General features: G+C 42.7%; 183 protein-coding genes and 3 tRNA genes (1 of these 186 running past the window's edge). 48 read left to right on the forward strand and 138 right to left on the reverse strand.

Annotation, left to right across the window (positions count from 1 at the left end; all coding sequences use genetic code 11):
• Positions 1–399, forward strand: the 3' portion of a protein-coding gene (locus tag ACYUCY_RS08520; protein WP_460226043.1) for a methyltransferase domain-containing protein. 396 nt of this gene lie to the left of the window's left edge; only the last 399 of its 795 coding nucleotides appear in the window; its start codon lies beyond the left edge, outside the window; it ends in the stop codon at positions 397–399.
• 552 nt (positions 400–951) lie between these two features.
• Entirely contained in the window at positions 952–2667 is a 1716-nt protein-coding gene (locus ACYUCY_RS08525; RefSeq protein ID WP_460226044.1) for an outer membrane protein assembly factor BamB family protein, read from the forward strand.
• 857 nt (positions 2668–3524) lie between these two features.
• Here ACYUCY_RS08525 and ACYUCY_RS08530 read toward each other — a convergent pair.
• On the reverse strand, positions 3525–3968 hold the full coding sequence (locus tag ACYUCY_RS08530; protein ID WP_460226045.1) for an SRPBCC family protein: 444 nt from the start codon (positions 3966–3968) through the stop codon (positions 3525–3527).
• A 101-nt stretch (positions 3969–4069) separates the two neighbouring features.
• Between ACYUCY_RS08530 and ACYUCY_RS08535 the strand changes: the two genes are divergently transcribed.
• Together ACYUCY_RS08535 and ACYUCY_RS08540 are read left to right on the forward strand one after the other, a co-directional pair.
• A complete protein-coding gene (locus tag ACYUCY_RS08535) occupies positions 4070–4954 on the forward strand; it encodes a LysR family transcriptional regulator (RefSeq protein WP_460226046.1) in 885 nt (294 codons plus the stop codon).
• Between the two features lie 196 nt (positions 4955–5150).
• On the forward strand, positions 5151–5384 hold the full coding sequence (locus ACYUCY_RS08540) for a hypothetical protein (RefSeq protein ID WP_460226047.1): 234 nt from the start codon (positions 5151–5153) through the stop codon (positions 5382–5384).
• Positions 5385–5444: 60 nt separating this feature from the next.
• Here ACYUCY_RS08540 and ACYUCY_RS08545 read toward each other — a convergent pair whose 3' ends face one another.
• From ACYUCY_RS08545 to ACYUCY_RS08555, 3 genes are read right to left on the reverse strand one after another with little or no spacing between them, the layout of a single operon-like run.
• Positions 5445–6503: an efflux RND transporter periplasmic adaptor subunit gene (locus ACYUCY_RS08545; RefSeq protein WP_460226048.1), complete on the reverse strand. Its 1059-nt coding sequence runs from the start codon at positions 6501–6503 to the stop codon at positions 5445–5447.
• Positions 6500–9847 (reverse strand): efflux RND transporter permease subunit, encoded by a 3348-nt coding sequence (locus tag ACYUCY_RS08550; RefSeq protein WP_460226049.1) that lies wholly within the window; start codon positions 9845–9847, stop codon positions 6500–6502. The genes ACYUCY_RS08545 and ACYUCY_RS08550 overlap by 4 nt, the downstream gene beginning before the upstream one ends.
• Positions 9848–9864: 17 nt before the next feature.
• Complete coding sequence (locus ACYUCY_RS08555; protein WP_460226050.1) at positions 9865–10176, reverse strand: ArsR/SmtB family transcription factor; 312 nt, start codon at positions 10174–10176, stop codon at positions 9865–9867.
• A gap of 104 nt (positions 10177–10280) precedes the next feature.
• On the opposite strand from ACYUCY_RS08555, the gene ACYUCY_RS08560 reads away from it, so the two are divergent.
• Positions 10281–10472 (forward strand): YgaP family membrane protein, encoded by a 192-nt coding sequence (locus ACYUCY_RS08560; RefSeq protein WP_460226051.1) that lies wholly within the window; start codon positions 10281–10283, stop codon positions 10470–10472.
• Positions 10473–10607: 135 nt separating this feature from the next.
• Here the strand turns inward: ACYUCY_RS08560 and ACYUCY_RS08565 are convergent.
• Positions 10608–10683: transfer RNA gene (locus tag ACYUCY_RS08565), tRNA-Gly, on the reverse strand.
• 181 nt (positions 10684–10864) lie between these two features.
• A tRNA-Glu gene (locus ACYUCY_RS08570) sits at positions 10865–10940 on the reverse strand.
• A 393-nt stretch (positions 10941–11333) separates the two neighbouring features.
• On the opposite strand from ACYUCY_RS08570, the gene ACYUCY_RS08575 reads away from it, so the two are divergent.
• Entirely contained in the window at positions 11334–12008 is a 675-nt protein-coding gene (locus tag ACYUCY_RS08575) for a hypothetical protein (protein ID WP_460226052.1), read from the forward strand.
• Positions 12009–12018: 10 nt separating this feature from the next.
• Here the strand turns inward: ACYUCY_RS08575 and ACYUCY_RS08580 are convergent, their stop codons facing one another.
• The 3 genes from ACYUCY_RS08580 to msrB are packed head-to-tail and all read right to left on the reverse strand — an operon-like array spanning position 12019 to position 13865.
• Positions 12019–12765, reverse strand: coding sequence for a DUF1499 domain-containing protein (locus ACYUCY_RS08580; protein ID WP_460226053.1), 747 nt, complete (start codon positions 12763–12765; stop codon positions 12019–12021).
• Positions 12766–12804: 39 nt separating this feature from the next.
• Positions 12805–13473, reverse strand: a complete 669-nt coding sequence (locus ACYUCY_RS08585; RefSeq protein WP_460226054.1) for a DNA-3-methyladenine glycosylase I — start codon at positions 13471–13473, stop codon at positions 12805–12807.
• Positions 13470–13865, reverse strand: a complete 396-nt coding sequence (msrB, locus tag ACYUCY_RS08590; protein WP_460226055.1) for a peptide-methionine (R)-S-oxide reductase MsrB — start codon at positions 13863–13865, stop codon at positions 13470–13472. Before msrB ends, ACYUCY_RS08585 begins: the two co-directional genes overlap by 4 nt.
• Positions 13866–13977: 112 nt before the next feature.
• Between msrB and ACYUCY_RS08595 the strand changes: the two genes are divergently transcribed.
• Positions 13978–15201 (forward strand): pyridoxal phosphate-dependent aminotransferase, encoded by a 1224-nt coding sequence (locus ACYUCY_RS08595; protein ID WP_460226056.1) that lies wholly within the window; start codon positions 13978–13980, stop codon positions 15199–15201.
• Between the two features lie 101 nt (positions 15202–15302).
• Here the strand turns inward: ACYUCY_RS08595 and ACYUCY_RS08600 are convergent, their stop codons facing one another.
• The 3 genes from ACYUCY_RS08600 to ACYUCY_RS08610 are packed head-to-tail and all read right to left on the reverse strand — an operon-like array spanning position 15303 to position 17991.
• The gene (locus ACYUCY_RS08600; protein ID WP_460226057.1) at positions 15303–16442 is read right to left on the reverse strand and encodes a 4-phosphoerythronate dehydrogenase; all 1140 of its coding nucleotides are present in this window, start codon (positions 16440–16442) and stop codon (positions 15303–15305) included.
• A gap of 32 nt (positions 16443–16474) precedes the next feature.
• Positions 16475–17392, reverse strand: a complete 918-nt coding sequence (locus tag ACYUCY_RS08605; RefSeq protein ID WP_460226058.1) for a 5'-3' exonuclease — start codon at positions 17390–17392, stop codon at positions 16475–16477.
• Between the two features lie 5 nt (positions 17393–17397).
• Positions 17398–17991: an elongation factor P hydroxylase gene (locus ACYUCY_RS08610; RefSeq protein WP_460226059.1), complete on the reverse strand. Its 594-nt coding sequence runs from the start codon at positions 17989–17991 to the stop codon at positions 17398–17400.
• Between the two features lie 288 nt (positions 17992–18279).
• Here ACYUCY_RS08610 and ACYUCY_RS08615 point away from each other — a divergent pair, with 288 nt between their 5' ends.
• Positions 18280–18981, forward strand: a complete 702-nt coding sequence (locus ACYUCY_RS08615; protein WP_460226060.1) for a hypothetical protein — start codon at positions 18280–18282, stop codon at positions 18979–18981.
• Positions 18982–19109: 128 nt separating this feature from the next.
• On the opposite strand, the gene tusA is transcribed toward ACYUCY_RS08615, so the two are convergent.
• The gene (tusA, locus tag ACYUCY_RS08620; RefSeq protein WP_460226061.1) at positions 19110–19343 is read right to left on the reverse strand and encodes a sulfurtransferase TusA; all 234 of its coding nucleotides are present in this window, start codon (positions 19341–19343) and stop codon (positions 19110–19112) included.
• Between the two features lie 197 nt (positions 19344–19540).
• On the reverse strand, positions 19541–19873 hold the full coding sequence (locus ACYUCY_RS08625) for a YheU family protein (protein WP_460226062.1): 333 nt from the start codon (positions 19871–19873) through the stop codon (positions 19541–19543).
• A gap of 444 nt (positions 19874–20317) precedes the next feature.
• Between ACYUCY_RS08625 and ACYUCY_RS08630 the strand changes: the two genes are divergently transcribed.
• Positions 20318–20845, forward strand: coding sequence for a glycine cleavage system transcriptional repressor (locus ACYUCY_RS08630; protein ID WP_460226063.1), 528 nt, complete (start codon positions 20318–20320; stop codon positions 20843–20845).
• Positions 20846–20900: 55 nt separating this feature from the next.
• Here ACYUCY_RS08630 and ACYUCY_RS08635 read toward each other — a convergent pair whose 3' ends face one another.
• The 17 genes from ACYUCY_RS08635 to ACYUCY_RS08715 all read right to left on the reverse strand — a co-directional run bounded on the left by ACYUCY_RS08635 (position 20901) and on the right by ACYUCY_RS08715 (position 39216).
• Entirely contained in the window at positions 20901–21659 is a 759-nt protein-coding gene (locus ACYUCY_RS08635) for a VIT1/CCC1 transporter family protein (protein ID WP_460226064.1), read from the reverse strand.
• A 65-nt stretch (positions 21660–21724) separates the two neighbouring features.
• Positions 21725–25855 carry a DUF6701 domain-containing protein gene (locus ACYUCY_RS08640; protein WP_460226065.1) on the reverse strand — a complete coding sequence of 1377 codons (4131 nt, stop codon included), beginning with the start codon at positions 25853–25855 and terminating at the stop codon, positions 21725–21727.
• A gap of 63 nt (positions 25856–25918) precedes the next feature.
• Positions 25919–26371, reverse strand: a complete 453-nt coding sequence (locus ACYUCY_RS08645) for a hypothetical protein (protein WP_460226066.1) — start codon at positions 26369–26371, stop codon at positions 25919–25921.
• A gap of 28 nt (positions 26372–26399) precedes the next feature.
• Entirely contained in the window at positions 26400–27248 is an 849-nt protein-coding gene (locus ACYUCY_RS08650) for a PilW family protein (protein ID WP_460226067.1), read from the reverse strand.
• 12 nt (positions 27249–27260) lie between these two features.
• Positions 27261–27746: a type IV pilus modification PilV family protein gene (locus ACYUCY_RS08655; RefSeq protein ID WP_460226068.1), complete on the reverse strand. Its 486-nt coding sequence runs from the start codon at positions 27744–27746 to the stop codon at positions 27261–27263.
• Positions 27736–28173 (reverse strand): pilus assembly FimT family protein, encoded by a 438-nt coding sequence (locus ACYUCY_RS08660; protein WP_460226069.1) that lies wholly within the window; start codon positions 28171–28173, stop codon positions 27736–27738. The genes ACYUCY_RS08655 and ACYUCY_RS08660 overlap by 11 nt, the downstream gene beginning before the upstream one ends.
• An 18-nt stretch (positions 28174–28191) precedes the next feature.
• Complete coding sequence (locus ACYUCY_RS08665) at positions 28192–28620, reverse strand: prepilin-type N-terminal cleavage/methylation domain-containing protein (protein ID WP_460226070.1); 429 nt, start codon at positions 28618–28620, stop codon at positions 28192–28194.
• A 221-nt stretch (positions 28621–28841) separates the two neighbouring features.
• Entirely contained in the window at positions 28842–29426 is a 585-nt protein-coding gene (locus ACYUCY_RS08670; protein WP_460226071.1) for a type II secretion system protein, read from the reverse strand.
• Positions 29410–30630 carry a type II secretion system F family protein gene (locus ACYUCY_RS08675; RefSeq protein WP_460226072.1) on the reverse strand — a complete coding sequence of 407 codons (1221 nt, stop codon included), beginning with the start codon at positions 30628–30630 and terminating at the stop codon, positions 29410–29412. The genes ACYUCY_RS08670 and ACYUCY_RS08675 overlap by 17 nt, the downstream gene beginning before the upstream one ends.
• 10 nt (positions 30631–30640) lie before the next feature.
• Positions 30641–32386 carry a GspE/PulE family protein gene (locus ACYUCY_RS08680; protein ID WP_460226073.1) on the reverse strand — a complete coding sequence of 582 codons (1746 nt, stop codon included), beginning with the start codon at positions 32384–32386 and terminating at the stop codon, positions 30641–30643.
• 15 nt (positions 32387–32401) lie between these two features.
• Positions 32402–33928 (reverse strand): tetratricopeptide repeat protein, encoded by a 1527-nt coding sequence (locus ACYUCY_RS08685; protein WP_460226074.1) that lies wholly within the window; start codon positions 33926–33928, stop codon positions 32402–32404.
• Between the two features lie 2 nt (positions 33929–33930).
• Positions 33931–34842 carry an ExeA family protein gene (locus ACYUCY_RS08690; RefSeq protein ID WP_460226075.1) on the reverse strand — a complete coding sequence of 304 codons (912 nt, stop codon included), beginning with the start codon at positions 34840–34842 and terminating at the stop codon, positions 33931–33933.
• Between the two features lie 9 nt (positions 34843–34851).
• Complete coding sequence (gene mshL / locus ACYUCY_RS08695; protein WP_460226076.1) at positions 34852–36531, reverse strand: pilus (MSHA type) biogenesis protein MshL; 1680 nt, start codon at positions 36529–36531, stop codon at positions 34852–34854.
• Positions 36531–36911, reverse strand: coding sequence for a hypothetical protein (locus tag ACYUCY_RS08700; RefSeq protein WP_460226077.1), 381 nt, complete (start codon positions 36909–36911; stop codon positions 36531–36533). The genes mshL and ACYUCY_RS08700 overlap by 1 nt, the downstream gene beginning before the upstream one ends.
• A gap of 22 nt (positions 36912–36933) precedes the next feature.
• Positions 36934–37641: a hypothetical protein gene (locus ACYUCY_RS08705; RefSeq protein ID WP_460226078.1), complete on the reverse strand. Its 708-nt coding sequence runs from the start codon at positions 37639–37641 to the stop codon at positions 36934–36936.
• A 52-nt stretch (positions 37642–37693) separates the two neighbouring features.
• Positions 37694–38299: a hypothetical protein gene (locus ACYUCY_RS08710; RefSeq protein WP_460226079.1), complete on the reverse strand. Its 606-nt coding sequence runs from the start codon at positions 38297–38299 to the stop codon at positions 37694–37696.
• Positions 38296–39216, reverse strand: a complete 921-nt coding sequence (locus ACYUCY_RS08715) for an MSHA biogenesis protein MshI (RefSeq protein ID WP_460226080.1) — start codon at positions 39214–39216, stop codon at positions 38296–38298. The genes ACYUCY_RS08710 and ACYUCY_RS08715 overlap by 4 nt, the downstream gene beginning before the upstream one ends.
• Positions 39217–39388: 172 nt before the next feature.
• Between ACYUCY_RS08715 and trmL the strand changes: the two genes are divergently transcribed.
• From trmL to ACYUCY_RS08735, 4 genes are all read left to right on the forward strand, one after another.
• Positions 39389–39853: a tRNA (uridine(34)/cytosine(34)/5-carboxymethylaminomethyluridine(34)-2'-O)-methyltransferase TrmL gene (gene trmL / locus ACYUCY_RS08720; RefSeq protein WP_460226081.1), complete on the forward strand. Its 465-nt coding sequence runs from the start codon at positions 39389–39391 to the stop codon at positions 39851–39853.
• Positions 39854–39951: 98 nt separating this feature from the next.
• Complete coding sequence (fldB, locus tag ACYUCY_RS08725; RefSeq protein WP_460226082.1) at positions 39952–40506, forward strand: flavodoxin FldB; 555 nt, start codon at positions 39952–39954, stop codon at positions 40504–40506.
• A 2-nt stretch (positions 40507–40508) separates the two neighbouring features.
• On the forward strand, positions 40509–42680 hold the full coding sequence (mnmC, locus tag ACYUCY_RS08730) for a bifunctional tRNA (5-methylaminomethyl-2-thiouridine)(34)-methyltransferase MnmC2/FAD-dependent 5-carboxymethylaminomethyl-2-thiouridine(34) oxidoreductase MnmC1 (RefSeq protein WP_460226083.1): 2172 nt from the start codon (positions 40509–40511) through the stop codon (positions 42678–42680).
• A gap of 15 nt (positions 42681–42695) precedes the next feature.
• Positions 42696–43508 (forward strand): glutaminyl-peptide cyclotransferase, encoded by an 813-nt coding sequence (locus ACYUCY_RS08735; RefSeq protein WP_460226084.1) that lies wholly within the window; start codon positions 42696–42698, stop codon positions 43506–43508.
• Positions 43509–43520: 12 nt separating this feature from the next.
• Here the strand turns inward: ACYUCY_RS08735 and ACYUCY_RS08740 are convergent, their stop codons facing one another.
• Positions 43521–44648, reverse strand: a complete 1128-nt coding sequence (locus ACYUCY_RS08740; RefSeq protein WP_460226085.1) for a GGDEF domain-containing protein — start codon at positions 44646–44648, stop codon at positions 43521–43523.
• Between the two features lie 275 nt (positions 44649–44923).
• On the opposite strand from ACYUCY_RS08740, the gene cobB reads away from it, so the two are divergent.
• The 4 genes from cobB (at position 44924) to ACYUCY_RS08760 (ending at position 48253) form a co-directional block, all read left to right on the forward strand.
• Entirely contained in the window at positions 44924–45658 is a 735-nt protein-coding gene (gene cobB, locus ACYUCY_RS08745; RefSeq protein ID WP_460226086.1) for a Sir2 family NAD+-dependent deacetylase, read from the forward strand.
• Positions 45659–45838: 180 nt separating this feature from the next.
• Positions 45839–46594 (forward strand): fumarate/nitrate reduction transcriptional regulator Fnr, encoded by a 756-nt coding sequence (fnr, locus tag ACYUCY_RS08750; RefSeq protein WP_460226087.1) that lies wholly within the window; start codon positions 45839–45841, stop codon positions 46592–46594.
• Between the two features lie 123 nt (positions 46595–46717).
• Positions 46718–47299: a DUF4202 domain-containing protein gene (locus ACYUCY_RS08755; protein WP_460226088.1), complete on the forward strand. Its 582-nt coding sequence runs from the start codon at positions 46718–46720 to the stop codon at positions 47297–47299.
• A gap of 426 nt (positions 47300–47725) precedes the next feature.
• The gene (locus tag ACYUCY_RS08760; RefSeq protein ID WP_460226089.1) at positions 47726–48253 is read left to right on the forward strand and encodes a hypothetical protein; all 528 of its coding nucleotides are present in this window, start codon (positions 47726–47728) and stop codon (positions 48251–48253) included.
• 150 nt (positions 48254–48403) lie between these two features.
• Here ACYUCY_RS08760 and ACYUCY_RS08765 read toward each other — a convergent pair whose 3' ends face one another.
• Positions 48404–48721: a BolA family protein gene (locus tag ACYUCY_RS08765; protein WP_460226090.1), complete on the reverse strand. Its 318-nt coding sequence runs from the start codon at positions 48719–48721 to the stop codon at positions 48404–48406.
• A 237-nt stretch (positions 48722–48958) separates the two neighbouring features.
• Here ACYUCY_RS08765 and ACYUCY_RS08770 point away from each other — a divergent pair, with 237 nt between their 5' ends.
• The 3 genes from ACYUCY_RS08770 (at position 48959) to ACYUCY_RS08780 (ending at position 50888) form a co-directional block, all read left to right on the forward strand.
• The gene (locus ACYUCY_RS08770) at positions 48959–49165 is read left to right on the forward strand and encodes a hypothetical protein (protein WP_460226091.1); all 207 of its coding nucleotides are present in this window, start codon (positions 48959–48961) and stop codon (positions 49163–49165) included.
• A gap of 186 nt (positions 49166–49351) precedes the next feature.
• Entirely contained in the window at positions 49352–50104 is a 753-nt protein-coding gene (locus ACYUCY_RS08775; RefSeq protein ID WP_460226232.1) for an START domain-containing protein, read from the forward strand.
• 31 nt (positions 50105–50135) lie between these two features.
• Complete coding sequence (locus tag ACYUCY_RS08780; RefSeq protein ID WP_460226092.1) at positions 50136–50888, forward strand: SIR2 family NAD-dependent protein deacylase; 753 nt, start codon at positions 50136–50138, stop codon at positions 50886–50888.
• Here the strand turns inward: ACYUCY_RS08780 and ACYUCY_RS08785 are convergent.
• Positions 50885–52096: a serine hydrolase domain-containing protein gene (locus ACYUCY_RS08785; RefSeq protein WP_460226093.1), complete on the reverse strand. Its 1212-nt coding sequence runs from the start codon at positions 52094–52096 to the stop codon at positions 50885–50887. The two genes, ACYUCY_RS08780 and ACYUCY_RS08785, sit on opposite strands and share 4 nt — an antisense overlap.
• Before the next feature lie 67 nt (positions 52097–52163).
• The gene (locus tag ACYUCY_RS08790) at positions 52164–52688 is read right to left on the reverse strand and encodes a TIGR00645 family protein (RefSeq protein ID WP_460226094.1); all 525 of its coding nucleotides are present in this window, start codon (positions 52686–52688) and stop codon (positions 52164–52166) included.
• Between the two features lie 166 nt (positions 52689–52854).
• Between ACYUCY_RS08790 and ACYUCY_RS08795 the strand changes: the two genes are divergently transcribed.
• A complete protein-coding gene (locus ACYUCY_RS08795) occupies positions 52855–53697 on the forward strand; it encodes a VOC family protein (protein WP_460226095.1) in 843 nt (280 codons plus the stop codon).
• 99 nt (positions 53698–53796) lie between these two features.
• Here the strand turns inward: ACYUCY_RS08795 and ACYUCY_RS08800 are convergent, their stop codons facing one another.
• From ACYUCY_RS08800 to ACYUCY_RS08810, 3 genes are all read right to left on the reverse strand, one after another.
• Positions 53797–54831: a VOC family protein gene (locus tag ACYUCY_RS08800; protein WP_460226096.1), complete on the reverse strand. Its 1035-nt coding sequence runs from the start codon at positions 54829–54831 to the stop codon at positions 53797–53799.
• 90 nt (positions 54832–54921) lie between these two features.
• Positions 54922–55587, reverse strand: coding sequence for a hypothetical protein (locus ACYUCY_RS08805; RefSeq protein WP_460226097.1), 666 nt, complete (start codon positions 55585–55587; stop codon positions 54922–54924).
• A 405-nt stretch (positions 55588–55992) separates the two neighbouring features.
• Positions 55993–56613 carry a Crp/Fnr family transcriptional regulator gene (locus ACYUCY_RS08810; protein ID WP_460226098.1) on the reverse strand — a complete coding sequence of 207 codons (621 nt, stop codon included), beginning with the start codon at positions 56611–56613 and terminating at the stop codon, positions 55993–55995.
• Between the two features lie 413 nt (positions 56614–57026).
• Between ACYUCY_RS08810 and ACYUCY_RS08815 the strand changes: the two genes are divergently transcribed.
• Positions 57027–57638 (forward strand): LuxR C-terminal-related transcriptional regulator, encoded by a 612-nt coding sequence (locus ACYUCY_RS08815; protein ID WP_460226099.1) that lies wholly within the window; start codon positions 57027–57029, stop codon positions 57636–57638.
• Here the strand turns inward: ACYUCY_RS08815 and ACYUCY_RS08820 are convergent.
• The 4 genes from ACYUCY_RS08820 to ACYUCY_RS08835 all read right to left on the reverse strand — a co-directional run bounded on the left by ACYUCY_RS08820 (position 57604) and on the right by ACYUCY_RS08835 (position 60160).
• Positions 57604–58260 (reverse strand): Crp/Fnr family transcriptional regulator, encoded by a 657-nt coding sequence (locus ACYUCY_RS08820; RefSeq protein WP_460226100.1) that lies wholly within the window; start codon positions 58258–58260, stop codon positions 57604–57606. The genes ACYUCY_RS08815 and ACYUCY_RS08820 overlap by 35 nt on opposite strands.
• Positions 58261–58587: 327 nt before the next feature.
• Positions 58588–58962: a YkgJ family cysteine cluster protein gene (locus ACYUCY_RS08825; RefSeq protein ID WP_460226101.1), complete on the reverse strand. Its 375-nt coding sequence runs from the start codon at positions 58960–58962 to the stop codon at positions 58588–58590.
• 14 nt (positions 58963–58976) lie between these two features.
• A complete protein-coding gene (locus tag ACYUCY_RS08830) occupies positions 58977–59348 on the reverse strand; it encodes a VOC family protein (RefSeq protein WP_460226102.1) in 372 nt (123 codons plus the stop codon).
• A gap of 41 nt (positions 59349–59389) precedes the next feature.
• A complete protein-coding gene (locus ACYUCY_RS08835; protein WP_460226103.1) occupies positions 59390–60160 on the reverse strand; it encodes a putative signal transducing protein in 771 nt (256 codons plus the stop codon).
• A gap of 590 nt (positions 60161–60750) precedes the next feature.
• Here ACYUCY_RS08835 and ACYUCY_RS08840 point away from each other — a divergent pair.
• From ACYUCY_RS08840 to katG, 3 genes are all read left to right on the forward strand, one after another.
• Entirely contained in the window at positions 60751–60903 is a 153-nt protein-coding gene (locus ACYUCY_RS08840; RefSeq protein WP_460226104.1) for a hypothetical protein, read from the forward strand.
• Between the two features lie 34 nt (positions 60904–60937).
• On the forward strand, positions 60938–61603 hold the full coding sequence (locus tag ACYUCY_RS08845) for a hypothetical protein (protein ID WP_460226105.1): 666 nt from the start codon (positions 60938–60940) through the stop codon (positions 61601–61603).
• Positions 61604–62156: 553 nt separating this feature from the next.
• On the forward strand, positions 62157–64373 hold the full coding sequence (gene katG / locus ACYUCY_RS08850) for a catalase/peroxidase HPI (RefSeq protein ID WP_460226106.1): 2217 nt from the start codon (positions 62157–62159) through the stop codon (positions 64371–64373).
• A gap of 53 nt (positions 64374–64426) precedes the next feature.
• Here the strand turns inward: katG and ACYUCY_RS08855 are convergent, their stop codons facing one another.
• The gene (locus ACYUCY_RS08855; protein ID WP_460226107.1) at positions 64427–64963 is read right to left on the reverse strand and encodes a GNAT family N-acetyltransferase; all 537 of its coding nucleotides are present in this window, start codon (positions 64961–64963) and stop codon (positions 64427–64429) included.
• Between the two features lie 754 nt (positions 64964–65717).
• On the opposite strand from ACYUCY_RS08855, the gene ACYUCY_RS08860 reads away from it, so the two are divergent.
• Together ACYUCY_RS08860 and ACYUCY_RS08865 are read left to right on the forward strand one after the other, a co-directional pair.
• Positions 65718–66809 (forward strand): AraC family transcriptional regulator, encoded by a 1092-nt coding sequence (locus ACYUCY_RS08860; protein WP_460226108.1) that lies wholly within the window; start codon positions 65718–65720, stop codon positions 66807–66809.
• A gap of 40 nt (positions 66810–66849) precedes the next feature.
• Positions 66850–67920 carry a lipase secretion chaperone gene (locus ACYUCY_RS08865; RefSeq protein WP_460226109.1) on the forward strand — a complete coding sequence of 357 codons (1071 nt, stop codon included), beginning with the start codon at positions 66850–66852 and terminating at the stop codon, positions 67918–67920.
• A 56-nt stretch (positions 67921–67976) separates the two neighbouring features.
• On the opposite strand, the gene lnt is transcribed toward ACYUCY_RS08865, so the two are convergent.
• The 13 genes from lnt to ACYUCY_RS08930 all read right to left on the reverse strand — a co-directional run bounded on the left by lnt (position 67977) and on the right by ACYUCY_RS08930 (position 81339).
• Positions 67977–69620, reverse strand: coding sequence for an apolipoprotein N-acyltransferase (lnt, locus tag ACYUCY_RS08870; protein WP_460226110.1), 1644 nt, complete (start codon positions 69618–69620; stop codon positions 67977–67979).
• A gap of 25 nt (positions 69621–69645) precedes the next feature.
• Positions 69646–70308 carry a lipase secretion chaperone gene (locus ACYUCY_RS08875; RefSeq protein WP_460226111.1) on the reverse strand — a complete coding sequence of 221 codons (663 nt, stop codon included), beginning with the start codon at positions 70306–70308 and terminating at the stop codon, positions 69646–69648.
• 121 nt (positions 70309–70429) lie between these two features.
• Entirely contained in the window at positions 70430–71188 is a 759-nt protein-coding gene (locus ACYUCY_RS08880) for an FKBP-type peptidyl-prolyl cis-trans isomerase (RefSeq protein WP_460226112.1), read from the reverse strand.
• A gap of 334 nt (positions 71189–71522) precedes the next feature.
• Positions 71523–72224, reverse strand: coding sequence for a hypothetical protein (locus ACYUCY_RS08885; protein ID WP_460226113.1), 702 nt, complete (start codon positions 72222–72224; stop codon positions 71523–71525).
• A gap of 591 nt (positions 72225–72815) precedes the next feature.
• The gene (locus ACYUCY_RS08890) at positions 72816–73184 is read right to left on the reverse strand and encodes a hypothetical protein (protein ID WP_460226114.1); all 369 of its coding nucleotides are present in this window, start codon (positions 73182–73184) and stop codon (positions 72816–72818) included.
• Between the two features lie 227 nt (positions 73185–73411).
• Positions 73412–73972 (reverse strand): DUF1415 domain-containing protein, encoded by a 561-nt coding sequence (locus ACYUCY_RS08895; RefSeq protein WP_460226115.1) that lies wholly within the window; start codon positions 73970–73972, stop codon positions 73412–73414.
• Positions 73973–74132: 160 nt separating this feature from the next.
• Positions 74133–75371 (reverse strand): BaiN/RdsA family NAD(P)/FAD-dependent oxidoreductase, encoded by a 1239-nt coding sequence (locus ACYUCY_RS08900; RefSeq protein WP_460226116.1) that lies wholly within the window; start codon positions 75369–75371, stop codon positions 74133–74135.
• Positions 75368–76165 (reverse strand): 16S rRNA pseudouridine(516) synthase, encoded by a 798-nt coding sequence (locus ACYUCY_RS08905; protein WP_460226117.1) that lies wholly within the window; start codon positions 76163–76165, stop codon positions 75368–75370. The genes ACYUCY_RS08900 and ACYUCY_RS08905 overlap by 4 nt, the downstream gene beginning before the upstream one ends.
• A 149-nt stretch (positions 76166–76314) precedes the next feature.
• Complete coding sequence (locus ACYUCY_RS08910) at positions 76315–77010, reverse strand: ABC transporter ATP-binding protein (RefSeq protein ID WP_460226118.1); 696 nt, start codon at positions 77008–77010, stop codon at positions 76315–76317.
• The gene (locus ACYUCY_RS08915; protein ID WP_460226119.1) at positions 77003–77788 is read right to left on the reverse strand and encodes an ABC transporter ATP-binding protein; all 786 of its coding nucleotides are present in this window, start codon (positions 77786–77788) and stop codon (positions 77003–77005) included. The genes ACYUCY_RS08910 and ACYUCY_RS08915 overlap by 8 nt, the downstream gene beginning before the upstream one ends.
• On the reverse strand, positions 77788–79047 hold the full coding sequence (locus ACYUCY_RS08920) for a branched-chain amino acid ABC transporter permease (RefSeq protein ID WP_460226120.1): 1260 nt from the start codon (positions 79045–79047) through the stop codon (positions 77788–77790). The genes ACYUCY_RS08915 and ACYUCY_RS08920 overlap by 1 nt, the downstream gene beginning before the upstream one ends.
• The gene (locus tag ACYUCY_RS08925; protein ID WP_460226121.1) at positions 79047–79997 is read right to left on the reverse strand and encodes a branched-chain amino acid ABC transporter permease; all 951 of its coding nucleotides are present in this window, start codon (positions 79995–79997) and stop codon (positions 79047–79049) included. The genes ACYUCY_RS08920 and ACYUCY_RS08925 overlap by 1 nt, the downstream gene beginning before the upstream one ends.
• Positions 79998–80097: 100 nt before the next feature.
• Positions 80098–81339, reverse strand: a complete 1242-nt coding sequence (locus ACYUCY_RS08930) for a branched-chain amino acid ABC transporter substrate-binding protein (RefSeq protein WP_460226122.1) — start codon at positions 81337–81339, stop codon at positions 80098–80100.
• 820 nt (positions 81340–82159) lie between these two features.
• Here ACYUCY_RS08930 and ACYUCY_RS08935 point away from each other — a divergent pair.
• Both ACYUCY_RS08935 and ACYUCY_RS08940 read left to right on the forward strand, forming a co-directional pair.
• Complete coding sequence (locus tag ACYUCY_RS08935; RefSeq protein ID WP_460226123.1) at positions 82160–83113, forward strand: NAD(P)H-dependent flavin oxidoreductase; 954 nt, start codon at positions 82160–82162, stop codon at positions 83111–83113.
• Positions 83114–83826: 713 nt separating this feature from the next.
• On the forward strand, positions 83827–85965 hold the full coding sequence (locus ACYUCY_RS08940) for a TonB-dependent receptor (protein WP_460226124.1): 2139 nt from the start codon (positions 83827–83829) through the stop codon (positions 85963–85965).
• On the opposite strand, the gene fghA is transcribed toward ACYUCY_RS08940, so the two are convergent.
• Positions 85954–86790 carry an S-formylglutathione hydrolase gene (gene fghA / locus ACYUCY_RS08945; protein ID WP_460226125.1) on the reverse strand — a complete coding sequence of 279 codons (837 nt, stop codon included), beginning with the start codon at positions 86788–86790 and terminating at the stop codon, positions 85954–85956. The two genes, ACYUCY_RS08940 and fghA, sit on opposite strands and share 12 nt — an antisense overlap.
• Before the next feature lie 191 nt (positions 86791–86981).
• Between fghA and ACYUCY_RS08950 the strand changes: the two genes are divergently transcribed.
• Positions 86982–87743, forward strand: a complete 762-nt coding sequence (locus ACYUCY_RS08950) for a sulfite exporter TauE/SafE family protein (RefSeq protein WP_460226126.1) — start codon at positions 86982–86984, stop codon at positions 87741–87743.
• Positions 87744–87763: 20 nt separating this feature from the next.
• Here the strand turns inward: ACYUCY_RS08950 and ACYUCY_RS08955 are convergent, their stop codons facing one another.
• The 3 genes from ACYUCY_RS08955 to ACYUCY_RS08965 form a co-directional block, all read right to left on the reverse strand.
• Complete coding sequence (locus ACYUCY_RS08955; RefSeq protein WP_460226127.1) at positions 87764–88204, reverse strand: hypothetical protein; 441 nt, start codon at positions 88202–88204, stop codon at positions 87764–87766.
• Between the two features lie 4 nt (positions 88205–88208).
• Complete coding sequence (locus ACYUCY_RS08960; RefSeq protein ID WP_460226128.1) at positions 88209–89393, reverse strand: acetyl-CoA C-acyltransferase; 1185 nt, start codon at positions 89391–89393, stop codon at positions 88209–88211.
• A gap of 111 nt (positions 89394–89504) precedes the next feature.
• Positions 89505–90080 (reverse strand): HD domain-containing protein, encoded by a 576-nt coding sequence (locus ACYUCY_RS08965; protein ID WP_460226129.1) that lies wholly within the window; start codon positions 90078–90080, stop codon positions 89505–89507.
• 339 nt (positions 90081–90419) lie between these two features.
• On the opposite strand from ACYUCY_RS08965, the gene ACYUCY_RS08970 reads away from it, so the two are divergent.
• Together ACYUCY_RS08970 and ACYUCY_RS08975 are read left to right on the forward strand one after the other, a co-directional pair.
• The gene (locus tag ACYUCY_RS08970) at positions 90420–92843 is read left to right on the forward strand and encodes a Tex family protein (RefSeq protein ID WP_460226130.1); all 2424 of its coding nucleotides are present in this window, start codon (positions 90420–90422) and stop codon (positions 92841–92843) included.
• 309 nt (positions 92844–93152) lie between these two features.
• Positions 93153–95120 carry a VacB/RNase II family 3'-5' exoribonuclease gene (locus tag ACYUCY_RS08975; RefSeq protein ID WP_460226131.1) on the forward strand — a complete coding sequence of 656 codons (1968 nt, stop codon included), beginning with the start codon at positions 93153–93155 and terminating at the stop codon, positions 95118–95120.
• 62 nt (positions 95121–95182) lie between these two features.
• Here ACYUCY_RS08975 and ACYUCY_RS08980 read toward each other — a convergent pair whose 3' ends face one another.
• Entirely contained in the window at positions 95183–95443 is a 261-nt protein-coding gene (locus ACYUCY_RS08980; RefSeq protein WP_460226132.1) for a hypothetical protein, read from the reverse strand.
• Between the two features lie 194 nt (positions 95444–95637).
• Positions 95638–96744 carry a Wzz/FepE/Etk N-terminal domain-containing protein gene (locus ACYUCY_RS08985; protein WP_460226133.1) on the reverse strand — a complete coding sequence of 369 codons (1107 nt, stop codon included), beginning with the start codon at positions 96742–96744 and terminating at the stop codon, positions 95638–95640.
• Positions 96745–97124: 380 nt separating this feature from the next.
• Here ACYUCY_RS08985 and ACYUCY_RS08990 point away from each other — a divergent pair.
• The 3 genes from ACYUCY_RS08990 to ACYUCY_RS09000 all read left to right on the forward strand — a co-directional run bounded on the left by ACYUCY_RS08990 (position 97125) and on the right by ACYUCY_RS09000 (position 100667).
• Positions 97125–97200 (forward strand) — tRNA-Asn (locus ACYUCY_RS08990).
• Positions 97201–97622: 422 nt separating this feature from the next.
• Positions 97623–99347 carry a polysaccharide biosynthesis protein gene (locus tag ACYUCY_RS08995; protein WP_460226134.1) on the forward strand — a complete coding sequence of 575 codons (1725 nt, stop codon included), beginning with the start codon at positions 97623–97625 and terminating at the stop codon, positions 99345–99347.
• A 138-nt stretch (positions 99348–99485) separates the two neighbouring features.
• Positions 99486–100667: a hypothetical protein gene (locus ACYUCY_RS09000; protein ID WP_460226135.1), complete on the forward strand. Its 1182-nt coding sequence runs from the start codon at positions 99486–99488 to the stop codon at positions 100665–100667.
• Here ACYUCY_RS09000 and ACYUCY_RS09005 read toward each other — a convergent pair.
• The 32 genes from ACYUCY_RS09005 to gyrA form a co-directional block, all read right to left on the reverse strand.
• Complete coding sequence (locus ACYUCY_RS09005; RefSeq protein WP_460226136.1) at positions 100657–101232, reverse strand: sugar transferase; 576 nt, start codon at positions 101230–101232, stop codon at positions 100657–100659. The two genes, ACYUCY_RS09000 and ACYUCY_RS09005, sit on opposite strands and share 11 nt — an antisense overlap.
• Complete coding sequence (locus ACYUCY_RS09010) at positions 101216–102166, reverse strand: NAD-dependent epimerase/dehydratase family protein (RefSeq protein WP_460226137.1); 951 nt, start codon at positions 102164–102166, stop codon at positions 101216–101218. Before ACYUCY_RS09010 ends, ACYUCY_RS09005 begins: the two co-directional genes overlap by 17 nt.
• Entirely contained in the window at positions 102167–103264 is a 1098-nt protein-coding gene (locus tag ACYUCY_RS09015; RefSeq protein WP_460226138.1) for a DUF1972 domain-containing protein, read from the reverse strand.
• Positions 103265–103285: 21 nt separating this feature from the next.
• Positions 103286–105157, reverse strand: coding sequence for an asparagine synthase (glutamine-hydrolyzing) (asnB, locus tag ACYUCY_RS09020; RefSeq protein ID WP_460226139.1), 1872 nt, complete (start codon positions 105155–105157; stop codon positions 103286–103288).
• Between the two features lie 23 nt (positions 105158–105180).
• On the reverse strand, positions 105181–106296 hold the full coding sequence (locus ACYUCY_RS09025) for a glycosyltransferase family 4 protein (protein WP_460226140.1): 1116 nt from the start codon (positions 106294–106296) through the stop codon (positions 105181–105183).
• 5 nt (positions 106297–106301) lie between these two features.
• Positions 106302–107027 (reverse strand): acyltransferase, encoded by a 726-nt coding sequence (locus ACYUCY_RS09030; protein WP_460226141.1) that lies wholly within the window; start codon positions 107025–107027, stop codon positions 106302–106304.
• Positions 107014–107655: a nucleoside/nucleotide kinase family protein gene (locus tag ACYUCY_RS09035; RefSeq protein ID WP_460226142.1), complete on the reverse strand. Its 642-nt coding sequence runs from the start codon at positions 107653–107655 to the stop codon at positions 107014–107016. The genes ACYUCY_RS09030 and ACYUCY_RS09035 overlap by 14 nt, the downstream gene beginning before the upstream one ends.
• Positions 107656–107657: 2 nt before the next feature.
• Entirely contained in the window at positions 107658–108851 is a 1194-nt protein-coding gene (locus tag ACYUCY_RS09040) for a hypothetical protein (protein ID WP_460226143.1), read from the reverse strand.
• Positions 108852–108861: 10 nt separating this feature from the next.
• Positions 108862–109941: a hypothetical protein gene (locus tag ACYUCY_RS09045; protein ID WP_460226144.1), complete on the reverse strand. Its 1080-nt coding sequence runs from the start codon at positions 109939–109941 to the stop codon at positions 108862–108864.
• Between the two features lie 70 nt (positions 109942–110011).
• Complete coding sequence (locus tag ACYUCY_RS09050; RefSeq protein ID WP_460226145.1) at positions 110012–111235, reverse strand: glycosyltransferase family 4 protein; 1224 nt, start codon at positions 111233–111235, stop codon at positions 110012–110014.
• 37 nt (positions 111236–111272) lie between these two features.
• The gene (locus tag ACYUCY_RS09055; protein WP_460226146.1) at positions 111273–112172 is read right to left on the reverse strand and encodes an SDR family oxidoreductase; all 900 of its coding nucleotides are present in this window, start codon (positions 112170–112172) and stop codon (positions 111273–111275) included.
• Between the two features lie 91 nt (positions 112173–112263).
• Positions 112264–113409: an O-antigen ligase family protein gene (locus ACYUCY_RS09060; RefSeq protein WP_460226147.1), complete on the reverse strand. Its 1146-nt coding sequence runs from the start codon at positions 113407–113409 to the stop codon at positions 112264–112266.
• Positions 113410–113544: 135 nt separating this feature from the next.
• Positions 113545–114711, reverse strand: coding sequence for a glycosyltransferase (locus ACYUCY_RS09065; RefSeq protein ID WP_460226148.1), 1167 nt, complete (start codon positions 114709–114711; stop codon positions 113545–113547).
• Positions 114708–115994: a lipopolysaccharide biosynthesis protein gene (locus ACYUCY_RS09070; protein WP_460226149.1), complete on the reverse strand. Its 1287-nt coding sequence runs from the start codon at positions 115992–115994 to the stop codon at positions 114708–114710. Before ACYUCY_RS09070 ends, ACYUCY_RS09065 begins: the two co-directional genes overlap by 4 nt.
• A gap of 189 nt (positions 115995–116183) precedes the next feature.
• Positions 116184–117071 carry a dTDP-4-dehydrorhamnose reductase gene (rfbD, locus tag ACYUCY_RS09075; RefSeq protein ID WP_460226150.1) on the reverse strand — a complete coding sequence of 296 codons (888 nt, stop codon included), beginning with the start codon at positions 117069–117071 and terminating at the stop codon, positions 116184–116186.
• On the reverse strand, positions 117068–117604 hold the full coding sequence (gene rfbC / locus ACYUCY_RS09080; protein WP_460226151.1) for a dTDP-4-dehydrorhamnose 3,5-epimerase: 537 nt from the start codon (positions 117602–117604) through the stop codon (positions 117068–117070). The genes rfbD and rfbC overlap by 4 nt, the downstream gene beginning before the upstream one ends.
• A 31-nt stretch (positions 117605–117635) precedes the next feature.
• Positions 117636–118511, reverse strand: a complete 876-nt coding sequence (gene rfbA, locus ACYUCY_RS09085; RefSeq protein ID WP_460226152.1) for a glucose-1-phosphate thymidylyltransferase RfbA — start codon at positions 118509–118511, stop codon at positions 117636–117638.
• 59 nt (positions 118512–118570) lie between these two features.
• Complete coding sequence (rfbB, locus tag ACYUCY_RS09090) at positions 118571–119629, reverse strand: dTDP-glucose 4,6-dehydratase (protein ID WP_460226153.1); 1059 nt, start codon at positions 119627–119629, stop codon at positions 118571–118573.
• A complete protein-coding gene (locus ACYUCY_RS09095; protein WP_460226154.1) occupies positions 119630–121045 on the reverse strand; it encodes a mannose-1-phosphate guanylyltransferase/mannose-6-phosphate isomerase in 1416 nt (471 codons plus the stop codon).
• Between the two features lie 480 nt (positions 121046–121525).
• Entirely contained in the window at positions 121526–122716 is a 1191-nt protein-coding gene (gene lapB, locus ACYUCY_RS09100; RefSeq protein WP_460226155.1) for a lipopolysaccharide assembly protein LapB, read from the reverse strand.
• 23 nt (positions 122717–122739) lie between these two features.
• Positions 122740–123039 (reverse strand): LapA family protein, encoded by a 300-nt coding sequence (locus tag ACYUCY_RS09105; RefSeq protein ID WP_460226156.1) that lies wholly within the window; start codon positions 123037–123039, stop codon positions 122740–122742.
• Positions 123040–123227: 188 nt separating this feature from the next.
• Positions 123228–123527: an integration host factor subunit beta gene (ihfB, locus tag ACYUCY_RS09110; protein ID WP_460226157.1), complete on the reverse strand. Its 300-nt coding sequence runs from the start codon at positions 123525–123527 to the stop codon at positions 123228–123230.
• Between the two features lie 359 nt (positions 123528–123886).
• Positions 123887–125569 (reverse strand): 30S ribosomal protein S1, encoded by a 1683-nt coding sequence (gene rpsA, locus ACYUCY_RS09115; RefSeq protein WP_460226158.1) that lies wholly within the window; start codon positions 125567–125569, stop codon positions 123887–123889.
• Positions 125570–125803: 234 nt separating this feature from the next.
• The gene (cmk, locus tag ACYUCY_RS09120; protein WP_460226159.1) at positions 125804–126517 is read right to left on the reverse strand and encodes a (d)CMP kinase; all 714 of its coding nucleotides are present in this window, start codon (positions 126515–126517) and stop codon (positions 125804–125806) included.
• Between the two features lie 92 nt (positions 126518–126609).
• Positions 126610–127338 (reverse strand): orotidine-5'-phosphate decarboxylase, encoded by a 729-nt coding sequence (gene pyrF, locus ACYUCY_RS09125; protein ID WP_460226160.1) that lies wholly within the window; start codon positions 127336–127338, stop codon positions 126610–126612.
• Between the two features lie 70 nt (positions 127339–127408).
• Positions 127409–128425, reverse strand: a complete 1017-nt coding sequence (locus tag ACYUCY_RS09130; protein WP_460226161.1) for an alpha/beta hydrolase — start codon at positions 128423–128425, stop codon at positions 127409–127411.
• Positions 128426–128743: 318 nt separating this feature from the next.
• Positions 128744–129061, reverse strand: a complete 318-nt coding sequence (locus ACYUCY_RS09135; protein ID WP_460226162.1) for a ComEA family DNA-binding protein — start codon at positions 129059–129061, stop codon at positions 128744–128746.
• Positions 129062–129289: 228 nt separating this feature from the next.
• Positions 129290–130729, reverse strand: coding sequence for a sulfate adenylyltransferase subunit CysN (gene cysN, locus ACYUCY_RS09140; RefSeq protein ID WP_460226163.1), 1440 nt, complete (start codon positions 130727–130729; stop codon positions 129290–129292).
• 212 nt (positions 130730–130941) lie between these two features.
• Positions 130942–131853 (reverse strand): sulfate adenylyltransferase subunit CysD, encoded by a 912-nt coding sequence (gene cysD, locus ACYUCY_RS09145; RefSeq protein WP_460226164.1) that lies wholly within the window; start codon positions 131851–131853, stop codon positions 130942–130944.
• 59 nt (positions 131854–131912) lie between these two features.
• Positions 131913–134156 carry a bifunctional prephenate dehydrogenase/3-phosphoshikimate 1-carboxyvinyltransferase gene (locus tag ACYUCY_RS09150; RefSeq protein ID WP_460226165.1) on the reverse strand — a complete coding sequence of 748 codons (2244 nt, stop codon included), beginning with the start codon at positions 134154–134156 and terminating at the stop codon, positions 131913–131915.
• Positions 134157–134300: 144 nt separating this feature from the next.
• Entirely contained in the window at positions 134301–135437 is a 1137-nt protein-coding gene (pheA, locus tag ACYUCY_RS09155; RefSeq protein WP_460226166.1) for a prephenate dehydratase, read from the reverse strand.
• Between the two features lie 101 nt (positions 135438–135538).
• Complete coding sequence (gene gyrA / locus ACYUCY_RS09160; RefSeq protein WP_460226167.1) at positions 135539–138112, reverse strand: DNA gyrase subunit A; 2574 nt, start codon at positions 138110–138112, stop codon at positions 135539–135541.
• A 614-nt stretch (positions 138113–138726) separates the two neighbouring features.
• Here gyrA and ACYUCY_RS09165 point away from each other — a divergent pair.
• Genes ACYUCY_RS09165 through ACYUCY_RS09180 form a run of 4 tightly spaced genes read left to right on the forward strand, consistent with a single transcriptional unit; the run spans position 138727 to position 142279 of the window.
• Entirely contained in the window at positions 138727–140058 is a 1332-nt protein-coding gene (locus ACYUCY_RS09165; protein ID WP_460226168.1) for a TRZ/ATZ family hydrolase, read from the forward strand.
• A gap of 14 nt (positions 140059–140072) precedes the next feature.
• A complete protein-coding gene (ubiG, locus tag ACYUCY_RS09170; RefSeq protein WP_460226169.1) occupies positions 140073–140777 on the forward strand; it encodes a bifunctional 2-polyprenyl-6-hydroxyphenol methylase/3-demethylubiquinol 3-O-methyltransferase UbiG in 705 nt (234 codons plus the stop codon).
• A 58-nt stretch (positions 140778–140835) separates the two neighbouring features.
• Positions 140836–141504, forward strand: a complete 669-nt coding sequence (locus ACYUCY_RS09175) for an HAD family hydrolase (RefSeq protein ID WP_460226170.1) — start codon at positions 140836–140838, stop codon at positions 141502–141504.
• A gap of 10 nt (positions 141505–141514) precedes the next feature.
• A complete protein-coding gene (locus ACYUCY_RS09180) occupies positions 141515–142279 on the forward strand; it encodes a YciK family oxidoreductase (RefSeq protein WP_460226171.1) in 765 nt (254 codons plus the stop codon).
• 93 nt (positions 142280–142372) lie between these two features.
• On the opposite strand, the gene ACYUCY_RS09185 is transcribed toward ACYUCY_RS09180, so the two are convergent.
• The 21 genes from ACYUCY_RS09185 to ACYUCY_RS09285 form a co-directional block, all read right to left on the reverse strand.
• A complete protein-coding gene (locus tag ACYUCY_RS09185; protein WP_460226172.1) occupies positions 142373–142987 on the reverse strand; it encodes a hypothetical protein in 615 nt (204 codons plus the stop codon).
• Positions 142988–143025: 38 nt separating this feature from the next.
• Entirely contained in the window at positions 143026–143517 is a 492-nt protein-coding gene (locus ACYUCY_RS09190) for a chemotaxis protein CheW (RefSeq protein WP_460226173.1), read from the reverse strand.
• A 286-nt stretch (positions 143518–143803) separates the two neighbouring features.
• The gene (gene motD / locus ACYUCY_RS09195) at positions 143804–144868 is read right to left on the reverse strand and encodes a flagellar motor protein MotD (RefSeq protein WP_460226174.1); all 1065 of its coding nucleotides are present in this window, start codon (positions 144866–144868) and stop codon (positions 143804–143806) included.
• Positions 144869–144891: 23 nt separating this feature from the next.
• Complete coding sequence (locus ACYUCY_RS09200) at positions 144892–145632, reverse strand: flagellar motor protein (RefSeq protein WP_460226175.1); 741 nt, start codon at positions 145630–145632, stop codon at positions 144892–144894.
• 167 nt (positions 145633–145799) lie between these two features.
• A complete protein-coding gene (locus ACYUCY_RS09205; protein ID WP_460226176.1) occupies positions 145800–146930 on the reverse strand; it encodes a protein-glutamate methylesterase/protein-glutamine glutaminase in 1131 nt (376 codons plus the stop codon).
• Positions 146931–146985: 55 nt separating this feature from the next.
• Entirely contained in the window at positions 146986–149298 is a 2313-nt protein-coding gene (locus tag ACYUCY_RS09210) for a chemotaxis protein CheA (RefSeq protein ID WP_460226177.1), read from the reverse strand.
• Positions 149299–149307: 9 nt separating this feature from the next.
• A complete protein-coding gene (locus tag ACYUCY_RS09215) occupies positions 149308–150189 on the reverse strand; it encodes a protein phosphatase CheZ (RefSeq protein ID WP_460226178.1) in 882 nt (293 codons plus the stop codon).
• 20 nt (positions 150190–150209) lie between these two features.
• Positions 150210–150599 (reverse strand): chemotaxis response regulator CheY, encoded by a 390-nt coding sequence (cheY, locus tag ACYUCY_RS09220; protein ID WP_460226179.1) that lies wholly within the window; start codon positions 150597–150599, stop codon positions 150210–150212.
• A 130-nt stretch (positions 150600–150729) separates the two neighbouring features.
• Positions 150730–151473 (reverse strand): RNA polymerase sigma factor FliA, encoded by a 744-nt coding sequence (locus tag ACYUCY_RS09225; protein WP_460226233.1) that lies wholly within the window; start codon positions 151471–151473, stop codon positions 150730–150732.
• Positions 151474–151478: 5 nt separating this feature from the next.
• Positions 151479–152312 (reverse strand): MinD/ParA family ATP-binding protein, encoded by an 834-nt coding sequence (locus ACYUCY_RS09230; RefSeq protein WP_460226180.1) that lies wholly within the window; start codon positions 152310–152312, stop codon positions 151479–151481.
• Between the two features lie 227 nt (positions 152313–152539).
• The gene (locus tag ACYUCY_RS09235; protein ID WP_460226181.1) at positions 152540–154174 is read right to left on the reverse strand and encodes a flagellar biosynthesis protein FlhF; all 1635 of its coding nucleotides are present in this window, start codon (positions 154172–154174) and stop codon (positions 152540–152542) included.
• A 73-nt stretch (positions 154175–154247) separates the two neighbouring features.
• Positions 154248–156446 carry a flagellar biosynthesis protein FlhA gene (gene flhA / locus ACYUCY_RS09240; protein WP_460226234.1) on the reverse strand — a complete coding sequence of 733 codons (2199 nt, stop codon included), beginning with the start codon at positions 156444–156446 and terminating at the stop codon, positions 154248–154250.
• Between the two features lie 239 nt (positions 156447–156685).
• Positions 156686–157828 carry a flagellar biosynthesis protein FlhB gene (flhB, locus tag ACYUCY_RS09245; protein WP_460226182.1) on the reverse strand — a complete coding sequence of 381 codons (1143 nt, stop codon included), beginning with the start codon at positions 157826–157828 and terminating at the stop codon, positions 156686–156688.
• A 32-nt stretch (positions 157829–157860) separates the two neighbouring features.
• Positions 157861–158640 carry a flagellar biosynthetic protein FliR gene (fliR, locus tag ACYUCY_RS09250; protein ID WP_460226183.1) on the reverse strand — a complete coding sequence of 260 codons (780 nt, stop codon included), beginning with the start codon at positions 158638–158640 and terminating at the stop codon, positions 157861–157863.
• Positions 158641–158646: 6 nt separating this feature from the next.
• Complete coding sequence (fliQ, locus tag ACYUCY_RS09255) at positions 158647–158916, reverse strand: flagellar biosynthesis protein FliQ (protein WP_460226184.1); 270 nt, start codon at positions 158914–158916, stop codon at positions 158647–158649.
• A complete protein-coding gene (gene fliP / locus ACYUCY_RS09260) occupies positions 158913–159620 on the reverse strand; it encodes a flagellar type III secretion system pore protein FliP (RefSeq protein ID WP_460226235.1) in 708 nt (235 codons plus the stop codon). Before fliP ends, fliQ begins: the two co-directional genes overlap by 4 nt.
• A 149-nt stretch (positions 159621–159769) precedes the next feature.
• Positions 159770–160219, reverse strand: a complete 450-nt coding sequence (gene fliO / locus ACYUCY_RS09265) for a flagellar biosynthetic protein FliO (RefSeq protein ID WP_460226185.1) — start codon at positions 160217–160219, stop codon at positions 159770–159772.
• Between the two features lie 17 nt (positions 160220–160236).
• Complete coding sequence (gene fliN, locus ACYUCY_RS09270) at positions 160237–160650, reverse strand: flagellar motor switch protein FliN (RefSeq protein WP_460226186.1); 414 nt, start codon at positions 160648–160650, stop codon at positions 160237–160239.
• Entirely contained in the window at positions 160647–161648 is a 1002-nt protein-coding gene (gene fliM / locus ACYUCY_RS09275; protein WP_460226187.1) for a flagellar motor switch protein FliM, read from the reverse strand. Before fliM ends, fliN begins: the two co-directional genes overlap by 4 nt.
• A 55-nt stretch (positions 161649–161703) precedes the next feature.
• Positions 161704–162261, reverse strand: coding sequence for a flagellar basal body-associated FliL family protein (locus tag ACYUCY_RS09280; protein WP_460226188.1), 558 nt, complete (start codon positions 162259–162261; stop codon positions 161704–161706).
• Between the two features lie 213 nt (positions 162262–162474).
• Positions 162475–164430, reverse strand: a complete 1956-nt coding sequence (locus ACYUCY_RS09285) for a flagellar hook-length control protein FliK (protein ID WP_460226189.1) — start codon at positions 164428–164430, stop codon at positions 162475–162477.
• A 267-nt stretch (positions 164431–164697) separates the two neighbouring features.
• Between ACYUCY_RS09285 and ACYUCY_RS09290 the strand changes: the two genes are divergently transcribed.
• Complete coding sequence (locus ACYUCY_RS09290) at positions 164698–165240, forward strand: DUF924 family protein (protein WP_460226190.1); 543 nt, start codon at positions 164698–164700, stop codon at positions 165238–165240.
• A gap of 86 nt (positions 165241–165326) precedes the next feature.
• Here the strand turns inward: ACYUCY_RS09290 and ACYUCY_RS09295 are convergent, their stop codons facing one another.
• From ACYUCY_RS09295 to ACYUCY_RS09340, 10 genes are all read right to left on the reverse strand, one after another.
• A complete protein-coding gene (locus ACYUCY_RS09295) occupies positions 165327–165683 on the reverse strand; it encodes an FHA domain-containing protein (protein ID WP_460226191.1) in 357 nt (118 codons plus the stop codon).
• A gap of 70 nt (positions 165684–165753) precedes the next feature.
• Entirely contained in the window at positions 165754–168123 is a 2370-nt protein-coding gene (locus ACYUCY_RS09300) for a serine/threonine-protein kinase (protein ID WP_460226192.1), read from the reverse strand.
• A gap of 370 nt (positions 168124–168493) precedes the next feature.
• On the reverse strand, positions 168494–168847 hold the full coding sequence (locus ACYUCY_RS09305; RefSeq protein WP_460226193.1) for an FHA domain-containing protein: 354 nt from the start codon (positions 168845–168847) through the stop codon (positions 168494–168496).
• Positions 168848–169206: 359 nt separating this feature from the next.
• On the reverse strand, positions 169207–170010 hold the full coding sequence (locus ACYUCY_RS09310) for an O-methyltransferase (RefSeq protein WP_460226194.1): 804 nt from the start codon (positions 170008–170010) through the stop codon (positions 169207–169209).
• Between the two features lie 413 nt (positions 170011–170423).
• Positions 170424–171116 (reverse strand): class I SAM-dependent methyltransferase, encoded by a 693-nt coding sequence (locus ACYUCY_RS09315; protein ID WP_460226195.1) that lies wholly within the window; start codon positions 171114–171116, stop codon positions 170424–170426.
• 504 nt (positions 171117–171620) lie between these two features.
• The gene (guaA, locus tag ACYUCY_RS09320) at positions 171621–173198 is read right to left on the reverse strand and encodes a glutamine-hydrolyzing GMP synthase (RefSeq protein ID WP_460226196.1); all 1578 of its coding nucleotides are present in this window, start codon (positions 173196–173198) and stop codon (positions 171621–171623) included.
• Between the two features lie 167 nt (positions 173199–173365).
• A complete protein-coding gene (guaB, locus tag ACYUCY_RS09325) occupies positions 173366–174841 on the reverse strand; it encodes an IMP dehydrogenase (RefSeq protein ID WP_460226197.1) in 1476 nt (491 codons plus the stop codon).
• 99 nt (positions 174842–174940) lie between these two features.
• Positions 174941–176110 (reverse strand): ABC transporter permease, encoded by a 1170-nt coding sequence (locus ACYUCY_RS09330; RefSeq protein WP_460226198.1) that lies wholly within the window; start codon positions 176108–176110, stop codon positions 174941–174943.
• Positions 176103–176837, reverse strand: a complete 735-nt coding sequence (locus ACYUCY_RS09335; protein WP_460226199.1) for an ABC transporter ATP-binding protein — start codon at positions 176835–176837, stop codon at positions 176103–176105. The genes ACYUCY_RS09330 and ACYUCY_RS09335 overlap by 8 nt, the downstream gene beginning before the upstream one ends.
• Positions 176834–178456: an alpha/beta hydrolase gene (locus ACYUCY_RS09340; protein WP_460226200.1), complete on the reverse strand. Its 1623-nt coding sequence runs from the start codon at positions 178454–178456 to the stop codon at positions 176834–176836. Before ACYUCY_RS09340 ends, ACYUCY_RS09335 begins: the two co-directional genes overlap by 4 nt.
• 172 nt (positions 178457–178628) lie before the next feature.
• Here ACYUCY_RS09340 and ACYUCY_RS09345 point away from each other — a divergent pair, with 172 nt between their 5' ends.
• Positions 178629–180362, forward strand: a complete 1734-nt coding sequence (locus tag ACYUCY_RS09345) for a transglutaminase family protein (RefSeq protein ID WP_460226201.1) — start codon at positions 178629–178631, stop codon at positions 180360–180362.
• A gap of 35 nt (positions 180363–180397) precedes the next feature.
• On the opposite strand, the gene ACYUCY_RS09350 is transcribed toward ACYUCY_RS09345, so the two are convergent.
• From ACYUCY_RS09350 to ACYUCY_RS09360, 3 genes are all read right to left on the reverse strand, one after another.
• Entirely contained in the window at positions 180398–182107 is a 1710-nt protein-coding gene (locus tag ACYUCY_RS09350; protein ID WP_460226202.1) for a hypothetical protein, read from the reverse strand.
• A gap of 375 nt (positions 182108–182482) precedes the next feature.
• Complete coding sequence (locus ACYUCY_RS09355) at positions 182483–183205, reverse strand: DUF481 domain-containing protein (RefSeq protein ID WP_460226203.1); 723 nt, start codon at positions 183203–183205, stop codon at positions 182483–182485.
• Between the two features lie 222 nt (positions 183206–183427).
• Positions 183428–184168, reverse strand: coding sequence for a hypothetical protein (locus tag ACYUCY_RS09360; RefSeq protein WP_460226204.1), 741 nt, complete (start codon positions 184166–184168; stop codon positions 183428–183430).
• Between the two features lie 165 nt (positions 184169–184333).
• Here ACYUCY_RS09360 and ACYUCY_RS09365 point away from each other — a divergent pair, with 165 nt between their 5' ends.
• Positions 184334–184783: a DUF4920 domain-containing protein gene (locus ACYUCY_RS09365; protein ID WP_460226205.1), complete on the forward strand. Its 450-nt coding sequence runs from the start codon at positions 184334–184336 to the stop codon at positions 184781–184783.
• A 99-nt stretch (positions 184784–184882) separates the two neighbouring features.
• On the opposite strand, the gene ppk1 is transcribed toward ACYUCY_RS09365, so the two are convergent.
• Positions 184883–187030 carry a polyphosphate kinase 1 gene (ppk1, locus tag ACYUCY_RS09370; protein ID WP_460226206.1) on the reverse strand — a complete coding sequence of 716 codons (2148 nt, stop codon included), beginning with the start codon at positions 187028–187030 and terminating at the stop codon, positions 184883–184885.
• Between the two features lie 467 nt (positions 187031–187497).
• Here ppk1 and ACYUCY_RS09375 point away from each other — a divergent pair, with 467 nt between their 5' ends.
• Both ACYUCY_RS09375 and ACYUCY_RS09380 read left to right on the forward strand, forming a co-directional pair.
• Positions 187498–189030, forward strand: a complete 1533-nt coding sequence (locus tag ACYUCY_RS09375) for a Ppx/GppA phosphatase family protein (RefSeq protein WP_460226207.1) — start codon at positions 187498–187500, stop codon at positions 189028–189030.
• Positions 189020–189661 carry a class I SAM-dependent methyltransferase gene (locus tag ACYUCY_RS09380; RefSeq protein ID WP_460226208.1) on the forward strand — a complete coding sequence of 214 codons (642 nt, stop codon included), beginning with the start codon at positions 189020–189022 and terminating at the stop codon, positions 189659–189661. Before ACYUCY_RS09375 ends, ACYUCY_RS09380 begins: the two co-directional genes overlap by 11 nt.
• Before the next feature lie 72 nt (positions 189662–189733).
• Here ACYUCY_RS09380 and ACYUCY_RS09385 read toward each other — a convergent pair whose 3' ends face one another.
• The 5 genes from ACYUCY_RS09385 to ACYUCY_RS09405 form a co-directional block, all read right to left on the reverse strand.
• Positions 189734–190333, reverse strand: a complete 600-nt coding sequence (locus tag ACYUCY_RS09385) for a hypothetical protein (protein ID WP_460226209.1) — start codon at positions 190331–190333, stop codon at positions 189734–189736.
• Between the two features lie 218 nt (positions 190334–190551).
• Entirely contained in the window at positions 190552–191517 is a 966-nt protein-coding gene (locus ACYUCY_RS09390; protein WP_460226210.1) for a hypothetical protein, read from the reverse strand.
• Positions 191518–191593: 76 nt separating this feature from the next.
• Complete coding sequence (locus tag ACYUCY_RS09395; RefSeq protein WP_460226211.1) at positions 191594–193414, reverse strand: CocE/NonD family hydrolase; 1821 nt, start codon at positions 193412–193414, stop codon at positions 191594–191596.
• A 60-nt stretch (positions 193415–193474) separates the two neighbouring features.
• Positions 193475–195175 (reverse strand): carboxylesterase/lipase family protein, encoded by a 1701-nt coding sequence (locus tag ACYUCY_RS09400; RefSeq protein ID WP_460226212.1) that lies wholly within the window; start codon positions 195173–195175, stop codon positions 193475–193477.
• 71 nt (positions 195176–195246) lie between these two features.
• On the reverse strand, positions 195247–196860 hold the full coding sequence (locus ACYUCY_RS09405; RefSeq protein WP_460226213.1) for a carboxylesterase/lipase family protein: 1614 nt from the start codon (positions 196858–196860) through the stop codon (positions 195247–195249).
• A gap of 559 nt (positions 196861–197419) precedes the next feature.
• Between ACYUCY_RS09405 and ACYUCY_RS09410 the strand changes: the two genes are divergently transcribed.
• Complete coding sequence (locus ACYUCY_RS09410) at positions 197420–198262, forward strand: lysophospholipase (RefSeq protein ID WP_460226214.1); 843 nt, start codon at positions 197420–197422, stop codon at positions 198260–198262.
• Positions 198263–198271: 9 nt separating this feature from the next.
• Here the strand turns inward: ACYUCY_RS09410 and ACYUCY_RS09415 are convergent, their stop codons facing one another.
• From ACYUCY_RS09415 to ACYUCY_RS09425, 3 genes are all read right to left on the reverse strand, one after another.
• On the reverse strand, positions 198272–199969 hold the full coding sequence (locus tag ACYUCY_RS09415; protein ID WP_460226215.1) for a methyl-accepting chemotaxis protein: 1698 nt from the start codon (positions 199967–199969) through the stop codon (positions 198272–198274).
• 252 nt (positions 199970–200221) lie between these two features.
• Complete coding sequence (locus ACYUCY_RS09420; RefSeq protein ID WP_460226216.1) at positions 200222–201322, reverse strand: glutathione S-transferase family protein; 1101 nt, start codon at positions 201320–201322, stop codon at positions 200222–200224.
• Positions 201323–201472: 150 nt separating this feature from the next.
• Positions 201473–202888 carry an alpha/beta hydrolase domain-containing protein gene (locus ACYUCY_RS09425; RefSeq protein WP_460226217.1) on the reverse strand — a complete coding sequence of 472 codons (1416 nt, stop codon included), beginning with the start codon at positions 202886–202888 and terminating at the stop codon, positions 201473–201475.
• Positions 202889–203039: 151 nt separating this feature from the next.
• Here ACYUCY_RS09425 and ACYUCY_RS09430 point away from each other — a divergent pair, with 151 nt between their 5' ends.
• Positions 203040–204260 carry a Vgb family protein gene (locus tag ACYUCY_RS09430; protein WP_460226218.1) on the forward strand — a complete coding sequence of 407 codons (1221 nt, stop codon included), beginning with the start codon at positions 203040–203042 and terminating at the stop codon, positions 204258–204260.
• Positions 204261–204546: 286 nt separating this feature from the next.
• Here ACYUCY_RS09430 and ACYUCY_RS09435 read toward each other — a convergent pair whose 3' ends face one another.
• Complete coding sequence (locus ACYUCY_RS09435) at positions 204547–205617, reverse strand: hypothetical protein (protein WP_460226219.1); 1071 nt, start codon at positions 205615–205617, stop codon at positions 204547–204549.
• A gap of 421 nt (positions 205618–206038) precedes the next feature.
• Here ACYUCY_RS09435 and ACYUCY_RS09440 point away from each other — a divergent pair, with 421 nt between their 5' ends.
• The gene (locus ACYUCY_RS09440; protein WP_460226220.1) at positions 206039–207913 is read left to right on the forward strand and encodes a flavin-containing monooxygenase; all 1875 of its coding nucleotides are present in this window, start codon (positions 206039–206041) and stop codon (positions 207911–207913) included.
• Between the two features lie 431 nt (positions 207914–208344).
• Entirely contained in the window at positions 208345–208926 is a 582-nt protein-coding gene (locus ACYUCY_RS09445; protein WP_460226221.1) for a DUF805 domain-containing protein, read from the forward strand.
• Positions 208927–209258: the final 332 nt, after the last annotated feature.

A 209258-nucleotide genomic window follows, 5' to 3' on the forward strand; every position in this document is an offset into this window, starting at 1 on the left:
GGGAACATGCTGATTGAAAAATATTTGGTTTCACCTAAAAATTATTTCCCTTGCGATATATCACCAAGAGACGAAAGAACTATCGTCTGTGACTTCGACAAACTCGAATACCCTGACGATCTCGGCGAAGATCATATAATCTGTATGGGAGTGGTTAATTACCTAAAACACCAGACTGAGCTTTTAGATCATATTTGCACTCGACAGAAAAACTTTCATTTCAGTTTTAAGCCGAAAAACCTCATTCAACTAAAAATTAGCGAAGGGATTTTCCCCGAAGCAATGACGTTCGAGCAAGCAGTCGATATCGTTCACAAACATGGGTTTGAAATTAAATATCAATTCATGATGGGGCAAGGTGACGAAATTGTAATTATTGCGAACCTACCAAAACATTAAAAATCGCAAGTAATATGGAGAACCTACTAAATCCGATGTCTTTACTCTAGGCTAATTTAGCAGCTAGAAAAATAAACATTGCCACCTAGGTATACCAACTTAAACCGCCCATCCGGATTTAAAAGCCCGCCGCGAAACGTTCAACAAGAAAACATTTTCCTTCATTTCACGCCTGTAATAAACAAATCAAAAATACTTTTATGTCGAGAGTCAAAGCGCAACTAATTTTTGTGCTTCGATAAAAGCAGAACCGACTTAGTTAAACAGGCCCCGGAAATATTTTTAGTTATTTTTTGTAACGACTTGTTTTGGGAAAGTATTGATTTCCTTCTTATCACTTACTGATAAAAGCTGGAAGAGCACAATCAGGCGGCAAAGAAAGGAAAAACATTTCTTAACCAAACCTACTCCTTCAACGACTGTCCAAATTTTACGTTTACATGTGAAAATAGGATGTTTATTCTCCCTGTCCAAAACCATCATTACCAAAACAATAATTAGCCAACTTCAGCAACTCGCGATGCTATTTATAAATACAAGGAATACAACTCAATGAAGCTTAAGCGGAATACTCCAAGGTCTTTTAAAGTGACCAATACTCAATCCAAGTACTCGCTCTCTCTGCGTAAACTGCTTGGGTACAATCTGATTGCCGCATTGGCCTGCGGCTTGGCAGCGCCATCTTGGGCTCAAGAAGCGTCCGATTGGACTGAACAATTTGCTTGTCCGGCAGGCAAAAGCACTGTCGACACTAGCCAGCAAGTTATCGCCGCTGGTTTTAACGTCGACCAAGATCAAACACGTAGCCTGAGCGCTGAATTAGCGGGAGTCAGCAAAGCTGAGTTGGCCAATCTGGAAATTGCCTGGGCAATCGGATTTCCCGGTCAAGGTAATGGCACCGGCGCCGCAGTGCTTGGTAACACCTTATACGTCAATGGTGGCGAGCGCCTATTGGCCTTAGAGGCAGAAAGTGGTTGCGTGCAATGGAGCATCGAAGCCAATTCACGCAACACTCCTAGCATCGGAGAGTTAAATGGTCGCACTGTGGTTGCCGTCTCTGTCGGCCGTAGTGGCGACATCTTGGTAGTGGACGCTAAAAATGGTGAGAAGATTTGGCAAGCTAATGGCTTAGCGTCAGACAATGGTGGAGCCGTTCGCGGTGGCGTAACGATTTACGACAACAAAGTGATTGTGCCGATTTCCGCTTCCGGTGTCGGCGCAGGTATGCGCTCTAGTTTCGAATGTTGTGTTGGCCATGGCGCAGTGGTCGCCTTGTCGGGTAAAGATGGCAGTAAATTGTGGGAATACCACACCATGCCAACAGCCACATACAACGGACGCGTTTCTTCTCAGGGTGTAAAACAACGTGGCCCCTCGGGCGCCCCGATTTGGTCTTTTCCGATGGTTGATGCCAAGCGTAATCGTGTACTCGTAACCACTGGGGAAAACACCTCTCATCCGGGTACCAACACCTCGGACGCTATCATTGCTATCGATCTCGATACAGGTAAGGAAGCCTGGGTTTTTCAAGCAATGGAATTCGACATTTGGAATATGGCCTGCCGCAGCAGCCAAGAAGATTCTGGTCCCAATTGCCCGTGGAATATTAAAGGCGACAAAGGCACAGGGCGTGATTTTGATTTTGGGGCGGGTGCGATCATCGTCAACGACGTCAATAGCAGAGACTTGGTCTTAGGCGGACAAAAATCCGGAGATGCCTGGGCTTTGGATGCGAATACTGGGGAACTGGTATGGAACATTCGCTTCGGTGAAGGCACAGCACTAGGCGGAGTCCACTGGGGAATCACCACAGATGGTGAGCGCTTATATGTACCTATTAGCGATCCCTTCGTCGGCACTTCACAAACTCCAAAGCCCGGTGTGTATGCAGTGGATTTAAAAACCGGTAAGGAAGTTTGGGCTTACGAAGTAAAAGCCAATTGCGAAGGTCCGCGCGGCGAACTCGTTAACAGTTGCGAATCAAAATATGGTTTTTCTGTCGCACCCTTAACCGTTGATGGCGCCGTCATTGCAGGCACGCTCGGTGGCGAAGTGTTTATTTTAGACGGTGAAAATGGCAAGTTGATTAATCGTATCGATACGATTGGTCCGGTCGAAACAATTAACGACGTCGAAGCCAGCGGCGGCTCAATCGATAGTCACGGAATATCAGCCGGTGCGGGTTTAATTTTAATTAACTCCGGCTACCGAAGCTTCGGCCAAACGGCAGGTAATGCGCTGATCGCATACAGGCCAGCAAGCAAATAATTAAGTTTTTAAGAAAGGGATGAAGAACAATAAAAACCTTACCTTATATTCGACTAGGTATTGGCTGAGTGCTTCATTTTAAAAACGACAAACTAAAGCCCAGGAGATTTCTCTTGGGCTTTTTTGTTTCGAGATCTAATTGATGTTGGTAGTTTCGCATGTCATTTTTAGCGAGCAACTTAATTATTGTATTCTTTGCTGCACCATCAGCTTAAAACCACATCTCAGATGGCACGCTATGATCACAAATCAAAAAATTGTCACGCCATCGTCATTCGTATCTGTATAGAAAATCTTGTTCAGTCGGAATCACAGAACTCAACAAGAGCAACATTTCCAGCTTCCAAATCTTTATATACCCTCAACTCTTTTCATCACAAGCTTGTCTCGGCGATACTCAGGTTGAGCTTCCAACGAATACCGCAATCAGAGCACTCAGCTACCCAGCTCGCATGCGCTTCGCTTTTATAAAGATTTGTTCTGCTTTTACACCTCGGACACCTGAACGTTTTTAGTCTGTAAGCTGAGATGCTAAAGACAGATACAACAATTCCGAAACTTATTAAAACAAATATAATAATTGCCGCGTCACTTTGCGTAAACTTTACCAACAGCATCCCTACAACGAGATTCAAAAAAAAGGCGATAAGTGCTTTCTTGATAGTTCGACTATAGGCTTTACCAAACTCAGGAAAATCTTTTTCAATCATAACTTGTCGATTCCATTTGCCAGCACGCTTACTGCCAATCACCCGTTTAGCTCAGTATTTTTATCAACAAAAAATACTGAGCTATAGCATTAGAGAATGAACTCCAGATATTTTCAAACGGCACCATAAAACAAAAGCTTTTCTCAATCAGGAAAATTTCTCTTTAAGTGCCTGAATCGCAATGGGCAGACGCTGCTGGATACTAGCTTGCAGCGCTTGAATCAAAGGAGCTTGCGAATCAAGCTCAGCGCTCCGACTAAAGTAGGATAGTGAAAATTTGCATGTATTATCCTTCATTGCGTCGAACTTCATCATCATTCGCGGGAGGATTGGCTCCAAATCTCCTTCCATCACAAAAAATCGATTCCTTTCAAATTGTTTAACTTCGATCGTAAGTTTTTGTGGGCCTGTTGGGAAAGACAAGGTTTCTAAATATTGTTTTCCGACTTGATCCTTAGGTAGGTTGTCACTTTCTTTGACATCGATCACCCCAGGAAACCAGTGGATATAGTTTTCCATATCGGTAACGTAATCAAAAAGCGAAGAACTCGAGCAGTTGATCTGCTCTTCAATACTTGCCAATAAAATCATAATTCTTTCCATCCGTTTAATGTTACAGGTCACTTTACTCAAGGATTAGAGTTTCGTATATTGAAATATCAATAACTCAGCTTTTACCAAATGGAAACACCATGACCAAACTCTCCCAATATCGAGTCTTTGTTACTGCCTTTGAGATGGGCGGTGTGAGTGCAGCCGCTGATCAGTTGAACATTTCGCCTTCAGCGGTCAGCAAACAACTTTCCGCATTAGAGAATCACCTTAACGTCACTTTATTCGAAAGATCTAATCGCAACATTAAACCCACTGAACATGGAGTCGCGTTCTACCCTAAGTGCAAAATGATTTTGAATGAAATCCTTGAAGCGGAAGAGTCATTGACAAAGAATAAGAGCAGTGTCGCCGGAATAATTCGTGTTACTTTATCCAAGTCCTTGTTACGAAGCGGCCTAATCGAAAAGTTTTCAGCATTTTCCGACCGGCATTCAGAAGTGCGCTTTAGTCTTCACTTTTCGGAGGATGTTGAGGATTTACACGAATCCGATTTCGATTTTGCGTTTCGTTTGGGACAAATTGAAAAGCAAAGTTCTCTGATTGCAATTTCATTACAGCACGTAACACCAATTTTTTGTGCGACACCAAAGTATCTGAAAAAATTTGGCTCACCAAAAAACTATCCAGATCTAGCTAATCACAGGCTTTGCCATTTTCCGCTTGCTCAGTTATCGCAATCCGTTCGCGATTTTCTTAAAGCCCAGCGATTAGACTTTTCCACCTCGCACCATCATTACGCAGATGATATCGAAGCCATTTATCAGATGGTATCTTCCGATATGTGCATTGGAATGATGCTGGATTGCTCAGTTGCAAAAGAAATATACAATGGTGATTTAATTGAAGTACTTCAGGACAAAAGACCACCGTCAAAGAAATTGCACCTTTTGTTTCGAAAAAGTCACAGCAATTCACACCGCAATCTAAAATTTAAGGAATTCATCAAGAACGCCTACAAATAAATTACTATTATCTCTTCGTGAAAACCCGTTGGCAGGAGAAGTTAAGGAAAGTGACTGCGACCAAGCAAGCTTTCCAAATATTAAAGGCACACCATTTAAATTTTTTGTCTAATTTATCTAGAAATCTTATTCATAAAACTGTAACAAAACACTGGTATATATTAATTTGACGGCTTTTCTGCAAAGAGTAAATATCATGGAATTCGTTTTGAGAATAATAAAAATTTCGATCATCATTGCCTTGCCAATATGCACCACCGCCTGCTCAACAAGCCTTAGTCATACGTCAAGTAACAAGTCGATTTACTTGATTGGAATTACCAGAAACCCAGAAATCAGTGTATGTCGGCCTGAAGAACAATGTAATACCAAACTGGCCTTATCTCACGAACAGTATACGACGACTGAAACAATCACTATCGTTGACTAAACGTTGTAAAATTTCCCAGAATCTCAGGCAACAATAATTCAAATCATTTCAGCTGCGCTCTTAAGGTACAGGAACAATCTCCTCCCCTTCACTTAAACCGGAAATAATTTCTGTTTGCTGCCTTTCAGTATCGACCCTCCCCACCTTTACGAATCGCTGTTGAGAAACGCCTTCACTCAATACCCAAACGACATTGAGCTGTCCTGCAGTGGCCAAGTAACGGTTGGGAATCGATATCCTTTGTTGTTCTCCACTGGGCAACAGCAATCTTGCGTACATACCGGGCAATAAATTATCAGCTGCTTGCACTCGCACCTTAACCAAAAAACTGCGCGACCCCGGGCTGGCAGCAGGCACCAACTCTTCGATCTCGCCCTGCAAACTTTTTTTCAAACTTGGAATTTCCACACCAACTTGTCGACCGACCTCTAAGGTCAAGGCTAATTGTTCGCGCACTTGCGCCTCTACGCGTAAAGCCAAAGGATTATAAAGAGACAAAAGGGTAACACCTGGCGTTGCTGTATTTCCCGGCTCAGCAAAACGGTCAACGATACGCCCAGCGATAGGAGCGCGAATTTCCGTATAACTGACACCGGTCTGCGCTTCTTGCAGAGCAAGTTGTGCAGATGACAATTCAGCTGTTAACGAATCATGTATAGCGCGAATTTTGTCAAAATCAGAAGCGGCAATAGAACCATCGTCAACGAGCTTTTTCGCCCTCTCTAAATTCGCACTCGCTTCCACTAAACGCGCTTCAATAACTTTAATTTGTTCCTGTGATTGCTGTGCACGCGAGACTAAATCGTTTTTTTCCAATTCAATCAATAATTGCCCTTCATTAACATTGTCTCCAGCACGCGCATTGATCGCAATAATTCGAGCAATCAAACGCGATGAGATTAAGGTTGTTTGTTTTGCTGCAACAGCGGCGGGAACTGATTCGATAATTGGTTCGTTGCTCGCCATTACAGTGAACGCTTCAGTATTGTTTGTCGGCACGATAGCATCCAACCCTGGCGCCACTTTGCGATTAAAGAATCCCGCCATCCATGCTATGGCAATTAATAGCACTAGAATGGCGACACTTGCCGAAAGTATTTTTTTGCTCGCTTTGTTCATAGGGCTTGCTCTTTAGGTTTAATTTCTGTCGATTTCTCAAAAATCAGAAGATAAACAACGGGTACTAACACCAAGGTAAATAAAGTTGAAGCGACAATGCCAAAAATAATTGCCAATGCCAAACCGCTAAACACTGGGTCGAGAGTAATAATTAAATTCCCTAATAATGTTGTTCCCGCGGTTAACAAGACTGGTCGCATCCTCACCGAGCCCGCGATTAAAAGTGCGTCTGTAATTGTTGCGCCTCGGTCGCGAGCCTGAGCAATAAACTCCACTAAGATTAACGAATTGCGCACCACAATCCCAGCCAACGCGATCATGCCGATCATCGCAGTTGCGGTAAATAATATTGGATCGGGTGCACCAGCGATGACTCGCTCCCCGAATAAGTTTAGCAACCAAAAACCCGGCATAATGCCGATAATGGTTAAGGGGATGGAAGACATAATAATGAGCGACAATACAGACGATTGCGTTTGTACCCGCAGCACCATGAAAATCGCTAGTAAGGCGAAAGCAAAAGCGATTCCCATATCGCGAAACACATCCACGGTAATTCGCCACTCACCTTCACCGTGCCACTTAATATCTATACCCTGCTCTACTTGCCAATAATCATCCCCACCACTAAAAAGATAATTCCTATTTTGCCAATCACTGAATTCACTCGCGGGTAAAATCTCTGAGCTGGCAATGCGGTCTGCATGAACATCCGCAATGACTTCGGCGGGTGTGCGACCCGACAATTCCGCAGTTACATAAACGACGGGTTTTAAATCTTTATGATGAATAGCTCGGTCCACTTCTCCCCATTCAAACTCACCCAACTCACCCAAAGCAACAAGTGGTTGCGGCGCTGCATCAATGCCCGTGAGGCTAGTCGTTTTCGCCACATTGGGTCGGCCTTTAACGTGTAAACGCTCTAGATCATTAATAGATAAACGCTGTTCCGGCGGCAAGCGTAATTCTATCGGCAAGGGCTTCGCTTCTCGCTCTTCCTGAAAATAACTGGCAACAAAACCATTATTGGCGATCGTTAAAGCGGAACTAATATCGCTTGTGGAAATGCCAGACAGTGCCGCTTTTTGTTTATCGCTTACAAAACGTAAGCGCGGGGCCGATGCTTCAACACTTGAATCAATTTCTACAACATGCGGCTCACGAGACAATCGTGCCATTAACGTTTCAGCGGCATTTTGTTGTTGCTCATATGAAACCAAACGTCCACCGTAAATTTCCGCTACTAATGTGCTAAGTACTGGTGGCCCGGGGGGCACTTCGATAACTTTTATTTGCACGCCATCTACCTGATGAGTTTGCAATAATTGACGCAAACGCAACACGACGGCGTGGCTTTGATGCTGACGCTGGGACTTATCCAACAAAGTTAAACGCAGATCTGCCAAGTAAGGTTGCTGCCGCTGATAATAGCGTCGCACCATACCGTTGAAATCAATGGGCGATGGTGTTCCAACAAATGCTGCGATTGCATTAACTTCAGGAACTCGACTCAAGGTCGCACTGATTGTTTTGGCGACGGCAGCGGTTTGCTCAAGGCTACTTGATTCCGGCATGTCGATTAGCACTTGAATTTCATTTTTATTATCGAAGGGCAAAAGTTTTAATGGCACCAAACGAAATAATGGCAAAGCTGCTGCCACCAAAAATAATCCAATCACCAGCCAAAGAATTAATTTGGCTTTGCCACGATCTTCTAATACCGACCCCATCCAACGACCGTAAGCGCTATGTTGATATTCATTTTCAGAATGATTTTCTGCTGTATTCGTATCCGGCTTGAGCAGCCACCGAGCTAACCAAGGTGTTACTAAAAACGCAACAACCGTGCTGGTAATAACGCTCACGGGCACATTGAAAGCCATCGGTGCCATGTAGGGTCCCATCATGCCGGTGATAAAAGCTAAGGGTACAAATGCCAACACGATGGTGACAGTGGACATCACTAAGGGAGTTTTTATTTCCGACATAGCGGCGACAATTTTGTCTTGCAAAGTCCAATCGGATTTCGACAGTTTTTTATCATTAAGATAGCGGGAGATATTATCGACGCCAGTGATGGGATCATCGACCAACAAACCCAACGCGAGAATCAATGCAAACAGAGTGACGCGATTAATGGTGTAGCCAAAGGCCATGTCGAGAGCGAGTGTAATGCCGTAACAAATTGGCAAAGCTAATGCGATTACCGAGGCGGAACGCCAACCTAAAAATACACCGATAAAAATTACGATAGTGAAAATCGCAAAGCCTAAACTTTGCACCAAGTTATTTACTTTTTCATCGGCGGTCTCACCATAATCACGTAACACCTCGACCTGTATTTCTGGCGGCAATAGTTCTCTTTTTAATTGCGCGACGAGTTCATGTACGTCATTAGCGACGTTGACTGCATTACTCCCACGTTGTTTTGCAATACTAAGAGCCACCATCGGATAATTAGTGTTTGTCGGCTTTTCGACTGTCGCGAACTGAGGGTGATGCTGGGTAAATTCGATCCAAGTATAGCTATCTGCTTCTGCGGGACCATCGACAATGTCAGTCACATCGCGTAAATAAACAGCCTCGCCATCAATGATATTCACCACCAGATTTTGTAACTCATCCAGTGAACGAATAAATTCACCACTTTCCAATACAATGGATTGATTTTGTAAAGTCCAACGACCATTTTGCTGTAACACGTTAGAAACTTGTAAAGCACTAACGACTTCACCAACGGTGGTTTTGCGCGCTGCTAAACTTTCCGGATCGATTAGCAAACGAATCGTACGCGGCCGACCACCTACGATATTCACCTCACTGGTGCGATCAATACTTTGTAAATAAGTCGACACCTCTTCTGCTAAGCGTCGTAATTCGAAATCACTGTAGCGATCAGGATTCTTACTCCACAGTGCCAACATCACAATCGGCACATCATCCACTTCTACGGGCTTGACCAACCAATTGCTTACCACCGGGGGAATCTTGTCTTGATTGGAATAAAGTTTGTTATAAGTATTAAGGATTGAATCTTCGCGATCTTCGCCAACATAAAAACGTAAAGTCGCTGAGGCTTGTCCGCTAACCGAGGTGGAATAAACATGCTCAACACCAGGAATTTGGGCCAACAACTTTTCTAATGGTGTTGTCACCTGACGCTCCACCTGTTTAGCACTTAAACCCGGCGCGTTAACTAAGACGTCCACCATGGGTACAACTATTTGTGGCTCCTCCTCCCGAGGCGTTAACTGCAATGCGATCACCCCTAAAGCAATAGCGACAACAAACATCACCATGGGTAATCCACCAGTTAGTGCATAGCGAACAACTCTTTCAATCATTTTGCTTGCCTGCCTTTTTATTCATCGACACAAAAAATCGAATACAAGGTGTTTAATAAAATGGATACTCGTTCGTCTGCCAAACTATAAAAAATAGTTTGCGATTCTCGCCGAGTCGCGACGAGACCTGCATCGCGCAAAACAGAAAGATGCTGAGACAAGGCTGATTGACTCAATGGCACCTCCTCATTTAACTCACTCACGCTCCTGCCACCATCCAGCAGCGAACATAAAATCATTAGACGATTACTATTAGCAACCGACTTGAGAAAGGATTCAGCCTCAGCTGCGTTCTTAACTATTTGATCTTTATCAAATTTTGTCTTCATTTAAGCTTTTTCCGCGAATTTGGCTTGCAACTATATTAGATATCCATATATTAGTAAATACTAATTTAGAAAGAAGTGAACTAACGGGTTATTTTGGAGGCCTTATGAACATCAATGAGTGGTTACGTTTAATCGCCGGAACAGTAGTACTGGTATCTATTATTCTAGCCGTCACAACCAGTAGCTATTGGTTGCTATTAAGCGGTTTCGTGGCAATAAATTTGATTCAATCGGCATTCACAAAGTGGTGCCCAATGATGAGTATTTTAAAGAGACTGCACGTACGCGAAGTGTAAATTACTCCTGCATTTTCGGCATACGAGCACCATGGAGGGTGTAAATCAAACGAGACGCAGTACCGGTTTCCGTCACTATGTAGATAGTGCGCAGGTTTTCAACACGAATACGCTTAAAAAAAGGATTGATAAAATTGGAGCGGGAAACGAGGTTCGAACTCGCGACCTCAACCTTGGCAAGGTTGCGCTCTACCAACTGAGCTATTCCCGCTTTGTAGGAAGGATACTACTGCCATCCTGGCGATACTTTTGTGTTCTAAATTACCACCTGCCTCAACGTCCTGTTTCGGCGTAAATCAATAATCAACTGAGCTATTCCCTCAGTTGAAAGGCTTGGCAATATACCATAGCTAAGTGTTTTAGCTAAAACCGCCATAAACCTTTATAAAAAGTGGCGTCCCCTAGGGGGTTCGAACCCCTGTTACCGCCGTGAAAGGGCGGTGTCCTAGGCCTCTAGACGAAGGGGACCCAGAAATCTGACGATTTGGCCTGTCAGAAGAGCAGCGCATTCTAAGTATCAAGCCTACCTCTGTCAACTCCTTTCCTTTACTTCCTCAAATACCGTAAAACCCACAAAAACAAGGACTTAAGAGCCAAAAGGCCCTTTAAAGCGCATTCACAAGGGGAAAAAATACAACAATAGGAGTGGCATTCAAATAATCAACAGGTGCTGTATGGCCCAGCTACACGGAAACCACTTCCAGAATGTGGAAAATCCAATCGATTTCTTTTCAAACCTCGCTAAATATCAGGCGTTAAGGGTCGATAGCAAGTTTAAGAACACCCAATTTAATCGTGTCGAGCTTCTCCCAACGCTAGTTGAAAGAGGGAGATCCTAGACCACTAAGATCGCAGTTAACAATGTCTTCGATATTTTTGATCATACTACTCGCCGTCTTCGCGCTAGCGCTCGTGATATATTCGGCGGTATCACAATACCTTGAAAGCAAACGCCAACAGCAGCAACACCACTCAAAAATTCTAAAGATTCGCTACAGCAACTTAGCGAAAATGCTCACCGGGTTTCCGCAAAAATTCTTAACCAAAGAACTGATTATTTTTAGCTACCACTGCCTTATAGAAACCTGCCGGCAATTATCCTTAGTCGAAACCAAAGGCGGTAGTTATGCACTTGAAAGCCGACAATTAGCGAAGCAATTACTAGAATTTGAAAACAAATCTTTGACCAGAACCAAAGTCCCGTTGACCAACTTGAAGATCATCCAACAAGCTCGATTCCACCTTCAGGAACTGCATAAAATCATTGAAAAGCGGCGAGAAAAAAAATTACTCAGCACAGCACAGGCACGAATTTACTTTGAACAAATTCAAACCCTAATGCTACAACTTTCGACTGATGCATATGTCATTTCCGCGATCGATTCTGAAAACGAAAACAACCCAAAGCTAAGCGCGCATTATTACGCACTGGCCTTGAAATTATTGGAAGGAAAAAAACTCGACGACTACCTTTTAGAACGACAACAAAACTTCAGGAATAAATTGAAAAGCATCGAGACGAACTTTGATGTATAGATGTTCTGCATTACTCTTGTATCGTATTCAAAAAATCTTTCTGAAACGCGATAATCCGCTTCGCATTTGCTCCGAAATCACCCTGCCCCACTCGCGAAGAACTCCGCAGATCTACTCTACTCCCTTCGCTCGTCTTTGATACTCGAATGACGACATCATCGGTAAACCCAAAAAAGCTAGTTTTCTCTATTGCTTCAATCACCAGTGAATCGTCATCTTTAGCCACTATTTCCCAACCACGCCGCTCGGCAATATTTATGGCTCTATTAAAGGCCTCCTCCGGCATCAAAGCTGTAGTAATAGCAGCAATCTCAGGGTAAGCGTTTTTTTGTATCGTAACTAAAGACTCGCTATCGTAATCGGTGCTATTTTCTTCGCTTGTCCGCAACCCGGAGGCGTGTTGAAAAACTGGCGGATTGTCAAAGTCAGTCGTTATGTCGTGGATTAAGGGTGCAGAAAAACCACTTGGACCAACGACAATGACTATGACCGCAATCGGTGTAAAACCTATAACGATTGCTTTTATTGCGTTCGCACGAAAACTCTGAAACTTTGACGACAAAGAGAAACCGAGAACAAATAAACCCAACACTCCGAGAATAACAATCAACAACAAGCTTAATGTAAAACCTAAGAATGCGAGGCTAAACGGTAGGATCGAAAACTTATTGCCTAACATAAACAATAAAACTGCTATAAATAGAAACAATTGCGCCTTTAAAACCTTGCGCAACCAATTTTTCTTAATCTCACTCATATTTTTACCTTACAATTAAATATTTATCGCGATGGGGAGTTACCCTGCCGCATATGAAAGTATTCTGCTGATTTCGCAATACCGCCGACCAGATTCATCTACCCAACGATTAAAAGCATCCTGAACTTTATTGAGATCTCGTTGTGAGGTCGGTTTTTTATCTACGACCTCTTCCATAATCAACATCTTCACCACGTCGTCAGTTAATACGAAAGTGTCTTTGCCTATCATGCGTAAAAAGTAAGATCCTGAATTACCGCCCAGCTGAGAACCTTCCGCTTTTAGTTGTTTCCACAACCCGACAATATTTGAACTTGGCCAATCACTTATAAAATTCGCAAAGCTCCTGTAAGCTTTCATTTTATCAACAACCATAACTGCATTTTTTCGGACAGACTTGATTTTCCCAAAATGTCGAATGATTGATTTATCTTGCATAAGCTTCTCTAATGCTTCATCACTCATCATCGAAACCTTGTAGGGATCAAAACCGAAAAATACTTTTTCGAACGCGGGCCATTTATTATCAACCATCGAATGTTTTAAGCCCGCTCGAAAAACCCGGCGACTCATTGTCGACAAATATCGGTCATCCTTGATTACAGCCAATTCTTTATCGCTTTTTGCTGCTGGCAAATTATCTTCCACGCCAGCTTCGCCGACTTTTTTGATCACCGCATCGGCGTAGATCGCTTTGAACTTTCTCATTTTTCCTCAAGTTTTAACGAAGCCGAGTTTATGCAGTAACGCATACCTGTTGGGTTGGGGCCATCAGGGAACACATGGCCAAGATGGCAGCCACATTTCGCACACAACACTTCGGTTCTCTCCATGCCGTGACTCTGATCGGTTTTCTCTGCAATATTTTCAGTGGCCAAGGGCTGATAGAAACTTGGCCAACCTGAGCCAGAATCATACTTGGTCTCTGACGAAAACAAAGGCGTCGCACAACAGCGGCAAAGGTACTCACCTGGGGTTTTTGTCTCCCAATACTCCCCAGTGAATGCTGGCTCGGTTCCTTGTTTTCGGCAAATACGATATTGATCTTCGGTTAATTTGTCTTGCCAATAGGCATCGTCTTTAATTGAGTTATCTGACATAATCCGCTTCCTATATTTGTAGTGGAATAGACTCTACCAAGGTAAGCAAAAAATACCAGCGCTTTTGAGGCACTGACTTTAAAACCAAAAATCATTAACTATTGGCACAAACGTGAAAAATAAACCCGCTCTTGAAAAATCATCCAAACTTAATGGCGTTTGCTATGAGATTAGAGGCCAAAGCCTAGAGAAGGCTGATCGTCTTGAAGAAGAAGGCCATAAAATTTTAAAGCTCAACACCGGCAACCCAGGTGCCTTTGGCTTTGACGCGCCTGATGAAATTATTGCTGATGTTATTTACAACTTGCGTGGCGCACAAGCCTATACACATTCCAAAGGCTTGTTCGCTGCACGCAAAGCCATCATGCAAGAATGCCAACAGATGAACATCCCTAACGTTGAGATTGAAGATATCTATCTCGGCAACGGTGTCAGCGAACTCATTTTAATGTCTATGCAAGGGCTCATTAATGATGGTGACGAAGTATTAGTGCCGGCGCCTGATTACCCACTGTGGACAGCAGCAATTACTTTAGCCGGCGGAAAAGCTGTCCACTATATGTGTGACGAAGAATCTGATTGGTACCCAGACCTCGATGACATCGCCAGCAAAGTGACGGACAAAACCCGCGGCATCGTCGTGATCAATCCAAACAATCCGACCGGTGCTGTTTACAGTCAAGACTTGCTTGAAAGAATCGTTGAAATTGCTCGCCAAAAAGATTTGATTATTTTTGCCGATGAAATTTATAGCAAAATTCTTTATGACGACGCGAAGTTCACCCCCCTCGCTCGTCTAGCGCAAGATTTAATTTGCGTCAGCTTTAACGGCTTATCGAAATCATACCGCCTAGCCGGATTCAGATCCGGCTGGATGGTTATCAGCGGGGCAAAACATCGCGCAAAAAATTACATTGAGGGAATCGACATTCTTGCAACCATGCGACTGTGTGCAAATGTCCCGGCAATGTATGCAGTACAAACCGCCCTCGGTGGTTATCAAAGTGTAAACGAACTGTTAGTGAATGGCGGCAGGCTTTATGAGCAACGTAATTTAGCCTACGACATAATCACCAGTATTCCCGGTGTCTCTTGTGTAAAACCAAAAGGTGCGATTTATTTATTTCCGAAGATAGATTTGAATGTACACAAGATAAAAGACGATGAGCAGATGGTTGCTGATTTCTTAGAAGCTGAGAGAATTTTATTAGTTCAAGGAACCGGTTTTAACTGGCCCAAGCCTGATCATTTTAGAGTGGTATTTTTACCAAGAACAGATGAGCTGGGGCCCGCAATGGAAAAATTTGGTAGGTTTCTCGACCAATACTCTCAGTAAGCAGAATAACTACAGCAATTAAAAATTGTCTATTCTAAGGGGTAAGACGAAATTTATTTTTTCTTACCCGCTTTCTAAGCCGCTGTTTTAAACACCTCGATTCACTCTACCAAAGTAAAACCCAAGGTCTTCAAAGCGCCTTCAATGGGCTGATTTGGCTCCAACAGCTTCACCCGAAATTTCTGAAACTCTCTACGCATTGGGTATTGTTTTCGTAAGGAATCAAATAACTTACCCATATCTTTTTTCCCATCAAACAATTCACTATCATAAGCCTGCCGAAAATGTTCGCTATCTTGGCGAACATTGTAAACACTATGAATCGCCTCACCAATTGCTTCCAAAAAATTTCTTTTTGTTAAACGAACACAATTATCACTAACAGGCTCTTCTAAGTTTGCAAGTTTTCGTTCGGGCTCTTTCTCCAAAAACTGACACAAACGTTTATAAATCATTTCTGTGCCTTTTACTTTTCCATCATAACTATGGCCAGCGATATGAGGTGTAGCAAGGTCAACACGCTCGAATAATTTCTGAGAAATATTGGGCTCTCCTTCCCAGACATCTAACACGACTTTCAAATCTTCACGACGCTCAAGAACTGACAACAACGCATCATTGTCGACAACCGCTCCTCGCCCGGCACTAATTAACACGGCGTCTTTGGCTAGACTTTCGAGCTGTGATCGACCGAGCAAATGAAAACTCGGAAACTCGCCGCTATAAGTAAGCGGCGCATGACAGCAAACGATCTCAGACTGTAAAACCTCGTCCAATTCACATAGATCAGCCGTCGAACCAGGATTTAAAAAAGGATCGTAACTACGGCAACTCACCCCTAAACTCGTCATTTTCTTATACAACAAGCCACCAACATGACCGCGCCCGATTATTCCGACAGTGCTGCCCCGCCAATCGCGACCTAAAGCAACCAAACTACTGAATACGTACTCCACTACCGATTCCGCATTGCAACCCGGCGCACTGAAAAATTGTATTCCAAATTCATCCATTGCGGCCTTATCAAAGTGATCGTCGCCCGCAGTGCAAGTGCCCACAAATTTAACATTAGAGTTGGCTAATAGCTCTTTGGTGATACGAACCGTAGACCTTACGATCAACGCATCCGCTTGTTCAGTGACTGAAGGGCTTAAATCCCGCGCTGAAACCAAAGACACATCACCTAAATGTGAAAAAAATTCGCGAGCCAAAGGGGCGTTTTCATCAACAACAATCTTCATCTTTTATTTTCCAATCACGAACAACACAAAAGTTAGACCAAAACACTTTCAATACGCGGATACAATCTTGGAAACCCCATTCGCTGACAAAAATCTTCTAGCAATTCCAATGAAACATTCTTCGGCCGCCAAGCTAAGGCGCTCATCGAGTGATTCATATCGACATTTTGCTCAATTGTCGCCAAGGCCTTCGAAATTAATATTTGCTCGCGATGAAGCAGAATTTTTTCACCAAGCGTTTTTGCACCGCGAATTGGCAACTGATGTACATTATGAATATTTTCGAATAACTCGTTTAGGCAACTGTAATTTGAAAACAACGCTTGAGCGGTTTTTGGGCCTAAGCCTGGCACACCAGGAATATCGTCAATGCTATCTCCAACTAAGGCAAGGTAGTCGATAAACTGATGACTATGTACGCCAAATTTCTCGTAAATATCATCTTTATAATATTGGACGTTTTTAGCGTAATCCCAAAGAAAATCTTGATCTCTACTTAACAACTGCCCGAGATCTTTATCACGAGTTAGAATTGCGATTGGCGTAGCACTGCGTTTCAGCTTTTTCGCGAGAGTTCCGATCAAGTCATCGGCCTCAAATCGCTTGCTACTAAAACTTGCAATCCCCAATAACTCACTAACTTCTCGGCAGGCTTCCAACTGGAAAACTAAATCCTCATCAGCCGGTGGACGACTCACTTTATAATCTTCGTAAATTTCATTTCGAAAGCAAGTACCTAAGCTTTCGTCAAAACACGCCGCTACTTTCTTGGGGCGCTCTTCATCCAACAACCTCAATAAAAAAGTTGTGAAACCATAAACTGCTGCGGTGGGGTACCCGTCCTCACTGGCCCAGTGATCAGGTAAAGAAAAATAGTATTGAAATATATATATCGACGCATCTATGAGGCAGGTTGGTTTTTCAATAGCGGAACTTTTTTTTGTTTTCAAGGTTTTTACAACTTCTCTATTTGATAGTTAGTTTTATTCTCAAAATCTGCCCCACCAAATTGCTGTTTGAGCTTGGCAGCAAAAATTTGCGCTCGTTGTGGAAAACCCTGCTCGCAGTAATCGATGACTTGTTCGTACACATTCAATTTAAAAGCTTGGCTAGCCTCGGCTTTAGCATCCAAGTTATCGCTACTTAATCGAAAGCGAAAATTCGCAGCTCTCGAAAACACCCACTCCAATGCCTGGGGTCTTACTTCAACTTTTTCAAACATTTTTTGTTGGGAATCACTTCGACCATCTGGAGCATACCAATATCCATAATCGGTTTTCATTCGGCGCTGTTCGCCTGCCACACACCAATGAGCAACTTCATGTAACGCGCTTGCAAAATAATCATTGGTAAAAATAATTTCGTGACATTGACCTACAGTAGAAGCCGGGCGATAAATGGGTTCATCTCCACCACCGCTTAAACGAGTGTTATAACTGTTTAAAAAAAGAGAATTGAAAATCGTAATGACCTGGTCTACACAATGAATTGACTGCCTGCTAGATTTCTCGCCGCGGATCTGCGGATGGGATTTAAATACTCGATTCATTATTTGTTTTTTATTACCAATCGAAAATAAGGACATCGCTTATAGACTAAAAGCGTGTATAGAAAATCTGTGCTTGCGCTAAAATTAACTTTATCAACTTGCTTTGGTTTGTCTCGTTACTAAGCGCCTTACAATAGCGCTTATCAATTGCGCTTCTAAAAATGCCAAACAAAAAAGTTGTGCTTTTGATTCCAAGCATATACCTTATGTGGCGAAGCAATTACGGCGTTTCTCTTGGTACGCTTGGTTAAATAGCGTGCAAATAGAGCCAAATTTGGAGGTAGTATTATGAAGACCTCAACTAAAACCGACAACCCAGACAATGTTGTCGACCTCTTCACAGGGAACCCCTACTCTTCTGTCTCAGATACCCGATTTATCCGTCTCGCCCCTGAGCTTGACGGATTAGAAGTCTTATATTCCAACGAATCAAACACTGAGAAACTCTTCAGTCTACAAGTGCTTTGCTGGGGCTTACGGGCAAACGGTGAGGTTTTGGCCTTAGTACCTTGGCTAGACGACATTGTCGCCTGTACTGACATAAAAGACCCCCTCAATGGCAAGTGGGAGGGCTATTTTGATCCCGGCATCGACGAGGTGTTTTATGATGCTCCAATTCACAAGATTGTAGAGCTAGAAACCTCTGCCGAGTATTACGAGCAAATCTGTGAAGATGATACCGACATCATCCAAGAGATCCCTGACACCATTGGTACTCATGCGGTATTTGCTGATGGTCGTCTGGAAAATCTTATACTCACAGAGATCGTAAGCTGGCGTCTTCACCACGACGGTTTGATATGCGGCATGGCGGCTAACGAAAAGTTAGTGAAAAGCACTCCAGTCCTGCCCGGCGACGAATGTTTATATTCAGTCCAATCTAGAGAACAATTCCGATATTACTTCCAGCATCACATCGCTAATCGAATTAAAGCAGAAGACCCAGAGGCTTTAGCGGCAATTTCATTATTAGTGGAAGACTCAGGCTAAAAAATAAAGGCGTAAAGCCCATCACCCATTCAGTATTCACTCAGGGCACAGACTAATGTGCCCTTTTCATATCTTAGAACTGCTTTTCAGCTTCAGTTATCGGGTCCACGCTAAATAGCTGTCCACACTCACGCTTTCTCAATTTCGTAGATGTATTCATCGTCACTGGACTCATGAGATACCAAGGTGTGTCCTAAGTATGTACAAAACTTGGGTATATCACGCTCGGTAGAAGGGTCAGTAGCAATGACTTTAATCCTCTCGCCCTTCGCTACCAACCTAATTTCTTTATGTAGGAGCATAAGGGGCTCAGGGCAAAGCAAACCGGTGGTATCGAGTGTTCTTACTGCGGTGTCATTCATGCGGGGATTTTGTCCCAAAACATAGGGCAAAGTAAATGTCTGTATCTCCTCTCTCAAATAGCAAGAGAGCAATCGCGAATATGCTATTGAAAGCCATGTGGATTACAAAGGGAAACGCTATCCGCTGAGATGGACACTGCGAATGCGGAGGCAGAGATTATCGGGTGGACCTTTAAAAGGAACGAAAGTGGTATCGCTTAGGCTTTGAGGCCCCAAGGAATATTCACTTCTTGTCTGGGCATGATGTTGATGGATTCGGTTCTATCATCAAAAACTATTAGCGCTTCCTGCTTAATAATTTGCGTGCGAACCTGATCAACTTTGCCCCCAAAACTCATCTCAGTTGAGCCGTAATCAGTACCTTCACGGCTAACAAAAGACTCAATTAGGGTTTGTAGTGTTTCAGGCGCTAAACGTTCGTGAGGGATGATCATTCTTGGCAAAACCTTCTTCAATTTAATGAAACTGCGAAATACCGAATACCAGTAAGCGCTTGATTTCCATTCAATTTCATCATCGCTGGAAAACAAGAACCTTCCTTCGATAACGTGTCTACTTGCCGACAATGTCCTGTATAAAAAGTAGTCGGGGCTTTGGTTGTTGTCAAACCTGAAACAGGGTTTTGTGTTGTTCATCACCCTTTAAGAAAACATCAGTTTGCGTAACAGTAATCTCCGTGACGGCTACTGATTTAAACTTATAGGAGCTAGCCATATTGGCTCTCTCCATGTTCAGATTCTTATAATTATTTTTATAGTTTTTAAATCTTTTAAGCACTCTTTTTATAAAATGCGAGCGCAAGAGTAATCCGAGAACGCGAATCATTCAATAGTAAATTGTTAAGAAATCTGTGATTAATGAATAACTTGTTGCTTTTTCTAACACTAACTTATTAAATCATTTCCCCAACTGATTAATTGATAATCAAAAAAAGTTTTTGCACTTCTTTGGAACATATATATGAGAGGTAATACGTGCCAAGCAATCTAGTAATAACGATAATTAGCGACGATAAACCCGGCATTGTTGAGTCTTTAGCAAACACAATAAAGAGCCATCATGGCAACTGGTTAGATTCACGAATGTTAAGTCTGGCGGGGAAGTTCGCTGGAATCCTCCAAGCAAGCGTAGAAGAAGAACACTTAGAAGCCTTAAGCGCTTCGCTGTTAAAGCTATCGAGTTCCGGTCTTAAAATAATCGTAGAACGGTCCGATCAGGGGAACTTAAACCTTGATGATCAACGCCTAGGGTTTTCTATTGTAGGAAACGACAGACCCGGGATAATTCACGATGTGACCCAAGCTTTGGCAACACGAAAAATTAATTTAGAAGAATTAAATTCACAATGTACAAGTATGCCTCACGTCGGCACTCCGTTATTCGAAGCTACTGGTATCGTGAGACTTCCGGAACATACAGACTTACTGGAATTAGAAAATCAACTCGATCAAATCTCAGAAATGTTAGCGATCGATATTCAGCTAGAAGAAGATCAGAATTGATTTTTGTTCTTAAAAAAACAAACGATTCGAGAATTATTAACTAGCGCGGAAAATTTTAAGTAACTACACCACGCAGTAATAAGCCAACACCGTAAGCGAGCAATGCAGCAACGCCTCCTACGGCAAAGGTTTCAAACCCAGAGCGTTGCCAGCTATGGCTAACGTAATCTCCCTTAAAAGCGCCGACAATAAAAAACGCCACCATGGTGATTACGCTACTCCAAATAAAAGGACTAACAATAAATCCAGGCATCCACCAATTTAATAAAAATGGGATTAAAGGTAAAACACCTACCAAGGCGAAAGCAAAAAACGTCACTAATGCAGCCGCTCCAGCCTTTGTCGGCTCTAGGCTCAATCCGTGTTCTTCTTGCAACATGACATCTGCCCAGCGATTTTTATCCGCGGTGATAACTGAAACTACTTCTTCTAGTTGCTCACCGCTGAAACCTTTCGCAGCATAAATTTGCCGAATCTCCTCGCGTTCACCATCGGGAAACTTTTCTATTTCGGCCAACTCTTCACGACGTTGGTTTTCAACGTGCTGATTTTCTGCTTTAGTACCTAGATAGTTACTGATTGCCATACTAAAACCATCGGCAAGAATATTGGCAAGCCCTAAAATTATTATTACCGAACTCGACAAACCGGCACCAGCAACCCCGGACACCACCGCGAATGTTGTTACGGCACCATCAATTGCACCATAAACGAAATCTTTTACGTAAACCTGAGAAGGGCCTGCTGCTAAACGTTTTGAAATTGCTTCGGGACTATGATCTAGATATATACGACGCGAATTAAATATCCCCATGACGGCCCTTAATGGTCAAATAATTTTAAAAAAGTTGGAAATTTGTTGTTATAAAAAACAGTAAATCACTGCAGAACTTCACGCCAGAAAATAACCCGATCGTGACCTCGATAATGTTCAAAGCGAATCGTGACAACTGGATGAAGCGGATCGTTATAAGACCCATCTTGGTTCCAGTCGCCCTGCAAAAAATCCAAGGCACTGAGATCAATATCAATCGGGTAAGCGACTATACTTCCTGATGCTCCGTACTCTATGCCCGCGCGACCATCACAAAAACCGATTGCAGTTGTCGACAAACAACTATCACCCCCAAGGGGATCGGAAAAATTGAATACCGAAGTGATTCCACCAAGGTCTACTGTTACCCGATCATTTATTGCATCGACCGTATTAGTTGCACCAACAAAATTAATATTTGCAAGCGGCAATTGTGTACATTGATCATCAGAATTAAGGACGAACCTCGATCCATCCCAATACTCTGTTTGCCAATTCATCGGAATCGCAGCGGACTCTGGACCATGTCCATCCTTTACATGTAAACGCCCAAAACGCAGATTCAATAAACCGGATAGTAACTTGCTATCGCAATCAGCATCAACAACACAATTGTTACTGTCACCCGGTTTAAAATCTAAATCAGAAAAATTTGCCGCATCAATGTCATTTAATGCAACGCCAACAACTACGGATGTAAAAGGTCCATCCACGATAACATTTGGGCCCGCTAATGCACGATTGAAAACACTCGCCGTATCACTAACCATGACGACGCCATCATCCCAGCTCGCCATTGCTGCACTCAAACGAGAGCCAAGATCATCACCGTTATTGTTATTTTCCGCATGATAACTTACTGATGCCGCGGGATAAGACAAGTCAGTATTGTCATAGTTGTTGACCACAGCCCCACTGATATTGCGAGCATGTATTTGATATTCAACTGTCACGGAGGGGTCCGATAAATAACTAAAGCCACCGACGCTGCAACTATCACCTACCGAACCGCTGGCAAGTGAAAAATCTGCTGGATAAAAACGGCCGACGGTATTACTTTCTACCGACGTTACAGTACCTGCTCCGAGGTAATTACCGTCAGTAAGTGAAGGTGATAGGGTAAAGCTACCCACTTCGTTCCAACTTAAACTGTTATTTTCGTAGACACCTGGTGTCGCGACATCGGGTACGAAGGCGTTGGCATTTGCCAAGATACCGATGTTACCTCCGCCCGGAAAAGTTAGATTGGCGATCGTTGTTTGTATATTTTCTGGCGAACTTTCCCGACCAAAAGCCGGCGTACGCGCGCCCAAAGCGTTTCTAGCTTCTAGTCGTACTTCAAAAGAGCTACCCGCCGGAATAAAACCCACACCACCACCTTGCGTGGCAGGATTGGGCGAACCCCCGCTGTCTTGTACATTAATAATCACCAGGCTATCGGGTTTGACGACAAATTCGCTGCTGCTACCGGTTATGGTAATGGCGGCATCATTTCCTTCTACTGGCAGGTCTAATTGACTGTGTAAACGCACCGCACCAACATCGCTGTATTGAAATGGTATTGCAGCAAAACCGTTCGCATCAAAAGACAAATTTACTGTGCTGTAGTTAATACTTGCACCATTGTTGTTACTTTGAATACTCGTACCATTTAATGACAATGTTTGTCCGCTGCTACAGGCGGCTGGATTACGGCACTCATACCCGAGCTCAACATCACGATTAGTATTTTGTACGCGTGCAACACAAGCACCGGTATCACTGCTCGCCTCTACTACTCGCAGCACCGTGTCAGCATCGGCTATTCCAGCAATTTGATTCGGTACCGGCGAAGCGCTAGTGTCACCGTAAAATCGTATCCCAACATCGGTATAGGTAAGGTCCGGATCGGCTGAGGCGATTTCACTTGCCGAACCATCGCTGACATTAATATTCAAGGTTGCAGGAGTCGTTTGTCTTAAATATTGGGTGGTGGTCGCTACACTCCCATCAAAAGTAAAACTGTTGCTACCGGCCCAGGTTCCGCTATTGGGCGTTGTATCGAATACAATGGTGGTTCCGTTCGGAGGATTCATTGGCGTACCGCTGCCATTGAATGCACTAATCGTAATCGCTTCAGCTTCGCAGGTTAGTCCTGTACCACTGTGAGAAATTTCATAATAACCAACATTATTGTTCACGCAGGAATACAAGCCTGCGTCTAACACAGCCGGGCCAGCAGGAATTGGCACAAAAGAACCGCTCGACGGAGTCTGCCATTGCAAACGAATTTCTGCCTGCCCACCTCTCTCATAAAACTCCAGCACTACTGGATAAATTTGTCCCGCCGTCAAAGTCACAGCACCGCTTGTATTGGTAGTTACAGCATGGTCAGTCCAATTTGAAATGACGGCAACGCCGTCTACTGTCAAACGCACACCATCGTCAGATAATGTCCGAAAAAAATATTGTCCGGTTTCAGTAGCGCGGATATAGCCGTTCCACTGAACAGAGAATTGATCGTTACCGATTCCACTGACTCCCGGTGAACCACCTCCCCAATTAAAATTGATGGGGCCGTCAACACGAGAATTAATCACGCCGCCCGATAAATTAACACCGTTGTAATAATCGCCGATTAAACCACCCTGTGGCGTTTGACCAGGACATAATGCAGCGCTACAAAGATGCGTGTCCCCCATTACCACCAATACATCTGCATCAGTCAAAACACTGTCATATACCCGCACTTCATCTAGCTGTCCGCTAAAATATTCTGGGCTGCCGCCGGTATCTTCGATTCGGCCAATGCTCGAATAAGTATTCCCAATAACGCCCGCAGCAATCGCTCCGCTCGCATCAAGATTTCCGTCCACGTATATTTTATAGGTACCCAACATATGGTCTCGCGTTAAGACAATATGGTGCCAAACGTCATCATTGATTACTGTGGACGATTTCGTTGAATAACTATTGCCAACAGACAATCCAATGTGGCCACTCGCATCCAACCAGCCCCAAAAAATATCATCGCTACCACCACTTTGCTCTACCCCCGTAATTCCAGGTGCCAACCAACCGGTATTGTTTCCGGTTTGAGTCGTTCGTATCCAAAATGCGAGACTAGCGGTAGCGTTCAAGGTGTCAGAAATATTGCCGACATTCAGGTAATCATCAAGGCCGTCAAATACGCCGTATCGGCAAGTACCCGGACTACCTGTGACAGCCGAAAGTGCACTTGCCGTTGTCGATCCTCCTACCGCAGTGCCATGCAGACCACTGCCAGCGCTATCGATCACTTCTCCGGCAGTTCCATTCCAACTAGCTTCATCCATACGATATTCTGCAATCGCAAGAGGTACGACTACTGGCGTGGGATAACTAATAATGACAATACCCGCCCCCCCATCGGCACCATCGCCAGCTGAACTCCATCCACCACCGCCACCGGATCCGGTATTGGCTGTGCCTGCTACGCCATTATTACCCGGCAATCCCGGCCCACCTCCATCGCCACCACGGGCATAGGTAAGCGACGACCCCGATATACTTGATGCGTTACCTGCACCGCCAGTGCCACCGATATCATCCGAACCATCCCCACCGGCATTGCCAGCTCCACCACCACCGCCACCACCACGGTTGTCAAAAAATGTATTGTGGCCATCACCACCGGCATTACCTTGGCTGCCCGCACCGCCGGCACGCTGACCACCACCGCCACCACCTGAACCACCGGGGCGGCCATTCACAGCATAAGCACCACCACCGCCACCGCCATTCGCTACAAATCCATCGAAAGTGGAATTGCCTCCATCACCGCCGGTTGTATTTATACCCCCTGCACCTCCAGCGCCGACTGTAACGTTATAGGTAGTTGCAGAAACAGAAAAAACACCGCTAAGCATGCCACCGGCACCACCTCCGCCACCGCCGTGATTAAACACGCTAAAAAAAGATGTGCTTTCACCCGCTCCACCACCGCCACCGCCAGCAACAATCAGGTAATCAACGCTGTTAACGCTCGAAGGTGGTGTAAAAGTACCTGAACCGGAAGTAAAAACATGAATCGTATTGCCACCAACTGTCGAGCTTGTACAGTTAGTACATTGTGACCAGGAAAAATGACTGAACAACACAAATAACAAACTAAAAGAGATTCGCCACCGCAAGGGTAGTGATCGATTTTCTCTGCGAATAAATTTATCGTTTCTCATTGTTCGCCAAAACAACACTATTGTTTGAAATAAATTTTGCAACAAACCTGCTCTCCAGGACAGTTACCGTAAAAAGGCCGAGACTTCTACGGTGCGCTGAGAGTACACCGGAGAACCTCCGCAAGTCGCAGCACTAGATATAGAATAAAAACTAATTGAGTCGGCGCCGTCGATAGAAACTTGGCAAGTTATAGAGGTTCGACAAGCTTGCATTCCAGGAACCGAAAAATTTAAACTCGTGCCGTTAACAGCTGCGCAATTTGCAGATGCGTTTGCCCTCGATATAGGATTTGACACGTCGTAAAACAATCGATTCATTCCTAATTGAGCGCCCGACTCGGCAGCGTAAAATGTTTGCACACTAACTTGTTCTTGCGCTCCGGAAATTGACGTTTGGGAATTTACAACTGACATCGCTGCCGCCAAAAGGCCCATTGCCACAACAATAAATGCCGCGACAGGCATTAACCAACCACCTTGATGGTTTAACAAACGCGGTGCGTCTTTCGACCTCATAGTGACAAGTGACCTACTTTGAAATTTATTAAGGGACATTTCTCACCATCACTTGATGTCGCAATACTATTTTTTCGCCACGACTCGTTACCGGTAATTCAATCAACACAATAATGTTTCTCGCTTCCGTTCCCGCAACGATACTGAACGGGCTCTCTCCTGAGACGATGATACCTTGCGCCAGAACTGATCCGGTATTTGGTGGACTACCGGTAAAATCTGCGTTACTGGGAAAACTCCCGCTGCTTGTATAATTTTCATGAAACAAAAGGTTGCCGCCACTCACACAAAATTGATTCGGATGGTCAGTAACGAAAATTCGTTGGTTAACGGAGTTACGTTGAAACTGTTTTGCCGCGCCAAGTGAAATTACGTTTGGAATCACACCGGTATTAATACTGGAATATAACGCTAAGGCGCTTGGTGCGACGCCATATATTTCATCAGCACTAAGCGCTGCTACTAATACGTATCGCGGCGTTCCTATATCAAAAACCATTGGCGACACATCGATTGTTGATACAGCCGCAGCGCCATTGTCTTGATCAGGCAATTCATCCAAGTAGTTTCCACCACCAACCACGGGCAACCATTCGATACAGAGATTATTCGCGCTGACTCGTATGCTATTTGGTGCAGCGACTCGAAGTTGTCGCGTTATACGCTCGATCGACTGTCGACCTTTTTGAATTAACTGACTACGATTGACCGACTCGTGATAGCTTTCTACGGTGCGAATCATAAAACTGCCGCCGATTGTCGACAGAATCGAAATTAAAACAATCACAACGATCATTTCAATTAAACTAAAGCCGCCTTGTTTAATCCGAAAATTAATTCTCGTTTCTCGACAATATTTTCTTTTCAAAAACATCATAAGAATTATCGTTTAGAAATTCGTTCGGTAAGTTGATAAACTCGCTCGACCACTTATGGACGAAGACACATCAACCGTAATTCGGCGAGCTTGATTATTCGGAATACCTAGATCCGATCCCGCTTCAACTACGGTCACAGTAATCGTGCAGTTCGCAAAACTGGTATCCACTTGTCCATTAAAATCGCCGATATCATCGAAACCAGCATCTGCTGAAATGCCATTACAGGCGGTCGCCCCCAACTCGGCGCTACCACAAGCGGGAATGCCACTGGTAGGCGTCGCTTCATCAAATTTTCTAGCCGTCACTTCATCTAACTTTGCTTGCGCGCACTCAAGTGCTCGAATTTGCACGATAGGATCGACACTACTCGTCACATGATTATTGATCGCTGCGACCAAAGCCGTTAAGCCAATACTCACGACAGTAATAAATACAATCAACTCGATTAAAGTGACGCCTCGAGCAGCAGAAAATATTTTTTTATTAATGTGCATAACCGCTAGCCTCAACTGTAATTGTGACTTGGCCATTATTTAATGAGATGACAGTTGCTGATGTCCTGCCTAATTTATCGTAGCTTAGCGTACCCGTTCCAGCAGTTGCGCTGACACCATTGGCAAAAGCTAAAGGGTAATCGACACCGGGCAAATCGACACTAGAACCATTCTCTCGAACATCGACTGAATTTGCAGAAACAACAAAGGTGATGGGATTGCTTGCACTATCGCGAGCCATCGCGATTTGCTGGGCATGTGTCAAAGCCGCGACTATTTTGTCGCGGCTTGTTAACAGACTTGAATCGCTAATCCGTAAGCGAGGTAAAACAACGAATGAAAGCGCACTAACAATTACGAGAACAGTAATTAATTCAACCAGTGAAAAACCATGACTTCGACCAATCCTTCTTGAATGTCTAATCATGAAAGCACTGTCAAAAAACTAATCTGCCCAATACAAAGTATAGTTTGCCGTCGCACTAGTATCTGTCGCATCGGTAACACTACACACCGCAAAATCACCCTGATCGGCGGCAGCCGCATTAGAACCTTCTGTTACAGTAAATGCCGTAACTTGAGCAACGGTATAACCTGTCATCGGTGCTGTGAGTAAAGCGTTGGCGACCGCCAAGGTACAACCACCCGTTGTTACCACGGGATTTACCCCACTAACACCTGCAGTTTCCGCTAATTCAGCAGCAAAGTTCATCGCACTAGATGAATCAATTCCACCAGCCATTGCCTGCGCAGCTGACAGTCTGGCTGCATCTTGCAAGTTCACGAAACGTGGTACCGCAGTCGCTGCAAGAATTCCCAAGATTACGATAACCGCAATCAATTCAATCAAAGTAAAACCTTGTTGCGCTTTCATTGATACTTCTCCTGTAAAAATACTCACTAAAAAAATTTACTTTCAAAACTTCCCATCAAAAAATGGTCGACTAACTATCTAATGACACTCAAATAGTAAATTCGCTTTCGCAAAAAAAAGTGTCAGAATATTGACGACTCAAGCTAAGTCGTTAATTCGTTCCGATCTAAATTAACTATAGCCATATAAGAAAAGTAAGCCAGATTTTAACTACCACTCGTCTACTTCCTTGGTGGCGCTGTCACCATAACGGTACCGCTTTTTAAATCGTAATCAAAAAAATGTTCGCCGTTATCTGCTCCTACTAATTCATATCGGCAGACATGGTGATTTACTTGAGAAACATGATAGCGTTGCTCGCCTTTTGTAGACTGATTGTCGCTTTTCGTATTCGAATTTTCTTTGGCTACCGATACCGGCATTGGATTCTGAAAAAGCGCCATCCAAAGTTGGCGGCACTCTTCCGCGCTTTGATTCGAACTAAGGGGACTATTTCCTTCTGTGTTTGCAGGCCAGCCATATTCATTTAAAAAAATGGCTACGTTGTCTACATCGACATGCCAGGTAGCAGGAACTTTGCCTTCTACCTGAATACTGCTTTCCACAATCCAACGACCTCGAATGAGTGCGATTGAAGCAGTAAATTGACTGGCCATCACTTCCAAACCGGTACGACGAGCATCATCCAAAATTTTTTCGTAATACTGAAGACTCGCCGTTGCCAAAAAACCGATGATGACGATAACAACAGTTAATTCCAACAAGCTGAAACCCTGTTGAGTATTTTGTTTAACTCTGCACGTCATACATACTCCACATAGGTAAAAATATTCCCAGTGCCAGTATGAGTACGAAGGCCGCCATCACTATTATAAGTATCGGTTCAATTTTAGAACTCAAACTCTCAACATCATAATCCACTTCACGTTCGTAATAGGATGCCACTTCACCTAAAAGCTCGTCGACTTGTCCGCTCTCTTCACCGACAGCAATCATTTGCAACACTAGTGGTGTAAACATGCCGCTGCTTGTGTGAGTTCGTAACAAGCTATCGCCGCGCTCTATACCACTGCGAATAGTTTTAATTTTTTCACCAAGATATAGATTATCGATAACTCTTGAGCACAACTCTAACGCTGTTGGTAGAGGCACTCCCGATCGCAGCATCAAAGAAAAACTTCGACTATAACGTGACATTGACCCGCGCTCGATGATGTCGCCAATAATGGGTAGTCTAAGTTTATGATATCCCCAAAAACGTTTTCCATTGTCCGTTTTTTGGTATTGGTGCCAAGCAACAAATCCTCCCACTATAGCAACCAACATGTAGGGCCAATAACTAACAAAAAAACTCGAAGTACCGAGGAGTATTTTCGTAGGAATTGGTAAATCTGCGCCAAACTTTTCAAACATTTTGGAAAAAGCCGGAATCACTTTGATATTAATTACCGCCATTGCCAAACCAATCGCAATGATAACGAAGGTTGGGTAGCGCAATGCGGCCTTTATGCTTTTACTAGTCTCTAAATCTCGCTCCATGTATTCGCTTAATTGTAAAAATGCTTGATCAAGCCGCCCACTATTTTCTCCGACATGAATAATGCTAATAAATAGGGTATTGAACACTTCGGGGTGCCGGGCCAAAGACACCGATAAGCCCTTACCTGCTTCTAAATTTTCCGCTACATCGTTCAAAGTATTTCGTAACAAAGGATGACTAATAGACGAAGCGAGTCCTTTTACACCTTTTATAAGCGGGATCCCGGCTTTGGTGATCGTATACATCTGTCGGCACAGCATGATCAATTCGGTCTGGCTAATTTTCTTCTGACCCAATTGCTCCATGAACTTACTAAATTCTGATTCTTTATCGTTAATCTCGTCTAACGAGATGGGCACCACACCGAGGTTTGCTAGTTGTCCCGCAGCGACATCAGCACTTGTCGCATCCATTTCTCCGGACACTAGTTGACCTTGCGCATTGCGACCTTTGTAAACAAAATGACTCATCGTAGTTTACTCACGCCTCATCGATACTTTCATCTTCAACCAAGGCAGACACTCTCAATACCTCAGACAATGAAGTAACACCTTTTTTTGCAAATTCTAAAGCGCTATAGCTTAGCGGTAAAAATTGCGGACTTGCATGTGCGGCCTTGTTAAAACCGAGCACATCATTATCTCGCAAAGCATTGCCCATATTCTCGTCGAGTTCTAACAATTCGAAAACCCCGATTCGTCCTCGATAACCTGTGTTGTGACAATGAGGACAGCCCTTTCCCTCTCTAAAATTTACGCTACCCAGGGTGTGTTTTTTTGAAACGATATCCAGCAAATGTTGTTCTGAAGCATCCGGCGTTTTTTCTACGGCGCAACTTTCACAAACCCTTCTGACCAAACGTTGCGCGACAATCGCCCGTAATGAAGAAGCAACCAAAAATGGATCAACACCCATATCAATTAATCGCAAAGCAGAAGTAATAGCGTCATTCGTATGCAAAGTACTTAACACCATATGACCAGTCATTGCAGCTCGCAGAGCAATTTCTGCGGATTCACCATCACGGATCTCACCAACTAGCAATATGTCGGGATCTTGTCGTAAAGTCGCGCGTAACACCGTGCTAAAATTCAACCCGATCTTTTCATGAACTTGTACCTGACTAATTCTTGGCAAACGAAATTCAACAGGATCTTCTACAGTAATTATTTTTTTATCTGAAGTATTTAATTCTGCAAGTGCGCCATATAACGTTGTCGTTTTACCGGAGCCAGTAGGCCCCGTCACCAACACCAAACCATGCGGCTTATGAATCACGCGGCGAAATTTGTCGGTAATTATTTCCGGCATCCCAATAGTATCGAGTTTCATTATCCCGCCGGTATGGTCAATAATCCGCATGACTACAGACTCACCAAACTGTACGGGCATCGTTGATAGCCGGACATCGATATTGTGCTTTTTAACTTTCAGATTAAAACGACCATCTTGTGGTAAACGTTTTTCAGAAATATCCAAACCCGACATCAGCTTGAGCCTCACAACTAAAGCTCCTGCGATGCGCTTTTCATTCATCACTTGTTCTGATAAAACGCCATCGATGCGCTGACGAATACGTAACACATTTTCATCAGGCTCTATGTGAATATCAGAAGCCTTAGTTTTAATCGCATCCTCAAAGACAGCCTGTAACAGTTTTACAACAGGCGCATCTGAATCTGCCGCTTCTACGGCAACCTCTTCTAAGTCAACCGCAGAACTTCCTAATTCTTCTTCTAACTCACCCGCTAAGGTAGCGATTTCCGACTCGTGGCTGTACACCATATCGAGGATGTCGAGCAGTTCGGATTCACGAACAATTACGGGTTTAATCGTCGCTTTTAATGTTCTCGATAATTCATCTAAGGCGAAAATATCAGTCGGATCAGCCATACCTAAAGTGACGCCGTCGGCCTCACTCTTTAATACCATTACGCGAAATCTTCTTGCCAGGGTTTCCGGTAATGATTTAACAAGTTCGCTATCGAAGGAAAATTGTTTTAATTCAATGAAAGGATAATTGAGCTGTTTTGATAAAATTGAAAGTAATGTATTTTCTTCAATATAACCAAGTTCTATTAGGGCTTTACCTAATTTTCTGCCGCTAGTTTTTTGATCCTTAAGTGCATGCTCGAGTTGTTCTTGCGTAATAAATTGCTGCGCGACAAGAATATCGCCAATACGAATACGTTTCGGTTGGGGTGCAGCAGCGGCTTGGTTAGACACGAATTAAACTCCCTTTCAACTCGACAAGATTCGAATACGTTGATCCACATACGCGCGGGTCTCACGATCAGAAATGCCATATTGACGAACCGAATGGAATGCCTGAAGCGCTCCCTTGTCATCGCGCAGAGCATCCAGACTGACCGCCAAACCCAACCAATAAGTCGCTTGTCTGTCGTCAACTGATAGGAGTTTTCTATACTGTTGCGCAGACTCAGCATAGCGCCCTTCTTTCTGATATAAACCGGCTAACAAACGATAAAAATCAGTTGCTTGTTTAACATCGGGACTAAATCTTTCTAATAACGTTATCGCTTCACTATTTTTTTGTTCCGCCACTAAAAGCCGACTTTCTAAAAACGCTGATTCAAACGGCGCTAGCTGAGTGAACTTGTCTAGATATTGTCTAGCTATGGCTTGGCGATTCGAAACCAAATATATATCGAACAACATGGTATTGATATTCGTGCTTTGAGGATAAGCATGCTGCCCATTTATCAACACCGACTCCGCTGCATTCACTGCACCTTGCTTCAGCAGGGACTTAGCTTCTTCGACAAACTTCAGTTCTTGAGTTAGTTGGCTTTTTGCAACCTTCATCCTAGGCAACAAAGATTCGTTTGATTTTTCTTCCGAAATTAAATCAACTGCGCTCCCTCTCGTGACAGAGCCGCTTGAATTCATATTCCGCGCTAGACTTTCTGAATCGCTTCGATTACTTAAATGGCGTTCAGGGCTGGGGCGATTAATCCCATCTAACCAAGCGGCCACTTCAGGATAAAAGCTTGCAACGTAGCTGGCTTTATTGTCATAACGCTGCGCCCTATCCCACTCTCCTCGCAAATATAGGTCATCAGCTAAAGCAATGTATCGTTCAGCAATATTTCGAATACCTTCACGCGCTTCGATATTATCGGGGTTGGAGTATAAAATTTTCTGATAAATTGAAAATGCATTGTCACCTGAAGGTGTCGTTAGTTTATTCGCAGATAATGCGCGTTGCGCGCTCACGAGTAAGTCTTGAACCGGATCGGCAACTGAATGAACAGCTGATGAAGGTGCGACAGAATAATTTGCATCAATTTTGGTTTTCGAGGGAATCGCCAACTGATCTTCGACGACGTTCAGTGCTAATGATGGATTTATTGGTTCAATGGATTCCACACTTCCCTCAACACCCCCCGCAACACTTGCCTCAGCAATGTTGGCTTTAATTTCTGCTACTTCGTTCGCAATCGGAACATTTACAAGAGGTCTTTCGATACTGCCCTGCTCCAATAAAATATTCTCATTCGCTTGAGCATTTTCGATGGCTAAAATATCGCTGTATTTACTATCTTGGGTACTCAAGATTCCCCGCCATTGAGAGCCCAGCCAAACGGCTGCCACACCAATGACAAGTACAAGAAAGAAAAAAGATGTATTTCTTTTAGATTCCGTGGCGTTTTTTTGCGGTTGCTGCCTATCAATCAGCACACTTTCATCAAGTTCGCCCTGAGTACGAGAATCCAAATCTGTGAGCATGTCATTTACTAAGCTCATTTTTAGATTCCCACACTGTTTTGCATTATCAAGCCAACAAAAACAGACGCACTACCAACAAGCGGCCACAAAAGACTCCACCGCCATGCCATTACCTTTCCACGCCAATGGCACTCCGGAGTGTCAGCTACTGCTCTAGCAAGATGAACTGCAGTAACTTGAGGCAAGCCTTTTCCGAATGCAGACAATAAACTCTTATGGGCAATGATATTGATTAAACGAGGAATTCCACCAGAGGCGTACTCAAGAAGTCGCAATGCACCTTTGCTAAATAATGCAGATTGGCATCCAGCCACCCTTAAACGATGACTAACGTAAAAAGCCGTTCCACGCGAATCTAAAGGTTTTAAACGTTCCGAGAAAACAATACGCTGCTTTAACTGCCGCAAGTCTTTTCGATTTAGCACTGTGTCTAATTCTGGCTGCCCTAATAAAACAACTTGTAAGAGTTTTCGGTTTTCAGTTTCAATATTGGTTAATAAACGCAGTGCCTCAATTGTTTCTCTCGGCATTGCTTGCGCTTCATCGATGACAATAACAACTCGCTTGCCTTGTTGAGCCAACTCAATTAGACGCCGATAAATCATGCTAACCAATTTATATGAAGGGATTTCATGATCACACTTGATACCAATCTCTTCAGCTACCAAATTTTTTAATTCGTCAGGGCTCAGATAAGGATTGGGGATATAGGCTGTAAGGAAGTTGTTATCGAGACTGGCCAGTAATTTTCTACATAAGAGGGTTTTTCCGGTACCAACTTCTCCGACAATTTTTATAAACCCTTCACTGTGTTTCAAAGCAACTAATAAAGTGTTCAACGCTTCACGGTGAGTTTGATGATCAAAGAAAAACTTCGTATTCGGCGTAAGCGAAAAAGGCATCTGATCAAAACGATAAAAATTCTTATACATAGTCGTCACCTAGAACCTGGCTCGGTATTCGCTACCCAGCTCGCTAAACCGAGATTCAACTCCACGTATGTCGTCCTCCCACGCTTTACCATCAACAACGACCGGGCGCATCAAGATCACCAATTCGGTTCGAGTAGCGTTTTCATTCTTGGTTTTAAATAATGCATTTAATCCAGGTATGCTTGCCAAAAAAGGGCGACGGCCATGATTTTTTTCCGCAGTTTCTTGCATCAACCCGCCCAGAACAATTATTTGCCCATCTTTTGCACGAACAATACTGTCGGATTCGCGAATATCTCTCAGTGCCAACGGCAAAGAAAATAACTCACTACCCACGGTAATTTCTTTTTGTTGATCGGTGACGCTGCTAATGACTGGATGCACATGTAAAATCACCTCGCCATTCTCTGCTATCTGGGGTGTCACATCTAATGCAATCCCGCTAAAGAAGGAGGCCAAATCTACTGATGGTGCACTAGTTGTCGCCGCTGCATTAGACGTCGTTGAATTAGATATTCCAGTAACAAAAAACTCATCAGAACCAACTCGAATAATTGCTTTTTGGTTGTTAACTGTCGACACCCGCGGACTCGACAAGACTTGAACATGGCCTTGTGTTTCCAACAGTTGTAATAATTTGGAGATATCAGAAATACCGATCACAGATGAGAACGCAGTTTCACCTGAACGCGTTGCAGAACCAATATCCGGGTTAAGCTTACTGGTGTTATATCCCAAGGATAATTGACCTTGAATAGTCGACCAGTCGATTCCCGCTGCGAAGGAATCATTCAATCTTACTTCGATAATCTTGGTTTCAAGAATCACTTGTCGCACAGCACTAATCTGAGACTTCTCAAGAAAATTTCTTACTGCGGCAAGCTCAGTAGGCATTGCTTTGACGACCACGATACCGGTTTGCGCATTAACCATTACTAAGCGATCTTCTTTTTCAGATCCCACAATCGCTTTTAAACTGACTTCAAGCGATTCCCAAAAGTCAGAATCGGAATTCGTTTGAATTCTTGAGCCAGCGTTATCTACTTGCTGATTACCTGAACCGGATTGAGACCCGCTATCGTTGTAATTTCCATTACTACTATTGCCGCCGGAATTTGAACTGATACTACCAACAATAATGCTGGTATCAGAAGAACCTTTTCTTTGCACATCGATATAATCTATCGGGAAAACTTCAGTGCGAATTTTGCGCGGGAAAATTGTGTAAATGCCATCGTTGTTTGCATATTCGTAGCCGAACACTTCTCTAGTGACTTTCAATACTTCGGAGACACTGACATTATTCAGCTCCAAAGATATAACTCCGTCCACCTCCGGATGAACGACAAGATTTGTATTGGTTCCACTGACAAGGCTCAAGAAGAAAACCTTGGCCGCAATATTATTTACAGAAATATCAAATCGTTCCTCGCTTGGCTCTTGCTCATTATTAGTATTTGTTCCGGTGCCTAATAGAACGTCATTTACGGCATCAGGCACTACTGGGCCAGTTTGGCTTTGCTTCATCGCCTCAGCAATTGCGACCTCAGAAATGGTTGCAGACTTATGTTGTTGCGAAGAGCAACTCACCAAAGTCAGCAGCAAAAAAGACATTAAACTCCGCTTTAAAAAACATACGGAATGAGGAACCATTTGAAACATCTCAATACCTAATTTAGTCATATCCATTATCTTTCCGATACCCTGTTTGTGGTATTTTCTCGTAACTTCTTTCCATATAGTTTCAATTCGATTTTTTCACCATCACGATATACGATGACAAAATCGGATCGAATTTCTGCAACTCTTACATTCCCCACAACTCCATTGACCTCAACTTTTTCTCCGTTGATTACCGCTATTTTTCGACCTGAAGAAATCAGGATTGAATTCAATTGCAAAGTCTTAGGCTGAGACTCACCACTAAACACATACTCTAAGGGTTTGGTGGGATCTAATTGCTCTACGCCACTTACAAAACCCGACACTAAAAACAAACAAGACACAATGGCGACTTTCTTAACGAAAGGCGCCAGTACTTTTATCCTAAACACCGTTACCCTAAACATCACTCTCCTAAACACCACTTCCCTATACACCAAGGTAGCCCTCATCAGTGGACAAGGTATAAACCTTCAATTCAAAAATACCTAAAGGGTATTTATCTTGTTCAAAGTTAAGCTCATCCCAATAAAAACGCCAATCCATCGCTTCTAGTTCCTGGAGGTATCTAAGCAGCTCGAAATAACTTCCTTTGATTGTTATGCCAACACTGTGTTTATAAATTCCCGCTTCGTTTTTCTGAGAACTCTCAAGCGTCTGCTCCGGTGTTTTGTCAGCGACACCTCTTAGCTGTACTTCTTCGACCGGAAGGGTTTTCATATTTTGCAACTGTAGTCGGCCAGTTTTGTTCAATACGTCTTGTAGAATCGACGCGAGCTGATCGACAGGAACTAGACCAAGAGACAAAGATGCCAAAGCATTTTCTTGCTCTTCAATTTTCTTTTCGATTTCACGCTTTTCATTTTTGAGTTTTAAATCAGGATCAAAGCTAGCAGTCGTTAGCAATACCCTTTCTTCTTGCGTCGCTGCGCTTATTTCTGATTGTCTCGCATCGATATCTGCATTAAGCTTTTCGTTTGCCGCAGCGACTGGGCTAAAAAGGAGAAAATCCCAACAGAAATAGATCACAGCGAGTACCGTAAACAAGACTAACGCTCTCTCGCGAGGTGCCAGAGCATCGACCTTTTCAGACATCTCATGCCAACGTTGTTTTAAATTTCCACTTTCTAACTTCACAATCGTTATCTCAGTCAGATCTTATTTACGAATCCCAAAATCTCGCCGGTCATTAATTCTTAGCGAGCTGGTCTTTACCCAAACTAAATTGCAACTTATTGCTATGCTTTTCGTCTTTTTTAATAGCCAAGACACCAAACTTTACTTGCTTAAATACCGCCTCATCTCGCAAGCGATTTAAATAAAATGGAACTGATTCAGGCTTGACTGTCCAACCAGCCAACTCAACATAGCTTCCGCCGCGTAAAATATTAAATTCGGTCAAAGATACTTCAGGCAAGGCTTGTCGAGAAAGAGCTTCTAAGTAAACTGAAAATCCTTCTCCATTACCCATATTTTGACCGCCAATAACATCTAGCAAACTTTTGCGTTTATCCAGTTCATCGACTAACTCAGAAATTTCTTTTTCAATACTTACGCGCTGACTCAAAGGCCGAGTGCTTTTAAGCTGTTCAACTCGGCCATTTAACTCAGCGGCTTGAAGATTAATTGCTGTCAACTGTTGTTTCTTTTGAAACATATCCCAGTAGCCGTAACCATTAACCAACAAAAGAATTGCAAAAAAAGCACTGGCTGCCATCACCGTCGTTCGAAATGAAAAAGCTTGATCACCGCGATGGAAATCGATCGAGTATAAATTCACTTCCTGGCGAATCATGCTGCCACCTGCTTCCGCAAAGCACCGCCAATTGCTCCGAGACACAATTGCACCGTGTACTCTTCACACTGATCGATACCGATAATTTTTTCTGCCAAATTCAAACAACTGGCTTGGCCCGGCAAACTGTTCTTGATTGTTTGGGTGATTTTGTCTGGTGTAATGTTGTCTCCACAAAACAATATTGCCGCGGGTGGCCCCTGCCCCATCTGGCGTTCGAAATAATCAAGAGAGCGCTGTAATTCGAGAATTAAACTTTCTTCAGGTAATTCGTCGAACAAGCCGCCCTGATATTTAATATCGAACTGACGAGACAGGTACAACTGTCCTTCTTTAACCAAGGCGAGATCGCCGGAGCCCTGTTTTAATCTTACGATCGCCAAGCTGCGCTGATCCTCTGCGACAAGCTCAGCAATATTGCGCAAGGCCAATTCAGCAATGTCGATACTTTTCAATGTAACCTTTGCAGTTTTGGCCCACTCGCTTCGGCTTTGAATTTGTTGTTGATCAGCAATGGCCACGTATGTCATTTTTGTACCGCCGCGCACACCATCAGCTGGCAGGGGGAATACACCAAGTGATGCTTGCTCAACCGGAAAAGTAATAAGATCTTTGACTCGCCAGCGCATCGCTTCGCGCAATTCTTCATCCGGAACATTCGGCGCCTCTACCATCAGTAGCGAATAATCCGAGTCAGGTAAGACCCAGTTACAGGGAATGCTTTTCAAGCCTAACGCGGCAATTCTCTCGCTTAGCGTTTCTGCAACAGAAGTAATCGCGTCTGCGCCAACATAGTCGCAACTGACCAAGCGAGGCCTATTTGACTCCATGACGATGTGTGCAATAGCGACGCCATCACTTGAGGTTTCGATGCCGAGCATTCCCTTGTCATGTTTAGAAGGCCAAAACTTAAGCACTCACTTAACTCCTTTCGACCGCCTCCCAGATAGGCGACATTAGATTTCCTGGGTCTTATTTAAGCGTAGCTGGAATTTTTGATATGACTACACCGCACAAGCCCCACAAAGAGCTCTCATAAACCGTATAATCGGGCTTTTTGAATAAATCTTTAATCTGAGTTACGCCTCCATGTTCAATATTGTTCTCTACGAACCCGAGATTCCTCCGAATACGGGGAATATCATTCGCCTATGTGCAAACACTGGCGCGCAACTACATCTCATTGAACCACTAGGGTTTATTCTTGACGACAAGCGTCTTCGTCGAGCTGGCCTAGACTATGGCGAATGGGAAAGTGTTGTTGTGCATGCTTCTTGGGAGGACTTTTTAGCGACGACGACACCTAAACGGCTCTTCGCGGTTTCGACTAAGGGGCAAGGTTATTATCACGAAGTAAACTATGAGAAAAATGATTGGTTTGTTTTTGGGCCGGAAACTCGCGGCTTACCTAAGGCAGTTTTAGATAGCCTTGAGGCAGAAAAAATAATTCGAATTCCCATGCAAGCCAATAGCCGCAGTTTAAACTTATCGAATTCTGCAGCGATTGTGGCTTATGAAGCCTGGCGACAACTGAATTTTGATAGCGGTGGCTGATTAAGAGAACTCAGAATTTAGCAAACTAAAACTAATAAGCAGTATTCCATTTATTCTATTCACATTATTTTTAGAACTACGCAAACAAGAAAACCTACATGCCCACACCCAAAACTAAACGCCAGACATCCATCGGATTATTTTACGGAAGCTCCACGTGCTACACAGAAATCGCAGCGGAAAAAATCCGCGACTTTTTTAATGGTAACAGCTCACTTGAGACCGAGGTTACTTTACAAAATGTCGCAGAATATTCACCGAAGCTTATGCCAGAATTCGACTTTTTAATCCTGGGCATCCCGACTTGGGACTACGGTGAACTTCAAGAGGATTGGGAAGCCGTTTGGAGCGAACTAAACGACGTCGATTTAAGCAAGAAAAAAGTTGCACTCTACGGTTTAGGCGATCAGATCGGATATCCGGAGTGGTTTCAAGATGCGATGGGGTACTTGTGTAACAAAGTTGAAGAACGGGGTGCAGAAATTTTCGGTTATTGGCCAACTACCGGCTATCAATTTGAGCGATCGCTCGCGTTGACGGAAGATGAGAAGCATTTTGTCGGCTTAGCCCTTGATGACGAAACTGAATTTGAACTGTCAGAGCAACGAATCCGCGATTGGTGCCAACAATTAATTCTTGAGTTCGGCCTCTGAAAATGGACAGCAAAAACGCAGATGACCTCCCCTGCTTCGCCGATATTCGTTGGGATGAAAACGGCCAACCTATCTCTCGCACTTACGAAGATGTCTATTTTTCTCGCCACGATGGTTTAGAAGAATCTCGTTTTGTATTTTTAACAAAAAATAATTTACCCCAACGATGGCAGGAAGATATGCCCCAATCCTGTTTTACCATAGGTGAAACAGGATTCGGCAGCGGCCTTAATTTTATTGCCACCTGGCAACTTTGGAACCAGCAAAACACCGCGAGTAAATGGTTACACTTTATTTCTATCGAGAAACACCCTTGGAAAATTCATGACCTAGAGTGTGCAAGCGAACTGTGGCCAGAGTTAAAGTTACTCTATCAAAAACTCATCGCAGTTTACCCCGCCACGGCGGTAAGAGGTTTTTATAATATTGTATTTCCTGAGCATAGGGTTAGGCTCACTCTTATTATTGATGACATCCAAAACGCTCTCAATCAGTTACTACAGAGCGATCATCCTCTTTTTCAAAATGCTACGAATCATAGAGGGTTTGACGCATGGTATCTTGATGGTTTCGCACCCAGCAAAAATGCCGGCATGTGGCACTCTTCAGCCATAGAAAAAATTTCCTATTTATCATCGACCAACACGACACTCGCCACGTTTTCCTCCGCGAGCATGGTTCGAAAAGCCTTAGAAGAGTCTGGATTTAAAATAAAAAAATGTTCTGGCTTTGGGAAAAAACGAGAAATGATTACCGCCGAATTTCTCGGGCCATCTATAGATCGTAAAAACATACCCCAGACTGCCTTACAAACCAACAGTCGACGATCTACCTTTGAGGTACCGTGGTTTTTAGCAAAACAAACAGAATTTAATAATAACCAGATAGAAAAAAATGAGCTGACGGTAATCATCGGTGCAGGTTTGGCTGGCTGTCAAACCGCTTATGCCTTGGCGCTTCGAAATCGAAATGTTGTTCTTCTGGAGAGAAATTCTGAAATTGCAAGCGCTGCATCTGGAGCTGCTCAAGGTATCGTCTATGGAAAGCTCTCTACAGATGATGACGGGCTTGCGCAATTAAACTTAAATAGCCTGTTATTCGCGCACGGGTTTTACAATCAATTCTGGAATAGTTCTGAAAAAATTGGTAGCAAGTGCGGTGTCTTGCAACTTGCGCACGATAGCAAAGAACAAAAACTATGGAAAAATCTAAAAACTTTCTATGAAAACCGAACGGAAATATTTTCCTTTATCGACGATAAAAAAAGTAGCGAGATATCTGGAATCGACGTAGCGCACAATGCGATAAGTTTTCCTAGCTTGGGTTGGATTAACCCAAAAACTCTATGTGAACAGCTAACCTCCCACCCCAACATAACGGTTCGTACGAATTGTCATGTCGAAAGTCTGAGTTTAAACGACGACATCGTAGGTGGCTGGAGTCTAAACGATAAAGACAGAAATACCATCGTCAACGCGCAGACCGTAATTATTGCCAATGCCGCGAATGCCGCTCTATTCGAACAAACTAAAAATCTTCCCTTAAAAGCTATTCGCGGCCAACTCAGTTATTTACACAAGGATTTAATCAATAAAAATATACGTAGTGTACTTTGCGGAAAAGGTTATATCGCCCCGGAAACACCCACCATTTTTGGCGAACACAGTCAAACTTTAGGAGCGACGTTTACTCTCCACAATCACGACAAAGAAATATGCCTTGATGACCACCGAGAAAATATGCGATCAATTCACCAGCAAAACCCCAGCGCCTTGCCATGGGCTAGCGACAACGTACAGACCGCATACTCAGATACGAATTTCATTCAGGGCATGATTGACGAACAAGCTCTTTCTGGCTACGTTGACTTCCGCTGCTCAACCCCCGACTACCTCCCCATAGTGGGCCCCGTACCTAAACACGATGAGTTTATTGCGGATTTCGCACTGCTGCGCAAAAACTCCCTGGCAAGTATTCCCAAAGCGGGAAACTATTGGCCTGGCTTGTATGTCAATGTTGGATATGGCTCTCGCGGACTTGCCTACACCCCCATTTGCGCGGAGTTGTTGGCCTCACAAATCTGTGGCGATATACTGCCACTACCTAGAAACTTGGTGAAGGCCTTGCACTCAGCGCGTTTTATTATTCGTGATTTAGCAAGAAATAAAATTTAGGGTACAGAAACAACCATGCATAAGACTTACAGTAAAAACATATATTATTTCCAAAACGTAGGGCAATTGTGCATCCGTTTTTTATTTCTGGGCCTCCTAAGCATTTTCGCTCAAGCCGAAACCAATAATTTCCAATATGAAGTTCTAGAGAAAGTTACTCACAACTCAAACACTTTTACGCAAGGCTTGGTAATTCACGACGGTTGGATATTTGAAAGTAGCGGACACTACGGAAAATCCTTCTTACAAAAACTAAACGTTAAAACTAACGAAATCGAAAAACATTTAGATCTACCAAGTGATGTATTTGCTGAAGGGATCACGGTTGCCAATGATCTTTTGTACTTATTGAGCTGGAAGGCCGGAAAAGCATGGGTCATTCATCCCGATTCTTTCGAACTCGTAAACACGTTTAATTACGATGGCGAAGGTTGGGGCTTAACCAACACTTCAAAATATTTAATTATTAGCGATGGCAGCCAAATAATTCGCTTTTTCGATCCCAGCAGTTTCGAACTCAAAAAAACCTTGACCGTTAAAGAGAATGGTACCTTAGTAAAATCACTCAACGAATTGGAGTATGTTGAAGGTATTATTTGGGCAAATATATGGCGCCAAAACAGGATCGTGGGTATCGATATAATTTCTGGTGAAGTCATTGGATCGCTAGATCTCAGCGAATTACAAACGCAATCTGGAGCAAACAATATTGATAGCGTTCTCAACGGAATTGCCTACGACAAGAACAAAGATGCCTTTTGGATTACCGGGAAATATTGGACAGATCGATACCTAATAAAAATATTTCCACAAAATGACACAGAATAAAAATACGCACGCTTAGTTAGAACTTTCTTTTGCAATGCACACTTGGTTTCGACCCGCTTGCTTCGCACGATACATAGCGTTGTCGGCCTTGCTAATTAGTTTTTCGCCAAAGCTAGACAAGCGACTTTGCCTATCAACTTCTGATCCATTGGCGATAGCGACCTCGTTCTTGGGATCCCAAGTCGCGAGCCCAACGGAAACAGTCAAAGGGATGGATTCTTCTTTGTTTAACTCAAATGGGCTGTTGGCGACGGCAAGACGCACGCGTTCGGCAATTATGTAGGCTTCGTCAGAATAACAATGTGGCAGCAGTGCAACAAATTCTTCGCCGCCATATCGCGCCAATAAATCTGTTTTTCTTAACTCACCATTAATGTTTTTTGCGACTTGACGAAGACAACGATCTCCAACTTGATGACCATAACTATCGTTTATATTCTTAAAATGATCGATATCAATAAATAAAGTTGTCAGTGATTCTTGTTGCCGAAACGCTCGTTCAATTTCTTTTGCGAATTCGTCTTCAAAACTGCGTCTGTTTCGCACCTTGGTCAAACTATCTTCTAACCCTTGCTGCTCCAGTTGTTCGAAAGCAATGCAGTTTTCCAAACAAACAGAAACAATTAACGCAAGGTGCGTCATGAAACTGACCGCCTTGTCAGCGGTATAACGTTCGGCCGAATCACTCCCAAGATGAAGACTACCGATTTGTCTTTCTTGCCGCATCAAAGGTAATAACGCTGCACTCTCTACTGAGTATGTTCCAGGAAATAATCGGGTTTTAGTTAGTACATCTAACTCGCCTAATTTTACTGTCGGTACCGGCCCATACAAATCTAGAAAAAAGTCTTCGCTATATCTCAACTGCAGTCGATTCTCAAAATTGTCGACATCTAAAAGTTCCAAAAGTGAATCTAAACTGTAATCGGGGTCATAAAGGACTAAGCTCACAGTGCTTAATTCAAAATGCTTTGGTGCATTATTTAATAACGCATCTAGCAGTTCTGGCAAACCTTTGCAGCTTAACAACTGGAATTCGAAATCGTAAAACTTTGCCTGTATTTGTTGATTCTCATCAATTCGTGCCAACAATTCAGCCACAGATTGTTTAGAATCCTCAGGTTTAAGATCATTTTTCATCACGCTATCTCTTAATTCCTAAACGGCAAAACTTGGGCTGATAATCTGTAGTAAGCATATTTTCATTTTTGATATTTACATTAATAGTTTAGGCTTACAAATTAGCATTTGGTCTTCGTTGTTCTTACAACCCCTTCATAAATAAAAAGGAGGCTTGATAGACCCCTTGGTTTCACAGTAGAGTACTTTCGCTCTCGCGTTGTTTCACCTTAGAGCCGAACTTAGACATTAAATTCAAAATTCGGCGGCCGAATTGTAATCTGAATTGAATTAATATGACCAATTTATTGCCCTCTTCACCCTTAGCTTCAAAAAAATATCGCTCAATTGTTGTACTAACCGGTGCGGGAATTTCTGCTGAGTCGGGTATTAAAACTTTTCGCGCTGCGGACGGACTATGGGAAAACCATCGCATTGATGACGTTGCGACACCGGAAGCTTTTGCTAGAAACCCCGAGCTGGTGCAGCGTTTTTATAATCAACGCAGACAACAGCTACTCGACGGCATTACACCGAATCTTGCTCATCGTGCGCTAGCAGATTTTGCTCAACGACATGAGGGTGAATTCACATTAATTACTCAGAATATAGACGATCTCCACGAAAAAGCCGGAAGTTCCGTAATCCATATGCACGGCGAATTACTAAAATCCCGCTGTCTGAAATCCGGAAAAGTTCAAACCTGTGAAGAAGACATTCTCGTTGACTCCGTTTGTCTCTGTTGCAAACAGCCAGGAACTTTAAGACCGCATATTGTATGGTTTGGTGAAATGCCTCTGTATATGAACGACATTCAGCATGCTCTTGAGGCCTGCGACCTTTTTGTCGCCATAGGTACTTCAGGGAATGTTTACCCTGCCGCTGGCTTTTTTCAGCTAGCCAAAGCAGCTGGGGCGGATACATTAGAGTTGAATCTAGAAGCTTCTGTAAATGGTAGTGCCTTTGATTATTGCTTACAGGGTCCCGCCTCATCACTCGTTCCGGCGATTTTCCAAACTATTAATACCTAATTAGGCTCACCACACCCTTGTTTGGCAAAAAAGAATTTTTGACATCACAAGTCGCTATACCCTACCCTTTTCACCTGTGTGCCATGACTCTATCTTAGGGAATACAATTTTGTGTTAATATCCACGGATTCGGGTCTTTTTTAAAAGTTTAAGTCAATAAAAGTACTAGGTAGTTTACTTATGTCAGAAAGCCCGCTAAAAATAATCCCCACCTGTCATGCCACGCCAAATGTTTCTTGCTCACAGTGCCGACTTGCTTCTATTTGTTTACCGATCAGTTTACACGTCGAAGAAATCGATCAAGTCGACAGTATCATTCAGCGCGGACGCCCCTTACATAAAGGGGATTATTTATACCGAATGGAAGATGAGTTCCATTCGGTATATGCGGTCAGATCAGGGACCATAAAAACCGTTGCCATTACCAATAGCGGTCAGGAACAAGTTACCGGTTTTTACCTGCCGGGCGAAATTCTCGGTTTGGACGGCGTTGGCAACGGGAATCACTCGAATTCCGCTATTGCCCTCGAAACCTCGGCGGTTTGTGAAATACCCTTTAACAAAATGGAAGAATTGGGCAAGCAAGTTCCCAATTTAAATCGTCATTTATTTCGCTTGATGGGAAAAGAAATCACCGCTGACCAGCAGCTGATTACCTTGCTCAGTAAAAACAATGCGGAAGAAAGGGTTGCAACATTACTACTCAGCATTTCTAGTCGAAACGGTCAACGCAAGCTGTCTTTAACGAGCTTCCGCTTACCCATGTCTCGAGCAGATATCGGTAACTATCTTGGTTTGACGGTAGAAACAGTCAGCCGAACGCTAAGTCGCTTTCAAAAAGAAGGCTTAATCGTCGCCGATAAAAAAGATATTCAGATAGTTGACCTAAATGCCCTTCGTAAGATTGCAGATATCAGCTTATTTGATGTCGCTTAAACTATCCTCGGCTTGTCCTTAAAAAATCATCGCCCGACTTTTTCTCTTGACCAAATTAAATACCCTCGCCTCCGCTGCAATTAGGTGAAAAACGCCCAATTAAAAATTCACGAAGAAGTTCCTATGACAACTAAACTCGCTCAGGTTATCGAAGATATCGACGCCGTTAATCAACAAGACCCAAACAAAATTATCGTTTCCGGCAGCCCCTCCTCCAAAGAACTACTGTATTCTCGCCGCATGAGCGAGCGGCTATCTGAGTTTGAGCCTAAAGCTTCTGAACACTTGAGTATTGCAGCACATGGTCAACATATCGCACGCTGGAAAATCCCTCGTTCGTCCTATGAAAAGACTCGAGCAGGTTACCTTAAATGGAGAAAAGATCTCGGGGTGTATCATGGCGAACAACTCGCATTGATCATGGCAGCACGAGACTACTCCAACGCCGATATTGAGAGAGTAAAAAAAATAGTTGGCAAAAAGGGGATTAAATCGGACCCAGAAATTCAAACCCTAGAAGATGTTATTTGTTTGGTTTTTATCGAACACTATCTCGAGGCTTTCGCTCTAGAACATGAAAAAGAGAAAATAATCGATATTATTCGCAAGACCTGGACGAAAATGTCAGATCGAGGCCAGCAAGCAGCACTTAAAATCTCGTTGCCGGATCAACTAAACTTGCTAGTTGGTCAGGCGTTAAATTGATCAAAACGAACAAAATCACCGCACCGGCTCCGATTTCTCCAAACAATATGTAATGGGAAATCACCGAGTTTAAGCTCATTCAAATCTCATATAGCGAGCCGCCAATCGTTCGATTTGCGAGCAATTTTTTACCGCAATCCGACACCAAATCGGATAAATACCCGCCAAAGCGATCAAATATCGCCCAAATAGATGCTTTACATTCCGCTTAACAGTTCTCTACGAAACTCCATTCTTATAACCGAAAGCATGGGATGCCTCAGTAGATATGCCGAAATTTTGGTCAAATGTGGTATAAAAACGACCGTTTAAGAATATTTTGTTAAGACTAAAGTATTAGCGTTGACTTGTTTTTCACCTGTGATATACATCACGTCACATATGCGAATTACTTTTAATACCCATTCAGTTTTATAGGACATGACAATGAAAAAGTTAATCGGCCTTTTAGTTTTATTTGGAGTCGCACTCCCCGCTCTAGGCTGCGACGAAGCTTGTTTGAAAAACCGAGCATCTGCCACGCACAACATTGAGTTTCCTGGTTACCTAACTTGGAAATTCTGTGAAGACACTAAGGCGTCTTTCATGGAAGGTGACATCCCTAGCCTTCAGAATTACCGCAACAAGCGTCTAAACATCAAGCACAAGAACCGAATGAAGAATATCCAGTCTTTCGTAGAACAGCGCAAAGAGTGGCTCCAAGAGTGCGACAAGTACATGCAGCTGACAGACCATGGCCGCATCTTCAAAGACAGCAAAACGACTGGAGAAGTATTCGAGTCAATGGACGCAGTCTCTAAAGAGCTTGCTTCGCTAATCCAAGGCGCTACTTATGTTTCTGCGGAAGGTGGATCTGATAATGAAGTTGTGGCGAGTAAGTTTGATCAGCTGTTCAAATTAGTTGATGACCACAAGACTATGATGATGATCAAAGGTCAATTTGTAACCAACTGATAGCTGGCTTTATCGTGAGGATTGCCGATTGGGAATACTCAAGCTGACTGGAAATTATTCGTATGATCACGCCACAGCGCTTTTTGTAAGCTGGGCGACTATAAAACAGGCCCTTGATGACCTCATCAAGGGCTTTTTTTTAAACAATATTTAGCTTTTTTGACTTCCGCCCTGACAATCTGGTGACGCAGGGACAAATTGAGGAGAGTCTTGCCACTCTTGAGGAGAGTATGTGTGGAGAGCTAGCGCATGAACGCCTCCAGCAAGCTGGTTCTCTAGTAGTTTATAGATCATCTGATGGCGCTGTACCTGACGCAAGCTTTCAAACGCTTCAGAGACTAAAGCAATCTTAAAATGCGACTCCGACCCAGGTGGTACGTTGTGTTTATCGCTTTCATTCTCTATTGATAGATACTCTGGACTCAGGGCGTTACTCAAGATGGATTCTATTTCTTGCTGTATGACCATATTGCCCTCTAGGGTTTTATTGATACCGACGTTAAAAAAGCAAATTATAAAGTAATAATCCGAGAAACGAGTGAGAAGCCACAATTCTTCTTAGGAATAGTGATTTTAATGGATTTGTTAACTAAAATACTTGGCATAAAGTACCGAGATCAGTTTTTGAAACTGCTCAGTCTGAAAACTGGGTGGCAAAAATAGCGAAGAACTTGATTACGGCCAAAATTAATAATAGGTAAGTTAATGAAAAAGCCCAGTGTATTTGTAGACCGTCGAAACGGCGATCGTCGCACCGATCCTGACCCTTGCCAAAAGATGCCTATCGATCTCTATCATCGAAAAAGACGAAAGGCTTCTGAACGTCGAGGCGATGGCAAAACCTTGGTTGATGATTATTATGCGGTAACTGACAATTCAGACGCACGAGATGGACCACGTACTATCGACTAATTACAATCGATTAAAAATTTCTTTGGCTGACTAGTTGATCTAATTTACACAATTCATGGGCTGGTTAAAACGCTGGCCAAAAACCTCTACTCTGTATTTTTGTTTAAAACCCCAACATTTTCCCACGCCATAATCCATTTAAAAAATAGCAATATAAATAAAATAAGAGGTATTCCCTGAGTGCCTATGATCGTTTCCAAATATTTATTTTCTAAAAGCTCGAAGCTAGTCAAAAACGCTAAGCTAATTCTAGGTACCTCATTAGTTTTGCTTTCCTCTTTCGCTGCGAACGCTCAAGATAATGAATGGGAATTAAAACGAGAGAAAGATGGCGTTAGCTTATATTTGCGAGACTACCCCAACTCAAGCATTCCCGAATTCAAAGGGGTAATTACAGTTGAGTCCTCCATGGCGAGCATCGTTTCGCTATTACTTGACATAGAATCCTGCCCAGAGTGGGTTCATCAATGTGGTGAATCGTTCCCTATCGAAGTGATTAGTCCCAAAGAACAATATGTCTACCAAATTAACAAACTGCCCTTTGTACGAGACAGAGATATCATACTGCGTGCGACTCTTGAGTACCTTGATCATGCCAAACTAATCACCATACAGATGGATTCGGAAGCCGATTATTGCAACGACAAAAATATTGAAGCCTGCAACAAAATAGATCGCGGAAAATATGTTCGCGTCAGGGAGTCAAGTGGAAATTATCAACTCCAACAACTGAATGCTCAGAAAATAAAAATAACTTGGCGACAACACATCGATCCCGGTGGCCGACTACCTAACTGGTTGATCAGAAGTCAAATTGCAGACTTCCCGATACACACACTTAAAAACCTAAAAAAAATGATCGAAAAAGAAAAATATCAAAATAAAAACATTGTCATTGAAAATCGCTACCTTAACCTAGTTGAAAAAAACAAATCATAAAAATTAATTTTCTACCTCGGTAATGACCAAGTTGAGTCCAATTAAAAATTTCGTCCAGCTCATTAATACAAGTAAGAATACACTTGTATTTACAGGGGCGGGAATTAGCACGGAATCAGGCATTCCGGACTTTAGGAGTCCTGGCGGTGTATGGGACAAGTACCAGCCAATTGACTTTGCTGATTTTATTTCTTCCGAAGAACTGCGCCGCGAATCTTGGCGACGAAAAATAGCAACAGATAAAGTTATTTCGAATGCCAAACCAAACGATGGCCATCTAGCCTTAACGGCGCTTTATAAAGCCGGAAAAATATCAAAAGTAATCACCCAGAATATTGATAACTTACATCAAGATTCCGGGATCCCAGAAAGTTCTATCATAGAATTGCACGGAAATAGTAGCTACGCAAAATGTCTCGATTGCGGGATTCGTTATGAATTGGCGGATATTTTTAGAAATTTTACAGATAAAGAACAGTTGCCAACCTGCGTTTCGTGTAAAGGAATCATTAAAACTGCGACAATTTCTTTTGGCCAGGCAATGCCTGTAGAAGAAATGCGTCAAGCTGAAAAAGCGACTCTAGCGTGCGATTTGTTTGTCGCCATTGGCTCTTCGCTTTCGGTTTATCCCGCTGCCGGGTTTCCGCAACTAGCGTTAAGAAACGCAGCGAAGCTCATTATTATCAACCGTGATCCAACCCCGCTAGATGAAATCGCTACTCTCGTGTTAAACGAGGAGATTGGTGCAACGCTAAGCGAAACTTTAGCGTTGCTAGAACTTTAATCGATGATCGCTTGCGATGCCAATACCTGCATATCGGCGCGAATGCTAATATGATCAAAAGGCCGGACTTGCGTGAGCACCATTCCGAATAATTGTTCAACAGGGTCATTCCACCAATGAGTGCAATACATTCCGCCCCAAGAATAAGTACCTTTACCAACAATCGTGTGCGCCGCTGCAGGATCAACCAGCACGGAAAAACCTAAACCAAAACCATAGCCTGGCCCCATTAATGTAATGTTTTTATTACCAGTATGATTTTGTAGCATTAATGCGAGTGTCGTTCTGCTTATCAATCGAGTCGATCCAAGCTGGCCGCCCTGTCTCAACAATTCCGCAAATTTAAAATAATCCGCAGCAGTTGAAACCAAACCACCTGAACCGATATAAAACTCACTACTTTGATTTAAGAAAAAACTTTTTTCAGTATTGGTATCTTCTACTGTAATTTTCTTGTTCTCATCGGGTTTATAACTCGCCGCAAATCGAGATTGTTTTTCCATAGGCAAGAAAAAATGGCTGTCAGTCATACCTAGAGGATCAAATATCCGTGCTTGCAAAAAGTCTTTTAGATTCTGACCAGAAATAACCTCGATTAAATGGCCGACAATGCACGTCGCGCGAGAATACTCCCACACCTTACCAGGCTCGTTATTCAAAGGTACTTTTGCCAATCGCGCGACGAAATCACCTAGCACACCAGAACGATCAAGTGGTCGCGCTATATCGATATACTCCTTACACTCTTTATCGCCCAATTCATAAGGAAAACCTGCGGTATGGGTTAATACATGACGTATATTTATTTGGCGTTTAGCAGAAACTTTTTTCCTGCCGCCCTGACCGTCATCAACATTAACTTGCATTGCACTAAAGTCTGGCAAAAATTTAGCTAGTGGGTCATTGAGTTGAAACTTACCTTCTTCGTATAACATCATCAAAGCTAGTGATACTATCGGTTTTGTCATCGATGCAATTCGAAACAAGCTATCTTTTTCCATTGGATTTTTCGCATCGGGGTCTAAATAACCAAGGCTATCGAAATGAACGACTTTACCGTGCCGGGCTACCATCGTTACCGCCCCGGGAATAAGCCCATTATCAACATAGGACTGCATAACGGGTGCAATACGCAATAGACGTTCACTGGAAATACCAACAGCTTCGGGTTCTGCGAAAGGAAGATCAAATTTCTCATCGAATGACATAAAATTACTACCGTATATTTTTCTAATTTTTTAATGATAAATTAATAGAACGTTTCTGGATTTATAATTAGTGACTCGTCGTGCTCGAAGCAACCTTATCCATAACGGCAAACAACACACCGGACACGACAAAAGCCATATGAATGATAACCTTCCACATCAAAACAGTAATCTGGCCATCAGTTGGTTCATTAGGAATATTCACAAATGTTTTCAAAAGTTCGATGGCAGAAATCGCGACAATTGCGCCAATAACCTTCAATTTCAGACCACTAAAATCAACTTTACCCATCCAATCTGGTTTATCTTCATGACCGGTGACATCAATTTTAGAAACGAAAATCTCATAACCACTAAAAATTATCATTAACAGTAGACTACCCACCAATGAGAGATCCACCAAGGTCAAAATATGTATAACCACCTCGGCCTCTTTTAAATCGAAAATATGCAAAATGAGATGGTTCAAGTCTTGAACAAACTTAACTAGAAGTAGGACGATACTGATAATGAGCCCGAGATAAAAAGGCGCCAACAACCATCGGCTATTAAAAATTGCTGCTTCTAAGGTTTTTTCAACGGGGTTTGGCATCAACTGCTCCTATAGGAAAATATAGATAATCTGAATAAATGATAAATGAGCGCCATTGTAGCGGAATATCCAAGCACAACGAAAGGTTTAGCAACACATCAGATTGATCCCTCACTCTCTTAGTGCTACCTTTTCCGCTTCCACCAAACTGATTAAGAGGCTAACGATGAAAACAAATTTCCTCAAATATTGCTTACTATTCACAGCCTTTTTCTTTGTGACTTCGGCTTATTCAGCGGAAACTGCACACTTTCATCACGTTCGTTTAAATGTCCAAGATCGCGCAGCCACTCAAGAATTTTATCAAAAAGTGTTTGGTGCAATACCGATAAACTTTAACGACAAGACCCCTGGACTTTTTACCGAACGCTCTTTTATCTTAATGAACCAAGTTAACACGATGCCAAAAAGTAATCTTAAAACCTCAATATGGCACATCGGCTGGGGTGGTATTGACGGACCAAATGAATTTGAATGGTGGAAAAATCAAGGTGTCAATTTTTATAAACCCTTAACCGAACTCGGCAACAATCATTATATGTACATGTACGGTGTCAATAGAGAAATTATCGAAATCTATACCGGAGGCAAACACCATCGTTTCAATCACGTTCATATTCTCGCGACGGATACAAACAAGACTACGGATTGGTTAATGAAAGCTCTCAATTTACCTGAGAGTGCAAACCGGAGCCTTCGGGTTGGCAATATCATCACTATCGACAATGTACAAATTATCGTTTACCCAAGCAGCGATGATCGATATCGACCAGAGGAACAAGGTGATGTTATTGAAAACACAGATGATAGTGGAATAGCGCACATCGCATTTTCTTATCGTGAAATTGAGGCGGCTTTCAAAAGAATAAGTGAGCTAGAATTTGAAATTGTTGAACCAATAAAGATTAGCGAACTTCACGGCCTAAGAAGTTTTTTTGCACGCGCTACCGACGGCATATTGGTGGAATTCGTAGAGGCCAAACCAATTCCAGAAGGCATTTGGGAATAGTGATAAGAACCGTATTAGGGTAAAAAATATCTCGCCATTAAAAATGGCTGCAGCAGAACCTATTCAATCGCGCAAGTTCAATAAGATATTTTGAACATGTTAGTTCTTGCACTCGTTTCCTAAGTAACCGCCTCCCCCACAATAACTCGCGTCTTGCAATTGAATTCTCAAGCCATCAGGATCGGTAAAATATAATTCTGGCGTCCCACCTTCGGCACCACCGCGTTCCGGCATTCGTAAACTCACATAGTGAGATAATGGTGGTACGACACCATTGCCACTGCCTACAAATTTTAAACCCTTACTATTTAATATCGATTGTATTTTCTCAACATCAAAATTTTCAACCGCCAAACTGACATGATGAATATTCGCTGCTGCGGCAGGCGCACCTTGCTGCGCTCCGCCAACGAACATAAGAAATTGGTAGCCATCGCCTACACCAAGGGTAGGAAAATTTCCTTGGAACATATGATTTTCAATTCCCAAAAGGCTTCGATAAAAAGCATTCGCTCGCTCGAAGTTTGCAACAAAGGTCGTGAAATGATTAATACCTAGCAGAGACATTGGCGCATTTTTATTGCTTTTATTTTCTAACTTGCAATCGCCAGGCATCTTACTGTGATCCACACAATAGTTTTCAGAGAGCAATTGAAATTGCACACCCTCGTAATCCGACAATGTAATTGCTTCTTGCTCGTCTGCGTCGACGTGCCAATAAGTCATCGCCGCTTTTAACCCAATGCGCATATCCGCAGAGTCCATTGATTCCTTCAACCCGCTCGCAGTTAATCGTTCCTCCATACTACGTATATCAAAATCATTTACGACGATGCCGATATAAGTGATTGCAGGAGCTTCGCCACGCTCCAGGGGCGAAAGAGACGCAAATTCCCCAGTATCTCCTAGCCCGAGATACACCGTAGTGCCCTCACGATATAAAACAGGAGCATCAAATAGAGATTGGTAAAAACTAAGTGAAGCTTCAACATCACTGACCTTCAAACCGAAACTATGGAACTTGTATTTCGAAGGTCGTTGTTGAACTTCTTGGGCGCTGAGCTGAAACGACAACAAACCAACGACTAGAATTGCAATAGTCGCCGCCATCAGTTTGGGGGAAATAAAATTCATAGTCTCTTCTCTTTGTGTTGTTAAGCAATTAGTTTGTTATTTTTTATTGGACGTCGTTTCATTCAGATACTCACCAAAAAATGAATTACCTTAATCTCCCAAAGTGGACTTACTTAGTTGCCAACGCCTCACCTTCACCATAAGAATCAACAAGCTGCACATAAACACCGTCATTGCCGGAAACAGTACCGTCGTTATCGAAATATTTTCTAAGGCAAGAATCGCAATTGCATTGCGGACGGCCATTATAACGAAGAATAGTAAACTTTCTGAATAAGGTAAGCTATAGGATTTTCGAAACGTAGGACCAAAACCCAGTGTATCTACAAATGTAAGTATCAGAACCGCAATCAAAGGGCTTTGTGCTAAATACCACAGAGGTAACGAGATTAATGCTACAGACAGAAACAACCAATCGATGACAGTCCGTGAAGTATCTGCCTTTTTCACGTAAGCCAACACAGCGACATAAAAAGCCACCATTCCCGAAACAGTTATCGGCCAAGCCCCTAAACCGCCACCATCGGCGAACTGAGCAAAACTGACAAGCAAGGTCGTTAACCCCCAAATAACCCAAGAAAACACATGAGGCTTACTTTTACCTTTTTGAATTGAAAGTATATAGGGAATATAAGCGACCAAAGTCAACACGATTGCCAAGCCGCTTAACAGCTCTTTAATCAACATAATTTTCTTCGCGAGTAAGGCATAATCATTCTGAAAGTGCTCAGCGTGCTGCACATAAATCTGTAGCATATCGACTGACCGAACAAAATCAAACAATGCTAAAGAAATTTTAAATTAATATTTAAATGGAACACTAAGCGAATTATCGATTATCAGTCACACCCACCCAATTTGGTAGTTCAAGAAGGATCCGTTGTGAGTACCAGTATTGAAAACGGTAAAGTAACGATTACAATCAGCGCTCTCTTGCCACCAAAAGCAAACTTATGCTTTGTATCCTTGCCCCCTCCTACTGTGTGAATAATAAATTCGCGAACTCAAACGCCGAAACAAGGGAATATTAGCCACGTAAGCCTTGATAGAATTTCAGAACAAACGGAACAAAAGCTTCAGACCAAACCAACTTCAGAAAGGTTCAGTGCACACTAAGTTAAATGAAAAGAGAGGATCACTCTGAAAATGAACTGGAATTCCTTAAATGGAATTCCATGCATTGAGTTTTTTAATTTTTGTTTTTGCCCGGTGCATCGTAACAGGCGTGATACCTAAATAGGAGGCGATATGGTAATCAGGTATTTGAAGTAAAGTGCTTTCTTGGCCGCCAACGAACTCCTGAAGACGTTCTTCTGCATTTTTGTACAACAATAGTCGCAATCGATCTTGGACTCGTTTATAGGATTTTTGCAGCAGACGATATAGATGTTTTTCGCCGTCGGGAAGCGCTAACACAAGCTGGAGAAATCGTTCGCTTTCGACCCTAAAGCAAGTGCCTGAAGTAATCATGGAAATCGAGGTCTTAGCATTCGAATCTTCGCGATAACTATTCACACATCCGATCAACGCTGGGCCATGATAAAAAGCGGAATTGATATCCCGCCCATCACTAAACAAACAATGCTCTCTTGCAACGCCAGACTCTAAAATATAGAAATATTCAATTGGCGAATTCTCGGTTTGCAATTTGTTGTACTTATAAACTCGGCTATGGCTAGCCACGCTCGCCACCTGTTGCCAAAAATCGGTACCCAGCAATTTTAAATCATCACACAAAATATCAAAAAAATCGTTCAGCTGAACGTTTGAATTGCCCATCACCTTACTGCTTCTCCTTTGAACACCCCGAGATCGACAAATTGATTAGTCAGGCAATGACTGACCAAATCCCCAGGCGTGGATAATAAACAAGCGATTACATCTGAGGTAAAGATCAAGATCGAACGCGACGAACGCGTCCTCGGTGGGAAATCTGCAACTTTAGATCTACGTATTTATTACTAGACTTAAATCACATTTTTAATCCCTTAAAAGCCGAGGTATAAACCCCAATACGGTTAACTTTACTTAACCTCTGAATAAGCTAAGTGAGTCTCACAGTTCGCAATTCCAATCAATTGCTTAACAATTGTTATTATTGAATTTTAACGCCTCTGCTATCTTCCCCGCCCCGACATTAACCCGTATAGCAATAGAGCGCCCCGCATCATTAAGAGCTCCCGCAATAGCAAACTATGAACATTTTAATCGCCGATCGTCAGACCTTATTTAGTGAAGGCTTACAAAGAATCATTCGAGAAAAATATAATCAAAGCAACGTAAAAAAAGTAGATTCTCTCGATCAGTTACTTGGTAGCTTAAAATACCAAGTACCTGAAATTATTTTCCTTAATGCCTATTTTATCGACCTGCATTTCGACGCAATTCGTCCATTGCTGGGAAAAACTCGCTACCCCGCTATTATCGCAATCTGTGACACCAACGATACTCAACTAAGACAAAATGCCGCAAGTGTCGGCGCAGTTACCGTACTCAACAAGTCGACTAACAGTGAAGAAATTTGGCAGGTTATTAATGATTGCCATCAACAGGCAATAGAAGAAAGGGAAATGCGACTAGTAAAGGGGAATAAATCCCCTAGTCTATTGACCAAGCGGCAACAAAGTATTCTGCAATTAATATCCAAGGGCATGACAAACAAAGAAGTGAGCTGCGCATTGAATTGCGCGGAATCTACGATCAAAACTCATTTAAATAATATTTATCGGACCCTAGGCGTTAAAAGCCGAACAGAAGCCTTGTACGCCATCTCTAAGAAAAGCTACGGTTATCGCAATGTTTCATGATCGGTTCATAATTCATTTCATTTAGTATATTATTTTTCGCTCGCGAGAAATGCACAGGTGTCATATTCAAATAACTTGCCACATGCGAAGAAGACACATTCTTTATCAGACTCGGGCAGCGCCTCATGATTTCACGTAAACGATCTTCGCTTGACGTACAATTCATTCTTAATACGTGCTCTCGTAACTGGATATAGTTGTCTCGAATAATCTCCGCATACCAACGACAAAGATCAGCATAGGTTCCAATTAATTCGTTAAATATTTTACATTCGATACGATATGCGACTACTTTTGTTGCGCTTGTAATTGAATAATCGCACGGGGCATTACTACAAAAAGAGTGAAAACTACCAGCCCCCGATGGGGCTATTTGAAAGTCCGAAGTAATATCTTTTCCATCAGCCCTCACCAAATGCTCTCGAACTATTCCTTCAAAAATAAAATATAGCCACCGAGAATGCTCTCCCTCTTTCTGTAACGATTGATTTTTATCAACACATATCCGCTCGGCGTAGTTACACAGTACCAATAAAGAGTCTTCTGAGACTTTTAACTTCTCATCACGATCAGAAAACAACTTTCTTAGGTTCTCAAAACAAGCAATTTGATCAACATTCACAGTTTTTATACTTCCCTAATATTATCGACATAATGGAGAGAGCCTGCGCGCTATTCAACAGACGTAAACACAACGTACGTTTGCAATTCATCTTGAATTACAGCTATCACGTTCCATAAGGCAAAAACAGTAACTGGCACACAATTGTCAAATGCCTGTGTATTTGTTTTTAGAGAAAGTAAAAAATAGTAGTTGGCTGTTAAGAGGACTAAGTCGTTTTAATCGGAGCGCTACAATATCCTTGTATCCGTTTTCATGCGATCACTAAACTGTAAAGTTTTATCGAGTAGAACTATTTTGAGAATAAAACTTCACTGTCAGTCAGCTTTACGGGCTGCGGCTATCAATCATTATTTTATCTAGAGTTTTTTGAGCACGCTTGGAGTCTTTAATATCTTTTTCTTCAAGCATTTCGCATTCATCTTGAATCATCTGAGAAATTAAAACGGGATATTGCTTACAGTCATCAGGACGATCGAAATAAATTTCGCAGATATATTTATTATCATCACTTTTTACCAACCAAGGGCAGCGCGTTAACTGAACTCCCGTAGTAGGATCCATCCAAATTTTTCCTTCCTTAACATATCGATAAACATGTGGGCGAAATATTTCCCAAAACTCCACTTCTTCGGCGGTTGCTGACAAACCACCGTTACTGTAGTTAATACAGCACTTCCCACACTGATTACAATTTTTCAAGATCTCAGGGTTTCCTATACATGCTGATCGATCAATATCATATTGCCGTCAGGATCGCTGATCATTAAACTCCCTGGCCCCTGGCTATTCTCGTCAACCTCTGTAGAAGGCTTTAATCCCTGAGCTTTAATATGTTTTTGAATGTCACGAACGTCGTCAAAACTATCGAGGTTTTTACAGTTCTGATCCCAGCCCGGGTTAAAAGTTAGCATGTTATTATCGAACATTCCCTGAAACAAACCCACGACAGAATCACCATTCTTCATGATCAGCCAATTCTGGTCTTCATCACCCCCAAAGACACTAAAACCTAGTGCTTCATAAAATGATTTCGATATTTGAAGGTTTTTTACGGCTAAACTTACTGAAAAATTTCCGAGCTCCATACAAATTCTCCCGCTAATGTTTTATTTTTATAAATCCGCTCTTATCGTGGGGCAATCTCCTCGATATCGTTATATTCATAAATCGTATCCAACACACCATCTCCGGTGGTATCCACCTCTGTTCGCACGAGAAGGAATGAATCAAATTCTTGGACCTTTACGAGTTTTTTAGTTTTTGGGTCAGAAAAACTACCTTTACTACGAATACCGAAAGTGTAATCCTCTCGATAATTTTTGAAACCATCCCCATTCGTGTCGGATTTTTTCCAAATGATATTGCCATAGTCGTAATATATTTCCGAATCGAAGGTGCCATTAAAATCTTGATCTAAGAGACCAGACTCTATCAAGCCTTGTCGGTCGAAATTAATTACCTCGTCTATTTCTCCATCGCGATTACGATCGAAGGTTACTTTACTGGGTCGGTAATTAACATAGGTCCATTGTTCGTCAAGTTTTCCATCGCCATCGTAGTCGATACCCTCTTCCGTTATCGGCGTATGATAGTAAACAACCATTACCAGCATCCCAAATAAAAAACTGGTAAGCACAGTCCCAATTTGTTTCCCTTGTTTTGTCGGTTGATCGATCTCCTGAGCCGGTTGCTTGGTATCCCATGCTTCTACAATAGATCGTCCCTCTATGTAGTCATTTTCGTCGATCATGACCCTGACAAAACCCGTAGCCTGAAGTTCGCCGACACCACCTTGCAAGTACTCCCCATCTATCCTCCCTCGCAAACCCGACTGCTCCAATAGGTTTAAGATCATATGGGCTTCTACTGCGTTTGCGGCTTCGTAAAGTAGTTTCATAAATTCATCATCCAACACATGAAAAGAAAGGAGGTATTTAGTTGAGATCACGACCAGATAAATTGACGGTCATTTCAGTGTCGCTAATCATCGCGGAAGGATGAGATTGGCAGAAACCGCAGTCACAGACACGAGGGATTAGATCCATTGTTAATTTTAGGACAAGCAATTTAATACGCCATTTTCCACAATTGCACACAGAGAAATAATTCATAAGTAAGCTCAACTCATTCGTTGATAACCTTAGAGAACCCTGTCATCACGGCTTAATCGATATTAAGAGTAAGATAAAGCGTATAAATGCGCTTCCACAACAACTCAACGCTCTTAGCACTGAATTATCCATTGTGATCAAGACCGCCAATTTCTAGATTCGACGCCTTCAATCTATCTCTCAAGGCTGATTTGCGCCGATTATTCTTAGATCGGGTCTCCTCAGCAAGCCTTTTATCAATCACAAAAACACTTCCGCGCGGCACCAATAAAAATCTTTTCATGTAAATGAGGGGATTAGGCGACAGTTCGCGCTTAGTGGAGTAATGGATCAGTTAATTAGTACGGAATAAGAAAACTACATTTGGAGGCGTGACATGAGGATACGACGAATACTGGCGCTAATGCTTATATGTGCTGGCCTAAGCGCGTGTGGAGGCGGCGGTGGAGGTGGCTCTGACGGAGTACCACCACCAGAAATTAAACGCGATTGGAATGATATGAATTGGGATGAAGGACGCTGGAACTAACTCCAGAGCTATACAACTTAAAAGGTGAATAACAATGTTAAACAATCAATTAAAAATAGTAACGACGGGTATTTTATTATTGTGCGGGCAACCTTTACTCGCGAGTGAATTAACTGTGCCCAATACTTTTGTCGCTGGCCAAGCTGCGGTGGCGGATGAAGTAAACGCTAATTTTACTGCTGTAAAAAGCGCAGTCGATGATAACAATTCTCGTATTACCGACCACGAAACTCGCATCAGCAATAACACCACCGAAATAAGCAATAATCAATCAATGTCGCAGATGAACGCCGATGCGATTGATACACTCACCAGCTCAAACGGAGTTGGTGCAAGCAGTGCCAACAATTCCTCCACTCTCAGCGCAACTGATACGGTGGTTCGCACGCTAACCATATTGCCACCAGCAGACGGACTATTAATCGTTAATGCCACCGCTTGGTTTAAGTGCACATCAACTGCCGCTTGCGTGGCGAGATGCTCGATTAATCCCGGTGGCACGACCATCGATACTACGCGATTCGCCATCAGTAGCGTTGCGTCTAATCAATATCAGACCATGGCAATAACCGGAAACCTACCGGCAACCACAGATACACCTATCGTATTGAATATGGTTTGCGATACTTTTGCCGGAGGCGGACAAGCCGGTGATGCAAGTATAACAGCGGCATTTAGCGCTAATGATCTAACTCAGTAACAACTAAATCAAAACCGTCGAAGAGAATGGATTGTTTTGTCGAAAGATAAATCACTCTATTCTCTTCAACAGTTGTCTTTATGAAAAATTGAATAGTACCTACGAATAACAATTTGCAGGACAAGCATCGAGACTAGGTAAACCATTCCAAAGTGGAAACCATAACCACGCAGTTAAAAAAATCGACATAGCTAAGCAAAGAAATTTTTATCAAAACAACATGTAGTCCAAGACTTTGAAAGCCATAAATAAAAAATCTTAAAGATAATATTGGCGCCCAAATCACGGGAATTAAATACCTGTAAAAAACGAAAAACTAAACATCGTATTGCTCGACAAATAAATATATCCTCCTAAATTCGCTACCTCCTCTGCATCCATGCATCCGCGGGGGGATTCACTAGCCTGCAAATCAGCACACAAAGTCTCTCGATTAGTTTTAACTATAACGGTGACCCTTTATTATCTATTTAACCTATGTCTAGAGACTGTGTAGAGTAGCCGCCAGAACGCATATCGCGATCCAATAACCTAAATTATGGAGAAGAATGCTATGAACACGAGTGATAACAATACCTCAGGTAAATGCCCGGTCATGCACGGATCACGCACCAAGGCAGGAGGCATCGGCACTAGCAACCAAGATTGGTGGCCGAATCAATTGAACCTCAAAATCCTTCACCAAAATTCAGCCGAAATGAATCCCATGGGAGAGGATTTCGACTACGCAAAAGAATTCAAAAAACTCGATTATAAAGCACTTAAAAAAGATCTCGCCGCGCTAATGACGGACTCTCAAGATTGGTGGCCAGCGGATTATGGTCACTACGGCCCATTCTTTATCCGCATGGCTTGGCACAGCGCAGGTACCTACCGGATGGGAGATGGCCGAGGTGGCGCAGGAGCAGGCGCACAACGTTTTGCTCCCCTCAACAGTTGGCCAGATAACGGCAACCTAGATAAAGCTCGACGATTGCTTTGGCCGATCAAACAAAAATACGGCAACAAAATATCCTGGGCAGATTTGATGATTTTAACGGGCAATGTTGCGCTCGAAACCATGGGCTTCAAAACCTTCGGATTTGCTGGAGGGCGAGCGGACATCTGGGAACCTGAAGAAGATATTTACTGGGGCGCTGAAGATGAGTGGTTAGCTACCAGCGACAAAAGCAATAGCCGATACTCCGGAGATCGTGATTTAGAAAATCCCTTGGCTGCCGTACAAATGGGTTTGATTTATGTGAATCCAGAGGGACCAGACGGCAATCCCGATCCATTGGCTTCGGCTCGGGATATTCGTGAAACCTTCGCAAGAATGGCAATGAACGATTACGAAACAGTTGCACTGACAGCGGGTGGTCACACCTTCGGTAAAGCTCACGGAGCAGGTGATGCTGCTAATGTCGGGCCGGATCCGGAAGCAGCACCTATCGAAGAAATGGGTTTCGGCTGGATGAACAAATATGGCAGTGGTAAGGGTGCAGACACAATCACCAGCGGCCTCGAAGGCGCATGGACACCAACGCCTACCCAGTGGGACATGAGTTATTTCGATGTTTTATTTGGCTATGATTGGGAGCTCAGCAAAAGCCCTGCTGGTGCACACCAATGGCGAGCAAAAAATCTTGCAGAAAAAGATACAGCGCCCAATGCTGAGGATGCCTCAAAACGCGAAACGCTAATGATGTCTACTGCGGATATGGCAATGCGAGAAGATCCTGAATACCGAAAAATTTCTAAACATTTCCATGAAAACCCACAAGAGTTTGCCGATGCTTTTGCGCGCGCATGGTACAAATTGACACATCGCGACATGGGCCCCGTCGCTCGCTACCTCGGCCCAGAAGTCCCCGCAGAAGAACTCATTTGGCAAGATCCATTGCCGTCTGCTGATCATAAGCTACCTAGTAAAAAGGATTTTACTGAATTAAAAACTAAGATTTTAGAAGCCAAATTAAAAGTATCTGAACTCGTTGCAACCGCATGGGCCTCTGCTTCGATTTTTCGCGGTTCGGACATGCGCGGTGGAGCAAACGGTGCTCGAATTCGTTTGGCGCCACAAAAAGATTGGCAAGTAAATCAGCCCAAGCAATTAGCGAAAGTACTGAAAAAACTTGCAATCATTCAACAAGATTTTAATACCGGTAACAAGCAGGTTTCACTCGCCGATTTAATTGTCTTGGGCGGTTGCGCGGCTATCGAAAAAGCAGCAAACGACGCAGGACACGCGATAAAAGTTCCGTTTACGCCAGGTCGCACAGACGCAACACAAGAACAAACGGATATTGAGTCCTTCGAACCATTAGAACCTGCCGCAGATGGCTTTCGTAATTATCGCCGAACTAAGTTCACCGTATCGGATGAAGAAATGTTGGTAGACAAAGCACAACTACTAACACTTACAGCGCCGGAAATGACGGTTTTAATCGGCGGCTTGCGAGCAGTAAATATTAACTATGACGGCGTAAAACACGGAGTGTTTACCAAACGCCCCGGCAAGCTCACCAACGACTTTTTCGTTAACCTACTCGACATGAATACTGAGTGGAAGCCTAGCGAGGGTGAAGAAGATATATTCGAAGGAAGAGATCGCAATACCGGAAAAGTAAAATGGACCGCTACCCGCGTCGACTTAATATTTGGTTCTAACTCACAGCTACGAGCGATAGCCGAGGTGTACGCGCAAACCGATTCCAAAAAACGTTTCGTAAATGACTTTGTCACCGCCTGGAATAAAGTCATGAATGCGGATCGCTTCGACATTCAGTAATGTATTGGGGTTATCGGGCCAGAGATATTTCGCTAACGTTTCTTTTAGCTAAGTTAGCGCGATCTATTTCTGGCCCATATACTTTTTTCACATTGATACAGCGAAAGAATGTCTTTTGAACCAGGGTGTGAATAATCTGAGTTGAAGCTAAAACTGAGTTTCTCTAAAGTCCGAATTGATCGCAGGTTCGAAGAGCTGGTTATAGCGAGCAATTTATCTACGCCATGGTCTTTAAAAGCGTAATCCATACACACCAGTGAGGCTTCGTAAGCGAAACCTCGGCTCCAATAATTTGATAAAAAACCGAAGCCTAAATCAATATTTTCCAACGAGTCGCGTTTAATCAAACCACATATTCCAATAGGCACATTGCTGTCAGAATATTCCACCATCCAAAGGCCGAAACCGAACTTGCGATACATCGAAATTATTTTATTTTCAATATACTCCAAAACCTTGTCGGTAGAATCGATGTCATGATCTCCGATAAATTTCTTCCAAGCAGGCTCATTCATTAACTCGAGCATAAAACTAGAATCACAATATGTAATTTCTCGTAATAGCAATCTCTGGGTCTTCAACAAAAACAAAGTGTAAGGCCCCAGCTAGACCTATAGAAATGCTGACCAATAAAAACTAAATTTTTCAACGATTCGTCCCGTAGGTTTTAGCTAATTTTCAAGACTTAGAGCCTGAGAACATGGCTTATTAGGACCGCAAAAATGAATGTCGAGTCAACTATTCCACCCGGCGATCCATAGTTTCGTCAATCGAGGTTGGGTTGGCCCATCAGTCACAAATAATTTACCGCAAAACTAGTGCCATGATGTCTTCCATTAGCTGAATCAGTAAAAATTACTTCAGAATAACAAAGACTTAGGCTCGCCAAGTATTATTTGACGTCGGTTTACTCAAATCACAAAAAGAAGAATAAAGCCGCCACGAATGCTTACAAAAGCTTCACATTCCTTAACAAATTCTTTTATAATTGCACAGTCTTGGTACCTAACAATTATCGATACTGTTAAGTTTGAGCCGCCCCTAACGTTCACTCTTAACAAACTAAAAATTAATAAATAGTAAATATTCTTTTAGTTGAAATCGATAGTTTACAAAAAAACATTTTAGTGTAAATAAAATAATAAACTGAATTTATGGGGGATGAGGTTACACATTTTATCGAGCTAGCGGCTATTTTTTTGTCCAAGCTACTAAAAAGATTTGTAACCTGATCCCTGCCACAAATTTCAATCCATTTATAACTCTCTAATGGTGCTTCAACGATCCGGTTGATAAAGCGCCGTTTAATCGGCTGCGTCGCCGATAACTAGAACGAGGTGGCACATGGATATAAATTCAAAAGTAATTCCTTTACATCTTCACCCCTTAGGTTTCATAGAAGCCTTCACTCATTTTGGTGCTGACTTACCAGAACTGTTAAAAAATACTGGCATCAACGAAAATATGCTCGGCAGTAAAGGCGTGAAAATTTCTTATGCGCAACAACACGCATTAATTGGTAACGGAATTCGTTTATGCAACAAACCTGGCATCGGCTTATTGGTCGGCCAATTTATGGAATGGAGCTATAACGGCCCGATTGGCGCTATCGTCAATTGTAGTCCCAGTTTACGCGACGCTGGTGAAGCCTTTGTGCGTTACTTAATGATTGCGCAACCCTATTACGCGATGTATTTAACCAAGCCAAAATACTACGTTGATGATCAGGGTATGATTATTGGGCCCATTCGCTATTTTGTAGCTGATAACAAGCACCCAGAGCTACAACTGTTCGAATGTGAATATCGTTTGGCGGTAACACTGCGCTTATTAGATATGTGTGGTAACAAATCAGTTGAAAATACCGATGTGCATGTCGGTCTTCAGTATCCAGAGCCCGCTCATGGCGAACTTTATCGGCAGCTACCCTGCACTTCTGTTAAATTTAATTGCGAGCAATCTTATATCGCGTCGCACTTTACTTTTGTCACAACGCCCTGGCGCATGTTTCGAAAACACGCTTACGACCGAATTCTGGCGCAATGTGAGGAAGAATTTAAACAAACTAATATTGAGACCACGTACAAAGCGAAAGTGCGTTGGCACGTCAGCACGCTATTCAATCAACATGCTAGCTTAGAAAAGGTCGCCGAAATACTTGGCTTATCACCTCGAGCCTTGACGCGAAAACTAGCGTCAGAAGGAACCAGCTTTCGCAACATCATGCATGACGTGCGCATGGAAATAGTCAGCCTTCATCTTCAAGAGTCTAAATTAAGTGTCGAAAAAATCGCTAGTATCATGGGGTTTTCGAGCGCCTCAAGTTTAAGGCGCGCCATTAAAAATTGGAGTGGTAACTCCGTCAGCTATTTTCGTTCCGAGACCCCACACATAGGATTGAATGCTAATTTTAATAAGCAAAGAGAAGCAGGCTAATCACAAATAACTATTCGTCAATTAAAATAAGAATCCATCTATGTCGCAGAAGAATATTTTTTTATCGATCGTAGCCGTACTAATGATTATTGGTATCGCCGCTTACTGGAATTTTTTTAATCCAGGCTCACCTTCGGTGCCCATTCCTGTGCCAAATGCCGCAATAACCGACAAAAATACGGTTGCTCACCAATGGCGATGGGAAAACTTTTCTGATGCGAAGTCTAATGGTGCTGAAAAACCCACGCCGCAAGAAACAACGGACAATCAGAATAAAACTTCAAGCAGGGAAGAAGTTCCTTACGACGTCGTGCAAATTTACGACATGTTGCAACAAGTTCGGCTCGACGAAAACGGCAATGTTCTCATCGATACTGAAGCAAAACTAGCTTTAGAAAAAGCCTTCACCAAGCTAGGGCCAGATATGAATTTTTACGCCATCAGCCAATTACAAGAACTCATTGAAATTGGTTTGCCGGGCCCGGCTGGAGAACAAACCGCTGAAATTCTTGCGCAATTCTACGATTACCGATTGGCTGAAGAAGAATTATTAGCCCAGTCTAAGGCCTCCTCCAGCGACGAAGAGGCTGAAAACTATGAGCGACTCGTGGAACTCAGACGATCCTATTTAGGGCCAGAAGTTGCCGATAAACTCTATGCCGAACAAGAGATACGATCCCGCCACATGTTCGCGTCTATGAACTTATTAAGCAATCCAGATTTGAGTGACGAAGAAAAACAACAAAAACAACGAGAGCTTAAACTACACTTGAACGAACAGTTGGTGTCTCGCAATCTAATCGATCCAGAATTCGCCGTAGCAGAAAGAGTATCGCTACTTCGCGAACAAGGAGCGAGCGATTCTGACATATACAACGCTAGGGTAGAGCTAGTTGGTGTAGAACGAGCCCAATCCTTAGCAAGTGCAGATAAAGAACAAGATCAATGGCAACAACGCCTTGACCGTTATTGGCAAGAACGCCAGCAAATAGCCCAAGCGGGTTTAAGCGACGCGGATCAGCAACAGCAAATTGAATTGTTATTAGCTAGACACTTTAGCGGCGAGGAAGTTAATCGAGCGCGAAATAGTAGACCGCAAGAAACGGACTAGATTTTATTCCACGTCTTTCAATTTTTCTAAAATGTATTTGTGTTTTTCCTATTACCTCAAATCGATTCGTTCGGCTTGGCAAACCAAGTTCTTATTAACACAAAACCAAAAGCCACGGTGATAAAAATTAAAAATAAATTCGGGTGGCGACTATAAAAAGTATTGCCGCTCTCATTTTTAAAAATAGAAGCAAGCCATGAAGCGTTCTCAGAGGTTGGCCTCGCTATCAAAGGCACATCCACAACATAGGCTGACGTTTCTCTGTAAGCGCTTTGAAAGAGTTTTTCACCACTGGGTAACACAACGGCTCCCGGGCCGTTATTAACGGCGTGAACAAATGGCAAACGGTTCTCTACACTGCGTAACACCGATGCTGCTAAATGTTGGTAGGGTTGCCGAGTATCGCCAAACCAACTGTTGTTCGATTGCGCCAACAGTAGCCGACCTTTTTTGTTTTGATTGGTGGAAGCGTTGGCCACTGACTTCGCGACAAAGTTTGGAAACATGACTTCGTAACAAATTAACGGAATTATCACCGCCTCGTTGGTATCAAAATATTCCGGTTTTGAGCCAGCCGTAAAATCTGTAAAGAAGCTCCCAAACTCTCTGCGCAACCACCGTTTAAGTTCTTTGTTCGTTTGTGAACTGAAGCCGCCCACCCAGGGCAAATATTCTGCCACTGGAATAAGCTGCATTTTCCGATACTGCCCCGCCAGCTCTCCATTCTCATTCAGTAGCGTCGCAGTATTGAATTGCTGACTTCCATCGGCGTCTCGTTGAAATTCTCGATCTTGAAATATAAGCGGGGTTTGCCAAGCGTTGACCCTTTTTCGGTAAGCCTCTCGCACAAATTCTCGATCATAATAATCCCGCGTACGCATTTCCGGCCAAACGAGTAAATCGACTTGGTGCTCTATTAGCTGCTCAGCCATCGCCATTTCCAAAGGATAGGTTCGGCTAAATCCAGGGTGGGGAGCGGAGGGTTTTGTACTGGGTGGTTGATTCGCTTGCACCATACCAACCTTTAAGGTCGATGCATTTTTTTGTACTGAATGCCAATAGGGCAAACTCCAGGCGCCGTAGCCAAACCACAAAAACACTAAGGTATAGGCAATTCCTACACTGCGTTTTGCGAAATAGTTTTTGCTAAGTATCGCTTGCGCAATCAAACCATTGACCAGAGCAACGATAAAATCTAGCCCATGTACGCCGGTAAATTCAATGCCTTGTAGGGCGATGAGAAACTCACTTTGCGTTTCACCTACCTGGACTGAAAACAAGGTGGGATAAAACGCGAAAACACCACTAACGATAATAGCGAAAACCCATAATCCAGAATTACTTCTTCGGCAGTATTGGTTTAACACGGTAATCAAGGCAATCATTTGAGCGCAATAAAGCCAATACACTGCGGCGAGACTTACACTGAGCGCTAACGAGTAATTATTGAGAAGCTGAATAAAATCCACCATCCAATAGGTGGATAGAACGTAAAGCACAATGCCCGTACACAAACCCAAACGATAGGCCTGAGCCAAGGAGTGAGTATGCCGCAAGGCCAACAGCAGCGGCACAAACGCTACCCAAGCTAGTACAAACAGCTGCGGAAACAAAGACGACAAAGCCAACAATGCGCCTGAAGAAGCCGCAGCTAAAAGGGCAAAAAATGGCTGATGTTTATGAATTGTTTGAAAACGCATAGATGTTTTATTTTGCTTTTCTAGCTTATTGCGCTGATTGTTCGAGATTATGCGCCAAATCTTCTAACGCTGCCTGTTTTTGCTTCTCACTTAGGCTTTCATCTTTTTGTATCGCTACGGTGGCAGTCATGTGGCGCATTAAACGACGTTGCTCAAGAAATAATTTTTTCGCCAGCTCTTTGCCGAGCACTCGATCCTGAAGCTCAAACAACAAGCCTAGATTTTCAACCCCATCGCCCGCCGCATTAGCTAGGGAGTTTTCATTCCACCACATCACTTCTTGTTTTTTATATTCTGAAATTTTTGTTAACAGCGAGATTATTTGTGAAACTTGGACATCGTCAAACTGTTGTTCTGCCAAAAATATAACTCGATCTAAATGTGTATTTTCAAAACCCTCGGGAAGCTGCTCAAGTGCAGTACTAAATTGCGATTCGGTATCAGCATCCACAACAAGGAGATCACTTTCAAAGCGCAGGTCAGCGAAAGCAGACTCGATTTCCGCGTAATTCAGGCTTTCGAAACTAGCAGACCACTTTGATAGCTCGAGAATCGATGGACTTATCTCTATGGCGCCGGATTGAATGACGATATTTTTTTGCCAAATAAAGTGGATGGCAAGCATCACAATAAGACTCAACAACAGGCCTCGTTGCCAGCCTAGTGGCAGTACCCAGTTTAATCGCATATTTAAAATGTGTTCCTATATTACTAAGTGCTCAATTACTAAGTGCTCATGTCCCGCTGGTCACTAGATGACACTTTGTTCCAGGCTTAAATGAAAACCAAAAAAAATCGTAAAAATATCGCTATTCTTTTTTAATATCGAGTAGCTCTACCTCAAAAATCAATACCGCGTTAGGGCCGACATAGTTTCCCGATCCCTCCTCACCATAAGCCAATTCGGCAGGAATCGTTAATTCCCACTTTGCGCCTACTGTCATCAACTGAAGAGCCTCAACCCAACCCTCGATAAGTTGTTTAACGATAGTAATATGAGGCTTGTTTCGCGTGTAAGAACTATCAAATTCAGTTCCATCAATAAAGGTTCCTACATAGTGCACCGTCACTTCGTCTAATTCTGCGGGCTTGTAGTCACCACTGCCCTCAGTGATTATTTTGTACTGCAGTCCACTCTCAGTAACGGTCACTCCTTCACGTTCGGCATTCGCCTCTAAGAAAGCCTCTCCTTCCTTTTTATTTTTTTCAGCTATGACAAGTCGCTCGGCCTCTTTCTTTTCGTAATGCAACTTTTCATAGTTTCGTGTTGTACTAGCCACTTCTTCAGCGGACATTTTTACTTCGCCACCGCTAAACACATCTTTCATTCCGGACATCATAAGTGCGACATTTAAATCAATGCCCTCTCTTTTAAATTTGTCAGCCAAGTCTACGCCGTATGCATAGCTAAATCGCTCATCCAAAGTAACAAGGTCTAGCTGTTGCGCTGCAACGACAGTTTCCGCTTCTTCTGCTGTTGAACTTTGAGGTTGAGTTTTTTCACTGCACGCTACGGTAAACACCGTACTCGCCGCTAATATCAGAACTATATTATTATATTTTTTCATCTGGCTTTCTCCGACCTTATCACCGAAATAAGGCTGATATATTTTTAATTAAAGTTGTTGTTAAGTTCGATCAGGTAGGAATGATTTACATGTATTGTTACTAATAAAAACTCGCAAGAATTTTTACGGGCTTATAGTTTAGCTGACCTATTCTGCTAGAACATCTCCCTACAAGTTTCAGCGCATCCTAAGTATACGCATGTGAAGATCGATAGTAGCGTACCACCGAGTATTTTTGAAGATTGAAATCTATCACTCACCACCAAGTAAGAGCCAATAAAAAAACCCCAACCCAAAGGTTGAGGTTTTTAGAAAAATCAAAAACTAAGAGAAATTAATCAACCATCCAAAGGTTGATATATTCTCTTTGGAAACGACCGGGGTCGCCACCAGTACCAGAATTCGGCGCAAAGTGAGTGCCTGAGCCTGATTCTTGAATGTAAGTTCCTGGAGAGTTACGACGACAGTTTGCACCGTTCGAAGGAAATGCTGGCGCTAAAGTGTCACCTGAAGTGAAAATACAAACCACGTCAGTGCTCCTAGAAACAGGGCGATCAATACGCGTGGTGAAAACCGTATCAGGCTGAACAGCGATAACACAATCAGCATCTACAAGATTAGCAGCATTAAAAGAACCGCCACCGCCTTGAGAGTGACCCGAAGTACAAACGATTGGGTTTGAGCCAACGATGCTAGCATAACGGCTCTTCGCTTCATTGATAGCGTCACGAACGTCGCGGCCATTACCTGATGAAGAAGTTTCTGCAGCGGCTACCAAAACGCATTGTTCTGCCGCAGCTTCCAACATACCGTCGTAAGAGCCAACTGTACCACCAGTACCGTTACCCCATCCTAAGATCGCATAAGTACCACTACCACCACTTGGCACAAAAAAAGTCGTAGACGATCCAAATGGAGATACTTCGGTAACGCTGCAAGATCCGCCACCGCCGCCAGGGCGGGCCATGGCTGTTGCTGACAGCAAACAGCTGGCCAAGACCGCCGTACCAACTATAAGTAGATTTTTAAATTTCATATTTTTACCCTTTTTTAAGCAATGTGAGTCAATACCCAGACACAACCACAAGGAAAATACACATCCAGTGATGATGGCGCTGAGTTATCTAGCTTTTTTATTGATTACGGCAAGACTGTGTTATGTAGTGTTAATTGGCTCACCGTGAAACCATTCTAGGCAAACCTTTTAAAAAACAATATGACAGCACTTTCGCAATTTCAGCAAAATTGGTAAGTTCTGCAGTTTCATTTCGAGTTTCTGGTGAAAGTAGATGAATTTTATGCCTTTCTAATTCAACGGCTCGATATGTTTTTTAATTCGTTATTTAACACCAAAGCCTTTTTGGCGCGTTTAAAAACTTGAGGGTATAAGCATTCGAATTACCGCGCAAAAACTATGGATTTTTCGTAACCGATTAGTATCGACTCACCAGCGCAAGTGTTTGCTTGATTGACTGGTCAATAATGTCAATTTCTATGGAAGTTTTTGACAACAATTTTTTTAAATCAGATAAACAGTAGGGATTATTTTTTAGTAAGGAAGGATTTAGCGTCAACGATAGCGTTGCGATGCAGAACCAGACGCTAGTTGTCATAAAGATCGGTTTGATTAGATAAACGTGGCGACCAAGGGCATAGCGCCGATAAATATTCCTAGCGCAAAAAGTATTACCACTAAACTAATAATGAATTTTTTCCATGAAGCGAGATCATCCCATTTTTTAGCCGAAGCGACGAGTGATTCTCCCGCTAAAACTTCGACCAAGCCAACAAGTGCATAGGCGGCTAAAAGGATAGATAACATTTTGGTGATACCTGAGATCACTCCAAAGTACGCCAGCAAACCACACAGAATTGAAAACGCTGAACCTATCAGTAGTTTTTTCTTTCCTGAAGCTTGAGATAGGGGAGTTTTTTGTGCTTCTCTCACATCTTCAATAGTTTTTTCTTGTGGGGGTTTGTACGGATCTTTAGTCAATGTTTTCCCTCAATAAATTTGATATATAAACAGCAGTTAATTACTTTCCACTTCAATTACAAAGAATGGGAATTCCTAATTGTCTCGGCTCACCAAGCCCCACACCCTAGTAAGGAGTAGTGCGAAAAACTGAATAATGTATCTATTCATATTTCACTTAACAGTTTAATACCTAGCTCGGTCAGATCTAGCCGCACTACCAATTTCATTTTTTGAATATCTTCTCCTCAATTTGGCGGCATATCTTTATCTAAGCATTCACTCCTCTTAAAGTGTAATGCCTTACTCCCCATCGACGCTAACAACTCGGCATTTCTCTCAGGAATCCCATCAATATTCGGATAAGCCTCAATTGCTTTTTCAACCAGGCTCTCTGGTAACAAATGCAACATAGGATAAGGACTTTTATTGGTGTAATTCTCCGCGTCATCAATTTGCGTATCAGAAAATTGATAGTTGGGATGAAAACTCGCGATTTGGTAAACACCTTCCAACTTCATATCAACCAATAAAGCATCTGCAACATCAAGGAATTGATTGTAGTCGTAGAAATCTTGGAGAACATTTGGATGAATAAGTAAAGTAGTCGTTTTATTTTTATCTTCTACTAGCAATTTCAGTCCGGCTTGTAAATCCGCAAGCAAATCCTCTTCAGTTGTGGCCTCGGAAACGGAAAAATGCAAAGCTCCGGTCACCAGTTCTTTCTTCGCAAAAGGACAAAGATTGAAGCCAACCACAAAGGTCTCAACCCAATTCCGCGTAATCTTTATTACCCTATCTCTATCCATTTGCTCTCTTTTAATAGTTCTTAAAATTCTTCGGCGAGATCAGCAAGCGCGAGGTCGTTATGGTCGCAAGGCATATACGCATTTAATCTCATCACTTACGAATAATCGGCGACAAACTGAATATTAGAACAAAGAAAACACCATAAAAATAGCCAATTATTCACACATATAAACCGGCGGCATGAGCAGAGGACCATGCCCACTGAAAATTAAACCCGCCAAGATGCCCGCTGACATCCACCACCTCACCAATAAAATATAGCCCCTTCTGACCTTTAACTTCCATCGTCTTAGAACTCAGCGCATCCGTATCAACTCCGCCCAACGTCACCTCCGCAGTCCGATAACCCTCGGTCGAAGACGGCTTTAAATTCCAAGCATTAATCTTCTTACCAATTTCCTGTAAACTTTTATCATTAAACTCGGCAAGCGGCGTCTCCCCTTGCTCTGGCCACCATAGCATTTGTAACTCTTTCAACAACGCTTTCGGCAAGTGCTTACTCAAGACTGTTTGCAGACGATTCTTTCCCGAAAGACTCTTTTCTTTTATCAATAAATCTCTCGCGTCCGTACCAGGCAATAAATCAATCACTATTTCGTCACCCAAGTTCCAATAATTTGAAATTTGTAACATCGCTGGGCCACTTATGCCACGATGCGTAAACAACATATTTTCGACGAAGGATTGTTTATTGCATGTAACCTCTATTTCTAATGCTAAGCCAGATAAACGTTCACAAAGAAGTTTGGTGGCGTCACTAAACATAAAGGGTACCAAACCCGCTCGACGTTCGGTGAGCGGGAGCGAAAATTGTTTAGCGATATCGTAGCCCATACCACTTCCGCCCAAGCTAGGAATTGACAAGGCCCCGGTTGCAACCACTAGCGATTCCGCCACCATGTGATTAATTTTATTATCGTGCAGATATTTTATTTGGTACGTGTTCCCACCCTCCCCGTCCTGACCTGCACGTATTTCCGTAATTTCGCATTGGGTTTTTATTTGAACACCAACCCTTTCACATTCTTTCAATAACATGTTGAGAATGTCTTTTGCCGAGTTTAAGCAAAACAATTGGCTATGCTTGCGTTCCTCAAAGGCAATACCGTGATCTTCAACCATGGTGATAAAATCCCACTGAGTAAAACCCTTTAAAGCTGATTTACAAAAGTGCGGATTATTTGAAATGTAATTTTCAGCTGAGACGAAATGGTTGGTGAAGTTGCAGCGACCGCCGCCAGACATAAGAATTTTTTTACCGGCTTTATTCGATTTTTCTAATAGCAATACTTTGCGACCTCGCCGCGCTGCGGTGAATGCACAAAACAAACCCGCTGCACCCGCACCCAATATTACGACGTCTACTTGTGTCGCTTTTTTATCGAGGCTTTTACTCACCGAATTACCTCTAATCCAGAATCGAAGCAGCTATCAACGCTACGTAGCTCCGCAAGGCTTAGATCTCGACACCGCCCCTGAGCGAAACTGGAATCCAAGCACAGTGTACCGATCGCGATTCGTTCCAGTGCGATCACACGGTTTTGAAAACGTCCGAACATACGCTTAATCTGATGGTAACGCCCTTCAACTAATTCAACTTTAGCAACATTATTCTCGACAAATTCTACGCTCGCCGGTCGCGTTGTTATATTTTCGTAATTAAAGAACATGCCTTCAGCAAAACTATTTATGTAGTCTTCTCTTTCGCTCAGATCTGTTAGGGGATTTTCTAATGTTACCAAGTACGTTTTAACAATTCGATTTTCCGGCTTACATATACTGCGAGACCATCGACCGTCATTGGTAAGTAAAACCAAACCCGTAGAATTAAAATCTAAACGTCCGGCGATATGAATATCGCTGAAATCTGTTTCAGGCCCATCATTACTGCTTGAACCTAGCGGGCGATAATGCTCTCGCAGCAGATCTAGAACGGTTCGATGCTTTTTATCTCTAGTGGCGCTTACAACACCCGCAGGCTTATTCATCACAATGTAACGCGGGATATTGGCTTGAATAATCTCATCATCGCACTGCACGAAAGAGAATTGATTGACTACGCGAGTCGCATCGTCGACCCCATGGCCGTCAACGCTGATGCGGCCTTGAATCAGCATTAAGCGAGTATCCCGTAGACTAAGGCGAAGTTTGGCACTGAGAAATCGATCGAGACGCGCTCGTTTTGATGACATTAGAAATTTCCGGTTAACTAAGCCTTGATGATTACAAAGTTATCGCAGCTTACCGAAATATCTTTAAATTACTAGCGGGTCTAGCAGGCAAAGAAAAAAGGGGGCATAGCAAGAAAGTGAACACAAGAAAAGGAAGCCTAGCAGGCCCCCTATACTTCCAACCACTCTTTACGAACTTGTTCGTTGGCCTGCATTTCTTGTGGTGTTCCGTCATACACCATACGGCCATGGCCCATGACGTAGACGCGGTTGGAAATTTTTAAAGCGATCGTGAGTTTTTGCTCGACTAATAAAATTGAAACGCCCCGACTCGCAATGACCTCCAAAAGCTCACCGACTTGTTTTACGATCTTTGGTGCGAGACCTTCGGTAGGTTCATCGATCATAACTAGATCGGGGTCGCCCATCAGAGTGCGGCAAATCGATAGCATTTGTTGTTCGCCACCAGACAATACACCGGCCAACACATCCGCACGAGTACCAAGGTTTGGAAAAATTTCAAACATATCCGCTTCGCTCCAGCGGCTATTTTTTTTGCCTCGCTTAATACCGAGTTGTAAATTTTGCCGTACCGTAAGAGTCGGAAATACTTCACGATTTTCCGGCACATAACCTAAGCCCAGGTTTGCAATGGCGTGTGAACTTAAACCGGAAATTTCTTTACCTTTAAAAGTGACGGAGCCTTTCGCGTCAACTTCGCCCATTAAGGCTTTTACTGTGGTTGAACGACCGACACCGTTGCGACCTAAGAGGCTTACGATTTCGCCTTCATGAACATTAAAATTTACGCCGTGCAAAATATGGCTTTTGCCGTAGTAAGCGTGGAGATCTTTGACTTCAAGCATTGTTACTTTCTCCTCGCTCGCTCTCTTCTTCCTCGTCTTCATCCTTTCCTAAATAGGCTTCTTGTACATGCGGATTATTGCGTACGTTCTCGGGCGTATCAGTTGCAATAATTTCGCCATACACCAAAACTGAAATGCGATCTGCGACATCGAAAATAACATTCATATCATGCTCGACCATCACTAATGTTTTATCTTTGGTGATGCGCTTTACCAACTCAATAGCATCTTCTGCCTCGCTGTGGCTCATTCCAGCAATCGGCTCATCCAGCAAAATGGTATTGGCACCACCAGCAATAGAAATACCTAACTCTAACGCTCGCTGCTCGGCATACGCTAAAACACCTGCGATCACGTTTTTTCGTTTCGACAAACCTATTTCTTCTAGTACCATATCAGTGCGTTCGTTTAACTCTTTTTGTTTTGCAAGACGCTGCCAAAAAGAATATTTATAGCCCATCGACCACAATAAGCCACAACGAATATTTTCAAAAACAGTCATGTTGGCAAAAATATTTGTCACCTGAAAACTACGCGTCAAGCCTAGGCGATTAATAGCGAAAGGCTGAAGACCGGTAATTTCGGTATCGTGCAAATAAATAGAACCGGAAGTGACGGGAAAGCGGCCGGTAATTAAATTAAACAGAGTAGATTTACCTGCCCCATTGGGGCCGATAATGGCATGGCACTCGCCTTCTTTAATTTCTAGATTTACATCACGAATGATTTTGGTAAGGCCGAAAGATTTATTTACACCGCTGAGTTTGAGAGCAGACATTAGCTACGGCCCTCGCTGACGAATTCACTGTTAATATTTTCCCATTCTTCCATTACGCTGCTTTTTAAAAACCTAACTAAAAAGCCCGACACCAAGGTTAAACCTATCAACACGACCCAGGGCATAATGGAATGAGAACTGAATTCGATAAAGTAAAGCGACATACCGTAATCATCACCCGTTGCTTCGCGAGCATGACTGATTAATTCCATTAAACCAGCAGCACTTAAAATCAACACAACAAAGGGAACAATGATTAATGCATAAGGGCGATAAAGGTTTTTTAAACGACCAATCTTAAACGCTTGATGATGTTTCATGATCACGCCACTAATACCGCTGGGCATGTAAAGCACTGTCACTACGAACAATATGCCAAGGTATAGCATCCACAATTCAGTGTAATTACCAATCACCGAACTCAACAAGGTTAATAAAATTGCGCCAACAATCGGCCCAATGAAGAAACCTAAACCACCAATGTACGCCATCAACAGTACAGTGCCTGATTCACTCAGCTTTAAATTTTCTTCGGTAAGAATTTCGTAATTGATAGCGAATAAGCCACCGGCAATACCCGCAAAAAGTCCCGATATACAAAACGAGATATAGCGCACACGTTGTTGGTTGTAGCCAACAAATTCTGCCCGCTCAGGATTGTCACGCACCGCGTTTGCGATGCGCCCTACCGGCGTTTGCGTATACAAATACATTAAAATGGTTGAGAGAATTAACCAAAAAGCAATAACATAATAAATTTCGATCTCTTGCGTAAACATAACGCCGAACCATTCCGGGCCATAGGTTCGATCACCACTCACACCGCCTTCGCCACCGAAAAATGCCACAAAAATTAACGCGCACGCGGCAATCATTTCTCCGACGCCCAGAGAAATCATCGCGAATACCGTACCTGCACGCTTGGTAGAAAAGCTGCCAATAATAAAAGCAAAAAACAAACCGGTGAGACCACCAAAGAGAGGAACTAAAGGTGTTGCGATTGAAAATATTTCTTCTTCAACGTAATTCAACATGTGCACGGTGACAAAACCACCAAGCCCGAAGTACACCGCATGGCCAAAAGACAACAAACCGGTTTGCCCCAACAGTATGTTGTAGCTCAACGCGAAAATAATCAGGATCGCCATATCATTTAAAATGGAGACGCCGGCACGAGAATCAAAAATCAGTGGTGCAACAAGTACCACGACGATAAAACAAATCCAGATAGCGCTGGAACGTAAAAGTTGTATAGGCATTAGGACTCTCTCTTACCCATAATTCCACGTGGCCTGAAAATAAGAATCAACACCAACAGTAAATACGGTAACACTGGCGCAATTTGCGGCAGGGTCATTGACCAAAGATCGCGGAGCGCGTGATCGTCACTGAAACTCAATCCGAATACATCCAATAAATCACTCACACCATAATCCAAAGCAATCGCGTAGCTTTGCATTAAACCGATAATCAAGGCGGCAATAAACGCACCGGCTAATGAACCTAAACCACCGACCACGACAATCACAAATACAATACTGCCTAAACTAATCGCCATGCCTGGGTAAGTCGTTAACCAAGGTCCGGCGATCACACCTGCAACGCCAGCAAGCGCCGTTCCCACGCCAAATACACCCATAAAAATGAGCGGTACGTTATGGCCTAAAGACGAAACCATGTGGGGATGAGTAATGGCAGCTTGAATAATTAAACCGATACGGGAACGTGTTAAGACGAGATAGAGACCGACGAATATCGCAATGGCTATAAGGATCATGAAGCCGCGATAAGCGGGAAAGGTTTGATCAAAGATTTCGAACAAGGCAAAGTTAAGTGATTCCGGACCTTGGTAGTTTTTTGTTTCGCGCCCCCAGAAAAATTGCACGCCCTCTTCAATTAAAAAGGCAAGACCAAAGGTAAACACTAATTCTGCAACATGCCCTGACTTATGAACCTGGCGCAAACCATAGCGTTCTACCAAAGCACCTAAGATACCAACGATAATCGGGGCAAAGATTAAGCCCACCCAAAACCCCGTATACTGGCTGATGGTGTAGGCAAAGTATGCCCCCAACATGTAAAAACTCGCGTGCGCAAAATTTAACACGCCCATCATACTAAAAATAAGTGTTAGGCCACTGGCTAACATAAACAGCAGCAAACCCATCACCAAACCATTTAGGGTGGAGAAGATTAATATTTCGCCCATTTACTACAAACCCTGCTTTTATTTTTATTAATATTTTTTAAATTATTTTGTAAGAACTTTTTATCCTACCGCCGGTTAACAAGAGCGGTTGCAACAAAAATCACTCACGTGGACGTCGCATTTTGCAGGAAGTTTCGGTGATAGTATCTTCTAAGGCGATGATTTTTTCTGCTTGCAAACCGTATCCAGAATTATCCGCATCGAATTCGACGTCGCCGGAGTGAACAGAAATGGACAGTGGTTGAAACAATTGATGGTCAGTAGGACGCATCCATAAATCTGTACCATCTATTGAAGTGGTTTTCATATCCTCCAAGGCTAGCGCTACCTTATAAGGATCGGTCGAACCCACTTGCTCAATGGCCTTGGTCAGCATATTAATTACAATGTGTGTGCGCTGGTTAGTGATATCCGAATCTGGATACTTTGCTTTGTAGCGATTGTGATAATCCGCCATGTAAGGACTGGCCGGAGGATTCGATTGACCATTGTGGACAACGCGTATACGACCAACACCTGACTCACCAAAAGCGGCGCTATTACCTTCGTGAGAACCATAAAAGGTGTATATAGGAATGTCTAAGCCCGCATCAATAATACCTTTTGCCAAACCCAACATGTCCGCGCCCCAATTCCCAGTAATGACGGCGTCAGCTCCAGAGGATTGGATTTTTGTTATATACGGTGTGAAATCTTTAACACGCTCCATTGGGTGCAATTCGTTACCCACTATTTCGATATCTGGGCGTTTCTCAGCGAGCATTTTTTCCGCAGTAGCTGCAACGGCTTTACCGAATGAATAATCTTGACCAATTACATAGATTTTTTTTATGTCCGGACGATCTTTGATAACGTCGGTTAGCGCTTGTAATTTAATATCGCCATTCGCGTCAAAGCGAAAATGCCAAAAATCACAATTTTCGTTAGTTAAGGCGGGGTCAACTGCCGAATAATTTAAATATAAAACGCGCTCTTCTGGGTTACGACGATTATGTTTTGAAATCGCATCGCTTAAGGCGTTAGCGACCGCTGAACTGTTCCCCTGAACGATAAATTGAATACCTTCACCGGTAATTCTTTTTAATTGCAATAAGGCTTCTTTTGGGCTGGATTGACTATCGAAAGTAACAATTTCGTACTTTTTACCACCGAGTACGCCACCCTTGCTATTAACTAATTCTTCAATTGCGAATTCAAATTGATAGAGGCCGTTGTAACCGGTCACCGAAAATGCGCCAGACAAAGGATCGAGGTAGGCGATTTTAATAACATCATCATCAGCTGCACTTACAGCTCCCGAAAACACTGTAGCTAACAGCGCGAATAAAATATGTTTACGCATACCTATTTACCTCGAAGGTTTCTTATTAGTAGTAGCTTAGATACCTAGCTAATTTAAAATGTTCAGACAATTATTTTATTTTTATAAAACTTAACAAACAGAAAGTATCAAAATGCTTTTATTTTTCAAATCAAATATTTTTATATTTTAAAAAATAAATCAAAATTATTTTTTACTTAGTCGGTATTTTTTTGTTCTAGCTTTAGTTTCAGGACCATTGCAATAAATCGTGTAGTCCTGGGACAAATCTACCTAAAACATTCCTTAATAGCGGTTATATTTATTTATAAGTCCAGGCGCTTTATTCGCGTCGCGGTCGGCCACTATACGGCAAAAGAATTTCCAAAGTCCAGCCTATAAAGCCCGATAAATTCACTTGAGTCCACAATATAGTTAAAGCTGATAATTGCGACAATTTTAGCTGATACACTTACCGATCTTAACAACCGGCTTCTACACTCAGCAATTTTCCGTAACGCTCGTTTTCGACCACAAAAGAGGATTTATTCTCCACCATCAATTCGGACAATAACAGAGATATATCATCTGCAATCTTAAAAAGCGCCAAACCAGCCATAAATCGTACAAATGCTATGCTTTACTACAGAAAATCGTGAAAAGAGAAACAAGAGCTTTACGAACACCGGTGACTTTAAAGTTCTAATTGGTCGTTTTAATTGACCCTAGACCCGGATATATTCTACAGTTGACGGCTTTCTTCGCACCTTTTTGGTGTTTAAAAAGCTAGCGTGATTGGTGTATTTATCTACCAGTTCGCGTTAACGATTTACTTTACTAGCTTATCTATTTTGGAATGCTTATGACTCTCCCCGCTGTTCTGCGAGACAACTTGAAAATACCAGTTATCGCCTCACCCTTATTTATCATCTCTAATCCTGATCTTGTAATTGCCCAATGCAAAGCAGGAATCGTCGGTTCGTTTCCTGCACTCAACGCGAGACCAGCAGAAGTTTTGGAAGAATGGTTAATTAAAATCACAACGGAACTTGATGCTTACAATCAAGCAAACCCAGATAGCCCGGCCGCTCCTTTCGCGGTCAACCAAATTGTTCACGGCAGTAATGATCGCCTGCAACACGATGTTGAAATGTGTGTGAAATATAAAGTGCCTATTATCATTACCTCACTAGGAGCGCGCCCAGAATTAAATGAAGCCGTTCATTCTTATGGTGGCATTACCCTGCATGACATTATTAATAATCGTTTTGCAAAAAAGGCCATCGAAAAAGGCGCTGATGGATTAATTGCCGTTGCTGCGGGCGCCGGTGGTCACGCGGGAACCACATCACCTTTCGCTTTAGTACAGGAAATTCGCGAGTGGTTTGATGGGCCATTAATTCTTTCTGGCTCCATTGCAAATGGTGGAGCTGTCCTCGCAGCGCAAGCGATGGGCGCAGATATGGGATATATCGGCTCTGCTTTTATCGCCACAGAAGAAGCTAACGCTGATCAACGTTACAAACAAATGATTGTTGATTGCGCCGCTGACGACGTGCTTTACTCAAATTTATTTACCGGCGTTCACGGAAATTATTTGAAGCCCTCGATCGTTAACGCGGGACTAGATCCCGACGATCTGCCCGTCAGTGACCCAAGCAAAATGAATTTCGGCTCTGATCGCACCAAAGCCTGGAAAGACATTTGGGGCTGCGGGCAAGGAATTGGCGCCGTTAAACAGATTCTTCCCGCCGCAGAACTTGTCGCACGCTTGGAAGCAGAATACCACCAAGCGAAGAAAAGCTTATTGGCTTAATACTTCCAAACCTTAAGTAACAATAAAAAAAGTGGGCTTTTTAAAGACCCACTTTTTTATTGCCTGTTGCTTCCAATCACAGAAATATTCTATTATCGCCCTTCGGTTAATTTCCTTAACCCAATTTTTTTGCTGGCACTTTTTATTGCGTTCATCAAACTGCAAAATCTTGCGCCTAAAATTGAGAACTATGAACATCGCTATCACGCGTTTTGGACACATCGGACGGCACTCAAACCACAATTTGTTAAAGTGGTCGCTGCTATTTGCCTTACTGTTTTCTCAATTCGCCCTCGCCTCCCATCATCACGAGGATGCTCAAGACCTTGCGAGTCATTTCCAAAATCACGATTGTAGTACTTGTTCGAACTTACACAGTCTAGAACACTCGGCTCACTCCCAAACCACCTTCAATCTCACTTCACCCGCGGCATCAGTAGCATTTAAAGAAATTTTTACTGCTTCTAGCAGCCCCAAATTCCTCCACACACAAGCTCGCGCACCACCCTCTCGATAATTTCCCAAACAAAATATCGCTCACTGTAGCAATTTTTTCTTAGTTGAAACTCGCGTAGAGATTTTCGGTTATCTGCATTTGTATGATTTAACGGAATCGTCCGCCTTGCCTGTGACTTTCAACACGGAAATAAAAAATATACGCGCCAACGGATCACTGTATCAATTGGCCGATGGAAAATTTATTGAGGAAAGTAATGAAGAATATAATCAGCAAATCACATCAATCGGTATTCATATACCTAGCCGCGGTAATTTACGGCGCAACTTGTAGCAGCACCTCTTTCGCGCAAAATGACGAAGGTGCCCATCAACATAATCACGGCGAGATCGAAGAGATTATTGTCAGCGGTTCGCAAGGAAAATCCAAAACTGAAACCGCGTTACCGGTTCACCTAATCAACGGTGAGGAACTACGAAACAGCGCGTCCACCACTCTCGGTGAAACCATCCAAAATCAAGTTGGGGTTCATTCAAGCTCATTTGGCGTCGGCGTTGGCCAACCGGTTATTCGCGGGCTTACCGGCAACCGAGTGAAGGTCTTGCAGAATAACTTGAGTACTTTAGACGCGTCGAGTGCGAGTCAAGATCACGCCGACTCGGTGGAAGCCTTGTTATCTGAGCAAATCGAAATTGTTCGAGGTCCCGCAACTCTGCTCTATGGCAATGGCGCAATCGGCGGTATCGTCAACGTGATCGATAATCGTATTCCTAAAACCTTAGCACCTTCAGCCTTTGGTGGCGCTACCGAAATTCGACACTCGAGTGTTAACGATAGCAACACTCTGGTAACAAAACTCGGAGGCAGCATAGAAAAAATTTCTTGGTATTTTGACGGCGTTCATCGCGATAGTAATTTCGTCGAAATTCCTGGCTACGCCCTGGATATTGAATCGATAGAAGCGCTCGAACACCACGATGAAGATGAAATGGAGGAAGAAGAGGAACACGAAAACACCAAAGGCTTTGTAGCGAATTCTGATACCGAAGCAGAAAACTTTACGATCGGTGGATCGTGGATTGGCGACGACAGTTATTTCGGCATTGCTTTTAGCAATCTAAAAAATAATTATGGTATTCCGCCCGGCGCGCACCATCACGAAGAAGGTGAGGAAGAGGAGGAGGAAGGCGAGGAAAATATTCGCATTGACCTAGAACAACAGCGTAGTGATATAGAATTCGGTCAGAAATACACTGGATTTATTGAAGAACTGAACGCTCATCTCACATTTAACGATTACGAGCATAAAGAACTTGAGGGTCCGGTTGTTGGCACGCGCTTTAAAAACAAAGGTTTCGATAGCCGCGTCACCGTCAAACATCAACACCACAAAGGACTGAATGGCGTTTGGGGCTTGCAGTATGGTGATCGCGATTTTAGCGCCGTTGGTGAAGAATCTTTCATACCCGCCGCTGATATTTCAAACCTCGGTTTTTTTATCCTCGAAAGTATCGATTTATCACCAACAATTATTGAACTTGGCTTACGCGTTGATAAAGACAAAATTAAAACTAAAGCCGCTTGCGATACAGACACGACATCATGGAGTGCCAATGCAGCAACAATCTGGGGGATCGACGACAACACTAATATCAATGTATCGCTGAGCCGTGCGGAAAGAGCGCCGACTGTTGAGGAGCTGTTTTCTAATATTGCAGTGGGCACATGCGACATTCATGGCGACGAGAACTTAGTTACCCACGCCGCTACACAACGCATTGAACTGGGTGATCCGGGCCTCACAACAGAAGTATCGAACAATATTGATATTGGTTTTTTTAAATATGCCGGTAATTTTCGAGCCGAAATAAACTTTTTTCGTAATAACTTCAAAAACTTCATTTACCTAGCCGATAGCGGTGAAATCGACGAAACAATTGTCAGCCAATATTTACAAGACGATGCAAGTTTTCAAGGAGCTGAAGTGCAATTGTCCTACCCAAGCACTTTTCTGGATGTGCATCATTTCGACTTCACAATATTCGGAGACCGGGTGAAGGCGGAATTGGACAGCGGTGAGAACATCCCCCGTATTCCACCACAACGATTCGGTATCGAACTGCAGTACCAAGTAGGCGACTTCTCCGCAAAACTGAGAAGTACTAAAGTGAGTGCGCAAAAAGACGTGGCGGAAAATGAACTCGAAACCGAAGGGTATACACGTATCGATGCGCAACTAGATTACCATCTACAAGCTCAAGGTTTGGAATGGGTATTTTTCGCGAAGGCTAGCAATTTAAGCGATAAAGAAATCAGAGATCATACTTCGTTACTTAAAAACTTCTCGCCGGCGCCGGGGCGCTCCATTGATCTAGGCGTTCGTTTAAGTTTTTAAAAACTTCGCATGGTATTTAATGTGCTCTTCGATAAATGTCGCAATAAAGAAATAGCTGTGATCATAACCGGGTTCAATATTTAACGTGATCGGTATATTTTTTTCTTCACAAGCCGCTTGAAGCAACTCGGGCTTCAAGTGTTCTTGTAGAAAATCATCCGCGCCGCCTTGGCTTACTAATATTTCTGCGACTGTTTTTCCCGATTTAATTAAGGCAACTGAATCGTATTCTTGCCAGTTTCTTTCATCGTCACCCAAATATCCTTGCAATGCTTTTCGACCCCATGGAACTTGGCTCGGTGCAACGATAGGAGCGAAAGCGGAAACTGACTTATAGCGATCAGGGTTTTTCAACGCGATGGTTAATGCACCGTGCCCACCCATAGAATGCCCAGTGATTGATCGACGTTGCTTATCAACAGGGAAATGGCCTTCAATTAGCGTAGGTAGTTCATCGACCACGTAATCATACATGCGGTAATTCTTGTCCCAAGGAGACTTAGTTGCGTTGAGATAAAAACCCGCGCCGCTGCCAAAATCATAACTATCATCTTCACCCGGAAGATTTAGACCTCGCGGGCTGGTGTCTGGGATGACCAAAATGATTTCGTGTTCCGCTGCATATTGCTGGGCACCTGCTTTATGCGAAAAATTTTCATCGGTACAGGTCAAGCCCGACAACCAATATAAAACCGGCAAGGGTTTTTCTTGCGCTTGTTTTGGTAAAAATATGGCGAAGGTCATGCTTGAACCACAGGCTACAGACTCATGGGAGAAACGCTTGTGCGTACCACCAAACATTAAATTACTACTAAGCTCTTGCATTGATAACTTTCTCCAAATTTTTAGTGTTGCACGCCAAAAAATACAGCGATGGCGAAGTGTACCAAGTGACACCTAAAAACCAAGTGCATCAAGATTCAAATTGCGACTATTGATATAAAAACTAGGCATTCTCCGCAACAAATCGGTACTATGCCCCACTTAATTTAATTCAATAGACTTTTATAGCTGTTATGTTCGAAATATCCCCCCTTCTCATCGTTATGCTGGTTGGCACCGGCGTCGTTGCAGGTGTAATCAACACACTTGCCGGCGGTGGCTCAAACTTAACCGTGCCCGCGTTGATGATATTGGGCTTGCCCGCCGATATCGCTAACGCAACGAATAGAGTCGGCGTATTTTTACAATGCCTAGTAGGTACACGGGGATTTGATAAACGCGGCAAACTCGAACGTGCTGATGTATGGCCAATTTTAATTCCAACGCTCATTGGTTCAGCCATCGGTGCCGTCGCAGCGTCATTCATGCCTACGACCTACCTCAAACCGGTTTTATTATTTGCGATGATAGCCATGGCACTCATCATTCTTGTTCGTCCAGAAACCATTGCGACAATGGAAGGCGAAGCCTCTTTAAAGATGAAAGGCAATCATCGCGCGTGGGGAACCTTATTCATTGCTGGTTTATATGGCGGGTTCGTTCAGGCTGGAGTGGGATTTATTTTAATTGCCGCGTTAGCAGGCAGTTTGCGTTACGACCTGGTACGCGCGAATGCACTTAAGATGTTGTGTACCGGGGTATTAACTTCCGTTGCTTTGGGAATTTTTATTTGGCGCGGACAGGTAATGTGGATTCCAGGTTTAATTCTAGCGGCGGGAACAATGGCGGGTGCACAACTCGGCGTAAAATTCGCAATAAAAGCCAGCCAGAGAACCTTAAAATGGTTTTTGTTTATTATGACCGTACTCGCCAGCGCAGCAGCGATGTGGTTGTAGTAATACCCAATTAATTATTGTTACGTTTCGTTCCGAGATTTTTTGTATTCGGCAATTTTTTGCGAGTACTTTTTTCCATCTTCCAGCCATTCGTCATAACGCATTAAACTGGAAAAATCGAAACTTTCTATACCAGGAACGAAGTAGACGTGCTCTTTTACTCTGTCGACGCGTAAAGAATACCTGGCCTTTATTGGTACGCCTTTTGGTCCGCGGCAGCTAGCCTTCAGGCCTTCAAGCCACTCTTTAAAATCTGAATTCACCCACACATAGGGGTGACCGCTGGTATAAAATTTTAATGATGTCGCATTATTAAAAATTTCTGGATACTTGCTTTGTAAGCCCACCAACTCTTCTTCGTAATACTCCGCCGCCTTTTTTCGCTGATAAATCTCAATCAAGATCAACAATGTCACTACGATTGCCAGCGACAGGAAAGCCGTTAAACCGAATAGCGCCATCCAGCTAGAATCTCTCGATACCCATGGCCACCGCTTCACCCCCACCAATACACAGCGACGCAACACCGCGTTGCAGATTATTTTTTTCCAGTGCCGCCAATAGCGTGACCAATATTCTCGCACCGGAAGCACCGATCGGATGCCCTAGAGCGCAAGCGCCACCGTGTACGTTAACTTTATCGTGAGGCAAATCTAATTCTTTCATTGCCGCCATGGTAACGACCGCAAAGGCTTCGTTAATTTCGTAGAGATCTACGTCAGAATTTTTCCAACCCGTTTTCGCAAACAATTTATTGATCGCGCCAACTGGGGCAGTCGTAAACCATTCTGGTTCATGAGAATAGCTGGCATGCCCGACGATTTTTGCCACTGGCGTTAAACCTCGCTTTTCAGCTTCAGACAAACGCATCAAAACGATCGCTGCAGCACCATCGGAAATTGAACTGGCGTTGGCGGCGGTTACGGTGCCATCTTTAACAAAAGCCGGTCGTAATTGCGGAATTTTTTCCGGCTTCGCCTTACCCGGTTGTTCATCAACCGTAATTTCAATGTCGCCCTGACGAGACTTGACGGTGAACGGAGTGATTTCTTTGGCAAAAGATCCATCTGTCGTCGCTTGCTGGGCGCGGGCCAATGAGGTTAGTGCAAATTCATCTTGTTGCTCGCGGGAGAAGCTAAATCGGCTGGCAGTGTTTTCAGCATACACTCCCATCGGCGTACCACGATTGTAGGCATCTTCTAAACCATCGAGCATCATGTGATCGTAAATTTGATCAGCCCCCATTCGGTAGCCACCTCTACCCTTCAGCAACAAATAAGGTGAAGCGCTCATATTTTCCATACCGCCGGCGATGGCGACGGTAGAATCGCCTAGCAACAAACTGTCATGGGCGATCATCGCGGCCTTCATCCCCGAGCCACACATTTTGTTGACGGTGATACAGCTTGCGGATTTCGCCACGCCACCAGCGAGGGCAGCTTGTCTACCCGGCGCCTGGCCTTGGCCCGCTTGCAGGACACAACCCATCACCACATCGTCTATGTCTTCACCAGAAACCCCTGCTCGGGCCAAGGCGGCACTGATTGCTGTGGCGCCCAGCTCAGAGGCTGGAACAGCGGATAAATCGCCCATAAACCCGCCCATAGGGGTTCTGGCCGCGCCGACGATGACAATTGGATCTTTACTCATAAAAACAACTCCGAAAAACGAGGTAATAGCTTGCGAGAGGAATAGTGGAATTGGGGCCGCTGTCGTTGTGAAGCCCCTTTTAGGATTTGCTAATTAAACCATGCCCTAAATTTATAAATCTTTAATGCCATTGGCCATGGTTCTCTTGGGTCGGCTGAAAACACGTTCGATCATAGGGATGAAAAATTCCAAGGGCTTGGATTTATATTCTGGATCAAAAGCAGCGCCATCATAGAGCTCACAGAAACGCTTGGTGTATTCGTAATGAGGAGAATCTTTGTACTTGTCTCGCATATTGCGATCCATACCAAGGTGGTGGAAATAATCGTAGCCCTGAAAGATCTGGTGATGCTTTGCCATCCAATAATTCGCTTCTGAGACAAAAGGCTTGAGGATAGTCGCTGCCATCTCACCGTGATCATATGTACTCAAGGGGTCCCCTATATCATGAATCAAAGCAACCACGACATATTCTTCATCTTCACCGGCTTCATAGGCCAAGGTTGCGGTTTGTAAGCAATGTTCGAGACGATCAACGGGAAAGCCACCACAATCGCCTTTGAGCAGTAATAAGTGCTGAATAACCCGCTCAGACAAGCCTTTAGCATATTCATTGAAGGCCTCGCCAATGATCTGCCAATCTTCCTTGGTACTGGATTTAAAGTTGGTGAACGTGGCTCGCTTCATTATGACAACCTCGGATCTTGCCTGAAATGTGAATTGGCGAATTATACCTCGATCCGAATCCCTAGATAACCGCTTTCTGAGCTGATCAAATATCAACCAAAACAACTTTCCCTACCAATCAATTACCAATGCTTACTGCACCTAGAAAAGACCAAGATCTGGGCTAATTATTATTTCTGCGACCCAGGCCCTATTTCCTTTTCTCCCTCACAAATTACTGTGTAATTCAAGACTGTTTTGTCATCTTTATTTGCGGATAATAGCGCTCCCCTGGACTCACAAAAGTCGAACTTAAAAAGCAATCCTAACCCTCAAGAGCCATTAGATAAGAATCCGTTAATGAAAAGTATTCCCGCCCGTATCGCCGAAGAACTCAATGCAAAAGAAACACAAATTCAAGCGGCTATCGGCTTGCTCGATGAGGGCGCCACTGTCCCTTTTATCTCCCGCTACCGAAAGGAAGTTACCGGGGGCTTAGATGACACACAAATGCGCATGCTCGAAGAGCGCTTATCTTATTTACGTGAGTTGGAAGATCGCCGAGAGAGCATTCTTAAAAGTATCCAGGAACAAGAAAAGCTCACGCCGGAACTGGAAAAAGACATTCGCCTTGCCGATACCAAGACCCGACTTGAAGATTTATACCTCCCTTACAAACCCAAACGCAGAACCAAAGGCCAGATTGCTATTGAGGCGGGGCTGCTGCCCTTGGCCGACGCTTTGTTTGCCGACCCCAGCTTAAATCCAACTGAGGAAGCAGAAAAATATTTAAACCCCGAACTCAAAATCAACGAAGCAAAAAATGCTCTTGAAGGAGCAAAATATATTTTGATGGAACGCTTCGCAGAAGACGCGAACTTGCTAGGCAAGCTACGCGCACTCCTCGCCGATGAAGCTTACTTAACGGCGCGAGTCATGAAAGACAAAGAAAAAGAAGGTGAAAAGTTTCGTGATTATTTTGAGTTCGATGAACTAATTAAAAAAGTTCCGTCCCATCGGGCCTTAGCCGTTTTTAGAGGGCGCAATGAAAGTATTTTATCGATTACCGTTAATTTAAAAGCTGACGATGAAGCTGACGCCCAAGAAAGCAAAAAACACCGCGGTGAACTGATGGTTGCCGATCATTGGGCGATAGAACACAAAGACCGACCCGCCGACGATTGGTTAGCGGAAGTTGTACGTTGGACTTGGCGAGTAAAAATTCACTCTCACTTAGAAACAGATTTACTAAGTGAACTGAGAGAAAAGGCGGAAGAAGCGGCGATTCAAGTCTTCGCCAACAATTTAAAAGATTTATTGTTAGCCGCGCCCGCAGGGCCAAAAGCTACCATAGGACTCGATCCAGGTTTACGAACTGGCGTTAAAGTCGCGGTCGTCGATGAGACCGGAAAAGTATTAGATCACGGCGCAATTTTTCCCAATCCTCCGCAAAATAAACAGCAAGAAGCGGAAGCGCAACTCGTGCATTGGTGTAAAAAATACAATGTCGATTTGATCGCTATTGGGAATGGTACCGCCTCGCGAGAAACTGATAATTTCGTTGCTCAGGTGTTTAAAAACAATCCTGACATCAAAGCGCAAAAAGTGCTCGTCAACGAAGCCGGTGCCTCGGTTTACTCCGCCAGTGAATTTGCAGCAAAAGAATTTCCCGATCTTGATGTCACCATTCGCGGTGCCATCTCCATTGCTCGTCGCCTGCAAGATCCACTAGCAGAGCTTGTGAAAATCGAGCCTAAATCGATTGGCGTTGGCCAATATCAACACGATGTATCGCCTACCAAAATGTCGCGAAGTTTAGGTTCCGTAGTAGAAGATTGCGTTAACGCCGTCGGTGTTGACGTAAATACTGCTTCGGTACCTTTACTAACACGTGTGTCTGGCCTAAACGGCACCTTGGCAAACAACATCGTTGCTTTCCGCGACGAGAATGGCGCGTTTTCGAGTCGCGAACAATTAAAATCCATTCCGCGCTTTGGTGACAAAACTTTCGAACAAGCGGCGGGCTTTTTACGTGTTGCCAATGGCAGCAATCCGCTTGATGGATCGGCGGTTCATCCTGAGTCTTATCATGTGGTGGAAAAAATCGCCGAAAGTAACCAACGAGAAATTAAAAACCTGATCGGCGACAGAACGTTTTTAAAATCGTTATCAGCCAACGACTACATCAGTGACTCCATTGGCTTGCCTACCGTTATCGATATTCTCAGCGAACTCGACAAACCCGGGCGAGACCCGCGACCAGAATTCAAGACCGCGCAATTCAAAGAAGGCGTCGAGAAATTATCAGACTTATCCGAAGGCATGGTATTGGAGGGTACGGTGACTAATGTTACCCACTTCGGTGCCTTTGTTGATGTCGGCGTCCACCAAGATGGCCTGGTACATATCTCTGCATTAGCACAGCAGTTTGTTAAAGATCCCCGTGATGTCGTTAAAGCCGGGGACATCGTCAAAGTCAAAGTGATGGAAGTTGATGTGCAACGCAAACGTATTGGCCTGAGCATGCGACTCGACGATGAGCCAGGAGCGGATGCAAACACTAATCGCGGTGCCACGGCTGGTAACAATGACAAGCGGAATTCAAAATCAAACCAAACCCCAAGAACAGAAAGAAGTAGCAAACAGAACCAAGACAGGGGGCGGCAAAACACTAACCCTAAGCGCAATAACTCAAATCAGAGGGGTAATGGTGGGAACGGAAACAGTAACAATGTTGGAACAATGGGCGCACTGTTACAGCAAGCGCTCAAAAACAAGAAATGATGATGTCATCTATTTTCAGCCCAAGAACGCTGTGACACGATCATCGAGACAACATCATTCAGACAATTATTTAATAAATAGAGATTTGTAAAGACTGAGGTTCTGAATGGCGGTGAATTTTCAGCCTTGTTAGAATTGCGAGCTTATTTGATGGTAGTTATTTTTGATGGCATTTGTCATTCGGCCATTTTTTCTCGACAAAATATACTCACCAGACTGCATGTATTTCAGAACTATGGCAGCCACCTAACATAATGGCATTCGTAAACGCCCCCTTACATTTTAAAGAAGAGTTTTTAAACCATAATCATGCTAAACGCCGACGCCCTTTCTCAACTTAATCAACTGAAAAAAAATATTGAAGATGCCAAAGACATTGGCGAAGGTATAGTGCGAGGCACCAATAATCGCTACGGTTTTGTAAAACTCGACGATGGGCGCGATGTGTTTTTAGCGCCCGATGAAATGCAACGTGTCCTACCGGGGGATCGAGTCCAGGTACTTGTAACAGAAAATGATAAAAAGCAAAGCAGTGCCAAGCTAGAAAAATTAATCAGCAGCGAACTCACTGATTTTTTAGGTAAGTATCTCGAAAAAGGTAAGAATCATTTCGTTGTTGCCGATCATCCACAATTGTCACGCTGGCTTTTCATCCCTCCGGGTGGCCGCAAACAATACAAAGACGGCGATTACGTAAGCTGTAAAATCACTCGCCACCCCTTCAAAGACGGCAAGACATACACAAAGATCATCAAGAAAATAGGCCGCGACGAAGATATTGGTATCGAACGCGAGTACATTATTAATCAACACAAACTCAATATTGATTGGTCCGCAGACGCACTAGCCCAAGTAGAAGAAATCGTAGCATCACCAAAACCAAGTCCAACGCCAGACAGTCAAGATCTTCGCAACAAAACCTTCGTTACCATTGATTCCGAAATGACGCTCGACATGGATGACGCCTTATTCGCAGAGGAAAGCAGTGAAGGATGGAACTTATATACCGCTATCGCTGACCCAAGTGCTTTTATTCCCGCAGCAAGCCCCTTGAATAATGCAGCGAAAGAGAAAGCCTCGTCGATTTACTTTCCAGGCTTAACACTGCCAATGTTTCCCAAAGAATTATCGCAAAGTGTATTTTCTCTTTTGCCAGGTGAAGAGCGTCAGACCTTAGTCTGTAAAATGGCCGTCTCTCGTGACGGTGAGATTCAAAATTTTGAGTTTTTAAGTGGAACAATAAAATCTCACTTTAAATTAAGCTACCGACAAGTCGCCAATTATCTCGACCCCGGATCTGAATCAAGCGCGGATTCTCTCCCCGATTCAATTCACGCGAGAATTGATTTGCTTGCAGCCATTGCCTCCGCTCGTCAATCCTTCCGCCACCAACACGGCATTTTGCAAGATCAACATAATGATTACCATTTGAAACTCAATTCCTCGCAAAAAATCGAAAGTATTGAAAGACGAACGCCAACGGCCGCTCACAAAATGGTAGAAGAAGCCATGTTAGCGACTAACTATTGTGCGGGGACCTTTCTAAATCAAAACGGATCGCAAGGTTCAGCGCTGTACTCAAGCCATGCCGGATTTCGTCCAGAAAGACTCAATGAAATAAAAATCCTATTGCAAAAAGATAAGCCCGAAATGAACGTCGGTGAGCTAGAAACGCTCGAAGGCTATCAAAACTTACTTAAACAACTACAAACCGAAGACGCAGACAACACGGCGCTAATCGCCACCCTAAAACGACTACTGAAAGCCGGCGAGATCAGCAGTGAAGCCAAACCTCACTTCGGTTTAGGCTTCAAACACTACGCAATGATCACCTCCCCTATCCGCCGATACCAAGACCTACACAATCAACGATTAATCAAATCCATTTTGCTTAAAGAGGTTGAAAGTAAACAACAGGAACAGTCCCTAGCGTCGGATCTCCAAAAGAATATTATCAACATACGCCAAGCCAGCCGCCAGTTAGAAAAATGGCTGCTCTGCCAGTTCATGGCCGACAAAATCGATCAAGAATTCGAAGCCAAAATAATCTCCGTGAGCAGCCAAGGCATTGTCATCCGACTTATTGAAAGCGGCGTCGAGAGCTTTATTAGTATGCGCAATACGAAAGAAACGCCGACTAAATATGATTCTTTGAGAATGACACTATTGGTCAAGGATATTACTTATCAGTTAGAGCGGGTGCTTAAGGTAACGCTAAAGAAGGTAGATTTGGAACAGAAGGTAATGGAGTTTGATATCGCAGATAAACCGAGCTAAATATCTGTAATAGCTCAGACTTAATCTGAAAGCTACCAACTTTATCAGGGTGAATTGTCAGTTTAGATTTGAGCTAAATCCTTCTTTACCCAAATCGTTTGCACATCGACCAATGTATCAATCGGCGTGCGCTCGCAACACACTTTTCCTTGATGAGTGCGCTCATTATATATCGCCCAGGTCTTTTTATAGCTCTTTGAGACCGCCGCAGAGCTCGTTCCGAACGTGATCCGGCAGAATCGTTTATGGAAACGCTCACAAATTCCGTTGGTTTGTGGTGATTGTGCATTGGTCTTGGTGTGATCAATACAATTGGTAATCATGGTATTCACCCGACCACAATACCTGCACCACGGTCCGTCAGTATTCTCAGCATCGGTAAAGCGGCTTCGTCAAAGAAAAGATACTTACTAATATATTTACACAAATTCAACCCTCTAGCTTGAGACAACAACGAACGCTACGTACTACACCCCATTTAAATATAATTTTAACTTTTCAAGACAAACAAACGGTTTCAATTCCCGATATTTCTAGATCTATAACTCTTAACCCCCTCTCGAACAAAAATTATTATTACGCCTAGAACCCCCGCAACAACCAAAGAGGCAATAAAAATTAATAATTTTTTTGGTTTAATTGGATCTAGAGTCGCCTGCGGCGGACTCACAATAACAAAGCTATTTACCACATCTTCAGCTCCCTGCGTTCTTCTCAAGTCATTTTCTAGCTGCTCTTTCCAGTGCTCCATATTGCGCAATAATGGCACGAAAGCAGCCAGCGGTTTTTGCTGACGGGCGCTAATTGACTTTATTTCTTCGTTCAAAACTCTTGTACCTAGTAGGTACTGTCTGTTTTCAATAAAGCCGAGTTCTACATTTTCAACTTCATCATAAGGTGTCTCAACAATATTAAGAGCGCGGGCGACCTCCAAAGACTCCTTTAACCGCACAAGCTCATCGGCTAACTTTCTCTTTTCTTGTTCAATCAACGAATCATAATCAGACTCAAGCTTTAATAGTGAAGTCGTATATCCCGCCGTTAGCTGATCGATTAATTCAGCTATAGTGTGCCTATCGACGAAATCAAGATAAGCTTTTAACAATTGTGTTGATTCTTTGGGGTTTTTACTTTCTAACGCTAAAAAGCTATGCAAACTAGAATCCGGAATTGTAGTATCGGGAACAGTTACCGAAAGGTTATTTGAAAATACTTTAAAATATTTTTCATATTCGATCCCATTTGGTTGAGAGATACCTCTCTCTTTCGCACTCTGCTGCCAAAACAATTTCTTGACGTAAAGAGAATTCGCGTGTGCAAGCGCTGTTGAATATACGATTTCGAGATTAACCGGTTGCACTTGATATTCTTCACCACCTTTCAATTTAGACGGCTGAATACGCTGCAATCGATAACTTGAGGTTTCGTCTAAAATAGCATCAATACGATATATTGACGGTGTGATTTTTAAATACCAAACTGAGGCAATACCGAATATAAGCATCACACCAACAACAATCCACTTTCCTCTCCACAACAACGCTACTAATTCTATCAAATCGACTTCATCATTTATGAGATCGACGGCTATGCGCTTTCTATTCGTTTGAGCTTGAGTATTCATAGTCTCGTTAATCCATCTAATTCCAGACAAAGAAAAGTAGAGCATTATCCACACTACCCCACAGCTTCGCCAGAGCTTCAATAGAATTTTTAAAAACTTTAGGTGCTCGTACAAAATTAATCACAAATACATATGAATTGGGTAGTCTTTTTAAAAGAAAAAGCTCCTAATAATTTCTCCCTATTTTCGTCGGTATCTGAATGGCTATACCGTTAAACCTATTAGCCTTTCGAACTACCAGATTAAGCAGTAAAGACGGCCTATACCATACAAAAAAGTTGACTCTTGAGACCAACATATATAGACTCCCCTGCCTTCTGAATGCACCCTAAGAACTCTCGCAAAAGCTCCTAAAATTCAGGTTCTTGGGTTCTAATCATTCCGCCTTAGCTCAGTTGGTAGAGCAAATGACTGTTAATCATTGGGTCGCTGGTTCGAGCCCAGCAGGCGGAGCCATTTTCCGATGTCCCCCCCCTTTCCTAGTCTGGAGGGTCAAAGTACACGCAAAGCTTTTTAATCGCTGCAAGCCTGTATCAAGATCGTTTATACGCAGCTCTCCGATTAGCGGCACCTGTTTCTGATAGATTAATTCCATCCACAACTCCCAAATATTGCGAGAACTTGATAAATCATAAGCTTCGGGGCTACACTTAAAGCATTTTCGCAAAAAGGGAAAGCGCAAAATGAGGATTGAAAACCTATTCGAGACGACCAGAAGCAATAAACAGATCATTTCACTTCTATACGACGCATTCGCACTAACATTTTCTTTTTATTTTTCCAACTGCTTACGTCTTGGAACCCTCCAGGTTCCAATAGGGAAACTTGAGCTAATCAGCCTAACAATCACTCTCTTAGTATCTCTTTCGGCTTTCGCAATGCTAGGTCTATACCGAGCAATATTACGCTTTATGGCACAGCAAGCGCTGCTAAATGTCGGTATTGGAGTTTTTATCTCCTCCATCACTCTTGCAGCAACTAGCTTCATAATTGATTCGGGAACACCCAGGTCTGTGCCTATAATTTACGCATTTGCTGCACTTTTTTTTATTGGGACCCCTCGCTTACTAATTAGAGGCATGGTGTTGCTCCTAAAAGCAAAAGCAGAAACAAGTAAGCACCGAGAGCCAATAATTATCTATGGAGCTGGGCACGGTGGATTTCAATTAGCCAACGCTCTTCAGGGTTCGAAATACAAAGTCGCTGGTTTTGTAGATGACAACCCAAGGATACGCGGGACTATTATGCGAGGATTGAAAGTTTCGAACCCCAAAAAACTTCCTCGGCTCGTCAAAACATTTGGTGTAAAACATATTTTACTTGCCCTCGGGAATGCTCCCAGATCCAAACGATCGAGCATTATCAAACAATTAGAAGCGCTCGAAATCAGCGTCAAAACCATACCCGACATGAACGATATCCTCGCGGGCAAATCAAAAATCGAAGACATTCGGGATGTTGATGTTGAGGACTTACTGGGGCGAGACCAAGTCATGCCTGTTCCCATGCTACTTTCCGCTTGTATTACAAATAAAAATGTCTTCGTATCCGGAGCTGGAGGCTCGATCGGGTCGGAATTGTGTCGCCAAATTTTAAAACAATCTCCCACTCGACTTGTGTTATTCGAATTAAATGAATACAACCTATACAAAGCTGAAGCAGAATTGACTGAGATTATTGCAAGCCATGGTTACCAAATCGAGCTAGTGAGCATTCTTGGCTCCGCTCAGAATAAGTCTCAACTAAAACGAGTCTTTGAATCCTACAATATTAATACGATTTACCACGCAGCGGCATACAAGCACGTACCTTTAATTGAAAAAAATATAATTGAAGGAGTAAAAAATAATGTTCTAGGTACATGGTTTTGCGCATTGGCAGCGATCGACGCCAACGTGGACTCATTCGTTTTAATCTCAACCGACAAGGCTGTTCGGCCTTCTAATGTAATGGGGGCAAGTAAAAGGTTAGCCGAATTATCCTTACAAGCGCTCGCAGAAAACCAAAAAGTCACCAGGTTCACGATGGTTCGATTTGGCAACGTATTAGGCTCATCAGGATCGGTAGTACCGCTATTTAGAAAACAGATACACAATGGCGGGCCAGTTACAGTTACCCATCCAGAAATCACTCGTTATTTTATGACAATTCCAGAAGCTGCTGAACTGGTTCTTCAAGCAGGGTCAATAGGCACCGGGGGCGACGTCTTCGTTTTGGATATGGGGCAGCCCGTTAAAATCGTAGATCTCGCAAAAAGAATGATTCAACTTTCTGGATTGAGCCTAAAAGACGAAAGTAATGAGAATGGTGACATCGAAGTAAAGTTTTCGGGGTTACGCCCTGGCGAAAAACTATTTGAAGAATTGCTCATTGGTAAAAATGTTACCTCCACCTCACACCCTAGGATACTCAGAGCCGAAGAAAAGCATTTAAAGTACTCAGAAATCAAAATAATATTGGAAGATCTTGAAAAATCATGTCGACAACAGAAACGAAGCGAAGTTGAATTACTATTACTTAAAGCTCCGCTAGATTATAAATCTCCCTCAACAAACACCAGTAACATCGTTCAATACAGCGATGCTAAAGTCCAGCTTCGATAAAAACGCTCGAAAAACTCATAACACACCTTCACTATTAACTGCAGCAATTGAATGGAAAACTCGAAAAACCCAAACGTAGATCATGAAATAATACATCTTAGAAAACTACTACCGTTCGTCTACACTGGTTATATAATCGTGTTGGGGCTAACAGTTTGGCCCATAGAAAATTTTGCGACACTATATTATCTTCTTTTTTTTCTTCCTTCGATTATATTTTTAGTTGGTAACTTCAAATTAATTAATCGTCTTTTTCGTAACATAGATAGAAAATTATTTTTCTCTACTATCTTACTATTAGCATTGATAAACACATCAGCATTTTGGAATGAAGATAAAAGCTTAGACGTCGCCGCATCATCTTTCAAAATTACCGTTATGATATTTTTGTTTGTTCTCATAACCGCAATAATCACGAGATACACTCCAAGAGTGTTCCCTACGCTCATTTATGCGATAGTTGTCCTTGTATCGATTCTAGGAATATTCACACTTATACATCATATCGAATACATACAGAACAAACAAATAACCACGAGAATACTTCAAATTGGACACGCTCCTGCTCTAAAGGTAGTCAACGCCGCAACAACAGGGATTTACCTTGGGGCTATTGCTCTATTCTCGATTATCTTATTGAGAAACAACCTAAAAAATAAATTGTTTTTTTCTCGAGCTTCAATACCTTTTCTAGTATTTATTTTAATTTTATTTGTTCTCATTTGCTGGACACGATCAGTTTTTCTAGGCCTATATGTTACTTTTTTAATTTGTGCGGCCAATGAAAAAAAAGGCTTTCTTTTGGTTATTGCTATCGCGGCTCCAATCGCATCCCTAATACTAACTTTTCTTATTGATAGCCCGCAAATCGAATCTATAATAAATCGCGGGGGGGACTGGAGAATTCAAATCTGGACGACCTATATCGACTCTGGATTAAAAGATTTTTGGCTGGGCAAAGGGTTTCTGTACAACTCAGACTTAACGGTATCTGGGATGATTGATGGAAACGCGGTTAGCGTTATACATCCTCATAGCCATAATTTTTATATTCAACTGCTGTACTGGCTCGGCTTTACTGGCCTGTCAATATATATTTATATTCTTATACGAGTTTTAAACATATCATTCACGAACTGGACAAAGTTTGAAGCAAAAATTGCATTTAGCGTAATTTGTTATTTTATGGTTGTACAGGTATTTGACGTATACAATATTTTCACTAAACCTTCTTATTATTGGCCTTGTATTTGGCTACCGATTGGCATTTGTTTTGGTATTGAAAAAAAATATAATCATCAAAAACAACCTAGTGGCTAATATTTTTTGGATTCAGTACTCTAAATATCGTTTTCCAGATTACCATCAAGTCAAAAAATAAAGATCGCTTGGCTAGGTATACCGTATCAAAATATACTTTCTCTTTTATTGATAATTCATCCCTACCATTTATTTGCGCCATGCCCGTTAGCCCTGGCAAAATTTTATGGACATTTGCTTTAGTTCTCAGTTCTATCAGATCATATTGGTTAAACAATGCTGGCCTAGGCCCTACAAAACTCATGTCCCCTTTAAAAATGCACCACAATTGCGGGATTTCATCCAAACTTGACTTCCGTAGAAAGCTCCCAAGAAAAGTCAAAGCTCCCGTGGGGTTTGCCAATAAATGTGTCGCGACCTGAGGCGTACCTATCTTCATAGTCCTAAACTTTGGCATGTTAAACAGCTCATTGTTTTTTCCAACTCTACTCGACCAATACAGTATTGCCCCTTTAGAGTCCATTTTTATAGCAAATGCTATCAGAATCGAAGGAATCAACATTAGTAGCAGCAGTGTGATCGAAAGTAATAAATCAAATAATCTTTTACTAGCGTGATAGATCATCTTTGTATGCCCTTACAACCTCATCGATCCCCTCTTCCAAACGAAACTTTGGCGACCAACCCAGCTGTCTCTTAGTCTCAGATATATCCACTTGCAGAGAAGATAACAAGCGAGTCGCCATCCCTTTTTTTCCGATAAGATAAAGTATTATTCTTAAAACTACAGCTGGCAAAGGTATTGTCCTACAAGTCCTCCCCATGTATTTACCAATTGTCAGAATAAGATCCCAGGTCGAAAGATCACTATCATCACTAACCAAAAAAATTTGATTAGCCGCCTTGGGGGCCTCAATACTAACTAATATAAAGTCGACCAAGTTTGCAAGTGAAATAAAGCTTCTTTTAGCGTTCTTTAATGCACTAGGAACTGGAAACCCTTTCTCAACCCATTTAAACAATGATAGAAAATTCGCTTTTACATTAGGTCCATATATTAAGGGAGGCCGAATAATAACCACTTCCATATCGGATTTTTGCGAAATTTTTAGTAATTCAATTTCAGCTTGCCGCTTAGATTTAGCGTAAGAATTATGCGGCATTGCTAAATCCTGAATTCGAAACTTAGAACCTTCCTTTGTATATTCGCCAAAAACTTTTACAGAACTAATATACACAAAACGTTTCACGCCTCCAAGAGAAGCAGAATTCGCCAAATTAATTGTCGCTAAAACATTTGCATTATAGTAATTTTGGTAATTATCATCGCCATCAACGTTATGCGCCATACCCGCTGCATGTACGACAATATCGACTCCGCATAGTAACCCTTCCCAATCTAGCACTTCTTCAAGCTTAAGAACGCTGGATTGTTCCACTCCAACTGGAAACGTTGGCTCATTTCGCCTTACGCAAGCTCGAACAGGCCTATCAGAGTAGAAAAGCTCTTTCACTACAGCCTGACCTACAAAGCCATTTGCCCCAGTTACAAGAATCATCTATAAATCCAAAATTAAATCAGAATACTTTCTTGCAATATTCCGCCATAAATAATGTTTTTTTGCAATTTTGCTCATGTTTAAACCTAACTCATTCAAATCCAATTCATCAACGGATCTTATGAGATACTCTAGCTCTGCTTGATTCCCAAAATATACCGCACTGGAATACGTCGTTTCTACATTGAACTCAACATTATACGCAAAAATTGGCAACCCCAAATACATCGCCTCAACTAGAGATGGGTTTGTACCCCCCGCACTATGTCCATGTATATATAAAAAGCAATTACTCCTTAGTTGGTTTAATGTGCTGAGTTCATAAATTGGATCTACCAAAAAGATATCAACACCATTATGATATTCCTGCCTAAGCTTTCGCCCATAAACACTAGCGTCCCAATTGCCAACGATAATTAATGGCAACCCCTCTTGAGACGAAAATGACTTAAGTATGGTATCAAGGTTGTTCTCAGGTTCGATCCTACACACACTAAAAGCATATCTTGCATTCAGTGCAGGGTAGGTATCTCTAAGACTGGCTTCGATGTCTTCATTAGAAACATGGTCTGCGCCGTATTCAATCAAAACTGAATCCGAGCGATTATACGTTTTTAGTATATATGACTGTATTGCTTTATTGTCCGCTACAATCTCATCCGCATAATTAATCGCGACTTGCTCAGAAAGCTTCAAGAACCAGCTTGCGATCCTACCCCATTTTTGCCTTTTCCACTCAATCCCATCAATATTAACAATAAACTTACTACTGCTAATTTTCTTTAGCAAAGGCAAAAATACACAACCCGAAACCCCTAATACCAAAATAATATCAGCCTTATTCAAAGCTCTACACATTGACATCAAGTCATAAAAAATACTTTGAATACCGTTAGCTTGCAAGTTCACATATTCCAATTGCGCCCCATTATAATACTTCAACCGTTCAGAATATTGCTTGGAAGAACAGTAAACCGTCATTTGAAAACTTTCCGCGAGATTCTGAATTAGATACTCAACCAAAGTTTCCCATCCACCATATTTTGCGGGCACCCCTACTGACCCGACAATCGATACTCTAAGTGGAACATCACTCATTTACTCAACCCCCATACAACATTAAACCCTTACCTTATTTGCTTTTATCCAAATCCCCAAAACAAGAACCTTCCACAAAATTGCTCCATGGTTACGCATTCCTGAACAATGTTCACATATCTTCTTATTAACTAGGTCAGACTGAAAAACACCCGCACTTCTAACCTCTTCCGAGTTTATCGTTTCCTTCATAAAGTCTGCCAGCGGTTTTCTCAACCATGCGGAAAAAGGTACGCCAAATCCCTTCTTTTTCGCATCTAAGATACTATCTGGAACGACACCTCGAAGAGATTTTCTTAATAGCCACTTTTTTTGCGAATTCCGAACCTTATAATTGCTAGGTAAGCCTATTACAAATTCGGACAGATCCTTATCCAAAAAAGGGACACGAACCTCAATGCTATTTGCCATAGTCGATTTGTCTACTTTCTCCAAATATGTGTTAGGTAATAATATCGTGCAATCGGTTCTGAGCATTTTCTCAACAGTATCAAGATGTGAAAATATTCCGTCGGCGAACCTATATTCACTAAACGGATCATAATTAGCTAATTTATTCTTAACATTTTGAGATAATACATCTGTTGGTAGATTGTGGGGGGATTCAAAGGTGAGCAAAAATGCCATTCTTAGAGCAGGATCCCGCTGCGATAATGCATTTAGTATTCTATACACGCGTTCAAAATATTTTGTTTTTCTATATAGAAATGAAAACTCTAAACCAATTTTTGATAGCATCATCCAAAAAAAATGGTGAGAAAGCAAATTATAGCGTCTATACCCTGCAAATATTTCATCTCCGCCATCACCCTGCAGGACAACTTTTTGGTCGCCCTTTAATTGTTTAGTAAGTAAATATAAAGGAATATTTGCGGCATCAGAAAATGGTTCATCATGATAAATACTTAACACCGTTAAGTCATCTGCAAGGTTGTTAGCGCCTATTTCAATTTCATGATGATTCGTGCCAAACATCTTTGAAACAAGCCTTGCGTTTTCAAACTCATTTCCTCCTTTATGAAAATCGAATCCTACGGAATACGTATCTAATACCCCCTCGTAGTATTCACTGGCATAAGCAGTAATAGCGGAAGAATCAATTCCTCCGCTCAAAAACACACTAACCGGAACGTCTGCTATTAAATGGCTCTTGATAGATGAAGCGAATAGATTTGACACCTGAGATATAGCTTGATCTAGGGGGACTGGGTTAACAGGAACGTTTTCGATCGCCCAATACTTTTGAATTTGTAGTCCCGATTTGTCAAACAGTAAGTGGTGTCCTGGGCGAAGCTTAACAATGCCATTATAAAAGGTATTTTCACCCAGTGCGTTCCCAAACCACATAAATTCACTCAGTGAATTTATGTTTAAATCTAATCTAGATTTCTCAAATTTATTTATCGCTTTAATTTCAGAACCAAAAACTAGTGATCCATCCACACTTGCGTAATATAATGGCTTGATCCCAAACCGATCTCGACCCAAATATAACTTCTTTTTAAAATTATCCCAAAATGCAAAAGCAAACATACCATTAAACTTGGAAATCGCATCAATACCGTAATGTATTAATGCATTTAATACGACTTCAGAATCTGACTTTCCCTTAAACCTACAACCCTGTTTTACCAAATCTTCGCGAATATCACAAAAATTATATATTTCACCGTTATACACCAAAACATATCTACCGCAACTCGACTGCATGGGCTGCTTACCCGAGTCGGTCAAATCAATAATCGATAGACGCCTATGACCCAAACCAATATCAGCATCAATAAAATACCCAAAATCATCTGGGCCCCGACTAGCAATGGATGATGTTGCTTTCTCAAGGTTTGATTTTGAAATCTTAAAATTAAAGTCTACTATTCCTGTTATACCGCACATTTAATATCACACTTCCAAAAACATTATGGACTCTTTTTACATTCAAAAACCACTTGGTTAATGCCTGCACAAAATTTATCAACACCAAAATATAAAGAGCGTTCTCGTGCATTTCTAGCAAGGTATCGCCAGAGCTCTTGATCCAAAGAGAGTCGCTCAATCAAGCGAGCAATTTCTATATGGTCACGAGAATCTACTAGATAGCCATCTATTCCTGGACGAACTATTTCCAAAGGCCCCCCAACGGGCGGCACAATTACGGGCACACTGTAAGACATAGCCTCAACGATTGTTAGACCAAAAGTCTCGATCCAACTATCGACCCTAGATAAATTTAGAAGTAAATTCGCACGCAAATAAAAATTTTCCATATTTTCCTGGGCGGAATACAACTCGACATTGTCAGGGATTTCACAATCCAAAAAGTATTCCTCCATCTGCGCTCTAGTAGCATTTAAAACCAACACAAACTTAATTTTACTATTTCGATTTCGCCTAAAAACTCGCGCGATCTGGAAAAATTCTTGAACCCCCTTATACCGTCGTAATGAGCAAGCCATCAGAACCTGAAACGCATCTAAAGATTCGGCTTTCTGACCTTGAGTGACCATTTTTTTAGTATCAACATCGGATACGGCATTGTAAACTACAAAGCTTTCTTTATTTGAAATAAATTCCGACGTCCGCAAATATTCTGAAACATACACAACCTTCAAAGCAGTCATTTTTATTATATAACGCAAAAAAGATTTAAAGAATCTAGGTCTAATAGAAGTTTCGTGAAGATGAAATATTACGTGCTTATTAATCAACCTAGCTGCAATAGCTCCGCCGAACGGGAGCATCGTATTTACATAAAAAATGACATCATCTCTCTTATAAAACAAAACCCTAAAAAAAAGACAGATCTGCGAAACCAACAAGAAAACAAACGTGAGTAGCTGAAATCTACTTCGACGATAAAAGTAGGTCTTTAAATTATTATGCTTCTTAGCTAAAAAACCAGTGCTTCCGCTACCTACAAGCACTTCGTATTCGATGTTTTTTTTCTTACAGGCAGTAATCACATCAGACAATACCTTAGGGCTGCCGCTAAAATCATCCCAAAGATGAATAAAGACTATTTTTTTAAAAGCCATATTCATCACTTTTTTGCCGAAATTCGGTTGCCCACCACCTTGGCTGGCACTCCAGCGACGATATCATTTGACTTAAAAGACTTAGTTACAACCGAACCAGCAGCCACAATACAATTGGCTCCGAGTTCAACACCATCCAAAATAGTTACCTTAGATCCTATCCAACAGTTTTCTCCAATAACAATTCCCTTTCTCGATACTCCTTGAGATCTTATAGGAACAACAGGGTTATCAAAATTATGATTCTCCGGGTGAGCGCTGAAATATTGGCCTATAATTGTTCCATTCCCAATATTGAGCCCACCGCCACCACCCAAATATGAAAACTCCCCAATCCCTACGTGATCGCCTATTAATATGAATTCGCCGATGTTATCAAAGCTGCTGGAGATGATTACCTGGGTAAAATCACCAATATTAGCTGAGGTTCCAATTACTAACTTTTTCTTCCCGAGAGCACTTATTCTGACATAGTCCCCCAACTTAACATTACTTGCCAAAAACATATTGCTCCTAAAATCAAGCTTTACCGCGCGCCCAAGAAATATCACACGAAACTTTTGAAATACACCCAAAAACAACCAACCTCTAAGACAACATATTAACTTTTCAAAAACCAAAGCAGTCAGCCATAAAGTTCTAACATTGGGGTCAAACTTAAAATCACTATTTTTCGTTAAGTTAACGTATTTCTGGACTAGCTCTTTTATCATATTTTCATAAGTTCTCAATAATCGTCGCTAATATCCTATCTAATGATTTAGATTTCTTTTCATTATTTATCGAAATAAATTTTTCACTATTTTTATCCGATAACTCCTGAAATAGACCACCATAATTCTCAGTTAACTCTAAAATCTCGTATTCAGACAACTCCATTTTCCGAGAAAGAATTGTTTTTGGGTTGGCATATAAAAAAAAATTTATTTTTGGAGTAAACACAAACTTAAACATAAAAAGAGCGAAACCTCTACTAAGCCTTAGATTAGCGCGTTTTGGATCAGCAATAAAGTCATAATAATACCTGTCATACAAAACGTTATAGCCTTTCCTTTGATACTTAAAATAAACTACCCACTGCCCAAAAAAATAATCCGAAAAATAATAAAGAAATCTAAAAAATGAAGTAATAATTGAATTATTCAGCCCCATTCGTGGTTTATTATTCGCAGCATTTTCCTCGGCCGCTTTCTTTCCGTGTTTAAAGCTACTCAAGATAGGCAATATCGAAGGGCGCTGCCGCAACTCTATTAAAGGGCTATCTAGTCTCAACTCCAATTCACGCTTTACTTCTCGCAACAAAGTAGTTTTTCCCGCCCCATCAACGCCGCTAAACGTAATCAATACCCCACAAGTCATGGCTAAAATATATTTCCTTCTTTTTCAATATAGTGCTCAATACCTTCTTTCCAAATATTTAACAACCTACGCCCCTGAAAGTGGAGGTTAGATTGTAGCGAATATATGTCAACGTGATAAATTGTTACCCTCAACAAATATATAACAAATTGCAAATTGAAATTAAACTTATATTTAGCTTCCATCAATACAATAGAATTCAAGCGTCGAGCCGACAAAATTTTTAGAGAAATAGCTCCAAAATCATTATTTTTAATTAGTGCTTCAGACTGCACAATGAAGTGAAAAAAATCATATAACAAAGGAAGGGTAGGTTCGCTAAGTTCCCAATCGAAAACATACACATTATTATGATCAACGAAATTATTCCATGGGGTATAGTCGCCGTGGCCGATTGAACAATAAACATCAAAATCTGCATTCAAAACATTGATTGCAGATCTAACCGTGGACAGCAATTCTAAAAAGGGGTAAATGGTTTTTAAATGATCTGCTTGCTTATTCGAAAAAATACGAGCTTCAAGTCTTTCAACCAGATCTAGGTACGATTTAGGTTCTATTTTACACTTAGAAACGCCTACTGAATAAAGCTCACTCAGTGCCTCGCCATGTATATTCAGAAACTGGCTGGGCTGTTTAAATTTAGCGGGTCTAATATTTGAGAGCTCAACAAACCCTTTTTTGTGAGAACTAAGGACCTTAGGTAGTTTCATTACCCGAAAATCGTAGGCCTCAAGTCGAGAGATTGTGGCCACTTCGTTCCGGATCAGATTTTTGGATTTTTCGGAAATTGGAACCTTAACAAATACTTGGCAGTTGTTATGCCCATGTAGCTCAACTAATATTTTTCTATTTTCACCTACGGTACCAAGAAAAATGGAATAACTATAAGGCTTATATTTTTCTAATAAATAGAAGATCACCGAATCTTCTGAAAAATCACAGCTTATTTTTTTCTTGGCTACAAATCGACTTAGTCCTATTTCAAATAAAATTTTTATCCCTATGGCAAATAGCGATGCTTTAATCGATGACTGATTATAAAAACTTAAGAAGGTCGGGATAGAAGAACTCGAAGGGTAAACCCAACGCAGGGTACCATCCTTATTGTTTACACCTCGTAGCTGAAGAGAGTGCTTTTTATCTAGCCTATCTTCACCTTCCAGCAAACTTCTTTTAAAAAAGTCTGGTAACATTCTAACCTAACTATATGTTATTAATTATCTTATATTGGAGGATCACGTCTCGAAAGATGTCTTCTATTATTTTTGAAAATCCTACTTTACAAAACTCTGCATTATTTTCCTCTAACTCAGCCAAGTTAAGCTTTACAATTCTAACTCTAGTCAAGCACATATAACTCCTAAGCATTATTCGAGAAAAACTTTGGCGTGAGCCAAGTACCATATTGTAGTTGGTTAGGGACGCTATCAGCGAACCATTACTTCTTCTTTCCGAATTCGGCTTAGGCCAAACTAAATCAGCAGTCATGCCCAAGAATCTCTTTTCTGAAAATTCTTGGAACGAAGACAAAAAACCTTTCACTTCAACAGTATCACCTTCCAATTCAATAAGTGTTCCGAGAGGACTTATTCTTCTTCTAAGCTCGTAATGTATATAGCCAAAAAATTTGGTAGAAGTACGAGCGCGAGAAAAAATTTTTCTAACCCACAGACTCATACGAATCAGGTTTACTTTATTCGATATTTCAAGATAACGATCGTCGTCTAACAGTGTAACAACTTCGGAAGCCCGCCTTGCACCTACAATCTCTGACATTCTTTCCAAAAAACATGCCCTTTCTTCAGCAATACATCTCATTATAATACATTTATATTTTTTTCGTGTGGCTCCGCCTGTTAATAGCGGATCCAACAGGCAAACAAGAGATCTATTGACAACTGAGGGAACATAAAAAAATTTGTATTTTTCTTTATTTTTTAATAATTCTTCACAAGAAGAATACTCTACGCCTCTCCAAAATTCTCCAAAATGCACATCCAGTTTTAGGAAAATTTCCGCATCAAAATTAACCAGGCAATACCTTTTACCATGATAGTGAGTTTGAATCACACCAACATGCATTGATTTTTTTCTAGCGACCTCCTTTAAAACCTCCTCCCACTTTGCAGCATCACCTTCCTTCAACACCAAATCAATATCGCCACCCAGCGTGGACTCAGGTAAGGCCTCAAAGTTACGCAAGATGCAATACTCAACTAATCTACTGTTTGCACAACTAAATAATTCAGTGATAGTGCCTTCCAAAGTTGGGGCTGCCTGCATAACTCACCTAAAAAAATTCCTAAAAAAATAATTTGCATATCTACCACAATAAACAAGCGAAAAAAGCAGTTTACTTAGCCAATATCAAATTAGCATATACTTTCCGCAGCTGTTCGCCTTTTACGCCCCAAGTATAATGAGCGTTAGCCTTTTCATAAGCACCCACCGAGAGAGACTGCAATAAATCTCCATCACAATAAATCTCATGCAAAGCTAGCGAAAAGTCTTCTATGCTTTTTTGAAATGTAGAGTATGGTATTTTTTTTCCACAGCTTGAGTCCACCATCTCACCTGGCCCATAGTTATCAAAGCAGATAATCGGCAACCCTAAAGACAGCGCCTCGACTACGACCATTCCAGCTCCTTCGTGCGAAGGATAAACCATCGCACTAGCCTGTAAAAAATATTTTTTGAGCTCATCTTTTGAAACCCAGTTTTCAAAACGAACACTACCTTGTATATCTAGCTCTCGCGCAACGTTCCTTAAATAATCTTCACTTGGACCGCGACCGATCAAGATTAATTTAACGTTATTCGAACTTCCAATTTTCTCAAGGAATAATTTAAACGCATTTAATGCAATATCGACACCCTTTAATGGTGTAAATCTCGCTGGCAAAATAAGTACGAAATTTTTACCTTTTTCTTCACGCTGCCATTTAGTTTCAACAGTTCCTGAAGACTGAAAAATAATTGATTTTTTTTTTGCTAATTTTAAACGCTTTATAACACTTTTATTTCCACATAAGACCACATCTGATTTACGTTTTGACAAATATAAAAAAGGATCTAGATTCCATTCAAGTAATTTAACAGCCCACACTAAACGATCTCTAAACACAGACCAGAATCCGTATCTAGCTATGTAACTTAGCTTTATCACTTCATGATGATTTATTGGCCCCCATACGAGCGGCTTGTTCAGCAGCCATAAAAATGTGGGAATTGAATCGGATGAAAAGTTCAAACCATGCACAATATCAACATCTAGTTTTTTCCATCGATAAACCAATGCAAGCGAGAACTGCCAAATGTAGAAGTATGCTAACGCGCCTCTTGCCCCAGACTTCCAAAACCTTAAGTAATAAGGTAAATCAAAATATTGGAACTCGAGGTTATCACAGCCTATATTGTTCTCCGTCATAAACCGTTCTATATTACGTCGATTGTTTTGTCTTGTAACGGCTACGACCTTATTAAACCTTGAAGCTTGGAAAATAAAATTCCAGCCAAAACCTGACTCAGAACCTTGGTATGGGTCAACGTCATATGCTGTAATCAGAATCTTTGGCATAAATAAAGTGCCTATTTATTTGCTAGAATTGATATTATTATAATATGATTTCTCTTACCGCCAATTCAAAAGGTGTCACACTTACGCCTATACTTTTCATTAATGAATTATTAAACGAGGTATCTTTCGGACGCTTTGCAATTGTGGGAAACTGCTCAGAAGAAACTGATTCGATCAGAGTAGCGGGCTTCCCTAAAATATCTGCAATTGTAATACCGATTTCATATCTCGACATGCTCTGATCCCCAGACACATTTAAAAGCCCCCTAAAACCAGTCCGCATAACCTGTTTTACGCACCTTACCAAATCCTCGACATACAGAATATTAACTATAACATCGTCTACTAATTTCAAATTTTCATCACTTACCAATTTACCTACTATGAATGAAACAGGGTTAAGCCTACCCCCCACAACATGCCTCCCAAATAAAGTGATAGGCCTAAGAACAACGACCCTTTTGTCATTCGCTCGCAACAAAAACAGATCGGCACTAAGTTTTGTACGACCATAAAAATTTAAGGGAGTACATTCCGACATCTCCGAATATGGAGGGTTACGGCCATCGTAAACGGCATTTGTTGAAAAATGAATGAGCATTTTAAAATGTCTATTTTTTATATTCGAATAAAGTGATTTTACAAACTCTAAGTTAAGCAAAGTACACTGTTCTTGATTCATTTCACAAGAATCAACATCTCCCATTGATATACAATTAATTACCACAGTATTTTCATCGATATTTAACCGATCTATCAACTCAACCACAGACTGCTGAAGCACGCCCACGTCATCTGGCACCGCAAAAGAAATTGTACTAGGTCTTTTACTTTGACTACGACTCACATTCACTATCTCAATTTCTGGCTCGGAGGAAAACCCACTAATAAGATTACTTCCAACGAAAGAGTTAGCGCCCAAAACAATTAGCTTCATTTATTATTAACCCACGAAAATTTACTGTCATCTAATCAGCTATATTATTAAAAATATCAACCAGCGTCTAAAATCAACATTCAAATAACACCTACATATATGTGCGGCGTGTAAAAGAATACAAGAACGAACATAGCGCGACAATCATCATGTAGACCGGAACTATAGGTGTTGTCATGCCAACTATACCGTACTGAGTTAGACTTGCCAAAATACAGACGGCTAAAAGTATCACCACTTCGAACATTCTACTTTTCTCTTTGCCTGCCGATCGTATATATAAAAATCTTACTGTGCTTACTACCTGAACGAGATGATAAAGCAAAACTGCTAGACCTAGTATTCCTAGTCCGGCCAACGTCTGTATAAATGTATTGTGCGCATTTGATACTACGTATGCCTTATCGTCAAACGTCTTATATAACCCGTCACTGCTTAGCATTTGATACCCATATCCCACTATTGGCGATTCATTTACGGTGTCTTTCGAAATACGAACCCAAAAACTGACACGTTCGGTTAAATTCAAAAGGTCACCCCATTCTTGACCTCGCAATATATACTTCATTAAATATTCCCAGTTCCCGAGAACTATAACGCCTAACGAAAGAGATAATATTGGATAGAGAATTACTGAGTATTTTAATTTAACGTGGTAAGCACCTACAAAAAAAACAACAGCCAATAATATAAGCATCCCAGACCTAGAGCGAGTCAAATATATAGTAATAAAGAGAATCGACATAAAAAGCATCCTAGAAATTATAGAGCGCCCTCCCTCAGATAAAAACCGATGAAATATTATTGCAAAAACGGCTACCGAAACATTAGCCAAAGTATGCACTTGCAGGATATCCCCACCAAAACCACTTATGTCACCAACAATATGCCGATACGCGTATTGCGGAAACAGCAAAGCAAAAAACCAAACAATAAAAACCAAAAATCCGCAAGCAATCAAAGTGGTATTCACACTATAATATATAACTCTTTCAAAACTACCGTATCGATTAAAATAACAAATAACAATTGCGTATGAAAAAATCAAATAACCAACATGTTCCACCAATCGAAAAGCGCTATAAAAGCGATCGGACGAATATATTATCGACAACAAGGCAAGAATAAAAAAAAGACAGATAGAGCTAAAGGGTTTTTTAGTATTGGAGTTAAAAATTTTTGAATACTTAATCAAGAATAAGATGGCAGCAAAAAAAGTGGCCAACCTAATCAACACTTTCGCGACCCCTATCAAGTCTACCGAGGAAAGTCCGCTGAACCCACCGCCCCACATAGATAATCGAAGAAATACCAAATATGAAACGAAGTATGAAAAAAGTAGAAGATTATCCTTCCGCATCACAAACATTATTTAACCACCCAGCTGTAATTTACAACCAACAACGGATGAATAATTAGATAGATGTTTTTTGGTAATTTCCTGATAAGTTAGTTCCGCCAAAACCCATTCCTGAGCTTTCGAACCGATCTTCTCAAGATTATCGCAATGAATAGCTGATTCAATCCCCTTGACTATATGACCTACATCGCCGTTTACAAAAAAGCACCCCCCACCTTTCCCTACTTTTTCATCAATATTTGTTTCTGGGGTTATAAGGCAAGCCAACTCAAATGCCATAGCTTCAATTACGGAGGTTGGCATTCCTTCAGTTCTGGAGACCAAAACGAATAAGTCTGAGTTAGCATAAATTTCGTATTTATCTACGCCAAACCTTTCTCCACAAAATACTATATTCGAGGATAGATCATAATTCTCAGCGATCTCAATTATTTTTTGTTTCCCAGCATTCCAATCAGGCCCAATGAGATACAACAACACATTATCAAATCCTTTATCTTTCACTAGTACTCTCAAAGACTCAACCAACAAATCTAAGCCTTTAAAATAAAAGTCTAACCTTCCACAATACACCAATCTAAAAAACCCATCTTTTGAACGATAGGGTATTTTCCTCCTTAAAGATAGAATACTATTCACATCAACGCCGTTTGGAATTATAGAAATCTTCGAACTACGGACGCCATAAGCGATGCAATTTGTTTTTTCATTTATGGTTAAAGCATGAATCAAGCTAGCCCTTTTAAACATTCTCTTCTCGAAAAACTTTTTGTATATTTTCTTAATGATGAAATTTTTCCTATTTGAGTAAGCTTGATATGCTCCTCGAGGGCTAACCACGTATGGAATTTTAAATTTAGTTAGCTTAGATGCTATCCTCCAATATTCTGGATGGTATGCAGAATGAAAATGAACGACACCCACGGTACTTAAGTTCGCAGTCAAAAAACACGCCAACTCATCATCCAAAAGAAACCTACTACGCCTTAATGGAAAGGTATGCATTACCACATTTTCCGCAACAACATCGAACCCGGAACAACTAACTTTTCGAATGCTGACTATAACCACCCGACGACCGCTTCGCCCTTGCTCAACTGCCAAATGGTACACTGATTTCAACACTCCGTTAGAAGCTTCTGGCTTGGGTCTTCCAATCACGACATGCATAATATTCATAGGATGTTATTCCCAAAGCCCCGAAATTGCTTACCAAGCTTCAAACACACTAAGAGCAAACCTATCGAAAGCACTACCGAAGATGCAATCTTCCAGAGAATCACTCCTTCTAACTCAATATAATTAATCAACAATATACCGGGAATCAATGTAAGCAAAAATTCCATTGCGCTAATTTTAAAAATACTCTTAGGCTTCTCAATAACCCTCAATACGATTGTTGAAACAATCTGTAAAACAATGAATAGATATTGCACGCCAACCAGCCAAACTAACGAACTATACTCAACATATTTTTCTCCAAAAAAGCTTCTTAATATTAGCGGCCCGAAACTCACTACAACAATATAATAAAATACTACTAGCGCCAGGGCAAAAAAGGACACTTTCACAATCGCTGAGGCAAGCGCTGAAAAACCTCTATCAAGATAAAGCCTGCTACAATACTGGGGAATAACCGACTCCATACTCAACAAACCTAAATTCAGCGGACCAAATATCGTTTGCAAAGTTCTTATAACTGCTGGCGCCACAGGACCAAGCATAAATAGCGCGGCGTAATTGATAATATTTGTTCTACTCCACCCAATTAAATTGCTCCCCAATAGCCACTTCCCATGATTTAAATTTCGAATGCAATCTATCAACACGCGACTACTTTTAGGACTTTTTAAATAACGCCGGCATTGGAACAAACCATATATAAACGAAGCGAATGCGGAAAAACTCAAAGATAAGAATATTGAATTTATCTCCAAGCTCTCCGCTTTAACAAGAATTATGATAAACAGAATCTGTAAAGAGCTAATAATCAAATCGTTAATTAAGGCGGAAAGAAATCGGAACTTGGATAGCAGCACTGATCTTATAAACAATTGCCCTAAATAGAAAACACTTGTAACGGACAATATATTAACTAAAGTGGAATCATATACCCAGTCGAAGCCAAACTTCGACATCGCATGGGATAGCTGTATCAAACATACGATACTAAAACATAAAAAGGCATATCCATAAAAAATACTTCCTATAAAGTTTTCACCTAACCGCTCTTTTCTTTGTGGAACTATCACAATTAACGGCGAGCAGACTAATGCCGCCTGAACACTACTAACAAACAAAAGAAGCGAAAAAACAATTACGTAAACACCAAACTCATCAATTGGCAGATAGCGAATCAATAACACATTTATCGCAAAGTTTGTAGCCGAAAGAATAGCTTGATCAAGGATTGCTATCGAAGTGTTTTTCCCGAAAATCTTTAAAATAGGCTTTTCGTTCATATACTTGAAACCATTAAAAATTAGCCTCAAGCCTATAAATTTAACCCGAAACCTTTTTTGGAAAAAAAATGAAGATTTTATAAAGTATCGATATCAGCATCGCTTACCTGCCACGTAAAGCGAAAATCAATTAGTCTATCCCTTGCTAGAAAACATTAAACCTCTGAATAAAAGGGAAACATTCAACACCTAGGTATTGGATACATCCAAGTACTGATTCAACAAAAATCTTAGCTCTAATTGCCAGTCTTGATATAACGACTCACAACTTATCAGATTCTTATTGCTTTCTAGCCGGGAGTTCTTTGGGCGACTTGCTAACGTCTTATAATCTTTGGAGCTCAAAGGGCTTACCTCTGTGGGCTCAATTAAACCCAGGGCACTGGCCTCAAAGATTATAGCCTCTGCAAACTCAAACCAACTCACAGAGGGGCGTCCGGCAAAATGATAAATACCCGACTCAACATCTGACTTAAAATATCTATTCAGAACTTCAACAATATAGTTCGCCACAGATCGCGCCGATGTAGGTGTTCCGACTTGATCATTTACAACTCTAATTTTCTCCCGATTTTTTGCCTTTTGCAGTATGCTATCAAAAAAATTTTTTCCATTACCGCTAAAAACCCAACTTGTACGAATAATCAAATATTTTTCCAACAACTCTTCGATCTCTTTTTCACCGGCTCGCTTGCTTTCGCCATACACGCATATAGGATTCGTTCGATCACTCTCAGTATATGGGGATTTTTTCAAGCCATCGAATACATAATCCGTAGATATATGAACCAACAAAATATGAAGTTTTTGGCATACTATTGCTAAATTTCGGACTCCGATTTGATTAACTGCGTAGGCCAGCTCTACCTTTTCTTCAGCTTCATCTACCTTAGTATACGCAGCTGTGTTTACTACACATATAGGCTTCAAAAAATTGATATATTTCTCTACAGACTCAATGTTAGTAATATCAAGTTGTTTTCTCGAAGTCCCGACTGCTTCCAGCCCAACATCCTTCGACTGCCTTATAATTTCTGCTCCGATTTGACCATCAGCACCAGTCACTAAAATTCTCATAAATTCAAATCTTTTAGTGCCAACCCTAACGCATCTTTCTCAGACAGTATCGGCACGCCAATAGGCCAATCAATTGCGACATCAGGGTCATCCCAGCTCAAGCAAACTTCATCGCTGGGATTATAAAACTCTGTACATTTATATTCGAAATCGGCAACATCGCTTAACACAACAAATCCATGAGCGAACCCAGGAGGAACCCATAGCTGCCTAAAATTTTCCATTGAAAGTGTCACGCCTGCCCACTGTCCAAAGCTCGGGGAGCCTTTTCTTACATCAACTGCCACATCAAAAACCGCACCATTGACAACACGCACCAACTTTCCTTGTGGATTAGTTTTTTGGAAATGCATTCCACGCAAAACGCCCTTGCTGGAACGGGAATGATTATCTTGAACAAACGAGCATTCAATTCCAAGCAGTTCACGGTAGCGCTGCTGGTTAAAAGTTTCCAAGAAAAAACCTCGCTGATCGCCAAATACTTTTGGATCGATAATTTTCACATCAGCAATACTTGTATTAACAACCTTCATATTCTTACGCCTGTTTCCGACACAATTATTACTAACATCCTGCATCGGCCAATATGTTCAACAAGTAAGTACCGTAACCTGACTTCTCTAACTTCTTCGCCTGATCTTGTAATTTTTCCGAATCAATCCAGCTTTGATTAAATGCAATTTCCTCTAAACAAGCAATTTTCAAACCCTGCCGGCGCTCTATCGTCTGCACGAAATGTCCTGCGTCCAACAAAGAATCATGGGTACCCGTGTCCAGCCAGGCGAACCCTCTACCGAAAACCTGTACGTTTAGCTCATTATTGTCAAGATAAAATTTATTGACGTCGGTAATTTCTAGCTCACCACGTGAAGAAGGTTTAATAGACCTTGCGATATCAATGACTTTGTTGTCGTAAAAATATAAACCGGTAACTGCAAATTTTGATTTCGGCTTTTGAGGCTTCTCTTCAATACTAATGGCTTTACCTGCCGCATCAAACTCAACCACGCCAAATCGTCGCGGGTCATTAACTTGGTAACCAAAAACTGTAGCTCCGTTAGCTTGATTAACAGCTGCTTTTAGTTGATCTGAAAAGTGATGACCATAAAAAATATTATCACCGAGAATCAAACAAACCTTATCACCTCCAATAAAACTCTCACCAATAATAAATGCCTGCGCCAACCCATCAGGTGAAGCTTGCTGCGCATAATTCAGCTCAACTCCAAATTGCCTCCCATCACCCAACAACTGTCTATAACTTTGCAAATCTTCAGGCGTAGAAATAATTAATATTTTTCGAATACCCGCCAACATCAATACCGACAACGGATAATAAATCATAGGTTTGTCATATACTGGAAGCAACTGCTTCGACACACCCAAAGTAATTGGGTGTAGTCGAGTACCCGAACCACCCGCAAGTACAATACCTTTCAAAACACCTCCCCTATATGTACATTAACAAATTCCATCGCAAAAATTTTCCTTCTAAAAACCTATATTTTTAGTCCAACTCGCTGTCCTTGATATTTTTCATTTAATATTGGCCTCCACCAACTTTCATTTGCCAAAAACCAATCTACAGTTTTTTGAATACCGCCAACAAATGTCTCTTTGGGAGTCCAACCGAGTTCGCGCTGAATCTTACTCGCATCAATTGCATAACGCATATCATGTCCCGGGCGATCTTCAACGTATGTAATTTGGCTCGAGTATTTTCTGGATTTGTTTTTCGGCCGAACATTTTGCAAATAATCACAGATGGTATTCACGACTTCAATGTTCTGCATTTCGTTATGGCCGCCGATATTATAAGTTTCACCCACTAAGCCATTCTCTAGAACAACTTGCAGCGCTCGAGCATGATCATCGACATACAACCAGTCCCGAATTTGCTTACCTTCGCCATAAATGGGCAAAGCTTCCCCCGAAATCGCGTTTAAAATCATTAAAGGAATGAGTTTCTCAGGAAATTGAAAAGGACCATAATTATTGGAACAATTTGTTATTAATACAGGCAACCCAAATGTGCGCTGCCATGACCTTACCAAATGATCTGAAGAAGCTTTAGATGCTGAGTAAGGCGAACTCGGTTGATAAGCAGTTGTCTCCAAAAACAAGTCCGTTGTTCCACCAAGATCACCATACACCTCATCAGTACTGACATGGTGAAAGCGAAAAGCTTCTTTTTCTGCTTGCCCCAAAGACTGCCAATATTTACGTGTCACCTCTAGAAGTAGATACGTACCCACTATATTAGTTTGAATAAATTCCGCAGGACCATCGATAGATCGATCAACATGGCTTTCTGCAGCCAAATGCATTATAGCTTGCGGTCGGAAATCGTCTAAAATTTTAGAAATAGTCTCGGCTTCACATATATCCGCTTTTTCAAAACTATATCGCGGATTATACGTTACCGATTCTAACGAATTTAAATTTGCAGCATATGTTAATTTATCAACGTTCAGTACAAGATGATCTGTATTGTTTATCAATTGGCGAATAACTGCCGAACCTATAAAACCGGCGCCACCCGTGACGATAATTTTCATTCACGACCTTCCATAAGTATCATCAAAACGTACGATGTCATCTTCACCCAAATAGCTTCCGCTTTGTACTTCGATCAATTCTAATGGCAACTTCCCTGGATTAGTAAGGCGATGTTTAACGCCTAATGGGATATAAGTTGATTCGTTTTCTGAAAGCATTATTTCTTCTTCGCCGCGTTGCACTATTGCTGTTCCACTAACGACGATCCAATGCTCGGCGCGATGATGATGCATTTGTAACGATAAACTGGCGCCTGGCTTTACTGTAATTCTCTTGACTTGAAAGCGCTCACCGTAATCGATGGAATCATATGAACCCCACGGGCGGTTAACTTCTCGGTGTGTAATGTGCTCATCGCGATTAGCTTCACTGAGTATGTCGATGGCTTGCTTGACATTCTGAGCGTGGGATTTATCAATAACTAAAACTGCATCGGCGGTGTTAATAACAACCAAATTCTCTACGCCTATTGTCGACACCAATTTGTCCTGGGTGTAGATCAATGTGTTCTTAGTTTCGATGGGCATCGCATCACCCACTAATGAGTTGCCATTTTCATCCTTCTCCTTCGCCTCCCAATATGAACGCCAACAACCTACATCACTCCAACCGGCATCGAGGGGAACGCAGTAAACATTCTCAGCTTTTTCCATCACTGCATAATCGACAGAAATGTTCGGCGACTTTTCAAATGCTTGCTTGTCGACGCGTAAAAAATCGATATCTGATTTTATTTCCGCGAGTGCTAGCTGGCTCGCTTCATAACACTCGAAATTATATTTTTTTAGTTCTGTTAAGAAATTCTTTGCGGTGAACACAAACATACCGCTATTCCAAAAGAAATTTCCATCCGCTAAATATTTTTCTGCCGTCGCTCGATCAGGCTTCTCGACAAAACTCTTTGCTTTTCGTGCGATTGAGTCTTCAGTTTGACTTTCCACTTCGGCGTTAATATAGCCATATCCAGTTTCGGCATGAGTCGGGACTATTCCAAAAGTAACCAAAGCACCATTTGATGCGCACGTTATAGCAACATCAACAGCGTTCTGAAAAGACTCGATATCTTTAATCAAATGATCTGCTGCCAGCACCAACATGTTTGCGCTTGGACTAATTTTTTGCGCTTCCATTGCCGCCAATGCAATAGCAGGGGCAGTATTGCGAGCTACAGGTTCTAAAATTATCCGGCCTTTTAATCCAATCTCGTTCAACTGCTCAGCAACAGTAAAACGATGATCCTCATTACAAACGATTATCGGTTCGGCCAAATTAGCCAGGCCGTTTAAACGTAATAACGTTTGTTGCAACATCGTATTATCACCAAACAATTTCAAAAACTGCTTAGGGAATTGCTGCCGGCTAAGTGGCCATAAGCGGGAACCAGAGCCACCGGCCAAGATAACGGGGATTAACATAATTGTTTTACCTATATAATTCTTTACGCGCTCTCAATTACGACCCAAACAATCAACTACAACCACTTCGCAATCCCTCAGGGTAAGGCAAAGTCGCTTATTTGAATCAATTACATTTGATACAGTTAAATATTTTTCAGTTAAAGCCAATATCAAAAATTGAAATGAATTCGCTTTTGACTCGGTACATATTTCCGTACCTAATTGTAGAAACGAAGCAAAAAATGCGTATTACCAGCCAATATCAAAGCTATATTTTTGAGAATTACTCGCGGTCAGGCCCATCATAACTGCGGCTTTTTTAATCAATTTATTTTTAAGTCATGATCAAAAATTTGCCACGAAGTATAGAAGAAAAGCGTTTAAAATGAAATCGATCTTATAACGCTAGAAACGCTGGACGTTTTGATATATACGCTTTTAAGTTTTTCAGGCGACATCAAAAATTGGCGCCATTTTCATCCAACTAGGCTACCTATATCACTCCCCCTCAACACCCTTAATTGCGCGCACTGTATTCCACGATTTACAGCTTGGGCATAGCCAGTGAAGGTGGTTGCCGTTGAAGCCACATTGAACGCAGCGGTAATTAGGTTTCGCTTCGAGCAATTGATCGATGAGATCTTTCAGCAGCCCTAAGTTGTCTTTCGCCTGCTCTTTGCTGTTGTCCAAATAAAAATCTAGTAAGCGGCTCACGCCTCGTAAGGAAGGGCGGCTTTTTAATTGGGTTCCAATAAAATCTGCGGCAGCTATATCGCCTTGGTTTTTCTGGATCAATGTGGTCAAGGCGAGAATGACAGAATTACCTGGGTGATATTCAAGCAGCTGTCGTAAATAGCGTTCAAATCCTGCCTTATCCCCAAGCCGCTCGAAGCACTGGGCAAGTAATTCAATAGTTTCATTGATGAAATCGGGATCCTGGGTAGGTATTTTCTTTAAAATTTTTATCGCTTCTTTGTCGTTACCGAGCTGTTTTTCCAAGCGCCCCCAAATTAAGCTCGCTCGCACCAAATTTCTATCGTAGCCCAATGCAGATTTTAAATAACGACGAGCGCTTAAGTAATCATCTACTTGCAGTGACGATTCTGCGAGTTCGCAACAGAAATGCGCTTGTGAGTTTCGCCACTTTTCGGGAACCTTACTAAATCGTCGACCTACTAGATGCTCAACCGCTTTGATCGCTTTTTCCCATTCTTTTTCTTCACGATAAATCTCTACCAAATGCTCTAAGCAGACGTCGCGGATTTCGGGAGAAGATTCGATTAGTTCACGCAATAGTTTTTCAGCACGATCAAAAACACCGGCTTTAATGTAGTCTCGAGCAAGCTCAAATTGAGCTTGATGTTGCTGGCTAGTGGTAAGACCCGGTCGGGCGAGAAGGTTTTGATGGATTCGAATTGCGCGATCGACTTCACCTTGTCGGCGCAACAAGTTACCCAAGGCGAGATGTGTCTCTAAGGTATCGCTATTGACTTCCAAGGCTTCTATGAATGCATCAATAGCCGCATCGGGCTGCTCATTTAATAGTAAATTAAGGCCCTTAAAATAAGCTTGATCCCAAACGGGTGCGATTCGATCTCGTTTTAGTTTGACGGAGGCGCCTCGCCTCCCCCAAAGAAATCCTATCGCTAAAGCGACTAAAAACAAAAATAAAATCAAAAAATCTGTCATACAGTTTTAAAAATTTACCTTGATTAATCGCGCAGGGCTTTCGTTCTAAGCTTGCTAAGTTCTTGCTCGCAATTCTTTAATTTCCTACTTAATGCGCGCTCTCTACCGCGAACATTCAGTCCGCTAATCCAACTCAGCACATAACCCAGCATGGTGCCAATAAAAAGAACCAACAACAGCCATGTACCGAGATTAAATTTTGGCATCGTGTAGCCAAAGAGTGTTGGACTAACGATCAAGTTGTTTTCGGAACTAATCCACCAACCTATTACCATCACGAAGATGATCAGTATCGCCATTAATATGAATTTTATCTTTGCCACACCAATCCTCTCGAAGACTTATCCAGGGTTACCAGGCACGATGATAGAGTATGCCAATAAACTTGCATAGGAGCGATAAATATCAGTTGGGTGAGTGCGGAAAGACTCGATACTTTTAAGGTAAATAACAGAGGAATCCTTCGCCGTTGTAGTGAATAAGGTATCGAGATTTTGTAGGCAAGCGCTTGTTAAGCGACGTGGGTTTGCAGACTTTCGTTTACCCGATCACGCATTTCTTTGCCGGGTTTGAAATGAGGAACGTACTTGCCATCTAGCTCGACAGAATCGCCGGTTTTAGGGTTACGGCCAATACGAGGCGCCCGATAATGGAGGGAGAAGCTTCCGAAGCCACGGATTTCAATTCTATCTCCAGAGGATAATATTTGAGACATATGATCCAGAATCAGCTTTACCGCCAATTCAACATCTTTTGGGGGTAACTGATCTTGTCGATCGGCGATTTTTTCAATCAATTCAGATTTGGTCATTGTCTTTATCCTACTGAATCCTTGCCCAAGACTACTGTAATTTATCTTTAGTGCCAAGCTATGTTACTGATTTGGCTAAAGATTCCGAAATCAAGCCATGCAATTACAGCATAAAATTGCTCGATTGCCTTAGAAAATAACTGCCGTGAGGTACTCGGCGGGTAAAACAGGCGACCAAAGGACGTGGCGCCAACGACTTAGCCAAGAAAAATGGAATAAATAGAGGAAGTCACGCTAGGTGATTGATAATAAAGGAAGATAAGAGACTTGAAAATCTAAAAGAAAAGCCCCGTATAGTAGCTTGTCTGCTATACGGGGCTATATTCAACTACAACTAAAAGAGCAAAAGGCTACAAAAACTAGCTGTTTCTGCTTTCCATCTGAGCTTTAATCAAATCACCGATTGTCGCTGGTGAGGATTGCTCATCTTGCTTAGCTGAGTGTTCTTTAACCGCTTCTTGCTCATCTTGTGAATCTTTCGACTTAATAGAAAGAGTGATGGCTCGGTTTTTACGATCAACGCTAGTGATTTTCGCTTCAACTTCATCACCAACGCTCAAGGCGTTACGTGCATCTTCAACTTTATCTCGACTAATTTCAGAGGCTTTTAAACTGCCTTCGATATCGTCAAGAAGCGTGATAACCGCACCTTTCGCGTCCACTTCCTTAACAATTCCTTTAACGATTGCGCCTTTGTCATTTTCAGCAACATAGTTAGAGAAAGGATCTTCTTCTAGCTGTTTAATACCGAGAGAAATACGCTCACGTTCAGGGTCTATTGCCAAGATAACGGTTTCGATTTCGTCGCCTTTCTTGTATTGACGCACGGCTTCTTCACCGGCTTCATTCCAAGAAATATCTGACAAATGTACAAGTCCGTCGATGCCGCCATCCAGGCCGATAAAGATACCGAAATCGGTAATAGATTTGATCTTGCCTGAAACCTTAGTGGTTTTAGCGTGGATGCGACCGAATGCGTCCCAAGGATTCTCTTGGCACTGTTTAACACCGAGAGAAATACGACGACGTTCTTCGTCTATATCCAAGACCATCACTTCGACTTCATCACCTAAATTAACGACTTTAGAAGGATGAATATTTTTGTTAGTCCAATCCATTTCAGAAACGTGAACAAGACCTTCAACACCTTCTTCTAACTCGGCAAAACAACCGTAGTCAGTTAGGTTAGTAACAGTTGCCTTAACACGCGCACCTTCTGGGTAACGCTGAGTGATGCTGATCCATGGATCCTCACCCATCTGCTTCAAGCCTAAGGAAACGCGGTTACGCTCACGATCAAACTTCAATACACGAACGTCAATTTCATCACCTACGTTAACGATTTCACTTGGGTGCTTGATACGCTTCCAAGCCATATCAGTGATATGTAGAAGGCCATCAACACCGCCCAAATCAACGAAGGCACCGTAGTCAGTAAGGTTCTTAACGATACCTTTAACACTCATGCCTTCTTGCAGATTGGCAAGTAACTCATCGCGTTCTTCAGAGTTCGCTTGTTCCAATACAGCTCGTCGAGAAACAACAACGTTGTTACGCTTTTGATCAAGCTTGATAACTTTGAAATCTAATTCTTTACCTTCGAGATGTACGGTTTCTCGAACAGGTCTAACATCTACCAATGAACCTGGTAGGAAGGCACGTATACCAGCGATATCAACGGTGAAACCACCTTTGACCTTGCCGCTGATAATACCTTTAATAACTTCGTCGCCTTGGTTAGCGCTTTCTAATACTTTCCAAGATTCAGCACGCTTAGCTTTCTCGCGAGAAAGCTTAGTTTCACCGAAACCGTCTTCAACAGTTTCCAATGCAACTTGAACTTCGTCTCCAACTTGTACGTTGAATTCACCTGAGTCTGTATAGAATTGGCTGGCGGGAATAACGCCTTCTGATTTAAGGCCGGCGTGGACTGTAACCCAGTCTTTGTCGACATCGATAACAACACCGGTAACGATTGATCCGGGTACGAGGTCAACGGTTTTTAAACTTTCTTCGAATAGATCTGCAAAGCTCTCGCTCATTCTTAAAATACCTATATATGTTCAGCACAGAACCATTGGGCCGCCTGAATACAATCAAATACTCCTACATATGTAGAGAAGCATTAGATCCTTCAATAGCAAACCGTATCGAACTGCTCTACCACGCCGCCAGATTGCGTGGGCCAATGGATAAAACTGCATGTGGTGAATTCTGGCTTCAACCAAATACAGTGAGTTAAAATTCTTTCCGATGAGAACCGGACTGCTGATGTCCTAGGTGACAGGGACAAGTCCCTTGGCATCGATATAAAGAGATGCCTGTTCAACCACATCGTCAATCGACATAGTCGTGCTATCTAGTAATAAGGCATCTTCTGCGGGTTTGAGCGGCGATACTGCCCGTTGGCTGTCGCGCTCATCCCGTGCCTCTATGTCCTTCAGCAGGGCGCGCAGGCTAACAGATTCTCCCTTTTCCAGCAACTGCTTATAGCGTCTCTGGGCACGCTCTGCAGCGCTGGCGGTCAGGAATATTTTGGCCTCAGCATCCGGAAAAACCACTGTTCCCATATCGCGGCCATCGGCCACCAAACCCGGGCTTTTCTGGAAGTCCTTTTGAAGGTCAAGCAAAGCCGCTCGAACGCTTTGATGCGCCGCAACGGTTGAAGCTCCCATACCGATCTCTTCCTTCCGAATCGCGTCAGTAACTTCTTCGCCTTCTAGCAAAACTCTAATGCCTTTAGCACCTGGCAAAAACTCGACCTTCATCGTTTTGGCAGCTTTAGCAACCTCATCGGCGTCTTCCAGATCCAAACCTTGCGTTATCGCAGCTAAAGCGGTCAGACGATATAGGGCGCCGCTATCCAACAAATGAAAACCATATCGTGAGGCCAAACGCTGACAGATAGTCCCTTTGCCGGAGCCGCTGGGACCATCGACGGTAATAACAGGGAAAGCAATTAAAGAGGGAGAGTTTTTATCGGCGGGCATAGGGTGCTAATTTTCCAAAGAATGGCAAAACCAAATGACGACAAGGGAACGCAATGTTACTGAGTTTAAGTCGCTGACCATAACGAATTGAGTTAAAAACGCTGAATCGTCGCGAGGATTTGTTCACACGCGAGCGCTGGGTCATTAGCCGCGGTAATCGGTCGGCCAATAACTAAATAATCACTACCTAACTCGAGCGCTTGCTCTGGAGTGAGTATTCTGCGTTGATCATTTGACTCTCCACCAGCGGGACGAATGCCCGGCGTCACCAATTTAAAGGATTCGCCAAACCTCGACTTTAACAAGGCTGCCTCCTGTCCAGAACAAACCAGGCCATCCAATCCAGATTGCTGAGCGAGTGAGGCCAAACTGAGCACTTGCTGCTGAGGATCTTCAATATGACTAAGTCCAATTTCTTTGAGATCTTCAATTGCCATACTGGTCAAGACACTAACACCTATTAATAGCGGTGGGTTTTCGAATTCATTGAGTGCGTCCCGCGCCGCCTGCATCATGCGCGATCCACCGGAAGCGTGAACATTGACCATCCAAACACCTAGTTTCGCCGCAGCTTTAACGGCGTGAGCGACGGTGTTAGGAATATCGTGGTATTTCAGGTCGAGAAACACGTCGAAGTTTTTAGACGCCAGATGCCTAACCACATCCGGGCCACCGGTAGTGAAAAGCTCATTACCGACTTTAAGTCTTACCTTCGCTGGGTCGAGCTGCTCAACTAATTGGTAACAGCGCTCGACGGAATCATAGTCGAGAGCAACAATGATTCGCTTGTTTTCACTCATTCTATTTTCGTTCGTCGTCATTAATAGCTCTTCAATTAAGTTAATTTAAGCGCGTATTTAAGCGCGATTAAAACCTAGGAGCCTTGAGCTATCACTTTAGCTGGCGGGCTATAAAGTCCCGCATTGTAACAATTAAATCGTCGGTGTACTCGGAGGGACGATGCCCAAAGGCATGAGGCATTCCTGGATAAAAAGCATAGTCAATTTTACTACCCGCATTTTGAAACGCGGCCATCACGTCGAAAGTCATTTCACGAGGAATATTGCCATCCTCACCGGCTTGCACAATTAACACTTGAGGGAGGTTCTCCGTCGCTTCTTTTTCATTAAGTATTCTAGCAATACTCGCCGCGCGCATATTTTCCTGGTTACCAAAATAATCATCGTGCATTTTAACCAGAGCATCTCGACCAACACGCTTTGCATAATCATAACGATAACTAGGATCGGAGACCGGCCAAAGTGCTACGACGTAAGCAACTTCTGCGCTCAATTCATCTACGTCAATTGCTTGATCTCCTGAAGATTGCCCTGCAGAGGAAGCGCTATTTGAAACAATCAAAGTCCCTTTGTGCAAATCCTGATTGGGTTTCAAAGCGGCTAACAAAGCAAGATGTCCGCCAGAGGAGCTGCCAACTAATCCAATACTGCTGCTATCAATATTTAATTCATCCGCATGCGCACGCAAATAACGAACTGCCGCGGTGGTATCGCGACTACCGAGGGGGTGTTGGAAATCCGGACCTTGACGAAAATCAATTGCCAGAACATAAATACCCGCCGAAGCCAGTGCTTTGTTGTAAAGTTCACCAGCAGTTCGGTCGTAAAGGTTCCAAGCACCACCATGAACTTCTACAAGCGCGGGTAAGCGACCATCTTTTTTGGGGCGATAGCTTCGCGCGAGCAATTCAAGATCACCTACCCGTGCATACACAAAATCTTCTTCGACGACCTCGTAATGTCCAACCGCTTGTAATTGCATTTTCGAGACCTCCTGGCTAGTACTCTCGTCATTGGCTAAGGCACTAAAGGCCAAACCGGCAGAACAAGACAAAATCAATACCTTGATGAAAGCTGAGAAGTACGAAGCAAATAACGATAAGCGCATAATTTCTGCCCCTAGAATTATGATTGTTGAGCGAAATAAAATAAAAATTTATCTGGCACGGGAATTACCGCGCATTCTACCTCAAACCATTTATTTCTGTCGCGCTGAACTAAACAAGTCAATCAGGCATCACGGGATAATAAAGAGGGTTCGAAGGCTAGATAACAGTTTTGCAAGGAAGCAATACAGAGATGATAAGAAAATTTATTAGAAAATCGAGGACAAGAATAATTTGAAGGAGTAAAAAAGATCAATGTCGACGCACACAGAATAGGAGGAGAATGTACGTCGACACCATTGATGGAAAACGACTAAGCGCTAGAGATCGATACGATCCCGATTGGCTTCCAGCGTTGATTCACCAATTCCTTTCACTTCCATTAATTGTTCAACAGAGGTGAAATTTCCGTTTTCATTGCGCCAGGCAACAATCGCTTCAGCTTTTTTAACGCCAACCTGATGCAAACTCGATGCTAAAGCATCAACATCAGCGCTATTAATATTAACTCGTTCAATATTATTCACGGCTGCAGCTGTCGGTTTCGCTGGCGTCTGCTGACCCGACGTTTGTGCAAAAGCACCCGCGCAACACAGGGAAAGTAAAACTGCTGCCATTACAGTAGTAACATTTTTCATAATCAACATCCTTATTAATTGATCCATGTAAAGTTAACAATAAATGATCTTCACTGATCACCTATATCGCTCAAAATTATCTCTAAGCGACGATGAGACTGTAAAAAATTATGCGGGAAAGAAATAGCGGGTAAAAGCTGAATTTAACGTAAGCCATTGGCCATGAACTGAGGTCAATGGCTTACATTTTTTAAGGGGCGGAGTTCAAATCAAGTGAATTCAAAAAGTTTACTTGTTATGTTCTTTTAATAATTCCTCAAGATTTACTGCACCCCAATGAGGAAAGTGTTTGCGTACCAAGGCATTTAGCTCCACTTCGAAGGGGGTAATATTGGCAAGCATACTGCGATCAAGATCTTCACTCTCTAACAAGTCAGAGACCATTCCCGCTGCCACCGTGATATTGGTCAAACGATCAATTACGATAAATGCGCCAGTAGCGCGATTAATTTTATAAGGATCGGCAACAATTTCTTGATTCAGCTTCACAGAGACTACTGCAATATCATTCAGTTGCAATGCATCAATCTCGCTGTGTTCTTGAGTATTAACATCAATTCGATAGTGAATATTACTGACACTACCAGTCGTATATTTGCTGGCGAATTTGAACCCGTACTCTTTACCTGGTTGCAAGGCCTGTTCAGACATCCACACCATATGCCCGGTTAGGTGATTAGATTTGCTCACCTTATCATTCGCTAAAACCAACATATCACCACGACTCACGTCGATTTCATCAGCGAGGGTTAAGGTAACTGATTGGCCGACAAAGGCCGATTCTAAATCCGCATCATAAGTAACAATGGATTTAACTGTGCTGGTTTTACCGGAAGGCAGTGCACGAATAGTGTCACCTACTTTCACAATGCCGGAGGCGATCGTGCCACAAAAACCACGGAAATTTAAATCTGGACGATTGACATATTGAACGGGAAATCGAAAATCAGAATCGTTTCTATCACCAGAAATATCAACCGACTCTAAGGTTTCCATTAAAGTCTCGCCTTGATACCACGGTGTGTTTTCACTTCTAGCAACGACATTATCGCCATCTAAAGCAGATAAAGGCACAAAACGAATATCTTCGATATCAAGTTCTTTGGCGAATTTTTTATAATCCGCTTTAATCTCTTCATATCTTGATTCAGAAAATTCAACCAAGTCCATTTTATTAATGGCAACGACCACGTGCTTGATTCCCAAGAGAGAAGCGATGTAACTATGGCGTCGGGTCTGCGTCATTACCCCATGACGTGCATCAATTAAAATAATCGCCAACTCACAGGTCGATGCGCCGGTCGCCATATTTCGAGTGTATTGCTCATGTCCAGGCGTATCGGCAATAATAAATTTTCTTTTCGCCGTCGAAAAATAACGGTAAGCAACGTCGATGGTAATACCTTGCTCGCGCTCGGCTTGCAAACCATCGACTAGTAAAGCCAAATCAATTTTCTCTCCGGTTGTCCCGTGCTTAGTATTATCGGATTTAACCGCCTCCAGCTGATCTTCATAAATCATTTTCGAATCGTGAAGTAAGCGTCCGATCAAAGTACTTTTACCGTCATCAACACTACCGCAAGTTAAAAACCGCAACAGTTCTTTATGCTCGTGTTGCTTTAAGTAAGCGTCGATATCCGCTTCGATTAATTCAGATTGATGTGACATAAGATAAAACTCTAATTGATGCTATTAATTAGTTTTCAATTTTCAAAACTTTTAAAATTTCGTGTCCTGGGGGCCTTTGAATAGGTGGAGATTTTTGCGCTAGCAAGGAAGAGGCGCGCGGAGAACCGGAGTTTACACAAAGTAAATGAGGATTCGAGCACGACTCTGACGCCGCTAGCGTGAAAATATCCATTTATTCACAGGCCACCAACTTAGAAGTAGCCTTCTTGTTTTTTCTTCTCCATCGACCCAGAGCTATCGTGATCAATCACCCTACCCTGTCTCTCTGACGTTTTCGTCAACAACATTTCCTGAATAATTTCAGGCAGTGTTGTCGCCGTTGACTCGACTGCTCCAGTCAAGGGGTAGCAGCCGAGCGTACGAAAGCGAACCATTTTCTCCTCAGGTTTTTCATTTTCACCCAGAGGCATTCTGTCATCGTCGACTTTAATCAACACACCGTCACGCTCAACAACGGGTCGCTTGGCAGCAAAATACAATGGCACAATCGGAATACTTTCTAAGTGAATGTACTGCCAGATATCCAACTCAGTCCAATTCGACAAGGGGAAAACACGAATGCTCTCGCCTTTATCGACTTTACTGTTATAAATATTCCACAATTCGGGACGCTGACTTTTTGGGTCCCAACGATGGTTTTTATCTCGGAAAGAATAAACACGTTCTTTCGCGCGGGACTTTTCTTCATCGCGACGTGCACCACCAAAAGCCGCATCAAAACCGTATTTATCCAAGGCTTGCTTAAGCGCTTGAGTTTTCATGATGTCAGTGTGCTTAGCGCTGCCATGGGTAAATGGCCCGACGCCCATTTTCACACCTTCTTCGTTGATGTGAACGATCAAATCCCAACCCAGTTCTTTCACGCGCTCTTCACGAAATTTAATCATTTCGTGAAACTTCCACGTCGTATCGACATGCATTAAAGGAAAAGGTGGTTTGCCGGGATGAAAAGCCTTCATCGCCAAGTGCATCATTACTGCTGAATCTTTGCCAATTGAGTACAACATTACCGGGTTATCAAACTCGGCCGCGACTTCGCGAATAATATGAATACTCTCTGCTTCAAGCTGTTTGAGATGCGTTAATTTAGTTGAATCTGTCATAACTTATAAAACCAACGTTTAGTGAACGGCGAAAATTATAATGAGCCAGCCAATAAGAATTAACTAGTTTTTTCTTCTAAGCTTATACCGACGGATCTGGCTAGCTCGACAAAACCGGGGAAGGACGTCGCCACATTGGCACAGTCATTAATGGTTATAGCGCTTTTTGCCCGCAAGGCCGCGACCGTAAATGCCATCGCTATGCGGTGATCGCCATGGCTTTCAACTTGCCCTCCACCTATCTCACCGCCCTCTATCACCATGCCATCGCGAGTAGGTTTCGCGTCAACACCGAGGATTTTCAAACCATCGGCCATAACTTGAATCCTATCGCTTTCTTTAACACGCAACTCTTCAGCGCCGGTCAAAATTGTTTTCCCATCCGCACAAGCAGCAGCAATAAATAATGCAGGAAACTCGTCAATAGCCAAAGGAACTTGCTGTTCTGGAATTTCAATACCCTTTAAAGGCGCGTATTTAACGCGGATGTCCGCAATGGGCTCATCTCCCGCTTTACGTTTATTCGCCATACTAATATCTGCGCCCATGAGCTTGAGAATACTAATTACACCCGTGCGTGTTGGATTAATGCCAACATTCGTCAAGGTTAAATCAGATCCTGGAGTAATACTCGCGGCCACTAAAAAGAACGCGGCTGAAGAAATATCCCCTGGTACGAGTAATGTAGTTGCCGTTAATTTACCGCCACCTTGCAAGCTGGCAACAGCACCGTTTGAAATAACATCATAGCCAAAGCTTCTTAACATACGTTCGGTATGATCTCGCGTTACGGCAGGCTCCGTCACTTTCGTTTCACCGTCAGCGTATAAGCCCGCAAGCAACACACAAGACTTAACTTGGCCGCTAGCCATTGGCATCGAGTAATCAATCCCTCGTAGCTTTTTACCACCGATAATTTTCGCAGGTGGTGTGCCATTTTTTGCTGTTTCAATCTCGGCACCCATTGCGGCTAAGGGTTCGGCGACTCGCTTCATCGGCCGTTTTGAAAGTGATTCATCCCCGGTTAAGACTGAATCAAAAGATTGTCCCGACAAAAGCCCAGCCAGTAAACGCATCGAGGTGCCGGAATTTCCCAAATACAAAGGGCCGGAAGGTTTTTGCAAACCATGCAAGCCGAGACCATGAATTTTAAGCCGCCCTTGATCCGGACCTTCGATCTGCACTCCCATCGAACGAAAACTTTGCAAAGTAGCCAAGGCATCTTCACCTTCTAAAAAGCCTTCAACTTCAGTTATGCCTTCCGCAATTGATCCCAACATGATTGAACGGTGAGAAATTGATTTGTCTCCGGGTACTTTTAATGCTCCCTCAACTACTCCACCAGCTTGCACAATATATTGACTGTTTTTTTGATTCATTTCTCGACTTGCCCAATTTCTCTCTTTTGTGGATCCCGCTTTCGTGATTCCTGTTAGCGATACAAAATGATCCCGCGCTGATTTTGCACGAGTAAAGGTATTCATTAAACTTGCAGCATCTTCGTTTTCTATCGCACTGCGTAACTGGTCTAAATTATTAGAAAATAAATCTAGCGCCTTTAATATACTGCTTCGATTCGCGAGCATAATGTCCCGCCACATGGTCGGATCACTAGAGGCAATACGCGTGAAGTCTCGAAAACCTCCCGCGGCATAACGAAAAATATTCTCGTTTTCTGCATCATGCGCCAGGGTATCTACTAATGAGTAGGCGATTACGTGAGGCAAATGGCTCGTCGCCGCCAACACATCATCATGTTCATCAACCGGCATTGTTAATACTTCTGCACCAAGTAACTCCCACATTGTTTTCACGCGATCTACATGTCGCGAATCTGTTTCTGTGGTCGGCGTTAAAATAACGCGATGGTTTTCGTACAACGCCGGATTCGCGGCGCTGACGCCACTTTTTTCTGAGCCCGCAATAGGATGCCCGGGAACAAAATTAGCAGGTACACTCCCAAACACTTCTTTTAAAGAAGCGAGGACACTGCTCTTTACGCTGGCGCAATCAGTAACAGTCACCGCGTCAGCCTTTAGCGTTTTTAAATCTTTAATAACAGTGGCCATCGTTAAGGTGGGAACTGCAATACAAATCAAATCATCGGAGCCGGGAGCTTCCGGCAATTCTGACAAATCCCTGAAAGCTTGATTAGCAAAACCCAACTCCACCGCTAGCTTTCTAGTTGTTTCGCTGCGCGCCAGGGCCGTAACCTTTCGACAAGCGCCGCGTTGCTTCAAACCGGCCGCGACACTTGCGCCAATTAATCCGAAGCCGATAACGATGAGATTATTAATTAACATACGGGAGTGATTTTTTAGGGCTTACGTCAGTTATGGAAAAGCCGCAATTAAATTTAGAGTAATAGCGGCTTTTTATTTAAGGCATTCAACAAAACATCAGTTAGATTTTTATCAGAAATAGTTCGCAACAGAAAATCGCAAAACTTACAGAACGGCTTTTGGATAAGAGCCCAATACCTTCAATTCCGCCGCTCGTTCACCAATCTCTTTAAGGGCCGCTTTAACGTTGTCGTCGTCTTGGTGCCCGGTTAGATCGATAAAGAACACGTAATTCCAACGTCCACTTTTCGAAGGTCGTGATTCAACACTTGTAAGGTCAACTTGATAGCGGCGAAAGGGTTCTAACAAATCATACAAGGCGCCGGGCTCGTTTTTCATCGAGATAATAACGGATGTTTTGTCTTTTCCACTAGCCGGAACTTGTTGATTACCAATTATTAAAAAACGGGTGGAATTATCAGGAAGGTCTTCTATTTTTTCAGCGTGCTTTTTAAGCCCATAAAGATCTGCCGCCATTTCTCCGGCAATCGCCGCAGCATTCCATTCACCTTTAATACGCTTCGCTGCCTCCGCGTTACTGCTGACGGCGACGCGCTCAGCTTTTGGATAGCGAGAATCCAACCACTTACGGCATTGAGCCAAAGATTGTGAATGAGAATATATACGAGAAATGCTGTCAGTTTTTGTGATGTCCGATACCAACAAGTGATGGTGAATTCGCAATGCAACCTCACCACAGATTTTCAAATTACTATTAATGAAAGTATCGAGCGTATGATTAACCACGCCTTCTGATGAATTCTCTACCGGCACAACGCCGTATTCAACAGCGCCAGCTTCTACCTCACGAAATACCTCATCAATTGCCGCCATCGGCATCGAAATCGCAGAGTGGCCGAAATGCTTTAGTGCCGCTTGTTGCGTAAACGTCCCTTCGGGCCCTAAAAAGGCAACTCGAATTGGGTGCTCTAATGCTAAACAGGCAGACATGATTTCGCGAAACAAACGCGCCATCTCTTCATTCGAAAGCGGGCCTTTATTTGCTTCCATAACTTTGCGCAAGACTTGCGCCTCTCGCTCTGGGCGGTAGTACTGAATATCACTTTCGCCCTTTGCCTTTTTGACATTCGCCACTTCTTGAGCACAATGGGCTCGCGCGCTAATTAACTCGCCAATTTTTTCATCGATGCCGTCGATCTTATCTCGCAACTGAATCAATTCTTGACTGTCTTGATCAACAGCCTGATTTTGATTTAACTTTTTTTCTTTTGAATTAGTCATGGGGAAAACAACAATAATTGACGACCTAAGTCATCATTTTAATTAAATGGGTTATTCTGCGAATCGTTTATGCCAACGAAATAAAAAAGCGGCTTATTAATTTAATCCGCTTCTTCTTCGCCTTCTTCTTCGCCAGTTTCTTCGATACGTTCAACGCCGACAAGATGTTCACCGGTTTTTAGTTTTATTAAGCGTACACCCTGGGTGTTTCTACCTAAAACGGAGACTTCATCTACCCGCGTTCTCACCAACGTACCTTGATCGGATATCAACATGATTTCATCGCCGTCCAATACCTGGACTGCACCAACTAAATCGCCGTTTCTATCAGACGTTTGAATAGCAATAACACCCTGTGAACCACGGCCTTTAGTCGCGTATTCAGCAACATCCGTACGCTTACCGTAACCATTTTCACTCACCGCAAGGACTTTACCGCCCTCCATTGGAATGACCATGGATATAACTTTGTGAGAGTCTTTTAAGCGAATACCGCGAACGCCGCGAGACGCCCTTCCCATTGCTCTCACTTCGGTCTCTTTAAAGCGTGCCGCTTTACCACCGGAAGAAAATAAAATGATTTCTTGGCCGCCGTCAGTTACCGCGGTATTTACCAAGTTGTCGCCTTCTTCCAACTCTATCGCACGCAAACCAGTGCTACGAGGTCTGGCAAATTGACTCAGGGTTGTTTTCTTTACCGTTCCATTAGCCGTGGCCATAAAGATGAAGTGTTCATCATCATAGTCTTGCACTGGCAAAATCGACGTGATTCGCTCATCTGCTTCCAAGGGCAACAAATTGACCATTGGACGGCCGCGAGATTGACGACCTGCAACGGGAATTTGATAAACCTTCAACCAATAAACCTTACCGGCATTGCTAAAACACAAAATAGTAGTGTGAGTATTGGCTATTAATAAATGCTCAACAAAATCTTCATCTTTAACTGCCGTTGCCGCTTTACCCATACCACCGCGTCGCTGTGCTTGGTAGACGTCTAGTGGTTGAGTTTTAGCGTAACCACCATGAGAAATAGTGACGACACGATCTTCTTCGGTAATTAAATCTTCGACGGTTAAATCCATCTGAGATTCTTGAATATCAGTGCGTCGCGCATCACCATATTCTTTTTCGACAGCTTCCAATTCTTCACGAATCACTTCCATCAATCGCTGGGGATTTGACAAAATGCCCATGTATTCAGCGATCTGAATTAATTTTTCTTCGTACTCGGTGAGCAACTTACCGTGCTCCATACCCGTCAAACGATGTAAACGTAACTCTAGAATTGATTGTGCTTGATCGGGAGAAAGGAAATATTTGTCTTCACGAATACCATATTGAGGATCTAACTCATCGGGACGACAAACACTATCACCGGTATCGCTTCGTGCTTTCTCTAGGAACTGATTAACGTCAGCTAAATCCCAACCACGAGCGAGTAGCGATTCTTTAGCCTCCGCTGGCGAAGGTGAACCTTTGATTAATTCAATCACGAGATCGATATTGGCAATCGCAATCGCAAGGCCTTCAAGAATATGGCCCCGTTCGCGCGCTTTTCTTAACAAAAACACTGTTCGGCGGGTAACAACTTCACGCCGATGCAGAATAAAACATTCCAACAGCTGTTTTAGGTTTAGCGTTTTCGGCTGGCCATCGACCAAGGCAACAACGTTAATACCAAAAACACTTTGCAAAGCGGTTTGCGAAAACAAATTATTCAACACTACGTCGCCGACTTCGCCACGTTTAATTTCGATAACCACGCGCATCCCGTCTTTATCAGACTCATCGCGCAACTCAGAAATGCCTTCAATTTTCTTTTCTTTAACCAGTTCCGCAATCCGCTCAATTAAGCGCGCTTTGTTAACTTGGTAGGGAAGCTCGTGAACAATAATTGTTTCGCGACCGGTTTTTTCATCTTTTTCGATAGACGCTTTTGCGCGCACGTAAATACGGCCACGCCCGGTACGATAAGCTTGAACAATTCCCGCTCGACCATTAATAATTGCGCCCGTTGGAAAGTCCGGGCCAGGAATAAATTCCATCAACTCATCGACGGTAATCTCTTCGTTTTCAATAACCGCCAAACAGGCTTTTACAACTTCACTCAAATTATGAGGAGGGATATTGGTCGCCATCCCCACCGCGATACCGGAAGAACCGTTAACTAATAGGTTGGGAATTCGCGTCGGAAGGACGTCGGGAATTTGCTCCTGACCATCGTAGTTGTCAACGTAATCGACGGTTTCTTTATCAAGGTCAGCCAAAAGATCGTGGGCAATTTTCGCCATACGAATTTCGGTATAACGCATTGCTGCCGCTCTATCACCATCGATAGAACCGAAATTTCCCTGACCGTCGACCAGCATATAACGTAGAGAAAATGGCTGCGCCATACGAACGATAGTGTCATAAACCGCTGAATCACCATGGGGGTGATATTTACCGATTACGTCACCTACCACACGAGCCGACTTTTTATAGGATTTATTCCAATCATTGCTCAGCTCGTTCATCGCAAACAACACACGGCGATGGACAGGTTTTAGGCCGTCACGCACATCAGGCAAAGCCCTTCCTACAATTACGCTCATCGCATAATCGAGATAGGATTGCTGGAGTTCATCTTCGATGTTAACCGGGAGGATTTCTTTAGTTATATCGTCGCCCATAAGGTGCGGCTTTCCTTACTTCTATGATTTATATTATTTTACGAGCAGTTCCAAAGAATGAGATTTTCTAGAGTTGCCCTGTGGGAAATCTTAATAACCTCATTCGATTTGAAGCCAAATTCTAGTGAGGTACATTTTCTTATAATCGTACGAACATAGCCTGTATTTACATTACGTTATTATCACTAACCCTAAGGCCGTATCAGCGTCCGGTAACAAGCTTCGCTATAAAGCAAATAATCAAAGCCAGCCTTATATTAAAGAAGCACGAACCAGAAAAAGATACTTTAGCTGCCGAGGGAACTACCAGCGCTGAAGAATTTCAGCCATTTCCCCAAGTTAAGAAGCAGTTTTATCAGGCGTCTCTGAAGCGCTTTTGAGGCTCTTTGTAATCGCCGAAGTTAAGCCCCCGATACTACCATAAAATCAGCAGGATAGGCAGTTTTTACGCGCACATCGCAGCCAATCTCGGTATACTTGCAAGCCTTTATAGCTATGGGCATTTTTACCGTTAAATTCCATGTTTTTCGGCAAGCAATGCCGTGATCTCGCTTGTGTTAGGTGCTGGATTCGCAATTATTACTCCGTTCTAACAGCGCCGCTAAGGAATCTTCATGTCTGGCCTACAAAACGTCGATCTTTTAATCAACGCACGCTGGATTATACCAGTCATACCTGAAGACAAGGTTTTCAAAGATTGCAGTCTCGCAATTAGCGATGGCCTTATCGTGGCTATCGTCCCAAGTGCCGAAGCACGCAAGCGTTATTCCCCGCGGGATGAAATCAACTTGCTGGATCACGCTCTCATTCCTGGTTTAATCAACACCCATGGTCACGCGGCGATGTCCTTAATGCGCGGCTTTGCCGATGACAAACCCTTAATGGATTGGCTAGAAAATCACATCTGGCCAACGGAAGCAAAATGGGTCAGTGAAGAGTTTGTTTTTGACGGCACCCAATTAGCCATGGCTGAAATGTTAAGATCCGGCACCACTTGCTTTTCAGACATGTACTTCTTTCCAGATCAAGCAGCCAAAGCGGCACAACTCGCTGGCATGCGCGCGCAAATATGTGCCCCTATTCTGGATTTTCCAAGCGCGTGGGCTCAAGACGCCGACGAGTACATCAATAAAAGCCTGAGCGTCCACGACGATTTTCGCTCAAGCGATTTAATCAATGTAGGCTTTGGTCCTCACGCCCCCTATACAGTTTCCGATGAACCACTCAAACGCATAGCGATGTTAGCCGACGAAATGCAAGCACCGGTGCAGATTCATCTGCATGAAACCGCATTCGAGGTTGAAAATGCCATTCAACAACAAGGCGTACGACCGATTGAGCGCTTACAAAAACTAAATTTATTGACGCCTCTAGTACAGTGCATCCATATGACGCAACTGATCGATGCAGATATCGAAATTTTAAAAACCACCGGCGCCCATGTTGTTCACTGCCCGGAATCAAATTTAAAACTCGCCAGTGGTTTTTGCCCAATTGGAAAATTATTTGATGCCGGCATAAATGTTGCGCTGGGAACTGACAGTGCTGCCAGCAACAATGACTTAGATTTATTTAGCGAAATGAAAACCGCAGCTTTATTGGCAAAAGCGGTTTCCAGCGACGCCACTGCTCTAGATGCACATCAAGCTTTACGGATGGCAACGATCAATGGCGCCAAGGCGATTGGTCAGGAGACCACCATAGGCAGCCTAGAACCCGGTAAAGCGGCGGATATCTGTGCGGTTCAATTAAATGATATAGAGTCCTCTCCGATTTATAATCCCGTTTCCCATTTGGTTTACACCAATATTGGCCACAAAGTTTCAGATGTTTGGGTAAACGGAAAGCGACTCCTTAACAAACGCCAGCTAACAACGCTCAATAGAGAAGAGATACTGCAAAAAACACAGCACTGGCAAGCGCAATTGAGCACGAAGAAAAATTAATAGGATTTCGAATTATGAGTAACGTTGACGCAAGTGAAATTGCAAAGTTTGAAGCCCTAGCCAGTCGGTGGTGGGACGCCGAAAGTGAATTTAAGCCACTGCATGAAATCAACCCCTTGCGTTGTAACTTTATCGACTTGCACTCTCCTGTAGCTGAGCAAGACGTGCTTGATGTCGGTTGTGGTGGCGGTTTACTTTGCGAAGGTTTAACACAACGCGGCGCTCAGGTCGTCGGTATTGATATGGGAGATGCACCCTTAAAAGTCGCACAACTCCATAGCTTAGAAAGTAAATTAACCATCGACTATCAAAAAGCTACAGCAGAAGAATTTGCCGAACGACACAGCAACGCTTTCGACATCGTAACTTGCCTAGAAATGCTAGAGCATGTTCCCGACCCTTCGGCTATCGTCAAAGCCTGCGCAGAATTAGTTAAACCCGGGGGCCACATTTATTTTTCTACTATTAACCGAAACCCAAAAGCCTACGCTTTCGCAGTAATTGGCGCGGAATACATACTTAAATTATTACCCAAGGGAACTCACGACTACGCAAAATTCATCAAACCTTCCGAATTAGCTACTTGGATTCGTAACGCAGGCTTAGAAATTCATCATATGACTGGGATGACCTACAACCCTATCACCAAGAACTACAAATTAAACCCGAATGATGTCAGCGTAAACTACATGATTCATGTCACTAAGCCGCAAGAATAAAATGTAATTATTTCTACTATACGCCATTCATTTGTCAACATTAAACAACTGAGAACTCATGAATCTAAAAGCTGTACTTTTCGACCTTGATGGTACCTTACTCGATACCGCTCCCGATTTTTACACTGTAGTAAATACCTTAAGAGAAGAGGAAAGTCTTTCACCTCTAGCCGATGAAAAAATTCGCGCTTCGGTTTCAAACGGCGCACGTGCACTCGTTGGCATGGCCTTTCAGTTAGAACGCGATGCCCCGGAATTTGATCGCCTGCATAATCGCTTACTAGAACTTTATAGCGCCAACCTTGCTGTACGGACTCGCACCTTTCCAGGCATCGATAAATGTTTGGCGTTTCTCGCCGCAAAAAATATTCCCTGGGGAATCGTCACAAACAAATCACACGCTTATACCAGGCCGATTTTAGAAGCCATGCAATTTAACCCACCACCACTCTCAATTGTTTGTCCAGAGGATGTTAACAACACTAAACCAGATGCGGAGCCACTATTACTGGCTTGTAAGCAAATGGGCTGCGAAGCGAATGAAGCTATTTATATAGGAGATCATCGCCGAGATATCGACTGTGGAAAAAATGCCGGCAGCATCACAGTTGCAGCCGCTTATGGCTATGTTGACGCAGAAGATCATGCAACCCGATGGCAGGCTGATCATCTCGCTGAAACCGCTCACGAACTCGAAGTCATCATCCAAAATTATCTATCGGAATAATATTTTATTTATGAACAATTTATCAGACGTTTTACATTATCAAGCACCTAAGGAACTACTCAAAAACAAAGTTATTCTCGTAAGCGGTGCCGGCGATGGTATTGGGCGTGTCGCTGCTCTTCAATATGCCGCCCACGGCGCTACAGTTTTGCTTTTAGGAAAAACCACGAAAAAACTCGAAAAAACCTATGACGAGATTGAACAAGCCGGTTATCCAAAAGCAGGTATCTACCCGATTAATTTTGAGGGCGCGATAGAAAAAGATTATGAAGACATGGCCGCAGCAATTGAAAAAGAATTTTCTCACCTTGATGGCATACTTCACAACGCGAGCGAACTCGGCCCGCGCACACCGCTCGCCCAATACCCAGAAGAAACCTGGAACAAAATTATTCAGGTCAATGCAACTGCACCCTTTTTAATGACAAAAGCTTTATTACCACTATTAGAACGCGCACAAAACCCTTCAGTAATTTTTACCGGATCTTCGGTAGGTTATGTTGGACGCGCATATTGGGGAGCCTATGCAGTCTCCAAGGCAGCGACAGAAAATATCATGCAAATTTTCTCGGCGGAAACCGCTGAAGCGACGACGATTCGAGTGAATAGTATCAACCCCGGAGCAGTTGGCACCAAAATGCGTGCTAGTGCTTATCCTGCAGAGGATCCGCGCACGCTTAAACAACCGATTGACATTATGCCGACTTATCTTTTTCTAATGGGAGAAGATAGTGTCGGTATTACAGGGCAACAATTTTACGCGCAAGAAAAATAAACTGATCACGATATGTTAGATTTATAAAAAAAAGCCCGCACATGGCGGGCAACAGTTAGCGTGTTAATTTTTTTTAAGAACAGCGTTGCGGCTTTAACAGTTAACGCTTTTCTGCTTCATCACCATCGCCATAAGTGCGGTTTCTGAACTCGATAGTTCGCAGCGTTTTGCTACCTCATCTTCACTCATTCCGCTCTTTAGTAGTTCGCTCGCCTTATCGAAGCTATTGAGATGACTCTGGCGGCCCGCTTCATCGATCTGCACCGCTTTTAATTTTGGTGGTGATATCTTCTGGTCGACATCGTGCTTTTTAAAGGTTTCTGACAAATGATTTTTGTTGGTCTTCGCTTGTGCGGCCTTAGCCTCAAGCGCGCGAGATGAGCTTAGCGATTGCGATTCGCCAGCAAAATCGACTTGCCCGTTAATTTTTTTCTCCAAAGAAATAATGCGCTGCCCCATTCCTATTGCACAACTCGCTGCAATCTGTAGATCATTACGCAAGCAGGTACATAACTCTTGGGTTTGTTCTAGCTCTCTTTTGTTTTTCTTAGTCAGAAAAAATAGAATGCTTAAACTAATTATCAGAACGGTCGCTAGTGATACGATCATCATTTCCAGCCCAGCTGCATAGGAGCCACCTCGCGCAACTAAAAATTCGCCGATTTGGCTACCACTATCTGCAATAGTATTTATTGTTTCGGACTCCATAGAGACATACCCTGATATTTATATACGTATAAAACAACTTAAAGGCTTTCGACCTGTTCCCACTGATCTTCAGTAAGTAATTTGTCATGTTCAATTAAAATAAGTAACTCATCATTCTTGTGACAAACACCCTGGATAAATTTTGCGTGATCATCATTGCCAACATTTGGAGCAGACTCAATTTCCGATCGTCTTAGATATACAACCTCTGCAACACTATCGACGAGTATACCGACCACATGCTTATCAGTTTCCACGATTACAATTCTCGTACTGTCCGTTACATCAACAGACTTCAAACCGAATCGATGGCGAGTGTCAATAACGGTCACCACGTTGCCGCGTAAATTAATAATGCCCAACACATATTCCGGAGCACCAGGCACTCGCGCTATCTCTGAATATCTGAGCACTTCTTGCACGTGCATTACATTGATACCGTAAGTCTCGCCATCAAGATGAAAAGTCACCCATTGCTGTATGGCGTCATCGTCTGCTTCGATGTCTGCTGCAATATTACTTCCGGTCATTCCAGGCTACCCTCACATCACTTCGTCAAATTATTGACAGATTAGAAATATCTTTCGTGAATCATTACGTTAAAGTCTGATAAAACTAGCTTCCTCATTTAACTGTAGCTCGCATTTCACTTTTACTATTACTTTTTTTGACTAAAAAACATTCTCCAAGATAACTACTTTGCGAGCAGTCTTAGATTGCGAAGCGATAATTTTCTTTGCCAAAAAAATACCACCAAGGATTCAATGAATTACTTGTAGCAGCATTTGTGCCAGCGAGATGAGAATTAATACGTTTCTAATTAGTTGCTCTGGGTAAATCGGGATCGTTGGTAAATAGCAGGCCACCGTTATCTAACTGTATTGGCGTTATCGACGATTCTTCTTCAGCCTCAGGCACCGCTTCCGCCTCGACTCCAAGTTCTTGTTGCGGAACTTGCTCAGCGATTTCATCTGTATTATCGACTATAGAATCTACATTATTTTGTGTCGGAATCTCTTCTAGTGAAGATTCGCTGAAAGGGACATCTTGTGCGATTTCGCCAATCGCATTCTCAACATCTTGTTCGCTTTGAATTTTCGGCCGCTCTGCCGCTTGTTTTGAAATCATCAACACGACTCGACGATTTAAACTGCGGCCCTCCGCTGTAGAGTTATCAGCTTTTGGTCGGAACTCGCCGTAACCAACCGCCGACAAACGATAAGGATCAACGCCATTATTAGCTAATAATTTAACAACCGAAGCGGATCGTGCCGAAGATAATTCCCAATTGCTTTTAAAGCGTCGATTATTGATAGGCACGTTGTCGGTAAAACCTTCTACTTGAACAGGGTTTTCAAACTTCGACAACATGCCGGCCATTTCTTCAAATATTGCTCGTGCTTGTAAACTAGGGTCAGAATTACCGCTGGGGAATAAAATATTCGAATTTAATTCCAGCTCAAGCCACAGCTCATTGCCCGTTACTGTCAGCAGATTGTCCTTAACCAAGTCTGCAAATTGTTCTGAGAATGCATCTGAAAGTTCATCGAGATCTGCAACATTATTGTTGCTACTAGTGGCGTCTACATCTGTGCTAACGCTACCGGCGGTCTTGTGTCCATCACCCGATCTATAGGTTTCAATCGCGCTAGGATCTGCAGACAAGCTCGGCGTACCGACCTGAATAGGTTTTATCGCAGACTGGGGAACATCGAACGCTTCAAGTAATGTACTCGATAACACTCGATACTTACCTTCATTAACTTGTGAGATCGAATACATCACCACGAAAAAGGCGAATAACAAGGTCACGAAATCCGAATAGGAAACCAACCATCTATCATGGTTTACATCGAAATTTATGGTTGATCTACGACGCATAGCGTTTGGCCAGGATCATGGACTTAAGGCAAATATCCATTCAGTTTCATTTCTATCACCCGCGGATTTTCACCTTCCGCAATAGCAATGATGCCTTCGATAACCAATTCACGAAATTGTGATTGCTGACTAATGCACATCTTCAATTTATTCGCGATGGGAATAAGTAATAAATTTGCAAACGCAACACCGTAAATTGTTGCAACGAAAGCGATCGCAATACCTGGCCCCAATTCGTTCGGGTCGGCAAGATTACGCATGACGTGAATCAACCCAATAACGGCTCCAATAATTCCGATTGTCGGCGCATAACCACCCATACTTTCGTAAAATCGAATCGCATCTTGATCCCGCTGCTCGGCAATATATAAGTCGCTTTCCATAACCCGGCGAATGGATTCAGGCTCACTGCCATCAACCAACATTTGCAAACCTTTGCGAGCAAACTGGTCTTTCTCTGTTTCCGCGATGGCTTCGAGGCCAAGCAGACCTTCTTTTCTTGCCGACATCGACCAATTGACAATTTTTTTTATTCCGCTTTCGAACAATATTGCCGGAGGACGCAACACCCAAGAGAAAATATTGAGCGCACGACGCAAAGTGGTCTTTGGTGTTTGCAACATTGCGGCACCGAATGTACCACCAAAAACGATAATGGCAGCCGGGCCGTTTACTAGAGATTGCCAAGAGCCGCCCTCTAGTAAGTTTCCTCCTAGTAGCGCGCCAAAACCGAGGAGCACGCCAATTAACGTCAAAATATCCATGGTTCGCAGTGGTTTCCTATTGAGATATTGAATGTTGCTTTCAATTCATAGCGCTACAAAGCGTCATTTTTTTAACGCATTCGCCGAACTTAGGTATTTTTGCAATAACTATTCCAAAACGAAAAGCGAGGCGGTTTTTAGCGGAGCGCTATACAGCGAATGCGTAATTAGCTGCCAGCGGCACGGAGTTGTCGAACCGGGAAGGCGCGAAGTATTTGATCAGGGATATTCGAGAGAGAAACAATTTTATCTGAGAGCTTTTGTTTTTGAACGGCCATTGGCATTCCAAAAATAACGCTGCTGCCCTCATCCTGCGACCAGACTGTGCCACCTTGTGATTTTAACAATCTCGCTCCATCACAACCGTCGTTACCCATGCCCGTCAGAATAATTGCTAAAGCCGAGGCACCGTAGGTTTTGGCCGCCGAACCGAAAGTGATATCAATGGAAGGCTGATAGGTAACGCGCTCGTCGCCGGGGATTACTTTAACTCTCAATTTATTACTCGCATCGATCATCATTTGCATCGAGCCTGGCGCTAACAAAGCCAACCCTGGGCGTAGTGAATCCTTATCTTCAGCTTGCTTCACATCAATATTACAAATACGGTTTAAACGCTCCGCGAAGGCCTGCGTAAATGTCGCAGGCATATGTTGAATAATGATAATAGGCACGGGAAAATTTTTAGGTAACTGAGAAAGTATTTGCGTAATAGCAACCGGACCACCGGTAGAAGCTCCAATTGCTAATAGTTCATATTTTTTATACTGCGTATCAGGGCGAACGCTAGAACTTCTTTCTGCAACCAGTTTCGCGGTTTCAATTGTCGGTTCTGGCTTGGCTTCTGATTTGGTTTTTGCTGATGGCTTATCAACTGTTGGAGAAAAAGCTCGTACCCGGTGGGTTCGAACAATATCAAGCAAGCGTTGATGAATCTTACGTTTTAATTCTGCGGAATTTTGAGAAACCTCTGCAAAATCTTTCGGTATAAAATCGACTGCACCCGCTTCCAAAGCATCAAGCGTTATCTTAGCGCCTTCATAAGTCATCGAGGAAAACATTAAGATAGGCACCGGACGATGGGCCATAATTTCACGAATCGCAGAAATACCATTGAGTACCGGCATTTCATAATCCATAGAAATAATATCTGGATTTAACGAGATCGCTTTGTTAACGGCTTCGCGACCATTAATGGCTACATCGATAACTTCTAAATCTGGATGTTCGTTAATGATTTCCTTTAATCGACGCTGAAAAAAACCCGAGTCGTCGACGACCAATACCTTGTAGGCCAAATTACCACTCCCTTTTTTCGTTTAGCCAAGAAATTGGCTAGCAAAGAAATTCTTATTAAGCTGTACCCGCGTATTGTTTTAGCATTCCCGGCACATCGAGAATCAAAGCAATAGACCCATTACCTGTTATTGTTGCGCCAGCCATTCCTGGTGTTCCTTGCAGCATTTTTCCAAGCGGCTTGATCACCACTTCTTCTTGTCCGATTAAGTCATCAACGACGAAACCGACTCTCATGCTTCCCACTGAAACAATAACGACGTGAGAAAACGAAAGATCACTGACATCACTGGGTTTACTTACCAACCAGCGTTTTAAATGAAAAATTGGCACAGCCCTATCGCGAATCGTTACACATTCTTGGCCATCGACGACATGAGTTCGCGTTAGGTCCATATGAAAAATTTCGTTAACGCTTACCAATGGCAGTGCAAAGGTTTGGTCTTCTAAGAGAATCATTAGTGTCGGCATGATCGCCAAGGTGAGCGGAACTTTAATGGTTAAGCTAGTGCCCTCACCAACAGTGGAATCGATATCTAGCAAACCGTTTAACTGTGTGATTTTTGTCTTGACCACATCCATGCCAACGCCACGTCCCGACACGTCTGAAATATCCGTTTTAGTTGAAAAGCCTGGAGCAAATATTAAATCAAAAGCTTCTTTATCCGTTAAACGTGCGGCCGCGTCTGCATCCATTATGTGTTTTTCCACGGCTTTTCGACGTAAAAAATCCGGATCCATACCAGCGCCATCATCGGTAATTGATAACAGAATATGATCGCCTTCCTGTCTCGCGTCGAGTACGACCTTACCGACTCGACTCTTACCAGCCCGCTCTCGCACCTCTGGCATTTCAATGCCATGATCAGCCGCATTACGCACTAAGTGGATCAATGGATCTGCGAGGGCCTCGACAAGATTTTTATCCAAATCTGTATCTTCGCCCTTGAGCTGTAAAGAAATTTCTTTATTTAAACTACGAGCGAGATCACGAACCACTCGCGGAAAGCGACCAAATACTTTTCGAATTGGTTGCATTCGCGTTTTCATGACTTCGCTTTGTAAATCTCCGGTCACAACATCTAACAAACTAACCGCTTTTGTTAACTCTTCGTCATTTCGATTACTTCCTAATCTCACCAAACGATTTCGAACCAAGACTAATTCACCAACCATATTCATGATGTCGTCAAGGCGCTGTGTATCAACTCGAACCGTTACATCAGTACCGCCTCGGGCAGAAGATTTTGTCGCCACATCTTTGCTTTTGTCTTTAACCGACGCGCTGGCGGGGCTCGAACTAAGTTTTGGCTTCTGAATTTCTTCAGTGACTTTTGGCGGAGATTTTAATTCCGACACATCCTTAGCGGGGAGGCCAATATTCCTCGGAGCTGATGTCTGGCGCTCTGGTTTTTTTGGACTCATTTTTGAGGGTTCAATTATCGAGGATTCAGCATTACCTGGGCTTTCAATTGCCGCTTTGTTCTCTACAGGCTTTTCACCAACGCCATGCAGCTGATCTAATAAATCTTCGAATTCGTCTTCGGTAATTGTGTCTGAATCACTTTGAGAATACGTTTTGGAGGGCTCATTTATTTTTCCCGGTGCCTTTCCCGAACCATGAAGTTCATCAAGAAGGTCTTCAAACTCGCTATCTGAAATATCTAAGCTTACAGGTTCTGTTTTAGCTTTTTGACTACTACTTTTTTTACTGCCATCTTGCTCATTACCAGCAGATTCTTGATCACTGACGGGCGCTTCTTGCACATTCTCAACGCTGGACTCTTTGGCAATCGTTGGCGCTTTTCCCTTCCCATGGAGCGCGTCTAACAATGCTTCAAATTCATCTTCCGCTATATCATCGGGTTCATCGTCGCTGGTACTTACTTTATCTTTTGCAGCTTCTCCAACACTTTGGGTTTCGCCTTCAGGGCTTTTACTAGAAGTTTCTGTAACGCTTTCAACAGGCTCAGGCGCATCGGTGCCATCAACTAATTTGCTTAGGGCGGTAAATAATAGTGGGTCTGCCGGTTCTGGCGTTTGCGAATTGGAAATTTGGTCAAACTGGAGATTGACAGAGTCCAACACTTTCAGGACGACATCCATCAAGTTTGTAGTGACTTTACGCTTGCCCGTTCGGAGAACATCAAACAAGTTTTCGGTAACATGACAAATTTCAACCATGGTATCGAATTGTAAAAACCCGGCTCCGCCTTTAACAGTATGAAATCCGCGAAAAATAGCGTTGAGTAACTCAACGTCATCTGGTCGTTGCTCTAAGTCAACTAATTGTTCCGACAATAACTCAAGAATTTCGCCAACTTCTAGCAAAAAATCCTGGAGTATCTCTTCGTCGTCAGAAAAGCTCATGATTATCCTTTAAAAACCTAAGCTCGACAAAAGCTCGTCTACTTCATCCTGCCCCGAGACCACATCAGAATGTTTTCCGGGATGAATTTGCGGACCAAAACCTTCATTTAAATTACCGCGAATTTTCGATTTACTACCTTCAATATTTAATGAGTCCTCACCTTTTTTGGCATTTACCTCATTAGAACATTGTCCAGAATCTACCAAAAGTTGCCCTTTATTTTCCTCATTCGGATGAAGACCAGCGACTAACTCCACATGACTCGCCATAGTCACCAAATTCACTAGGTTATCCTCAAGCTCTTTTACCAAAGCAATCACACGCTTCAGCACCTGTCCTGATAAGTCTTGAAAGCCCTGTTCCATAACGATATTTTGCATATTGGTATTTAATTGCTTTGAGCCCGCACAGAGATCTTGTAAAAAACCATCGACTCTGCCAAACAATTCGACGAAATCTTTTTTGTTCATCTCGCGCCTGCGAATTCGCGACCATTCGGACAGCAAAACTTCGGCCTCTTCACCCAGCGTGGCCGCAATTGGTGCAGACTCTTCAACCATATCCATGGTTCGATTCGCTGCCTTTTCCGTCATATCCATCACGTAACTAAGTCGATCAGATGCATCCTTAATTTCTGAAGGTTTATTTTGTGGGAATTCAATTTTTAAATTCCCATCGACATTGAAATCAACAATCGCGCTATGCAATCCTCGCGTTAATTGCCCAACGGCGATATAAACATGTTCATCTCGCCCCTGAATCAGCTTGTTGATGGTCATTGCCGCTTCGTGATGTAAATCATTTTGCAGCAATTCGATAATATGTTCTGAGCAATCTTTCAGCGCGTTTGCTAAACCCAAGTCACCCATATTTTTTACACGTATACCCATTTTTATAATCCGAAACAGCTTTAGGTCGCTTCAATTCTTTCGAAAATTTTGTCAATTTTTTCCTTTAGGGTTTGTGCGGTGAAAGGTTTAACAACATAGCCGTTAACACCCGCTTGCGCTGCTTCAACTATTTGATCTCGCTTCGCTTCCGCCGTTACCATCAAGGTTGGTAACGATGCCAGCGAACTATCTGAACGGATTTTTTTCAGTAAATCGATGCCCGACATGCCAGGCATATTCCAATCGGTGACTAGAAAATCATAATCTCCGTCTTTCAGAAGCGGCAAGGCGGAAGTACCATCATCTGCCTCATGGGTATTATTAAAACCCAAGTCACGTAGCAAATTTTTAATTATCCTCCGCATTGTCGAAAAATCATCGACAATTAGGATTTTCATGTTCTTGTCCAAAACTTCCTCCATCTTGCCTGACATGGGTGAATGTGTAACATGTTCAAGCAGATCAAACCTATTATCAAAAATTACTACCGTGTTTTTTTACCATTCGCTATTTACCGAAGCCAAGTAAATTTCGCATACCTTAAATCGTTACTTGCCAATCAATCAGTCGGGCACGCAAACGACTTGCCGCTTGACTATGGATTTGGCTAACGCGAGATTCACTAACGCCTATCACCTCGCCTATCTCTTTTAAATTGAGTTCCTCATCATAATAAAGCGCCAGAACGAGTCTCTCTCGCTCGGGTAATTGAGAGATTGCTTGCGCCAGTGACTCTTTCAAGGATTGTTTCTGCACACCTTCAAAGGGACTAATTAAAGGCTCACTTAAATGGTTATAGTCCACTTCTCCATTTTCTTCATTGTATGTTTCTTCAAAACTATACAATTTGCTGGAGGCGCTATCTTGCAACATCGCGTAGTAGTCTTCTAAAGACAGCTCTAATTCTTCCGCAATTTGCTGATCACTGGCATCGCGGCCAGTACGAGCCTCAATGCGACTGATAGCCTCAGACATTTTTCGACCATTTCGATGTACCGATCGAGGCACCCAATCCCCGCGACGCATTTCATCAACAATCGCCCCGCGTATGCGTATTCCAGCATAGGTTTCAAAACTCGCGCCTTTACTCGCATCATATTTTTTTGCTGCTTCCAGTAGACCAATCATCCCCGCCTGAATCAGATCATCAACTTGAACACACGGCGGCATCCTCATCATCATATGGTGGGAAATACGTTTCACTAGGGATGCATATTCTTCTACATTGATCTCGCTTTGTTGAACAGCGGATTTATTGTAGATGTCTACGCTGTCGGCACCCATCATCATCAAAAGCTCGCACTCGCAGCAGGTTGCTGTAATAAATTTTCAACAAAGAACTCTAGATGACCACTCGGAGATTGTGGGACTGGCCATTCAATAACTTTTTGTGCGATCGATCGAATCGATTGCGAAGCTCGGCAACGGGGAGAAAACTCCAATAAAGGTTTTTGTTTTTGAACCGCTAGGCGAACATTCTCATCAAAGGGAATATGTCCTACATAATCCAAGCTGACATCAAGATAGGATTCACACACTTGATTTAACTTGCGAAACAACTGACTACCTTCTTGCGCGCTGCGAGTCATATTCGCTACCACGCGAATTCTAAACATACCTTGCTCTTTATTGAGTAATTTAATTAAGGCATAAGCGTCTGTTATCGAAGAAGGCTCATCACATACGACAACGATTACTTCGTGACTTGCTCTGACAAAATTAATAACGGAATCGGAAATTCCAGCGGCGGTATCAACGATCATAATATCCAGTTGATCGCTTAGCTCAGTAAAGCCGTTGATTAAAGCGGCCTGCTCATGCGCGTTCAATCCCGCCATTCGTGCTACGCCGGATGACGCTGGTACGATACGAATACCACCAGGGCCGTTAACCATAACTTCACGCATTGTGGCTTCGCCAGAGATAACGTCAGCCAAAGTTTTTTTAGGCTTTAAGCCCAAAAGAATATCGACATTGGCTAAACCAAGGTCAGCATCAAATAGCAACACTCGGCGTTGTTGCTCGGCTAATGCCATGCTCAAATTAACGGACAAATTTGTTTTGCCGACGCCGCCTTTGCCACCCGTTACTGCGATGACCTGTATTGGTCGAGAGTGGTTCACTGATAACTCCTCTGCTTATTCAAATTCTAAATTTCAGTTCTAATGAAAAGACCTGAAGCGTAATACTGTTATTTTTAGCGCAATCGCCTTGTGAATGACCAAAATCAAAGGACCCTACTGTTCAACCAAAAGAAAAATAACCACCCTTTTTTTGAGTATAGACTGAATCCCTATTTCATCTTTATACCTACACCAATAAACCCAGCTATTTGGTTATTTACAGAGCCTTAGTTATAAGCAAATCGTTGGGGTCCAGTATTATCTCGCTTTGCCGGTTTGTTCGACGTAGGACCGTGCTTGTTTTCGCCGGAATCTTGGTTTGCTTTTTTAAACAACGACACAGCGAAGGTAATTAAGTTATGCGAACGCGCGACGCCAATATGACGAGTAAAATCGCGACCATCGGTATAGTAGGAAACTGGAATTTTTTCGTGCATCACAACACCTAGGGTTTCCCCCAGAGAAATTGTTTCGTCGAGCTTAGTGAGAATGCAGCCAGATAAACCTACATTTTTATAGGCGTGTACAGAAGCTTTCAACACTTGAGTTTGCGCATTGCTCGCCATCACTAAATAATTTTTAAGGTGGGAAAATCCACGGAGTTTTGCGAGCTGCTGCTTCAACTCAGCATCCCCTTGCCGCAAGCCCGCGGTATCGATGAGAACCAACTTGTAATCACAACAATCGAGCATCACTTGGGAGAGCGTATTCGTTTCGTTAACGTGGTGAACTTCAATGCCAAGAATTTTTCCGACCCGTCGCAACTGCTCAACCCCAGCCATGCTTTGATTGTCCGTGCTAATCAACGCTACACCTTCAGCACCGTGTTTAAGGACATAACGAGCTGCGAGTTTGGCAACGGTTGTGGTTTTCCCTGCTCCCGCCGATCCAACAAAAGAAAAAAATCCGCCGCCATCAACCACATCGTTCGACGTCGTCGGCAAACGATGCGCGAGGGTCGCTAGCGCCTGCGCCCATCCATCGGCCAAACTGGACCTTAATTTCAAACGCGAGGTACATTTCACAATATCATCTTGAGGGATGCCCATATTTTCTAGGCGTTTTGCAATTGTCGTATGAACGGTATTGCTTACAGACAATGTGTTGAGATTATTTGTAGCATTAATTTGGGCTCCGTTCCCAGCGTTTGATTGACCGAGCTGAGATAACTGCAATTGCAGTAACTCGCGCATATCGAGTATTTCTTCGCGCAGCGCATTTAATTGGCGGTCTTCCTTCGCTTGTCGTTTCGACTTAGCGGCGGTAATGTCTTTTTTACGTGTCGCAGAATCAGTAGATTCAGGTCGACTGATTTGCGAATCATTGGTTTTAACTTGAACAAATTGCGAAGGATCAAAATTAAGTGAAACATTCACATTCCCGGGTTCGTAATTAAAACTTGCCAAACGAAACTCTTGTTGCTGAGAAATGTTTTTAAGGCGTTCCGCCTCAAGGGATTTATCAAGCTCGGATTCGTTAAACCTTTTTTCAACAACGGCACTTTCGAGAGATTTTTTACTTCTATCAGCAGGCTTAGCTAAATCGATATTCAGTGAATTTTCCCGCGCCCATGCCGCATCACTTGGTAATGGTTTCGATTGCTCTTCGCCACTTTCTGACCGTTTAAATTTCGACAACAACTGTTGATTCAGTGATGACATTGCAGAACCGATCTCTCGTTTATTTTTTTTGACCACGCTATTGGCATCGCCGCCTTGGAAGGGAGAGTCATAACTGGTGAGCACCTCAACACCGCCCTCGGTTCTGCCGCTGGAGAGAATAATGGCGTCCGGGCCCATGTCTTGTCGCACCAGTTCCAATGCTCTGCGCATATCAGCTGCTACAAATCGTTTTACTTGCATAACCCTACTCCTCTAACACCCGGTTCTAAATTCATCTCGATGTTAATAATCACTCTATGACTTCTCGGCGTCATCACTGATCACCAATGTTGGCGTCAATATTTAGACGCTTGTTATCTGGCACTTCGCTGTAAGCAAGGACAAAACCGTCTGGCACACTAAGGCGAACAAATTTAGCCAACATCACTCGCAATGGCGCCGCCACTAGCAATACGACGGGTTTTCCCGCGGCTTGTTGTTTTTCCGCCGCTTTCGTTACCGAGTCTCGCAAACGCTGGGCGAGTGATGGTTCAATGAACGCACTGTCTTCAGCGCCATTATTTTGTGCTTGCTGAATTGACTGGAGCAATATCTGTTCCAGCTCAGGCTTTAAGGTGATAACCGAAAGTTCGTCTTCAGACCCAACAATGTTTTGAACGATCTGTCTCGACAGCGCTATACGTGCTGCGGCTGTTAGTGCGCCGATGTCTTGGTTCTTAGTACTATGAGCCGCAAGCGCTTCACAGATGGTGCGCATATCACGAATGGAAACCTGCTCTTTTAATAAATTTTGTAAAACTTTCAACAGCACATTTAAGCTGAGAGTATTTGGAACCAACTCTTCAACTAATTTTGGTGAGGATTTCGCGAGCAAATCTAGGAGGTGCTGGACATCTTCATGGCCCAATAATTCGTAGGCGTGTTTCTGCAATATTTGATTGAGATGCGTTGCCACAACAGTACTCGCATCTACGACCGTATAACCAAGTGTTTGCGCGTTATCTTTTTGACTGGATTCAATCCATACCGCCTCTAAACCAAAAGCGGGATCAGTAGTTTTAATGCCTTCTAGCTTGCCAAATACTTGGCCAGGATTTATCGCCAAATCTCTATCAGGATGTATATCTGCTTCACCCAAGGTCACACCCATCAACGTTAATCGATAGACCGTAGGTGTGAGATCAAGGTTGTCCCGAATATGCACAGAAGGAACCAAGAACCCCACTTGCTGTGATAATTTTTTCCGAACACCTTTAATTCGCCCCAATAACTCACCGCCCTGATTTTTATCGACTAAAGGAATTAAGCGATAGCCTACTTCAAGTCCAATCATGTCTACTGGGGTAACATCGTCCCAAGTGATATCTTTCAAGTCCTCGGCAGGTGTTTCGATTTTTTCCGCGCGTAAGGTAGGTCCTGCACTTGAGGATGATCCGCTCGGTGATTGCCGACGTGAAAAATGTTGTTCTGGTTCTTCATCGACAATTTCCGGTAAGGCATGCTTCCGCGCAATAAAATAAGCCAAACCGCCGGTTAAAAACGCGAGCCCTAAAAAGGCAACATGGGGCATGCCTGGTATGATGCCCATAATAAATAATATTCCCGACGCAATTGACAATGCTTTAGGAGAGTCAAACATTTGCGTCATTACTTGATTACGTAATTCTTCAGCGCTGTTGACACGCGTCACTAATATCGCTGCGGAAGTTGATAGCAACAGCGAAGGAATTTGCGCAACCAAACCATCACCAATGGTTAGCAAAATGTATTTTTCCAAAGCGTCGGAAAAATCTAACTCATGCTGCACCATTCCAACAGTAAGACCACCGATAATATTAATAACTAAGATTAAAATCCCCGCTATCGCATCGCCTCGCACGAATTTACTCGCACCATCCATTGCGCCGTAAAAATCTGCTTCATTCGCAACGTCTGCACGCCGCTCTCGTGCCTCATCTTGCTCTATTAGCCCTGCATTTAAATCGGCGTCAATGGCCATTTGTTTGCCCGGCATCGCATCCAAGGTAAAACGCGCACTCACTTCCGAAATTCTACCCGCGCCTTTCGTAACCACCGCAAAATTAATAATCATCAAAATAATGAAGACTACTAAACCAACGGCGTAGTTACCGCCAATCACAACTTCGCCAAAAGATTGAATAACTTTACCCGCCGCATCACCTCCGTTGTGGCCTTCGAGCAATACCACACGAGTAGAAGCGACGTTCAATGCGAGACGAAACAATGTCGCAACCAAGAGAATGGTTGGGAATACCGCGAAATCTAATGGGCGCAAGGTGTAGATGCCAACCAACAGAACGACGATCGACAAGGCAATGTTAAAAGAAAAGAAGCCATCTAGCAGAAAGGCTGGCATGGGTAAGATCATCATTCCCATCAGCATGATGACCATTAGAGGTATACCCAGGTTTCCCTTGCTAGCAATACGCAAATTGCGGAAAAAATTACCGCCGTTAGTCGATCCAAATTGCCCTGCTGAAGAACTTGCCATAAAACGCTTTACCCGAGCCGTCAAATTATTAGTTGTTACCGTACCAATTGGCTTCTTTGTCACTTAATCCCGTCGTTTACCGCTTAACTTAAGTCGGTATCTTGACGCTAAACGCCGGGCTAATGAGTAGATCGCAAGTTCTGTACCGTTTTGATGAAAGCGGCGAATATTTATTTGGACATGTTTGAAGCGCTAGCACGATCTGCAACAACGGTAGATTTTTTGACGATGGCGAGAAGTTATTTATCGTCGTGACGTAAGTCAGGAGGGACGAAAAGGGAACGAGGATAAACCGGCCGACGACCGCGGCTTTTACGGTAATCTCTTAACTGAAACACATAGGCCAGAACTTGCGCCACTGCGACATAAAGACCGCCTGGTATTTCTTTATCAATATCGGTGGTGTAATAAATCGATCTCGCCAATTGTGGTGACTCGATAATTTCGATGTTATGGGCCTTGGCGATCTCTCTTATTTTTAACGCAGTTTGATCGATACCTTTTGCCAACATGACGGGTGTTTCCATCATCTCCGGATTATATTTTAATGCGACAGAATAATGTGTCGGATTGGTGATGATGACATCAGCATCCGGTACTGAGGACATCATGCGACGATTTGCCATTTCCCGTTGGAGCTGCCGAATTCTACCTTTAACTTCCGGTTTGCCTTCAGAATCTTTGTGCTCGTCCTTAATATCCTGACGGCTCATTTTCAATTTTTTGGAGTGATCCCATAATTGAAAAGGTACGTCGATCAAAGCGATCACGATAGTTGCTGCAGATAAAATGATTGCTGCCCACAAACCGACCCAAAGAGAATTAATTATTGACGGTTCTAACGCTTGATTCGATAACGATAATATATGCGATTGTCGTATCAATAAAAAAGTAATTGCTACGGATAGTAACAAAGCGACCTTTGCAATTGCCTTTGCTAATTCCACCAACGACTTAATCGAAAACATACGCTTTAGGCCTTCGATGGGATTCATTCGGTTGAGCTTTGGCCCCATAGCCTTACCACTTAATAGCCAACCGCCCAAACTGATAGGGCCCAATACCGAAGCGACTAATAGAATTCCCATTAGCGGCAAGATACTCCAAAAAACCGTGCCAAATGCTTTTGCGAGCTTCGCGATCATCATACTGCTGTCAAAAATAGATTCGCGTTCGATCACGAATGAGTAGGCCATAATGTCTAACATACTCGTCGCAACCAAGGGGCCGAAGATCATCAAGCCAAAACTACCGCCTAATAAAATTGCCGTTGTTGTTAAATCTCGAGAACGAGCTGTCTGCCCCTCATCCCGCGCTTTTTCTAAGCGTTTGGGGGTCGGCTGTTCGGTTTTTTCTTGGCTACTGTCGCCGCCTTCTGCCATAACGGTATAACGCTCAAATTAAATTTAAAAAATTACCGGATCGTAATCGTATCATTTAAAAATAAGAAACCTTCGTCGACCAAGGCTTCATAACTCGGAAAAAAGCTTGTCAGACTTAACCAGATAAGAACCAAACCAAAAATAAGCGTAATTGGAAAACCAACGGTGAACACATTGATTTGAGGTGCAGATCGACTCATTACACCAAAAGCCAAGTTAACAACTAACAGCGATGTCAGCACTGGCATCGAAATAATAATCGCATTGGAAAACATCCAACTACCTAACTCAGCAATTCGCCAATAATTCTCAATAGGTATTCCTGATTGACTTATCGGTAAAGTCTGAAAACTATTGACCAATATATCGATCATCACCAAGTGACCATTTAAACTTAAAAAAAGCAAAGTCACTAACATTAGATAGAATTGTGAGACGACAGTGACAGTTATGCCGTTACTTGGATCATTCATTGATGCAAAACCTAGACCCATTTTATTCGCCATCAGTTGGCCCGCAACAACGAAAAGATGAAAAACGACCTGTAGAACAAAGCCCATCGCTAGACCAATTAGCACTTGCTGAACAACAACCAAAAGAGTTTCGACAGAAAAACTAGGAATACTAGGAAGCGGTGGTAATAGAGGAACAACAAGTATTGTCGTCGCTGCCGCCAAAATAAATCTCACTCTGGCAGGAACCAATTTTGTTCCGATAATGGGTACGGCTAAAAAGAATGCACTGATTCGACAAAGTGGAAAGAAATATCCACCCACAAATTCGAGTATTTGTTCGTCCGTAAAAAACCACATACAGTGCTAACCGATAATGATCGGAACGCTGGTAAATAATCGATTGAATAAATCCATTAATTCCGTAATCAACCATGGTCCCAACATCATAATAGTCGCCAAAGTCACCAACAGCCTTGGCAAAAAACTGAGCGTTTGCTCATTAATCTGGGTAGCCGCTTGAAACATGCTGACCACTAAACCGACCATCAAACTTGGCCCTACAATCATTGCCACCATAACGACCGTTAAATAAAATGCGTCTGCGAATAAGTCCATTACAATTTCGGGTGTCATAAGCCAAAACTCGCCGCTAAAGTACCAATTATCATTGCCCAACCATCTACTAATACAAACAGCATTATTTTAAACGGCAAAGAAATAATGAGCGGAGACAACATCATCATCCCCATCGCCATAAGAACACTCGCGACAACAATATCGATTACTAAAAATGGAATAAAAAGAATGAAGCCAATTTGAAATGCTGTTTTTAATTCACTAGTGACAAATGCCGGGATCAAAATACTAAAAGGCACGTTCTCCGGCGTATCTATCGCCTCGGACTGTGAAATATGGACAAAAAGTTCTAAATCCGTTTCTCTAGTTTGCGACATCATAAATGAATGAAACGGAGTCGCGGTGCGCGCGAGCGCCTCTTTACCGGTAATTTGTTCTTGCAAGTATGGCTGCAAAGCCGTTTCATTCACTGTCGTAAATACGGGAGCCATGATAAACAAGGTAAGAAATAAAGCTAAACCAATTAATATTTGATTTGACGGCGATTGCTGTAAACCAATTGCTTGGCGCAAAATTGAGAAAACAATAATGATTCGAGTAAACGACGTCGCCATCATTAACAGCGCGGGAATAAACGTTAGCGCTGTCATTATCGCCAGAATCTGAATCGTTACCGTGTAATCTTCAGACCCATCTTCATTTGTCGTCACACTAAATGCTGGCAGCCCGGGAATACCCGAATCCGGTACCCAATCAAACACTTGTGATGCAGGCGGCGGGGCTCCAACCGAAGTAGATGCGTCTTGTTGAAGATCACTAGCTTCGGCACTTTCGGGGTTTTGCTGAGACAAAACACCAGCCGATAAAGCCAGCAACAGCGCGACAAGAAAACCTTTTGCGATAACTCGGATCACTTAACGCTACCCTTACGCATAATTTCCAGAATTTTCTGACTGAACTCTGATACTTCTCGCTTAGTCCTAGTATCTATCGCTGGCTCGTCAAATACCTGTAAGGTATTAATCTGTTGTGCGGTAACGCCGAGCATTATTTGCTTTTCGCCAACTTCTACGACAATCACTTTTTCCCGTGTACCCACGGGAAGTTGACTGACAATTTTCATATTTTGATTTGATGACGTGATGCCATGACCGAACTTTTTCACCAACCAGGCTATTGCAAAAATTGAGATAAGTACTAAAGCGAGACCAAGCAAAACCTGTATCACATATGCGCCATTAATCGGTGATGTACCTGTTGCGCCATCAGCAAAACAAATCGAACTAGCAAGTAGCGAGGTACCGCCAAAAGTGATCTTAAAATATTGTTTTACGGCGTTCTTCCTGAGTATTTTTTTCATTCGCTCAATCATTTCCACTAGCGCAATTTTTTAATTCTTTCCGCAGGACTAATGACATCAGTCATACGTATACCGAATTTTTCATTCACTACAACGACTTCGCCGTGTGCGATTAACGTTCCATTAACCAATACATCGAGCGGCTCACCGGCAAGGCGGTCTAGTTCAATCACCGAACCTTGGTTTAATTGAAGTAAATTACGAATCGTTATCGAGGTACTGCCAACTTCCATCGACATTGAAACAGGAATATCAAGAATGACATCAAGATCAGGATTGTCACTTGCGATACTTAATGAGTCCGCATCACCGGAAAAATCATCCAAGGGCGGAGACTCACCCTCTGATTGTGCCTGCTCATCCATTGCTGCATTCCAATCATCTGAAGCGCCCTCTTCGCCACCTTGTTCTGGGCTTTGATCTTCGCTCATGGCTTACTCCCGTTTTTACTCGCTGTATTTGCTACACGTTTTGGTTTAATAATCTCATCAACTTTCAACGCAAAATTTCCCCGACACTGGCCCAAACGGCTATGAAACATCGGGATTCTATTCGCGGTGACGGTATGTTGTTTCGGTATATCGATTGGAATGATGTCGCCGACCTCTAGAGCCACAACATCACGTAAAGTAATTTTACGCTGAGCAATATCACATTCTAAATTGACACGAGCATCCATAATGTCCTCGCGTAAACCGTTTACCCAACGCTCGTCGACTTCGCCAGAATCAACTTTTAAGCCGGCATCTAACATTTCACGAATGGGCTCGATACTCGAATACGGCATGGCGATATGGAGTTCACCACCGCCGCCGTCAAGCTCAATCGGAAATGTGCTAACAACCACGACTTCACTAGGACTTAAGATATTTGCCATTGCCGGATTTGCTTCTGAATTTACATATTCAAATTCAATCGGCATCGCTGCATTCCACGCTTCACCCAGGTTTTTAAACACATCGTTTAATACCATCTGAACCATGCGTAATTCTGTTGGCGTGAATTCCCTGCCGTCAATTTTCGCGTGTCTGCCGTCACCACCAAAATAATTGTCAACCAATTTAAAAACGAGCTTTGCATCAAAGATAATCAGTGAAGTTCCCCGCAAAGGACGAAACTTCACCATGTTTAAACTGGTAGGCAAATAAAGCGTATGAATGTATTCACCAAATTTTTGGATTTGTATACCGCCGACGGAAACATCCACGGTTCGTCGTAGCATGTTGAATAAGCTGATGCGCGTGTTTCTAGCGAATCTTTCATTAATTGATTCCAACGTTGGCATACGACCACGGACAACACGGTCTTGACTCGTAAGATCGTATGCAGCAGCAGCACCAGACTCGATATCCGTTTCTGTTTCAATGTCTCCGTCATCAACGCCATGTAGTAAGGCATCGATTTCGTCTTGTGAAAGTAGATCTTGCATAAATTTTTTTAATCTTTATGAAAATATGATGATAAAAGGCTTCGCACGCACACCACTATTCCATCACAAAATGTGTAAACAACACTTGTTCAATGCCCGAGGTGCCGGTTTCCGCTTCCATAATCCGTCCAAGCTCATCCGCCGCCAATTGCCTTACCATCTCTTTGCCTTCAGCGGTTTGTAGTTCTTCATAAACTTGCCCACCTAAAAGCATTACCAAAGCGTTTCTCACCATGGGCATATGGGACTCGATTGCGTCGACAACGGATTCATCTCGAATTAACAAAGTGATTTCCGCTTGTAGAAAACGTTGTTTGCCACGTGCTTGAAAACTTACGACTATTGCGGGCTTGATTGGAAAATAAATCGCTGGGGATTTTGGTTTATCTTTTTCTTCTTCTTCTGGATCAACAAGTGCCGAGTCGGCCATTTCGTCTTCAGCGCCACTAAAAGATTTGAGGGCAAAAATCGTCCCCCCAATGGCACTACTGAGAAAAACCACAGCAATTATTGAAATTATGATTAATTTCTTCTTTGAACCACCTTTAGCGGGTGCCTCCTGATCATTTTCTGACTCTTCGCCTTTTTCTTTCTCTTTGTCTTTGCTCGCCATGTCAAAATTCCGTCGAATTGTGAAAATAAAACGCCGTTAACAGTGTTGAGCAAGAGCTATGCCATTGGAGAATAAAGCGTTCACGTTTCGGGAGCTGGAGATATCAAGGCGAGACTAGACAAGCCGACAGAACACCGACTTAAGGACTGGTTAATGTGGTTATTCTAAATTTTTACGTTTGTGGATCAAATGAATCATCGCTTGCCGTTATTTTTAAACATACTGATCAACCAGGTTTACTAATTCCAGCACCTCTGCGTCTTGCGTCAATTCATTGTCTGTTTCTGAGGTATCCTGGCCGTCACCGCGAAAGTCTGAATTCCCCTCGTCACTCATAGATTGTTGAGAGTTTCTATCGGATACATTGACATCGACCAGATCAATGCCTTCATCACCAAACATTTCTCGAAGTCTAAAGACATTTTGATCTAGCGCTTCACGAACGGATTGATGATGACTGACAAACTGAATGCTCGCCTGATCTTGGTGTACCGAAACCCTCACTTGCATAGGACCCAATTCTGGTGGATCTAATCTAATTTCGGCGGATTGGATACGCTGCCCGGATAGCCATAGCACCTTGTCTGCAACGGCATTTGCCCATTGTTCGCTATTAAATTTTGTCGGAATCGCGGTTTGCAAATTATTTGCTTTAGTAAAGAGTTGGGTCTGCTCAATAGAGTGAGTCCAGCGTGAATTTGCGATTGGGCTTTTCGCAATTGTCGTCGCCTCCGTCACCTCAGCTTTCTCAGCGACCACGGGCTGATTCGTTTTATCGAGATTATTTATTTGCGCATCTAAAACACGCCCGATATCTGGGTTATAGGACTGGCGCAAATTTGCGAGACTGGCATCTTGTTGCGGGCCGGTAGTAGTTTGCGTACTTTTTAGATTAACAAAATGGCCGGGGTCAGTTTTTTCATTCAAGATACTAGCTTTGCTTTCATTAGCGGGGTTTTTATCTCCACTAATGCGTGAGTGCGCGTAAATATTTTGATCGTTAATTTTATAATTCTTCATCGGATTCAATTGTTCATCGGCCTTTAACTCTTTCAAGTTATCCGCAACATCGGCAGCTTGGTCTTGATCAACGGGTAGGTTAACTTGCTGTGATTGCATAGTAGTTTTTTCATTTCCGCTTGACTCTCCATGCTCATCAAGCGAAGAAACATCCAAGGGCCCCGATTCCGCCGTTGCTTTTTGCAAGCCAATTTCCCGCTGATCAGCTGAAGTTATGTTTTCTTCAATAGCGACGCTTGTCTGTGGATTTGCATTACCAAGTACTTCTGGATTTGAGGTGACAGCGCTCTGAACAGAACTTGGCGTAAGATTTTGCGTTAACGGCCGATCACCAAGAGGGTCTTTCGAATCGTTAGCACGGGCGATGGCCTGATCAGAAGTGACTTGCTCTTGTTCTAAGACATTCCCTTGTAAGACGTTCTCTTCTAAGACGTTCCCTGCCAAGGCCTTACCTTTTAAAGTGCGCCCCGTCGTGGCGTTTTCAAGTGTATTTTCTAGCGCCACGTATTCTGAGTATGATTCGCTCGACAAGCCCGCCTGTATTTTCTCCGCTATTTCGGGTGACTTGTTAGGCGGTAATAGTTTGCCGCTTTCGTCATCAATTGCTGCCGCTTCTGCCGTTTGTGTTCTCTCAAGCGGTTCTGATCTCAACACCGTCTCGGATTGTGGAGTTTCTACTTTTTCTTCTCGCCGAGCCTTATCAACACGCTTATCGATTTGCTGATTAGAAGGAGTATTGACTCGCTCATTTTCCTTCTCGCTTTGACCTTCGCGTTGCGAACGACTTGCTGTGACTTCTTCCCGTTGTGCCGGCGAATTTTCTTTTTGAAACTGTTCTGACGCTTCGTTTCTTTTTTCATCCTCGATTCTCAGCGCGCTTCTTTTCTCTTCGAGACGGCTGCTTTGCGCGTTTCTTGCCTCGACCCTATCTTGTTGAATTTCTGCTGATTCACGCCTGTTTTCGATGCTTTTCTTCACCGTACGTTTTATCTCTAGGTCACGCTCTTTACGCTGTTCTTCAAAGGCCGAACGAAAATCCTGCCTCTCGTGATTATCCGCAGCTGCACTATCCGAATGCTGTTGTTTCGGCTTCAGCACGGAGGTTTCGAGTGACAGTAATTTTTCACTTTGATTGACATTGACACTCATTAGCGGCCTCTCTACACCTGTTTCTGTTTACAAATTTGTGTGCTTCTACCCAGGTATTAAAAACGACTTAGCGCTTGGGCATCATGGTTATATTATTCATCTTCAATTGCACTTACGGGGAGGAAATTGCAAATGCGATGCCAACACCGTTTTAGAATCTCAAGTTGATTACAACAAGGTTCATATTGATAAATAAACCCAAGCCGGTAAGATCCTTGATCACGAAGTGGCGTCAAGTTATTGGTTTTCAGAGCTGGAGTAAATCGAATGCAGCAAGATCAACAAATTATTGACTTCTGGTTTCAAGAATTGACACCAAAATCTTGGTGGGTAAAGGACTCTGCACTCGATGAAGAAATTCGATTGCGCTTTGGTGATATCCATCGTAGCGCAGCACAGTGTGAATTATATAGCTGGCGTCTGACAGCCCAAGGACGTCTAGCCGAAATTATTATTCTTGATCAATTCTCGAGAAATATTTTTCGCGATAATGCTCAAGCTTGGGCTTGCGACCCCTTAGCTTTGGCTCTCGCGCAAGAAGCCGTTGCCATCGGTGCAGATCAAGAGCTTCCCCCGGCGCAACGTACATTTATCTACATGCCCTACATGCACAGCGAATCTCTTGTGGTTCACCGACAAGCGATGGAATTATTTAGCAACAATAAAGGCGAAAACAATATTGAGCATGAACGCAAACACAAAGAAATCATCGATCGATTCGGACGTTATCCTCATCGAAATGAAATATTGGGAAGAAAATCAACGGAGGAGGAATTGGAGTTTTTACAATCTCCGGGCTCTAGCTTTTAAAATTTTTACAGGCGTGAACTTTTTTCAGGTGTTAACTTTTCGCTCGTTATAAGAAGTTGTTGTTAATTTTTCCTGGCTTCAAGTAATCAGACATCTTTAATCATATGAACGGTTTTTTCTAATTCGCCTTCTAACTCATCAATAAATTTAAATTTATTCCAAGCCATTCTTAGTAAATCATTGTGATGAAGACGTACTTTACCAATTACTTTTTCATCATTCACGAACGTACCGTTGGTGCTGTTTAAATCTTCGATAAAGTATTCTTTATAATCTTTAAAATGTGGGTTGGTACTACCAGAAGCCACAGCATGATACCCACTGATAGCGTCTTCATCGATATGAATATCATTTGAGGGATGACGGCCGATGGTCAGCTTATCGTTATTAATCTCAAAACGATTCACCACTACGTCATCAACTAACTGAACTAGAAATGCCATACTCTCGCCTCTACCACTATAATCAAAGCCACCTGCCGAACATTAAACAGTCGATTTTAATTCGCGGGATTTATAAATCAACTAATAATTTTTTTATTGCTTTCGAAAAATCGGAACCCGAAGTATAACGCTTACCAGGCTCTTTATGCAGCGCCCTATTAACAATTCTTGTTAATCCTACCGGCAATACCGGGCGAATATCTCTTACGCTCTTATGCTTCTGATGAATGATGTTGTAGGTCAAGTTCGCTATATTCTCCCCGTTGAAGGGTAAATCTCCGGTTAAGAGCTGAAAAAATGTCACTCCCAGACTATAAATATCACTTTGTTCCCCTACTTTTTCACCTTTGAGTTGCTCGGGTGACATATACAATGGACTACCCAGAATATCACCGGTATTGGTACGAGCACTGTCAACTATTCGCGCTACACCAAAATCCGTCACTTTAATTTCATCAGTATCGGCCCTGTATAGAATATTACCTGGCTTAATATCTCGATGAATAATTTTTTGACGATGTGCATAATCTAAGGCGTCAGCGACCTCACTCACTATTTGGCAAACAACCTTAACCGGCAATAAACTATCAACTGAAACGTGATCGCTCAAGGCCACACCTTTCACATAATCCATAGCGATAAAAGCCAGATCGTGCTCCTCACCCACATCGTAAATAGTCACGATATTCGGATGACTTAATCGCCCTGCCGCCTCTGCTTCGCGAAAAAAGCGTTCTTTAAACTCACTCGTCTCCTTCGGATCTATTTGGGAGTAACTTAAGGTTTTAATCGCTACCTGGCGAGAAATCTTCGGGTCTCTCCCCAAATACACGATCCCCATAGCTCCGCGACCGAGCTCTCTTTCGATTTCGTACCGCCCCAGTACTGGCTTATGAATAGAGGTTTCCGAAACTAAGAGCGTTTTAGCAATATCACCATCAGCGCCAAAACTGGAAGCACCTCCGCTACTAAACGCGATCAATTTTTCAATTTTTTCACTGACATCTTTATAATTTTTATTTCGTGCTGTAATTGCGCCATAGGTTTTAACTGCCTCACCATACTGTCGCTTGCGCTCCTGCTGCGAAGCGATATCGTACATCAAGGTTAAAACCGCATCGCTTGGATAACATTCTTTAACCGCCAACAAAGCATCATCGCTTCTTCCATCGCGAAATAATTGCAAGCCCAGCTGGTAACGGGCGCCATGCGCCGCAGCCTGTAAAGACAAATTATTTTCTGATTGCTTTCGCCATAAAAACATCAAACCAAAACCCACTAAGAGGTATTGAATCAACAGACCAAAGGGCAACCACTGGCCTTGAGTAATTTGCCAACCAAGCTGTGCGACTATCATCGCGAACAACAATAAAAAAATTGCCAACACGCCTGCACCCGACGACATGCGTGGAATTATCAACAATAAAAACAGTAGCAACGTAAAGGCAATGAATAGCTCCGCTAATGAAAACCAGCTAGGTGTATAAAAATATTGTTCGCTTTCCAAACTTAATAAGGTTTTCGCTAACGAATCCACCAAGGGCGATCCCGTTTTCCCAAGTAGAACAAGGTCTTCGCCAAGACGAATATTTCTCGCTTCCGCCAGCGAAAATCTTTTTATTTGCCTTTCAGTAGTGCTTAAAACGACGTTAGGTAAAATCGTACCATCGCTTGATACATTCACCTTCACATCGCCCAAATTAAGTAGATTATTTCCTAACTTGTTTATCTGATCGTTATTCACATGGCGATTAAAGATGGCGAGGGCCAAAGACGCCTTTTCGCTCTCGCCGGACTGAAAAATGAGATGTCGATCTATATCTCTATCTTTAGTAAACCCTGCGTTCTCTTGGGGAGGCGACACACGCAACCATGGCGGAATCCACTTCTCAAAAATTGGCTCAGGAGCCTCGTTTTCTCTGATAAAAACTGGCGGGTTTAATGCTGACGGAAGGCTCACAAATACTTGCGGCTTTTCGAACAAGGCTATGAGATTTTCCCGAGTTGCTAAATACCCAGGAATATCCGCTTCTTCTCCACCCTCTTCCGTTTCCTTTATATTCACACTTTTATTTTCACTCAGCTTCGTTGACTGAAGTAAGGTCAGCAGCTTCGCTTGATCATCGAATTCCTCATCCAAGATAATGCCGATAGTGACGCCTTCACTATCGGTCATGCGTTTAAGCAGGCGATAAATAATGTCAGCATTGCCAGGTTCGCTATAAAGCTTTGCCATTTCGTCTTCTGGGATTTCGACAATCGCCAAACCAGTGCGTAGAGAACTCGGTTTTGTAAGAGAAGCGCCTACAGGAAAGATGAGGTCATTTAACCAGGAGGTAACATTGGGACGGGCTGGAAAGAAAAATAAAATTATAGTAATCAATACGACTAGCGTTTTTAGATTGACATAATCACTTATACGCTCGAAGCTTGTTTTCATCACGAAGGGACCTTTGAACAAATGTACGTTTTCGCACTTACTGCGTCACAGATTTTGCTCCTGCAAAACCTGCATACAATACATCCTGTATATAAGCGCAATGCTCGAAAAAAAGTGTTTGGAGCACTTTTGATTGCCTTTACAACCCGGAGGATGAAAACCAATGTGGTTTTCATAGATCCTCATTTACTCCATGTACACTGTGGTTCACCGCGCGTTGTTTTATTGCCATGGATGGTATGTATGCAAGCAATGCAGGAGCAATTGATTGTCCTTACTAGCACAAAAACTTCCGAATTATTTAGAGGCTCCCAAGACTTTTTAGTTTTCTGAAAAGAAAGAATAGGAAAGTACTGTCCGGCGAATTCAGTTACTCGGTATAGTAAACCCCCGGTATCCAACTCTTTTTTATTTTTAGCGTCTTCTCAAACTCGTGGGGGAGCTGGTGAACAAATTCAAATTCGTGAGTGCCGATCGCGATAACATCACCGTCGGCAAAAACATGTTCATCAACTCGTTTACCGTTAAATAAAATACCATTGGTACTATTACAATCGACCATCACGTAGAGATCACCGTGAGCCTTCACCATTGCGTGCTCACCACTTACCGTTCCGTCATCCAACACAATGGTATTAGTATTATGTCGACCAATTGTGACGGCCTCGCCCAGCTCAACTGCACCAATCGGGCTACCGTTTGCGAAATGTCGAAGATAGGGCATATGGTTTCCATTTAAACCAATTGTTAAAAATCCATGGAGCTAGCTTAACTGAATTGTGACCCAAATAATAAGCGCTACCGAAACCTAAATCACAAGATCATATTTCAGTTTAAAAAAATCAGGTTCCCTCAAAAAGCGTGTTACAATTTGAGCGAGAAAGCCATCACAAAAAATTCATCAACATTCGAAATTTTTCCGCTTCAACTTAGCGATTCGAAATCAAATAAAAACCTTTCAATTCGCGGCAGAAACCGAGCCGCCATTCATACCAAGCTTATAATTATTCCAGGCAGATATCCTAATCATTTCTCATCGGCAGTTAGATACTACATTAGGGACCGCTAACCGATTGACTGAAATTAATGACAATCACTAAAAGTCATTCCATTTGCATCCCAAATACGCGTTTGGCAAACGAAGGGGCAATTGTAAGCATACCCAGTAAAAACTCTTACATTACTAGCACCCATCAAATCTACAGCTTTCCAATTAACAGGGCCATCTGAATTGTCTAAAACTAATATTCCATTAGGATTTAGTTTCTGCCGAACTATTTTCATAACCTCATATCTTGAAGTATATGCATTCATGCAATCTACCAAAATAACATCATACTTCTGGTTCAAACTGTTTAAGAAAGTTAACGCTTCGTTTCCTTGTCTTTTTTCTATTACTAAAGCGCCGCCTAACACACTCGTGGAGGAGTCTGCCCTACTTAGGATCTCTTTGGCCCAAATTTCATCATGCTCAACAGAAGTAACATCACAACCTTTCCCTAGAAACCAAAGCGTAGAATTCCCCGCACCTACCTCTAGAACTTTTGTTCCTTTTGATATTCTTTTCTCAATAAATTTTACCGCATCCACCACAATGAACGGCTTTGGAGATTTCATTATGTAGGTATTAGTGAGCTTGTTAATGACATACCCCAAAAGTATAAATGGAAAACGCACAGCACTTGCTAATGATGGGAACCGCCCTTCATAATCACAAAATCTCAAAGGAATACGAAAATTAAAGCCGTTAATGTCTATGCTGTATAACCCTATTAACCTACTGATAACACTTTCGTTTTTATAAAATATTTGAATATTTATTTCATTTTCATCTAACTGCGTCAGATTTTTTCTTACTTCAGAAAACTTATGATTCTTTGATTTCATGCCACCAACTCCCCAAGCGTTAATTCTATCTCAGCACATTGACTAAACATCACACAGTAAAAACTCGGCATTTCTTTCTGCCTCGTAATGATTGATTTGAACCAACTAAAAACTATTTTAATCACAAATCACTATAACAACACTTTGTTGCTGTTCAAAAAGCAGCCATAGCTACCACAAACCTAATACATTTGACCGCATTAACGGCTTCGCAGTCGTCTTATTAATTTGTTACAGTCGGACAGTTTGATTGATTACCTTTGACCATTCTTGAATCTGACTCACCTTTCTTCCCTGCCAGAACGATAAGGCCGTCAATTGTAACGAACTTCAGTTCCAATACAGCGCACTTTTTCATTAATTGCGTGACATACTTTCTAGAGCGATTAAGTAGTTGGAGCGCATGATTTAACCTAAGGCCTTTTGGCTTCAAGATACAAACTTTGCCACTTATGGTTTGGTCTATCAGTAAATTCCTCTATACAGGAACCACCAAATTGAGATTTAACAATATCAACGAAACCAATAGACGAAAGAACTTCACGTAACAAGTCGAAATTCCAAACTGACATATGAAGATGATTTTGCGTTAAATTTGAAATTGCTTCAGGTAGAGACGCATATCGATTCATCTTAACTTCACTCTTCCTCAACAACCCCCATTCAAGATACTTATCCAAATCCGGCACTACGATTCTTAGTGTTCCACCAGGCTTTAATGTCCTAAATACCTCACTCAACATAACAAGGTTTTGACTGTAAGAAATATGTTCGTTCGTATGCTCAATAAACACTCCATCCCAATATTTCGATTTACACTTAAAAGGTTTGGTTATATCGAGCATCCAATCTGAACGATTCATACTAAATATTTTATGAAGGCGATAAAAGTCAGCATTTACAAAGCCAGGCACCAAATTACCTCCCGCACCCAGATTCAATAACACTCTACCACTTGTCGTTTCCGCAGTAGGGGGGTATTTTTTAAAAAATGTGTTTCCTAGCCTACCAAATATTCGCCATAAGAATCTCTTAAGTCCAAAAGGAGCTATACGAGTTCCCTCAAGCTTCTCGAACCTGGCCTTTAACTCATCATGCTTTTTCATACCAACAACTCTCTATGTTTTATCCCTGTCTTTGTGTGCGTACTAAAAACTACACAGCTAAAATCTTAGCAACGCTGGGTCTACAGAATTACTGGGACAACGTGAGAAATTAATTCAACGAAGCCTCAAACACCAGCTGCCTTACTGTAAACTTGGTCCGAAGTGTTACCAATATGTACTTAGCACGGCAACCACGAGCATCGCACAGGACCCGCCTTCTCAGCGACTTTCCTCACGGCGGTCTAAGTTGAACAGTGCCGCTCCACCCGTAAATTTTCAATGCATAGGTTTTTGGTAGATTCACACAAACCTTTCAGAGCTCACATTGCAAATAAATTCGAACCTTGTTAAAAACCTCAATTTCAACTTTACCAAATCGAGTCTTCAAGCGGTTAACACTTTCAGGAGTCTCAAATTTTTGCAACATTCAGAAGTACTCAAAAGAACGCAACACCACTATATAACCTAGTAAATCAAGTAATTCAACAAGTTACATAGCCAAAACTATTCCCACTCAATCGTCGCTGGAGGCTTGCTGCTGATATCATAGGTGACTCGCGATACGCCTTCGATCTCGTTGATAATCCGATTGGATACTTTCTCGAGCAATTCATAGGGAAGATGGGCCCAGCGCGCGGTCATAAAATCCACTGTTTCAACCGCACGCAGAGCAATAACCCACTCGTAACGGCGGGCATCACCAACGACACCAACGGATTTTTGCGGAATGAATACAGCAAAGGCCTGGCTGGTCTTGTGGTACCAATCGGCCTTATGCAGCTCCGCCAAGAAAATTGCGTCAGCTTCACGCAGAATTTCGGCGTACTCTTTTTTCACTGCCCCTAATATTCGCACACCCAAGCCCGGACCCGGAAAAGGATGGCGATAAACCATGTCATAAGGTAAACCTAATTCCAGGCCAATTTTACGCACTTCATCTTTAAACAATTCCCGTAAAGGCTCCACCAAGTCCATCGCCATATCATCAGGCAAACCACCGACATTGTGATGAGACTTAATGACATGGGCTTTGCCAGTTTTTGCTGCGGCGGATTCAATGACATCAGGATAGATAGTTCCTTGGGCCAGCCAACGAACATCTTTTAATTTTGTCGCTTCTTGATCAAAAATTTCTATAAAAGTATTGCCAATAATCTTGCGCTTTTTCTCGGGGTCGGAAACATCTTTTAGTTTTGAAAGAAAAAGATCTTCGGCATCCGCTCGAATGACTTTCACTCCCATATTTTTAGAAAACATGTCCATCACTTGATCGCCTTCATCCTTGCGCAACAAGCCGTTATCAACAAACACGCAGGTGAGCTGATCGCCAATCGCTTTATGTAACAAAGCTGCAACCACTGACGAATCCACGCCGCCGGATAATCCCAACAAGACTTTGTCTTTGCCAACTTTTTCTCTGACGGTTGCGATTGCGTCTTCGACAATGTTTGCTGCCGTCCACCTAGCCTCGCAAGCACATATGTCGAGAAGAAAATGTTCGTAGATGCGCTTACCTTGCGTGGTATGGGTGACTTCCGGGTGAAACTGAACTCCATAAAAGCGTTTTGCTTCGCAGCTCATCGCCGCAATCGGGCAGGTTTCAGTCGCAGCGTTCAACTCGAAGTCTTCCGGCAATTGACTAACTTTATCGCCATGGCTCATCCATACGTCGAGCAAACTATTTCCGTCGTCATCGACATGATCTTTTATGTCTTTGAGTAAGGCGTTTTCTTTTTCGACACTAATTTGCGCATAGCCAAACTCTCGTACATTTGAGCCTTGTACTGCTCCGCCTAACTGCACAGCCATGGTTTGCATGCCGTAACAAATTCCAAGTACCGGAATCCCTAGCTCAAAAACAATTGCAGGTGCACGAGGAGACTCGCTGAGATTTGCCGACTCTGGACTGCCCGCCAAGATAATACCTTTTGGTTGAAAGGCTTTTATCTCTTCGTCGCTCATATCAAAAGCACGAATCTCAGAATAGACACCTATTTCTCGTACGCGACGAGCGATTAGCTGCGTATATTGAGAACCAAAATCCAAAATCAGAATTTTTTGTGCATGAATGTCTTGGGTCATTGCGCTTGCTTACCTTGTTTGCTTTTACAAATTGTTAAACTTTTTATCTATAAGGGTAGGTAAAAAATAAAAAGAAAATAATACTGAAATACATTAAAAAGAATAAAACCATTGCTGATTAAACGACAACGGGGCCATGATTGGCCCCGTTGTCTTCAGCAAAAATCTTATCGGCCGCTGATAGGATAATTCGGCGCTTCCTTGGTAATTTGTACGTCGTGTACATGTGACTCACCCATTCCTGCTGCTGTCACCCGGATAAATTTTGGTTCCGTGCGCATGGTTTCGATATTCACGCTACCGGTATAGCCCATGGCTTGACGTAAACCACCCATCATTTGATGAACGATAACGGTTAATGGGCCTTTATAGGGTACTCGGCCTTCGATGCCTTCGGTGACTAATTTTTCGGTACCGGATTTTACATCTTGGAAATAACGATCCGAGGACCCTTGGGTTTTCGTCATTGCGCCTAGAGAACCCATGCCACGATAAGATTTATACGTTCGGCCTTGGAACAATTCAACTTCCCCTGGTGCTTCCTCCGTACCAGCGAACATTGATCCCATCATCACAACACTAGCGCCGGCAACGATCGCTTTAGCGATATCGCCAGAATACCGAATCCCACCATCAGCAATTACAGGAACTCCAGTTCCTTTCAACGCCTCAACCGCATCGGCAACAGCTGTTATTTGTGGCACACCGACACCACTAATAATTCGCGTTGTACAAATTGATCCCGGACCGATACCAACTTTCACCGCGTCGGCACCGGCATCGGCTAAGGCTTTCGCCGCTTCTGAGGTCGCAACGTTACCGCCGATGACTTGCACATCCGGATAATCTTTTTTGATTTTTTTGACACGATCGAGAACATTTTTTGAATGCCCGTGCGAAGTATCGACCACCAATACGTCGACTCCCGCTTTAATCAAAGCCGCAACGCGGTCATCTGTATCAGGACCAACGCCTACCGCCGCTCCTACACGCAAGCGTCCTTCAGGATCTTTACAAGCGTTGGGGAATTTTTCGGCTTTATTAATATCTTTTACGGTAATCAAACCACGCAATTCAAACTGGTCGTTAACTACCAATACTTTTTCAATACGATGGCGATGTAATAAACCCCGTACTTCATCGGCCGTCGCTTTCTCATCCGCCGTCACTAATTTCTCACGTGGCGTCATGATACTAGCAACCGTTGCATCGAGATTAGTTTCAAAACGCACATCTCGTCCGGTCACTATCCCCACTAAGTCGCCATTCTCCAATACAGGAACACCGGAAATATTGTTGCTTTTAGTGAGCGCCACCAATTCTTTAATACTCGCGCTGGCTTCAATAGTAATGGGGTCTTTTACGACGCCAGATTCGAATTTTTTTACCGACCTGACTTCCATAGCCTGCTCTTCAACAGACATGCTTTTATGAATGATGCCAATACCACCTTCTTGAGCGAGGGCAATTGCGAGGCGAGATTCAGTAACGGTGTCCATGGCAGCGGACATCAAAGGGATATTCAGATCGATGGAACGTGTAAGCTTGGTTTTCAGAGATACGTCGCGGCCAATCACGCTTGAGTAGCCAGGAACCAGAAGCACGTCGTCGAAGGTCAGCGCTTCCTGAGCAATGCGGAGCATAGGTTAACCTCCTTAGGTTAACGCGGCATTATACTCCTATATCAGAAATGTCGTAAAGATATATGGAGCCTCCAACAGTTCCAAAATACCCTTTATTTATTACCCGTAGATAATTTTTTCTCGATTCAACTGTTTAATGGTTACCCCAGCCAAGACGATGGAAATGGCCAAAGCCACGCCTACCGAGGCGACATAGGCCATTAAGCCAACGGAATTTCCGGAGAGGATATCCTCTGTCAGAGTTTGAGAGCTCATAATGGGCACCCAATACTGCCAAGGCTGGCTGAGATCGGTAAATATTACGTAGTAACCGGAGGCCATCGGAACCATGATAAGCAACGCAATATAACTTTGGGCTTCCTTGAAGGATTTAGAAAAGATCGCAACAAATAATTGGAAAATCGTCGCCAAAAATATTAGTGGGATTGCCACGAGGCTCACTAAAAATATGTCGGAAAATGTAATTTTTGACCGCACGCCTAGCTCATCAAGCGGCAATATCGGAATTAAAAAATAAACCGAGAGATTGACAAACAATAAAACGAACAAGGTACAAAGAATTCCAGCTCCCCATTTGCCAATCAATATACTCCATCTCGGCACCGGGCTTAGCAATAAGGGTTCCAATGAGTGTTTCTCGCGCTCACCTGCCATCATATCAATCGACAAGCCCGTACTGGAGGTAAACACGGTGATGGTTAAAATCAACGCGAGCATTCCATACAAGGCAGAGGCCGCATTTGATTCCTCAGCAACATCAACATCCTGGATTTCGATCGGACTCAATAGCTGCGGCGATACGCCCCGATTGATCAAACGCAAGGTAGTAATTTTATTCGACCACTGTCGAACCAGCGATTTGATGCTATAGATCTTACCTTGCAAATTATTTCTTGAGCGATCGTAAATTAATATGACTTTTGCAGTTTCAAAATTTTTGAAATCTTCGGGAAAACCCTCGGGTATCACTAATACAAAATCGACGCTTTGATCTTTTACCGCTTGATAAGGATTTTCAGGCGCTGCTTTAAGTGTTAGCCCCTCCTCTTCAAACCAGTCCATTAACGGTGAGGCTCTATCGAGACCACTTACGGACAAAGTAAAACCTTGAGTTTCCTTTTGTAAGTACACTAAATAATGCGAACCTGCATAAATCGTGAAGAGAATCAAAATCGGCGCGAAGAAAATCGTCATCAATGAACGTTTATCACGCAGGCCATCAATGAGTTCTTTTTTAAGAATAGGAATACTTGATTTCAATTTAGACATTCACTGCTTCCTTGCCGTAGGCGAGATCGACGAAAGCATCTTCAATAGTGCTTTGTTCCGACTGCAGTATTAACTCCTGCAAAGTGCCTTGCGCAGATACCCGCCCCTTGCTCACAATCAGGGCTCGATCACATAAATAATTTACTTCGTGCATTAAGTGGCTTGAAAAAATAATCGCTTTTCCCTGTTCTTTTTGATTGAGCAGCAACTTCCGTACTGCTCGTGTTGTGAGAACATCCAAACCATTCGTCGGCTCATCCAACAAGATATAATCTGGCGAATGAACAATTGCCCGAGCCAAACATACCTTGGTTCTTTCACCATGAGAGAAACCTTCCGCTCTGCGATGAGCAATAGATTCCATGCCTAAAATGCCCACCAACTCATCAATTTTTTGTTGTAATTTTTGCTTGGGAATTTTGTGAAGCTCACCGAAGTAACGAATATTCTCAATAGCTGTCAGCCTTGTATATAGACCACCGCCATCGGGCATAACACCCAGTTGCTGTTGCGCTCGCTGAGGCTCCTCGTCAACGTTAATACCATTAACTAATACACTTCCTGCGGTTTTTTTTACCAAACCCGAAATAATACGCATGGTCGTTGTCTTGCCTGCACCATTAGGGCCAAGTAAGCCGACAATTTCGCCTGGGTTTATTGACAGCGATATATCTTCGACGGCGACAACCTTGCCAAAGGTTTTTTGTAGATTATTGACTTCTATCATTCGGCCCTACTTTGCTTGTCGCTAGCCGACATTGACGGCCCGGCTGGAGAAATAAATTGCGCAACAGGTTTAATATTTTCTACGCACTTAGCATCCAATTGAGCATGTGATCCCGCTTCAATAAATTCAGCCACCAAATCCTTTACGCAACCTAATGGCGTCGAACCGTGATGAGCTCCAGGAACAACAACATGTAAATTATCACTCAAGGTTTCGCCAGCCAATTCCGCCCAGCGCGGAGGTGTTACCGGATCGAGGCTGCCGGATAACATAAGAACGGGGGCATCGCTTTTTACGGGATCAAAATAATTCTCTGGCAAGCTACCTTGAGGCCAGTATTCACAAATACGTCGAGAACTTGTTACTGCATCGAGTTGCAAAACGCTATCGTCTGCTGAAAAGATTTTGTCTTTAAACTGAGTGACATCTTCCGCGCATAAAATCGTTTGGTGCAAGCCTACGCTAATGCCACTCGGCACTTGCTCAGCAATCGTGAGAATAACTGCGAAGCCTCTAAAATCGCCATTAATGGCAGAGTCAATAATTAAGGGAAGAGTTGGCGCTACATCACGGGTATATAAAATCAAACGAATGACTGATGCGAACATCTGTCCGCTTAATTCTATTTCTATTTTTTTCTGCGTGAGAGGATGTTCAATTTCGATCTTGCGCGGTGATCGATCAAGATCTTTGATAAAACCTTGGGTTTTTTCCAAAAGATTGGGAAAACGAGCGCGGCACTTGGGGTCTTGAGTGCAGTTCTCGAAAATATACTTAAAGGCTTGGTCAGCGTCAGCAAGGGCATTATAGGGGAGCGCAATACCAATCGGCGCGACAGCATCTAAAGTAATAGTTCGAACGCTCTGCGGATGCCGTCTCGCATATACGAGTGCGGCACGAGTACCATAGGAACCGCCCCATAAATTTATTTTTTCGTAGCCCAATGCTCGCCTAACCCGATCAATATCATCAACTGCATAAGGCGTTGTATAAAATGCTAGGTTTGCGTCGTAGCCATCCAGACATTTTTTTAATTGTTGATCTTGAATCGACAAATTTTCTTCTAAAGACAATGAATAATCTTCAAATTCGCTACGGTCGCAATTTAAGGGATTAGATTTTCCCGTTCCGCGCTGATCAACTAAAACAATATCCCTAGTGCGATTAACTTTGAAAAAAAGATTTGGCAAGCTAGGCGCTAGATCAGTAGCCGCTTCACCTGGACCGCCACTGAATAAAAACAAGGGGTCGGTCTCAGACTGACTACTCACGGCCGGTAAGCGAACAATATTTAAAAATATAGATCGCCCGTCTGGGTTTTCAGGATCTTCCGGTACCTGCAAACGGCCACATTCATATGCGCCTGTTGAAAGGATGCTATCAATTTCTTTTACATCAATATCAGCGTCACCGCTTCGATCTACTTGCGAACAGGGCTGAAGAATATTCGCCGTTTGCTTGGAAGCCGAAAGACCCGGGCTTTCATCCGTATCTTGGGTAAGATCTTGGGCGAGGGAACTTGTATTTAGCAGGCCCATTAAGCACAGCGTCGCAATAACAAACCGCAACAAAACAAAGCAAAAGTTCGATAAGGTTTTTAGCTCTGGAAAAACACGCATAAGACTATTTACCATGCTCTATTATTATTGTTCCTTGTCTGCCGTAGTCACTATTAACGCGATTACTTGCTTAACGGTGAGTTTCTAGATCTGGGCCAAAGTCACTACCCATGCTATGGTAATCGACAGCAAACTTTGGTCGTCATTCTCCAACAATCAAATTGTGGTTATTATGCTGAAACCGAGTCCAAGCCACAAGCTTATAGACGAGAGGCACTCTATAATCGCCAATAAATTCAAAGCCTTACTATCTCTTCGACTTGCTCTTCGGCTTGCTCGCCAACTTAGCCGGGTTGTTAATCAGCTATTGTTCCGCCCCGGAGCGCGTAAGCTGCATCTACCAATAAAAACCTGCGCTTATTTTTTGCTCTCAACCACGATAAGCCACATTTGTAGCGCAGCGGGGCAAGATATCGAAATATCATCTATTGACCGCCACCTTTATGGTAAAAGCCCTTTTTCTATTTGGTCGCCATTAAACGATTTTGAGCTTAATACTATTGCTGGTTTTCCAAATCAGCACGATCGTAATCCTGAGAAACTTCTCGCGTTATACCTAATTGCCTCCGGCGAAATACGAACACAAAGTGAATTTAACACCATCAATACTCGCCTGGATCAATGGATTGAGTCTAACACCCAAAACTTCAAGGGTTCTCGTTCGCAATTTGAAATCGGAAAAAATTTGCTTGCCGCCATGCATGACAGCTTTTTTATTCCCAGCAGCGAAGAGAATCCGCTTGGCAGCTACGATCTAGATCAAAGCCAACTAACCAATATATTGGAAACTAAAAACTACAACTGCATCAGTTCTTCATTACTGTACATTGTCTTGGCGCACAAGCTAGGGCTGAAGGCCGAGGCGGTACTTGTCCCCTCCCATGTCTTTGTGCAACTTAACTTGGAGAATGGCCCTATTGAGATTGAAACCACGTCTGCAAACGGCTTCGATGTTGTGCATGACGAGGAATATTATGCAAAAAATTCTGCACAATGGTTTTCAGACAGACAGCTCAGAGAAGTAAACTACGACGATTATCTTAATAGAAAAATCTTATCCCCCGCTAGAATCGGTACTGAAAACATGTGGAGCCAACATACCAAAGCGGAACGAATGAATTACCGCGATCGCATGCGCTTAGCGGAAATAAAAAGTTATCTTGAACCCGACAATTATCTCGCACAAAAAAATCGTTTAAGCTATTACAGCTCAGAATTTAACGCCCTTCTAAACCAGCAAGACACCGACACCCTTGCCTATTTATTCAACCATATCGAAGCTTATATCAACAACATTCCCAAATTTTCTTCCAGCGATGCCGCGAAAGCTGACTTGGAATTCCAAAATTTACTCGCGTGGACTTATTCAAACCAAGCTTATAGCTTTGTTAACAGCATCGATCCTGACAAAGGGCTAATGCTCGCTCAAGACTTCCTTTCAAAACTTCCAAAAAATATTTTGGACAAGGAAAAAATCAAAACGAATCTTTATCTAAGTATTGGAATTTATGCAGACAAGAAAGCCCAAGAAAAGGATTTTGCAAAAGGTAAGGCTGCTTTTGAGGGCATAGAACAACAATGTGCTGATCACCATGCCTGCGAAGTGGGCTTAAGAAAATTTTATTCGGCTTGGGGGAAACATTATTGGGAGTTAAAAAACTGGAAGGAATCGATAAATATTTACACTCGTTTCTTGTCCTTAAATAACAGCGGCGATCACGTCGATGACTTTAGAACCAATGCTGAATCAGCTTATCTAAATCTAGCAAATGAATTTTTGCTTGATGAGGATTGGGATGCCGCAATCGAAAACCTAGAAAATTGCCTAGCGCAGCTACGAGACCCCGAACGCTGCGAGAAGAATTTAGAAAAAATCCAAAATGCTATATCGCAAATGGAAGAGTAAAAAACGCCAATAGAATCTAGTTCAATCAAAAACACTTATTGCCAAACTGCGTTCCAATGATTTATTTCATACTGATCCGTTATTGGAAATAAAGGCGGCCTATTATCTTCTAAACGTTTATCAAATCTTATTTGCGTTGCAAATCTCGGCTCAGTGGCTGACAAAGAGCCCGCTGAAACGCTACCCAAAATTGTCATCATCGCATTCGTTCTAACTCGGTATCGCCTAACACTAAATCGACGTTTTGCATAAATCGCCGCATGAATCTCTAGATCACCCTCCCCCGTCACTTTTGGCCCGGCAATTTCTACATTTTTTTCACTCACTAAGCCCAGATAATCATTCGACTCGGGAAACACTCTAGGGTCTTTCGAATAAACAATATTCCCTACGATGGTGATTCGCTCTGGAGAATACACAATAACTTTTCCCGACACCTCACCTTGCACGCTAAGTCTGACGCCTTTTTTTGCCAGCAAATAAATCGTGTCGGACTCAATAGCTCGCGATCGCGTCCAATTATTCGATTCACTGATTGACCACTCATAGGCGCCATCAGCAAGAAATCGAATCGAACTATCCTCATCAAAGTAGTGAATTTGTTCGTCCTCAGGAGACATTACTGCGTCGAGTGGCGATACGCCTTTTGGAAGAGTGATCTTTTCAGCACCAAGTTCCAGTCCAGCTTTAAAAGTTTCTGAACTACGATATTTTCGCGGTGGATTTCGAAATGTGGCGATAGTCACCTTCCCCAAAAATATCGATTCAAATTTTCTGCCGGTATCAATATTAATACTCGAATTGGAATGAAATCGCCCTTCGAACACATCTTCTGAAATATAAACATCATCATCCCATCGATTTACAATTTGCGCGTAATTCGAAAATGCTAAGCGCTTATATTGGATTTCGGTCGACATTTCCTGCTCATTTTGAATTCGCTTCAAATCTACCGCAAGAGATTCTAGCTCCATGACATCGCTTAGATCTTTCTTGGTAATTGTAGCTTGATAGGAAACACCTTTTTCTTGCCAGCTTAATGACGTGCTACGCGACTTTGCATTTTTCCTCTCAGCAATAAATTTCCGAAGCTTCTCTTCGATCATTTTCCGCTCACCGGTTTCTATCGGCGTTGATTTTGATAATGAGTTATTGACATTTTTTGAGGTGATTTTTTTAAATTTTTGTACGTCGGGATTCGAAACCAGAACAACTTCAGGCTCTCTGCTAGTACGCGCTTGACTCGGAATATCTTCATCTACAATACTTTTATTATGAGCTAAGCCAATGTCATCTTTCTCTACCTCTTGTTTCTCCAAAATTATTTCGGTTTCACCTTGGCTGAGGAGTTGTTCAGTATTATTTTCTTTTGTTGCAGGATCTTCTTGCTCTATAAGAACTTGTTCATCTATCTCAAGGGCTTGAGGGATATTTTCCGTAGCTTCTTGCGATGATGCTGGCGCTGGTGTTGAAGAAACATGATTTGAAACAGCGGGGCTGATCGACACTTGAAACAATTGTGTCATGTTGTCTACGGGTCTGTCGGGGAGCTGCATCCACCATAAAACGATGGCGATGAGAATAATGGCGTGAAACGCTAAAGAGATGGCAATGGCATTACAAAACCGCGCACTAGCTTTCGGTTGGCTAATATTATCAGTACCAACATCCTGATGTAGATCCACTCCTTCTGTATCTAGAATCGAGCTTTTGTGTAGCGTATCGAAATCGTCATCAGAGAGCATGCGCTGGCCCTGAAAAGAGTTAGGAATGTACCGAGTATAATCAATAAACCCGCTAGTTAGCAGCGAGATTTCAAATTAATTCGAGATTTCAAATTAATTATAGGAAACACCGTTAAATCAAATTTCGAACCAAACCTCAGAAAGCCTCATTTGTGTCACATCATAGGCCTCAACAACCATGACTAGAACCTGTTTCAAAGTCGACCTTCTCTAATGGCAAGGGCTCCGTACCGGCGTCTTACTCGTGCAACCTTACTCATTAGTATATAGATCTCTTAAAATTTCCGGCAAACTCCTCAGTGCAGTTCCTTGCGGCAACAAAAAAGAGCAGCCAATGCTGCTCTTTTTGAGAAGAAATTAGAACAATTCCGAATACTAAAATTTATAAACTATATTCACTGACGTTATTCGATCAACACTTTTAAAACCAGGTTCTGGATCAGAGTGATGTCTTACTTCATGCTTTAGTTTTAGCGCCAGCGCCGAATTAATTGCAACACTTAATCCCGCAATATTCGTACTGTAATTGTCATCCTCGGCCAACAAAATCTTGGTGAGATTTTCAAAACTCGTTGTTTCCGTCAACTGATGCTTGTAATCAGATTCGAACACGTAAGCGATACTACCGATATCGACTCCAGTTGTTTCAACTGTAGTATCACGATAACCAACACCTGCTGAAAGATTCCAAGTTTGATCCTCTTCCATGATGACTTTGTAACCAGCACCGAAAGAAATTGTATAAATTCTATCGAATGAATCGAATTCATCCTCAGAATAACTCGCCTCACCAAAACCAAATGTACGCTCTGAAAAACTATATTCGGATCGCCAGCTTGCGGCGCGACTATCTGCGCTTTGCACACCGTTGCTCTTAGAATCTATGGCACCTATTTTTGCAACATGCTTCCAATTATCGTGTACTTTTTCAAACTCTATGCCCACGTTTAGCACTTCGGATTTTGTGTTTCCCTCAACCAGCACATAACCAAGCTCACCTTTGCCGGTCCATGGATCAGCTGCCGTCGCAGCGCTCACCGTTGCCAATAAAAGTACGCCAGGTAAGGTTTTTACTAAATATTTATTATTCAACATCATTCTCCTCTCAAGATCTTCGATCCTAATTTTCTTCGGAATCGCTTATATAGCTCTCTAATCGCACCTGTTTCACGACAGCTAGCGTCAACTACTAGCCATCAATATCAAGCGGCGCAATGTTAACATATGAGAAAAAAATGTCTTGGTGCGAACTGTAAATTCATGTCAAATCTGGGGACCCCGCGTAAGCTGGCTCCCTAGTAATAAGATTATTTAAATGACTCACCATAAATCATTATTGGCTGTAAGCTGCTGCCAAAGTGGCAGCCAAGTTGTCCACCGATGCTCTCCTTCTATGGTGAAAACATGTTCATCATTAAGGAATTCGGCAAGCTTAGAATTTAGCGCACTAAAATCATCCTGTAATCCGTAGGCTAAAAATATTTTGTTATTTACTTCTGGCGGCAAAGTCGACAGCCAGGGCCAGAGGTTCCCCTCGGAAAAATCGACTGGCGTTTCTGAATTAACGAAGTCGACGTATTCATCATCCTCACCCAAATAAGGCGCCAACAACATTGCCGATGTCACATCGTCAGGAAATTCACGTAGGTACAAAAGCGCTCCGTATCCGCCTAGAGAAACGCCCATAAAATGGATTTCTTCATACCCCAATGTTAAGGCTGGATCAACAATGTCTGCTTTCAATCGCTCTAATAAAATTCTCGAGCGATAGTAAGCAAAATTGGCGTTGACATCGAGAACATCTATATCAACATTTTCGTATTCCAAGGTTTTTAAAATTGAGTCGAGAGTTTTCGAATTAGGTTGGCCAGCGATCCCAGGCAGCATGACCAATAGGCTCGTCGAACTTCTATTCGACAACTCTGGTGCTTGGACATAACGATCATTGTCTAAAACGTACTTCTCAAATTCCATGGGTATACTCGCCCGCTGAAAGTATTGGCATCCTTGTAAGAAAACCAAACTAAAGACTATCAAGACAAAAGCTTTTATTCTTTTCATAAACTTCCCTCTGTTAAGGTATGTAATTGCCTTACTATAAATCAATTACTTACGTTATACGCATTTCACGCTGATTTGGCCCAACAACTGATTAAGTGTAGAATTTATAACCCTCATCTCGAACAAAGCTAGCACGATAATATTTCTTCAAAAAAGGTAAGCACTATGAATCTTAAACCTTCTCTATTCAACGGCTTGGTTATATTGCTTTCTTTGACGAGCTTTAATTGTTTCTCGCAAACGTTTGGAGCGGCTTTATCTGACAATGCCCCAATTTCACTCAATACCGCGATCGACTTCCTAAACGACCAGTCTTCAATCAACGTCGTAGTCGAAGCGAAAGTCGATAGTGTCTGCGAGAAAAAAGGTTGCTGGATGGCTTTAAAGTCGGCGGACAATGAAATGCGAGTTACGTTTAAAGACTACAGCTTTTTCGTACCCTTTAATATCGTCGGCAAACAGGTCACCGTTGAAGGCGTTCTCGAAAAAATCCAAATGAGCTTAGAAGAAAGTAAGCACATGGTGCAAGATGCCGGAGGTGACCCAAAGAAGGTAACTCAACCCATCAGTGAGTTTCGAATGATTGCTTCAGGAGTGAGAATTAAGCCAGAATAGAACTAGCGGCTCTCGACATTCACCAGACGTAAAAACCTAAGGTATATTAAAAACCTTAGGTATACACCATGACATCTAAGGTTTTTTGTTTGAAGAATATTATTTCGTCACTTTCTTCTTTTTAGATTTCCGTTTAATAGCGCTTTTTAAATCTTTCTCCCACCGGGCTCGCGCACGCTGAACGGCTTGAGGTAACTTGCCCTTTTCAAAGTATTCGTGAATCACTTCTTGAGACCTGACATTCCCATTCATTTTAATCTTTCGAAGATCATTCGAGAGCTTCGCATCTAGACTTCGCGCTTTAACATTGTCGCACCACTGGATATCAATGATATCTTGTATTCGGGCTTGTAAGTGTTGATCTTTAATTGGTACCGTGACTTCAACACGAAAGTCGAGGTTTCTAGTCATTAAGTCAGCGGAAGAAATAAAATATTTTGGCTTTCCATCATTGTGAAAAATAAACACTCTTGCGTGCTCGAGAAAGCGATCAACAATACTAATTACTTCTATATTTTCAGACATGCCTGGTATCCCAGGTACTAAAGAACACATACCTCGACAAATAACGCGTACTCGAACTCCGTGGTTACTGGCTTGATAAAGTAATTCAATAATGCTGGGATCCACTAAGTTATTACACTTTATCGTAATCGTTGCTATTTTGTAGGCCTTCGCGTTATCGATCTCATTGGTAATTAATTTTTCGACACCAAGACGATTCGATAATGGCGAGACGAGTAATTGTTCATAATGGTGACGTCTATAAGTATACGAAATAAAGTCGAAAACATTATCTGTATCTTTGCCAATTTTTTGATCGTAGGTTAGCAAGCTAAAATCGGTGTAGACCTTCGACGTTTTTTCGTTAAAATTTCCCGTGCCTATGTGTGTGTAATAGCGAAGAGTATTATTTTCCTGGCGGGTAATTAGTATTAGCTTGCTATGTACTTTCAAACCCGGAATACCGAAGATCACGTTAACGCCGCCTTCAGTCAACTGGGTCGCCCAATCGATGTTTGCGGCCTCATCAAAGCGAGCTTGTAATTCGACAACGGCGGTTACTTCTTTGTCATTCCCACGTGCACTCAATAAGGCATCAACAACGCGCGACTTGCTCGCCACACGATAGAGGCTAATTTGAATCTTCTTAACTGCGGGATCAATTGCAGCTGTTTTCAATAACTCAATAACAGAGTCAAAAGCATTGTAAGGATAATAAAGTAGGACATCACGATTCCTAATAGACTCAAATATGTTTTTATCTTCGTCGTCGAGGTCGGCACTTGGTACTTTGGAAAGGGGCTTAAATTCTAAATACGCAGGGCCGTCGTTTGGAAAATCGATGAAGTCCTTCGCGTTATGGTAGCGCCCGCCGGGCATTAAGCTGTCGTACTTATCCAAATTGAGTCGCCGTGTTAGCAGATCAAGCAGATCTTGAGGCATCATACTGTCGTAGATAAAACGTTCTAAATTGTCGCTATTTTGGCGCTTCTTTAATGAGGTCGCTAAGCGATTAACTAGACTTTGATTAATTCCATCACCTAGTTCCAACTCAGCGTCCATAGTTAATTTAAATGTATAGGCCTCTACCGAATCGATATCAATAACACCACGAAAAACTTTCGGTAAGCAATGACGGATAATATTGTCGAGAACAATAAAGACTTTACCTTTTTTGCCCTTTCGTGAGGGAATACGGTTGAAACGGTGAATTCTGTCTGTCGGCACTTCGACGATGCCGTAGGACACTTGATCACCAGAGCAAATTTTCACAGCCAAGTAAATTAAACCATCCACCAAGGGTGGAAAAGACTGAGGGCTATGCAATAAAATCGGATCGAGCTCCGGCAACACTTGAGTATCAAAGAGCTGCTCCACGTAAGCCGCTTGATGTTGATCGAGTTGCTCTTCGTTAACCAAATAGATTCGCTTTTTACGTAAATCCGCGAGTACATTTAGATACACACGATCGAACTTATTTTGAAGTTGTAGAGCGCGTGCCTGTATATCGAGTAGTAACTGATTATATTTTTCCTTCAATCCTGATTTGGCGGAAAACGCCGCCAAGCGGCTCACATCCGCCACTCGAACCCGAAAAAACTCGTCGAGGTTGTTCGAAAATATTCCCAGATATCGAAGCCTTTGAATCACCGGCACGTTCTTATCTGACGCCTCTTGTAATACACGTTCATTAAAAGATAGCCAGCTCAATTCTTTCGCAATAAATTCATTATCTTTAGACATTTTCAATCAATTCCATAATATTTCAGATTTTTAACAATACCGCTTTTATATTTCTGCTCAAAAAATTGATCACCACTTCCGATTTATAACAATAGTTCATCCATGCCATTATTAGAATGTGCTAAGATCGCTTTCAATAGTAAATTATCGTTAGGGCTTCGCTGAGGCAGGGGAAAGTTCAAGACTTAAAGGGGATGTCAACGCGTCACTATTCTCCATAGACTTACTTATAATTTTTCACCAACGAGCGCTTCATTGTAGTTATTTAGCTTCCACTTTTTCGACCGCAAAAATATTTTCGGCCAAAAGCGTAGATACAGGTTTTTAAAACTACAGATATGAAAGACTCACAAAGCCCATTGACCAAGCACAAAGATATGGTGATTAAGCTATAGCTGAGTTGCTAGATAGTAACTCATTTTATCTCACTTGTTCTTTACACTTTTATGACGCAGTAGGTAAAACTCGTGATCTCTTCCGACATAACACCACCTTCTCCCTCAGAAACCACGGCCCCAGTATATGCCGCCCTCGACCTTGGCTCGAACAGCTTCCATTTGATAATTGCACGCTTTGAAGCTGGCAAAATGATCATTTTAGACAGCCAAAAAGAGACAGTCAGGCTGGCCTCAGGTCTGCGCAGTGACGGAATACTTTCGAAAAACACCATTAAGCGAGCTCTAGCTAGTATCCATCGCTTTGCCGAGAGATTGCAAGCGGCTCACATTACTCAATTTCGTGTGGTCGGCACTAACACCTTGCGAGCCGCAAAGAATGCTGACGGCTTTTTAGAACGAGCGGAAGAAATTCTGCAATCGCCAATTGATATCATCAGCGGAACAGAGGAAGCGCGAATAATTTATTTGGGTATTGCGAATGACTTCGCCCCAACAGATAAGAAAAGATTAATCGTTGATATTGGAGGGGGCTCGACAGAACTCGTTGTCGGCTTAAAGAAACCAGAGAATCTACAAAGTATTCACATGGGTTGTGTTACATATAGCCAACGCTATTTTGAAGATGGCATGATAACTCGCAAAGCTTTCGACAAGGCACTACTCGCCGCCAGATCCGAAATACAAGAGTTTGTGAATCAATTCTCAAGCAAACGCTGGCAGGAGGCCGTTGGTTCATCTGGCACTATTCGCGCAATCGAAAGTGTCCTTGAAGGTTTAAGCTTAAACAACGAGCACGTCATTACTTTGGAAGGACTAAGCACTCTAGCGAACAAGCTTTGCGAGTTCGACTGCGTCGAGAAACTTAATCTGCCAAACTTAAATGATGACCGCAAAGCGGTGTTTCCTGGTGGCTTAGCTGTACTGCTCGGCTTGTTTATTGAATTGAAGATTGAACAAATGCATGTATCGAGCTATGCCTTACGTGAAGGCATTATCTTCGAACTCGCGGGTAGAAAAACCAGTACAGATATTCGAGAACAAACTGTTCAGCAAATGATGAAACAATATTATTGTGATGAACAACAAAGCAAGCGAATCACCGAATTTGCCAGCAAGATGCTAGAACAAACCAAAAACGATTTTGAACAATACGACCAATCATTACAGACGCTCAGATGGGCGCTAAGTCTTCACGAAATTGGCTTAGCAATTTCATATAGTGGTTACCACAAACATGGTGCTTATATTTTACTTAACTGCGATATGCCCGGTTTTTCAAAACGCGAACAAATACTTTTGAGCTTTATTGTTCTCAATCATCGTCGCAAACTTAGGCCATTGCCACAAACCTACGGCTTTGAGCCAGATTGGCGCCTCGTTCAAATCGCTCGTGTAGCATGGTTATTTTGCCGTCGCCGAGATGACAATGTTCTACCGACATTCATTAATATTTCATTTAAGGGTGATACTCTAAAATTAGCACTGAAAGAGCAATGGCTTTTAGATAATCCACTTATTGAAGAAGACCTACTAAACGAGCAGAACTTTTTAGAACAACTTAACTTAACACTACAGATCAAGAGACTCAGTGATGACAATTGAATTCGACACTTCTCAACATAAATCTCGACATATAAAACGAACCGCCGGTGTTTTGGTACTAAAAAAGAAACACCCAATTATGAAAAAATTAAAAAAGAAAAGTCCAGCGCCAGTAATTCATGGTGATAAGATTTGGTCATCTAGCTACTTAATCATCAACCACCTGGCAAACAACCCCATTGCAAAGAGATCCAAAGTCATGGAGGTCGGTTGTGGCTGGGGCTTATTAAGCGTCTACTGCGCAAGTGCATTCAATGCGAAAGTGACTGGAATCGACGCAGATCAGAATGTTTTACCTTATTTAAAAGCTTTATCAACGGTTAATAGTGTAAAAGTAAAAGCGAAAAAAGATCGTTTTCAACGAATCAAGAAAAAAACCTTAGCAAAACAAGATTTGGTAGTCGGTGGCGACATTTGCTTTTGGGATAAGCTAACTGAACACCTCTATAAATTAATCAAACGTTCTGTAAAAGCGGGGGTCAAGAAGATTATTATCGCCGACCCCGGTCGTACCCCATTTTTTAAACTAGCAAAGCGCTGTGCGAAAAAATTTGGCAATACGAAGTTGTTAGAATCAAACATTAAGTGGCCAGAGAAAGTTCGCGGCTATTTGTTAATTATTGAACCTTAAGGGGTTCACCTAAATATGACTTGGCGAACATACACGGCTAATTAAACTTAAGTTTTCACGCTATGCAAACTATCATTTCTTTTCACCTTCTTGACTAAGATCCCCACGTAAGGCAATTAGCTTATCACGATAATTCTCCGCATCACCGTATTCACTAAAATTTTGGTATCTGTCATGATGGCCTTTTAACTTCACGGCGTGCTTTATAGGGCACCAAAATTGTTCCGTTCGAGCAAGTATTTCCCGACTGTAAGCAACCACACCATTGCCATAACTACAATAAAGGCAATTTACTTTTTCAATAGTATTCAAATAGCTAAGCAAATGCCTGTCTAACTTAAAATATTCGGCTCTCGCTACTCTTGGGATCTTGTAGGCCCGAAAGCAAATATGCTGATAAATCGTTAACGTCAGATCAAAGAACACGATTGGAAAAATCATGCCATAGATCACCGGCGCAGTTATTAAATGAAAAAAATTCGCGTTAGCAAGATAACGAATCGAGCTAACCCGATAAGATCTGTGAAGTTTTTTAATGGTTTTATCAAATCGAACTTTGCCATTCTTAATCGAGTAATCAAACTCCTCGCGTAACTGGCTCCAATAGCCCTCCGCTTGCTCTTGAAGCCGGAGAATTTCAGCATAAATTTCTTTAAGTTCTTTTTGCATCATCGCTACCCTTCAGTCTTCACAAAACGGTCAACATAAGCGTAAGGTCTCATAGAGATCAAAGACATTCTATCAAGGGTAATTGATCTATATCAAAAGATGTCAATGATAAAATGAAATGGCCTAGACTGGCGACTGAAAAGAAATTTTGGGCACAATAAGGAATGAAGAGAGAACTAGAACCCGGCTTTTAAACCAAGTTCTAGCAATAGCTATCGTAACTAGGGCTTTTCCCAACCCGATTTAGAACCAAGATCTTGGTTAAACATCACTGCCTCAATATCTCGAATCCCACCATCAACGACTTTAAAAAGCTCAGCGATATAAAGACTACGAGGAATCTTTCGCGTGTCGACACGCTTCTTGCCATCAGGGGACGGTGTATCAGACGGCCCCCAGGGCCCGTCGCCGACGTCGATATTACCTGGAACATCGAAGTAGGCCCACATCAATACCAAGCCGCGCTCTTCATCTACGACCGGTACACGGCGATCTCGAATATCAGTAATATAATTAAAGCGGTGGAAACCAATTGGGCAGGGTTCAGTCTCGGGGTTTTTGTTTTGCAAAAGTAATACGCCGTTTTCTCGACGATTACATTCTGGGTGCATGGGCACGCCTTCATCTGTGCTGTTGGCAATACCGTCGAAATACGCGTGCGCAGCATCTATTAACTGTTTTCGCGAAAGCCGATCAGTTTCAGGAATCGTTTCATCGTAAACTGGGTTTGGTTCTTTTAACTGTGAACGAAGAATCAAACCATTCCTATCATCTGGTCGAGATAAAAGGTTTTCAATTTCAGAAATTTTTGAGCCTTCGAAGCGAAAGCGAATTGCCATCAATAAGGGATCACTGCCCTCCTCGAAGGCGCCAAAGAAAACCGCCTGATCTTCATTTGAGTCAATAAAGGTTTGTCGATAACCACCTTGCGCAGTAATCGTTTCCCAAACACCCTCACCGACATTCACAATAGATCCGTTCTCGGTGATTCTAATATCTTCGCTTAAGTCGAGCGCCGAGGGATCTTGCTTAAGCATGCTGTCCACATAGGCATCGACAACAGCGCTTATGCAGGCTCGATCACAAGTTTGATCTTGTTGCGAGCAGGCACTAAGTGTCAACAATATACTGGCGATAGATACCAGACCGACTCTACTCAAGCCGAGTTTCAAAAAATAGGTGTTCATTTTGTTCTCCCGATGGCCACGCTGTTTTATTAGAAGTTATGCTGTGTTATTGCTTTTTCGTAGACTAAAAAATTTTTCATTGGATTACGGGTAATATCAAAACCGAATTTTTATCGCCGCCATGATAAACCGTTACTTCAGGTTGCGGATCAAGCTTCGCGGTTCTACGCTCGTCAGCAAAATTCAAGGTTAAACGGATTTTATGGCCTTTTTTAAATAGATTTGAAATTACATAAAAATCAAATTCCATTTCTACCGCTTCGCCAGGTGTCAAAGGCTGAACAGAATCTTCTGTAAACGGATGATAGGGCAAACCAAGATTATTGTATGGCGCTGCTTCGGTTTTACGAAGTGATGCGCGTAAGCGGCCTTCTACAGTTCGATAGGTGGCGGTTCCATCAGGAGCAATATCGTCAATACGAGCGACGACATCAGCATCTACTGCCGAACTAGACAACCACAACTTCAACACCGGATGCCCGGTAATATGCAAATCTTCTTGCAAAGCATCGGTAGTAAACTGCAATCCCTTTTCCCAAAAGTTATCGTTATTGATATCGTAATCAACAGCCACCGTGGTTTTTTCTTCCGACCCTTCTGTTAGCGGATCCCCAGCCATACGAAGGGAGTTTTTAGCTAAGGGAAACTCCGTTAACTTTTGGTTTGGTAGTGGCCAAGAGGTTGCCGTGCGCCAGCCATTATTTTCGTCGTGATTATAGGTGTAATAAGTCACGGCATTTTCATCCATGACATTATTTTCGACGCCTTTCAACCAGTGATCAAAAAAACGAAGCTCTTCAACAAGAATATCGAAACCGGTATCTTTTTCGACACTAGTCCAATCGCAGTGCGTCGCGGGGCCAATAATAAATTTCCGTGGATTAGATACATTATTAAACGTAAAAGCGGGCCCATAACCCGGACCTTCTTCGTCAAGATTCATAGCCGAGTAAATAGCGATGCCGGAATTCTCAATCGTTTCTTTGTAGCGATACGGACTACTCTTTAACCACCATTGCTCGGGGATATTTTCAGAAACGCTATCTCGAAAAGGTGTGTAACCTGCCGTTTCGATATTATCTTCATGCTCAGCAATTGCTGCCGCCAACAAACTCCCATCATCGTCACCATCAACGGCGACAGACATTCTATCCCGTGCTTCTCGTGAGCCACCGCGCATAATCCTTGTTGGGACACCTTCCGGTGGCGACATTCCACCAAAAGAGGAAAACGGATAAACATCCCACTCGCAACTCATTGGGAAAACTGCTTTCAAACTCGGCGGTGCGACACTAAGCGCTTGCATTTGACTACCACCGGTTGCCGAACAACCCCACATGCCGATATTGCCGGAGCTCCATTCTTGGGCCGCTAGCCATTCAGTAATATCGTAGGAGTCCATTCGTGCACTATCAGTCCACTCGCCGCGATTGTAGGCGACATTTTTTCCATAACTGGCAAACAAGCCTCTAAAGTCCGCGATCGCAACGATGTAACCGTACTTAGATAATTTAAGTGCTTTACCGGGATAGTTTTCGCCTGTTAAACCATCGCGATAATTCCGACGGTTGTAAGGTGTGTGCATCCATAGTACCGGTAACTTTTCCTCAGCATGAGCGCCGTCTAAAGTCGGTCGAAATACGTCAATGGCGATTTTTGTACCGTCGCGCATTTCAATGTATTGCGATTGCAATTGATAGCCGTCATATTTTTCTTCTGCGTAACCTTGATATTCGCCGGGACGGGAAATCTTCTCGCTGACTTCTGACGAAGGCGGCACTACCGCAGCTTCACTGTTTGCCACTTGTTCATTTGACGATTGCGAACAAGCCGCTAACGCAATAACCGATGCCGCAATAAATAGCGGCGAATTTTTTTTACAGTTGATTGTCTTCATTAGGCTAAACATCTTCACTCCGTATTATTTTTATTTGCGATCGCAATGTCCGTCATTTATTTAAGGTCTAATCTTTTTCCACACTTCGCGCTCTGCTTTACCGGGATCATTTTGCAAAGCAGAAACATCGTTAAAGGTCATCGTCGCGCGATTTTTTTCATCATAAGCCTTCCATTCCGGCAAGACCGCATTGTTTGGATTGCCTGTTCGTGCAAACTGAATCCAGGTTTCGCTCATTATTGCTGCCAGCGCCACTGCATCTGGACCACCGCCGGTAAAGGCATGACACAATTGCGTATTATCAAAAGCAAAGGGAATTTCTAAAGCATGGGACGCTCGCAACAAACCATCCCAAACGGGAGTTTCCCAATCAAAGCGATACATGTATGTCGGTGCTCCGCCTTGTTGAACACGCCTCTCGGCGATTTTAATTGAATCCATTCGGTAGCGATCATCTGCTAATGCCAACAACAAAATCCCGCGTAATTTTTCTTGCGGGTATTGTTTTCTGTACGTTGCAATTAAGTGGTCGGCGTGGTCACCAGCAAAAGATTCGACTTGATTTTTTAAGGTCGCTTCATCAACCTCATCTAGGTTTTTATTGGGAGAAATAAACAACGCCATTTCATGACGATTACTGCCAATAATAATCGGAATATTCTTTGCTGCCGGCGAAGCAACAGGATCGAAAGGCCACTCTGGCAAATCAGGGCCCATCACGGGCGACCAGCCATAGCCATCGAAAAACGAAGAGCCTTCAGGGAGTTCAGCGACCACTTTTCTCTCAGCCAAAGCTTGTACTGCAATTAATTTTTCAAAAGGTATTTTTTGCAATTCTTCAATTTGATTAGTTTTCAAACCCAATTCATTCATCACGATTTCAGCGCGGCGAGTTGCGATTTTTACTGCAGGAAAACGAATGCCCGGACCACTATGAACGACCGCACGATGAAACAGACCTTTAGCACCGGGCATCGCCAACAGTGTCGACACTTTACGTCCGCCACCCGACTCACCAAAGATCATGACATTGTTAGGATCGCCACCAAATTGAGCGATATTGTCTCGCACCCACTCAAGCGCTTTAACAATATCCAACATACCAACCATTCCTGATCGAGCAAACTTTTCACCACCAAACTCAGCAAGATTTAAGTGCGCCAATGCGCCTAAACGATGATTAAGCGTGACGACAACCACATCACCGCGGCGACATAAATTCGTACCTTCATACAAACTCGATGCACCACTACCGGATGTAAAACCTCCACCATGTAACCACACCATGACGGGGCGAGTCGGCGATTGATTGACACCACGAGACCAAACATTGAGATACAAACAATCTTCCGAATGCGCTTGAGAATTTAACGGCGCAAATAAAGTGCGAGTTACACGAACCGATGGCGGAGGGATCGCACCACCAGGACCACCACCGCCTTGCGGCGCCATATTGCCGAAGTTCAAGGTATCGCGAATCCCTTCCCAGTTCGGTGGCGATTGAGGCGGCATAAAGCGATTCTTACCACTTGTATCTGCACCATAGGGAATACCTCGAAAAATATGAACGCCATCAGAGATGCCACCGCGAATTTTACCGTTAGCAGTTTCCACCACCGCTTTGGGGTCGGGATTGGGTAAAAACTCCGCGAAAGATTTTTCTGCCATTAACTGACTGAAACCGATAACACCCGCCGTATTCAAAGAAGACTTCAAGAACTTGCGGCGATTAATTGCTGAAGCGTTTTTATTGTTTTTCATAACGATGGTCTCGTATATTTTTTCTAGAAAAAACGAACATCAAAATTTAATTCCGAAAGGAAAAATTAAGCTTAACCGTTTGGACCCATTTTCAAGTGATCAAACCAGCGACGCTCTACTCCGTTAATATCCTTCGCCACTTCAGGTTCTAGATCGAAGGTCATACTGCTGCGAGTTTCTGTATCGTAGGCCGGCCATTCCGGCAGCAAGCTATTGTTTGGATTACCTGTACGCGCGAAGGCAATCCACGCTTCACTCATCAAGTCGGCAATTCTCTGTTGCTCTTTGCCAACACCAGACATTGACGCCGACTTCTCGACATTATCAAATACGAAACCAATTTCTAAAGCGTGAGGCGATCGCCAACGACCACCATCAACAGGGGTATCCCAATTCAACATATACAAATATGTCGGGGCGCCGCCCTGCACTGCTTTTCGCTCTGCTTGCGCAACATGAGCGCGAACAAATTGCGCGTCGGTTGTCGCGGCAAAAAACACGTCACTTGCTGAATAGTCAGGATGAAGCGCTTTGTATTTACCAATAATATCGTCAGCATCAACCGCAGGAATTGCCTTCGCAATAAGTGCCGGCAATGTTTCCCAAGTTGCATCAAAAGATCCTCGAATTCTAGGGCCAACGAGCAAGGTACTTTCGGTTCGATTAAAACCAATAAGCATTGGGATATTTTTTGAAGCAGGAGGTGCGTCAGGCGTGAATGAATGACGATGAAGATTTTTATGGTCGATCACCGGCCCCCAATTTAATCGGACGTCACCAGTGGCTGATGCTCGTGCCGCCGCCTGAATTTTCTCTAGGGGAATAGTGTCGATCTGCGCTATGGTTTCTTTTGTAAGTCCGAGCTCTTTAATAATCGCGGAAGACAAAACCGTGGCATCTTTTTGCTCAATGAAAGACAACCATGCACCGCTTTGAACAGCAGCGCGATGAAATAAACCTTGCGCTTTTGGCATTGTCATTAGGGTTGTTACTTTTGCACCACCACCGGACTCCCCGAAAATCATTACATTGCTAGGATCACCGCCGAACTCTTCGATGTTATCCCTGACCCACTCTAAAGATTGGACTAAATCAAGGATGCCGACATTGCCAGAGTCAGCATACTCTTCACCAAATTCTGCAAGCGATAAATGACCAAAAATATTTAAGCGATGATTAACCGTTACCACAACCACATCGCCACGCTTAGCCAAGCGAACCCCATCGTAACCAAAACTAGAACCCGAGCCACTGGAAAATCCACCACCATGAAACCACACCATCACTGGACGTTTTTTTCCGTCTCGTAAAGCGGGTGTCCAAACATTTAAAAACAAACAATCTTCACTATCTTCTTTACGGTTTGCCCACGACGCAAATAAACCACCGCCTCCACCTCCCGATGCTTGTGGCGTTTGCATTCCATAATCAAACGCATCGACTACCCCCTGCCAAGCAACAGGTTTCGCGGGCGCGCGGAAACGAGTGGTCGCAGTGTCAGCACCATAACGCACTCCTTTGAATACATTAATCCCTTCTTCAACGAGACCGCGTACTTTTCCTGCCTGAGTTGACGCTTCAACCGTAGCCTGACCTGCGGCAAAAACTGAGTTTGCGGTCGCTGCCACAAAAACAGTCACTAGGGCGCATAGAAAAGAATTCACGCTGAATTTATTGTTAAGCATAGTGGTCTCCACCGCGTTTAATTTATTGGAATTAATGTGAAAATATTGCTGAAAATACTAGCTCGCAAACAGCGCTTTTAAAACGATATAAAATTAATCGATTTTTAAAGTGGCTTTCTAAACATGTACTTATTTGCAACTAGAAACTACCGACCTTAATTATTATTTTGGTTTATTAGGATTTCGGGAAACCCAGGGACACGAGAAATATAACCCCCTCTGGTCACAGCTCTCTTTCGCCCTATATTGTTTGTACTACAAACTATTTTTGCAAAGATTACCAGATTTCACTGGGTAATTCATAGAGCTTTTTACGCATTGCTGGAAATTTACAAAAATTCAATTTCCAGCATAAAGATTAAGCTTTACAGATGTTTACGATGCATTGCTTACTAGTTTAGATCTGAGTTGTCGGTTACAACAACGCAATCAGTGTGAGCACATAACCACGCCACTCCTAGAGGGTTATTATTGGTTAATATTTCTTTCTGCCAATATCAGATTCAGGCAGGTAGAATTCGATTTTTAAACTAGCTTACCAATTAAGGCTGCACTGACGATGAAGCATGAAGAGAATTGTTTTACCAACAGGATCGCTAACAATATTGCGTATCAGTTTTGGCTCCCGAACCAAAACACACAGCGCTTAAAAGGAATTATCGTCATATCCCACGGCCTTGCCGAACATGGCGGACGATATCAGCATGTCGCCCTCTATTTCGTTTCCCTCGGTTATGGCGTCTATGCCATCGACCATCTAGGCCACGGAAAATCAAGTGGCACCCCTTGCTTTGCGAGATCGATGGATGATTATGTCGAATGCCTGCAAGATTTAATTCAGATCGTAAAAAAAACGCACGGTGATATACCCGTATTCTTGCTTGGTCATAGTATGGGCGGCTTGATTGCTAGCTTATATTTATTGGATCACCAAGATGAACTGAAGGGAGCAATTCTTTCTGCCCCGCTCATCGCATCACATAGTAAACCAACGAGAATTCAAACTTTTTTAGTGAAATTTCTCGCTCGTTTTTTTCCTAAAGTGGGTGTTCTACAACTCGACCCTCGTTTGGTAAGTCGTGACCCCGATGTCGTCCAAAACTATATCGAAGATCCGCTAGTTTATTCAGGAAAAGTGACAGCAAAACTGAGTATCGCGCTAGGCGCAGGAATGGCGAAAATCCATCGGCTTGCTCTTAATATCAAATTACCGATTATTATTTTACAAGGCGAAGAAGATAAACTGGTAAAACCTGAAGGTGCGAAAGTTTTATTCAATAAAATATCTTCAACAGACAAATCGTTAGAATATTTCGATAATTGCTATCATGAAATTTTAAACGAACCGGAACAGAATGAAGTATTAAGCTCAATAAGTAATTGGCTAGAGCAACGGCTTTGATTGTTCAAACTACTTTAGATTAAACGCTTCTGCCTGCAAACCGATATTCATCGTACCCCAGCGACGGCCTTGTACATACAATGGGATGATAAGATCGAACACAATGACGCCACTAATAACAGTGAACGTTGATATGTGAACGGTATTAACCGTTTTCAAAAGCTCCTGACGTTTTTTATCCGAAGCGATATATTTTTCACGTCCTCGTTTACGATCTATCTCTGGATCACCTACCTGAGGGTGTGATAGCTCACTTCGATTCACCGCAATCAATCCGCCATCGTCTACTGGCAAGCAAAAATATAAACCTTTGATTTCGCTATTATGAAACCATTGATCCATTAAAGGTTGCAGCATTTTTTTAAGCGGTTCAGCCCATTGAACATTATACTGTTGTGGATCGGTATTCGGGATCGGAATATAATTTCGATCAAACACATCGATACCACTATCAAGTATTTCTGAAAGCATCTTAGCGACAATTTTTTCTCTTTTTCGAAGTAAATCAATGGCGGTTTCTAGACCACCTCGACCAATATGGATACTTAAATAATCATCTACCGCTTGGTTGGTGGTTTCGTTCATCTCATCGGCGTGAGCAAAAGCCTGCTCCATACCATCATGAATACGTCGTCCCAACTCGCGAATCTGATTACTACGCTCTAAAGATTCGCGATTTGTTATTGCCAATTCTTCCACTGCAGAACTTACCATTAACAAATCAGCGTGAGACGATTCAAAATCATTCACCATCTCTTGAAAACGTTCAGTCGATGCCGAGATCGTTTTTAATGCTTGACCAGTATTTTCAACAACGCCGTGGGTTCCTTCTGCCGCTTGTCGAACCGCTGTACCCATACGATCTACAAGTTCATCGATTTGATCCGCGGCTCCACCGACTTTACCCGCCAGCGCTCTCACTTCATCTGCCACAACGGCAAACCCCCGACCCTGCTCACCCGCACGTGCCGCTTCAATGGCCGCGTTCAGCGCCAACATATTGGTTTGCGCCGCGAAAGACTGCACGGTGTTTAAGAGTTCACGAATACTATCTGAGCTAGCAACCAATTCTGTCACCTTACCTTCAAAGCCGCCCATCATTTCCGCGACTTGCTCAATATCACTTAACACTTCAGTAAATTCCGCCAATGATCCACGAGCAGAATTCAAGTTACGCGAGTTCATATCTGCCAGCATGGTACTGCGTTGAGTCAATTCATCGAGAGACCGCCCAACTTGATCACTGGATTGAAAATTCAACTCGGAGACAGTCTCTTGCTGTGATGTTTCGTTTCTGGTGGCAGTCGCCAAATTTCGAGCATCTGCACCAATATAAGCAATTCGTACGTTCAATTTTTGTTGGCGATCAAAGGTAGCCCGCAACCTCTCCATAAACTCGTTATATTGCAGTGCGAGATCCTTAACCATACCCTTACTAGGAACTTCTACATCGAGAGAAATATCAGAAACTTTTTGATTTGCACGTTCCAGCGCTTCCAGCACGCGAACGATACCACCACCATTACCGACCAAATGCCTAATCATCGCGGTGATAAACAAGCCGACAACGCCTAAAAAAATCGCCAAGGCCCGGATCCAGCCATCGCTCAGTAAAATACAAATACTCAATAATCCTAACTGAGAAACGACAATTCCCAACGACGCCCAACCGTTAAGAACAAGGTCAGTCCATTTTAGTTTTTTCATAGAGGAGCTACTTTAGATATAAGGTTTTCGTCTATAGAAAAAGTATAGCCAGCCTTTTAGCTTGTGCCTAAATTCTTTGTTGCAGAGGGACTGTAATAACTCGCTAGAATTTGCGGAAACTCGGATCTGGGCGCGTAAGCTTGATACTTATCGTTTTAGGAAATATAAAAAATATGTTTTATACAAGGATGCAGGCCGTGAAGTGTTCATTGCGAGAGGAAGACTAGCGTAAAAACTGAAATCGCTTAAGCACTACTCCTCGATTAAAAATCTGAAATTCTCTCTAACGATCCGCGTATTAAGAGGTCTTTCTAAGGCATCGAGGAAATCTGGATAGGCCGAAAAGAAAGTTCTAACTTTCTGCTTTGAATCACCATCAAGGCTACGAAAATAATCATACGGTCTTTGCCACATCCACAAATTTGCTGGCGCAATACTTCGCTCCTCTGTCACACCTTCGACGGTAAACTCATGCATGCCGATACTGCGAGGAATTTTCCTCTCTCTTGGATTCTCTTTAGCCCATATCTCAACTTGCCGCGCCGTGCTCATCAACACAGGAATATGTTCGTCAAACATTCTCGCAAGTAACGGTATTAAAGTATTTGGAACTTCATCGTCAGCAAGAAACTCGCCGTCAAAATCCTGTGATTCATGTACTCGCTTAACCCATTCAACAACCTTGGGGGCATTTTCTTCCATGATTTTTCCAGAAGCGGGATCGAGATATAAATGCGCATACAATGGCCCTATCAACCCGTAGTCACCAATAGATGGTCGTGAACCCAACAAGTAATTGTGTTGCAAAAGGTGAGCTTCGAAATCTTTTAGAAACTGAAGATAGCTCGCCTCAATCGCAGATCGATTTTTTTCGGTAACACCTAAGCGCGGTACCATTCCAGAAAATTTTGCAGAACGATCCATACCAATTGCTAATTGTTCTTCCGCCGTCGCCCGGGGTTCTGCCGTTGCGCCAAACTGTCGGAGCGCATATTGATAGTTTTCGGGAATATTCCACCGGTAGTGCATTGCCGGTATCACTAGCCACTCATCACCATAGACTTCCAATAACAAAGCGATGAATCTTTGTAAGGGTGTCTCAGGGTATATGCTGGGTTCAGGATAAAGTCTCTCTAAATAATCAATAATTTCCGTACTGTCTTGTAGTGTGGTGTCATCTTCTGTAATGACAACGGGAATAATCGGGAAACCAATACGAGGAAGCAAGGTTTTTTGAAAAACCTCAGTTGATGATAATACTTCGGTATATGGAATTTTTTTGAAATTTAAATAGGCGCGTACTTTTCCGGTGTAATACGAAATTGGCGAACCGAATAACTGCAAAGAAGACATAAGTATTACCTAATTTTTAAAATTATATTTAAGCGCCAAATTTTCTCGCTAACTAAAACAAGCGGAATGAAAACGCGAAACTAAAAACCATTTACTGACAAGGTAAATAAATACCCGCGAATAAGAATATTCACGGGTAATTCTTAACAGTCACCGACCTATTGTCGACTGTTCCGCTTCTCGAATCGTTCTTTCCGCAGCAAAAGGCAAAATATAGCCATCCGCTAGATTTTGATTAACAACTGCTTTAACCGCGTCGACATATTTTTTATGGCTTGGATAAAGCTGCTTTAATTGTTCCGCGCTAAAAGCTTGGTGAGAACCATACAATCGGCAAAAACGATTACCGCCACTGTTCATACCGGTGTTGGTCGCAGTAGCGACTTCATGTGTTGCCAGTCGAATACCACCAAGAATATTACCCCGTTCATCTCTCGCGAACTCTACTTGCGGGAGCATTCGCACCAAGGCTAAGGGCTCTGCGGTGGGCGGTACTGTACCTGTTTCGACCCACACTTGCATGTGTTCGAACGCAGCATTCATCACATCGCGAAATGGAACGTGACTGTAAGCAGGTAAATCACAATCCTGTGCGCGTGGTGCGGCTTGATCAAGCGGTTTGCCATCGGCTAACAAACGCGCCCGGGCGTATTCAACTTCAAAGGGAACATCAACGTGAGAACTACCTGCAACTTCCCATTGACGAAAATATTGAGTGTTTGGTTGCGGGTCAGCGGCCCTACGTGCCATATCGGTTTCGGCCATCAACTTAAATATTTTTACATTTTGATCATCACGAATTTTTCCGCCGCCACCATGAATAATTGCACCGTCAAACAAAGGCTCTAGTGGATGAACATTATTAAAATAAACCGCTAAGCGTGACGCTGATTGCGAATGGCCCGTAGCGATAATTTTATCGGCTTTTAAACCCCCCAAAATATCCACTGACTGCGCTGAGTTTTTACCATCTTTTCGAGTTACAGCTTTAGCGACTGCTGAAAAAATATCGTAAGACAAGGCATCGTTGGTGATAGCGCCTCCGTTGGTAACATCCAATTTACCGTATCGTTCCGGACTCCATTCTTTGAGCGACTCAATACCCACACGTTGCGCCGATACGCCAATATAAGCGTAGCCATTGCGAACAAAGTGATGCCCCGACTGCCACCAATCAATATCTTTATCAGTTCCCCCAGTGACATTCAGCCATTCGATAACTACTGTCCCATTAAAGTCTTTCGCTGGCGGTCTTCTTACATAAAACCTGCTTAGATAGGGATGATCACTGTCAACGATATCTGCATTTTGCATTTCTGGGCTACTGTAGCGATTAGCTTTGCCTTCAATATAAAACTCTTCTTCAACATAACCATGTTTTTTTAGCTCAATTGCCGAGGTATTGTAGATGAAATTATGATTGGGACTGCCTACGGTATCAGATTTTAGCGGCCCACTGATTGATCCTGCTGATGCCTGAGCCAAGGCCGATTCAGCAGATATAAAGCCGGATATTATCGTCACAATGAAGATAAGCTTTCTGACGTTTGTTAATTTTATAGTCATTTGTTTTCCCTTGTTATTTATTGGAGTCGGGGAACCATTAATTTGGTTTTTCTTCTAAGCTTGCTACGATAATCTCAATGTGTAGCTTACAGACCTCAAATCACTTCTAAGCTGAACGAACTAGAGCAAAAAAATGAACCGGGAGAGTTTAATGTTTTTAAATACGATTCGCATCACCCAATTTTGTACCGTCTTGGTTTTTGCATTTTCCACTGCTGTAAACGCACAGGCCCCGAATCGGCCAAATGACCTACCTGACGGCGAGGGAAAAGATTTAGTGCAATCGCTCTGCTCTACTTGCCATACCCTCCGAAACATTACGCGCTCCGCCGGATTTTCTTCCGCCGAAAAATGGCGATGGCTATTTTCAACAATGATCACCCTACCCGATGCAGAAGCCACCACCATGGCCAGCTACCTCGCAGAACATTACCCCGAAGACGAATCGCGCCGCCCTAAACTAATTGAAGGCGACGTTGAAATTGTAATTCAGGAATGGCAAGTGCCGACCTTAGGCCAGCGATCACGAGACCCAGTTGAAGCCCCAGACGGTTCAATTTGGTGGACAGGGATGTGGGCCAGTCTAGTCGGTCGTTTGGATATTGAAACCGGTGGAATGAAAGAGTATCCACTTCCACCCAGCGCTCGACCACATTCAATTGTGCCCGATAGCGAGGGTTATATTTGGTATACCGGTAACAGCAACGCCACTATCGGGAAACTCGATCCAAAATCTGGAAAAATAACGGAATTCAAAACGGAATCCCGCGACCCGCACACTGCCGTTTTTCATCCGAACGGGAAGTTATATTTCACCGCCCAACAAGCGGGCATGATGGGCAGGCTAGATCCTAGTTCTGGTGAACTAAAAGAAATTAAAACCGAAGCGCGACCCTATGGCATTAAAGTTGGGCCCGATGGCAATCTTTGGATCGCTCACAACGGCACCAATAAAATTGCGCGTATGCATCCGGACACCATGGAACTAACATTTTTCGACGTTCCCGATACTCGAACCCGAATCCGGCGCTTGGATATTGATAGCGAAGGAATTATTTGGTTTGTAAATTCAACACTAGGAAAAATTGGCAGACTTGACCCTAAAACGGGTGAAATCAAACAATGGGATTCACCCAGCGGTTCAAACTCTCACCCCTATGCATTAGCAGTGATAGACGATGTGGTTTGGTATAACGAATCTGCTATGCGTCCAGACGCTTTAGTCCGCTTTGACCCCGAGACAGAAAAATTTCAAAGCTGGGCAATTCCTACTGGTGTGGGAATCATCCGCAATATGTGGGTGACGAAGGATAAGAATTTGTTGATTCACCAAACAAGCTCAAATCAAATAGGACTGGTGAAAATTAAATAATTACTATTGGCTATTTTTTCCAAACTGCGAACGCTTTTAAATTCGAGACGCTTTGCAAGTTATGTCTTTTCAAACTACTAAAACTTTTGTTTATTAAGTAGATGTAAATATTCAATCGCGATTTTTTAACTGATCAAGGTAATCGAAATAAAAAAATAGAAATAAAGATCGATAAAAAAAGGGGGTAAATGAATGCTCTAAAACAAGCAACTTACCCCCACTAACTTCATTTTTTAATTTTTCCCAAAGCAAAACATCGACAGCAAAATGGCGTAGCTTTAGGGCTTTAGTTTCTCCTCGGTGCTTGGGTGTTATCAGGGTTAATCAAACCCTTATCCTGCATCCTGCCAATTTCTAGCGCATTCATCATTGCATAATTTCCTTCATGGCAAGCATATTCGTAAACACCAGCAGAAGGATGAAACTCGTATTCACCGCCCCAAGGCTCTTCCCACACTAGCGGGTCTTCCACGTGGAAGGCATAGTGCAAACGATCGGGCGCAACCCGGGTGAAACGCTCTGTGACTTTCAGCTGGTCAGAAGCGTGGTGAAAATATTGCTTAGGACTGTAATTAATGGTTTCTACTACCAGCGTGTCACCTTCATACCAACCAATTGAGTCCCCCATCCACGGGCGTGTCGTCGCCGACTCAGGGTTGTGTTCGGAATTCAAACGAATGATCCGAACATCATGAATAGTTTCCGCAAGGATCATCACGTGGTCTGGCGATTGTACGATCTGATAGTTAGCGTTGTAAGCACCTTGATGTAAAACCGCGCCGGCCTGGGACGGCCAGAACAAACAGCGCTCAACCGCCGACCTGGTCTCATAGGAAGTGAGATCCCCCACCTCAGGTGTAAAAAAGATCGTGTGCCAACCATCGGTTTTCTTCGGCGGAGCATCATCTCTTCTAGCTGGGATGCGGCCATTTTTAGGATAGGTAATTAGTGAGGTCCGCGGTTCATCACCGACGCGCATCACACGATTTACGTTGCCAGCCCAAAAGGCGTTATAGCCACCCACTCGCTTGTAGGTTGGGGCGCCCTCATTAGGATCAGTCGGTAGGTTTGCAGTTTCATATCGCTCATCTGCCCGCCCTTCCATCTCCCTGACTTCTTCCTCGGTAAAAACGGCAGTATCGCCATAGCGAGTAGGGCGCTGAAATCGCGTAAGGGTTTCATTGGTCCAGAGCCCAGCGATATCAGGTTGGCCCATTCCATTTTGAGGCGATGTGTAGCCTGATACGGTATCCGTATCCGCCTTATCAGCACTACAAGCCACGAAAGAAACAACGACAAAAATCGTAAGAAAGACCGCAATACCCTTACGTTGCAAAATATTTGAATTACTTGACATATCGCCCTCCTCGGAACCAGCAGAAAATATTATATTTTTCGCATTTTCCCACGGTTATCCTGATCGAAGCAACCGATAACCCTGGATTCTTCTTAGCTAGAACAAAGACAAGGCTGACTCACCTATCAATACACTGCTTGGTTTAGAAGTACGTGGCAGACCTTAGGTAATGCAAAGTAAAGAAATCACCAAGGTTCTACTTTTCTTAAGAAAGTCCAAAACCCAGGGCAGCAATTGAGGTTTGCAATAAGCTCGGCAACAGAGACACTGCGTTCGGCGTCTCGAATCCCCATGAATATATCGCCTTTATGAAGTTAGGAATTTATGCAATAGTGCGCACCGCAAACTATTTAGCTGCAGCAATTTAACGCTAATCTGCCACTTTTTTAGAATTTTATTTTTTACGCAATGTTTTTTAACTATGACAATTCGAATTGACTCCGAGACCGGCCTGAAAATTTTTAATACTCGCGCGACAAATATCAACACTAGCGCTTCATCACAAGGCTATGCTGTCGTAGAGGAACAATCTTTAAAGACATTGCCGGAATCTTCTCAATACGCAGAGTACAACGACACAGCGAAACAAAAATATCGTGACTACAAAGATGTTCGCTCAGGTGTAGCAGATTATATAAGCTTGAATGGGGAATTCGGTCACTATCTCGAAGATGTATATTCCTCTGAAATCGTTGACCGCGAAACCTTGGACGATGAATGTGAAGTATTAGTTATTGGAGCTGGCTTTTCCGGCCTGATGCTTTGGCACAAATTGCAGCAAGCCGGGTTTCAGGATGTGCGTTTCTGTGAAAAAGGTGGAGATGTTGGTGGCACTTGGTATTGGAATCGTTATCCCGGAGTCGCGTGCGATGTCGAGGCTTATAGCTACCTGCCTCTGCTTGAAGAGATGGAATATTTTCCGCAGACGAAATTTGCTTCCGGTTTTGAAATTTATGAGTACTGCCAAAAAGTCGCCGAAAAATATAAATTTTATGATCGCTGTTTATTTCATACCACGGTAGAAAAAACTTTATGGGATGAATCTCTTGACCGCTGGCGAGTTATTACCGATCGCGGCGATGAAATGAAAGCCCGCTTCGTCATTCTCGCCAATGGCATTTTAACCACACCAAAACTTGCGCGCATAGAGGGTATGAATAGTTTTGCTGGTGATTCCTTCCACACCTCTCGCTGGAACCATAAAATAGATTTGCAAAATAAACGCATCGGCATCATCGGTACTGGCGCCACTGCCGTACAGGCAGTTCCTGAACTGGCAAAAATAGCGAGTGAGCTTTTTGTGTTTCAACGTACGCCATCAACAATAGACGTGCGCGACCAACGCAAGACCACAGCGGAAGAAATTGCACAATGGTCTCAAGAAGAAAACTGGGCTAAAAAGCGTCGCGAACGCTTTTCAAAAATTTCCGCCGGACGAGCAGCACTGCAGGGTAATGATGATTATCTTTCTGGAAAAATTGACCAAGCCAATAAAAAGAAAAATAACCGGCCAGTGTTAACAAAGGAAGAAATTCTTTCAAAACAACTCCAAAGTAACTTTCGACTGATGGAACAAATTCGCGGACGCGTTGATAGCATAGTAAAAGACAAAATAACGGCCGAAGCTTTAAAACCTTATTATCCTTACGGCTGCAAACGCCCAACTTTCCATGATGAATACTTGCCTACGTTTAACTTACCTCATGTCAAATTAGTTGACACCGCACCAATGGGCGTTAATCGTATTACACCGAAAGGAATTATTCATGACGACAAAGAATATGAATTAGACGTAATTGTTTACGCAACAGGGTTTCAATGGATGGCGACCTCTTCATTTAATATGATTTGCGGACGCAACAGCCAGCCCCTCTATGAGAAATGGCAAAGCGGCGGCACCAAAACCTTTCTCGGTATCCACAGCCGCGGCTTCCCAAATTTATTTATCATGACCGGCCCACAAGGCGGAGGTGGCGCCTTCAACTTCACCGAGACTATCGATGAACATGTAGATTACATCGTGTGGATGCTCAAAACGCTACGAGAACGTGATATTGATGTCGTCGACGTAAAACAGTCTTTCGAGAATGATTACGCCTTGCACTGCAAAGAAAGTGATGAAGCGTCACGACCGCTACGCGATTGCGCCTCGTACTACAATGGCGAAGGCGAAGCTGAACCGGGGAGCCTAGCCTATTATGGAGGTGACGGCTGGAAACGTTATCGCGATGAAGCGCAAGCGTCTTTGGAGCCGTATGAGTTTATAGATGGGAAAAAAAATAATTGCGTCGAATAATTTTTGTGGGCTAAATAAAACATTGTACTTTTGAAAAATATATTTCTTTAAGATGTCTGATATCAGTTAAGCACTAACTAATTTTATTCGGAGGTTCTTTTGTAATCTCTATTAATCATCACTCTGAAAATTCTTATCTGACCTCGATTGCTAACCCTTTGGGACTAGCCTCCAGCTATCCTTTAAAACAAAGCCGGAAAAACTTTTCGAATATCAAGCACGATCTAAAAAAATCAAGCCATTAGCCTATTTAACTATTAATTCGGATGCTTAAAGCAGGATTATATGATATCGACTATACCAATGGTCTGATAAACCAACACCCTATCTTTCATTGTACTAAACCAACTAGAAATCATCAGTATTCGAGATAAGCTCCATTGTGCTAACAAAGCTCAAAGGATTTACGATAATTTAAAAAGGGGATAACTATGTCATCTACAGATCCATATTCCGCGCCGCAATCTTCAATAGCGCAATCGGAAGAAGCAGAAACATATCAACCACAATTTTTAAGCCTTTCTGGCCGTATCGGGCGTTTACGATATATCGCTTATGGGGCTGCTCTCAACTTAATCTACTATGGAGCGACGATGGTCATTTCCTTTATAGCAGGTTTCTTAGGGGTTTTTGGAGGAAACGGCGAGCCTTCAACCGCATTTGTCGCAGCAGTTGGGTTAGTGTTTATTCTTGGAATAATTCCAATTATGATATTCGGTTGGGGATATATGGTAAGACGTCTGAATGATATGAATATGTCAGGCTGGCTATCTTTATTGATGATTATTCCCTTCGTCAATTTAATTTTGGCCATCATGCTGTTATTCTTTCCAGGCACAAAATCAACAAATGACTACGGTCCACAGCCTAACGAAAACAACACTGGGATTTATATTTTAAGCTTGGTCGTACCCGTTTTCATGATCATCTTTGTGGTTGGAATTTTGGCGGCCGTCGCTATTCCCGCCTATCAGGACTATGTCCAACGTGCTGCAGAGTTTAGCGCTCAATAACATATAAACTATTACTGTGTTTAGGGGCAAACAACCATTTTATTTTTTGCCCCTAAGGTTTAAAAGAAACATATTTATTTGTAATTCGGCTTGAAAATAAAAATAACAAACTCAGATTGATAATGCGAATATGGAGTTAATAGCAGCACAGATTTTCTGAGAGTTAAAAAAAACAGGCTCGCGTAGTAACGCAACGATTTGCTCTTCGAGCAGCTCATCTTGAAAGAGCATCATGCCTTTCAGTACAAGGATTTTGGAATTCAGATACCGCTGAGCAAGTATTCGATTCCCCACAAAAAACCCCAGTTGCTTTCACAACTGGGGTTTTCTAG

This window comes from Aurantivibrio infirmus, from assembly GCF_054767315.1.

Bases quoted from the DNA above. Each gene is read 5' to 3' on its own strand.
- ACYUCY_RS09165 (WP_460226168.1), top strand. From the start codon at position 138,727: ATGTCTGGCCTACAAAACGTCGATCTTTTAATCAACGCACGCTGGATT.
- ACYUCY_RS08995 (WP_460226134.1), top strand. From the start codon at position 97,623: ATGCTAGGTCTATACCGAGCAATATTACGCTTTATGGCACAGCAAGCG.
- ACYUCY_RS08925 (WP_460226121.1), bottom strand. From the start codon at position 79,997: ATGGGCGAAATATTAATCTTCTCCACCCTAAATGGTTTGGTGATGGGT.
- fliQ (WP_460226184.1), bottom strand. From the start codon at position 158,916: ATGACACCCGAAATTGTAATGGACTTATTCGCAGACGCATTTTATTTA.
- flhB (WP_460226182.1), bottom strand. From the start codon at position 157,828: ATGGCAGAAGGCGGCGACAGTAGCCAAGAAAAAACCGAACAGCCGACC.
- ACYUCY_RS09420 (WP_460226216.1), bottom strand. From the start codon at position 201,322: ATGTCTTCTTTGCAGTTATTCGGTTCGCCAATTTCGTATTACACCGGA.
- ACYUCY_RS08830 (WP_460226102.1), bottom strand. From the start codon at position 59,348: ATGGAGCTCGGAAATTTTTCAGTAAGTTTAGCCGTAAAAAACCTTCAA.
- ACYUCY_RS09185 (WP_460226172.1), bottom strand. From the start codon at position 142,987: ATGGAGTCCGAAACAATAAATACTATTGCAGATAGTGGTAGCCAAATC.
- ACYUCY_RS08700 (WP_460226077.1), bottom strand. From the start codon at position 36,911: ATGTTTAGGGTAACGGTGTTTAGGATAAAAGTACTGGCGCCTTTCGTT.
- ACYUCY_RS08580 (WP_460226053.1), bottom strand. From the start codon at position 12,765: ATGAGTGAGATTAAGAAAAATTGGTTGCGCAAGGTTTTAAAGGCGCAA.
- ACYUCY_RS09210 (WP_460226177.1), bottom strand. From the start codon at position 149,298: ATGAGCTTTTCTGACGACGAAGAGATACTCCAGGATTTTTTGCTAGAA.
- ACYUCY_RS08795 (WP_460226095.1), top strand. From the start codon at position 52,855: ATGAAAACAAATTTCCTCAAATATTGCTTACTATTCACAGCCTTTTTC.
- ACYUCY_RS09200 (WP_460226175.1), bottom strand. From the start codon at position 145,632: ATGGATATTTTGACGTTAATTGGCGTGCTCCTCGGTTTTGGCGCGCTA.
- ACYUCY_RS09305 (WP_460226193.1), bottom strand. From the start codon at position 168,847: ATGCCCTATCTTCGACATTTCGCAAACGGTAGCCCGATTGGTGCAGTT.
- ACYUCY_RS09055 (WP_460226146.1), bottom strand. From the start codon at position 112,172: ATGAAGCTAATTGTTTTGGGCGCTAACTCTTTCGTTGGAAGTAATCTT.
- ACYUCY_RS08760 (WP_460226089.1), top strand. From the start codon at position 47,726: ATGAAAAAGTTAATCGGCCTTTTAGTTTTATTTGGAGTCGCACTCCCC.
- ACYUCY_RS08530 (WP_460226045.1), bottom strand. From the start codon at position 3,968: ATGATTTTATTGGCAAGTATTGAAGAGCAGATCAACTGCTCGAGTTCT.
- ACYUCY_RS08535 (WP_460226046.1), top strand. From the start codon at position 4,070: ATGACCAAACTCTCCCAATATCGAGTCTTTGTTACTGCCTTTGAGATG.
- ACYUCY_RS09215 (WP_460226178.1), bottom strand. From the start codon at position 150,189: ATGGGTATACGTGTAAAAAATATGGGTGACTTGGGTTTAGCAAACGCG.
- ACYUCY_RS08980 (WP_460226132.1), bottom strand. From the start codon at position 95,443: ATGATTACCAATTGTATTGATCACACCAAGACCAATGCACAATCACCA.
- tusA (WP_460226061.1), bottom strand. From the start codon at position 19,343: ATGAATGACACCGCAGTAAGAACACTCGATACCACCGGTTTGCTTTGC.
- ACYUCY_RS08920 (WP_460226120.1), bottom strand. From the start codon at position 79,047: ATGCCTATACAACTTTTACGTTCCAGCGCTATCTGGATTTGTTTTATC.
- ACYUCY_RS08915 (WP_460226119.1), bottom strand. From the start codon at position 77,788: ATGTCTGCTCTCAAACTCAGCGGTGTAAATAAATCTTTCGGCCTTACC.
- ACYUCY_RS08865 (WP_460226109.1), top strand. From the start codon at position 66,850: ATGTCGCAGAAGAATATTTTTTTATCGATCGTAGCCGTACTAATGATT.
- ACYUCY_RS09025 (WP_460226140.1), bottom strand. From the start codon at position 106,296: ATGGCTTTTAAAAAAATAGTCTTTATTCATCTTTGGGATGATTTTAGC.
- ACYUCY_RS08975 (WP_460226131.1), top strand. From the start codon at position 93,153: ATGCTAAACGCCGACGCCCTTTCTCAACTTAATCAACTGAAAAAAAAT.
- rfbC (WP_460226151.1), bottom strand. From the start codon at position 117,604: ATGAAGGTTGTTAATACAAGTATTGCTGATGTGAAAATTATCGATCCA.
- ACYUCY_RS09045 (WP_460226144.1), bottom strand. From the start codon at position 109,941: ATGCAGGCAGCCCCAACTTTGGAAGGCACTATCACTGAATTATTTAGT.
- ACYUCY_RS08895 (WP_460226115.1), bottom strand. From the start codon at position 73,972: ATGGATAGAGATAGGGTAATAAAGATTACGCGGAATTGGGTTGAGACC.
- ACYUCY_RS09315 (WP_460226195.1), bottom strand. From the start codon at position 171,116: ATGAAAAAGCATGATGAGTTAAAGGCCAGGTTCGAGAAGCTTGAGGGA.
- rfbB (WP_460226153.1), bottom strand. From the start codon at position 119,629: ATGAAAATTATCGTCACGGGTGGCGCCGGTTTTATAGGTTCGGCAGTT.
- ACYUCY_RS08585 (WP_460226054.1), bottom strand. From the start codon at position 13,473: ATGAGAAAGTTCAAAGCGATCTACGCCGATGCGGTGATCAAAAAAGTC.
- ACYUCY_RS08615 (WP_460226060.1), top strand. From the start codon at position 18,280: ATGAAGACCTCAACTAAAACCGACAACCCAGACAATGTTGTCGACCTC.
- ACYUCY_RS09365 (WP_460226205.1), top strand. From the start codon at position 184,334: ATGAATCTTAAACCTTCTCTATTCAACGGCTTGGTTATATTGCTTTCT.
- asnB (WP_460226139.1), bottom strand. From the start codon at position 105,157: ATGTGCGGTATAACAGGAATAGTAGACTTTAATTTTAAGATTTCAAAA.
- ACYUCY_RS09400 (WP_460226212.1), bottom strand. From the start codon at position 195,175: ATGAAAAACAATAAAAACGCTTCAGCAATTAATCGCCGCAAGTTCTTG.
- fliM (WP_460226187.1), bottom strand. From the start codon at position 161,648: ATGCAAGATCTACTTTCACAAGACGAAATCGATGCCTTACTACATGGC.
- ACYUCY_RS09070 (WP_460226149.1), bottom strand. From the start codon at position 115,994: ATGAACGAAAAGCCTATTTTAAAGATTTTCGGGAAAAACACTTCGATA.
- ACYUCY_RS09410 (WP_460226214.1), top strand. From the start codon at position 197,420: ATGAAGCATGAAGAGAATTGTTTTACCAACAGGATCGCTAACAATATT.
- ACYUCY_RS08740 (WP_460226085.1), bottom strand. From the start codon at position 44,648: ATGAAAAATGATCTTAAACCTGAGGATTCTAAACAATCTGTGGCTGAA.
- ACYUCY_RS09040 (WP_460226143.1), bottom strand. From the start codon at position 108,851: ATGTTACCAGACTTTTTTAAAAGAAGTTTGCTGGAAGGTGAAGATAGG.
- ACYUCY_RS09180 (WP_460226171.1), top strand. From the start codon at position 141,515: ATGAACAATTTATCAGACGTTTTACATTATCAAGCACCTAAGGAACTA.
- flhA (WP_460226234.1), bottom strand. From the start codon at position 156,446: ATGGCAAGTTCTTCAGCAGGGCAATTTGGATCGACTAACGGCGGTAAT.
- ACYUCY_RS09445 (WP_460226221.1), top strand. From the start codon at position 208,345: ATGTCATCTACAGATCCATATTCCGCGCCGCAATCTTCAATAGCGCAA.
- cmk (WP_460226159.1), bottom strand. From the start codon at position 126,517: ATGCCCGCCGATAAAAACTCTCCCTCTTTAATTGCTTTCCCTGTTATT.
- ACYUCY_RS09035 (WP_460226142.1), bottom strand. From the start codon at position 107,655: ATGACTTGTGGGGTATTGATTACGTTTAGCGGCGTTGATGGGGCGGGA.
- guaB (WP_460226197.1), bottom strand. From the start codon at position 174,841: ATGCTCCGCATTGCTCAGGAAGCGCTGACCTTCGACGACGTGCTTCTG.
- ACYUCY_RS08880 (WP_460226112.1), bottom strand. From the start codon at position 71,188: ATGAAAAAATATAATAATATAGTTCTGATATTAGCGGCGAGTACGGTG.
- ACYUCY_RS09190 (WP_460226173.1), bottom strand. From the start codon at position 143,517: ATGACCGGAAGTAATATTGCAGCAGACATCGAAGCAGACGATGACGCC.
- ACYUCY_RS08885 (WP_460226113.1), bottom strand. From the start codon at position 72,224: ATGAAATTTAAAAATCTACTTATAGTTGGTACGGCGGTCTTGGCCAGC.
- ACYUCY_RS09430 (WP_460226218.1), top strand. From the start codon at position 203,040: ATGTTTTTAAATACGATTCGCATCACCCAATTTTGTACCGTCTTGGTT.
- ACYUCY_RS09135 (WP_460226162.1), bottom strand. From the start codon at position 129,061: ATGAAAAATGTTACTACTGTAATGGCAGCAGTTTTACTTTCCCTGTGT.
- ACYUCY_RS08765 (WP_460226090.1), bottom strand. From the start codon at position 48,721: ATGGTCATACAGCAAGAAATAGAATCCATCTTGAGTAACGCCCTGAGT.
- ACYUCY_RS09390 (WP_460226210.1), bottom strand. From the start codon at position 191,517: ATGAACACCTATTTTTTGAAACTCGGCTTGAGTAGAGTCGGTCTGGTA.
- ACYUCY_RS09300 (WP_460226192.1), bottom strand. From the start codon at position 168,123: ATGAAAACAAGCTTCGAGCGTATAAGTGATTATGTCAATCTAAAAACG.
- cobB (WP_460226086.1), top strand. From the start codon at position 44,924: ATGACCAATTTATTGCCCTCTTCACCCTTAGCTTCAAAAAAATATCGC.
- ACYUCY_RS09280 (WP_460226188.1), bottom strand. From the start codon at position 162,261: ATGGCGAGCAAAGACAAAGAGAAAGAAAAAGGCGAAGAGTCAGAAAAT.
- gyrA (WP_460226167.1), bottom strand. From the start codon at position 138,112: ATGGGCGACGATATAACTAAAGAAATCCTCCCGGTTAACATCGAAGAT.
- ACYUCY_RS08955 (WP_460226127.1), bottom strand. From the start codon at position 88,204: ATGGCGCTATTCGGTTTAACGGCTTTCCTGTCGCTGGCAATCGTAGTG.
- ppk1 (WP_460226206.1), bottom strand. From the start codon at position 187,030: ATGTCTAAAGATAATGAATTTATTGCGAAAGAATTGAGCTGGCTATCT.
- ACYUCY_RS08675 (WP_460226072.1), bottom strand. From the start codon at position 30,630: ATGAGTCATTTTGTTTACAAAGGTCGCAATGCGCAAGGTCAACTAGTG.
- ACYUCY_RS09380 (WP_460226208.1), top strand. From the start codon at position 189,020: ATGACAATTGAATTCGACACTTCTCAACATAAATCTCGACATATAAAA.
- ACYUCY_RS09355 (WP_460226203.1), bottom strand. From the start codon at position 183,205: ATGATGTTGAATAATAAATATTTAGTAAAAACCTTACCTGGCGTACTT.
- ACYUCY_RS08635 (WP_460226064.1), bottom strand. From the start codon at position 21,659: ATGGGGATATTTAATTCGCGTCGTATATATCTAGATCATAGTCCCGAA.
- ACYUCY_RS08965 (WP_460226129.1), bottom strand. From the start codon at position 90,080: ATGAAGCGAGCCACGTTCACCAACTTTAAATCCAGTACCAAGGAAGAT.
- katG (WP_460226106.1), top strand. From the start codon at position 62,157: ATGAACACGAGTGATAACAATACCTCAGGTAAATGCCCGGTCATGCAC.
- ACYUCY_RS08650 (WP_460226067.1), bottom strand. From the start codon at position 27,248: ATGATGTTTTTGAAAAGAAAATATTGTCGAGAAACGAGAATTAATTTT.
- mnmC (WP_460226083.1), top strand. From the start codon at position 40,509: ATGGACAGCAAAAACGCAGATGACCTCCCCTGCTTCGCCGATATTCGT.
- fghA (WP_460226125.1), bottom strand. From the start codon at position 86,790: ATGCAAGAGCTTAGTAGTAATTTAATGTTTGGTGGTACGCACAAGCGT.
- ACYUCY_RS08835 (WP_460226103.1), bottom strand. From the start codon at position 60,160: ATGAAACTACTTTACGAAGCCGCAAACGCAGTAGAAGCCCATATGATC.
- ACYUCY_RS08670 (WP_460226071.1), bottom strand. From the start codon at position 29,426: ATGACGTGCAGAGTTAAACAAAATACTCAACAGGGTTTCAGCTTGTTG.
- ACYUCY_RS09295 (WP_460226191.1), bottom strand. From the start codon at position 165,683: ATGGCATTTCTAGTTCAGTTAGTTGATGACGTAGTGGTGAATCGTTTT.
- ACYUCY_RS09415 (WP_460226215.1), bottom strand. From the start codon at position 199,969: ATGAAAAAACTAAAATGGACTGACCTTGTTCTTAACGGTTGGGCGTCG.
- ACYUCY_RS08775 (WP_460226232.1), top strand. From the start codon at position 49,352: ATGATCGTTTCCAAATATTTATTTTCTAAAAGCTCGAAGCTAGTCAAA.
- cysN (WP_460226163.1), bottom strand. From the start codon at position 130,729: ATGTCACATCAATCTGAATTAATCGAAGCGGATATCGACGCTTACTTA.
- cysD (WP_460226164.1), bottom strand. From the start codon at position 131,853: ATGACAGATTCAACTAAATTAACGCATCTCAAACAGCTTGAAGCAGAG.
- fliN (WP_460226186.1), bottom strand. From the start codon at position 160,650: ATGAGCGAAGATCAAAGCCCAGAACAAGGTGGCGAAGAGGGCGCTTCA.
- ACYUCY_RS09225 (WP_460226233.1), bottom strand. From the start codon at position 151,473: ATGGGTGCCGACAGCGTAGACATCTACAATAAATCCGCTGTTCAACAA.
- fliR (WP_460226183.1), bottom strand. From the start codon at position 158,640: ATGTGGTTTTTTACGGACGAACAAATACTCGAATTTGTGGGTGGATAT.
- ACYUCY_RS08640 (WP_460226065.1), bottom strand. From the start codon at position 25,855: ATGAGAAACGATAAATTTATTCGCAGAGAAAATCGATCACTACCCTTG.
- ACYUCY_RS08770 (WP_460226091.1), top strand. From the start codon at position 48,959: ATGAAAAAGCCCAGTGTATTTGTAGACCGTCGAAACGGCGATCGTCGC.
- ACYUCY_RS08930 (WP_460226122.1), bottom strand. From the start codon at position 81,339: ATGCGTAAACATATTTTATTCGCGCTGTTAGCTACAGTGTTTTCGGGA.
- ACYUCY_RS08560 (WP_460226051.1), top strand. From the start codon at position 10,281: ATGAACATCAATGAGTGGTTACGTTTAATCGCCGGAACAGTAGTACTG.
- pheA (WP_460226166.1), bottom strand. From the start codon at position 135,437: ATGACTAATTCAAAAGAAAAAAAGTTAAATCAAAATCAGGCTGTTGAT.
- ACYUCY_RS09150 (WP_460226165.1), bottom strand. From the start codon at position 134,156: ATGTTAATTAATAATCTCATCGTTATCGGCTTCGGATTAATTGGCGCA.
- fldB (WP_460226082.1), top strand. From the start codon at position 39,952: ATGCCCACACCCAAAACTAAACGCCAGACATCCATCGGATTATTTTAC.
- ACYUCY_RS09290 (WP_460226190.1), top strand. From the start codon at position 164,698: ATGCAGCAAGATCAACAAATTATTGACTTCTGGTTTCAAGAATTGACA.
- ACYUCY_RS09050 (WP_460226145.1), bottom strand. From the start codon at position 111,235: ATGCCAAAGATTCTGATTACAGCATATGACGTTGACCCATACCAAGGT.
- ACYUCY_RS08660 (WP_460226069.1), bottom strand. From the start codon at position 28,173: ATGATTAGACATTCAAGAAGGATTGGTCGAAGTCATGGTTTTTCACTG.
- guaA (WP_460226196.1), bottom strand. From the start codon at position 173,198: ATGACCCAAGACATTCATGCACAAAAAATTCTGATTTTGGATTTTGGT.
- ACYUCY_RS09330 (WP_460226198.1), bottom strand. From the start codon at position 176,110: ATGTCTAAATTGAAATCAAGTATTCCTATTCTTAAAAAAGAACTCATT.
- ACYUCY_RS08555 (WP_460226050.1), bottom strand. From the start codon at position 10,176: ATGAAGACAAAATTTGATAAAGATCAAATAGTTAAGAACGCAGCTGAG.
- ACYUCY_RS08985 (WP_460226133.1), bottom strand. From the start codon at position 96,744: ATGAATACTCAAGCTCAAACGAATAGAAAGCGCATAGCCGTCGATCTC.
- ACYUCY_RS08610 (WP_460226059.1), bottom strand. From the start codon at position 17,991: ATGAATCGAGTATTTAAATCCCATCCGCAGATCCGCGGCGAGAAATCT.
- rfbD (WP_460226150.1), bottom strand. From the start codon at position 117,071: ATGAGAATTTTAGTGACTGGTGCTGATGGTCAAATCGGAGCAGAAATT.
- ihfB (WP_460226157.1), bottom strand. From the start codon at position 123,527: ATGACCAAATCTGAATTGATTGAAAAAATCGCCGATCGACAAGATCAG.
- ACYUCY_RS09435 (WP_460226219.1), bottom strand. From the start codon at position 205,617: ATGTCAAGTAATTCAAATATTTTGCAACGTAAGGGTATTGCGGTCTTT.
- ubiG (WP_460226169.1), top strand. From the start codon at position 140,073: ATGAGTAACGTTGACGCAAGTGAAATTGCAAAGTTTGAAGCCCTAGCC.
- ACYUCY_RS08860 (WP_460226108.1), top strand. From the start codon at position 65,718: ATGGATATAAATTCAAAAGTAATTCCTTTACATCTTCACCCCTTAGGT.
- ACYUCY_RS08665 (WP_460226070.1), bottom strand. From the start codon at position 28,620: ATGAAAGCGCAACAAGGTTTTACTTTGATTGAATTGATTGCGGTTATC.
- ACYUCY_RS08735 (WP_460226084.1), top strand. From the start codon at position 42,696: ATGCATAAGACTTACAGTAAAAACATATATTATTTCCAAAACGTAGGG.
- ACYUCY_RS08540 (WP_460226047.1), top strand. From the start codon at position 5,151: ATGGAATTCGTTTTGAGAATAATAAAAATTTCGATCATCATTGCCTTG.
- pyrF (WP_460226160.1), bottom strand. From the start codon at position 127,338: ATGACGACGAACGAAAATAGAATGAGTGAAAACAAGCGAATCATTGTT.
- ACYUCY_RS08905 (WP_460226117.1), bottom strand. From the start codon at position 76,165: ATGTCATCAAAACGAGCGCGTCTCGATCGATTTCTCAGTGCCAAACTT.
- ACYUCY_RS09285 (WP_460226189.1), bottom strand. From the start codon at position 164,430: ATGAGTGTCAATGTCAATCAAAGTGAAAAATTACTGTCACTCGAAACC.
- ACYUCY_RS08685 (WP_460226074.1), bottom strand. From the start codon at position 33,928: ATGAGCTTAGTAAATGACATGCTCACAGATTTGGATTCTCGTACTCAG.
- ACYUCY_RS08545 (WP_460226048.1), bottom strand. From the start codon at position 6,503: ATGAACAAAGCGAGCAAAAAAATACTTTCGGCAAGTGTCGCCATTCTA.
- ACYUCY_RS08655 (WP_460226068.1), bottom strand. From the start codon at position 27,746: ATGCACATTAATAAAAAAATATTTTCTGCTGCTCGAGGCGTCACTTTA.
- ACYUCY_RS08950 (WP_460226126.1), top strand. From the start codon at position 86,982: ATGTTCGAAATATCCCCCCTTCTCATCGTTATGCTGGTTGGCACCGGC.
- ACYUCY_RS08815 (WP_460226099.1), top strand. From the start codon at position 57,027: ATGAACATTTTAATCGCCGATCGTCAGACCTTATTTAGTGAAGGCTTA.
- ACYUCY_RS09095 (WP_460226154.1), bottom strand. From the start codon at position 121,045: ATGTTAATCCCCGTTATCTTGGCCGGTGGCTCTGGTTCCCGCTTATGG.
- ACYUCY_RS09010 (WP_460226137.1), bottom strand. From the start codon at position 102,166: ATGATTCTTGTAACTGGGGCAAATGGCTTTGTAGGTCAGGCTGTAGTG.
- ACYUCY_RS08785 (WP_460226093.1), bottom strand. From the start codon at position 52,096: ATGTCATTCGATGAGAAATTTGATCTTCCTTTCGCAGAACCCGAAGCT.
- ACYUCY_RS09175 (WP_460226170.1), top strand. From the start codon at position 140,836: ATGAATCTAAAAGCTGTACTTTTCGACCTTGATGGTACCTTACTCGAT.
- ACYUCY_RS08575 (WP_460226052.1), top strand. From the start codon at position 11,334: ATGTCTTCGATATTTTTGATCATACTACTCGCCGTCTTCGCGCTAGCG.
- ACYUCY_RS09440 (WP_460226220.1), top strand. From the start codon at position 206,039: ATGACAATTCGAATTGACTCCGAGACCGGCCTGAAAATTTTTAATACT.
- ACYUCY_RS08805 (WP_460226097.1), bottom strand. From the start codon at position 55,587: ATGCTACAGATTTATGTGCAGCACGCTGAGCACTTTCAGAATGATTAT.
- msrB (WP_460226055.1), bottom strand. From the start codon at position 13,865: ATGTCAGATAACTCAATTAAAGACGATGCCTATTGGCAAGACAAATTA.
- ACYUCY_RS09345 (WP_460226201.1), top strand. From the start codon at position 178,629: ATGCTGAAACCGAGTCCAAGCCACAAGCTTATAGACGAGAGGCACTCT.
- fnr (WP_460226087.1), top strand. From the start codon at position 45,839: ATGTCAGAAAGCCCGCTAAAAATAATCCCCACCTGTCATGCCACGCCA.
- ACYUCY_RS08790 (WP_460226094.1), bottom strand. From the start codon at position 52,688: ATGCCAAACCCCGTTGAAAAAACCTTAGAAGCAGCAATTTTTAATAGC.
- ACYUCY_RS09015 (WP_460226138.1), bottom strand. From the start codon at position 103,264: ATGAGTGATGTTCCACTTAGAGTATCGATTGTCGGGTCAGTAGGGGTG.
- ACYUCY_RS09405 (WP_460226213.1), bottom strand. From the start codon at position 196,860: ATGCTTAACAATAAATTCAGCGTGAATTCTTTTCTATGCGCCCTAGTG.
- trmL (WP_460226081.1), top strand. From the start codon at position 39,389: ATGTTCAATATTGTTCTCTACGAACCCGAGATTCCTCCGAATACGGGG.
- rpsA (WP_460226158.1), bottom strand. From the start codon at position 125,569: ATGAGCGAGAGCTTTGCAGATCTATTCGAAGAAAGTTTAAAAACCGTT.
- ACYUCY_RS09065 (WP_460226148.1), bottom strand. From the start codon at position 114,711: ATGAATATTATGCATGTCGTGATTGGAAGACCCAAGCCAGAAGCTTCT.
- lnt (WP_460226110.1), bottom strand. From the start codon at position 69,620: ATGCGTTTTCAAACAATTCATAAACATCAGCCATTTTTTGCCCTTTTA.
- ACYUCY_RS08875 (WP_460226111.1), bottom strand. From the start codon at position 70,308: ATGCGATTAAACTGGGTACTGCCACTAGGCTGGCAACGAGGCCTGTTG.
- ACYUCY_RS08840 (WP_460226104.1), top strand. From the start codon at position 60,751: ATGAGGATACGACGAATACTGGCGCTAATGCTTATATGTGCTGGCCTA.
- ACYUCY_RS09235 (WP_460226181.1), bottom strand. From the start codon at position 154,174: ATGCAAGTAAAACGATTTGTAGCAGCTGATATGCGCAGAGCATTGGAA.
- ACYUCY_RS08800 (WP_460226096.1), bottom strand. From the start codon at position 54,831: ATGAATTTTATTTCCCCCAAACTGATGGCGGCGACTATTGCAATTCTA.
- ACYUCY_RS08910 (WP_460226118.1), bottom strand. From the start codon at position 77,010: ATGCTTGAAGTCAAAGATCTCCACGCTTACTACGGCAAAAGCCATATT.
- ACYUCY_RS08940 (WP_460226124.1), top strand. From the start codon at position 83,827: ATGAAGAATATAATCAGCAAATCACATCAATCGGTATTCATATACCTA.
- ACYUCY_RS09360 (WP_460226204.1), bottom strand. From the start codon at position 184,168: ATGAAAAGAATAAAAGCTTTTGTCTTGATAGTCTTTAGTTTGGTTTTC.
- ACYUCY_RS08755 (WP_460226088.1), top strand. From the start codon at position 46,718: ATGACAACTAAACTCGCTCAGGTTATCGAAGATATCGACGCCGTTAAT.
- fliO (WP_460226185.1), bottom strand. From the start codon at position 160,219: ATGAAAAAAATACTCAGGAAGAACGCCGTAAAACAATATTTTAAGATC.
- ACYUCY_RS09335 (WP_460226199.1), bottom strand. From the start codon at position 176,837: ATGATAGAAGTCAATAATCTACAAAAAACCTTTGGCAAGGTTGTCGCC.
- mshL (WP_460226076.1), bottom strand. From the start codon at position 36,531: ATGGATATGACTAAATTAGGTATTGAGATGTTTCAAATGGTTCCTCAT.
- ACYUCY_RS08600 (WP_460226057.1), bottom strand. From the start codon at position 16,442: ATGAAGATTGTTGTTGATGAAAACGCCCCTTTGGCTCGCGAATTTTTT.
- ACYUCY_RS09130 (WP_460226161.1), bottom strand. From the start codon at position 128,425: ATGCGCTTATCGTTATTTGCTTCGTACTTCTCAGCTTTCATCAAGGTA.
- ACYUCY_RS08935 (WP_460226123.1), top strand. From the start codon at position 82,160: ATGACTCTCCCCGCTGTTCTGCGAGACAACTTGAAAATACCAGTTATC.
- ACYUCY_RS09425 (WP_460226217.1), bottom strand. From the start codon at position 202,888: ATGACTATAAAATTAACAAACGTCAGAAAGCTTATCTTCATTGTGACG.
- ACYUCY_RS08960 (WP_460226128.1), bottom strand. From the start codon at position 89,393: ATGAGTAAAGATCCAATTGTCATCGTCGGCGCGGCCAGAACCCCTATG.
- ACYUCY_RS09310 (WP_460226194.1), bottom strand. From the start codon at position 170,010: ATGAAATCAAAGAATCATAAGTTTTCTGAAGTAAGAAAAAATCTGACG.
- ACYUCY_RS08710 (WP_460226079.1), bottom strand. From the start codon at position 38,299: ATGATTCGCCAGGAAGTGAATTTATACTCGATCGATTTCCATCGCGGT.
- ACYUCY_RS08525 (WP_460226044.1), top strand. From the start codon at position 952: ATGAAGCTTAAGCGGAATACTCCAAGGTCTTTTAAAGTGACCAATACT.
- ACYUCY_RS09395 (WP_460226211.1), bottom strand. From the start codon at position 193,414: ATGAAGACAATCAACTGTAAAAAAAATTCGCCGCTATTTATTGCGGCA.
- ACYUCY_RS08690 (WP_460226075.1), bottom strand. From the start codon at position 34,842: ATGTATAAGAATTTTTATCGTTTTGATCAGATGCCTTTTTCGCTTACG.
- motD (WP_460226174.1), bottom strand. From the start codon at position 144,868: ATGCGTCGTAGATCAACCATAAATTTCGATGTAAACCATGATAGATGG.
- ACYUCY_RS09350 (WP_460226202.1), bottom strand. From the start codon at position 182,107: ATGCTCTCTGATGACGATTTCGATACGCTACACAAAAGCTCGATTCTA.
- ACYUCY_RS08550 (WP_460226049.1), bottom strand. From the start codon at position 9,847: ATGATTGAAAGAGTTGTTCGCTATGCACTAACTGGTGGATTACCCATG.
- ACYUCY_RS09385 (WP_460226209.1), bottom strand. From the start codon at position 190,333: ATGATGCAAAAAGAACTTAAAGAAATTTATGCTGAAATTCTCCGGCTT.
- ACYUCY_RS08845 (WP_460226105.1), top strand. From the start codon at position 60,938: ATGTTAAACAATCAATTAAAAATAGTAACGACGGGTATTTTATTATTG.
- ACYUCY_RS09005 (WP_460226136.1), bottom strand. From the start codon at position 101,232: ATGATCTATCACGCTAGTAAAAGATTATTTGATTTATTACTTTCGATC.
- lapB (WP_460226155.1), bottom strand. From the start codon at position 122,716: ATGACAGATTTTTTGATTTTATTTTTGTTTTTAGTCGCTTTAGCGATA.
- ACYUCY_RS08970 (WP_460226130.1), top strand. From the start codon at position 90,420: ATGAAAAGTATTCCCGCCCGTATCGCCGAAGAACTCAATGCAAAAGAA.
- ACYUCY_RS09340 (WP_460226200.1), bottom strand. From the start codon at position 178,456: ATGCGTGTTTTTCCAGAGCTAAAAACCTTATCGAACTTTTGCTTTGTT.
- ACYUCY_RS08645 (WP_460226066.1), bottom strand. From the start codon at position 26,371: ATGAGGTCGAAAGACGCACCGCGTTTGTTAAACCATCAAGGTGGTTGG.